The sequence below is a fragment of the Novosphingobium sp. genome (genome assembly GCF_965214355.1).
Taxonomy (GTDB): Bacteria; Pseudomonadota; Alphaproteobacteria; order Sphingomonadales; family Sphingomonadaceae; genus Novosphingobium.
Genome location: NZ_CBDCBI010000002.1, coordinates 227,017 through 450,736 on the forward strand (window position 1 = coordinate 227,017; position 223,720 = coordinate 450,736).

Here is a 223,720-nt window from a genome sequence, read left to right on the forward strand (position 1 = left end):
AGCCCGGCGGCGCAGACGAATACGGGGAACTGATTTTCGCGCCGGGCGGAGTAATTCGCCCGGGCGTGCCCCCCCCCCGAATGGACACGTCACCCCGGGCTTGACCAGGGGTCCCGCTTCTTTGGGCGCCGGCCGAATTCAATGCCATGTGCCACGTGCAATACCGCATACCGCGCAAAAGGCAGCGGGACCCCGGGTCGAGCCCGGGGCGACGTGCGGGGTGGGGTTTGGAGTGCCGCCGGAGGCCCCTACCCCACTACCCGTCCAGCACCTCGACCGGATGCGCGCTCTTGATGTGGCACGCCAGGACCTTGTCGATCTTGCGCCCGTCCATATCCAGCACTTCGAAGCGCCACCCCTGCGTGTTGAAATGCTCGCCTTCCGACGGCAGTTTCTTCATCACCGATAGGACAAACCCGGCGACGGTCGCGTAGTCGCGGTCGTCGGACAGGTCGATGTCGAGCCGGTTGGCCATCGCGTCCGCGGGCAGGGCGCCTGATATCAGCAGCGATCCGTCTTCGCGTTCGATCATCATCGGGGTGTCGCCGTCATCGCCGTGCGCGACGAAGGTGCCGGCGATGGCGTCGAGCAGGTCGGCGGGGGTGACAATGCCTTCCAGGTGTCCGTATTCGTCGTGGACGAGGGCGAGCGCGACTTCGGCCATCTGGATCTGGCGCAGGGCGTCCATCGCGTCGAGCCGGTCGGACATGATCGCGGGTTTTTTCATCAGCGCGGTCAGGTCGGGAATTTCGTGCCGCACCAGCGCCTGCAGCACGTCGCGCGCGCGCACGACGCCGATGATGGCGTCGACCGAGCCTTCGGCGACGAGCAGCAGCGAGTGCGGGCATCCGGCGATGGCGAGGTCGAGCGCGTCGTGCGGGGTCTGGTGGTCGATCCAGTGCAGTTCGGTGCGCGGGGTCATCAGGTCGCGCACCGGGCGCTCGGCCAGGCGCATCACGCTGGTCATCAGCGCGCGTTCGTCTTCCTCGATCACGCCGGTGCGGGTGGCTTCGGCGAAGATCATTTCGAGCTCTTCGGTGGTGACATCGTGCGCGCCGGGGTCGTGTGCGCCCGTCAGGCGCAGGACGAGATCGGACGAGGTGTCGAGCAGCCAGACCAGCGGCGCGGCGACCAGCGCGATCAGCGCCATCGGGCGCGCGGCGATCACGGCGATCGGTTCGGGGGAGCGCAGCGCCAGCTGTTTGGGCACCAGTTCGCCGATGACGAGGCTGAAATACGTGGTGATCGCGATCACGAGGGCAAAGCCGGCTTCCGGGGCGAATTTATCGGGAACGCCCATCGCCGCGAGGCGCTCGCCGACCGGGCCGCCCAGGCTGGAGCCCGAGAATGCGCCGGAAATGACTGCCACGAGCGTGATGCCGATCTGCGCGGTGGACAGCAATTTGCCCTGGTCGCTGGCAAGGTCGAGGGCCAGTTGGGCGCCGGTCGATCCGGCCTCCGCGCGGATTTTCAACCGCGCCGGACGGGCCGAAACCACAGCCAGCTCCGACATCGAAAACAGGCCGTTGAGCACGACAAGCGCGCCGATGATTACGACGTCGGTCCAGGGAAATGGTGTCACAGCCATAGCCGCTAACAGATTTGCAGGGTTTCGCGAAGTGCCGTGGCATATTTGTTCGGATTTCATTCATCCGGGAGGCGGCTAGGAACGTATCAGACTTGTATCAGGCTGGCACACGCAGCCATTTGCGGTATGGGTCGCAGAGCTTTGGCCATGGGAGCGGGTTATGAAAATTCGTCGGATTCTGCTGACATCGTTGTGCGGCGTGTCGTTGATTGCCACGTCGGCATGCGTGACCGATCCCAACACCGGGCAGCGTAAGGCATCGCGCACCGCGATCGGCGCCGGTGTCGGGGTGGTCGGGGGTTTGTTGCTCGGCGGCCTGATCGGCGGCGGTGCGGGCCGGATTATCGGCGCGGGCATCGGCGGGATCGCCGGTGGCGCGGTCGGCTATACGATGGACAAGCAGATCAAGGAGCTGCGTGAAAACACGGCCGGCAGCGGCATCGATGTCAGATCCGCAGATGGCGGCCAGGCGATTCTGGTCAACATGCCGGGCGGCGTCACATTCGACACCAACAGCACGCTGCTGAAGCCCGGATTTACCGGCACGCTCAACCAGGTTGCGGACAATCTCAACCGTTATCCAAATTCGCTGGTCGACGTGTACGGCCATACCGATGCGACAGGGACGGACGAATATAACCAGACGCTATCGGAAAACCGTGCGCGCGTGGTGGCCGATTATCTGACTTCCCGCGGCGTCAATCCGCAGCGCATTCGCAGCACCGGCTTTGGCAAGACCCAGCCGATCGCGTCGAACGACACGCCCGAGGGCCGCGCGGCCAACCGCCGCGTGGAAATCAAGATCGTGCCGGTCACGCAGGACGACGTGTCGCGCGCGCGCGGCGGAAACTGATCGCCTGAGTGGCGTGGTGGGTGGCTCCAATCAGACCTGATCTCCTTGACGGCGCGCCGTGCCGGCTGGCATTGGCGCATCGTCAAGGAGCCCACGCATGTCTATTGAATCACGCGCAATAAACGGCCGTCCGACCAACCCGATCGGGCTGGGGTGCATGTCGCTCAGCTGGGCCTATGGAGACCGGCCCGCAGATGCCGACGGGATTGCGCTGCTGCATCGCGCGATCGATCTGGGCTATGACCATTTTGACACGGCGCGGCTGTATGGGCTGGGGCACAATGAAACGCTCGTCGGCCAGGCGCTGCAAGGCCGGCGCGACAAAGTGTTTCTGGCCAGCAAGATGGGCATTTTTGCCAGCGGCGAGCGACGCGGGGTCGATTGCAAACCCGAAACGATCCGCGAACAGCTCGAAATTTCGCTGCGCCTGCTGCAAACCGACCATATCGACCTGTATTACATGCACCGCCGCGATTTTACCGTGCCGATCGAAGAGTCGGTCGGTGCGATGGCGGACCTGATTCGCGAGGGCAAGATCGGCGCGATCGGCCTGTCGGAAATGTCGGCGGAAACGCTGCGCCGCGCCAGCGCCGTGCACCCGATCGCGGCGATGCAGACCGAATATTCGCCGTGGACGCGCCAGGCGGAAATCGCCGTGCTAGAGGCATGCCGCGAAACCGGCACCACGTTCGTGGCGTTTTCGCCGGTCGGACGCGGGGCGCTGGCCAATGGCGTGGCCGATCCTGCGGCGCTGGGCGAAGGCGATATCCGCCCGGGCATGCCGCGATTCCAGGGCGCCAACTGGACGCACAACCAGGGGTTGTTGCGCCAGTATCAGGCGCTGGCGACAGCGGCGGGCGTGACTGCGGCGCAATTGTCGCTGGGGTGGGTCCTGTCGCGCGGCGATCATGTCGTGGCCATTCCGGGCACGGCGAAAATCCCGCACCTGGAAGAAAACATCGCGCGGTGGGACTGGGTGATTCCAACCGATCTGGCGGCGAAAGTCGATGCGCTGATCAACCACGAAACCGTCGCCGGCCACCGCTACGCCAAAGCGATGCAGGCCACGATCGAAACCGAGGATTTCCCCCAAGCGTTTGAACTGGCGTGAAAACCCCCCGGAACGGGGAGGGGGACCACGCTACGTGTGGTCCCCCTCCTCGTTCCGGGGAGGATTGCGGGTCGCCAACCTTGCCACCGCTGCGCCGTGGATCGCCGGCGCTGTCACCAGCAGGCCGAACGCGCGCGGGTCGCGTTTGTTGAAATCGAACGGCACGCCCCAGGCATCGCTGACCGCCGCGCCGGCTTCGCGCGCGATCAGGCAGGCGGCGGCAATGTCCCATTCGTAGCCCCAACGCAAAGTGGCCAGCAGGTCGGCCTCATCGGCGGCGACCATCGCGATGCGCAGCGCGATCGAATTGGGTTTATCGACTGCGGTCAGGTCATGATCCGCGCGAGGCAGCGCGTCTGCCGGCACGCGCGCGCCGGGCAGATGCGCGCGACTGCTGGCAACCAGCGCCTGGCCGTTGCGCGTCGCGCCGCGCCCGGCGGTGGCCATCCAGAATTCATCGCGCGCCGGCGCGTCAAGCACGCCGATCAACGCGCGGCCGGCGCTGACCAGTGCGACCGAAACGCACCAACCTGTGCGCCCGCGCACGAAATCGCGCGTCCCATCGACTGGATCGACCACCCAGCAGAACTGGCGATCCAGCCGCTCGGTGCTGTCGACAGTCTCTTCCGACAGCCAGCCGGCGCCAGGCAACAGCGCGCCCAGCTCATGCTTGAGGAACGCATCGACGGCCAGATCGGCATCGCTGACCGGATCGCCCGGGCTCTTTTCCCAGACGCTCAGGCTGTGCCCGGCGCCCGGCCAGTGCGCCATGGCCAGGCGGCCGGCCTGGCGCACGATGTCTGTCAGGCGGGCATAATCGATCATCGCCACGGCGATGAGCCATGCCGCCCGGCAAAGCAAGGCACCCTTGTTGCGCGCGGCATCGCCAGCAATACACTCATTCGTATGCACGTTTGCGCAAGCGGGCGCGCGTGACTTGCACCTGACGCGGCAACACGGCCCTTTTCAAGCCCGTGACCGTGTGCTTAAGGCGGCGAGCACCCTCCCGTTGCGGCCGTTGCGTCGTGCCGGATATCCTCTCCTCGCGTGACAGCGGAGCACTTCGCATGAACGTTCATGAGTACCAGGCCAAGGAATTGCTCGCCAAATTCGGCGTCAATATCCCCGCAGGCATCGCCGCGCTGACTGTCGAGGAGGCTGTTGCCGCTGCCAAACAGCTGCCCGGACCGATCTGGGTCGTCAAATCGCAGATCCATGCGGGCGGCCGCGGCAAAGGCAAGTTCAAGGAACTCGGTGCCGATGCCAAAGGCGGCGTACGCCTGGCCAAATCGATCGAAGAGGTCGAATCGCATGCGCGCGAAATGCTCGGCAACACGCTGGTCACGATCCAGACCGGTGATGCCGGCAAGCAGGTCAACCGCCTGTATGTGACCGACGGCGTCGACATCGTGAAAGAAAACTACCTGTCGCTGGTGGTGGACCGTGGCACCGGCCGGGTCGCGCTGATCGTATCGACCGAAGGCGGGATGGACATCGAGGATGTCGCGCATTCCACGCCGGAAAAGATCGCCACGATCATCGTCGATCCGGCGACAGGGTTCCAGGCGCATCACGGCCGCGCGGTCGCGTTTGCGCTGAAGCTGTCGGGCGACCTGAACAAGCAGGCGCAGATCGTGTCGAAGCAGCTGTACGAAGCGTTCGTCGCGCTCGATTCGGACATGCTCGAAATCAACCCGCTGGTCGAATCGGCGGATGGCAAGCTGCTCGTGCTCGATGCGAAGATGAGCTTCGATTCGAACGCGCTGTATCGCCACCCCGATGTGTTCGCGCTGCGTGACGAGACCGAGGAAGACCCGGCCGAAATCGAGGCGAGCAAGTACGACCTTGCCTACATCAAGCTCGACGGCAACATCGGCTGCATGGTCAATGGCGCAGGGCTCGCGATGGCGACGATGGACATCATCAAGCTGAACGGCGAATTCCCCGCGAACTTCCTCGACGTGGGCGGCGGCGCGACGACCGAAAAGGTCACGGCCGCGTTCAAGATCATTTTGCGCGACCCGGCGGTGAAGGGCATTCTCGTCAACATCTTCGGCGGGATCATGAAGTGCGACATCATCGCCGACGGCATCGTCGCCGCGGCCAAGGAAGTGAACCTGCAGGTTCCTCTCGTCGTCCGTCTCGAAGGCACCAATGTGCAGCAGGGCAAGGACATCCTTGCCAATTCGGGTCTCCCCATCGTGGCCGCCAACGATCTTGGCGATGCCGCGCAGAAAATCGTGGCCGAAGTGCGGAAGGTCTCCTGAACCATGTCGATCCTCATCAACAAGAACACCAAGATCATCACCCAGGGGATGACCGGCAAGACCGGCGCGTTCCACACCCAGGCCGCGCTCGACTACGGCACGCAGATGGTTGCGGGCGTAACCCCGGGCAAAGGCGGCACGTCGCACATCGGCCTGCCACAGTATGACAGCGTGGCCGAAGCCAAGGCCGCGACCGGCGCGACGGCTTCGTGCATCTACGTTCCGCCTCCGGGCGCGGCCGATGCGATCCTGGAAGCGATCGACGCGCAGATGGAACTGATCGTGTGCATCACCGAAGGCATTCCGGTGCTCGACATGGTGCGCGTGAAGCGCGCGCTGCAGGGTAGCAAGTCGCGCCTGATCGGGCCGAACTGCCCCGGCGTGCTGACGCCGAACGAATGCAAGATCGGCATCATGCCCGCCTCCATCTTCAAGAAGGGTTCGGTCGGCGTCGTGTCGCGTTCGGGCACGCTGACCTATGAAGCGGTGTTCCAGACGACCAACATCGGCCTGGGCCAGACCACCGCGGTCGGCATCGGCGGAGACCCGGTCAACGGCACCAATTTCATCGACGTGCTCGAACTGTTCCTGGCCGATGACGAAACCAAATCGATCATCATGATCGGCGAAATCGGTGGCGACGCCGAAGAGCAGGGCGCGCAGTTCCTGATCGACGAAGCCAAGCGCGGCCGCAAGAAGCCGATGGCCGGCTTCATCGCGGGCCGCTCGGCGCCTCCGGGCCGGCGCATGGGCCACGCCGGTGCGATCGTATCGGGCGGCAAGGGCGATGCCGAAAGCAAGATCGCGGCGATGGAAGCCGCCGGCATCCGCGTCAGCGCGTCACCCAGCCTGCTGGGCGAAACACTGGCCGAAGCGCTCAAGGGGTAAATCCTCCCCGGAACGGGGAGGGGGACCACGAAGTGGTGGAGGGGCGTCGCCCCACGCGAAACGCTCTCGTGGAAGCACAACAACAGCAGGGCCGGGGGCAACTCCGGCCCTTTTGTCTGGAAAGTTTGCATGACAGACACGATCACCATACGCCCCGCCACCCTCGATGACACCGCCGCCATCGTGGCACTCAACGCGGCGGTCGTCGCCGTTACCAGCCCGATGGATGCCGCAGGGTTCAGGTCACTGCTGACCCTCAGCGTATTGTGCGATGTTGCGCAGCGCCATGGTGAAGTGCTGGGTTTCGTTTTGGCGCTGCAGGACGGTGCAGCCTATGCCAACGGCAATTTCCAGTGGTTTGCGGACCGACTCACCCGGTTCATCTATATCGACCGGATCGTGATCGGCGGCCAGGCGCGGGGCCTGGGTCTTGGCACCATGCTGTACGACCACGCGACCGATCAGGCGCTACGCCGGGGCAGCCTGACGATGGCGGCAGAAATGGACCTCGTTCCCGCTAATCCCGGATCGCTTGCTTTTCACCGAAAGCGCGGGTTTGTCGAACTTGGCACGCGCACGCTCGACAGTGGCAAGATCGTGTCCATGCAGATCAAGGGTTTGCAGACACCGGATTGACGGTCGCGCCGCCCCGCTGGCCCTCGATCAAGCCCGCCATGACGACCGACAGGTGGGGTGCTAAACCGCGACGCCGACTTTCAACCCTTCGAACACCGCCTCTTCGGCGGTGCGCGGAGTCAGCGCGTCACCGATGACATGTGTTTCGATCGCGGTTTCGGCCAATTCGTCTTCCAGCGTGGTCACGCGTTCATGACCCAGATTGGTGATCAGAGTGTCCACGTCTTCAAACACCATCGCCGCGCCGCTGGTCGCATGCTGGCAATAGACGGTCCGTTCGTCCACGCCGTACAGCCGCGCATAAGCGATCACCTCGACACCGAGGTCATGCAGCACGCCGGCCCAGTGATCGCGGACATACTGGTGAATGCGCTGCCCGGGCATATAGCCATCGACAACCAGCCGCACGCGGCAGCCGTCACGCGCCAGCTTTTCGGCCAGGCCCATGCCGATCCAGTCGAGGCTCCAGTCCGCAATCAGCACCGATGCGCCGACGTTGACTTCGTTGCGCAGGACCTGCCACGGGTTGACGACATGACCGGTCTCGGCGCCTTCGACATGGCCTGCGCGCGGGCGCGCGCCGGTGGCGATCACCACCGCGTCGGCCGCAATCTCGTCGATCAAGGCGCGTGTGACCGGCTGGTTCAGCCGCACGTCGACGCCCGCCAGCGTCATTTCGCGCGCCAGATTGGTCACGATCCCGCCGAATTCGGCGCGGCCGGGCAATGTCTGCGCCAGCAGCGCCTGGCCGCCCAGTTGACGCCCGGCTTCGCACAGGATGACCTCATGGCCGCGCGCTGCGGCAATCGCCGCGGCCTTCATGCCCGCCGGCCCGCCGCCTGCAACCAGTACGCGGCGCGGGCGCTCGGCGGGCACCAAGGCGCCATAGGTCAGCTCGCGCCCGGTTTCCGGGTGCTGGATGCACGAGATCGGATAGCCCATGTGGAAATGGCCGATGCACGCCTGGTTGCACGCAATGCAGGCGCGGATGTCGTCGAGTCGCCCGTCGCGGGCCTTTGCCGGCATGTCAGGGTCGCAGATCATCGCGCGGGTCATGCCGACCATATCGGCAGCGCCGCTGGCCAGGATGCGCTCGGCGTCCTGCGGCTGGTTGATGCGGCCGGCGACGAACACCGGCGTGGTCACGCGGGCGCGGATCGCAGCGGACAGCGGCGCGGTATGGCCGGGCGCGACCATCATCGGCGGGGCGATGTTGATCGCGCTGCCGATACCGGCGGACGTGCCCGCGGTGATGTTGTAGTAATCGAAGCGCCCGTCGAACGCGACCAGCGCGGCCATGACGTCGTCGGCGTCCAAGCCCTCTTCGTCTTTTTCGTCGCCGCTGATGCGCATACCCACGATGAAATCGGGGCCGGTTGCCGCGCGGATCGCGGTGATCACGTCGTCGATGAAGCGGCGCCGCGCCAGATCATCACCGCCATAGCGATCCTGACGCAGGTTGACGCGCGGGTTCAGGAATTGCGCGGGCAGATAGCCATGGCTCGCCACAAGCTCGACGCCATCGAGCCCGGCGCGTTCGAGCCGGCGCGCGGCGGCGGCATAGCCGGCGATGATCTCGTCGATCATCCGCAACGACAGCGGGCGCGGGGTGACATGGAACCGTTCGTTGGGCACCGCCGAGGGCGCATAGGCCACGGGCAGCGTGCCGTCCTGGCTCTCCATGATTTCGCGGCCAGGATGAAACAGCTGGCCAAACAGCGCGCAGCCGTGCGCGTGCACTGCGTCTGCCACGCGGGCATAGCCCGGAATGCATTCGTCGGTCGTCGCCATCAGCAGGTGCGAGGTATAGCGCGCGGTTTCGTGTACGCCTGCAACCTGCATCACGATCAATCCGGCGCCGCCCGCCGCGCGGGCCCGGTGATACGCGACCAACGCATCATTGGGCACAAACGCGGTGGGCAGCGTCGTATCGTGCCCTGTCGACAAGATCCGGTTGCGGATCTGGAGATTGCGGATCGTGATCGGCGAAAACAGCGTCGGCAGGGTTGTCATAAATCAGTGCAGATTGCGCGCGAACAGCGCCAGCATCTCGCTCCATCCGCGTTCGGCGGCGGCCTCGTCATAGACCGGGAAATCGGGCTTCATCCAGCCGTGCGCCGCGCCCTGGTAGATCTCGGCCTTGAACGTCACGCCCGCCCCGGTCAGCGCCGCGACCAGGCGATCGGCCATTTCGGGCGGATAGCTGGCATCGTTGTCCGCGCCCGCGATCAGCAGCTCGGCCTTGATCTGGGGCGCAAGCAGATGCGGGCTGTCGGGCTCATCGGTGGCAAGCCGGCCGCCATGGAAACTGGCCGCCGCGACCACGCGATCGGGATACGTCCCGGCCGCGGTGATCGCCATGCCACCGCCCATGCAGAACCCGACCGTGCCGACTGCGGTGCCTTTGACATCGGGATTGGTGCCCAACCATGCAAGAAATGCCGCGGTGTCCTGCGCGGATCTGGCATTGCCGGTGGTCGCCATCAGCGGGCCGACCGCTTCGCGGAAACCGGTCTTGAACACTTCGGCCGGCACGAACGGCGGATACGGGCCGTAGCGGTAGAACATGTCGGGCAACAGCACGAGATAGCCGGCATTGGCCAGCCGCTGCGCCATCTCGACCAGCGTCGGGCGAATGCCGAGGCCATCCATATAGTAGATGACCGCGGGCCAGGGCCCCGTCGCATGCGGCCCATCGGCATCGGGCGTCAGCACATGGACCGGGCACAGGCCATCGGCAGCGGGAATCTGGATCAGGTGGTCAGGCATGGGGGATGCTTTCCGTATCGGGGTATGGTCCTGACGGGGAATCAGGGCGCCACGGGCAATATCACCGCGCTCGGCGTTGCGCCACCATACCCGATGCGCATCGTCGCCGCGTGATAGTCGCCTGGTTTCGCCAGGAAGATATTGGGCACGAAGCTCTGCGGATTGCGGTCGTAAAGCGGAAACAGGCTCGATTGCACCTGCACCGCAATGTGATGCCCGGGCAGCACGACATGGTCGATGCTGGGCAACGCAAAGCGGAAGCGGTTGAACATGCCGGGCTTCAGAGGCTCGGGATGGGCAAAGCTTTTCAGATAGCGCCCGCGAAAGATCTCGATGCCGATCGGCAATTCGTATCCGGCCATCGGACCGCGCGCGCCGGGGCCATCCTCGGGCGCGTCATCGGGATGGACATCGATCAGCTTGACCACGACATCGGCGTCGGTGCCGGTCGTGGCCATATACATGTCGACCATGGGCGCGCCCATCAGATGCAGCGGACGATCGAGCGGCTTGCCCGAAAACGTCACGACATCGGGCCGCCCGGTGACGAACCGCTGATCGTGCACCAGCCAGGTCGTCCATTGCGCGCGATCGCCCAGATGGACCGGGCGGGGCACGAACGGCACCGGGTTTGCCGGGTCCGATGTCCACGACACCGCGCCGGACTTTGCGGGCGCGGCAAATCCGGCGCTCTGGTCTGGGCCCAGGTACAGCGGCGTCGCGCTGCCCATCGGCCAGCGCGGCGATTGCTCCCATCTGTCGATCCCGCTGGCATATGTGATCGCGGCGGGCGCATGCGGATCGGGCGCGCCTTTCAGGTAATGATCGAAAAACGGCTTCATCCAGTCGCGCCGCCATTGCGCGGCGGTATCGCCCGCAAAGGTCAGCGCGCCCAGGTCATAGCCATAATGATTGGCCCCCGAATGCCGCCACGGCCCGATCACCAGCGTCAATTGCGCACGGCCCGGCTGATCCTTCAGCGCGGCGTAGACCGCCGGCGCGCCGTAATTGTCCTCCTGGTCCCATTCGCCCAGTTCCAGCATCGTGGGCACGGTCAGCTTGCGCGCGGCCATAAGTTTATCGACCGCCTGGCCCGACCAGAATTCGGAATAGGCGGGATTTTCGATCAGCTTGCGCACGAACGGCACCTGATCGACCCCGTATTTGCGCGCATAGGCGCCCGCCGACCCCGCCGCGAGATAGTTGGCATAATCGTCGCCATTGCCATGCGGCATCACGGCGCCGGCATCGGCCTTGCCCGTGCTCATTTCCAGCGCATAATCGAGCCCGCTGACGCGAAACGCGCCGTTGTGGAACCAGTCGTCGCCCATCCAGCCATCGACCATCGGGCTTTCGGCCACGGCGGCTTTCAGCGCGGGATGCGGGTTGATCTCGGCCATCAGCGTGGTGAACCCCAGATACGACGAGCCGAGAATCCCGACGTTGCCGTTCGATTCGGGCACGTTTTTCACCAGCCAGTCGATCGTGTCATAGGCGTCGGTCGATTCGTCGATGCCGGTGGGATTGAGCGGGCCCGCCAGCGGCCGGTTCATCACGAACTGCCCCTCGGACCGGTGGATGCCGCGAATATCCTGATAGACGCGGATATACCCGTCCTCGACAAACGGCGCATCCACCGCCGGCACCAGATCGACCAACCGCAGGCTGCGCCCGCGCGCAACATCGCCATGCGCGTCATAGGGTGAGCGCCACAGCAGGATCGGGGCTTTGGCGACGCCCTTTTTCATCACGATGACGGTGTACAGCTTGGTGCCGTCGCGCATCGGCACCATCACATCGCGGCGCACGTAATCGGCATCGGGCAGCACCGCGTCGTATTTCTCGACGATATCCGGAGTCATGGCGGTGACAGGCGCAGGATCGGCGCAGGCAAAGGCCGGCAGCAGCGCGATACCAAGCGAAACGGCGACAAGCGGATGTTTGTTCATCCGCCGAGTATCGAACAATCGGCGCGCCACCTCAAGAGGGCGAAACAGCGAAGGCGCGCCTCATGACAAGACGCGCCTTCAAACTGTGATCTGTCGTCAGCGATCAGTGATGATCGCCGCCGCCATGGCCGCCGCCGTGGCCGCCAAAGCCGTGGCCACCACCGCCCGAAAAGTGCGGCATGTTCATGCCGCGGCCGGGGGTCATCGACCCGTGCATGGCGTGGAAGTTGCCGTTGCCGTTGGGCGTTTCGCGCGAAAAATGCGCGTTGTCGCCGCGGATGTAACGGCGGTCGCCCGCGCCGCGGCGGTAATAGAACCCGCCGTCGTCGCCCCAGTACCCGTCGTAGACATCGCCATAATAGCCGTCGTAATACCCGTCATAGGCGTAGGGTGTGCTGGCATAGCCAGGGCCAGGGCCGTCCACGCAGGCGGCGAGCGGCAATGTGGTGGCTGCCAGCAACAGGGCCGTCAAAACGTGTTTTGTCATCGGTGCTTCCTCTCCCGCACAATGCGGATCGTCACTGATACAAATGCCGCCGCACGGGTTTGGTTCCCCCCGCCGGGTATGGCCGGGGCCGCGTCAGGTCCCGTGTTTCGCCGCTGTTGGATCGATGCGGATCAGGGTGCCGTTGATCAGATCGGTCAGCCAGATCGATCCGTGGCCATAGCGCAACGAGTCTCCGCCGGTGCCGACCCATTGCGTCAGGGGGCGGTTCGATTGCGGATCGATGACAGTCAGCGGCAGGCCGATCGCGGTTACCAGCACCACGCCATCGCCCCAGGCAATGTCGCCGCCATCACCGGGCAGGCCCAGCGCGATTGTCGCGGTAACGGTGTGCGTGCGCGCATCGATGCGCGTCACGGTGCCGTCGCCCTGGTTCATCGTCCAGATCGCGCCGCCGCCTGCCGCCAGGAAACGCGGGTGCGGGCCGGTCGGGGTCGTGCCCAGAATGGCGCCGGTGCGCGCATCGACTGCGGTCACGAGATCGTGTTCGGTGCTGCTTATCCACACCGTGTCGCCATCGACCACCGGCACCTGTGACCCGGTCGCGATCGCAATGTGGCGGATCGGCGCATTCGTTGCCGGATCGACCGCGATCAGCGTCTTGCCATCGACAACGAACCAGACCGCGTCCTGGCCCGCAGCGATCCCGCCCTCCGCCGGCGGGCCCATCGGCAGCTTGGCAAGCACGCGGCCCGTTGCGCTGTCGATCCGCAGCACCGAATAGGCTTTGTGCGCGCAAACCGGCACCCACAGGCTGCCAAAGCCGATGGCCAGCCCGGCGCAGGCGTCGCCGGGCAAAGGCACAGTCAGCGTGTCGGTCTGCGTTGCAGGATCGATGCGGTGGACGCCATCGGGTTTCTTGCCCGCAACCCACACCGCATCCGGCGCAATGGCGACCCAGTCGGCAACTTTTGCGATGGGAAACGTGGCCAGGCGCGGCAGTGCCGCCATCGGCTGCTGAATATCCGGCAGCCCCGGTTTGGCGACCGGTGCGGCGTGGGCAAGCGCGGCGTGGGCGAGTGCGATGCAGCAGCCCCACGAAACGAGAAATGCCAATGTGCGCTTCATCGCTTCAGCCCCCTGATCCAGAAGCGGCCAGCGTATTTGGAGTTCTTGCGCGGGTCAATCGGCATCAGCCATAGACCAAAATTATGCCAATCATCGAAAATTGCCATCTAGCGTGATGGGTAAAGAGCCGGACATACCCTTGCATAATCCGCACTCCCGCAAGGGGGGTTGGCACGCAGAGGCCACGCGCCGGGCTGACGCAGCCGGGTGATCGCGCGGGAAATACCGCTTGGGAAGGAAGACATCGCGACCGGGGGTTTCATGAAAAGCCGAACTGCATTCCGTCTGGCGCTGCTGTGCGCGACTGTCCCTGCCGGGCTGGGTCCGATTGCCGTCCGCGCTGCCACGCCCGATGGCGCGCAAGCGCCGGCACCTGCATCTGCTGCATCCGACGATCAATCGATCGTTGTCACGGCGACGCGACGATCGACGTCTTTGCAGGATGTGCCGATCAACATCAGCGCGGTATCGGCAAAGGCCCTGCAGGATCAACATATCGACGATGTCCGCGACCTGGGTGCGGTGACGCCCGGCCTGACGATCAAGGACACCGGCCCGAGTGCGAACGGCACGATCATCATGCGCGGTCTGTCTGCCGACGACACACAGTCGTCGGGCAACAATTACGACAATGCGCTGGCGATTTATCTCGGCGAAACGCCGATCTATGCCGATTTCAAGTTCATGGACATCGCCCGCGTCGAAACGCTGCTGGGGCCGCAAGGGACGCTTTACGGCGAAGGCACTTTGGCTGGCGCAATCCGCTATCTGCCCAACAGACCCAATCCCGACAAGTGGGAAGGCAATGCCGATATGCGCATATTCGGTGAGAGCCACGCGCATGAAATGGGCGCTCAAGTCAATTTTACGGTCAATATCCCGCTTATCGCGGGCAAAGTCGCACTTCGGTCGTCGGTCGGGTATTGGGATAACCCGGGCTTCATCGATTATGTCGGGCTGGTCAACCAGCCAGGCATCTCCAATCCGCAGCCCGGTGGCCTCATCGGCGATTACACCCAGCAACCGTCTTCCTTAAGCCAGAGCCCCACTGTCATCGGGGTCAACCCGGCGACCGGGGCGGCGCCTGCAGGTTGGGGCACCAACAACGCCACCGCGGCGCAGAATGCCGCCAACGTACACACTGATCGAGGTGTGAATTTCGAAGACACATTCTCGATGCGGCATACGCTTGGGCTTTTTCCGGTCGATGGCTTGCGCGCGTATCTGACATGGGCGCATCAGATCACAGACACCAACGGTGACCAGATCAACAGCGGGGGCGTGCTCGGTACCGGGCGTTATCAAGCATCGAAGCGGTACCTTGAACCGACCCATCGTACGTCCGATCTCTATGCGATCGAAGTGGAAGGCGATCTCGGCCATTTTGCCGAGCTGGTGTCCGATACCGCATGGACCAAGCAGAAATACGCACATCAGGGCGATAACACAGACCTGCTGCTCGATCTCAATTACGGTTACGAGCAGTTTCCAAATTTTACGAGCTACAACGAGCAGCAGTCCAGCCGCACCCAGTTCAACGAGGAATTGCGACTGGTATCAAAGCATGGCGGCCCGTTCAGCTGGACGCTGGGCGGCTTTTACAACAAGATGAATTACGCCAGCAATTATCACGAAGTCGTTCCCGGATTTCCAGCCTGGGCCGAGGCAAACAGCACCTATTTTCAGGAAAATCAGTACAATCGGCCAGACGAATGGGAATATGCGTCTTATGTACGCAGTTCGAACGACGAAAAGGCGGTTTACGGCGAAGCGACGTTCAATTTAACATCGAAATTTCAGGTAACCGCCGGCGGCCGGTATTTTCATTACAAGGCGTTCGTCGATGGCGGTTCGACGCTGCCGCTCTATTCCCCCTACCCTGAAGTGAATTATGCCGGCAGCACGGGCAGTACGTCGAAAAGCGGCGCGGTGTGGAAAGCCAACACCTCCTATAAAATCAGCAGTGCACTTTTGGCATATTTCACATTTTCAAAAGGGTATCGCCTTGGTGGGGTAAACGATGTGGCGCCCTGTCCGACCGACATCGCGGCGCGCAAGGCGGCAAACCCGTCGCTCCAGTTCCTGTGCGCACTTCCCAATGAGCAGTCCTTCGGGCCGGATACGACATACAACAAGGAAATCGGGGTGCGGTATTCGCTGTTCGGCGGGAAATTGCACGGGTCACTTGCTGCGTATACGATTAATTGGGATGGTATCCAGTTGGGCAGCGTCACCGAAAATGGTGCGATCGGCATTACCGTCAATGGCGGGAAAGCCGTATCCAAGGGTGTCGAACTGACATTCGTCGCCAGGCCCACGTCCGCTCTGACGATCAGTGGCAACTATGCGTACAACGACGCCCATCTCACCCAGGATGTTCCGGGATTGATCCACTATGGCAATGGCGGCTACATTAAAATAGCGGCCGCAGCCGGCGATCGCCTGCCCGGCTCCGCCAAGAATTCCGGCAACCTTGATGTCGATTACAGTGTCCCGGTCGGTATCAATATTCTCAGCTTCAATATGTCGGCCACCTACAACGGGGACGTCTACACGCGGCCAGGCAACCAGGGGTTTGGTCAGGTCCTACCCGCATATGTAACCAGTCGCGCTTCGATCGGATATAAATTCACCGATCAGGGGTTCATCATGAAGGTGTACGCCGACAACCTGTTCGACAAATACGCCATCACCGGGGTCAGCAACAATCTGAGTAGCCGCATCATCGATAGCGGTTTCGCCTCGCGCTATTATACGCAAAGCGTGGCAACGCCGCGCCGGGCGGGTATCGAATTGAGCAAGGTGTTCTGATCGCAAAGTCAAGGCGGTAACGGAATCCAAGGGCGTTGGCCCTTGGCCGCCGGAAGCATGTCGAGCCGGCATTAAACGGGCTCATTCCCCAAGCCGATCCCCTGGTCGCGCAAATACGCCATCGCCGGCGCCAGATGTTCCGCATACCCCTTCCACCGATCCACCGAATCGCGGTTGATCGGGCGGCGCACCTGTTGCGCGCTGGGCGTGGCGACAGCGCCGCGGGCGGTGTGAAATTCCAGGCAGGCCGGGTCCCAGTCCAGCCCGCAATGCGCCAGCAACGCGCGGGTCTGCCCTTCCTGATCGGCCAGCAGCGCTTCGTAACCGAGCTCCATCACCTGGCCCGGAAACCGGTCGCGCCAGAATGCCATCATGCCGTCGAACAGCGCATAATAGCGCGCGGTGTCGAGCAGGTCGTAGCTGAAGCCGTAATACGGTGAATTGAGCGCAAACAGATGCTTGAAATTGCTCCATACGCTGTCGAGCGGATGGCGGCGCAGGCACACGATCCGCGCATCGGGAAACGCGCGGGCGATAAAGCCGATATACAGGAAATTGAGGGGAAATTTGTCGAGCAGGCGCGCGCCGCCCGGCGCGCCCGCCTGCGCCTGTGCACAATCCAGCCAGGCCTGCGCCACATCGCGCGGGGTCAGGCCGGCGGCGCCGGCGATGGTCTGCGCATCCAGCACCAGGCGCGACGGGCTTTGCGACAGGCGTTTTACCGCCAGCGGCATCGCCTGCAATTCACCCAGCGAACGAACCCGCGGATGCGCCGCCAGAATGCGTTCGACCAGCGTCGTGCCGGTGCGCGGCAGGCCGACGACAAAGATCGGTGCGGCGCCGGGCAGGCCCGGCCCGGTGAAATAGCCGGGCCGTTCAAATGCCGTGCGCAACGCCCGGACCAATGCCGCATCGGTTTGCGGGTCGTACCCGATGCGGGCCTTGTGCGCGCGGTTGGCCACGTCCAGATGCGCAAAGGCAGCATCGTTTGCGCCCAGGTCCTCATGCGCGTTGGCCGCAGCGTAGTGCAGCCGGACGAACGCGGCATGGTCGCGCGCGCGCGGGATCGCCGCCTCGATCCGGGGGATGTGGTTGCGCGCGGGGGTCTGCCGGGACAGGCCGGCCAGGCCGTAATGCGCCTGGCCATTGCCCGGGTCGCGCGTGATCATCGCCTCGTATTGCGCGCCGGCCTGCTCCGCCTGTCCGAAAAAGCCCAGGCTGCTGGCATAGTTGAAGCGGAATGACAGAGTGTCGGGGCGCGCCGCCACCGCGCGTTCGAACAGCGGCAGCGCCGCGCCATGGTCGCCCAGCCGTGCCAGCACGCAACCGATCGTATCGAGCACCAGCGGGTCTTCGGAACCAAGCGCGACGGCGCGGGTCGCGGCCACGCGTGCTTCGGCATCGCGTTGCAGCAGGATCAGCAGGCGCGCATCTTGCGCCCGATATTCGGCGTTGTCGGGGTCAAGCGCGGTCGCGCGCTGCACGCGCCCCAGTGCGTGCGCGACGTGCCCGGTTTCGGCGAGCGCCATGGCCATGATGAAATAGGGTTCGGCGCTGTGCGGATCGGCGCGGCCCGCCGCCTCGGCCATGCGCGCGGCGCGGGCAAAGTCGCCCTGCGCCAGCGCGCGACGGGCATCGTTCAGTGCATTGTCCGCAGTCATGCGCTGGGTTACCCCACAATCCGGTACGGCACCAGATCGCGCCGCATCGGATCGACCTCGATCGCCTTGTCGCTGGGGGGAAACGCCCGCTGGTCGCATGTCGTGCGCGGGCAGGTGCGGCATGATGTGCCGATCTGCGCGACGGCATCGTCGGATGCCAGGTTCAGCCCGTCGGCATAGATGAATTCAGCGGCATGCGTCGCCTCGCACCCCAGCGCGACGGCATACCGACGCGGCGGGCGGTAATAGCTCGATGATGGCTTCACCAGGCCCTTGGCGACCGAGACATAGCGGATGCCGTCGGGCATCTGCGCCAGCTGCACATGGATGCGATCGGGGATGGCGACCGCCTCGTGCACGATCCACAGCGGGCATGCGCCGCCAAAGCGGCCGAATTGCAGGCGCGTGGCCGAATGGCGCTTGGTGATGTTGCCCGCCATGTCGACGCGGCAGAAAAACACCGGGATGCCGCGCGCACGCGGGCGCTGCAGCGTCGACAGGCGGTGGCAGCACTGTTCGAAACTGGTGTGGAATAGCAGCCGCAACCGGTCGATATCGTGGCGCAATTCGCGCGCGGCGGTGCGAAACCGCTCATACGGCATCAGCAACGCGCCCGCCGCGTAATTGCCAAGCCCGATCGTCAGCAAATGCCGCGCCGCCGCGCTGTGCAACGGGGTCGCCGCGACGATGTCGGCAATCGGGCCCGACAGCGCCAGCGCCGCCACTTGGTAGGCCAGCTGAAACCGCCCGCTTTCGATCGGCTGGTTCGAATCGAGCTCGACATGGTTGCGCAACGGGTCGAACCGCCGCATCGGGCCGCCGCTGTTCCACGCGATGCTGACCCCGTTGTGGCGCAGCCACGCCTGCATCGATTGCACGCGCGGCGACAGGTCATCGCCCGCGATCTGCGCCGCCAGCGCCTCGGCCGCGCGATCGAGCGGATCGACATAGTTGTTGGCGTGGTGAAACCAGTCGCGCACTTCTTCCCAGGGCAGGCGCCCGCCCCCACCCGCTCCATCCCCACCCATGCTGGTGCCGATGGTTTCGTCCAGCATGTCGAGCCGCACCCGCGTTTGCGCATGGAGCGCGTGCAGGGCGATGAATTTCTCCGCAAATCCGGGAAACTGCCGCGCCAGCCGCTCGATCGTTTCGCCCGGCACGTCGCCCGGCAATTGCGGATCGGCAAGGGCATCGTGCAGCGCGCGGACCAGCGCATCGCCGTCCGCGGGCGCCAGGTCTGCCCAGTCGAACGGAAACGCCGTGCGCAAGGCATCGGTCAGCGCCGGGGTCAGGTGGCGCTCGTCGTTTTCCAGCTGCGACAGGTATGACGCGCTGATCCCCAGCGTGCCGGCCATCTCGGCCTGGCGCATGCCGCGACGCTGGCGCAATGCGCGCAAGGGCTTTCCGGCAAACAGGCGTTGGCGCGTGGTCATGGAAATATCCCGAATATTTGCAAAGTACAGCTTTGCAACTTCGCAGATTAACATTGGACAGTCCGACGGCAAAGCGGCTAGCGACACGCAATCGTATTTTCGCGTAAAAGGCAGCCGCATGTCCGCAAACATCGCCGAAATGGAAAAACGCCGGGATGCCGCGCATCTGGGTGGCGGCCAGCGCCGCATCGATGCGCAACATGCCAAGGGCAAGCTGACCGCGCGCGAACGCGTGTCGATCCTGCTCGACGAAGACAGCTTCGAAGAAACCGACGCTTACGTCGAACACAACTGCGTCGATTTCGGCATGCCCGACACGGTTATCCCCGGCGACGGCGTGGTCACCGGCTCGGGCACGATCAACGGCCGGCTGGTCTATGTGTTTTCGCAGGATTTCACGGTGTTTGGCGGCGCCGTGTCCGAACGCCACGCGATGAAGATCTGCAAGATCATGGACACCGCGATGAAAGTCGGCGCGCCGGTGATCGGCATAAACGATTCGGGCGGCGCACGCATCCAGGAGGGCGTGGCCAGCCTTGGCGGCTATGCCGAGATCTTCCAGCGCAATGTGCTCGCCTCGGGCGTGGTGCCGCAACTGTCGCTGATCATGGGTCCGTGCGCGGGCGGGGCGGTCTATTCGCCGGCGATGACCGACTTCATCTTCATGGTGAAGGATAGCAGCTACATGTTCGTCACCGGGCCCGACGTGGTCAAAACCGTGACCAACGAGATCGTAACGCAGGAGGAACTGGGCGGTGCGATCACGCATACGACCAAAACTTCGGTGGCGGACCTGGCGTGCGAAAACGATATCGACGCGCTGCTCGCGGTGCGCGAATTCTTCGACTTCCTGCCGCTGACCAACCAGACCGGCGTGCCGGTACGCCCGAGCAGCGATCCGTGGGACCGGCTGGACGAAAGCCTGGATACGGTGATTCCGGCGTCGGCGTCGTCGCCGTACGACATGCTCGAAGTCATTCGCAAAGTGGTCGACGAGGGTGATTTTTTCCAGATCCAGCCGAAACACGCCGCGAACGTGATATGCGGGTTTGGCCGGATCGAGGGGCGCACCGTGGGCGTCGTCGCCAATCAGCCGCTGGTGCTGGCCGGCGTGCTCGATATCAATTCGTCGAAGAAAGCCGCACGGTTCGTGCGGTTCTGCGACGCGTTCGAGATTCCGATCGTGACGTTCGTCGATGTGCCCGGGTTCCTGCCCGGTACCGCGCAAGAGCATAACGGCATTATCAAGCACGGCGCCAAGCTGCTGTTTGCCTACGCCGAAGCGACCGTGCCGAAGATCACCGTGATCACGCGCAAGGCCTATGGCGGGGCGTATGACGTGATGGCGTCGAAGCATCTGCGCGGCGATTTGAACTACGCCTGGCCGACCGCCGAAATCGCGGTGATGGGCGCCAAGGGCGCGGTCGAGATCATCTTCCGCGGGCTGGACGCGGCGGGCATCGCGCAGAAGACGAAGGAATACGAGGACCGCTTTGCCAATCCGTTCGTGGCGGCGTCGAAGGGTTTCATCGACGAGGTGATCCACCCGCATTCGACGCGCCGCCGCATCGCGCTGGGCCTGCGCAAATTGCGACACAAGGCGCTCGAGAATCCGTGGAAGAAGCATGACAACATTCCGCTGTGAAGGCGCGGGCGCTCTTGCTTCCACGCCCTCGCTCACTCCCACGCCCGCTCATGCTGAGCCTGTCGAAGCACACGCGCGACAGTCGAACCTGATGCGGGTCCGGGCGCCAAGCCCACGGTCGGCGCGTGTCCTTCGACAGGCTCAGGATGAGCGGATGTTGTGTGTGACTGAGGGATTTTCCGCATGAAATTGGGACGCCTGAACCATGTCGGCGTGGCGGTGCCTTCGATGCAGGATGCCATCGCCTATTACCGCGATGTGATGGGCGCGACCCTGATCACCGCGCCGTTCGACTTGCCCGAACAGGGCGTGAAAGTCGCGTTCGTCAGCACCCCGCACGACAGCGGCGCCCTGGGCACGGACGGCGGCACGCAGATCGAGCTGATCGAACCACTGGGCGAAACCAGCCCGATCGCGAGCTTCATCGCGAAGAACCCCGCCGGCGGACAGCATCATCTGTGCTACGAAGTCGACGATATCGCAGCGGCGCGCGAATGGTTCACTGCGCAGGGCAAGCGCATTCTTGGCCCCACCCGTACGGGCGCGCACGGCACGCCGATCTTTTTCCTGCACCCCAAGGACATGCTGGGGCAGCTCACCGAAATCATGGAAGTGCCGAAAGATGCGCACTGATTTCTGTCCTCTCCCCACAGACCTTGTCATTCCCGCGAACGCGGGAATCCAGCTCGGACCGTGCGGCGACGTGCCACGTCACCGCGAGTGTGGGGCCTGGATTCCCGCGTTCGCGGGAATGACGATGGAGGGGTTAGGCGCGTCCCCCACGCACAACGTTGATCGAGGAACTGTCCATGGCCACGTATGACGACTGGCAGAAACTGGCCGCCAGGGAGGTCAAGGGCAAGGACCTGACGTGGCACACGCCGGAAGGGATCGCGGTCAAGCCGCTGTATACCGCCGACGACGTGACCATCGATCCCGGCCTGCCCGGGTTCGCGCCATTCACGCGCGGCGTGCGCGCCAGTATGTATGCCGGGCGGCCCTGGACGATCCGGCAATACGCCGGCTTTTCGACCGCCGAAGCGTCGAACGCGTTCTATCGCCGCAACCTCGCCGCCGGGCAGAAGGGTCTGTCGGTCGCATTCGATCTGGCGACGCATCGCGGCTATGACAGCGATCATCCGCGCGTCACCGGCGATGTCGGCAAGGCGGGCGTGGCGATCGACAGTGTCGAGGACATGAAGATCCTGTTCGACGGGATTCCGCTCGACCAGATGTCGGTGTCGATGACCATGAACGGCGCGGTCATCCCGATCCTGGCGTTCTTTATCGTCGCGGGCGAGGAACAAGGCGTCGATCGCAAATTGCTCGACGGGACCATCCAGAACGACATCCTCAAGGAGTTCATGGTCCGCAACACCTATATCTATCCGCCCGAGCCGAGCATGCGGATCATCTCGGACATCTTTGGCTATACCAGCCGCGAAATGCCCAAGTTCAATTCGATCTCGATTTCCGGCTATCACATGCAGGAAGCCGGCGCGACGCAAGTCCAGGAGCTGGCCTTCACGATCGCCGACGGCATGGAATATGTGAAATACGGCGTCGCCTCGGGGCTGGATATCGACAAGTTCGCCGGGCGCCTGTCGTTCTTTTTTGCGATCGGCATGAATTTCTTCATGGAAGTGGCCAAGCTGCGCGCCGCGCGCGTGCTGTGGCACCGGGTCATGACCAATCTGGGCGCGGGCGACGAGCGGTCGAAAATGCTGCGCACGCATTGCCAGACCTCGGGCGTGTCGCTGCAGGAACAGGACCCGTACAACAACGTCGTGCGTACCACGGTCGAGGCGATGGCCGCGATGCTGGGCGGCACGCAGTCGCTGCACACCAATGCGCTCGACGAAGCGATCGCGCTGCCCACCGAATTTTCGGCGCGCATCGCGCGCAACACGCAGATCGTGATCCAGGAAGAGACGGGCATGTGCAATGTGGTCGATCCGCTGGGCGGGTCGTATTACATCGAGGCGCTGACGCAGCAGCTGGTCGACCAGGCGTGGACGATCATCGAACGCGTCGAGGGCGAGGGCGGCATGGCCAAGGCGGTCGCCGCCGGCTGGCCCAAGGCCATGATCGAGGAAGCCGCTGCCGGGCGCCAGGCACGCGTCGATCGCGGCGAGGACGTGATCGTGGGCGTGAACAAGTACCGCCTGCCCAGCGAAGACAAGATCGACACGCTCGACATCGACAACCACGCGGTGCGCGAAGGGCAGATCGCCCGGCTGAAATGGGTGCGCGACACCCGTGACGAGGCGAAGTGCCGGGCTGCACTGGCTGCGCTGACCGAGGGCGCGCGAGGGCAGGGCAATCTACTGGAACTGGCGGTCGAGGCGGCGCGGCATCGTGCCACGCTGGGCGAAATTTCCGACGCGATGGAAGCGGTGTTCGGCCGTCACGGCACCTGGCCGACCCCGGTCAAGGGCGTGTACGGCGCGGCGTATGAAGGCGATAGCCGGTACCAACAGGTCGTCGACGGCGTGGTCGCAGTCGCGCGGCGGATCGGGCATACCCCGCGCGTGCTGGTCGCCAAGATGGGCCAGGATGGCCACGATCGCGGCGCCAATGTGATTGCGTCGGCGTTTGCGGACATGGGGTTCGACGTGGTCAGCGGGCCGCTGTTCCAGACCCCGCCCGAAACGGTGGCGCTGGCGCTGGAACACGATGTCGACGCGATCGGCGCCTCGTCGCTCGCCGCCGGGCACAAGACGCTGATCCCCGAACTGATCGGCCTGCTGCGCGATGCCGGGCGCAGCGATATCAAGGTTGTCGCTGGCGGGGTGATTCCGGCGTCGGATTACGAATTCCTGCGCGAAGCCGGGGTGCAGGGTATTTACGGCCCCGGGTCGAACGTGGTCGAATGCGCCGCCGACATGCTGCGCCTGCTGGGGCACAATATGCCTCCGGCGGGTGAAGCGCTCGAGGCGGCGGAGTGAATTTGCCGCTCTCGCACGACCTGATCTTTCGTCGCCCCGGGCTTGACCCGGGGTCCCGCTGCCTTCTGCGACTTCGCCAAAAAGCGGGACCCCGGGTCAAGCCCGGGGCGACGGTCAAGGCGGGAATTTCTCCTTGCTCAATCGCAAAGTGAACACATAAATGTTCAAGAAAATCCTCATTGCCAACCGGGGCGAAATTGCCTGCCGCGTGATCAAGACGGCGCGCCGCATGGGCATCGCGACGGTCGCGGTGTATTCCGATGCCGATGCGCGCGCGCCGTTCGTGCGCATGGCGGATGAGGCGGTGCACATCGGCCCCGCGCCCGCCGCGCAGTCGTACCTGATCGCGGACAAGATCATCGCTGCGTGCAAACAGACCGGCGCCGATGCGGTGCACCCGGGCTATGGCTTCCTGTCCGAACGCACCAGCTTTGCCCAGGCGCTGGCCGACGAAGGCATCGCTTTTGTGGGCCCGCCGGTGGGCGCGATCGCGGCCATGGGCGACAAGATCGAATCGAAAAAACTGGCCAAGGCCGCCAATGTCAACGTCGTGCCCGGCTTTGTGGGTGAGATCGAGGACACCGAGCATGCGGTGCGGATTGCGACCGAAATCGGCTATCCGGTGATGATGAAGGCCTCGGCCGGCGGCGGCGGCAAAGGCATGCGCCTGGCGCATAGCGAAAAGGACGTGCGCGAGGGGTTCGAGGCGACCAAGCGCGAGGGGCTCAATTCGTTCGGCGATGACCGCGTGTTTATCGAGAAATTCATCCTCAACCCGCGCCATATCGAAATCCAGATCCTGGGCGATCAGCACGGCAACATTTTGTACCTGAACGAGCGCGAATGCTCGATCCAGCGCCGCCACCAGAAAGTGGTAGAGGAAGCGCCTTCGCCATTCGTCAGCCCGGCGATGCGCAAGGCGATGGGCGAACAGTGCGTCGCGCTGTCGCGCGCGGTCGGCTATTATTCCGCGGGCACGGTCGAACTGATCGTGTCGGGCGCGGACCCGACGGGCGAAAGCTTTTATTTCCTCGAAATGAACACCCGGTTGCAGGTCGAACATCCGGTGACCGAGGCGATCACCGGGATCGACCTGGTCGAACAGATGATCCGCGTTGCCGCGGGCGAGAAACTGGCGTTTACGCAAGACGATATCGGCATCGACGGCTGGGCGATCGAAAACCGCGTCTATGCCGAAGATCCGTATCGCGGGTTCCTGCCCTCGACCGGGCGGCTGGTGCATTATTCGCCGCCGGTGCCGGGCTGGACCGACGATGGCGCGGCGAACGGCCGGCGCGGGATCGACGGCATCCGCGTTGATGACGGCGTCTATGAAGGCGGCGAAGTGTCGATGTTCTATGACCCGATGATTGCCAAGCTGGTGACCTGGGGCGCGACGCGCGACGAGGCCGCCGACAAGCAGGTCGCCGCGCTCGATGCCTTCGACATCGAGGGGCTGGGCCACAATATCGATTTTGTCAGCGCGATCATGCAGCATCCGCGGTTTCGCGCGGGCGAACTGACCACCGGGTTTATTGCCGAGGAATACCCCGACGGGTTCCACGGCGCGCCGGCCAGCCCCGAACTGCAGCGCAGCCTGGCTGCGATCGCCGGCTTTCTGGCCAGCGCGCGCGCCGATCGCGCGCGCCGGGTCGACGGGCAACTGGGCGATCGGCTCGATCCGCCGGGCGAATGGTCGGTGACCGTCGACAAGACCGCCTATGCGGTCGTGGTTGCGGCCGATGGCGTGACGGTTGATGGCGCCGAGCTCGAACTTGATCTGGAATACACCCCCGGCGACCGGATGGTGCATGCCGAGATCGATGGCGACATGCTCAGTATGAAAGTCGAGCCGCTGCGCACCGGGTTCCGCCTGACCACGCGCGGCGCGATCCATGCGATCGACGTGCTGCCGCAGCGGGTGGCGCATCTGACGTCGCACATGATCGAAAAGATTGCGCCCGACCTGTCGCGGTTCCTGATCTGCCCGATGCCCGGGCTGCTGGTCGCGCTGCACGTTGCGGCAGGCGATACGGTCGAGGCGGGGCAGCCGTTGGCGGTGGTCGAGGCGATGAAGATGGAAAACATTTTGCGCGCGGAAAAATCGGGCACGGTCAAAGTGGTCAACGCCGCCGCAGGCGACAGCCTGGCGGTGGACGCGATCATCCTGGAAATGGCATAACCTTCAAAAAAAGCCCCTCCCCTTCAGGGGAGGGGTTGGGGTGGGGCCTCTCCCCACTCGCCAACGCTCGTGTGACCATGCGAACGTGGGTAGCAGACGAGAGGCCCCACCCCCGGCCCCTCCCCTGAAGGGGAGGGGGGGAGGCATTGACGTTAACGTAAACGCGAATTAGAATGCCCTTGATTCTACAAAGGAAACCCAATCCGATGAAAGCGCTGGTGACGGTAAAGCGTGTGATCGATTACAACGTGAAGCCGCGCGTGAAAGCGGACGGCACGGGTGTCGATCTTGCGAACGTAAAGATGAGCATGAACCCGTTCGACGAGATCGCGGTGGAAGAAGCGCTGCGCCTGCGCGAAAAGGGCGTGGTGACCGAAGTGCTGGTGGTGTCGGTGGGCCCTGCAAAAGCGCAGGAAACGCTGCGCACGGCGCTGGCGATGGGCGCGGACCGGGCCATTCTGGTCTCGACCGAGGACCAGGTCGAGCCATTGGCCGTCGCCAAGATCATCAAGGCGATCGCGGACGAGGAAGCGCCCGGGTTGATCATCACCGGCAAGCAGGCGATCGACGACGACAGCAACCAGACGGGGCAGATGATTGCCGCGCTGCTGGGCCGCGGGCAGGGCACCTTTGCCAATGAAATCAGCGTCGAAGGCGACAGCGTCGTCGTGAAGCGCGAAGTCGACGGCGGGCTGGAAACGGTCAAGCTGGCGCTGCCGGCGGTGATCACGGCGGACTTGCGGCTGAACGAACCGCGTTATGCCTCGCTGCCCAATATCATGAAGGCGAAATCGAAGCCGCTGGCGACCAAGACGCCCGCCGATTACGGCGTGGACACGACGCCGCGCCTGAAGACGCTGAAAGTCGGCGAACCGCCGGTGCGCCAGGCGGGGATCAAGGTCGCCGATGTCGACGCGCTGGTTGCCAAGCTTAAAGAAATGGGAGTTGCCTGAGATGACCAAGGTCCTCGTTTGGGTCGAACACGATGGCGCGTCGGTGAAGGACGCGACGCTGTCGGCGGTGACGGCTGCGGCGCAGCTGGGTGAAGTCGTGGCGTTGGTCGCCGGCTCTGGCGTCGATGCCGTTGCGGCAGAGGCTGCGCAGATCGAAGGTGTGAGCAAAGTGCTCAAGGCGGACGATGCGATCTATGCCCATGCGCTGGCGGAAAACGTCGCGCCGTTGATCGCCGGGCTGCTGGGCGAATACGATGTGTTCGTCGCGCCTGCCACCACGACGGGCAAGAACGTCGCGCCGCGCGTGGCCGCGCTGGTCGATGTGGCGCAAGTGTCGGACATCCTGTCGGTCGAAGGGCCAAAGACGTTCACGCGGCCGATCTACGCCGGCAACGCGATCGCCACCGTGGAATCGACCGACGCCAAGCTGGTGATCACCGTGCGCGGGACGGCGTTTGCCAAGGCCAATGCGACGGGCGGCAATGCGCCGGTCGAAGCGGTTGCGGCCGGGACCGATGCGGGCCTGTCGACGTATGTTGGCGCGGAAATCGCCAAGCTGGAACGGCCCGAGCTGACCAGCGCCAAGATCATCGTGTCGGGTGGCCGGGCGCTGAAAGACGCAGCAACCTTTGCCGCGACGATCACGCCGCTGGCCGACAAGCTGGGCGCGGCGATCGGCGCGAGCCGGGCGGCGGTTGACGCCGGATATGTGCCCAACGATTACCAGGTCGGGCAGACGGGCAAGATCGTGGCGCCGGCGATCTACATCGCGGTCGGCATCTCGGGCGCGATCCAGCATCTGGCGGGCATGAAAGACAGCAAGACGATCATCGCGATCAACAAGGACGAAGACGCGCCGATCTTTCAGGTCGCGGATCTGGGCCTGGTCGCGGATATCTTCACCGCAGTGCCCGAACTGGTCAGCAAGCTGTAACCAGATCATGTCCGATACGGGTTAGGACGTCCACCTATTCCCCATTTTTTCGTCATTCCCGCGGACGCGGGAATGACAGAGGTAAACGGACTGTGTGAATCCCCTCCCCGTTTCGCGGAGGATTCACGCCAGCGGCGCAAGGCCGGTCAGCACCATGCGTACCAGGTCGGCCTGGCCGTGCGCGCCGGTTTTCGCGTAGATCCGTTTTGAGTAGTTGCGCGCTGTTTCCGCAGTCAGATGGAGGCGCGCCCCGGCCTGCGTCAGCGTTTCGCCCAGCGATAGCGCATGCGCCAGCGCCGCCTCGTTCACGGACAGGCCGTGGCGCGCGGCCAGCACGCCAATTGCCTGGCGTGCCGGCTCGCGCACCGTATCGCGCAGCACGCCGATCACTGCCGGGCGCGCGCTGGGATCGCCCAGCGCCAGGTCGGCACGGCGCAGCAGCAGATCGATGCCGCGCGTCTCATCCACGCGGATGACTTGCGGCAGCGCCAGCGGATCGGCGCATGCACTTTCCAACGCGCGCGCCGCATCTGGGCGCAGATGCAGCCGCCGCCCGGCGCGCGCGCCCGCCTCCGGCACGAGCGTCAGCGCAGCCTCTGCCACCGCATCGGCGGCCATGACCCGGCCATCGCGATCGAACGCCAGTTGCCCCACGCCGAGCCGCGCGAGCGCGTTGGTGGCCATCGCGGTCTGCAGCCGCTGATCGATCAGCGCAGCCAGCGTGCGCAGTGCAGCGGCCAGGTGCACCGCAACGGCATCGAGCACGGCCACCGCCGACCCGCTGAAATCCTCGCGCTCGCGGACCAGCACCAGCCACGCATCGGCGGCGCCGCCGACCGAAACACGCAACCATCGGCCATAACGAATGCCCATGTCGGCAAGCGCCGCGCGCTGCAGGGCCAGTTGTGCGCGATCGTCGTAGTCGAGCATTTCGTCGAGCGCATAGATCCGCCCCGGCCGCAGCGCGCCATACGGATGCAGCCGCAGCGCGTCCAGCCGGCGAAAATCGATGGGGTCCTCGCGCGCGGCGCGCGGTGCGGCGGTGTGGATGACCATGGGCGCCTGGTCGGGTGCGGCATTGGCCAGTGTGATCACCATGAACGCGCGGCGCGCGACCATCCGCGCGACCAGATTGCGCATGAATGCGCCCCATGGGGGGCTTTCATGAATGCCTTCGATCAGCGGCAGAAACAGCTCGCGATGATCGGCAGATAAAATGGCCATATGTGTCTGGTTTCACGCACGCCAGCTTCGGTCAAGTCATTTTGCTCCCATTTGGGAGGTTCGCGCCGATGCCCGGTCCCGCGCACAAGCGAGCCATAAAGCCGGCCTGAAGCGCTTTTCGCTTGTGCTTTTTTGCAGGCTGTCGTCCTTTCCGCACATACCAGGAAGGATACGTTTTTGCTCAACGGCCCACGCCTTACCCCGCTCTCCGGCAATCGGCCGACCGGGCTCGTGGTGCTCGTCCACGGCTACGGATCGAACGGTGACGATCTCATTTCGCTTGCCGCGTTGATCCAGCCATCGCTCCACGACCTGGCCTTCGTCGCGCCCGACGCGCCCGGCGTGCTGCCCCAGATGGCCAATGCCCGCCAATGGTGGCCGATTGCGACCTTCTCGGCCGTAGAGCGCGCCAGCGGGGCGGCGGCGGCTGCGCCTGAACTGGATGCCTTTCTCGATGCGGAAATGGCGGCGGCAGGTTTGACCGACGATCGGCTCCTGCTCGTCGGGTTCAGCCAGGGTACGATGATGGCGCTGCATGTCGGCCTTCGCCGTGAACGCGCCTTGGCAGGCATTATCGGCATTTCCGGCATGCTGGTCGCGCCCGAGCAGTTGGACCAGCAGATCAGGAGCCGACCGCCGGTGCTGCTCATTCACGGCACCGACGATCAGGTCGTGCCGTTCCGCTCCCTCGATCTGGCAGCAAGAGCGCTGGAGGCCGCCGGCGTACCGGTGGAAACGCATATCGCGCCAGGTGTCGGCCATACCGTAGACCAGGGCGGATTGGCGGCCGCAGCCGCCTTCGCGCGCCGCGTCCTGCCCTGATCGGCTCGGCGGATGGTCTGCGGTGGTTGTCGTCGTCGCTGTCCCGTTACGCTGAAAAGAGGGAACCGATCGATACGCCTTCCAGTTCTCATATCGGAGACGCGGTGGCGCCGGCGAAACTTGCAGCATACGGCTCTTGCTGCAAGGCGGTCGGCGTGTTGGCGACAGGAGAGACTATGGCGACGCAAGCTTCCAACACCCTGATCATCGCCTGCCCGGTCTGCGCCACGCTCAACCGGGTGCCGCGCCAGAAGATGGGGGCCAGCGGCACGTGCGGAAAGTGCAAGAGCGCGCTGTTCTCGGCAAAGCCGGTTATCGTCACAGCGGCGAACTTCGATGCCCATGCCGCCCGCTCGGACGTGCCGTTGCTGCTGGACTTCTGGGCGTCATGGTGCGGCCCGTGCCGCCAGATGGCCCCTGCTTTCGAAGCCGCCGCCAGACAGCTCGAGCCCTGGATGCGTCTCGGGAAACTCGACACCGAGGCCGAACAGGCGATTGCCGGTCGCTACGACATCCGTTCGATCCCGACGATGATCCTGTTTCGCAAGGGCGGTGAAGTCGCCCGTCAGGCCGGCGCGATGCCGGAGGGCGCGATCGTCAACTGGGCCCGCAGCGCGGCACGATGACTGCGCTCACCGCGTGCTTAGCCATTTGCACGCCGTCACCTATCGGGCGGGCAAGGACCATTGGCTTGTGGCATCCGGGCACGGACCCAAAGGCGAATTTTACCGCAAGCGCATTCTTCGTCGCGACCAGGCGCTGAACTTCGCAATGTCCTATCCCTCCCGGCTTCACCACCGCTACGCGCCTTTGATCAGGCCGCTTACCGACCGTTTTACGATCGGTCGCGATTCCGGTTTCTGATCTGGGCGCCATTGCGACCGCGTTCTGTGCCCGCTTAGCACCTTCATTCCAGCCTGACTTGTTTTGCTCCCATATGGGAGGTTCGAGTTCGTGTCGCATGGCTGATCTGGCGGACAACGCACACCCGGAAGAGCACCATGTCCACCCCAACCGATCGATCCACCCTGACCCATCTCGCCCGCCTCGAGGCAGAGGCGATCCACATCATGCGCGAAGTCGTGGCCGAAGCGGGCAATCCGGTGATGCTGTATTCGGTGGGCAAGGACAGCGCGGTGATGCTGCATCTGGCGCGCAAGGCGTTTTATCCGTCGCCGCCGCCGTTTCCGCTGCTGCATGTCGATACGACGTGGAAATTCCGGGAAATGTACAAGTTGCGCGACACGATGGCGCAGACCAGCGGCATGGACCTGCTCGTATACCAGAACCCCGAAGCCAAAGAGCGCGGGATCAATCCGTTCGACCATGGCGCGCTGCACACCGACATGTGGAAGACCGAAGGGCTGAAGCAGGCGCTGGACAAATGGAGTTTCGACGCGGCATTTGGCGGCGCGCGGCGCGACGAGGAAAAGAGCCGGGCCAAGGAGCGCATTTTCTCGTTCCGCACCGCCAGCCATGGCTGGGATCCGAAGAACCAGCGGCCCGAGCTGTGGAACCTGTACAACGCGCGCAAGGCCAAGGGCGAATCGATCCGCGTATTCCCGATCTCGAACTGGACCGAGCTCGATGTGTGGCAATACATTCATCTCAACGCTATTCCGATCGTGCCGCTGTATTTCGCCGCCGAGCGCCCGACAGTCATGCGCGATGGCATGCTGCTGATGGTCGATGACGACCGCTTTCCGCTGGAGCCCGGCGAAGTGCCGGTGATGCGTTCGATCCGCTTTCGCACGCTCGGCTGTTATCCGCTGACCGGCGCAGTCGAAAGCACCGCCAGCACATTGCCCGAAGTGATCCAGGAAACCCTGCTGACCACCACCAGCGAGCGCCAGGGGCGTGCGATCGACAAGGACGCGGGCGGTGCGGGCATGGAATTGAAAAAACAGCAGGGGTATTTCTGATGACCGAGACCCTGGAATCGCCGATCTACGTCACCGACGACCTGATTGCCGAAGACATCGACGCCTATCTCGATGTGCACCAGCACAAGACGATGCTGCGGTTCATCACCTGCGGCTCGGTCGATGACGGCAAATCGACGCTGATCGGGCGGTTGCTGTACGATTCGAAGATGATCTTCGAGGATCAGCTGGCCGCGCTCGAGGCCGATTCGAAAAGGGTCGGCACGCAGGGGCAGGCGATCGATTTTGCGCTGCTCGTCGACGGGCTGGCGGCGGAGCGCGAACAGGGCATCACGATCGATGTCGCCTATCGCTTCTTCAACACCGAAAAGCGCAAGTTCATCGTCGCGGATTGCCCGGGGCACGAACAGTACACCCGCAACATGATCACCGGCGCCTCGACGGCGGATCTGGCGGTCATCCTGGTCGATGCGCGCAAGGGCGTGCTGGTGCAGACGCGGCGCCATTCGTACCTGTGCCACCTGATCGGCATCAGGAACATCGTGCTCGCGGTCAACAAGATGGACCTGGTCGGATACGACCAGGCGACCTTCGATGACATCGTGAAGGACTACGGCGAATTTGCGCGTTCGATCGGCATCGAGCAGTTTACCGCAATGCCGATTTCGGGCTTTGCCGGCGACAACATCACCACGCATTCGCCGCAGACGCCGTGGTACACCGGCCCGACGCTGGTCGAGCATCTGGAAAGCGTGGAGGTCAACACCGCGCGCGATCGCGACCGGCCGTTCCGCATGCCGGTGCAATGGGTCAATCGGCCCAATCTCGATTTCCGGGGGTTTTCGGGCCTGATCGCGACCGGCTCGGTTGCGCCGGGCGATACCATCCGCGTGCTGCCGTCGGGCAAGACCAGCACGGTCACGCGCATCGTCACGATGCCAAGTGCCGGTTTCGCAAGCGAAACCGCTGGTGACGGCGATCTCGACCGCGCGGTTGCAGGGCAGTCGGTGACGCTATGCCTTGCCGATGAAATCGACTGCTCGCGCGGCGATGTCATCGCGCTGGCCGATGCGCCGCCTCAGGTCGCCGACCAGTTCGAATCGACGCTGGTCTGGCTGAATGACGAAGCGATGATTCCGGGGCGTGCGTATTGGCTGAAACTGGCGACGCAGACGGTGTCGGCCACGGTGCATGCGCCCAAATATGTGATCAATGTCAACACGATGGAGCATCTGGCGGCCAAGACGCTCGATCTCAATGCGATCGGTGTGGTCGAAGTGACCGCCGACAAGCCGATCGTGTTCGAGCCCTATGTGGACAACCGCACGCTGGGCGGGTTCATCCTGATCGACAAGATCACCAATGCGACGGTCGCTGCCGGGATGCTGCATTTCAGCCTCCGCCGTGCGCAGAACGTGCATTGGCAGCCCAGCGATGTCAGCCGTGTCGATCATGCCGGGCTGAAGAACCAGACCCCGCGGGTGTTGTGGTTCACCGGGCTGTCGGGGGCGGGCAAATCGACGATTGCCAATGAAGTGGAAAAACGCCTGGCACTGATGAACCGGCACACCTTCCTGCTCGATGGCGACAATGTGCGCCATGGTCTGAACAAGGACCTGGGCTTTACCGAGGCGGACCGGATCGAAAATATCCGCCGCGTCGGCGAAGTGGCGAAGTTGATGGTCGATGCCGGGCTGATCGTGCTGACTGCGTTCATCAGCCCGTTCCGTGCCGAGCGCGACATGGTGCGCCAGATGATCCCCGATGGCGAATTCATCGAGATCTATGTCGACACCCCGCTGGAAGTGGCGGAACAGCGGGATGTGAAGGGCCTGTACAAGAAAGCGCGCGAGGGCTCGCTGAAGAACTTTACCGGGATCGACAGCCCGTATGAAGCGCCGCTGTCGCCGGAAATCCGCGTCAACACCGCCGACATGAGCGCGGTGGAAGCCGCCGATTTCATCATCCGGCAATTGTTGCCTCTCAAGTGAGCGTCATGATGAGCGATGCCGATCTCGCCGCGCATCTTGCCGACATGGCAGGGCGCTTGCTGATCACTGTGCGCGACAGCGGCGTGTTTGCCGGCAAGGCCCTGGGCAGCGCCGGTGACGCGACGGCGAATCAGTTTTTGTGCCACGCGCTGCGCGAAACCAGGCCCGAGGATGGATTGCTGTCCGAAGAAGAAAAGGACAGCTTTGCAAGGCTCGAGCACAGCCGCGTGTGGATTGTCGATCCGGTGGATGGCACCCGCGAATATGGCGAGTGCCGCGCCGATTGGGCAGTGCATGTCGGGCTGGCCATCGATGGTGTCGCGGCGCTGGGTGCGGTCGCCCTGCCAGGTATGGGGCCCGGCGCCGGGCTGGTGTTGCGCAGCGATGCGCCCGGCGTGGTGCCGCCCGCGCCCGACCGGTTGCGCATGGTCGTCAGTCGCACACGCCCCGCGCGGGAAGCCGTTGCGGTGGCCGAAAAGCTGGACGCAGAGCTGATCCCGATGGGCAGCGCCGGGGCCAAGGCGATGGCCGTGGTCCTGGGGCAGGCGGATATCTACCTGCACACCGGCGGGCAGTACGAATGGGATTCGTGCGCCCCGGTCGCGGTCGCGCTGGCGCACGGGCTGCATGCCAGCCGCGTCGATGGATCGCCGCTGGTCTATAACCAGCGTGATACCTATATGCCCGATCTGCTGATCTGCCGTAAGGCGCATGCCGATCTGGTGCTGGCGACGCTGGCCGGGTTGGACTGACTCAAGGATGCCCGATGTTGCCTGCCCGTTCGTTCAGCATTTCGATCCGCCACGACTGGCGCGCGCTGTACGAGCGGATCTGGCGACCGGAATTTTTTCCCAAGTGGGCGGCGGGTCTGGCGGATGGCGAATTGCGGCAGGGTGACGATGGGTCCTGGCTCGCCGACGGCGCCGACGGACCGGTCGGTATCCGCTTTACCCCGCACAATCCGTTTGGCGTGATGGATCACTGGGTCGATGCGGGCCCGGCGCGCGTGCATGTCCCCTTGCGCGTGGTCGAAAACGGCGATGGCGCCGAAGTGATCCTGACGCTGTATCGCCAGCCCGGCATGGACGAAGAACGCTTCTCTGCGGACATCAAGCTGGTCAACCGCGATCTGAAAGCGTTGAAAAACCTGATCGAACGCGGGGCCTGACGCGGCGCGCGCCGCTCAACCTCCGGGTTGAGCGCCCATTTGCACCATTGCCTGTTTCAGCCTCGCTTGTGCGTCGCGATGGCGCGGTTGTGCCGCCAGCACGGTGCGATAACCGGCAGCCGCGTCATCCAGCGCGCCGCTGTCATGCAAGGCGCTTGCCAGATGATATTGCGTGTCGATCCGCCCTGCATCGATCTCCAGTGCTGTCTGCCAGGCCATGATGGCGTTTTCGCGGTCGCCGGTGGCAGACAGCGCCATGCCAAGATCGGTCCATATCCTGGTCCGCCAGGCTGCGTCGCCGGCCGGATCGGCGGCAAGCGCCGCGCGATAACTCGCTGCGGCCTCGGCAGGCCGGCCCTGCCGCTGGTGGAGGTGGCCCAGGTCGCCATGCGCCTCAGCATCGCCGGGGTCGATCGCCAATGCGCGGGTGATCAGCGCCATCGCATCGGCTGCCTCGCCGGCCTGCGCATGGGTCAGGCCGAGCAGGTGCCAGCCGCGCGCCAGACCGGGCGCGCGTTCCAGCGCGCGCTGATAGCACCGCGCCGCGCCGGCAAGATCGCCAGCGCGGTGGTGCGCCAGCCCGGCCTCAAGCAATTGATCGACGCTGGCGCCGGCATCAGGGGATTGGCGAGCGGACATTGCCGACCAGTGTGATCGGCCCGACGCGCCATGGCAAGATCCTGAGCGACACTTTGCGCATCGGCCATGGCGCTGCTATCGCACCGCGCATGAGCAACACACTTCCAAACGCATGGTCGATCGCCATTCACGGCGGTGCCGGATCGATGACCCGCGACACCATGGATGCAGCGGCGATCGCCGCGCACGAGGCGGGGCTCGCCGCAGCGCTCGACGCCGGCCGCGCGGTACTTGCCGCCGGCGGCAGCGCGGTCGACGCGGTGACCGCCGCGGTTGCCGTGCTGGAGGATGATCCGCAGTTCAATTCGGGGCGCGGCGCGGTGTTTACCTACGAAGGCACCAATGAACTCGATGCGGCGATCATGGCCGGGGATACCCGCGCGGCCGGTGCGGTCGCCAGCGTCACGCAGACGAAAAACCCGGTGCGCCTTGCCCGCGCAGTAATGGAGGCCGGGCCGCATGTGTTCCTGTCGGGCGCCGGGGCCGAAGTGTTTGCCCGCGCGCACGATGTGCCCGTGGCCCAAGCGAGCTGGTTCGCCACGCCCGAGCGGCTGCGCCAGCTGGAGGAATTGAAGGCGCAACCCGATGGCTGGTTCGACGCGGGGATGAAATACGGCACCGTCGGCGCCGTCGCACGCGATGCGGCGGGGCACGTTGCGGCGGCGACCTCGACCGGCGGGCTGACCGGCAAGCGCTGGGGCCGGATCGGCGATTCGCCGCTGATCGGCGCGGGTACGTATGCCGACGATCGCGCCGGCGCGGTCAGCTGCACCGGGTCTGGCGAACAATTCATCCGCGCCGGCGCCGCGCACGAGATCTGCGCGCGGATGCGGCTGATTGGCGAGGCGCCCGATGTTGCTGCGCGCGCGGTTCTGGACGAAATCGGCGCGATGGGCGGGGTCGGCGGCGTGATCGTGGTGTCTTCGGCAGGCGAAATCGCGCAGGTGTTCACGACGCCGGGCATGTTCCGGGGTCGCGCGGATAGCTCGGGCGCACACGTAGTCGCGATCTTCTGAATCGTCCCCGTTCCGGGGAGGATTATCGTTCGGCGAATTTGTCCGCCTTGCGCTGGCCAAAGCGCATGCCGCTTTCCAGCCGCGCGCGCAGTTGGGTGTAATACGCCTCCAGGAACGCGCGTTCGTCGCCGGTGCCGGTGGTCCAGCCGATCTTGCCGCAGATCGTTTCGGCGACTTCGGCCAGGACTTGCGGGCGGTTGTCGCGCAGCACGCGTTCCAGCACCTGCAATTCGTATTCGCCGTAGATCGCCAGGTCCGCATCGCCAAAGCGGTATTGCGCGCCGGTCACGCTGCTGAGCCCCTGGCCGGCATCGCCCAGCGACAGCGCGGCATCCAGTTTGCCGCGCGGGGCTTCGACGACCCAGGTGCCCGCGATGATATCGCCGCAGCGCAAGGCGTCGCGATTGAAGAACGGGAACAGCGCAAAGATCGCGAACCACACCAGCGAGGCCCAGCCCGCCATTGTCGTGTCGGTGCCGGCGCGTAGCGCGCTGCCGATGAAGATGACCGGCATGAACAGTTCGACATCGCGCAGCAGATTGCGCGCGATGACCGCTTCTGCCGACAGGCGCGTCGCCGCGCCATCACGGCCAGGGCGCGCGGCGATGCGGATCCCGGTCATGCGTTTGCCCGGCGTCGCGCCGCGCGGGCCCAGTTCGAACCACAGGAACCAGATGTTGCGCGCCAGGAAGACGAAGATGATCCAGATGATCACCAGCGCCTGAAAGATCACTTGCGCCGGGTTCTTGGGATTGAATTTGTCGATCCCGATGCCGTGGATGATCCAGATGAACAGCGCGGTGATCAGCGCGAGGCTGAAATAGACGAGGAACAGATCGATCAGCACCGCGCCCGCACGCGCACCGCGCGTTGCAATCGTCAGCGGCAGGCGCAGCCCTTCGGCGGTCAGGATTTCGCGCGCACGGCGGTTGATCAGGTGGCCGCCATACACCACCGGCGCCTTTTTCCGCCATGGCCAGCGCGCCATCAGCGAGCCCTCATCCGGCCGCGATAGACATAGAAATACGTCAGCCACCAGATCAGCATCCCGATCCCCACCGTCAGCCGGGGCGCGGTCGCGTCGAGCAATTGGCGCGCAAACCCTTCGAGCAGCGCGGCCACCACCAGCATCAGCACGACGCCCGTCATCACCGTGGCGGCACGGCGTCCGGCGGCCGCTGCGGCATCGAGCATCGCGCGGGTGCCCGGAAACGCCATCGCCCGGCCGATGTGAATGCCCGCACCGCCCGCCAGCAGCAGCGCAAACAGCTCGGTCGTGCCATGCACCGACAGCCACCCGATCAGTTCGAGCGTCAGCCCCTGGCCATGGTACAGCCACAGCAACGCGCCGACCTCGGTGGTGTTCTGTACCAGCAGCAGGATCGGCGGCACGCCAAACGCGAACCCCAGCGCAAAACACATGATCGAAATGCCGGCGTTGTGGCTGAACAACTGTGCGGCAAAGATCGACAGGTTTTCCTGATGCGACTGGCCGAACAGCGAGGCATACAGCGCGGCGCGGCTTGCGCCGGGCACGCGGGTATCGCCCGGCTCGGGCGGCATCAGCGTATAGAACCAGTCTGGATTGTTCGACACCAGCACCCAGCCGATCAGCGCGCCGGAGATCATCACCACCAGCGCGATGGCGATATCGGGCCCGATCGCGCGCACCGCCGCGCTCCACCCGCCGGCGAAAAAGCGGCGAAACCAGCCGCGAAAGCCCAGCTCGGGCCCATGCACGACAAACCACGCCCGCTGCGCCAGCCCCTCGAGATAGCGCAAGGTTGCGGCATCGAGCGTGGTTTCGCGCGCGACCGACAGGCTGGAGACCAGCATGCGGTACAGCGCGGGCAGCGCCGCCAGGTCATCGTCCGACAGACTGCGGATGCGGCCGGCTTCGATGCGGCGGACGATGTGGTCGAGCCGGCGCCAGTCGCCCTCACGCTCCTGGCGGAAGCGGTCGGAGCGCAGCGAGGCGACTTCGGCGGCGGCGATCGCTTCACCCTGTTTGCGCGAGAACAAGCCGCCCAGCGTTTCGCCAAAGCGGGAGAGGGAGGTGCTCATCCGATGCTGCCTTCACGCTTGATCGCCAGATAGGTCTCCAGCAGATGCGTGCCGATCGATTGCCACGGTGCCTCGATCACGCGGATGCCCGCCTGGCGCAACCGGGTGAGCACCACCGCGCGCTGGCGGATCAGGCTTTGCGCCACGACCGCGCGCGCGACATCGCCCGGTGTGGCAACAGCGGCGCCGGCCAGATCGTCGAGGTCTTCATCGCGCATCACGACAAACAGCACGCGGTGGCGCTGTACCAGCCGCGCGCAGTTTTCGATCATCAGCTCGGCGCCGGTGGGGTCGGTAAAATCGGCAAAGATCACGATCAGGGATCGGCGTTGCAGCCGGGTCGCCAATGTCGCCATCGCCAGGGTAAAATTGGCATCGACGGCGCTGTAGTCGAGCGCGGCGGCGGCCTCCTGCAGGCGGCGGAACTGGTGCGGCGCGGTGATGAACGGGCTCATCACCAGCGGCTTTGCGGCAAAGCCGAACAGCGCGACACGGTCTTCGGCCTTCAGCGCGACCCAGGCGGTGGTCAGCGCGGCCGTGACGGCGCGGTCGATCCGCGCCAGGCCGCCGATCGGTTCGCACATCGCCTGCCCGCAATCGAACGCAAACACGATCTGGTTGTTGCGCTCGATTTCGTATTCGCGCGCGGTCAGGCTGGCGTGGCGCGCTGATGATTTCCAGTCGATGCGGCGGCGGTCCATGCCGGACTGGTATTCGGCCATCGCCTCGAATTCGCTGCCCGCGCCGCGGATCGCGCGGGCGATCCGCCCGAAATCGGCCTGGCGCAGGAAAATCTGCAGGGCCTTGCCGCGCGCCGGCGCCAGATTGGGCCATACGCGCACATCGGCGCCCACGTCGCGCACTGCCTGGCGATGCGCGAGGCCCAGCGGTCCCTGCCAGCGCAGCCAGCCGCGCTCGATCTGGCCGGTGCCGCGCCGCATCGGTGCAGGCTCGCTGGTGCCGCGCCACATGCCTTCGGCCCAGTCGAGCGCGATATCGATGCGGCCGCCATCGGCCAGGCGCGGGCTGGCCGCCAGTGCGGCGCTCGGGCGGGTCCATCCAGCGGTGCGTGTCAGCCGCGCCTCGATGCGGATCGGCAGCGGCTCGCCCACTTCGCCGTCGCGCGGCACCGTCACGTCAAACGCGACCAGCCCGCCTGCCAGCCAGCCGTCGACCAACACCAGCAGCAGCAGTGCCGTGCCCGCCGCCGGCGCCACGGTCCAGGCGCCAGGCGCAAATGCGCCGATCAGCAGCGCGACCAGCGCCATCACCACGAGCGCCTGAATGGCGCGCGGCGATGGGGCGAGCCCGATTCTGAAAAGCGCGAACCAGCGCATTGTCAGCGCGGCGCCTCGGTCCGTGTCACCAGATCGGCGACGATCGTTTCGATCGCACGGCCTTCGATTTCGGCGGCGGGCGACAGCAACAGGCGATGGCGCAGGACCGCCGTGGCCAGCGCTTTCACATCATCGGGCACGACATAGTCGCGCCCGTCGAGCGCGGCGCGGGCGCGCGCTGCGCCCGCCAGCAGCACCGCCGCGCGCGGGCTGGCGCCCGACACCAGATCGCCGCTGTCGCGCGTGGCACGGACCAGCCGCACGACGTAATCGACGATGCTGTCGGCCATCGTCACTGTGCCGGTCGCGGCAATCGCTGTGGCCAGCGTCGCGGCATCGGCGACGGGCACGATGCCCAGCTCTGCCGGCCGGGCGCGCGTCTTGCCTTGCGCATAGCGGGTGACGATGCGCGCTTCCTCGGCGGCATCGGGATAATCGACCAGCACCTTGAACAGAAACCGGTCGAGCTGCGCCTCGGGCAGCGGGTAGACGCCCTGGCTTTCGATCGGGTTTTGCGTGGCGATCACGGTAAAGCGCTCGGACAGTGTGTGCGCTTCGCCATCGAGCGTGATCCGCCGCTCCTGCATCGCTTCGAGCAGCGCGGCCTGCGTCTTGGGCGGCGTGCGGTTGATTTCGTCGGCGAGCAGGATTTCGCAGAAGATCGGCCCGCGCGTAAGCGTGAACTGGCTGGTCTGGAAATTGAACAGGTTCGACCCCAGGATATCACCGGGCAGCAAATCCGGCGTGAACTGGATGCGCCCGAAATCGAGGCCCAACGACGCGGCAAAGCATTGCGCCAGCAGCGTCTTGGCGGTGCCCGGCGGCCCTTCGAGCAGGACATGCCCGCCCGAAAACAGCGCAATCAGCAGATGATCGATCACCGCCTCCTGGCCCACGATCGCCTTGGCCACTTCGCCCCGGATTGCCACCGAAAGCGTCCTGATATCGTCTGGAGTCATGGTCTGTCTGGTTTCCGGTTGATGTGGCCAAGCGCCGTTTCGATGTTGTGTAATTCTGCCGCTTGCGCGGTAATCGCGCCCGGCGCCTGCGCGCCCGCCAGCCGCGCGGCGACTTCGCCGAACGGCGTCGTGCCCGGCGCCACCGCGCGCTGCACGCGTTCGATCGCGGCATCGGTTTCATCGGCGGAATTGCGCCGAGGCAGGCTTAGCGCGACGATCAGCCGTTCGCGCGCAGCGATGGCATAGGGCGCGGCGATCAGGTGATACCGCCGCGCGCGCAACAACAGCGCTGCGCCGCCCTCGACCAGCGCGATACGCCCGACCCGGTCAGCCGGCGCGCCCGCGCGTGCCGGGCCGAACCGCGCAAACCCGCGCCAGATCGACCCGGCCATCGCCAGGATCAGGCAGATCGTGGCGGCCAGGAACGGCGGAGTAAACGCCAGGGTCAGCAGGTTTTTCGACGCGCCCAGCCCCGCCAGCGAGACGTCGAACAGGATCTGCCGGCGGGTGTTGCCCATGCTCGCCAGCACCAGCCGGCGCGCGAGCAGCGCGGTCGCCTGGTTGGCCATGCCCCGGTTGTTCAGCAGGTCGGGCTCGAACACGACCACCAGCGGCTGGATCGACGTATCGGAGCCGGTCGGTGCGACCCCCGCCATCGCGTCGAGCGCGGGGTAGGCGCCGCCATCGGGAAAATACCCGGCCAGAATCCGGCCGTCACCGCTGCGCACCAGCGGGATCAGCGGGTGTTCGTTATCGTCCATGCCGCCGCCCGACAGCACGATGCGATCGTCGGGCAACGGGCCCGATGCCCCATCGGCACTGCGCCAGCCATGCGCTGCCGGCGCTTTGGCATAGCCCAGATGCACGCTGACATTGTCGAGCACGCCTTTCCAGTTCGGGGCCTGGGCGCCCCAGATCGTGGTCCACCCGGCAGGCGCGGCAGGCGCGCCGAACACCCGCGCCCACGCGCGCCTCCGCGCATCGGGCGGTATGCGCGGGTCATTGGCGAGCGGCCCGGTCAACCATTTGGGGGTGATCAGGATCGTCGGACCCACGCCTGCGCGGCGCATTTGCAACTGGCGCGCCAGTTCCTTGGTATCGGTTTCGGCCAATGGGGTCAGCACGCGCACTTCGGGCCCGCCGATCTGGCCCGGCATGCGGTTGAATTCGACCGGGTGGCCATCGGCATTCAGCATCGCGACGAGCGCGGCATAGCCCGAAATGCCTTTGCCCAGGCCATGCGCGCCGCCGTTGTTGCCCTGCGGCGTGCCGGTGCCCATCCACATCAGCAGGATGATGAACGAGACAAAGCCCGCCGCGATCATCGCAAACGTGCCGCGCGGACCAAAGGCGGCGGGATTGTTCATGTGCGCACGGTCATGATGGGCGCGGCACCGCAAACGCGGCATAGGCATCGCGTGCGCGGATCCAGTCGGCCAGGCCCAGCGGATGCAGCGCATACCGGCTGCGCTCAACCTCGCGCGCGATCACGGCAAACGCGGTGCGCGCCGCGCCGGGCAGCGCGGGAATGCCGGTGATCTCGCGCGCGGTGCTGGCGGGCGTCAGCCATTCGGGCCGCGCGGCCGCGATGTCGTCGAAACTGCGCCGCAGCAGCAGATGCACCGCCGCATCGAACTGCCCGGCGTCGGCCAGCGCGGCCGCGTCGGCGAGCAGCGCGGTCGCCGCCGCCGCATCGGGCGCCCATGTCGGCTCGATCGGGACTGCCGCGCGCCGATCGGGCCGGTCGCGCCACAAGATCCACGCAAACCAGCCGACCGCTGCCACCAACAGCCCGATCGCGCCGATCTCGATCACGCGCGCATGGCTGCCCAGCCACGCGCCGATCGGCTCGATCAGCCGGCCCAGCGCTTTGAGGAAATCGACAAGCCAGCGTGGCGGGGGGGTCGGCGGGGTAACGATCGGCTTCAGCGGGGCGAACTGGATGTCGCCCATCGCGCGCGCTTTCGCCCAGGCGGCCGCCCCCGTGTCGGGATGTGCTGGAATGGCAGGTGCGGTCACGGCCAGGATGCTGACACGCGCGCCGCCCGCCCGCAAGCTATCCGCGCGCCCTGGTTTGCGGATATGTCCCGAGAATACGCAAGTTGTTGGCAAAAAACGCCAGCTCCTCGAGCGCCAGATCGAGCGGCCGCTCGCCCGGTTTGCCGACGACGTCGCAAAAAAACGTTGTCGCTGCAAAACTGGCGCCAGTCTGATAGCTTTCCAGCTTGGTCATGTTGATGCCGTTGGTCGCAAATCCGCCCATCGCCTTGTACAGCGCGGCGGGAATATTGCGCACTTCAAAGATGAAGGTGGTCATCGCCGGGCCGTCGATCGTTTCCACATCGAGCGGCTTTCGCGCCAGCAGCACAAAGCGCGTGGTGTTGTCGTGCGCATCCTCGACATTGTCTTCGACCACGTCGAGCCCGTAGAGCTCGGCAGCGATCCGCGGCGCGAGTGCGGCGATCGTCGGATCGCCCAATTCCGCGACATACGCAGCTGCCCCTGCGGTATCGGCGTGGCTGAGCGGGATGATACCCTTGTTGCGCAGATAATGCCGCGACTGACCTAGTGCCTGCGGATGGCTGTAGGCGGCGGTAAACGGCCCGTGGCCCAGCCCCATCAGCGCGGCATGGATATCGACGAAATGTTCGCCGACGATCGACAGCCCGGATTCGGGCAGCAGGAAATGAATGTCGGCAACCCGGCCATGCTGCGAATTCTCGATCGGAATCACCGCCATGCCGGCCTGGCCCTCGCGCACCGCATCCATTGCGTCTTCAAAGCTGAAGCACGGCAGCGGCAGGCCGCCGGGCACCATTTCACAGGCGGCGCGGTGCGAATTGGCGCCGGGCGCGCCCTGGAATGCGACCGCGCGCGCGGGATCGGCGGCGGCGGCCTGGGTCATTGCTTCGACAAGCGCGAGCGCGGGTTTGGGATAACTGGCCATGGTTTGTCGCGATTAGGCCGGGCGAGCACGTTGGACAAGCCCGTTTGCGGGTGCAGCATTAGGGCGGTAATCGGACTTGCGCGCGGGCAGAGCGATGACTAGAGCCACTGGCAAAATACGAAGTGGCGCGTGGCCGGATCCGGCTCGCCACTGCATCAAGGACTACGGGGCAAGGCATGAACGACCGTTTCAACACCATCGCCGGTTGGACTTTGTTTGGCGGGATCGTCGCCCTGGGCCTGTCCACGGTTTCAAGCCATTATTTCCTGGCCGACAAGCACGAAGCGCCCGAAAAGATGGGCTATGCCGTGGTCGGTGCCGCCGATGGCGCAGGCGCCGCTGCGGTGGTGGCACCGATCGCCAACCGCCTGGCCAAGGCCGACGCCAGCAAGGGCGAGGCGGTCTTTGCCAAGTGCAAGGCATGCCACACGATCGACCAGGGTGCGGCCAACGGCATCGGGCCCAACTTGTGGGGCGTCGTCGGTGATGCCGAAGGTCAGGGCCGGGGCTATGCATTTTCGGATTCGTTGCACGCCAAGGGCGGCAAGTGGGATTTCGCTTCGCTCGACACCTGGCTGACCAACCCCAAGGCGTTTGCCGACGGCACGAAGATGTCGTTCGCCGGGCTGGCCAGCCCCGAAGATCGCGCCAACGTGATCCTGTATCTCAACACCAAGGGTTCGAACCTGCCGCTGCCCGCGCCCGTCGCCGAAGCGGCAGCTGCAGCGCCCGCAGGGGCTGCGGCCGGCCCGGCGAAGCCCACGGCTGGCGCATCGACGGCAGCGACGACCGCGGGCGCGGCTGCGCCTGCCGCAGCGCCGGGCGCATCGACGCCGGTTACGGCCGCTGGTGCGACTGCTGCGCCTGCCGCAGGACATTAAGTCTTTTCAATTGCGCTGCTCGTTCGGGAACTTCGTTCGGCCCGATTAAACGCCGTCATGGCGGACTTGGTCCCCCATCCATCAGGATGGGGGATCAGGTCCGCCAGGACGAGCGGGCGGGTGTTGCCGGGCATGCGGTCAAAATGAACTGCCCAAACCCCAAACTCATTCGCCGTCGGCGTTCAACTTCAGGCGCATTTCCTTGCCCGGCTTGAAATAGGGCACGCGCTTGCCCGGCACTTCGACGGTTTCGCCGGTGCGCGGGTTGCGGCCCTTGCGCGGATCGCGCTCGCGGGTCGAAAATGCGCCAAAGCCACGCAGTTCGACGCGGCCGCCTTCTGAAAGCCGTTTGCCGATTTCATCGAAAAACACTTCAACGACGCGTTCGATTTCTTCTCCGCGCATGTCGGGGCTTTCCTTGGCCAACGACTGCAACAATTCGGATTTGATCATCCGTGCTTCCCCTAACCGGATGTCTGCGACATCCCCCATCCTATATCGGCACGGCGCCCCGAATTGCTGTGCCGCGCGCGTTTTGCCAGAGTGTGCGGTTACAGACAATCTTATCGACGGTGCGATTGCATTGTTTTTGTCGTCTTTCGGGTAAATTGACCCGATATGAGACCAATCCGGCGAAAATCGGCCATGCCCTGGCGATCGCGTGGCGAATCGAATCGGGCTGGTACGCCATCGGCTGCATGAATTAGGTCATTGACCCGGCCTCCATCCCGGTTAGGACTCGCACGCTACCCCCGGCTCCGACACGCAAGTTGGCGACCGGTACGAAAGAGCCCCAGATTTGACCACCGCTTCTGCCGACTGGTTTGGTCACCCCCGTCAACTCGCCCGCCTGTTCACGACCGAAATGTGGGAACGGTTCGGGTTCTACGGCATGCGCGCGCTGCTGACGCTGTATCTGACCAAGCATTTCCTGTTCAACGATCGCACCGCCAGCGGAATCTACGGCGGCACCGCGGCGATGGTCTATCTGACCCCGGTGATCGGCGGATTGCTCGCTGATCGCTATCTCGGGTCGAAGCGTTCGGTCAAGTTCGGCGCGCTGGTCATGGCCGCTGGCTATTTCCTGCTGTGTTTCGGCGGTGAGCCGGTGCAGCCCTGGGCGAATATCGACGGTGTGCGTCACACCGTGGTGCAGGAAAATGTCGTGGATCGTCCTTCGGCCAGCGGGCGCGAGCGGCGTTACGTGGTGTTGGACAGCCAGAAACTGCTGATCCATGGCGAAGCCGACGGATCGATTTCGCTGCTGGCGCCCGATGGCCATGTCGCGCGGCATGTTGCGGCCAGCGGGTTCGAACCAGGCGGCGATCGGTCTCCGCTGATCACCGCGGTTATCCTGCTGGCGCTGGCGATGATCACGATCGGCAACGGGTTTTTCAAGCCCAATATCGCGACGATGGTCGGCGAACTGTACGGGCCCGACGATCCACGCAAGGATGCCGGGTTCACGATTTTCTACATGGGCATCAATCTGGGCGCGCTGCTGTCGCAGATCCTGTGCCCGCTGCTGGCCGATGTGATCGGGTGGTGGGCCGGGTTCCTGGTCGCGGCGATCGGCATGCTGCTGTCGTGGGCCGGGCTGCAATTCGATGGCGGCCGGCTGGCGGCATTCGGCAATCCGCCGGCGGACAGGGGCAAGGACCGTTCGCTGCTGATCTATGTCGTCGCGCTGGTCACGGTGCCGGTGGTGATGCTGCTGTTTGAAAACCTGATGAATGCCACGCCCGAAGCAACCGGCACCGGGATCATCGCCTATATCCTGGCGCTGTCGCTGATGGGCAAGCTGTTGTTCGGCACGTTCCTGATCGCGGTGCCGGTCATCCTGGTCTACGCCTGGAGGAACGGCAGCCGCGCGGAATTCCAGATGATGGTGGCCGCGATGATCCTGATCACGTTCAACACCGTGTTCTGGACGCTGTTTGAGCAGGCGGGCACATCGCTGACGCTGTTTGCCGACCGCAACACCGATCTGAGCGTGTTCGGCCTGTTCAGCCTGTCGGCCGCGCAGACGCAGTTTTTCAACGCGCTGTTCATCGTCACGCTGGCCCCGGTGCTGGTGGTGGTGTGGGGGTGGCTGCGCCGGCGCGGGCTGGAACCGTCGATCCCGGTCAAATTTGCGATCGGCATCGCCGGTGTCGGGGTGGGTTTTCTGTTCCTGGTGTGGGGCACCGCGTTTGCCGATGCCACGTTCAAGGTTTCGGTGTGGTGGCTGGCGGGCATGTACCTGCTCCAGACGCTCGCCGAATTGTGCATTTCGCCGGTCGGGCTCAGCATGATTACCAAGCTGTCGCTGGCGCGGATCGTCGCGCTGATGATGGGGGTGTGGTACCTGTCGATCGCCGTCGCCGAATATGTCGGCGGCGTGATCGCGCAGATCGCCAGCGTCGATACGGTTGGCGGCCAGGTGACCAATCCGAAGCTCAGCCTCGATACGTATGTCCACGTGTTCACGGTCATCGGCTGGGTGTCGGTCGCGATCGGGGCCGTGCTGTTGCTGCTGGCCTGGCCGATCAAGAAGCTGATGCACGGGGTCACGTGAATGGCCGGAATTTGCCCTTTAGTCCTAGCCGGGTTGGACCAATCCGGGTTCGACGTCATCTCAATATGAGACTATCACCTGTGTTACGCCGCCGCTTCGAAGCTGCGTGTCATGACGGGAAACCATGTTGATTGGGGGAATGTCGCAAGGTCTGATCATTCTGGCAGTGGCCTTGGTCGCATTTGTCGGCAGCCATTTCCTGCTGTCACACACGCTTCGCCGCCAGGCGATCGATGGCTTTGGCCTGACGGGTTTTCGAGTCGTCTATTCGATCATCGCGATCGTGCTGCTGCTGGTGATGTTCGTTGCCTATCATCTGTCGCCGCACGGCCCGGCCTTGTGGTCGTCGAACAATCCGGCGCTGCAGATTGCGTTCGCTGCAATCGGCTATTTTGCGGTCGCGCTGTTCGTCGCGTCGTTGTTCGGCAATCCCGGGCTCGTCGGTGCCAATCTCAACGGTCTGTCGACGCGGCAGCCCGATGGCGTCTACAAGATCACGCGCCATCCGATGATGTTTTCGATCGCCATCTGGTGCGTGATCCTGGTCATGGTCGAGCCATCGGCGCGCAATGCCATAAGCTGCGGCGGGCTTGTCGTATTGGCGGTGGTCGGTGCCAGGCTACAGGATGCCAAGAATTCCGCATTGTCGGGGCGCGAATGGACGCTGTGGGCGTCGCGCACGCCGTTCTGGCCCGATCTGCGGCGCGTGGGCCGGCTCGGCATTGTCTGGCTGGTGGCGGCAGTGCCTTGGCTGATCGCCACCTGGCTGGTGACACGCCTGACGTTTGCGCCGGTCGGGGTCTGGTACTTCCTGCCCGACCTGCCCTACTGAACTCAGGCCCGCGCTTCGTGCACCCCGGCGCTGTTGTGGCGCAGGGCCTTCAACACGTTTTCGACGATGTGCGGCGCAGTCAGGCCGGCCTGGTCATATTGCCGGTCTGGCGCATCGTGTTCCTGAAACGCGTCGGGCAGGCGCATCGTGCGGATTTTCAGACCGTTATCGGTCAGTCCCTCGTCGCTCGCCATCGTCAGCACGTGCGCGCCGAGCCCGCCGATCGCGCCTTCCTCGATCGTGATCACGACATCGTGCGTGACGATCAGCCGGCGGATCAGCTCATCATCGAGCGGTTTGACAAAGCGCAAGTCGGCGACCGTGGTGGGAAGCCCGCGCGCATCGAGCTGATCGGCGGCTTTCAGCGCTTCGCCCAGCCGCGTGCCCAGCGACAGGATCGCGATCTTGCCGCCTCCGGAAACCTGAGAGCCGGCGCGCACGATGCGACCCTTGCCGATCGGCAAGGCTTCGGGAACTGCGGGCAGCGCCACGCCGGTGCCATTGCCACGCGGATAACGGAACGCAATCGGCCCGGTGTCATGCAGCGCTGCGGTGTGCGTCATGTGCACCAGTTCGGCTTCGTCGGCGGGCGCCATCACCACGAAATTGGGCAGGCTGGCCAGATAGGTCACATCGAACGACCCGGCATGCGTTGCGCCATCGGCGCCAACCAGCCCGGCGCGATCGATCGCAAAGCGCACCGGCAGGTTCTGGATCGCGACATCGTGCACGACCTGGTCATACGCGCGCTGCAGGAATGTGGAATAGATCGCGCAGAACGGGCGCATCCCTTGCGCGGCCAGCCCTGCGGCAAAGGTCACCGCATGCTGTTCTGCTATGCCGACATCGAACACCCGGTCGGGATGCGCCGCGATCAGCCGGTCGAGCCCGGTGCCCGCCGGCATCGCCGCGGTGATTGCGCAGACCCTGGGATCGCGATCGGCTTCGCTGGCCAGCGCATTGGCGAATACGGCGGTATAGCTTGGCGCGCCGGGGCTGCTCTTGACCTGTTCGCCGGTTACGACATTGAACTTCTGCACGCCGTGGTACTTGTCGGCGGCGGCCTCGGCGGGGGCGTAACCCTTGCCCTTTTGCGTCACGACATGGATCAGGCAGGGACCCTCGGCCGCATCGCGCACGTTTTCGAGCACCGGGATCAGCTGATCGAGATTGTGCCCGTCGATCGGCCCGACGTAGTAGAATCCCAGCTCTTCGAACAAGGTGCCGCCCATCGCCAGACCGCGCGCGAATTCGTCGGTCTTGCGCGCCGCCTGGGCCAGCGGCCGGGGCAGGCGGCGCGACAGCCGCCGCGCCAGGTCACGCAGTTCCAGGAACGGCCGCGACGATACCAGCCGCGCCAGATACGCCGAAAGACCTCCCACAGGGGGAGCGATCGACATGTCGTTGTCGTTCAGGATCACGATCAGCCGGTTGCCCGCCGCATTCGCGTTGTTCATCGCCTCATAGGCCATGCCCGCGCTCATCGCGCCATCGCCGATTACCGCGATGCCCTTGCCCGGCTGGCCGGACATCTTGTTGGCGATGGCAAAGCCGAGCGCGGCCGAAATCGATGTCGACGAATGCGCCGCGCCGAACGGATCGTATTCGCTTTCGCTGCGCCGCGTAAATCCCGACAGGCCGCCGCCCTGGCGCAGGGTGCGGATGCGTGCGCGCCGCCCGGTCAGGATCTTGTGCGGATAGGCCTGGTGCCCGACATCCCACACCAGTTTATCGTCGGGCGTGTTGAACACATAATGCAGCGCCACGGTCAATTCGACCACGCCCAGCCCCGATCCGAGATGCCCGCCGGTCTGGCCGACGGCCTCGATCATTTCGGCTCGCAACTCGTCGGCGAGTTGCCGCAACTGTGTGGGCGGAAGCTTGCGCAGGTCGGCAGGAATGTCGACGGTATCGAGGAGCGGCGTGGCCGAGTTAGCAGGCATCAGCCACTCTTACACAACCATTTGCGGCATGTCGAACAGACGTTGAGGTCAAAAAGCATTTGCGCGCAGTGTAATCGCCGTTGCAGGTCACGCAAATGACCACCTTTGCGTTCCGCACCGCACAGATCGCTGATCTCGATGCTCTTGGCATCGTCATGAATGCCGCGATCGGCGCGTTGCAACGGGCATTCCTGTCGCCCGACCAGATCGCGTCAAGCCGTGCCATCATGGGCCTCGATCGCCAGCTGGTGATCGACGGCACTTATTTCATCGCATTTCTGGAGGACAGGATCGCAGGCTGCGGCGGATGGAGCCGGCGCGCGACACTGTATGGCGGCGATCACAGCGCAGGTTTGCGCGAGCCACGCCTGCTCGACCCGGCGACCGAGCCCGCGCGGATCCGGGCGATGTACACCCACCCCGCGTTCGCCCGGCGCGGCGTGGGCCGCGCGATGCTGGCGCATTGCGAAGCCGCGGCGCGCGCGGAGGGGTTTGCCGCATGCGAACTGATGGGCACGCTGGCGGGCGTACCGCTGTACCTGTCGGCGGGGTACCACGTGATCGAGGATATCGTGGACGATCGCGGCGGAGCGCCGGTGCCGATGCAGCGGATGGGCAAAGTGTTTTGATGCCTCCGGCGGCCAAGGGCCGGGGGCCCATAGGCGCTAACATGACAATACCGTCGCCCCGGGCTTGACCCGGGGTCCCGCTTCTTCGGCGCGGAAACGCCCGAATTTGCAGATACCGCGAAAGAAAAGCGGGATCCCGGGTCAAGCCCGGGAAGACGAAAACAAACAAAGTTAGCGCCTATGGGCCGGGGCCCCTGGATCCGTTACGTCTTGGATTGTGTGCTGGTCAGGCCTTTGCGTCGCGCCGCAAAGCGGCTGGAATCAGGCCGCTACGCCGGGGCGCAAACGCAAAGCCAGGGCGCGGTGCAAGCCAGTAACGGGATGCAAGGGTGATGATCCTTGCCCGCCGGAGGCATAAATAGCGCCCGCCGGAGGCCTAAATAGCGCCCGCCGGAGGCTCTCACTCACTCCGCCGGCCCGCACCGGCTGCACGTCCCGCGAATCTCGACCACCGGCCGCACATCGGCAAACCCGGCGTGGCGCGCCGCATCGCGCAAGGCGCCGGTCATCCGGTCGTCATCGATATGCGTGGCCTGGCCGCACACGTCGCAGATCAGGAAAATGCAGTCGTGGCGGCATCCGGGATGCGGATTGGCGACATAGGCGTTGGCGCTTTCGACGCGGCGCGCCAGGTTGACGCGCACGAACAAGTCGAGAATGCGATAGACGGTGTTGGCCGCGACGCGCTTGCCGCGCCGGGTGCCGACGCCTTCGGCGATATCGTAGGCGGAGGCGGGCGTGGCGCGTTCGGTGAGCGCGTCGTAGACATCGGCGCGCATGTCGGTCCACTGCTCGCCAGCCTTGACGAGCGCAGCGCGCGCGGCATCGATCAGGTGTTCACCGGCGAGATCGTGGGGCATATGGCTGGTCATGGCGCGACACTAGGCGTGCGCGCGCATGTTTGCAAAACGTTCAGGCTTTGGCCGGGTGATGGATCGCACCATGGCCGAGGGCCGAAAGATGGCTGGTCGCGGCCTGTGCGCGGCTTACAAGGTCGTTCGTGTTCAGCGCCATTCCGGCGCATCCGATCACAAAGCCCAGAGCCAGTGCGCGATACAGATCCTTGCCAAGCAGACTCATCATTGCGTCTTTCGTTCATCTGGCCGATCCCCGGGGGGCAGGGATCGTGCTGCAGTGCGACATCTTCGGTGCGCGAAATGGTGATGTCGCCGTGCAATTGCAAGGGAACCTCATGACTGGATAACGGTTAACGCCCCGCTAACTGGTCGCGATGTGTCGCAAGCGCTGGGCTCAGCGGGCCACGCGCACCCAAACCGGAGTGTGATCGCTGGCTTTTTCGCGCCCGCGATAGATCTTGTCGACGCCGCTCGCGATCAGCCGGTCGGCCAGCTCGGGCGAAAGCAGCGCATGATCGATGCGAAAGCCGTGGTTGCGCGGCCATGCGCCCGCCTGGTAATCCCAGAATGTCCACACCCCGCCGCGCGGATTGTGCGTGGCAATGGCATCGGTCCACCCCGCATTCAGCATCCGGCGATAGGCCTCGCGCGATTGCGGCTGCATCAGTGCATCATCGGCCAGCGCGCGCGGGTCCCAGATATCCTGGTTGGTGGGCACGACATTGTAATCGCCGGTTACGACCGCGGGTATCTCGGCCGCGCTGATCGCGGCCATCCGCCGGGTCAGCCGTTCCATCCAGCGCAATTTGTAATCGAATTTCGGGCCCGGCTGCGGATTGCCGTTGGGCAGATAGATGCAGGCGACGCGAATGCCGAACACGTCGGCTTCGAGATAGCGCGAATGCTCGTCCTCGGGCTCACCGTCCAGACCGCGCTGCACTTCGACCGGCGCTTCGCCGCGCGCCAGGATCGCGACCCCGTTGAAGCCTTTTTGCCCGTGCCAGATGGCCTGATACCCGATCTCGGCGATGGCATCGGCGGGAAAGCCTTCGTCCTGGGTCTTGATTTCCTGCAGGCAGGCGACGTCGGGTCTCGTCTCGTCCAGCCATTCGAGCAGGCGCGGCAGCCGTGCCTTGATTCCGTTGACGTTGTAGGTGGCAATCGTGACTGTCGTGTCGCTCATACGCTGAAGCTGGAACCGCAACCGCAACCCGACGCGGCAATCGGATTGGTCACGCGGAACGCCGATCCGCCCAGCGATTCGACATAATCGACTTGCGCGCCGGCAATCAGGTCGATGCTGACCGGATCGACCAGCAGCTGCACGCCATCGGTTTCGCTGACCAGGTCATCCGCTTCGGGCGCGTCGGCCAGGCCGAAGCGATACTGAAACCCCGAACAGCCGCCGCCCTCGACCGAAAGGCGCAGGATCGCGGGCTTTGCCTGGCGCACGGCGATCGCGGCGATGCGCGCGGCGGCGCTGGTGGACAGCGTTACGGACGATACGGTGTTGGTCATGCGCGCAAGATAGGCGCTTGGGGGCTGTCACTCAAGGGCCGTTACCACCGCCCTCAGGCCGACTGGATATAATCGCGCATCGCTTCGGCATCGGCCTCGATCCGTTCGATACGGAATTTCACCAGGTCGCCGATCGAGATGAACGCGACCATCTTGCCGCCGTCCATCACCGGGAGATGGCGAAAGCGGCGTTTGGTCATCAGCGCCAGAGCATCGAGCGCGGACTGGTCGGGGCTGACCGTTACCACTGGCGAAGTCATGACATCGCCCACCTTGCGCGTCAGCAGGTCGGCACCAAGCCTGCGCAGCGAATACAGCACGTCGCGTTCGGAAAAAATGCCCGCCACGCCGCCATCACCGTCGGTAACGGGCAGCGCGCCGATCCGCCGTTCGGCCAGCAGCGCGATCGCATCGGCGACGCTGTCATCGGCGTGGACGGTCCATACCGTGTCCGAACGTCCGGCGATCAGTCTTGCAATTGTCATTGCATCCTCCTGCTGTTGTCGGGGTCAGCATGCCATAATTGCCCACCGGTGCAAGCAATTGCCGTGGGTTGCGGTTTGGCGCATGATCGCGCGATGATGCCAGACTCGCACCTCCTCGAAACGCCCGCCGCCGCCTGGGCGCATTTTTACAGGATGATGCGCTGGACTGGCGAACTTGCGCTCGGGATGATTGCGTTCACCTGGGTCCTCCTGTTTCACGAATTCGGGATGGTTTCGATCCATCTGTATATCGCCAGCGCGCTGGGCATCGGCTTCATGGTCATGCTGCTGGGCGCGCTGATGAGCCTGGTGTTCCTGTCGCACCGCACCGGGCACGACGATACGATCATCGACAAGGCCGAAGACGATACGTGGCAGTGAGCATGAGAAGTGGCGAAGACGGGAATTAGCGCCAAATCGGCACCTGTTGCGCCGTTTGCCGGGACCAAAAGCCGCTACGCATAATCCCGAAACAACCGGGAGGCTCACACATGGTCGCAGTCGTGGCGACAGTCGCCTATCTCGGGCTGGAGGCGCGCGCGGTCGAAGTGCAGTGCCAGCTGTCGTCGGGCCTGCCCAGCTTTCGCGTCGTCGGCCTCCCCGACAAGGCGGTGGGCGAAAGCCGCGAGCGCGTGCATTCGGCGCTCGCCGCGATGGGCCTGTCGCTGCCGCCCAAGCGTATCACGGTCAATCTGTCGCCGGCCGATCTGCCCAAGGAGGGATCGCATTATGACCTGCCGATCGCGCTGGCACTGCTGGGCGCAATGGGCGTGGTCGATCGCGAGGCGCTTGCCGAACTGGTCGCGGTGGGCGAACTGGCGCTCGACGGCCGGGTGATCGCCAGCCCCGGGGTGTTGCTGGCGGCGCTGCACGCGGGCGCGACCGATCGCGGGCTGATCTGCCCGGCGGCCCAGGGCACCGAGGCAAGCTGGGCCGGCACGGCGGTGATCGCCACGCCCGACCTGATCGCGCTGCTCAACCACCTGAAAGGCACGCGCGTGCTGCCCCCGCCCTCGCCGGGCGAACCCGATGCGCCGGCGCGCGGCCCCGACCTGAAACAGGTCAAGGGCCAGGAAACCGCCCGCCGCGCGCTCGAAATCGCCGCGGCCGGCGGGCACAACCTGCTGATGGTCGGGCCACCGGGCGCGGGCAAATCGCTGATGGCGGCCTGTCTGCCGGGTATCCTGCCGCCGCTGACGCCGGGCGAAGCGCTCGAGGTTTCGATGGTCGCCTCGGTCGCGGGTACGCTGGACGAAGGGCGGATCAGCCGCGCCCGCCCGTTCCGCAGCCCCCACCATTCGGCCTCGATCGCCGCGCTGACCGGCGGGGGCATGAAAGCGCGCCCGGGCGAAGTCAGCCTGGCGCATCTGGGCGTGCTGTTCCTCGACGAATTGCCCGAATTTCAGCGCGCCGCGCTCGATTCGCTGCGCCAGCCGCTCGAAACCGGCGAAGTCACCGTGGCGCGCGCCAATGCGCATGTCAGCTACCCCGCGCGCGTGCAATTGATCGCCGCCATGAACCCGTGCCGCTGTGGCCATCTGGCCGACCCGGCGCTGGCGTGCAGCCGCGCACCCCGTTGCGCCGCCGATTATCAGGCAAAGATATCGGGGCCGCTGCTCGATCGCATCGACCTGCATGTCGAAGTCGATCCGGTCGCGGCCAGCGATCTGGCGCTGCCGCCCCCGCTCGAAGGCTCCGCCGAAATCGCGCATCGCGTCGCCCGCGCGCGTGCGATCCAGACCACGCGCCTGACCGGCACCGCTCGGCGCAACAATTCCGAACTCGATGGCGACCTGCTGGAAACCCATGCCAAACCCGATGCCGCAGGCCAGGACCTGCTGATCCGCGCGGCCAACGCGATGAAGCTGACCGCGCGCGGCTACACCCGTATGTTGCGCGTGGCGCGCACGATCGCGGATCTCGCCGGCGCGGAAACGATATCCCGCACCCACATCGCCGAAGCGCTCAGCTATCGCCGGATGCCGCCGCGCGCGTGATGCGCGTAAACACCCTAGGGGCCTCCGGCGGCCAAGGGCGATCGCCCTTGGATCCCTAAACCTTTGGGTTTGCACGTCTTTTGGGGTCGTTCGCCCGGCGCGCAGCGGCTGTCATGCCTGTGGCGCGTATTCACCGCGACAAGGCGATTTACGCCCCGCAACCGACCCGTTACGCCTTTTCCCATGTTCAGCGACAAAGACCTCGGCATGCACCGCCCGATCCAGCGGCGCGATTTTCTCAACGGCGCGCTCGTCTCGGGCGCAGCGGTGCTGACTCCCGGCGGGATCGCGCGCGCGGGCACCAATCCCGGCCCATACCCGCCGGCGCTGACCGGCATGCGCGGCAGCGGCTACCCCGCCGCATACTCGACTGGTCACGCCCTGCGCGATCACACTTTTGCCCCCGCCGGCCGCGCCAGCGAAACCGCCGACAGCTATGATCTCATTGTCGTCGGCGGCGGCATCAGCGGGCTGGCGGCGGCGTGGTTCTATCAGCAGCGCCACGGCGGCAACGCGCGCGTGCTGATCATCGACAACCACGACGATTTTGGCGGCCATGCGAAGCGCAATGAATTCGGTGAGGGCGCTAAAATGCGGCTGTCGAATGCGGGCAGTTTCAACATCTTCGCCGACGATCACGATTCAGGTGCGCATGTCGATCTCTACCGCACGCTCGGCATCGATATCGCTGCCCTGGCGCGCGATACGGTCGATCCCGGGTTTTATGCGCGCATGGGCATGGGGCAGGGCGTGTTCTTCGACCGCGAAACGTTTGGTCGCGATGTGCTGTTGCCCGATCCCGCGCCATGGACGGATTTTTCATTCCTGTATTCGCCCAATGTCCCGCCCGATGCCGATGCACGCTGGGCGCGGTTCATGGCCGATGCCCCGCTTCCGGCATGCGCAAAGGCGGATATCCATCGGCTGTACCATGCCAAGACCGATTACCTGGCGGGCATGAGTACAGAGGAAAAAGTGCGCCGGCTCGATGCGATGAGCTATGCCGATTACCTGACCGGGCCCGCCGGGTGCGATGCCCAGGTTGTGGCCTATCTGCGCGATCGCACTTTCGGGAGCGGGCGCGGGCTGTCGTCGACCACGGCGCTATCCGCGCACCAGCGCTTCGGCCTGCCGGGGTTTGCCGGGCTGGGGCTGCCGGCGGCTTACGACACCGACGAACCCGGCACGAGCTATCATTTCCCCGAAGGCAATGCGACTGTTGCCCGGTTGCTTGTCGGCCGCCTGATCCCCGGCGCCTTGCGCGCGCGCGATCCGGCGACGTCGATGCTCGAACGTGTCGATTATACGCGGCTCGACGATCCCGGGAACCCGACGCGCCTGCGCCTGAACGCCACGGCGTATCATGTCGCCAACACACCCGGCGGCGTGGAGGTTAGCTATACGCTGGGCGGCGTGGAGGGGCGGCTGCATACGACGCGCGCCAAACATTGTGTGCTCGCCTGCTGGAACTACGTGATTCCGTATATCTGCCCCGACCTGCCTGCGCCGCAACGCGAGGCCTTGGCCTATAATGTCAAGACGCCCAACCTGTGGGTCAATGTGTGGCTCAACAACTGGCGTGCCTTTCACCAGGCCGGCACGTGTTACATGAATGCGCCGGGCAGCTATTATGCCTCGCTCATCCTGGAACAGCCGGTCTCGATCGGTGGCTATGCCCATTCGGCAACGCCCGATGAGCCGACCGTGATGACAATGCTGCGCGGTTACGAAACGCCCGGCCTGCCGATCAAGGACCAGTTCCGCTTGGGCCGCGCCGAGATGTATGCCACCACATTCGATACGTTCGAACGCGAAACCCGCACGCAACTTGCGCGCTCGCTCGGCGCCCACGGTTTCGACCCGGCGCGCGACATCGCCGGGCTGACAGTCAACCGCTGGGGCCACGGCTATTCCTACTGGTATTCACCGCTCTATGACGATTTTCTGAAAACCGGCGGCCCTCCGCCGCATCTGGCCGCGCGGCAACGGTTTGGTGCAATTACGATCGCCAACACCGATTCCGGCGGCACCGATACGACCGAACTGGCGATCGATATGGCGGCGCGCGCAGTGGCCGAACTGGGTTAGCGCCTGCTTGACCCGCAGGGCATGCCTTGCGATGCAACGCCATGGCTTCCGAAAAGACCCTGAATGCGAAGAACCTGACCGCGCTGGGTGCCGAACGCCTGGCGGAACTGGTGCTCGAACTGGCGACCGGCAATGCTGCGGCCAAGCGCCGGCTGCGGCTGGAACTGGCCAGTCGCACCGGTGGCAGCGATGCGGCGCTGGAAATCCGCAAACGGTTGATCGCGATCGCCAAGGCGAAGACGTTTCTCGACTGGCGCAAGATCAAGCCATTTGCGCGCGATCTGGAGGTGCAGCGCGCGGCGATCATGGCGCATGTGGCACCGTCCGCGCCGGGCGAGGCGTTTGAACTGCTGTGGCGCATGCTGGCGATGGTGCCAGGGATTTTCGACCGGTGCGACGACAGCAGCGGACTGATCGGCGCGGTCATGCGACAGGCGCTCGCCGATCTCGGCACGCTCGCCGGGCCAGCCGCGTGGTCGCCGGCGATGCTGGCGGACCGGGTTTACGGTGGTGTCATCGACAACAAGTACGGCCAGTTCAATGGATTGATCGAATTGATGGCAAAGCCGCTCGGCGGTGAGGGGCTGGCCAGTCTGAAATCGCAACTGGAAAACCTGGCTACAACGCTGCCCTCCCCGTCGAACACGAAGGGTGCCAATGAGTACGGTTTGCGCCTGGACGAGCTTTCGGCACGGGGGCGTGCCCGCGAAATTCGCCGGGCGTTGACCGACATCGCCGATGTCCAGGGCGATGTCGACGGCTACATTGCGCATTTTTCAGCTGCCGAACGCGCCGTTCCTGCCGTGGCTGCAGACATTGCCGAACGGCTGCTGAAGGCTGGCCGCGCGGCAGAAGCGATGGCGGCACTGACGGTTGCCGAGCCTGCGATCCGCCCGGGCAGTCCGTTGGACGATTGGCAACGCGTCCGGATCGACACGCTCGACGCGCTGGGCCGGCCGGACGACGCGCAGGCCGAACGCTGGGCCCTGTTCGCGCGCGACCTGGATGCCACATATCTGCGCGCGCACATCAAGCGCCTGCCCGATTTCGACGACGAAGAGGCGGAAATCCGCGCGCTCGACTACGTTGCCCGGCACCCGGATTTCAATCGCGCGCTGGCTTTTCTGGTCGACTGGCCCGCCCCGGACCTGGCGGCGAAACTGATTATGACTCGCCAGGGCGAACTCGACGGCAACCAGTATGACATCCTGAACCGGGCCGCCGAAGTGCTGGAGAACAGGCATCCGCTTGCCGCGACGCTCGCGCTGCGCGCGATGATCGATTTTACGCTGATCAAGGCCCGGCACACCCGCTATGCCCACGCCGCGCGCCATCTCCAGACATGCGCCGATCTTGGCCGCCACATCGCGGATTTTGGCGACCGCCGCGATCATGCGGCCTATGTCGCTCATCTCCGGCTGGCGCATGGACGAAAAGCCGCGTTCTGGGACGCCTGACCGGGCCGTCAGGCGGCGCGCAAGGCTTCGCGCGCCGCATCGGGCATGCCGGCGATAACGGACAGATACGCGCTGGCAGTTGCATCGGGATGGCGGCGGCCCTGTTCCCATCCCTTCAGCGTTGCCAACGGTATCCGGTAGGCGCTGGCAAACGCCTGCTGCGACAGGCCCAGCGCGTCGCGGATCGCGCGCACGTCGGGCACATCGATGGTGTGGACGCGCGCGACCGTGCCTTTGCCCTGGGCATGGCTGGCAGCCTCTTCCATTGCTGCGATCAGGTCTTGTCCAAAACTGCTCATCCCATTGCTCCTTGCCGGCCAGCGGCCGCCGTCTTGATCACCGCGGCGAAGGTTGCCACGGCTTTTTTCTCATCTGTCGTCAGGTCGCTCGCCTGCGCTTTGGCATAGGCCAGCAGCAGATAAAGCGGGCAATTCTGCTGATAATAAAAATAGATTACCCGCGCACCGCCGCGCTTGCCGACCCCAGCCTTACCCCAACGCAGCTTTCTCACCCCGCCCGTGCCCGGAATGACATCGCCATCCTCAGGGTTGCGCGCCAGATGATCGACAAGCGCCGCCAATTCTTCCTCGCTCCAGATTCTCGCCGCTGCCCGCAAAAAGCCGTGTGTTTCAGCGACTGTAATGGGGCATGAATCCATGAAAGGAATATGCGTCAATGACGTCCAAAACACAAGCTATTTGTCGCCGGGAGACGCGTCACACTGACGCCCTCGCTTGCTGCGCACGGTTTCGACTGCCAGCGAAACACTGCGATGCCGGCCATCAGTATGGTTGCGCTTTACCGCCGACGCTGATCCGACCAACAGCGCCCCATAGCGCCCACATTCACGCTGCTGTCATGCGAGGCTGCGCATCCTGCATCGTCCGACGCGAATCCGGAACTGGTGTCGCGCGGGCATGCTTGCTATCTGCACTATCCTCATTCAACTTCGCCACGGAGAACGGCCATGGGTATTTTTTCGACCATCATGGACAAGATCTTTTCGCATCCCGCCGCGCAGGCCCCCGCCGCAGCGCCGGAAGCTGCGCCCGCCGCTGCCGCCCCTGCTGATGCGGCACCCGCCGCTGCACCTGCGGCCGTCGATGTCGGCGCCGTGCTCGAACAGATTGCGAGCGAGAAGGGCGATGGTGGCAATTATGAAACGTCGATCGTCGACCTGCTGAAATTGCTCGACATGGATTCGAGCTTGGATGCGCGCAAGGAACTGGCGAACGAATTGAACATCCATGTTGCCGATGATGGAACGGCCGAGGAAAACATCGCGCTGCACAAGGGTGTGATGGACCAGCTTGCCGCCAATGGCGGGAAAATCCCGGCCAACCTGCAACACTGACCGGCTGATCAAGGCCGCCGCGCATGCGGCGGTCTTGATCCTGTGCGTGATGGCATTTGATGCAGGGCATGAACTTTCCGGCATGGGTGATCCCGCTGTCGCTTGTCGCGTCGTCGGCAGGAGCCGCGGCTGCGCCCCAGACCATGCACTATTGCCTTAGCGAAAATATCGACGCTGGTGGTGGGGGCGGGTCATTTCCGCCGGGGCGCTTTGTCATGAAGGCGACGCTGGCGGTTTCCGGCAGCCACTACGTGCTGGATGCGTGGAATGTCATGCCGGACAATCCCCAGGTCCTGGAAATCCATGCCGACGGGACGTATCGCCGGAAGGGCGCAACGCCGATCCGGTTTATCGATAATTTCGGCAATCGGGGACGGGGGACTTTTTCGGCGGGCAAAGCGACATTTCATATCGATATCGATCGGGTCGGGACGTCCGATGGCGGCGCCAATATCGGACGCAATTACGGGACATACGATCTGAAATCCCGCGGATGCAGGTGGTCGCAGCCCTGAACCGGGCAGTAGTGCTCTAGCGGAATTGCAACGACAGCGCGTGGTACAGCTTGCGCTTGCACACCAGCGTGCTGACCGCGTCGGCGACGAGTGCCGCCGCCATCAGTGGCAGGATCATGCCGCGATCGGCCGTCATTTCCATTACGATGATCACTGCCGTCAGCGGCGCGCGGGTGACGCCGGTAAAATAGGCGGCAACCCCGACCAGGACGATCGCGCCCGGCGCGATGCCGGGAAAAAACCAGGTGAATGCGACCGACAGCCATTGGCCAAGACCTGCGCCGACCGACAGCGACGGGGCGAAAATGCCGCCCGGCGCACCGCTGAGCGCGGTGGCGACGGTTGCGATAAATTTCGTCGGGCCAAACGACAGCGGCGCGGCGCCGCCCGACAGCAGCGCGCGCGTGGTGGCATAGCCGGTGCCCCACGACTGGCCGTCGCTGAGATAGCCGGTGGCCGCCACGATCACGCCGCATGCGCCCGCAAGCACGATCGGCCGCTTGCGCATGCGCGCGATCCAGCCGCCCTGGCTCCACGCAAAGGCAATCAGGATCCGCGCAAACCCGCCGCCCAGCAGCCCGCCGAACACGCCCGCCACGACACCGGCGCCGATCATCAGAGTAAGCATTTTCGTGCCGGCGATCGTCGCGGTCATCGCACCGAAATAGATGTAGTCGCCATCCAGGCTCAGGCTGACCAGGCCCGCCAGCATCACCGCCGCCATCACCGTCATCGCCACGCGCTGTTCGAACGCCGCGGCCAGTTCCTCGATCGCAAAGGCGATGCCCGCCAGCGGCGTGTTGAATGCCGCCGCCACGCCCGCCGCGCCGCCCGCGATGACGATGCCGCTGGTCAGCGGAACGCGCATCCAGCGGTGGACCGCGCGCATGATCGCCGCGCCGATCTGCACGCTGGGCCCTTCACGCCCGGCCGATCCGCCCGCGACCAGGACCGCCAGCGTGCCGAAGAATTTGACCGTCGCGGTGCCCAGGCCGAGCGATTGCCCGGCAGCGATGCCGACCGGATGTTCGGCCGCGGCCATCACCTGGGGAATGCCGGACCCGCGCGCCAGCGGCGCGGTACGACGCGTGATCCACACCACCGCCATGAATAGCAGCGGCGCCATGGCCAGCGATGCCAGCGGATGCGCGGCATTGGTGCGCGCAAACACCGCCTGCACCCAGTCACCGCACCGGGCAAAACCGATCGCGACGAAAGCGAGCAGCACCGCACCGGTCAGCGCAGCAAGCCGCGAGCGGAGTTGGGTCGCCAGTTTGGCGCGATTGGTCGGGATCGCCATGATGCGGCAGTATGCGGCGCGCGCTCTCGAGACAAGGTGCGTTCGTGCGGGAAGGGTCCTGGGGCGGGCGTTCAAAGGGCCTCCGGCAGCCAAGGGCCATTGCCCTTGGAACCCGTTTTTTTGGTTCGCACGCGTTTTCGGTCGAGCGCCCGCCGCAAAGCGGCTGTCATGATTGCCGCTGCGCGGCGGGATGCAACTGCCACAACAGCGCGCAGGTCAGGCCAGTAATGGGATCCAAGGGCAATAGCCCATAGGCGCTAACATAACAATATCGTCGCCCCGGGCTTGACCCGGGGTCCCGCTTCTTCGGCGCGGAAACACCCGAATTTGAAGGTACCGCGAAAGAAAAGCGGGATCCCGGGTCAAGCCCGGGAAGACGAGAAAAAACAAAGTTAGCGCCATGGGCAATAGCCCTTGGCCGCCGGAGGCCCTTAAGCGTCAAGCACCTTACGCGCTCACCGCCCGGCCATCGCCTTTGCGCCCGGCAGATAGGTACGACCGATGCGCAGCGCGGTGCCGTCGGTCAGTTCGGCCGACCATACGCCCAGGCCATCGTGGCGCAGGCCGGCGATGCCGTCGCGGCGCACGATCGTCGAGCGGTGGAGGCGGATGAAGCACGCCGGGTCGAGCCGGTCTTCGAGGCCCTGGATGGTGTGCAGCATCAGGTATGATCGCGATGCGACATGCAGGCGGACGTAATCGCGCTCGGCGTCGATCCGCTCGATGTCGCGCGCGGCCAGGCGGATCAGTTCGCTGCGGTGCGGCACCCAGAATTCCTCGATCCACGGGCTGGCCTGCGCAATTGCCGGCGCGGGTTCGGCCGATGTGCCGTCGCGACGCGCCTGCGCGCGCTCGATCGCGCGGATCAGGCGGTCTTCGGACACGGGTTTGAGGACGTAATCGACTGCATCGCAATCGAACGCCTCGACGGCGAACTGGTCGTGCGCGGTGACGAAAATTACTGCCGGGCATGCCTTGTTTGCGGCCAGCGTGCGCGCCACCGTCAAGCCGTCGGCTTCGGGCATGGTCATGTCGAGCAGCAGCAGGTCGGGGCGCAATGCTTCGGCCAGCCGCAATGCCTGCGCGCCGTCGCTGGCGGTGCCGACGACATGCAGCGCGGGAATACGCGCAGCCAGGATCTGCAATCGCTCGATCGCGAGCGGTTCGTCGTCGACGATCAAAGTGCGCAGCGGTTGGGTCATCGCATCGTCCTGTCATTCCTGCCTGATGGCGCAGTCGTCAGCGGCAGGACCAGCGTGGTCGCATACCCGCCGCCGGGCTGCGGCCCGCTTGCCACGTGTGCTTCGTTGCCAAACCGCGCGGCCAGCCGGTTGCGCACGTTTTCGAGGCCGATGCCGGTGCCGCTTTCGGCGGTCTTGCCCGGGCCGTCGTCGGATATCGTCAGCACCAGCCGGTCGTTTTCGGCGCGCGCGACGATCCGCACGGTGACCGCGCGCATGGTGGCGGCAACCGCATATTTGATCGAATTTTCGACCAGCGGTTGCAGGATCATGCCCGGCACCAGCGCGCCGCGCACGGCATCGGGCACATCGATCGCGGTTTTCAGCCGCTCGGGAAAGCGGACCGCCTCGATCTCGAGATAATGGCGTTGCAGCGCGATTTCGTCGGCGAGCGGCACATCGGCGCCGGGGTCTGCGGCCAGGCTGTGGCGATAGAAGCTCGACATCGCCTGGATCATCCGCTCGGCTGCATCCTCGCGCCGGGTCATGACCAGCGCGGACAGCGAATTGAGCGTGTTGAACAGGAAATGCGGATTGACCTGGTAGCGCAGCGATCGCAGCTCGGCGGCCTTGGCGGCGCGGCGATATTCGCCTTCGCGGCGTTCGGCGGCGCGCACCATCTCGGCATTGCCCAGCGCCAGGTACAGCGCGGCCCACGCGATCAGCAGGAAATAGCGGCCCAGCGCGACATCGGTCAGTTCGCGCCACAGGCCTTCGTGTTCGACCGGGTTCTGGATCACCGTGATCGCGGGCCTGGTGCCTTCGGTATCCGGGTCGGCATCCGCGCTGTCGGCCGCATCGGGATCGGCATCGTCGACATCGACCAGCATGTTGCCCGTGACATCGTGGCGGATGTGGACGGCGGTGTGCGGTTTGCGCGCGGGCGCTTTGTGAGGGCCGTTATGGTCGGTCAGGCGTGCGATCATGCGCGCCTCGACCGGGGCGAACGCCTGCTGGTTGACCACCGCCAGCGCCAGCGAGGCGGGCAGCATGATGACCAGCGCTGCGGCCAGCCGCGTCGCGGTCGGGCGGCCATCGAATCGCCGCAGCAGCGGCCAGGCCAGCATTGTCACGGCGATCCCTGCCAGCGTGACCAGCGCGCGGCGCCACAGCAGATCGCCGAATTCGCCCATGTCTGCAACGAGCGCGCGCATCGTGATCAGCACGAAGTAGCATGACCACATCGCCACCGCCGATCCCAGCACCTGCCGCGCGGGCACGTGGGGAATAAAATCCTCCCCGGTACGGGGAGGGGGACCATCCGCAGGATGGTGGAGGGGCGGTGCGGCCGGGGGAGTCATCGCCGGACGTGCTGCGACGTTGCGTAATTGGGCGAGCGTTGATTGGCGCGATCCGGCGAGCGGAGTATCCGGCCGCCCGGCCCCTCCACCACGCTTCGCGCGGTCCCCCTCCCCGTTTCGGGGAGGATTTTGTGGTTGGTGATCATGGTTGCGGTTTAAGACGAATCGCCCGGCCGGCGCCAGTGCGGCGGTCGGGGATCGTATAACGTTGGTCGATCGCCGGTCAGGCCGGCAGCAGGCCTTCTTCGGCGATCTTGCGCTTCCACACCAGGGGCGCCAGCTGGTGGACATTGTGGCCTTCGCTGTCGACGGCGACTGTTACCGGCATGTCCTCGACGGTGAATTCGTAGATCGCCTCCATGCCAAGGTCTGCAAATCCGACCACTTTCGAGGCCTTGATCGCATGGCTGACCAGATAGGCCGCGCCGCCGACGGCCATCAGATAGGCCGACTTGTGCTCGGCGATCGATCTGGTCGCCGCGACGCCGCGTTCGGACTTGCCCACGCTGGCCAGCAGGCCGAGGCCAAGCATCATGTCCATGAACCCGTCCATGCGCGTGGCCGTGGTCGGCCCGGCGGGGCCGACGACCTCGTCGCGCACCGGATCGACCGGGCCGACGTAGTAGATCACCCGGCCGTTGAAATCGACGGGCAGTTGCTCGCCTTTGGCCAGCATGTCCTTGATCCGTTTGTGCGCGGCGTCGCGCCCGGTCAGCATCTTGCCGTTGAGCAACAGGCGGTCGCCCTGTTTCCAGCCTTGCACGTCGGCAGGTGTCAACGTGTCGAGATCGACGCGCTTGGCCAGCGCATCGGCGTGCCAGTGCACATCGGGCCATTCGTCCAGCTTTGGCGGTTCGAGATAGACCGGGCCCGAGCCGTCGAGCGTGAAATGCGCGTGCCGTGTCGCGGCGCAATTGGGGATCATCGCGACCGGCTTGCCGGCGGCATGGCACGGCGCGTCCATGATCTTTACGTCGAGGATCGTCGCCAGCCCGCCCAGCCCTTGCGCGCCGATGCCCAGCGCGTTGACCTTGTCGAAGATTTCGATGCGCAGGCGTTCGATATCCGTCTGGGCACCGCGCAGTTTCAGCGTCGCCATGTCGATCGGCTCCATCAGCGCCTGCTTGGCCAGCAGCACGCAATGTTCCGCCGTGCCGCCGATGCCGATGCCCAGCATGCCCGGCGGGCACCAGCCGGCGCCCATCTGCGGCAGCATTTCAACCACCCAGTCGACGATCGAATCGCTGGGGTTCATCATCTTGAATTTCGATTTGTTTTCGCTGCCGCCGCCCTTGGCCGCGACATCGACCGAAACGGTGTTGCCGCGCACCATTTCGACATGCAGCACACAGGGCGTGTTGTCGCGGGTGTTGCGGCGGGTGAACGCCGGATCTGCCAGGATCGAGGCGCGCAGCGGGTTGTCGGGGTTCAGATACGCGCGGCGCACGCCTTCATCGACCACGTCCTGCAGGCTCTGGTCGCTTTCCAGCCGGCAATCCTGGCCCCATTTGATGAACACGTTGACGATGCCGGTGTCCTGGCAGATCGGGCGGTGGCCTTCGGCACACATCCGGCTGTTGGTCAGGATCTGCGCGATCGCGTCCTTTGCGGCAGGACCCTGTTCGGCCTGGTAGGCATCGCCCAGCGCGCGGATATAATCCATCGGGTGGAAATAGCTGATGTACTGCAACGCGTCGGCGACACTGTCGATCAGGTCTGCTGCTTTGATCGTTACCATGTCGGCCATGCTATGCACCTTTTATCGCGGATGGAGCGGCGGGCTGGCGCCGGCTTTCGAACCAGACGCCCATAGCCTTCGACAGACGACATGCAAATGACTTGGCGCGGCCAGAGTGATAATCTAGAGCCTTGCGCTATACCGGGGGGCATGTCCCGTCGTATCAGCGAATGAGGGAATTCATGACCTTGGTCGAAGACCGCGCCCACCTCGTGACGGCAGCCAACGACGCCGCACGCCGCGCCATGATCGAAAGCCAGCTGCGCGTCAGCGGGGTCAATGACCTGACGCTGCTTGCCGCGTTTGCGGCGATCGCGCGCGAAGATCATGTGCCCGAGGCCGCGCGCCCGGTCGCGTACATGGACCGCGCCGTGCCGCTGGGCGATGGCAGTGTGCTCGCACCCGCGCTGACGCATGGGCAGATGCTGACCGCGGCCGAACCGACGCTCAGCGACAATGTGCTCGTGATCGGCAAGCCCGGCGCCTATCTGGCTGCGCTGGCCACCCGCCTGACCGCGCATGTGACCGTGGCTGCGCCCGATGGCGACTGGAGCGGCGATGCGCCCTATTCGCTGGTGCTGATCGACGGCGCGATCGAGGTCGCTCCCGCAGGACTGGTGCCGGTTCTGGCGGAACAGGGTCGCGTCGTTACCGGCCTGATCGAGCGGGGCGTTGCGCGGCTGGCGATCGGCCGGCGGCTCGGCGGCGAATTGCTGTTCACCAAACTGGCCGAAGCCGATTTCGCGCTGCTGCCCGAATTTGCCGCCAAGCAGCGCTGGAGTTTCTGACAGCGATGCATCGGGGGGTAAGACTGCTGATCGGGACAGCCATAATGATGGCGCCCAGTTTCACGGCCGGCGGCGCGCAGGCCGAAACGCTGCGTGAGGCGCTGATCGTCGCCTATGGCAACAATCCCGATCTGGCCGCCGCGCGCGCAACACAGCGCGCCACCGATGAAAACGTGCCGATCGCGCGCGCGCAGGGATTGCCCAGCCTGCAAGGGTCGGTGATCTATACGCATACGATCGAAAAGCTGGCCTATGGCGCCTACGATTTCTATCCGCGCGACACGTTTCAGGCGAATACCTCGCTTAACGTGCCGCTGTATTCGGGCGGCGGCGTGCGCAGCGCGGTCGATGCCGCCAGGACGCGCGTGTCGCAGGGCCAGGCCAGCCTGCGCGGCACCGAGACCAGTGTGTTTTCGCAAGTCGTCACGGCCTATCTCGATGTCACGCTCAATATCGCGATCGTCGCGCTCAACCGCCAGAATGTGCAGGTGCTCGAAACCAACCTGAAGGCGACGAGCGACCGGTTCGAGATCGGCGATGTGACGCGCACCGACGTCGCGCAGTCCAATTCGCGGCTGGCGCAGGGCCGCGCAACCTTGCGCACGGCCGAATCGAATCTGATCGGCGCGCGCGAACGCTATATTCAGGCGGTCGGCCATGCGCCCGATGCACTGGAAACCCCGCCACCGCTGGCCGGGCTGCCGCATCAGCCCGATGAAGCGGTGGAAATCGCGCTCGACGCCAATCCCGATCTGGCGGCGGCGCGGCTGGCGACCAGGGCGGCAGGGTATGACATAAAAACCGCCGATGCCTCGCGCTTGCCCAAGATCGCGGGCGTCGGGTCGACGGCCTATACCAACGATCTCCACACGCTGCCGGCGCAGGCCATGTTTCTGGGCTCGCTGCCCCACACCGGCACCGCGCAAGTCGGTTTGCAGGCGACGATCCCGTTGTACCAGGGCGGATTGCCCAGCGCGCAGATCCGCCAGGCGCAGGCCAATGCCGGCGCGGCGGACAACCACGAACTGTCGGTCGAACGCGAAGTGATCGCGACCGTGCGCGCCGACTTTGCCTCGTACCAGGCGGCCAACGATTCGATTGCGCTGAACCAGACCGCGGTCGATGCTGCGGCGCTGAGTTTGCAGGGCGTGCGCGCGGAAAACACCGTGGGCAATCGCACGATTCTCAATATCCTCGATGCCGAGCGCGAGCTGGTCAATGCGCAAGTCAATCTGGTGACCGCGCGGCGCAATGCCTATGTCGCCGGATTCAACCTGCTGGCGGCGATGGGCCGCGCGCAGTCGAAGGACCTGGCGCTCGACGCCGATCTTGGCGCCGCGCTGTACGATCCGCAGATTCACTATGAGCGCACCGCGCATGATGCCAACGACTGGCATCGCGACCCGCCGCCACGGGCCGAATCGACGCCGACCAATACGGTACCTGCGCAAAATGCCGATGTGCCGCCCGAGGCGCTTTCGCAGCCGCTGACCCAGGCCAAGGTTCCCTCGAAGACCCAGGCTCTACCGTGACGGCGGGCTGCGTGATAGTGATGGCATCGAGGGGCCTGTGCGTTGATTCGGCAGGGCGCGAATTTCAGGTCGGGGATCACACATAACATGCGTCAGGCGGGTGAACCCTCGGTCGAAGAAATCCTGTCGTCGATCAAGAAAGTGATCGCGCGCGACAGCCGCATCGATGCGGGAAAGCGTGATGGCGCGCGGATCGGGCGGGGCAACGATGTGCTCGATCTGAGCGAAGTCGCCGCGCAAGTGCTGGCAGCGCCGCCTGCTGCGGATGAGCCCGATACAAGCGCCGATATGAGCCCCGATTCAGGCAGTGACGGCGACGCGCTGCTCGGCGAAGAGACCACTGCGGCGATGCGCGATTCTCTGGCGGCGCTCGCCATGCTGGCGCAGCCGGGGGCGCGGCCGCAGATCGTGCGTTCGGGCGAAACGTCGCTCGAAGGGCTGGTGCGCGAAATGTTGCGCCCGATGCTGGCCGACTGGCTGGATCAGAATTTGCCGCCGATGGTCGAGCAGATGGTCGGCGCCGAAATCGCGCGAATCGTGCAGAAAAAGACCTGAAACATGAGCAAGCATAAAGCCGCCGATCCGGACACCATTGCCAAGGCCGAGCGCACGCTGGCCAAGCTGGGCGGATTTGCCACGCAGCGCCACATTTTCCTGTGCGTCGATCCCGACAAGGACAAATGCGCCCCGCGCAAGGCGGGCCGCGAAAGCTGGGATTTTCTAAAGCACAGGCTGGGCGAAGTCGGCCTTGGCGGCCATGCCGGCATCCTGCGCAGCAAGGTCGGCTGCCTGCGGGTGTGCCTCGCCGGGCCGATCGCGGTCGTCTATCCCGAAGGCGTCTGGTACCATTCGTGCAGCCCTCAAGTGCTCGAACGGATCATCACCGAACACCTGGGCGATGGCCGCGTGGTCGAGGAATACCGCCTGGATCCGCCGGTGCACGATCCGGCAGCTGACTGACCTGAAGCCCTTCCTCAATGGCCCTTCAGGGGGAGGGGGAGGGGGAGGGGGGAGGACTTTACCGCGCGCTTAGCGAGCCCCAATCGGCAATGCCGCGCCCGGGATGGCGCGGGGTGACGCCGCGATAGATCTCTGCCAGCTTCGCCATGTCCGCCTGGTAATCCCCGGTCGGCATGATTGCCGGGCCCAGCCCGCCGGTGCGCTTGGCATAGTCCATGAAGCCGACCACCATCGGCACGCCAGCGCCCATCGCGATATGGTAGAACCCGCTGCGCCACGATCCGACCTTGCTGCGCGTGCCTTCGGGCGCGATGGTCAGCGCAAAGCGATCGCGCCGGGCAAATTCCGCGATCATCGCGCCGACCATGTCGCCGCGCGCGCCGCGATTGACTTCGATCCCGCCCATGTCGCGCATGAACCCGCCGATCGGCCAGCGGAACAGGCTGTCCTTCGCCATGAAGTGCGGATTGATTCCCAGTTCGGCAGCCAGGCCGAGGAAATAGACGAAATCCCAATTGGAAGTGTGCGGCGCGGCGATGATCACATAGCGGCCATCGGCGGGCGGCGATCCTTGCGCACGCCAGCCCTGGCGGCGATAGAATGACAGCAGCGCAGCCTTGGCCAGGCGCGACCCCAGGCCGATCGGCCGATCGTCAGACATTCTTCAAATCCCCCGCCAAGCCCCCGTTTGGCCCTCGTTGGCCCTCGCGCATACACACACCGGTCCCTCGAGTCGAACGGCTTGCCGCACAGGCCGATGCAGGCCTACAGGGGGTGATCGAGACCACAGGAGCTATGCCGTTGGGCCTGATCCGCAATGAAACGCTCAAACGCATTCTCCAGTCCGGGTGGCACGGGACATGCCCGAAATGCGCCAAGGCCTCGATGTTCAAGGGCTGGCTCAAGCTGGCCGACACGTGCCCGGCGTGCGGGCTCGACTACAGCTTTGCGCATGCCGACGATGGCCCGGCATTCTTTGCGCTGTGCCTGACCGCGTTTCCGCTGGTGTTCGTCGCGGTGTGGCTGGAGGTGGAATTCAGTCCGCCGTGGTGGGTCCACGCGCTGGTCTCGGTGCCGATCCTGGCATTCGGCTGCCTCGGGTCGCTGCGCCCGTTCAAGGGCTGGCTGGTCGCGTCGCAATATCTGAACGAAGCGGCCTGACGCATAGGAGTTTGGGTCAGGAGGTCCGGTAATCGGCGGTGACCGTGCCGCAGCGCGCCAGATCGGCCTCGTGCTCCGCCTCGCGCCAGGTTTCGGCCAGCGCGGCAGTTTCCCATTCCAGCATCGCCGGATGCGCCAGCACGGCGGCGACCCATTGCGCGCCTTGTGGCCCGACATCGAGACCATATGTGCGGATGCGGAATGCGACCGGCGCATAAAACGCATCGGCTGCCGTAAAGGCCGCGCCAGCCAGCCACGGCCCGCCGAAACGGGTCAACCCTTCGGCAAAAATCTCGGCGATCCGGGTGATATCGCGCGCCAGGTCATCGCCGATCGCGGGCATTTTCACGCGCACGCCGACATTCATCGTGCACCGGTTGCGCAACGCCGAAAAGCCGCCGTGCATTTCTGCGACGATGGCCTGGGCATAGGCGCGTGCGGCCGGATCCTGCGGCCATACGCCCTGGTGCCGATCGGCCAGGTACAGCGTGATCCCCAGCGAATCCCACATCGTCACCGCGCCGTCGATCAGCGCGGGCACTTGTCCGGTTGGCGAAAACGCGCGGAATTCCGTCCAGTTCGCCGGCTTGGTAAACGACTCGATGCGGTCGGCAAAGACGATGCCGAGCGCGCGCATCAGCACCCACGGCCGCAAGGACCAGCTTGAATAGTTCCGGTTGGCGGTGATCAGCGTGTACATCGTGCCACGCCTATCACCGCCGGATTGTTCAGGCTAGATAGTGTGCCGTCGTCTTTGCCGCGATCTCGTCTGCCGAAACGCCGGTCGCGCATTCGACCAGGCGGAACGGCGTGTGATGATCGGCGCGGGCAAACACGCCAAGGTCGGTCACGATCATGTCGACGACGCCGACGCCGGTCAGCGGCAGCGTGCACGCCGGGATGAATTTGGGGCTGCCGTCCTTGGCGCAATGCTCCATCAGCACGATGATCTTCTTGACGCCGGCGACCAGGTCCATTGCCCCGCCCATGCCCTTGATCATCTTGCCCGGAATCATCCAGTTGGCGATGTCGCCATTTTCGGCGACTTCCATCGCGCCCAGCACGGTCAGGTCGATATGCCCGCCGCGGATCATCGCAAAGCTGGCCGCGCTGTCGAAATAGGCCGATTGCGGCAGTTCGCTGATCGTCTGCTTGCCGGCGTTGATCAGGTCGGGATCGACTTCGTCGTCATAGGGAAACGGCCCGATTCCGAGCATGCCGTTTTCCGATTGCAGCGTTACGGTCATCCCCTGCGGGATGTGATTGGCGACCAAAGTGGGAATGCCGATGCCCAGGTTCACATAAAACCCGTCATGCAGTTCGCGCGCGGCGCGCGCCGCCATCTCGTCGCGGGTCCAGCCCATCATGCACTCTCCGCTTGTGATTCAGATCTGGGGCGAACCGTTCGAAACTCGATTTTCTTGTCGTACGGCGCGCCGACGATGATCCGCTGCACATAGACGCCGGGCAGGTGGATCGCATCGGGATCGAGGCTGCCGGTGGGCACCATTTCCTCGACTTCGACGACGCACACTTTGCCGCAGGTCGCGGCCGGCACATTGAAATTGCGCGCGGTCTTGCGAAACACGACGTTGCCGGTCTCGTCGGCCTTCCACGCCTTGATCAGTGCCAGGTCGGCAAAAATCCCGCGTTCCAGGATATAATCCTGCCCGTCGAAACTCTTGACCTCCTTGCCCTCGGCCACCAGCGTGCCGACGCCGGTTTTCGTGTAGAACCCCGGAATGCCCGCGCCGCCGGCGCGCATGCGTTCGGCCAGGGTGCCTTGCGGACAGAATTCCACATCGAGTTCGCCCGACAGGAACTGCCGTTCGAACTCCTTGTTTTCGCCGACATAGGAAGAGATCATTTTTGCAACCTGGCGCGTGCGCAGCAGCTTGCCGATACCTTCGCCATCGATCCCGGCGTTGTTCGACGCGAAAGTCAGGTTCTTGACCCCGGATGCGCGGACCGCATCGAGCAGGCGCTCGGGCACGCCGCACAGGCCGAACCCGCCGCACGCAATCAGCAGGCCGTCGCGCAACAGCCCGTCAAGCGCGCTTGCGGCATCGGGAAAAAGCTTTCTGGCCATCATCCACTCCGTTTGGTCGCGGGATCCTTATGCGCTCCCCGCCGCCAATCCAATCCAAAAAATAGACTGCGCAGGCCGGCCGTTCAGGCGAGCGGCACGTTCAGCAGGGCGGACAGATCGGCCAGCGCCTGTTCGCCGCTTGTCACTTTGATGGCATGCATGCCCAGCGCCCTGGCCGGTTTGCAATTGATGCCCAGGTCATCGAGATAGATGCACGCCTCGGGCGTCAGGCCGAGATACTCGGTCATCATCGTGTAGATCTGCGGATCGGGTTTGCGCAAACCCACCTTCGCGCTTTCGATGACATGTTCGAACCGCGCGAACACGGCCTCCAGCGGATCGCCGGGATCGCGCGCCATGCCGGCGCCGTGGCCGGTGGGGACATTGTTGGTGATGCACGCCAGCCGGAACCCTGCCGCCTTCAACCGGTCAAGCGCCGTGACCATCGCCGGCCGCACTGCGCCGGCCAGCACGGCCAGCACCGATGCGCCATCGAGCGTATGCCCGGCCATCGCAGCCTCTTGCGCAAACAGGGCATCGAATTGCGCGGCATTGATTTCGGCGCGTTCGAACATCGCCCAGGCGTTGGTATCGGGATCGGCCGAATTGACGTGGCGGATGAAATCGTGCGGCAGGCCGCGCTCCGCCTCCAGCCGATTGAACGCTTCGAACGGGGATGTGGTGATCACCCCGCCGAAATCGAATATCACCGCTGAAAACGTGTGCGATGCCAGCATCCTGATCTCCTGTGTCGGGGTCCTGATTAACCGGGCAACCGTGCACGGCAAGCGTGCAATTGCGATTGACGGGCACGGGGCCTCGCGCCGATGCTGCAACCTGGGCGCAAAACTGCGCCGGGTTGGGGAAGGTGTCGTATGTCATCGAGATATGTTTCGATCGCTCTTGCCGCGCTGGCGGTGGCATCGCCTGCTGCGGCAAAGCCGCTGCACGACGATCACGCGCCGGTTTCGGCCGCACAGATCGCCGGCGCTGTCGCCGATCCAACGCGCGAGCCGGCCAATCGCGCGCTCGATGCCGGGCGCATGCCTGATGTCATGCTCGCCTTTGCGAAATTGCGCCGCGGCGATGTCGTAGCCGACTGGGGCGCGGGCAGCGGGTATTATTCCGAAATGCTGGCGGATGCGGTCGGCCCCAGGGGGATTGTCTATGCGATCGGCGTGGCGGCCAATTACGATGCCAAGGCGTGGGCGCCGGTGCTGGCGCATCACGACAACATCCGCCCGCTGTATGTGCCGGGCGAGGCCGAATCGCTGGCGCCGGCCAGTCTTGACGCCATCTTTGCGCATCTCGAATACCACGACCTGTACTGGTCTTCGGCCAAATACCATTATCCGGTGCGCGATGTGGACGCGGTCCTGCGCAACTGGTTTGCCGCGTTGCGCCCCGGCGGCCGCGTGGTGGTGATCGATCATGCCGCGACGGGCGGCGATCCGCGCGAAACCGCCGACAAGTTCCACCGCATTGATCCGGCGCGCGTGCGTGCCGATTTTGCGCGTGCGGGGTTTGTGCTCGATGGCGAAAGCACCGCGCTGCACCGTGAGGATGATCCCAGGACCGCGGTGGTGTTCGACCCCAAGGTGCGTGGCCATACTGATCGCTTCGCCATGCGCTTCATCAAGCCGCAAAGATAAAAGGTCGCACTTGAGGTTTTTGCATATGCGAGCGTTCATTTCGCACTTGCACAATAACGGTATGTGGTGCATACCGATGCTGCCTTTCAGGCATCCTCTCCCAAACTTTTCAGCCCGGCCGGCAACGGCCGGGCTTTTTTTGTCCGTCCGTGTCCTTCGCCGGAATTGGGGGGTGTGTGGGCGGGGTCGTGCATGACCTGCCTTGCGAACTTGACGCAAAGCCCGCGATTGCGTATCGGCCACCCCCTGATTCCCGTGTGCGACCCCAAGGGGGGCATTCGTCCATTCGAGCATAAATCTGTCCATTCGAACATAAAAGAGCATACCCATGAAGCGCACTTTCCAGCCCAGCCTTCTCGTCCGCGCGCGCCGCCACGGTTTCCGTGCACGCACCGCAACGGTGGGCGGCCGCAACATCCTGCGTGCGCGTCGCGCCCGTGGCCGGAAAAAGCTGTCGGCCTGACGCCGGAGTATTCGGGGCTGCGCTGTGACGGATGACCGCGCAGCAGTACCCGGTACGCGCCTGAGCCTGGGTATTGTCCGCAAACGCGCGGATTTTGTCGCAGCAAACCATGGAGTCCGGGTCGCAAGGCCCGGCTTTGTGCTGTTGGTAAAACAGCCCGCAGCCAACCGGGACGGCGTGCGCTTTGGCGTGACGGTCACGCGCAAGATCGGCAATGCGGTCGCGCGCAATCGCATGAAGCGCCGCTTTCGCGCACTGTTGCGCGAGATCCTGCCCGAGCAGGGTATCGCCGGCGCCGACCACGTACTGATCGGGCGCGAAGGCGGTATCGAGCGCGATTTCGCGGCGCTGCGCACAGAGCTCCAGGCGGCGCTGGCGCGTATCGCCGCCGGCAAGGGCGATCCACCGCGCAAGCCGAAGCACGGCGGCAAAGGCCGGTGAAACGCCTGTTGATCCTGCTTGTGCGCGGCTGGCAGATCGGCCCTTCGGCGGTGATGCTGCCCTCGTGCCGCTACAGCCCGAGCTGTTCGGCCTATGCGATCGAGGCGCTGGAACGGCACGGTGCGTTTAGGGGTGGTTGGCTGACGTTGAAGCGGCTATTGCGCTGCCAACCGTGGGGTGGCTGCGGGTTTGATCCGGTTCCCTAGACCTGTCTGACGGCGGTTTGGGGCGCGCTGCGTTCCCTTTACCCCCACATCGAAAAATTGAATGCGAGGCACAGTGGAAAATCAGCGCAACATGATCCTGGCGGTGGTCCTGATGGGGGTCATCCTGATCGGCTGGCAATTCGGGCTGGGCTATATCTATCCGCACATGGGCACGAAGCCCGCCGTCGTTGCAACCGCGCCTGCCACGCCTGCCTCCACCCCGCTTGCGCATGCCGCCGCGCCCGGCGCCGATGCTGCGCCGGCCAAGCCGACGCGCGAAGGCGGATTGCAGGCACCCCAGGATCTTGCCGCCGAAGCGAGCGACCTGAAAACTGCGCTGGCCTCGCCCACGCGCGTGGCGATCGTCGCGCCCGACGTCATGGGCTCGATCAATCTGTCGGGCGCGGTGCTCGATGACCTGACGCTCAACCGCCATCGCGAAACCACCGACCCCAACAGCCCGCCGGTGCGCCTGTTTTCACCCGCCGGCAGCCCGGCGCAGCATTTCGCGCAAGTCGGCTGGATCGGCGATAACGGATTGGCGACGCCCAATGGCAGCACGCTGTGGCAGGCCGATGGCCCGCGCCTGACGCCGGCAACCCCGGTCACGCTGCACTGGACCAACCCGACCGGGCAGACGTTCACGCTGAAATACGCGATCGACGATCATTACATGATCACTGTCGCGCAAAACGTGACCAACGATGGCGCGACGCCGGTGTCGGTGCGCCCGTTCGCGCAAGTCAACCGGACCGACCGCACCGCCAGCCTCGACACCTGGCAGGTGCATTCCGGCCCGATCGGCGCATTCGATGGCGCGGTCGATTTTTCCAGCAAGTACACAGGTGTCGCCGCTGCCAATGCGATAACCCATGCCGGCGTGCCCAACTGGATCGGGTTCACCGACATCTACTGGCTGTCGGTGCTGATCCCCGATACGGCGTCCCATCCGGTGGGCAGCTACCGCGCGCTGGGTGGCGGACTGTTCCGCGCCGACCTGGTCTATCCGGCGGTCGTCGTCGCGCCGCATCAGACCATCGGCCAGAATTTGCGCGTATTTGCCGGCGCCAAGGAAAACGCGCTGCTCGAAGCGTACGAAAAACAGGGCATTGCCAACCTGTCGCTGTCGATCGACTGGGGCTGGTTCCGCTGGTTTGAAAAGCCGATTTTCTGGCTGCTCGACAGCCTGTTCAAGGCGGTCAAGAATTTCGGCGTCGCGCTGATCTTGCTGACGCTGATCGTGCGCGGGGCGATGTTCCCGATTGCGCAGCGCCAGTTTGCCTCGATGGCGGCGATGCGCGCGATCCAGCCGAAGATGAAGGCGATCCAGGAGCGCTACAAGGACGACAAGCCGCGCGCGCAGCAGGAAGTGATGGCGCTGTACAAGTCCGAAGGGGTCAATCCGCTGGCCGGATGCCTGCCGATGTTCTTGCAGATTCCGGTGTTCTTCGCGTTGTACAAGGTCCTCGTGCTGACGATCGAAATGCGGCACCAGCCGTTTGTCGGCTGGATCCACGATCTGTCCGCGCCCGACCCGAGCCATGTGCTCAATCTGTTCGGCCTCCTGCCGTTCGAACCGTCGGGCTATTTCGGCCTGGGCGTGCTGGCGATTGCGCTCGGCACGACGATGTGGCTGCAGTTCAAATTGCAGCCCGCCGCGATGGACCCGTCGCAGCAGCAGGTGATGTCGATCATGCCGTGGATGATGATGTTCGTGATGTCGACATTCGCCTCGGGGCTGCTGATCTACTGGATCACGTCGAACCTGCTGACGATCGGCCAGCAGCGCTATCTGTATAGTCGTCATCCGCAATTGAAAGCGCAGGCGAACAAGGACCAGACCGACATCGACCGCGTCGTCAAGCGCGACGGAAAGAAGACCTGAGCGATGGTATCGAAAACCGGACCCGATGCGGAAGGCCTGCGCCTCGCAGCGCTCGAGGAACGGGCCAGTGCGCTGTTTTCAGGCCGCGTGGAGTTCCTGAAATCGGCACCCGCGCTCAAATTCCTGCCCGATCCGGTCGAGCCCGAGATCGCGTTTGCCGGCCGCTCGAATGTCGGCAAATCGTCGCTGCTCAATGCCGTGACCGGGCGCAAGTCGATCGCGCGCGCCTCGGTCACGCCGGGCCGTACGCAGGAATTGAACTGGTTCGAGGTCGGTGAGCCCACGGTCATGCGGCTTGTCGACATGCCCGGCTATGGCTTTGCCAAGGCGCCGATCAAGGTCGCCGAGGCCTGGCGCAAACTGGTGCGCGACTTTCTGCGCGGGCGGGTCGTGCTCAAACGCACATTGCTGCTGATCGATTCGCGCCACGGCGTGAAAGAGGTCGATAGCGAGATGATGACGATGCTTGATGAAGCCGCGGTCGGCTATCGCATCGTGCTGACCAAATCGGACAAGGTCCGCGCCGAGGACCTGGCCGAAACGCTTGCCGCGACGCAAGCGGTCGCACGCAAGCATATCGCCGCGTTTCCCGGCGTGCTGGTCACGTCGGCGGAAAAACGCACGGGGATAGCCGCCTTGCGCGCCGCGATCCTGGAAGATTCCGAAATCTGAACAACGGCGGGTCATGATGAAACTGGTGATCGGTAATCGCAGGTATTCGAGCTGGTCGTTGCGCGGCTGGCTGGCGTGCCGCCAATCGGGCCTGCCGTTCGATGTCGAAGTGGTCTCGCTGTACGACGGCGACTGGAACCACGAACAGCGCACCAATCCGCTGCTCGCGCCGTCCGCCGGCAAGGTACCGATCCTGTGGGACGGGGAAACCGTCGTGTGGGACAGCCTGGCGATCATGGACTATCTTGTCGATCGGCTGGTCGATGATGGGGTCGGGCGCGAACGGTTCTGGCCGCAGGGTCGCGCCGCCGCTGCCCTTGCGCGCTCGCTGGTCGCCGAAATGCATGGCGGGTTCATGGCGCTGCGCAGCGCAATGCCGTTCAATCTGGGCCGCAATGGCGCGCCGGTGCCGCTGTCGGACGCCGTGGTTGCCGATATCGACCGGATGCTGACCTTGTGGGCGGAAGCACGCGCGCGGTTCGGACAGGGCGGGCCGTATCTGTTCGGCACGTTCGGCGCCGCCGATATTGCGTTTGCGCCGGTGGCGCTGCGCTTTGTCAGCTATGGCGTGGAACTGCCCGGCTTTGCGCAGAGCTATGTTGCCGCATTGAACGAACACCCCTGGATCGTAGCATGGCGCGCGCAGGCAGATGCCGAACCCTGGACCATAGAACGGTTTGAAATCGCATGACATCAGACCCGGTTATCCTGGCCGAACGTCTGATCGCCTGTGACAGCGTGACGCCCGCAACCGGCGCCGTGTTTGCCGAGCTGGAGGCGCAATTGGCGCCGCTGGGCTTTGCCGTGCACCGCTTCGTGGCAGGCGAAGCGCCCGACGGTCCGGTCGAAAATCTGGTTGCCGTGCGCGCGGGTCCCGCCGGCAGCCGCCATTTCGCGTTCGCCGGGCATCTCGATGTCGTGCCCGCCGGCGAAGGCTGGACCAGCGCGCCATTTGCGCCCGAACGGCGCGGCGATCTGCTGTACGGGCGCGGCGCGGTCGACATGAAGGGCGCAATCGCGGCGATGGTTTCTGCCGTCGCGACGATTCCGGCGGCTGCCGGCACGATCAGTTTCCTGATCACCGGCGATGAAGAAGGCCCGGCACGGTTCGGCACGGTCGAGATCATCGCGCATTTGCGCCAGACCGGCCAGATGCCCGACTTGTGCCTGGTGGGCGAGCCGACATCGGCACAGCGGCTGGGCGATATGGCCAAGATCGGCCGACGCGGATCGCTCAACCTGTGGTTCACCGCGCCAGGCACGCAAGGCCACGTGGCATACCCGCATCTGGCCGACAATCCGATCCCACGGCTGATCGCGCTGCTGGCCGAACTCGATGCGATCGAGCTCGACCAGGGCAGCGATTGGTTTCAGGCTTCGAACCTGGAGATAACCGATCTCGAAGTTGGCAACCGCGCGACCAATGTCATTCCGGCCGAGGCACGGGCGCGCGCGTCGATCCGGTTCAACGATCTGCACAGCGGCGCGGATCTGGTCGCGCGCGTGACGGATATCGCCGGTCGCCACCGTGTGGCGGTGCGCGCGGTGATTTCGGGCGAGGCCTTCCAGACGATGCCCGGTGCATTTTCGGCGCTGGTGGGTGATGCGGTCGAGGCGGAAACCGGGATCACGCCCGAACTGTCGACCACCGGCGGAACGTCGGATGCGCGGTTCCTGCGCGCGGTATGCCCGGTGATCGAATTCGGCCTGTCCAACGCGACGATGCACAAGACCGATGAAGCGGTGGCGATGGCGGACCTGGTGGTGTTGGCGCGGATTTACCGGCGGATAGCAGTGGCGGCGCTGGCATAGACGTGAAGCCCCCTCCCTTCAGGGGAGCAATCAGCGCCGTTTTCTCAGCACGATATACACTGCACCCGTGCCGCCATGGCGCGGGGTGGCGCCGCGTACGGCGGCGATGTGGCCCGCGTGGGGGCTGTGGGCCAGCCAGTCGACCAGCTTGGCGCGGATTGCGCCGCGGCGGCTGCCACGCTGGTCCTGTTCGTCGTGCGGACGCGGTTTCCCCGCGATCAGGAGGATCACGCGTGCGCCGATCGCCAGCGCCTGCGCGATGCCGCCGTTGAGCCGCGCATGTGCGGTATCAAGCGTCATGCCATGCAGGTCGATCGTGATATCGGGCGTGATCGTGCCGCGCGCCAGTTTGCGATCCCAGGAACCGTCGAGCCCATCGGTCGTCAACACCTGCTTTTTCGGAGGCGCGGGTGGGGGCAGCAACGGCGCGGGAACCCGCCCGCGCACGCGTACGACGGGTAGATTGGCAGGCACGCCGGGTACCACGGCCGGCGCCGGAACAGGCTGCGGCGGCGCAGGCTTCACCGGATGCAGCGGCGTGACTGTCGCGGCGACTTTGCGCCACAGCGCGCTTTCCTCCGCGCTCAATCCGCGCGGAGGGCGGCTCATCGCCCGATAACGCGCGCAAGCACTCCGCGCGGCAGCAGGATCAGCGCCTGCCCGCGCGCGCTCATTCCGCCTGCGATCCGGCGCGCATCGGCGCCTGCGCCCCAGAAACTGTCGAACCGGTTGGCGCCCTTGATCGCGCCGCCGGTATCCTGCGCGATCCACAGTCCGCCGACTTCGGCGCGGTCGGTGGTCAGGAACACCGGTGCGCCCAGCGGCACGAAGGCGGGATCGGCAGCGAGCGTGACGCGCGGCGTAACCGGGATCGACATTGCGCCCACCGGGCCGGTGGTGGGGTCGCCGGCGATCGCGGTGGTGTCGCGGAAAAAGATATAGCTGCGGTTCTGGTCCATCAGCGCCTGGCCCTGTTCGGGGTTTTCGCGGATATAGCGCAGGATGCCCTGCATCGATCCGGGATATTGCCCGGGTCCGGTGCCGATCAGGCCTTGCGCATTCATCACGCTGCCGATGCCGGTGTAGGCATAGCCGTTTTCCCCGGCATAGCCGATGCGCATGATCGTGCCGTCGGGCGCGCGCAACCGGCCCGAGCCTTGCACCTGCAAGAAGAACAGCTCGGCGGGATCGGCGGCATAGGCGATTTCCAGACCTCGTCCGGCAAGCGCGCCGGCCTCGATCTGCGCCCGATCCCAATAGGGCACGAACAGGCCGTTGGCGTCATAGCGGCCAAGCGGTTGATGACCATCGGGATTGGGTGGGGCATCGCCCGGTTTGGCGCGCACCAGATCGGGCGGCAGGCGATAGACCGGCACCGTGTAGCCGGGCAGCGGCACACGCGAGCCGGCGATTTCGGGCTCGAAATAGCCGGTGACATATGTCGCACCGCTGCCGACTTGCGCAGTTTCAAACCACGCGTTGAAAAATCCCGGGGCATCGCCCTGTGGCCATGTCACCGCCGCCCGGCAAGCCGGCGCCCAATCCTGCGGCATCGTCAATCCGCTGGCGTCGGTGCGCAGCGCGAGGCGCGGGCAGCTTGCCAAAAACGCCTTGAGCGCGGCCGAGGCGGCAAAAGGCGTCAGCGACAGCGCGGCGACGGCCGGCCCATGCTGCACGCTCAGCCGGACGGCATTCGTGGCAACCGGCGGGTTGACCTGGATCGTGGGAGGAACGACGTGGCCGCAAGCCGACATCAGCGCGAGCGTCAGCAGCAGTGCTGCTGATTTGATCCGGATCAGGGGTTCAGCCCTGGTCGGCTTCGTCGAGCTGCCAGTCGGGATCGCGCGAAGTCAGATCGCGGGTAAAGGTCCACAGATCGCGGCTTTCGATCGCATCGTTCAGCGATCCGGCGACGACCAGGCCGTCGCCATTGCGCGTGACCGAGGCGATGTCGGCAACGAAACGCACCTGGATGCGTGCAACGGGTGTTTCGTAATCGGCCGAAACGATGCGCGCGTCGTTGATGCGGATCAGGCGTGCATCGATCGCATCGCCCGCTTCGCTGCGCACATCGATCGCGGCGGCGAAACCTTCATAGACCGCGCGTTCGCACAATTGGGCCAGCGCGTCCTTGTCGCCGCGCCAGTACGTGTCGAGCACCATGCCATAGGCGGCCTTGGCGCCGGTCAGAAAGAGCGTGACGTCGAACCGGCGATCGGCCGAGATGATCGCGCGGATGCCGGTTTCGGCACCGGCGTCGAATCCGGTGGGTTCGGGCGCGGGAGCTGACGCGCGCGGCGCAAGCGGCGTCTTGTCCGCCAGCTTTGTCGGCATCGGACGCGGCGTTGCCTGCGGGTCGGCTTGTTCAAGCCGGCGGCGCAGCGGCTCATCGCTGTCTTGCGAGCGACGGCCGAGAACGGCGTAAAGCCGGAGGACCAGAAACACAGCGATCATCGCCAGGATGACAATTTCAACAATCACGCGCCAATTCCCGCTTCTGCACCCGTTTCGGTACGGGGGGCGGCAAACTCGCGAAGAATCGCGCGCCTGCCGAAACATTCGAAACACAGTGTGCCCGAGATAGATACGATTTACAAATGAACAACCGATGGACGGAGCTTTGTTGCATTTCCGAGGCAAAAAAGCTGGCGCGCGCCGCATTGGGTTAACCCGCCGGGTGGTTGCCGATCCCCGGCGCAGGTGCTAGGCGCGCCGGTCAGAGAGCAGCTACGACGAAAGCACGATCCATGGCCGACGAAGGCAACATCATCAGCAACCTCAATTTCGACCAGCCGGCCCCGAATGGTGAAGACACCAGCCCCGCGATCGGGTTCATTTCGCAGTATGTGAAAGACCTTTCGGTCGAAAATCCCAACGCGCCCGAAAGCTTCCAGTGGCCTGATGCCCCTGAAATGTCGATCGATTTCAACATCGCCGCGCGCAACGTCGGCCCCGATGTTCACGAAGTCGAACTGAAGATCAAAGCCGTCGCCAAAGCCGCGCAGGGCACCGCCTATATCGTCGAGCTGGCATTCGGCGGCCTGGTCGCGATGCGCAATATCCCCGATGATCAGGCGCATCCGTTCCTGTTTGCCGAAGCGCCGCGCATGCTGTTTCCGTTTGCCCGCCGGGTGATCGCCGATGCCGTGCGCGATGCCGGGTTTGCGCCGCTGATGCTCGAACCGATCGATTTCAACGGGTTGTACTTCGCGCAATTGCAGCAGCAGGCCGAAGCCTCGGTCGCCAACCCGATGGGCGAAGCCTGATCGTGGATGGGGCCCGGATCATTGCCGGGTCCCGCCATCTGCGGCAAAAAGGGCCTCCGGCGGCCGAGGGCCATTGCCCTTGGATCCCGGGATTTTTGGATTCGCGCTACTTGGCCTGCGCGCTCCCGCTGCAAAGCGGCTTTGACGACTGCCGCTTCGCGGCGGGGCGCAAACGCAAGGTCGGTCTCCAGGTCAAGCCAGTAACGGGATCCAAGGGCAATAGCCCTTGGCCGCCGGAGGCATCCCACTCCCGATGAACCTGCTCAAAGCCACCGGGACCATCGGCGGATTGACGCTGATCAGCCGCGTGCTCGGGCTGGTGCGCGACAGCCTGTTTGCGCGCTATGTCGGCGCCAGTTTTGCGTCGGACGCGTTTCTGGTCGCATTCCGCCTGCCCAACATGTTTCGCGCGCTGTTTGCCGAAGGCGCGTTTGCTTCGGCGTTCATTCCCATGTTCAACCAGAAGGTCGGCGATGAAAAGGGGCGCGGACTGGCCGACGGGCTGGTCTTTGCCGAACAGGCGCTGGCGGTGCTGCTGCCCGTGCTGATCGGCATGACGGTGCTGCTGGAAGTGTTTGCGTGGCCGGTGACGTTGCTGCTGTCGGGCAAGTTCCATGGCGTTTCGGCGCAGGATTTCAATTTTGCGGTGTCGTTGTCGCGGATGACGATCCCCTATCTGATGCTGATCAGCCTGGTGTCGCTATTCGGCGGGATACTCAATTCGCTGCACAAATTCTGGGTCAATGCCGCGGCGCCGATCCTGCTCAACGTTACGCTGATCGGTGCGCTGGTGGTGTTTCACGATCATGATCCGATGGCGACCGCGCGCAACCAGGCGATTGCAGTATCGGTGTCGGGGGCGCTGCAACTGGCGTGGCTGGGCTGGTCGTGCCGGCAGAACGGGGTCAATCTGCGGCTGCGCTGGCCGCAGCTGAATCCTGCGGTCAAACGCCTGATGGCGCTGATCCTGCCGGCGGCGGCGGGTGCGGGCGCCGCGCAGATCAATCTGGTCATCTCGACCGCGCTGGCGGCGTCGCTGCTGCCGCATGGCTCGGTCACGTATATCTACATGGCCGACCGGCTGAACCAGCTGCCGCTCGGGCTGATCGGCATCGGGTTGGGCACGGTCCTGCTGCCGACGATTTCGCGGCAATTGGGCAAGGGCGAGGATCTGGCCGCGCTCGATACGCAAAATCGCGGTATGGAACTGGCGTTGCTGCTGACATTGCCCGCCACTGCCGCGCTGGTGGTGTGCGGCGAACCGATCGCGGCGGCGCTGTTCGGCTATGGCCGGTTTACCGCCACCGATACGCATTTCACCGCGCAGGCGCTGGGCGCGTTTTCGATCGGATTGCCCAGCTATATCCTGGTCAAAGTGCTGACGCCGGGGTTTTACGCGCGGCAGGATACGCGCACGCCGGTGCGCTATGCGCTGATCTCGATGGCGGTCAATCTGGTGGGCAATCTGGTGCTGATCGTGCCGTTGCACCATGTCGGGCCGCCGCTGGCGACCGCGATCGCGTCGACGGTCAATGTGGCACTGCTGTACCGCCGGCTGGTGCGGCGCGGGGATTTCATCGCCGACCGGCGCTTGCGTCGGCGCGCGCCCCGGCTGGTGCTGGCCGCGCTGGTGATGGGCGCGGTGCTGTGGCGCGGCCAATTGCTGATCGTGCCGTATGTCCATGGCTCGTGGATGATGCGGTTTGCGGCGCTGGGCGCGCTGGTGACCGGCGGCATGCTGGTCTATGGGCTGGCCACGGTGGTGATGGGTGCGTTTTCGCGCGATGATATCGCCATGTTGGTGCGCCGCCGCCGCCCGGCCAGAGGAGTGTGATTTCGATGCGTATTGTTTCGGGCATTCAGCCGACCGGCGATCTTCACCTCGGCAATTACCTGGGCGCGATCCGCAACTGGGTGGCGATGCAGGACGAATGGACTGCCAAGGGCGCGACGTGTCTGTATTTCCTGGCCGATCTGCATGCCATTTCCATGCCGCATGTCCCGGCCGATCTGTCCGCCAGCACGCGCGACATGGTTGCTGCGCTGGTGGCTTGCGGCATCGATCCCGATCGCTCGGTGCTGTTCAATCAGGCGCAAGTGCCGGCGCACGCCGAATTGCAGTGGCTGCTGAATGGCACCGCGCGCACCGGCTGGCTGAACCGCATGACGCAGTGGAAGGACAAGGCGGGCAAGAACCGCGAAGGCGCCTCGGTCGCGCTGTATACCTATCCGGTGCTCCAGGCCGCCGATGTGCTGTTGTATCAGGCGACGCATGTGCCGGTGGGCGAGGACCAGAAACAGCATCTGGAACTGGCACGCGACATTGCGCAGAAATTCAACAACGATTTCGCCAGCGAAGACGCGCCGGTGTTTACCCTGCCCGATCCGATCATCCCGCCGGAGGCCGCGCGGATCATGTCGCTGCGCGATGGCAGCGCCAAGATGAGCAAATCCGACCCGTCGGACCAGAGCCGCATCAACCTGACCGATGATGCCGACACGATCATGCAGAAGGTGAAAAAGGCGCGCACCGATCCCGAGCCGTTGCCCGGCGAAGCCGCCGGCCTTGCCGACAGGGCAGAAGCGCGCAATCTGGTGGGCATCTACGCGGTGATGTCCGGGCGCGATGTCGCGTCGGTGCTGGCGGAATTCGGCGGGCAGGGGTTCGGCGCGTTCAAGCCCGCGCTGGGCGATCTGCTGGTCGACCGGCTGGCGCCGATCGGCGCGCGGTATCGCGAATTGCGTGCGGACAGGTCCGCGCTCGATGCGATCCTGGCGCGGGGTGCGCAAAAGGCCCGTGTGCTGTCGCGGCCGACGCTTGAGGCAGCCTATGCGGCGCTGGGCCTGGTGACGTCTGCGTAATTCGCCTGCCCCGGGTATCACAGGGGCTGGTCAAGCGGGCAAAGCTGGGGCAAATTGGCTTTCGTTATCAAATGCAAAGGGTCTGCAGTACCGTCCGCGTTTAACCGTGGTCACGGCGCCGCAAGGCCGATCGGGAGTGGTAAGACATGGGTAGCAAGCACCGGTTTCCGTTTCGGTCGATCGCAGCGATCGCCATGCCGCTGGCGCTCGTCGCCACCGGCCTGTCGGGCTGCGCGGAACCGTTCAATGCCAATGTCTCGCGCTTTCACCGCGAATTGCCCGCGCCGCAGGGTCAGACTTTTGCCGTCGTCGCCGAAAATCCGCGCAACGCCGGGGGCCTCGAATTCGGGCAATACGCCAGCCTGGTCGGCGACCAGTTGCGCAAGCTGGGCTATGTCGCGGGTGATCCGGCGACATCGGACCTCGTGGTCGAATTCGATTATGGTGTCGACAAGGGTCGCGACCGCATCAGCATGTTCGGCCCCGATCCGTTCTGGGGCCCCTGGCGCGGATACGGTCGCGGATACGGGCGCGGCTGGGGCTATGGCGGCGGGTTTGGTGGCGGTTTCTACGGGCGCGGCTGGGGTTACGGCCTGTACGATCCGTGGTTCAACGATGTCGATGTGACGACGGTGTATACCAGCGGCGCCGATATCGTGATCAAGCGTCGCAGCGATGGACAGCGCGTGTTCGAAGGCAAGGCGCAGGCGGTGTCGCCGTCGAACCGGCTGGCTTATGTCGTGCCCAACCTGGTCGAGGCACTGTTTGCAGGGTTCCCCGGCCATTCGGGCGAAACCGTGCGCATTTCGATCGCGCCTGAAAAGAAGAAGTAAAAAATCCTCCCCGGAACGGGGAGGGGGACCACGCGAAGCTGTGGTGGAGGGGCCGTGCCTCATGGCGCAAACGTTGCGGCAACGCGCCTGCAGCGTCACGCCCAGCCGAGACGCCCCTCCGTCAGCCCTGCGGGCTGCCACCTCCCCGTCCCGGGGAGGCTTTACTGGCCCGTCGAGCCAAACCCGCCGATGCCGCGCACGGTGTCATCCAGTTCGTCGACTTCCAGCCACGACGCGCGTGTCACCGGCGCCAGCACCAGCTGCGCGATCCGGTCGCCGCGCTGGACGACGAAGGTCGTATCGCCCAGATTGATCAGGATCACTTTCAGCTCGCCGCGATAGTCGCTGTCGATCGTGCCCGGGGTGTTGGGCACGGTGATCCCGTGTTTGAGCGCGAGCCCCGATCGCGGGCGCACCTGGATTTCGAACCCGGGCGGGATTGCCAGCGCGAGGCCCGTGGCCACCGCGTGGCGCATGCCCGGCGCGATCGCGGCGTCTTCGGCCGCGACCACATCCATGCCTGCCGCGCCGTGGGTTGCGTAATCGGGCAGCGGCAGATCGGCGTTGCCGGGCAGGCGGCGCACCATGACGGGGACGGTTTCAGGCGAGTGCATCGGCAACCTTTGCAATGATGGCCGTGGCAACGTCCGCCTTGGCCATGCGCGGCAGGCTTTCGGTGCCTGCCGCGGAGATGATATGAACGGTGTTGTCTGCGCCGCCCATCACATCGCCCGACACATCGTTGGCGATGATCCAGTCGGCGCCCTTGCGCGCGCGTTTGGCCCGGGCATGGTCGATCACGTTTTCGGTTTCGGCGGCGAACCCGATGAGCAGGCGCGGGCGCATGACTGCCGCGCCAAGACCTGCAAGAATATCGGGATTTTCAATCAGTTCGAGTGGCGCGATACGTCCGCTGCCATCCTTCTTGCGCTTTTGCGGCGATGCGCCGGCGACGCGCCAGTCTGCCACGGCGGCGACCATGATTGCAACGTCACAGGGTAGCGCGGCATCGACTGCATGGCCCATGTCTACCGCGGTTTCGACGTCGATACGCATCACCCCCGGCGGTGTGGGCAGCGCGACCGGGCCGGCGACCAGCGTGACCCGCGCGCCCGCCTGCGCGGCCGCAGCCGCCAGCGCAAAGCCCTGCTTTCCACTCGACCGGTTGGCGATATAGCGCACCGGGTCGATCGGCTCGTGCGTCGGCCCGGCCGTAACCAGCACATGCTTGCCCGCCAACACCTGCGGTGCAGACAGGTGCGCGCGTATCGCGTCCAGGATCGCCAGCGGTTCGGGCAGGCGGCCCGGGCCGAATTCGCCGCAGGCCATCGCGCCCTCGGCGGGCTCCATCACCGAGACACCGCGCGCGCGCAACGTCGCGACATTGGCGACGGTTGCGGCGTGCTGCCACATCCGCACGTTCATCGCCGGCACTGCCAGGACCGGCTTGTCGGTGGCAAGCAACAGTGTCGTCGCCAGATCGTCGGCCATGCCCGCCGCCATCCGCGCCATCAGGTCGGCCGTCGCCGGACACACCACGACCAGGTCGGCCTGGCGCGACAGCTGGATGTGGCCCATCTCGACTTCGTTTTTCAGATCCCACAGCGTGGTGTGCACCGCGTTCTCGCTCAGCGCGGCCAGCGTCAGCGGGGTGACGAAATGTGATCCGCCTTCGGTCAGCACGCATGTCACATCGCCGCCGTCGCGCCGGATCAGACGGATGAGCTCTGCCGCCTTGTAGGCCGCGATGCCGCCGCCGATGACCAACAGGATGCGCGTGGAGGATGGCAACATGGCTGCTTCTTGCATTGGCGCGGCGACTGGCGCAATCCCTTTGCACCCCCCGCCCGAAACCGAAACGGAAACCCGCGATGCGCTTGGCCCTGACTGCCCTGATTTTCATGATCGGCCTGTTCGATCTGTTCGTCGCCGCATCATTCCTGTTCAACCCGCTTTCGATCGCGCAGAGCCTGGGCGTCGTGCCGATCGCAGCGGCGGGCATTTCGACGTTGCGCGCCGATTTTACCGCGTTTTTCGGTGTGGCCGGGGCCGCGATGATGTGGGGCGCATGGCGCCGCAATGCCGATCTGATGCTGGTGCCGCTGTTGTTGTTTGCGGTTGCGTTCGCATCGCGTGCGTTCGACCTGGTGATCACGGGTGCCTATCCGGGCTGGCCGGCGCCGATGGCGGTCGAACTGGTCGAAGTCGTGCTGCTGCTCGCCGGCTGGCGTTTCCTGCCGCACCATCGCATTGCGGAGCTGACCGAGGGTTTATAAACGGCGGCGGGCAGCTGCCATTCTGGCGTCAGGGCTCGTGCTTCATCCGCTCAGCCCAGCGCAACACCATGCGCTGCGCCGGCCGCTCGATCCAGCGATGCGAGGCAAACCCCGCGCCGATGGCCAGGACGATGAACCCCACCAGCACCACCGGCTCGCGAAACACATGGCGCGTGTGCCACACTGCATCGACCGCCAGCACGATCGCCAGCTGCAGTGGAAAATGCCACAGGTAGATGCCATACGACGCATCGCCCAGCTTGCGCCCCAGCCGCAACCGGTCGTGCGGATCGCTCAGGTCGATCGCCAGCGCGGCACACAGCGCCGCAAATGTGCCGAGCAGGATCGCGGCGTCGTGCCCGTGAACCTTGACCCCCGACAGCCACCACGCAGACAGCCCCAGCACCGGCGACAGCACGATCAGCCCGCGAATGGACAGCCACCCCCGCAGCACGGCGCCATACAACGCTGCACCCGCAAAGAAATAGCCGACGCAATTGGCCACCGGAACAAGCTTTGCCGCCAAAGCCTGCGGCGGCGCGTTGGGCGGCAGGACATTGTCGAAGATCAGCACGAACATCGCGGCCGCCACCGGCATGGCCAGCCCCAGTGGCACGCGTCGCAGCGCGGGCAACAACAGCCAGAACGCGATATAGGCGACCATTTCGGTCGATAGCGACCACGTCGGGCCATTGTACGACTGGTTGTCCTGGATGCCCCAGTATTGCGCCATCTCCAGGTTGAGCAGGAAATGGCGCAGATCCTGATGGTTATAGATGAATGCCATGCCGTGCGTGCGGGCATAAACCCCCTGCAGCACCGCCACGATCACCAATGTCAGCAGATGCAGCGGCCACAACCGCGCCAGCCGGGCCAGCCAGAACCGCCCGCGCCCCTTCGTATCGGCAAGATAGACATGCGCAAAGACGAATCCCGACACGGCCCAGAAGTATTCGACCGCGACATGGCCATAATCATAGAGCCACGCGATCTGCGCATAGAACGGTGAAATCGAGCGCCGCACATGGAATTCGAATGTGACCGGCGGCACGAAGAAATGCTGGTAATGCCAGAACAGCACTGCGCATGCGGCAAGCAGTCGTGAGAAATCGAGCGCGTTGAAATGGCGTTTGGGCAGGCGCAGGGGTGTTGCGATGGGGGGCATTCAATGGGTTCCCGCCGGCCCATTCAAAAAGCGCTCCCCCTGAAGGGGGAGAGTTGGGTGGGGGATTACGATGCCGGTGGCGGGACCGCCATGCACGCATCGTATCGTGTCCGTCATTCCCGCGCAGGCGGGAATGCAGACTGGGCGCAAAGTGGTGAGGTTTGTGCGTGGCGCCCAGTCTGCATTCCCGCCTCCGCGGGAATGACGAGAGAAATGGCTTATCGAATTTGGATAGATGTTCGAAGGCATGCGCAGTGCTTGAATCTCGTAGTCCCGCGGGGAGGGGCTAAAAAAAGGCAAGGTTACAAACCGCAGGTCAAGACAGTAACGGGATGCAAGGGCGATGGCCCTTGCCCGCCGGAGGCCCTTCAACCCCACCAGCCCGAAGCCAGCCCCAGCCCATAAATCCCCGCGCCCGCCCCGGCGGCGGCCGCATGCGTGACCAGCGTGCCAAACCACCCACGCTCCGGGGAACGCTCGCGTTTGTCCCACATCAGCGAAATATCGGGCAAAGGCGGTGCCTCGGGCGCGCCGCCTTTGGCGGGGAAGCGATCCTCGATCCGCCGGACCAGGTCGGGGATGCGCAGCAGTGTCGCGCCGTCTTCGCGCAGGCGGTCGGCGATAGCGGCTTCGGGGCCCAGTTCGTCGCGGATCCAGCTGCGCACGAATGGCGCGGCGGTGTCCCACATGTTGATCGCGGGATCGAGTTGTGTCGCGATGCCTTCGACCATGACCATGGTTTTCTGCAGCAACAGCAAGTGTGGCTGTGTCGCCATGTCGAAATCGCGGGTGATCGCAAACAGGCTTTCCAGCATCTGGCCGACCGACAGTTCGCTCACCGGTTTGCCGCGCATCGGTTCGCCGACAGCGCGCAGGGCAGTCGCGAATTCGTCGACCGAGTGGTAGCTTGGCACGTATTGCGCTTCGAAATGGATTTCGGCGACGCGCTTGTAATTGCCGGTGGTCAGGCCGTAGAGAATTTCCGCAAGCCACTGCCGTGCGCGACGGTCGATGCGGCCCATGATGCCGAAATCGATCGCGACGATCGTGCCGTCGGCGGCGACGAACAGGTTGCCCTGGTGCATGTCGGCATGAAAATATCCGCCACTGATCGCCTGGGTCAGGAAAGCGAGGACCAGCCGTCTGGCCAGGTCCTGGCGATCGTGGCCGGCAGCGTCGAGCGCGGCGACATCGCTGATCTTGACGCCCTGGACCCAATCGAGCGTCATCACCCGGCCATTGGTGCGGTCCCAGTCGATTGACGGCACGCGGTACCCGGGGAAGGCGTGCATGACGTCGGCGAGTTCGGAGGCGGAGGCGGCTTCGCGCCGGAAATCGAGCTCGCGCAAGGTCCAGCGGCGCAAGTTGGCGATGACCATGCGCGGGCGCAGGCGGCGGGTTTCACCACCGAGTGCTTCGAGATGCGCGGCCGCCCATTCGTAAGTCGCGATATCGGCGTTGAATTTTTCACGCACCCCGGGGCGCAGCACCTTGACCGCGACATCGCGGCCATCGATCGTGGTGGCGCGGTGAACTTGCGCGATCGACGCGGCGCCGACCGGTTCTGGATCGAAAGTGGCAAACAGCGTTTCGAGCGGGACTTCAAAGCTCGCTTCGATTTCGCGGCGGATCGCGGAAAATTCCACCGGCGGCAACTGGTCCTGCAAACTCAGCAGGTTGCGCGCGGCCACGTCCCCAACGATGTCGGGCCGTGTGGCCAGCGTCTGGCCCAGCTTGATCGCCGCGGGGCCGATCGCGCGGAACGCACCGGCATAATCGGGCTGTTTGGGCTGGACCGTGCCCAGCCGCGCAATCCGGCACAGCCGCCGCACGGGCGCAGGCGTGTTCCGGTCGCGCTCGATACCGCGCAGCGCGCCATGGCGGGCAAGGATCCGGCCCCAGCCCAGCAGGCGGCGGATATGGACGAGATCTGACAGCGTCACGGTGAAGGGTTTAAACCTTCCAGCCGGAATGGATCGCAACCAGGCCGCCCAGGATCGGTTCGACTTTGACGCGCACGAATCCAGCCTCGCGGATCATTGCGGCAAAGGCGGGCATTGGCGGAAAGCGGCGGATCGATTCGACCAGATAGCGGTACGAATCGGCGTCATCGGCGATCACCTTGCCGATTTGCGGCACGACATGGTGCGAATAGGCATCATAGACTTGTGCAAAACCGGGCCACTGCGTGGTCGAAAATTCCAGGCAGAAAAACCGTCCGCCGAATTTCAGCACGCGGTGCGCTTCGGCCAGGGCGCGATCGATATGCGTGACATTGCGGATGCCGAACGCGATCGTATAGGCATCGAAGCGGCGATCGGCAAAATCGAGCATTTCGGCATTCTGGCATGACCAGTCGAGCCCGCTGATTGCGCGCTTTTCGGCGCGTTCGATCCCGACGTCCAGCATGTCCTGGTTGATGTCGGACACGGTGACATGCGCGCCGCGTTTGGCCATGCGGAACGCGATGTCGCCGGTGCCGCCGGCCATGTCGAGGATCGCTTCGCCCTGCTGCGGCCGGACGCGCGCGACGAAGCGGTCTTTCCACAGGCGGTGCATCCCGCCCGACATGGCGTCGTTCATCACGTCGTAGCGCCTGGCAACGTTGGAAAAAATCGCGCCCACGCGCGCGACTTTATCGGCCGCTGGAATGTCGTCGTATCCGAAGGAGGCGGTTTCGCCCGGCGCGTCGCCGTGAATATCGCTGTGTGTCATCCATGGGCTTTAGTATTTGTTTCCAAATTCGCCAATCGGCGAATTGGGGTTAAGAGGGCGCTCCTCATCACAGGGATTGCGATGCCTGAACTGCCTGAAGTCGAAACCACTGTCCGGGGCCTGGCGGCCGTGCTCGCCGGCGACCGCCTGGTGCGCGTGGCGGTCCATCGCCCCGATCTGCGCCGGCCGTTTCCGGTCGATCTGGTGCAGGCGATGACCGGCGCGCGGATCGATACGCTGGGGCGGCGCGCAAAATATGGCCTGCTCCATACCGATCGCGCGCAGACGATGGTGTTTCACCTGGGAATGTCGGGCCGGTGGCGCATCGATCCGGGCGAAATCGGCAAACACGATCATCTGGTGCTCGAAACGGCCAGGGGCCATGTGCTGGCGCTGAACGATGCGCGGCGATTCGGGTCGGTCGATCTGGTCGATAGCGCGCTGCTGGACGCCTGGCCGTCGTTTGCGGTGCTCGGTCCCGAACCGCTGGGCCCCGGCCTGACCGTGGCGCATCTGGCGCGCGCGTTCGAATCGCGCATCGCGGCTATCAAATTGCTGCTGCTCGATCAGCGGATCGTGGCGGGCCTGGGCAATATCTATGTGTGCGAAGCGTTGCACCGTGCGCATATCGATCCGGCCAAGCCGGCGGGCGCGGTGTCGCGCGCGGCGCTGACGCGGCTTGTGCCCGAAATCCGCAATGTCCTGACCGAGGCGATCGAGGCGGGCGGATCGACCTTGCGCGATTATGCCAGGCCCGATGGCGAGCTCGGCTATTTTGCGAAAGACTGGCGCGTTTATGGCCGCGAGGGCGAGCCATGCGCGTGCGGCGGCACGGTTCAGCGCATGGTTCAGGGCGGGCGATCGACGTTTTTCTGCCGACGCTGCCAAAAGTAAGCGATTGTTTCGAAGGTGTGTGGCCCTTCTCATTACAAACGAAAAAGGGGGGCAGGTTTCCCTGCCCCCCTTAATTCGTCTCGATCGGCTAGCTCTTAGAGCTTGCCGGCCTGAGCGTTGGTCATCTGACCCGAAACGTACGAGAACGTGTTCGAGAGCGAGTTGCCCAGCGAACCCATAGCCGTGATTGCAGCGACAGCGATCAGAGCGGCGATCAGGCCGTATTCGATTGCAGTTGCGCCGGCTTCGTCTTTCAGGATGCGATTGATCAGTGTCATGGTTATTCCCCTAAAGATGCCGCTCATGTCCCCGGAGTGGCAAGACCGTCTCTAGGCAAAAGTCGTAAATCACCCGTTAAAGCCGGCGCAATGAATCACGATTATCGCGCGTATTTCGGCGCAAACGGCGGTGCCTGCTGGTAAATGGACCATAAAGCTGTCCCGATGCTGGACGAAGGTCATCAATCGGTCGCCATTGTCGTTTGGCCCCGCTTGGCAAACGAATCGCACATGACGCCATGCGTGCAACTGCGTAACGCGCGCCATCAGCCCAATACGCACTGTTATGGCAGACCTGATCGGGCACCTGTCCGTTGTCGGCATGGCGAAGCCAGTTGGTGCGGCTGGCCACGCAAATCGCGCCAGGGCGCTGCCAAAGAAAAAGGGGGCAGGTTGCCCCGCCCCCTTTTCGGGAATATCGGACGATGCAGCAGTCGTTACAGCTTGCCGGCCTGCGCATTGGTCATCTGGCCCGAAACGTACGAGAACGTGTTCGACAGCGAATTGCCCAGCGAACCCATCGCGGTGATTGCCGCCACGCTGATCAAAGCTGCCATCAGGCCGTATTCGATCGCCGTCGCACCGGCGTCATCTTTCAGGATGCGATTGATCAGTTTCATGCGATGTCCCCTTGGTGGCACGTGACGGCCAGTCTGTTGTATGGCAGGGAATTTAATTGGTCCGGGTAAAACAAGTGTTAACCTATGCTCCACGGTCGGCAGTTCGTCCCGGAAACGCAGTACGCGCGACAATTTGATACGAGCGAAGACATCCGGCCGTAAACCATCGCACCCGGCGGCCAAACCGACGCAACGCCGTTGCATCGTGCAATGTCCTATTAGCTTTTTTAGGCTAACGTATACTATCACGCCGTTGAACCGGGATGCAATGGACAGATGGAAAGCCTCGATCGGTAACGCTGCGGTGCTTAAAAGCGCCTTGTTCATCGTTGCGTTTATTTCCGTCCATGCCGTCGTTACAGGTATGTCGGGCCCATGGGCCGATGTCGTTTCCGCGCCCTTCCAGATCGGCGCCGAAATGCTTGCGGCCAGCTATTGCCTGGTCATGGCGCGCAAGAGCGACGCGCGCGCCCGCCCGGGCTGGGCCTATCTGATGTTCGCCATGGTCCTGACCGCGCTCGACACCGTGGCGTGCCTGTGGGCGTTCCGCGTCGAAAAACTGTCGTACGATACTGTCAATTTTTCCGATTTCCTGCTGATCTTCCAATATATCACGCTGACCTCGGCGGTCATCTGGTCGGAAGACGAGGTTGCCGGCAGCTGGTTCTTCGGGTTCGACCTGGCCATGGCGATGCTGGCGACGCTGCTCAGCTATATCCTGTTCTTCAATATCCTGCCGTTCACCAACGACGCGGCCCAGCCGATCCGCGCCGACACGCTGGTACGGACATACGATCTGGTCAACGGCGCGCTGGTGATTGCCGCGCTCGCGCGCCTGATCGGCCGGTCGCACAACTGCCGGCGCCACGTGTTCGACAAACGGCTGATCCTGTTTCTGGTGCTGTTTGAAACGATCATCACGATCTACAACCACGTGTTCGCCTCTCACCCCGGCGCGCAGGATGCGCTGATCGATATCCCGTTCCTGATCCTGTGGGCCCAATCGCGCACCCTGCCGCCGGTCGAGGCGCAGAACACCGATCGCACGATTGTTGCGCTGATCATCGACAGCGTCGGCCCGGCGTTCTTTACAGCGCTTGTGCTGGGCCTGGGCCTCGCGGTCACGCACCAGCGCGTGTGGATCGGCATCGGCGCCATCCTGATCGCGATCACGCTATCTGCGCTGCGCGGTGCGATGATGCAAAGCCGCTATATCCGCGTGCAGGAAGGCCTGAAAATCGCGCAGGCCCACCTCGAACAACTGTCGCTGCTCGACGGCCTGACGGGTCTTGCCAATCGGCGCCGTTTCGACCTGGCGCTGCGATCGCATTTCGAAGTCGCGCAACGCTCGGGCGCCGCGCTGTCGCTGCTGATGGTGGATGTCGATCACTTCAAGATGCTCAACGATGCGCAAGGCCACCCCGCCGGCGACCGCTGCCTTGTCGCAATCGCCCGCATCCTGGCCGACGGCGTCTCGCGTGAGGCCGACCTGGTCACCCGGTATGGCGGCGAAGAATTCGCCATCCTGCTGCCCGCCACCGACATCACCGGCGCCAACCATGTCGCGCAGGACCTCGTCGCGGCGGTAAAGGCCGCGTGCATCGCCACCAGCACCCCGCTGGGCAACTGCGTCACGATCAGCGTGGGGCTGGCATCGCTGGACAGCGGCGCGCCCGCTACCGCAGACGCGCTGGTCGAGGCCGCGGATCAGGCGCTGTATCTGGCCAAGGCGAGCGGGCGGAACCGGGTCTGCGGGGCGCTTGCACCGTTTGACATGGAGACTTATACAAAAGTTACTGTTTAACCGGAACAATCGGGCACGCGAAGCACTTGTACATCGACGCGAATGGTGCCGTATATTTGGCGATCAGTCGAGAAGGCCATTTGCATGCATGACGACATTCCGGATAGCCCCGCAAAACCGCTGATACTTGTGATCGAGGACGAGTTCCTGATCCGCGAAGTGGTTGTCGGTGCTTTGGAAGATGCCGGTTTTTCCGTCCTGACCGCTGATGATGGCGCGCAAGGCACGCAGTTGTTCGCCGAACACAGCGCGGATATCCGCGGTATGGTGACCGATATAAACCTGGGCGAGGGCATCGATGGGTGGGCCCTTGCGCGAACCGCCCGCGAACAAGCCGGCGAATTGCCGGTGGTCTATGTCAGCGGCGCCAGCGGCCACCAATGGGCATCGCAAGGCGTGCCCAACAGCCTGTTCATCACAAAGCCCTTTGCCCCTGCCCAGATCGTCGTGGCGCTGTCGTCGTTGCTGGTCGCATCTGGTACCGCGCACGCGCCAAACGCGCCCTGACGCACGGGGTTGCCGCAATACCCCTCAGCCATTGGTGCGCAATCTGACGCGATAAGGCCCGCTGCGCTTTGACAGATGTTGGCCCTTCCAGCTCAGATTGATCACGCCGTCGGCAACCAGGTCGTCCACCGCCGAATGAACCGCCGGCATGCTGTCGCGCCAGGCGCCGTCTACCGCGACCGCCCGGGCAACCTCACTGGGACAAATCGTCGCCCCCGCCGCCCGCTGCCCCAGCAACGCCAACGCCGCCGCCCGCGCGTCCCCCATCACCGGGGCTTCCCGCTCCGCCGCGACCGGTTGGCCACCATGGGATCCGGCTTCACCGGCAAGGTCCACCCAGGCGCCGGCGCCACCCCGCCCTTGTTCGTCCCCAACCCCATCGCGCCGGGCCTCTGCCGCTCCAGCCCGGCCAGATCAGCCCCCGCCGCCTCGTCCGGCGACGCACCCCCGCGCATAAGGTTGATCCTGTCGCGGCATCGGCCCGCCTCCTCGAAATCGAGGGCCTGGACGGCTGCGTCCATTTTCGCGCGCAGGGTTTCTATGGTGTCGGACATGACAGGGAAACGCGCGGCCAGCGGGTTGGTGGCGGGCGGCTGCAAATTAAATGGATGTGCGGTTCTGGTCTTCTGTCGCCTCGCCCTTGCACAGAAGTGTTTTGAAGGTTGCCGCGCGACACTATACGAGCACCGGCAATGAATTATCGTCATTCCTTTCATGCCGGCAACAGCGCCGATGTCGTGAAGCACAGCCTGCTGATCGCGCTCGTGCGGGCCTTGCAGCACAAGCAGGGCGCGCTGACGCTGATCGACACCCATGCCGGGTGTGGGCTTTACGACCTTTATGGCGATGAGGCCCAGCGCACCGGCGAGTCCTCGCAGGGCGTGATGCGGGTGTTGGCCGATCCGAACCCGTTGCTGGACGAATATCGCGCCGCAGTGCAGGCGGTGAATGTTGGGGGCGAGGTACGGCTTTATCCAGGTTCGCCGCAGATTTTGGCGCAGCTGCTGCGGCCGCAGGATTTTCTGGTCCTCAACGAAAAACATCCCGAGGATGTTCATGCCCTGCGCGGTACAATGCGTGGCACATCGGCGGCCGTGCATGAGCGCGATGCCTATGAGCTGTGGCTGGCGATGGTGCCGCCGCGCACTGCGCGCGGGGTGGTGGTGGTCGATCCGCCGTATGAGCAGACCGACGAGCGCGAACGGATTACAGCCACGCTCGCTGCGGCTTGCCGCAAATGGGCGCACGGTGTGACGGTGATCTGGTATCCGCTGAAAGACCGCGCCGCGCATTGGCAGTGGAAGGCGCAGTTGCGCAAGATCGGCATCCCGAAATTGCTGACGGTGGAGCATTGGTTGTACGATGACCACCAGCCCGGCATCTATAACGGCGCGGGTCTTTTTTTCGTCAACCCTCCCTATGCTTTCACGCAGGCGCTGCCGCCATTGTTGGAGGCCCTGCGCGCCGCGCTGGCGCCCGAGGGGCATAGCGGCGCGATCACAGCCGATTGGTTGGGCGCTGAACATGGAGCGGGTAGCGGGAATCGAACCCGCATCACTAGCTTGGAAGGCTAGGGCTTTACCACTAAGCTATACCCGCGTCCTGGCCGATGCTTTGGCATGGTTGGGCGGGTTTCGTCAATCTTGCGGTTGGGGCGCATATGAAAAAGGCCACCGTTGCCGGTGGCCTTTTGTCATTTTGGGTGCGGCCCCGCGTTTAGTGCAGGTCGGCCCACACCTGGCGTTTGGACAGGTAGGCCAGGCCCGTGGCGGCGATCAGGAACAGGACGACGGCCCAGCCGGTCTGCTTGCGTTTTTCCATCTTGGGTTCGGCGGTCCAGGCCAGGAAGGCGGCGACGTCGGTGGCCATCTGGGGGACGGTCGACTTGGTGCCGTCGGAGTACGTCACCTGGCCGGCCGTGGTCAGCGGCGGGGGCATCGCGATGTTGAGGTTCGCGAAGTACGGGTTGTAGTACAGGCCGTCGGGCGTTTTTGAATCGGGGAATTTCTTCAGCAATTCGGCGGGCTGGTCGGTGTAGCCGGTCAGCAGCGATTCGACATAGTTCGCCCCACCGTGACGGGCCTTGGTGATCAGCGACAGGTCCGGCGGGTTGCCGGTGCCGGCGTAGTACACCGGCGGGATATGGTCGGCGGGCGTGTTGACGCGTTCGCCGGCGTCACCGGTCTTGGGATCGAATGTCTTGGCCTTGGTCTGCCAGTCCTTTGCGATCGTTTTCACTTGCGCTTCGGAATAGCCCAGGTCGACCAGATTGCGGAAGGCGATCTGCTTCATCGCGTGGCAGTTGCTGCACACTTCCTTGTAGACCTGAAAGCCGCGCTGCAGCTGCTGCTTGTCGAACTTTCCGAACGGACCGTCAAAGCTGAACGCGATGTCTTCCTTGGGGGCAAGGTGGAATTCCTTGACCGCAGTCGAGGGATCGGGCTCGCGGATCTGTCCGATCGCGCCGATTGCGAACGACCAGAGCAGAGCGGCGGCGAAGAAAAGGCCAACCAGGGGGCCAAAGATGCGGACCATGACGGGAAAACTCGCTTTCGTGTTCTTCGGTCCGCTCAGGCGGCGGCTAGTGCATGGGCTGGTACATGGCCTGGTGCATCTGGGCCGAGCACGGATTCAGTGATCGAGAACGGCAGCGGCCGTGGCTTCTCGATCGACGAAACGATCGGCAGGATGACAAGGAAATGGAGAAAGTAATACGTCGCTGCGATCTGCGAGATCAGCACGTATTTTGTTTCGGCCGGCGACCCGCCGCAATATCCCAGGACCAGGACGTCGACGAGCAGGATCCAGAAGAACACGCGGAACAGCGGACGATAATGGCCCGAACGCACCGGCGAGGTATCCAGCCAGGGCAGGAAGAACCACACCAGGATCGCCGAGAACATCGCGAGCACGCCCATGAGCTTTGCCGGGATGAAAAAGAAGTCCGACGTAAACGCGCGCAGGATCGCGTAGAACGGCCAGAAATACCATTCGGGCACGATGTGTGCGGGCGTCGAGAGCGGGTTGGCCGGGATATAGTTGTCCGGATGGCCGAGCGCGTTCGGAAAGAAGAACAGCATCAGGCAATACAGCGTGAGGAACACGCCCAGCCCGAAACCGTCCTTCGCGGTGTAATACGGGTGGAACGGCACCGTATCGGATTCGGTCTTCACTTCGATCCCGGTCGGGTTCGACGAGCCCGGGATGTGCAGCGCCCAGATGTGCAGGATCACAAAGGCGGCGATCACGAACGGCAGCAGGAAGTGCAGCGAAAAGAACCGGTTCAGCGCGGCGTTATCCGGCGCGAATCCGCCCAGCAGCCACTGTTGCAGCGGCGTGCCGATCAGCGGAATGGCCGAAAACAGCCCGGTGATGACCTTTGCACCCCAGAAGCTCATCTGGCCCCACGGCAGCACGTAGCCCATGAACGCCGTCGCCATCATCAGCAGAAAGATGGTGACGCCCAGCAGCCAGATCATTTCGCGCGGCGCCTTGTACGACGAATAGAAAAAGCCGCGGAAAATGTGGATGTAGATCACCACGAAGAAGGCAGACGCGCCGTTGGCGTGCGCATAACGCAGCATCCAGCCCCAGTTCACATCGCGCATGATATGTTCGACGCTGTCGAACGCGACCAGCTGGTTCGCCGCATAATGCATCGCCAGGACGACCCCGGTGACGATCTGCAGCATCAGGCAGAACCCGGCGAGCACGCCGAAATTCCACGCATAGTTGAGATTGCGCGGCACCGGAAAGCCCGGCCCGACCGCGTTGTAGACGAACCGCGGCAAAGGCAGCTTTTCGTCGAACCAGACCATCAGCGGATGCGACGGCTTGTAATGTTTTGCCCAGGGGAAGCTCATGGCCAGATATCCTCAGCCGATCTTCACGACAGTGTCGGAATTGAAAACATAAGGCGGCACCTCGAGATTCTTCGGTGCCGGGCCTTTGCGGATGCGGGCTGCGGTGTCGTAGACCGAGCCGTGGCAGGGGCAGAAGTAGCCGCCATATTCGCCTTTGACTTCACCCGCGCGTGCGCCAAGCGGGACGCAGCCGAGATGGGTACACACGCCCATCGTGATCAGCCAATTGGTCTTGCCCGGTTTGGTGCGCTGTTCCAGCGTCGCCGGATCGCGCAGCGTCGACGGGTTGACCGCATCGGCCTCGGCAATTTCCTTCGGCGTCAGATTGCGCACGAACACCGGCTGTTTGCGGAAAATCGTCACGATCGCCATGCCCGCTGCAATCGCCGAGATATCGACTTCGGTCGAGCTTTCGGCCAGCACGTCGGCTGATGCGCTCATCTGCGAAATCAGCGGGACGAGGACGGCGATCGCGCCGACACCGGCAAAGCTGACCGCGGCAATATTGATGAAATCGCGCCGCCTGACGCCATCATTAGACACATCTGTCGGGGTGATGCTCCCCCCTTCAGCCTTAAGCAGCTCAGCCATTGAAAGTCCTTGCCTGATGCCGCATTTGCCCGGGCGAATGCGGTTGCATTTTCTTACTTTCGTGCCCCTTATCGGGGGTTTACCGTGGTCTCTGCGGGGGCCTGGATGGCGATGGCACGATCGTGCATCCGGTCCGCAGTCCCCACATTATCGGGCCTGATAGCCATAAATAACCCAATTTGCCAACAGCCATTTTGGTGCAGCCAAAAAGGGTCATCGGACGTTAAGGATCGGTCCGATCGGGCGTTGCCCGGGTTCAAAACCCGGCGCCGGGGGGCCAGCCGGGCGCGCACAGGCCCATGACCTGGAACAGTGCGCCCATCTCCTCCGGCGCGGCCAGGCGGTGTGCGGCGGCCTCGATCGCGGCCGATTTTGCGGGCGCGGCGCGGCATAGCGCCTGGGTGCGGGCGGCCAGGCCCAGCGCCGTGAGGAACGCGCCCTGTTCGACCGTGCCCAGCCAGCGCGCGCCTTGCGCCTGCGCGATTTCGGGCAGCACGGAAAAATCGACGTGCGCCGTCAGGTCTGCTTCGCCGGGGTGGGCGAACGGATCAACCGGGTTGTGCGCGCGCAGGGCCTGCAACGTGCTGCCGCTGGCCATCTGCGCGCGGCCGTAGTCGATGACCAGTGCGGCGCCGCCTTGTACGCAAAGCCGGCGGCCGAGTTCGGCGGTGATCGCGGCGGCGGCGGGGCACGCCTCAAGGATGGTGCCGGGCGGCGCGTCGGCGAAGGCGGCGGGCACGGCAGCGTCCATCGGGCGATCGCCGGCCATGGGGACCAGATTGTCGCCATCGAGCCCGACCATGCGTTCGCGCCAGCCCGATGGCGTGCGCACGATCTGGCGTATGGCGAGCGCGTCGAGAAATTCGTTGGCGACGATCAGCAGGGGGGCGTCATCGGGGATGGTGGACAGGTCGGCGTGCCAGGTCGCGTCCGGGATAGTTCCGCGCTGGAGGGCGGCAAGCGCGCTGCTGGCTTCGACGAAATGGACGTCTGGCGTCAGGCCGAAACGCCGTGCCGCGCCGAGTGCATCGCGGGCGAGTGTTCCGCGCCCGGGGCCGAGTTCGACGTAGTGGACGTGGGCCGGGCGGCCGGCGCGGTCCCACATATCGGCGAGCCACAGGCCGATCAGCTCGCCGAACATCTGGCTGATTTCGGGGGCGGTGATGAAATCGCCGGCACTGCCCAGGGGGTCGCGGCTGTCGTAATAGCGCGCGTTGGATTCGGCCATGTATTGCGCGACGCTGATCGGGCCGGTTGTGGCGATCAGGCGGGTGAAGCGGTCTTTGGGGGTCATGCTGGATTTACGGTTGCTGGCGCTGACGCAACCTGCCCTGTGCCCAAAACACCCAAGCGGAAATTGTTATATTTCGCTTCAAGTTGACGCCTTTGGCAAAGGCTCATCATGCCGGCAAAGACTGCACCGCCACGGCCAGAGGCGGCCGTCGCAGGGCGCGGATGATCAGGGCCAGGCCGATGGCGATCATCGGCAGGGTCAGCCACTGGCCCATCGACAGGCCGGTGGCGTGGGCAAAGTTTTCCAGCTGCGCATCGGGTTCGCGGAAATATTCGACGATGAAGCGGGCCATGCCGTAGCCGGTGGCGAAAGTGCCCATCAGCAGGCCCTGGCGCCAGCGTGCCTGAGTCGTCCAGAACAGCGCGATCAGGACGGAGCCGAGCAGCAGGCCTTCGAGCCCGGCCTCGTAAAGCTGGCTGGGGTGGCGCGCCACGGCGCCGCCGCCGGGGAACACCATGACCCAGGGCAGCGCGGCATCGGTGGCGCGGCCCCACAGCTCGCCATTCACGAAATTGGCGCAGCGGCCCAAAAATAGCCCGACGCACACGCAGGGCGCGATGTAATCGCACACACGGATGAAATCGAGCCGGCCGCGCCAGGCGACATAGGCGATCGCCAGCGTCGTGCCGATCAGGCCGCCGTGAAAGCTCATGCCGCCTTGCCACAGTTTCAGAAGGTCGAGCGGATGGGTCAGCAGGTCACGATCGTAGAACAGCGCATAGCCGAGCCGGCCGCCGAAGATCACGCCGAGCGTGGCGTAGAAAAACAGGTCTTCGGCATGGCGCTGGGCCATTGGCGCACCGGGCAGGCGCAGCTCGCGAGTCAGGTGCCAATAGGCGAACAGGATGCCGACGAGGTAGGCCAGCGAGTACCATTTGATGGTAAAAAAGCCCAAATCCACCGCAATCGGCGAAAGATGGAGATTTTCGAAACGCAGCGGGACATGCGCGCCAACCGCGGATGCCGCAGCGTCAGCGAGCATCGGCAGGGCACTGGCCAGCATCGCAACCCCTTGAAAGCCCGGACCGGGGGTGGTGACCAATAGTGACAGCAACGGGCGAACTCCTTAGACATTTCGAATCGGAACCCACCGGGTGCCCTGGCTTGCGCGTCTGCCGCGCGGCCTTCTGGCACAGCGGGGGGGCTGTTGTGAACGTGCAAAAACAGATCGTGCGCACCGGGTTTCGCCAGGCGAAGCATGGAGAGGCGCTGCGACACAGGTGGAGATGGTGCTGCGATGAAGACCGAACTCGATCTGGGCCTGGCGCATGTGGTCGAAACCCTGGTGGCGCCGGGCGGAATGCTCGCGCTGGGCACGCACCGGCAGTTCGGCCGCGATCTGCCGATGATCGCGACCGCGCCGTCGAACCTGGCGCATTTCTTTGCGCATTTCTGTACGCAGCACGGCGACAGGGAATTCCTGGTCGACAGCGATGTGCGGCTGACTTTTGCGCAGGCGCTTGCCGCCGCGCAAACGGCGGCGGGCGGGCTGATCGCGGGGTATGGCATCAAACCGGGCGACCGGGTGGGGATTGCCGCGCGCAATTCGGGCAACTGGGTGGTCGCGTACATGGCCGTGCTGATGGCCGGCGGGATCGCGGTGCTGCTCAATGGCTGGTGGTCGGGCGAAGAGCTGGCGGATGGGATCGCGCTGGTCGATTGCGCGCTGGTGCTGGCCGACCGGCAGCGAGCGGAGCGGCTGTCGTCGCATCCCTCGCGCGCCCTGGTGCTGGTGATCGACCATGATGTTGCGCCGGCGATCGGCCTGGCGGTGCTGAATGCCAAAGGCGGCGATGCCGGTGTGGCGTTGCCGGACCTTGGCGGTGACGACCCGGCGACGGTGCTGTTCACGTCGGGATCGACCGGCATGTCGAAAGGCGCGGTATCCACCCATCGCGCGGTGGTGCAGGCGACGTTCAACTACCTGGCGCAGACGCTGGCGGCGCTGGGCGTGCTGACCTCGCGCGGGCAGGCGCCCGATCCCGCGCAACAGCCGTGTGCGCTGGTCAATGTGCCGCTGTTCCATGTCACGGGCGAAGTGCCGGTGCTGCTGCAGTCGTTTGCGATGGGGCGAAAGCTGGTGATCATGCCGCGCTGGGATGCCGTTCGCGCGATGGAATTGATCGAGCGCGAACATGTCACGTATTTTGTCGGCGTGCCGCTGATGAGTTTCGAGATCGCGACGCATCCCGATCATGCGAAATACGACCTGTCGTCGTGCGTGACCTTTGCCGCGGGCGGCGCGCCGCGCCCGCTCGATCATGTCGAACGCATCCGCCGCGAACTGCCGCATGCGTTTCCGATCCTGGGCTATGGCCTGACCGAAACCAACGCGATCGGCTGTGGCAATATCAACGAGAACTACATGGCCAAACCGGGCAGCACCGGGGTGGCCTCGCCACCGCTGGTCGACCTGGCGATCCTGAACGATGCCGGCGCCGCGCTGCCGCAGGGGCAGGTGGGCGAAGTGTCGATCCGCAGCGTCGGCAATTTCACCGGGTACTGGAACAACCCGGAGGCGACGGCCGCCGCGATCATGCCCGATGGCTATTTCCGCACCGGAGACCTGGGGTATATCGACGAAGACGGCTATCTGTTCATTGTCGATCGCAAGAAAGACATCATCATTCGCGGCGGCGAAAACATCAGCTGCATCGAGGTGGAAAGCGCGATCTATGCGCATCCTGCAATCGCCGAGGCAAGCGTGTTCGGCCTGCCGCACGACCTGTATGGCGAAGTTCCGGCGGCGGTCTATCTGGCCAAGCCGGGATCGGGGCTCGACGCCGAGGCTTTGCGCGCCTTCCTGTGCGAACATATCGCGCCGTTCAAGATTCCGGTGCAATTCTGGCCGGTCGACGAGCCCCTGCCGCGGCTCGGCACCGAAAAGGTCGACAAGCGGGCGCTGCGCGAAAAATACCAGCGGGAATGGGTCGCGACTGGTAAGTGATCATGCGATAGGAGAACGCATGATTCTCCTGCGAATTGCCAATCAACGCGCGATCATCGATCGCCGCACGCTGGCCGACGACATCGCCGCGATCGCGGACATGCACGGCGACAAGGCGCGGCCGCTGATCGTGGACGCCTTGCGCGAGGCGCTGAATGCCGGGCGCGGGGAGCTGGAAAAGCGGCTGACCGCGCATCCTTCGCACGGCACCGAATGCGCGCAGAGCCACGCCTTCCTGATCGACCAGATCGTGCGCCTGATCCACGATCATGTCGTCACCCGGGTCTATCCGTCGCGCAACCGATCGACCGGCGAACGCATCGCGCTGATCGCGGTGGGCGGCTATGGGCGGGGCGAAATGGCGCCGCATTCGGATGTCGATATCGCGTTCGTCACGCCGCACAAGCCGACCTCGTGGTGCGAGCAGGTGATCGAGGCGACGCTGTATTTCCTGTGGGATCTGGGGCTGAAAGTCGGCCATTCCAGCCGCTCGCTCGACGAACTGGTGCGCCAGGCGAAAGGCGACCTGACGATCCGCACCGCGCTGCTCGAAGGGCGCTATGTCTGGGGCGACCGCGCCATCCACGAACAGGCGCAGCGACGGTTCTGGGACGATGTCGCCGCCGGAACCGAGCGCGAATTCGTCGCCGAAAAACTGGCCGAACGCAACGCCCGGCACAAGCGCCAGGGCGACAGCCGCTATGTCGTCGAGCCCAATGTGAAAGAGGGCAAGGGCTGCCTGCGCGACCTGCATACGCTGTACTGGATCGGCAAATATATCCACAAAGTGCGCGACCCGTCGGAACTGGTCAAAGTAGGGCTGCTGAGCACCAACGAATACCGCGCGTTCCGCCGCGCGGAAAATTTCTTCTGGGCGGTGCGCTGCCACCTGCATGCGATCACGCGGCGGCCCGAAGACCGCCTGACATTCGATCTGCAGCGCGAAGTGGCGTCGCGGATGAAGTTTTCCGACCGCCCGGGCAAAAGCGGCGTCGAGCGGTTCATGCGCCTGTTCTTCCTCCATGCGCGGCAGGTGGGATCGCTGACGGGTGTATTCCTGGCGCAGCTGGACGAACAGTGGGCGGCGCAGCGGCTGGGCTTTTTTGCCAAGCTGCGCGCGCGGCGGCGCGCGGGGCGCACGATCGGGGCGTTTGCGATCGTGGCCGACAAAGTCGCGGCGCAAGGCGATGATTTTTTCGCGCGCGACCCGGTGCGGCTGATCGAGCTGTTTCATGTTGCCGATCGCGAAGGCCTTGAAATCCATGCCGAAACGACGCGCCAGGCGCATCGCGATGCCGGGCTGATCGATGCGGCGGTGCGGCGCGATCCGCGCGCCAATGCGATGTTCATGGATATCCTGACCAGCCGCCGCGACCCCGAAACGGTCTTGCGCTGGATGAGCGAGGCGGGGGTGTTCGGGCGGTTCATTCCCGATTTCGGCCGGGTCGTCGCACAGATGCAGTTCGACATGTATCACCATTATACGGTCGACGAACACACGATCCGCGCGATCGGCCTGCTGGCGCAGATCGAAAAGGGCGCCGATGGCGAAGCGCATTCGCTGGCGATCGAAGTGGTTGCCGAAATCGCATCCAGGCGCGTGCTGTATGTTTCGGTCATGCTCCACGATATCGCCAAGGGCCGCAGCGGCGATCATTCGGTGCTGGGCGCCGACATCGCGATGAAACTGTGCCCGCGGCTGGGGATGAGCCCGGCCGAAACCGAAATGGTCGCGTGGCTGGTGCGCTGGCACCTGCTGATGAGCGCGACCGCGTTCAAGCGCGACCTGACCGATGCCAAGACGATCGCCGATTTTGCCGGGCAAGTGCAAAGCGCCGAACGCCTGCGCCTGCTGCTGCTGCTGACGATCGTGGATATCCGCGCGGTCGGGCCGGGGGTGTGGAATTCGTGGAAGCGGCAGCTGCTGGGCGATCTGTACGTGCACACGCACGAAGTGCTGCGGCTGGGGCACAAGCAGTTCGGCCGGGTCGAGCGGATCGCGGCCAAGAAGCGCGCGGTCGCGGCGCTGTTGCAGGAACGCGACGCGCTGATCGGCACGGTCGGGCGGCAATTGCTCGATGCGTACTGGATCGCCGAATCCGAAGACATCATCGCGATGAACCTGCAACAGCTCGATATCGCGCTGGACGAGCCGCTGTCGGTCGAGGCAAGGTATTATCCCGCGCGCGGCGCGACGCTGGTCACGGTGACCGCGGCGGATCATCCCGGGCTGTTCTACCGCATTGCTGGCGGCATCCATCTGGCCGGCGGCAATATCATCGACGCGCGCATCCACACCACGCGCAACGGCGTCGCGCTCGACAATTTCCTGGTGCAGGACCCGCTCGGCCGGCCGTTGATGGAAGACAACCAGATCGCCCGGCTGAAAACCGCGATCGCCGATGCGATGGCCAACAAGGTCAAACTGGCGCCGCAGCTCGCCGCGCGCCCCTTGGCGCGCACGCGCGCGGAGGCATTCGAAATCCACCCGATCGTGATTTTCGATCACAAGGCGTCGGACCGGTTCACCGTGATCGAAATCGGCGCGCTCGATCGTCCCGCGCTGCTCAGCCGGCTGGCGCGCGCGCTGTTCGAGGCGCGGCTGATCGTTCATTCGGCGCATATCGCGACCTATGGCGAACGCGCGGTCGATACGTTCTATGTGACCGATGTGCTGGGCAGCAAGGTTAGCGGCGATCAACGCCTGCGCACGATCGAGCGGCGCCTGATCGAGGCGGCCGAAGGCACCACCGCCAAAGTCGCGGCGTAAGCGGGCCAACACTTTCAATTCCCGGTATTGCCCTTATCTTTGGTCCATGACCGAAGCGCATTATCTCAACGGCGGGATCCTGCTCGCCATGCCCGGCATGGGCGATGAACGGTTTGACCACGCGGTGATCGCAATGTGCGTGCACGACGAGAACGGCGCGCTGGGCATTGGCGTGGGCGCGATCCTGCCCGGGGTCACGCTGCATGGATTGCTGGCCGATACCGGGATCCCCACAGGCGTCGCGCCCGACGCGCCGATCCATGCGGGCGGGCCGGTCGAACAGCAGCGCGGGTTTGTGCTGCACAGCCCCGAATGGAACGGACCGGGCACTTTGCCGGTGTCGGATCAGTGGAGCCTTAGCGCCTCGCTCGAGGTGCTGCGCGCGATCGCCGAAGGGCGCGGGCCGGCGCACTGGCTGGTCGCGCTGGGCTATGCCGGATGGGGCGCGGGGCAGCTGGAGGGCGAAATGCGCCAGCATGGGTGGTATGCGGCGGCGGGCAAGGCGGAAGTTTTGTTCGATACCGCAGCGGAAATGCGCTGGCGCGCGACCTGGAAGGGTGAGGGGATTGACCCGGCGCACCTGGTGGCGGCGACGGGGCGGGCGTAGATCTTCGCCGGAATGAGGTTTCAGAGCGCGCAGCAGATCGGCTCGGAGCTGGCATTGGCCGACCTGACTAGCTTCGCCCAAGCGAATCCAGTGGCCGCGAATCCAGGTGTGCGAGAATACGCGTCAATGCTGCGATGTTGGTCTCGTCTTCGCTGCTTTCGAGTGCGTCTTGCAGCACCGCTCGGATGTTGTCGGCTGCGACCCGCTCCATTTCCCAGTTCGGATACAGGCGCTCGCGCTGTTCCTCGCTCCGGTCGAGCACGACGATATCGTAATGGCGCGCATCGCCATGAAGGCTCGCGATCAGGTCCTTCACCTGAGCGGGCGGGCCCTCGATCCACTGGAAGAAGACGCCGCTGCCGAAAACCAGCGCGCCGGTGATGTCGCGCGTGAGATTGCGGCTTTGCGCCCTCTCGACCATGCGGCCGACCTCGGCTTCGTCGACGCCCTGGGCGGCGCGACTGCAGTATACGAAAGTCTCCAGCCTGGGCGCAGTGACGTCGAAGTCAGCGTCGCCTGGAAAACCGAATTCATCGAACATGGCTTGGCTCGCTCTGGCTATGCTGGGCAGGCCGTACCGCCGCACAAGCCTGGATGGCGTTAGCATATCTATTTTATGGGTGTAAGGCGATATTGGGTCATCGCCCCCTCGCTGATGCGCACTGGCAGCATCGGGAGGCAGAGCGACGTTTTTTCAAAATCAAAAGCGTTGGCTTTCCCCGACCAGCCTGTACGCTGTGTCCCTGACATCCTGGCAACGCGGTCCGCATGCGGGCTGGTATGCGGTGCCCCGTGGTCAGGCGGATGGGAGCGGGACACGCGCTCGTTCGATGTTCAGTCCCCTAATTGCCGAGGTTTCCCGTTGAAGACGCTTTTGATCGCGACGCGCGTATTGGCCCTCCTGATTCTCTTGTTTGTACCCGCCATTGCCGTGTTGCTGCTCGTCGCCTTCGTCAGCGGGCAGAGGTGGTGGTTCGGATTTATCGGGCTGCCCGCGCTGTTCGCGAATGCCGTCATCGTCTTCGCAAAGCCGCAGCGCGACCGCGTATGGCGCTGGGTCAATGCCATCGCCGGGACGAGGGCGCGGCTTTAACCCACCAATTCCCCCGCGGTCCAGTCAGGCGAAGCAACGGCCGCTTTCCGGATTGCCGGCGGGACAATCGAACGACCGAATCTGGTCGGCGGTGAGTTCCGTTGACAGTATTGAGAATTATGCGGCATAAAAGAGTATACCGTCACCAGAACTCCTCACATTGCGGAACGTCGATTCCGCTTTTTCGAGCTGGGGGGCGTCCGGCTCCTCGCTGGCGATCTGCTTGCGCATGATGGCGATCGTCTAGGGCCGCTGCACTCGCTGTTCGACCCAAACCGGATCATAAATACCCTTGGGACATGGCTTGGCAAATATCCTAGGTATGGAAGCCGATCGTATGCAGGTCGCGACGTTGGAGGGGACAATCTGTCAAATATCACCGTTGAGAATTTGAATGCCGCGCTTACCGGCAATCCTGAGGCCCTCGAAGTTCACCTTGAACTCGTCGAGCGTGATGTCGTTCTCGATGGACACCAAGTAAAGATACACTGTCACTGTTTGACAGTTGACGCGAACGGCCGTGTCGATCCGCATCGGCTCGCCGAGTTTATGCGACACGCAGTGACCAATTACGCCATCCCACGCGCCAGAATGGCTGACGCCAAGGCGCGCGACGAGAAATGGAACAGCGGCGAGGCGGTAGCCGCTCTCCACGAAGAAGCGAAACGGTCTTTCACCGATCTTGCCCTCACTGGCGAGGGCGGGGAGATGCTGCTGTTTTTGCTGGCTGAGCGCTTTTTGAAGCTCCCGCAAATCCTCTGCAAAATGGATCTGAAAACCGACACCCGGCTGCATTATCATGGCGCAGATGGCGTTTACGCTGGCGTCACAGAAGACGGAGTTTTGAAGCTCTTTTGGGGTGAGTCCAAGGTTTACAAGGATGTCGGAGTCGGCATCAAAGAGTGCTTCGCGTCAATCGCGCCTTTCCTGATCGAGCCCGATCATGAGGGTGCAGAGCGAGAGAAGGACTTGATCCTTCTGAGCGACAAAGCTGACCTGTCCGATCCCGTCGTCACGGCAGCTCTCCGGCAATATTTCAACAAGGATTCAAAGCAGTCCAAGCGCGTCCGCTACTGCGGTATCGCTCTTATCGGGTATGATGCGGATTACTACCCGGTCGAAGGCGTGAAGGGCATAGCTGAAGAGATCGCCAAAGCGGCGAAGGCCGAACTCCAAAATTTGAGGATCCGTATCGGTAAGCGACTGATAGCCGCGAAGCTGGATCAAATTGAAATCGAGGTACTGTGCATCCCGTTGCCCTCGGCTGATGGCTTTCGAAAGGCGTTCCTCAAAGCGATGGGGCTCACTAAATGAGCCTTGAAGAACTCGCGACATGGCTGATGGACGAGGGCGTTAAAGATGATGTCGAAACCGTCACGCGCTTGATCGTTCGGACGGAACTTGACCACCTCGCGCCCGAGCCTGCGGAAACAGCTCCAATCGATTGGCACCGTGTGCTGTTCGCGGGGAGCATTTTGGCTCGGTCAGCATCTCGGCAGCATCAGGAAGCGGCTTTGCGCATCGCGACCGGAGCCGTGATTATGGGTGACATGCAAGCAGTGAAGGACGCCGGAGCCGTCCTTCTCGACAAGCTCACAAATTTTCGGGCTGTTGCCCTGGCGAACGACCGCAAGCTGCTCGAAGCGGACCTGGAAGGCCGGTTAGGGTTCGGTCTACGGATGGAGGCCCAGCGTCGCAAACTGGACCACTCGGTTCTGATAGAATCCAGCGGCCGCTGGATTCAGGTAAATGATTTTCAGCAACGGTTCTGGGATAGCGCCACGCTGAATAACTGGCTGTCAGCCTCGGCGCCCACTGCATCCGGCAAGACCTTCCTCGTTCTGCAATGGCTGATAAATCATATGCGTTCGGCCGAAAGGCGGGTGTCGATCTATCTGGCGCCCACGCGTGCGCTTGTTTCGGAGATCGAGACAAATTTGACCCAGCTCTTGGGCAAGGCGGCAGAGATTGAGGTGTCGTCTCTTCCTCTACCAGCGAAGTACGATGCCGCTCAGTCGGGCGGAAAGAAGCTTATCCTGGTGTTCACGCAGGAGCGCCTGCATCTGTTAGCCAATGCTCTCGGAAAGGACATCCGCGTCGATCTGCTCATCGTCGATGAGGCTCACAAGATCGGGGACAATCAACGCGGCGTCATTCTGCAAGATGCCATTGAGCGGCTAGAGCGCTCGAATGATGATCTGAAAGTGATCTTCATCAGCCCGGCCACGCAAAATCCCGAGGAGTTGTTAGCCGATGCCCCGGGGACTGCGAAAACGGATGCCGTTGATAGCGACTCCCCGACGGTCATTCAGAACCTGATCGTCGCTGAGCAAGTCCCGCGCAAACCGAAGCTCTGGAATCTGTCGCTAAGGCAGGGGACGGCATCCCAGCCCGTCGGCGTTTTGGAGCTTGCCAGTTCCCCCGGCAACCTCACCAAAAAGCTGGCCTTTATTGCCGCCGCAGTGGGCGAGCGAGGCGGTACGCTGGTTTATGCCAACCGAGCTGGCGATGCCGAAGATATTGCCGACTTGATCGCCCAGCTTGTACCCCCGATCGACGGGACCGACAAGGAACTGGCCGAATTGGCAGACCTGGCACGGAAGGGTGTTCACCCAAATTTTGCCCTTGCGTCGCTCGTTCTGAAGGGTGTTGCTTTCCACTACGGCAACATGCCGTCCTTGATCCGGCAGGAAGTAGAACGGCTTTTCAGAAGCGGCAAAATCCGCTTTCTTGTCTGCACCTCCACCCTGATCGAGGGCGTCAATTTGTCCTGTCGGACCATTGTGGTCCGTGGTCCCCGAAAAGGCATGGGAAATCCGATGGAGCCCCATGATTTTTGGAACTTAGCTGGTCGTGCCGGGAGATGGGGAAACGAGTTTCAGGGCAATATCGTTTGCATCGACCCGGATGACACAACAGCTTGGCCCAATGGCGTGCCTATCCGCTCGCGCTATCCGATCAAACGCGAGAGCGATGCTGTTTTGGAGACGGGTGATGGCATGGCCGAGTACTTGGAGAGAAGGGCAGATACACCCTTCTCCGAATTGGCCGACGTCGGCCAGTTCGAACAGGTTGGCGCATACCTCCTGTCCACCTACTTGCGATTGGGTTCGATTGCGCAGGCGAGCTTCGCAAAGCGTCACAATCCTAACACCATCGCAAAGATCGATGAGCAGCTCGCTGCATTGGCTGACAAGATCGAGATCGGATCAGACATCGCAGAGCGGCATCCAGGCGTGAGTGCGTTTGGCCTTCAGTCATTGTTGGAGGCGTTTCGAGCTTACGAAAAGGATGTGGAAAACCTGATACCGGCGCCGGTAGAAAGCCAGGACAGTTACGATCGCTTCGTTACCATCATGCGGAGGATCAACGAGCATCTCTATCCGGCGTTCATGCCGGACAGCCTGATCCCCCTGTACGTCGTGATCGTTGTTCAGTGGCTGAAAGGTTTTTCCCTCGCGGCCATGATCAGAAAGAACATTGAATATCACAACACGCATGGTCGGAAGTTCGTCCTGCCGACGTTGATCAGACAAACGATGGAACACGTCGAACAGGTGGCTCGCTTCAAAGCGCCAAAATATCTCTCGGCGTACATGGATATCCTGCATCTGCATTTCCGCGCGATCGGTCGTGAAGATTTGATCGACACCGATCTCGATATCGGCACCCAGCTGGAGTTCGGCGTGTCAACGCGCACCCTGCTGTCGCTCATGGAGCTGGGCCTATCTCGTATGAGTGCCGTAAGCCTCTTCGAAAAGATCGCGCGAGATAATCTCACCAAAGAAGAATGTATTGAGTGGGTTCGCGAGCGTGACGACCAGTTCGATACAATGGATATCCCAGCGATCATCGTCCGGGAAATTCGAGAGAAGATACTTGCTACCGATCAAGACAGTCCGGATACCGTTAGTTCGTAACCAGGGAGGACAGACATGCCTGCGAAACCTTTCAGCTTGGGTGAGCTACACTTCGCCAAAAAAGGTGATGCAGCCGCCTACCTCAATGCCATGCTGCAGAAGTACGATGTCGGGGACAAAGTAAGTGCGCAAGACTCAAAGGTTTTGATCGCAGCGTTAGCTCGCCACCCCGAGGGTGATGAGAAGATTGGTTCCGGCGTAGCTGGATTCAGCGTGAGGACCGCTGATTATGGTACCAAGTGCTTCTGGGTAAATCGGCACGACGGAACCACCGAAAAATTCGCCCACCGGGCCTGCGTCTACGGCAAGGTCCGTCCCGCCTAACTCTTGACATCTCGGGTTTGGCATTCCGCTGTCTTGCGGAATGTCGAAGGGCTGCTGGAGTTCCGGGGCCAGTATATAGAATTATCCGGCATAAATGAGTATTCTGTCCCCAGAACTCCGGCGCATCTGGTGGCGGCGACTGGGCGGGCGTAGATAAGTATACCGTCCCCGGAACTCTTCCCCGGAACTCTTCCATGTGAGATCGAAGTGATGGTGCAATTACCCCGATTTATAATCGACCCTGGCAGCCATGGCGTCTCTAGTCGATCAGTTAAAGAAAACTGGGGGGTCTACGTACCTGTCAACTCAATTCCTCAGAATTCCCTGCAGGAAATATAAAAATGCCAAAGATTTTAAAATATCTGATTTTAGCGGCATTTGTAGTTTTTCTATTAGAAACTACTATAGTGACCCAGTCACTTTCTCAATTTAAACCTCCTCATATTAAAGCCCCGCCATACGTACCCCCGCCAGGTTGTCCTAAAGTGATACTTTCCTGGGATCATGCTGCTGGGAATGGTATTCCAAAAGCATGCTTCGTCAAAGAATATGAATTCACCGAAGCAAAAAAATATGGATTTCCATCGATGATGGAACGCAACGGGGATTACTATAGAATAGGAAATGATGTAGTTAAGGTAAATTGCGGGTTTGATGAAAAATGTCATTTTTCAATATTTTTTCTTGGCGTATTTCACCAGTAATTTTATTTATATGGAGCAGTTAGATGGTGTGGTGTAACTCTGGTCCATCTTGGTCTGAAATTTGGCATGGGAGTTCCGGGGACAGCATGGGAGTTCCGGGGACAGGGGAGTTCCGGGGACAGTATATAGAATTATCCGGCATAAATGAGTATTCTGTCCCCAGAACTCACTGTCCCCAGAACTCCCCCCTGTGCCCAGAACTCCACGCTTGTGTGACGTCGAGCGGCACTGATGTCCTCGCGGGTTTTGCGCCCCGAGACGTAACGGCAGTTCTTCCAAAGAAGGCAGGGCAATTGGGCGGCGTTCCGCCCGTTAATCGCACACGCGAAGTTGCCGGGGCGCGGCAATCGTGGAAGGAGGGGCCAATTCGCAACCAGGTCGAGGCAGTGGCGTTGACGGTACAATCCCTTCTGACGGCGCTCGTCCGGTGCAAACCGGTCGTCGGCTTCTTCGAGCCCGCTGAACGCGAAGGCGCTTCGTCATTGGTGCGCAGCTTCGGTCTCTTCCAGCTGACGATGCTCGGCGTCGGCGGCACGATTGGCACCGGCATCTTCATCGCGTTGACCACCGCGGTGCCAGAGGCGGGGCCGGCGGTGACGCTGTCGTTCGTGATCGCGGGCATCACCGCCGCGCTCACCGCCCTGTGCTATGCCGAATTGGCCTCGGTCGTGCCCGCTGCGGGATCGTCCTATTCCTATGCCTATGCGACGCTGGGTGAGCTTGCGGCGTTCCTGATCGGCGCGTGCCTGCTGCTCGAATATGGCGTCTCGGCCTCGGCTATCGCGGTCGGCTGGGGGCAATATCTCAATGAGTTGCTCGCAGTGACGATCGGCTGGCGCATCCCCGAAGTGCTCGCAAACCCGCCCGGCAGCGGCGGCGTGGTCAACCTGCCTGCGGTCGCGCTGATCGGCCTGTGCCTCGTCCTGCTGCTGCGCGGCGCGCGCGAATCGACCCGCGCCAACAGCATTCTGGTGATCGCCAAGCTTGCGGTATTGGCGATGTTCGTCGCGATCGCACTGGCGCATTTCAAGACCGTCAACTTCCGTCCGTTCGCGCCCAGGGGCATGATCGGGATCGGATCGGCCGCCTCTTCGATTTTCTTCTCCTATATCGGGATCGACGCCGTCGCGACCGCGGGCGAAGAGGTCGAGAACCCGCGGCGCAACCTGCCGCTGGCGATCATCTTCTCGCTGCTGATCGTCACCGCCGCCTACATCCTCGTTGCGGTCGCAGCGATCGGTGCGCAGCGCTGGACGCGCTTCGCCGGGCAGCAGGCGGGCCTTTCGGTCATCCTGCGTGATCTGACCGGCGCGGGCTGGCCGTCGCTGATCCTGACCCTGGGTGCGATCGGCTCGATCTTCAGCGTCACGCTGGTCGTGCTCTACGGCCAGACCCGCATTCTCTATGCGATGAGCCAGGACGGACTGCTCCCGGCGTTCTTCCGCAGGGTCGATCCGGTCAGCAAGGTGCCGCGCCAGAATACGTGGATCGTGGCGGCCGGCGTCGCGCTGCTCGCCGCAGTGGTGCCGCTCGACGTTTTGATCAATCTCACCAGCATGGGCACGCTGATCGCCTTTGCCGCGGTGTCGATCGGTGTCATCATCCTGCGCCGGCGACAACCGGACCTGCCGCGCGGATATCGCGTGCCGTTGTTCCCGCTGCTGCCGCTGCTCAGCGCCGCCTTCTGCGTGTATCTGATTGTGGGGCTACCGGGCGCCACCTTCGCGCTGTTCGCGCTGTGGATCGCGGTGGCACTCCTGATCTACTTCACCTATTCCATCCACCGATCCGGCCTGCGAAGCCCGGCCCGATAGAAGGCGTTCCGATGCGGGTATTCGATTTCGACCATGCGATCCTCCGGGCGCCGGCGCGCTCCGTCGTCGACGGGCTGCGCGCGCATGACGGGCCCTCGCCAAGCTTCGAGGGGGTCGCGGCGGAACATCGCGGCTATGCCACGGCGCTCGCCGATGCGGGCGTCGCGGTCGACATGCTTGCGCCATTGGAGGATTTCCCCGACAGCCTGTTCGTCGAGGACCCCGCGCTGACATTGCCGGAGGGCGCGATCCTGCTCCGACCGGGCACCCGGACGCGGCTCGGCGAGGCGGTGCACCTGCGCACGGCGCTCGAGCGGCATTTCTCGCTTGTCCGCGAGATCGACGAGGGTCATGCCGACGGCGGCGACGTACTGGTCACGCCCGATCTGGTGCTGATCGGGCTGTCGGCCAGGACCGACCGCGTGGGTGCGGAAGCGTTGGTCCGCGCGCTTGGTGCGATCGGCCGCAAGGCGCGCGTGGTGCTGCCGCCCGAAGGCGCGCTGCACCTCAAGACCGCGGTCAGCCTGATCGACGAGGACAGCGTGCTGACCACGCGCGCCGGCGCGGACAGCGGGCTGTTCGCGGGCTTGCGCCAGATCGTCGTGCCGGCAGGCGAGGAAGCCGCCGCCAATGCGCTCCGCGTCAACGACCGGCTCTTCGTCGGCAGCCAGTTCCCGGCGACGCTGGCGATGCTAATGGACGAAGGTGTCGAGCGGGGCTATGCCGTCGTCCCGCTCGACACCCGACAAATCGGGCTGATCGATGCGGGACTCTCGTGCATGTCGCTACGCTGGTCGGGTCGTCAGGGTTGAATAAACGAACGGACGTTTTCGGCGCGCTCGCACCACGTTTGAACGGCCGAAAGTAGGGCGCAAAGCCGATCGGCTGGTTTACGCGACTTGAACGGCGTGTTTCGTAAAAAGCTGACGCTCACATCAACGACGCTGAATGTCTTGAGTTGGTTGGTAACCGCCGATACGCCTTCTGACGGCATTCGCTTCCGCGCCCTAGGTAAGCAATCTCGCCAGCGCCTCGTCCCGGCCAATCAGCGGCAGCAGCGCCTTCATATCCGGCCCATGGTCCATACCCGTCAGCGCCTGGCGCAGCGGCAGGAACAGCGGCTTGCCCTTTCGGCCGGTCCGGTCTTTCAGCATGGCGGTCAGGGCGCTCCATGGATCCTGGGTCCAGTCGCTCGTTGCGGCGCAGGCGGCGGCTTCGGTCAGGAATGCGCGCGTTTCGGCGTCGAAATCGGGCGCCGCGATCGGGCCTTTGATCACCTGCCACCAGTCGGCCGCTTCGGACACGCGGGTCAGGTTGGGGCGGATTGTCAGCCACGTTGCCTCGTCCATGCCCGCCGGCAGCCGGTCGGCGACGCGGGCGAACGGCAGGCGGTGGATGACGCCGGCGTTGACGCGCTCGAGCTCGAGCTCGTCGAACCGCGCGGGCGCGCGGCCGAAGCGGGACAGGTCGAAAGCGCCGGCGAGGTGGTCGGCATCGAGGGCGGGGTCGACCGGGTCCGATGTGCCCAGCCGCGCGAGCAGCGCGATCAGCGCTTCGGGCTCGATGCCGCTTTCGCGCAATTCGGCCACGCCCAGCGATCCCAGGCGTTTCGACAGCTTGCCCTCGGTGCCGGTCAGCAGCGCCGCGTGGGCAAAGTGGGGCATATGATCACCCAGTGCCTGGAACATCTGCACTTGCGTCGCGGTGTTCGACACATGGTCTTCGCCGCGCAACACATCGGTCACGCCCATCGCGATATCGTCGATGACGCTGGGCAGCATGTACAGCCACGATCCGTCGGCGCGGCGCACCACCGGGTCGGACATCGTGCGCGGATCGAATGTCTGGGGGCCGCGGATGCCGTCGTCCCACGTGATCTGCGTGTCATGATCGAGCAGGAAGCGCCAGTGCGGTGCCTCGCCGGCTGCGGCGCGCGCGGCATGGTCGGCATCTGTCAGGTTCAGCGCCGCACGGTCGTAGATTGGCGGCAGCCCGCGCGACAACAGCACTTTTCGCCGCAGGTCGAGTTCGGCTTGCGTTTCGTAACAGCGATAGACGCGTCCGTCGGCAATCAGGCGGTCCATCGCCGCCTGATAGATCGCAAACCGCGCCGACTGGCGTTGTTCGTCATCGTAATCGAGCCCGAGCCACGCGAGATCGGCGCGGATGGCATGGACATGCTCCTCGCGGCTGCGTTCGGCATCGGTATCGTCGATGCGCAGCAGGAACCGGCCACCGTGGCGCCGCGCCAGCAGCCAGTTGTTGAGCGCGGTGCGGATATTGCCGACATGCAGCGTGCCGGTGGGCGAGGGGGCGAAACGGGTAACGATCGTCATGTCTGCCCTATAGCGCGCCCGTCGCGGAGCGCCATTGCACATGTGCGGCGGGTGGGTAATCTGCGCCGATACCCATTCACGAAAGGATCGCCCCCGTGGCCAGACGTCTTGCCATCGCCGCCATGTTGACTGTGGCCCTGCCGATGACGGCCCTGCCGCTGCCCGTGCTGGCCGAGCCTGACCACAGTCCCGCTATCGCAAAAATCATCGACGAGGGCATGAACCGCAGCCAGGTGATGATCAATGCATCCGCGCTGATGGACGGGGTCGGGCCGCGCCTGACCAATTCGGACAACCAGCGCAAGGCGACGGCCTGGGCGGTCGCGCTGCTCAAGAGCTATGGCCTGGCGAATGTGCACGAGGAACCGTATTATTTCGGGCTCGGCTGGAATCTCGACAGCTATGCGGTGGCGATGGTCAGCCCCCGCGTGCTGCCGCTGACGGTCATTCCGGTGGCCTGGTCGCCGCCGACGACGGGCACCCTGGTCGCGCCGGTGATCGTCGCGCCGATGGCGAAGGAAGAGCATTTCGCCAAATGGAAAGGCAAGCTGGCGGGCAAGATCGTGCTGGTGTCGATGCCCGGCACAACCAGCGAGAGCAAGGACCCGGTGTTCGAACGCTATAGCGACAAGGCGATCGGCGAACTCGATCATTTCGATCAGCCGACGTACGATCCGCTGAAGCAATCGGGCTGGATGAAAGCGCTGACGTTTTCCGAAAAACTGAGCGCGTTCCTGAAATCCGAAGGCGCGGTCGCGGTGGTGCGCCGGTCGGGCCGCGATGGCAAATTGGTCTCTGGCGAAGGCTATGCGTTTCAGCCCGGGCACACGCTGGCGCTGCCGACGGTGCAGATGGCGCAGGAGGACTACCGGCGGCTGGTGCGGCTGGCGATTACGGGCCCCGCGCCGCAGATCAGCGTGACGGTCGCGGCGCATTATGACGCAAAAAACCTCGAGGCGAGCAACATCGTCGCCGAAATCCCGGGCAGCGACCCGCGCGCCGGCGTGGTCATGGCCGGCGGCCATTTCGACAGCTGGATCGCGGCCGATGGCGCCAGCGACAACGGCGCGGGCACGGTCGCGGTGATCGAGGCGGCGCGCCTGATCCATTCGCTTGGGCTCAAGCCGAAGCGCACGATCCGCATCGTGCTGTGGACCGGCGAGGAACAGGGCGAACTGGGCTCCCTCGCGTATGTCAGCCGGCATTTCGCCTCACGCCCGGTCGACCCGGCGCTGACCGACTGGCACCGCGAAGACGCCTGGGCCAAAGCCTTTCCGATCACGCCCAAGCCCGAATACGCCGAGCTGAAAGCCTATTTCAACATCGACAACGGCTCGGGAAAGCTGCGCGGCATCTATACCGAAGGCAATGCGGGCGCGGGCACGCTGCTGGGCGAATGGCTGGCGCCGTTCAAGTCGATGGGCGCGGGCACGCTGGTGGCGAGCAGGACCGATGGGACCGATCACGAGAAATACCAGGCGATCGGCCTGCCCGGGTATCAGTTCATCCAGGATCCGCTCGATTACGAGAGCCGGGTGCACCATTCGACGCTCGATACGGTGGACCACATGCGCGGCGATGACATGCGCCAGATGTCGGTCGTGCTGGCAGGGGTGCTGTGGGAAGCGGCGACCAGCGACAAGGAACTGCCCCGCCCGCAGATTCCGACCCAGCCCGTGCCGACCGATCCGTTCAAGGTCGCCGATCCGGACGATTGACCCTTGGTTTGGCCCCTCCCCTGAAGAGGAGGGCTTTTCAAGCAGCGTCCAACCCCAGCCGTTCGCGCAGCGCGGCGCGGCACGCTTCCAGCCACGCCAGGCCATCGGCTTCGGCGTCGAACGAGCGGGCCATGCTGACCGCGCCGATCATTTCGGCCATGACCGATGCTGCGAGTTGCTCGGGCCCTGGCTTGCCCATTGCGGCCAGCGCGGCGGCGATGGCCGCGCGGAACCGCACCACGCCCGCCTGGTAGCGGGCGCGCGCCGCGTCGGGCATGCGCGCGGCTTCGCTCGACAGGCCGGGCAACGGGCAGCCCTGGTCGCGCACGCGCCAGGCCTGGGGCGCCAGGTAATAGTCGATCAGCCCAGACAGCCCTTTTGCGTTGGCGCCTGCTCCGATGAACCGTTCGAGCATCCGGCTGCTGTCTTCGAACATGCGCCCGATCGCGTGATCGACGAGGTCATCGCGTGAGGTGAAATGTGCGTAGAAGCCGCCATGGGTCAGCCCGGCGCGTTTCATCAGGTCGGCCACGCTGACGCCATCGGTGCCCGACAGGCGCAATGCGCGCGCCGCTTCGTCCAGGATGCGTGCGCGGGTCCGTTCCTTGTGCGTGGTCTTGTCAGCCATGATCGACTCCATATCCGCCGCCCAACGCACGTGTCGTCGCCAGCGATGCGCGCGCGGCCATTGCGCGAGCCTGTAGCAGATTGTCCGATGCATCGAGCAGCGCGCGATCGGCATCGAGCACTTCAATCAGCGCGACGGTGCCCGCGCCATAGGCCTGCTGCGCCTGGTCGCGCGACCGGGTCAGCGCCGCGACCTGTTGTTCGCGGATCGTCACTTCGTTGCGCCCCTGGGTCAGCGCGACCATCGCGTTTTCGACATCGGCGGTCGCATGCAGCAGGGTCGCGCGGTATTGCGCCATCGTTTCGGCCTTGTGCCCGCGGGCCTGTTTCACTTCGGCGTCGATACGCCCGAAATCGAACAACCGCCAGCGCAGCGCTGCCTGCCCCGTGGTCGCCACCGCGCCGCCGCTGAGGAACGACGCGCCGCCGACGCTGGCGAACCCCAGCAGCCCGCTGAAGCTGAGATGCGGATAGTATTCGGACAGCGCCGCGCCGATCTGCGCATTGGCCGCGACCATCCGGCTTTCGGCGGCGACCACATCGGGGCGCCGGCGCATCAGGTCGGCAGGGATTGCGCTGCCGCTGGGCTGTGGCGGAGCGGGGATCGCGCCGGTCTGTGCCAGCGCCGGGTCGGCCACGCCTGCCTGTTGCCCGGTCAGCACGTCGATCGCGTTGATCTGCGCGGCGATCGCGCCGCGCAACCGCGGAATGCGCGCAGCCACGCCATCACGGTCGCCGGTCGCGCGCAGGACATCGCGCGGCGCCGACAGCCCTTGCTCTTCGCGCGCCCGGATCAGCGTCACAAGGTTGTCGGCGACCGTGTACTGCCCTTGCGCGACCTGCACTTGCGCCTGAAGCCCGCGCAGTTGCAGATAGGCATCGACGGTTTCGGCCTCGACACCCAGCCGCACGGCGGCGGCATCGGCAATCGTGCCCGCCAGCCCGGCACGCGCCGCCTGCTGCTGACGCGTCAGGCCGCCGAACAGATCGATTTCCCACGAGGCCTGAACGCCCGCCTGATACAGCTCGTAATTGCGGGGGAAGCCCAGTTCGTGCGACGCGGCGCCAAAGGGCGTGTGCAGCGACTGGCGATCGGCCTCGGCACTGCCGGCGGCATCGAGCGTTGGCAACAGCCGCGCGGTAGCGCCGCCGGCCATCGCGCGTGCCTGCTGGATGCGCGCGGCGGCGGCGGCCAGGTCGTAATTCTGCGCCAGCGCGCGCTCGACCAGGCCATTCAGCACGGGATCGCCAAAATGCTGCCACCATGCCGCATCGGCAGCCGCGAGTGGCTGATCGGCGGAATAGGCGGGGCGCAGATCGGCCACGGGGGGCGTGTATTTCGGCCCGACGACACAGGCCGACAGCGCCGATGACAAAAGCAGGGTGACCAGGATGCGGTTCATGACAGATATCCTTTAAGTATCAGTGGCCAGCGGCTTCGGGCGGGGGCGGGGTGGCGCCGGGCGGAATGCGGCAGAACGGCACGAGCACCAGCGCGCCGATGAACATCCATGCCATCACGCGAAAACAGTCGTCGAACGCCAGCGTTGCCGCCTCGCGCCCGACCACTTGCGCAAACACCCCGCGCGCCATTTCCATGGCTTGCGCGGGCGCCGCTGCGTGCGGGGCCATGCCGGTGGCGAGGCCGTTCAGCGCCTGGTTGGCCAGCGTGCGGCTGTGGCCCATCGCCTCGCCCAGCCGGGCGGCGGCGATGCGCGTGTCATCCTGCAGCCAGGTGTTGACCACCGCGATGCCGATCGCGCCGCCCAGATTGCGCATCAGGTTGAACAGTCCGGATGCTGCGCCAAGCTCGGCCGGACCGAACGACGACAGCGCCATCGTCACGCTCGGCACGATGCACAGCATCAGCGCGAGGCCGCGCACCGCTTGCGGAAACGCCAGTTCCCAAAACCCCCACTGGCTGGTCATCTGCGACGTCAGCCAGAGGCTCCATGCAAACAGCGACAGCCCGGCGGTGATCATCCAGCGCATGTCGACCCGCTGGCTGAGCGAGGAGGCGATGAACACGCTGACGATCTGCGCCACGCCGACCACGAACACGGTCGTGCCGATCTGCAGCGAATCGTATCCGCGCACCCGCGCCAAGAACACCGGAATCAGATAGATCGACGAATACATGCCGAACCCGACGACCAGATTGAACAGGCAGGCAAACGCGAAAATCGGCTTGCGAAACGGCTTCAGGCTGACCAGCGGGCGCGCGGAGAAAAACGCGCGCTCCAGGAACAGCACCAGCGCGACGAGCGCCAGCCAGCCGACAATCGCGATCGTCGGATCGCCGAACCAGTCGTGGCGCGGACCTTCTTCGAGCACATATTCGGCGCCGCCGAGCATCATCGCCATCGCGACGAAATGCGCCCAGTCGATCTGGCGCAGCAGCGCAGGGTTTGGCCGATCAACGCGGATGATGACCGCCGACACTATGGTGACGATGATGCCGGGCACGATGTTGACGAAAAACAGCCAGCGCCAATCGAAACTCTGCGTGATCAACCCGCCGACCGTCGGCCCCAAAGTGGGCGCGATCACGCTGATCGTGCCCAGGATCGCCGGAACCATCGCGCGCTGCTTGCCCGAAAACAGCCCGAACCCGACCGAAAAGATCAGCGGCACCATCGCTCCGCCGGTAAACCCCTGCAGCGCGCGAAACGCGATCATCGACGGCATATTCCACGCAAGGCCGCACAGCAGGCTGGAAAACGTGAACATCCCCGCCGAAGTCACAAACAGCCAGCGCGTCGAGATCGCGCGCGCCAGATAGGCCGACAGCGGGATCATCACGAGCTCGGCCATCAGGTACGCGGTCTGGACCCAGCTCGCCTCGTCGGGCCCGGCGGACAGGCCCGCCTGCACATCGCGCAGCGACGCCGACACGATCTGGATGTCGAACAGCGCCATGAACTGACCCACCGCCATCACGCCGAAAATCATGAATTTGCGCGCATCGGGCATCGCGGCCGGATTGTCGGCCCAGTCCGTTTGCGTTGCGAACAGACGTTTGAACAGGGATGTCATGGCGTCCGGCAACTCCGCGCTTGAAATATGATGGATAGCATATATATGAAGACCATCATTTACGCAAGAGCGAAGGAAACCGCCCATGGCAGCGCAGGCCGCAGACAGTGTCGAGGCAATCGACCAAGCCGCAATGGCGCCGACGCCGACCCGCCGCCGCGTGCCGCGCGCGGCGCTCGCGGCCGGGGTCGCGCTGATCGTGGCGGCAGCCGGCGCTGCGTATATCCTGGCCGAACCATCGGCCGAATCGACCGACGATGCCTATGTTGCGGCAGACACCACCAGCGTCGCCCCGCGCATCCGGGGGTTCGTCACGCAAGTGCTGGTGCGCGACAACCAGACCGTGCGCGCCGGCGATCCGCTGGTGACGATCGATCCCGAGGAATTCGACGCACGGCTGGCGGCGGCCAGATCGGGTGTTGCCGATGCGCAGGCCAATGTCGCCGCTGCGGCGGCCGCCCTGGTCGCATTGTCGGCGCAGGAACGCGCCAGCGATGCCACCGTCGCCTCGACCGCAACCGGCATCCGCTCCGCCCGCGCCGATGCCGCCCATGCCGAAGCGGACAAGGCGCGCTATGACGCGCTGGTCGCCTCGGGCGCCGTCGCCAGGCGCGATGCCGAAACCTATCGCACCACCGCCGTCGGCGCCGAACAGCAGGCCGCGCATGCCAGCGCGCAACTGGCCGTGGCCAGAAGCGAGGCCGGCGTCACCCGTGCGCAGCGCCCGGGGCTGGAGGCGGCGGTGCAAAAGGCGCAGGCCGCGTTGCTCAATGCGCGCGCCGCGCTGGCGCTGGCCGAACAGGACCGGCGCCACACGCAATTGACCGCGCCGGTCGACGGTGTGATCGGCAATCGCCACGTGCGCGTCGGCGATTATGTCCAGCCCGGCACGCTGTTGCTGACCGTGGTGCCGATGCAGGCGCTGTATATCACCGCGAATTTCAAGGAAACGCAGATCCGCCGCATGGCGCCGGGCGAAGCGGCGACGATCGCGGTCGATGCGCTGGGAGCGAAGACCCTGCGCGGCACCGTCGACAGCCTCGCCCCCGGATCGGGATCGACATTTTCGCTGCTGCCGTTCGAGCCGGGCACCGGCAATTTCACCAAGATCGTCCAGCGCGTGCCGGTGCGCATCCGCCTCGATCCCGACCAGGCGGGGCTCGACGTGCTGCGCCCCGGCCTGTCCGTCACTGCCAAAGTCCGCCTTCCCTCATAACTACGGAGCAAACCCATGACCGAATCCTTCAAAGGAACAGCTTTCGTTACCGGCGCCTCGTCGGGCCTTGGCGCGATCTACGCCGACCGTCTGGCCAAACGCGGCTACGACCTGGTGTTGATCGCGCGCGATCAGGCGCGGCTGGAGGCGCTGGCTGCCAGGCTGCATCGCGACACCGGCAGCCGCGTCGTCGTGCTGCCGGCCGACCTGAGCGATGCGGCGCAGATCGCGCATGTCGCGCAGACCATCGCGGCCGCGCCCGACATCGCGCTGCTGGTCAACAACGCCGGGATTTCGCTGACCGGCACGTTGGGCACGTCATCGGCCGAAGAGGCCGCGCGCCTGGTCATGGTCAACGTGCTGGCGCCAACATTGCTGGCGCAGGCGGCACTGCAGGCTTTCAAGACCAAAGCGGCGGGCGCGATCATCAACATCGCCTCGGTGTTGGCGCTGGCACCCGAAATGTTCGACGGGGCGTACAGTGGCACCAAGGCGTACATGCTCAATCTCAGCCAGGGCCTGACGCACGAGACACAAGGCACCGGCATCCATATCCAGGCCGTCCTGCCCGGCGCCACGCGTACCGAAATCTGGGAACGGTCGGGCAAGGATGTCGATGCCATGCCTGCCGACATGGTGATGTCGGCCGACGATCTGGTCGATGCGGCACTGCTCGGGTTCGATCGCGGCGAAACGGTCACGATCCCGCCGCTGCATGACCTGGCAGGATGGGACGCGATGGAGGCGGCGCGGATCGGCCTTGCCGGGCAGTTGTCACGCCGGGAAGTCGCGCCGCGCTATCGCGAGGATACGGCGGTTTAACCCCCGTTATTTTGACCATATACGCTCGTCCTGAGCCTGTCGAAGGATACGCGTGACATGCGAACTTGACGCAACATTTTTTGCGCTTCGGGCAAATGGTCGCGCGTGTCCTTCGACAGGCTCAGGATGAGCGGGGTTGTTATCGGGAAGATTCAGGCGGTGCGAAATCCATGGGTGATCGGATAGCGACGGTCGCGCCCGAAATTGCGCATGCCCAGCTTCACCCCCGGGGGTGCCTGGCGCCGTTTGTATTCAGCCAGGTGCAGCAATCGTTCGATCCGTGTCACGATGGCGCGGTCGAACCCTTCGCCGACGATCTGGTCGACGCTGCGTTCCTGTTCGATCAGATGGTTCAGGATCGCATCGAGCACGCCGTACTCGGGCAGCGAATCCGAATCCTTCTGGTCCTCGCGCAATTCGGCGCTCGGCGGCTTGATGATCACGTTTGCCGGCATCACCGGGCCATCAGGGCCCAGGCCGATCTTGGGCCGGCGCGTGTTGCGCCAGGCAGAGATTGCAAAAACCGTGGTCTTGTACGCATCCTTGATCGGATTGTACCCGCCGTTCATGTCGCCATAGATCGTCGCATAGCCGACGCTCATTTCGCTCTTGTTGCCGGTGGTGACCAGCATCGGGCCGAACTTGTTCGACAGCGCCATCAACGTGGTGCCGCGAATGCGCGATTGCAGGTTTTCCTCGGTGGTGTCGGCCGCGCGGTCGCCGAACACGGGCGCCAGCATGTCGGTGTACCCGCTGACCGCCGCCTCGATCGGGATCGTATCGAGGCGCGTGCCCAGCAGCGCGGCGCAGGCAGCCGCATCGTCCAGGCTTTCCTGGCTGGTATAGCGGCTGGGCAGCATCACGCACCACACCCGGTCTGCGCCGAGCGCATCGACCGCAATCGCTGCGGTGATCGCCGAATCGATCCCGCCCGACAGCCCGAGCACGACGCCGGGAAAGCCATTCTTGTTCACATAATCGCGCAGGCCCAGAACCATCGCGCAGTAAATGTCTTCGGGATGTTCGGTCGATTCGGTCATGTCGCCGGGCGAACAGCGCCAACGGTGGCCGTTTCCGACCGCCACGCGGCTCCATTCGGTGCGCACGACGGCTTCTTCCCAATCGGGCGCCTGCACCCATAGCGCGCCCTCGGGCCCGACGACAAAGCTGCCGCCATCGAACACCAGCTCGTCCTGTCCGCCGATGCGATTGACGAATGCGAGCGGAATACCGGTATCGATCGCGCGGCGTTTGGCCACGCCATCGATGCGCAGCACGTTCTTGTCGATCTCGTAGGGACTGCCATTGACGCAGATGAACATTTCCGCGCCAAGTTGCGCCAGGTGGCGGCACACATCGGGCTGCCAGATATCCTCGCAGATCGGCAGGCCGATCATCGCGCCCTTGAACAGCACCGGCTCGGGCAGCGGGCCGGGCAGGAAATAGCGTTTCTCGTCGAACGTGCCGTAATTGGGCAATTCGTATTTGAACCGCACCGCAGCAATCCGCCCGCCCTCGAGCAGTGCCACGCCATTATGCAGCGCCCCGTCGCGCACGAATACGCTGCCGACCAGCAGCGCCGGGCCGCCATCGGCGGTATCGAGCGCCAGCTTTTCCAGCTCCTGCGCGGCGCGTTCGACCAGCGCGGGCTTCAGGATCAGGTCTTCGGGCGGATAGCCGATCAGATGCATCTCGGGGAACACGATCAGGTCGCTGTCCGATGCCTGCGCCCGCACGCGCCGCACCGACGCCGCATTGGCGGCCAGGTCGCCGACCTGCTGGTTGAGTTGCGCCAGGGTGATGATCAATTTATCTGCCATGGGCCCTGTACTACGGTCAAATCGGTGCACGCATCAAGCGCTGTCCACGTCTGTGCTGAAAGTGCCACCCACCGCCCCGCACCCCCGGCCCATCCGCCCACACGGTACCTTGAATGGGTGGATGGGCCGGGGGTGCGGGGCGGTGGGTGGCGCTTTAGAGCATCGCAAATGTTGCAATGTTGTCACCATGGGCTTAGGCGCGCCCAACAAGGACTCGGCGTGTGCACGGATGTTGGGGTCGGCATCGGGCAGCACCAGACGAAAGCAGGCACCAGATGAAAATCATGTCGGGCAATGGCAATCTGCCGCTCGCACGCGCCATCGCGGCCTATCTCGAAATGCCATTGACGCATGTTTCGGTCCGGCGCTTTGCCGATGAGGAAGTGTTCGTCGAAATCCACGAGAACGTGCGCGGCGAAGACGTGTTCCTGGTCCAGTCGACCAGTTATCCGGCGAACGACAATCTGATGGAACTGCTGATCTGCATCGATGCGCTGCGCCGTGCCTCGGCCAAGCGGATCACCGCGGTCGTGCCCTATTTCGGCTATGCCCGCCAGGATCGCAAGCCCGGCCCGCGCACGCCGATCTCGGCCAAGCTGGTCGCGAACCTGATCACCACCGCGGGTGCCGACCGCGTGCTCGCGGTCGACCTCCACGCTGGGCAGATCCAGGGTTTCTTTGATATTCCGACCGACAATCTGTTTGGCGCGCCGGTGATGGCCGCCGATATCCAGACGCGCTATGGCGACGATGGCCTGATGGTCGTCTCGCCCGATGTCGGCGGTGTGGTCCGCGCCCGCGCGCTTGCCAAACGGTTGAACAACGCGCCGCTGGCCATCGTCGACAAGCGCCGCGATCGCCCCGGCCAGTCCGAAGTGATGAACATCATCGGCGAAGTCAAAGGGCGCATGTGCATCCTGATCGATGACATCATCGATTCGGGCGGCACGCTGTGCAACGCGGCGCAGGCGCTGATGGATGCCGGCGCCAAAGGCGTTGCGGCGTATATTACCCACGGCGTGCTGTCGGGCGGCGCGGTCGCGCGCGTCGGCAATTCCGCGCTGAAGGAACTGGTGATTACCGACACGATCCTGCCGACCCAGGCGACGATCGACTGCGACCGTATCCGCCTGTTGACGATCGCCCCGCTGATCGGCGAGGCGGTGCGGCGCACGGCAGACGAAAGCTCGGTCAGCTCGCTGTTCGATTAAACCGGCTTCACCGAGCGATTGCCGTCGTGCTTGGGCGGCACCGCCTGCGCAGCCGTGCGGTTCTCGATAAACGCCGGCGATAGCTGGCGTTCCAGCGCCCGGCAGACGTTGGCGTGATCGATCAGCGCGCGCGACATCGCCTCCAGGATACCCGCGTGCAGGCGGCGTTCGCCGGCCAGCAGGAACCGCACCGATCGTTCGCTCATGTCCAGGGCCCCGGCCGCAGCGGTCTGGCCGCCGATGCAATCGACTGCCTGGCGAAACAAATCGATCTGTGTGGCGTCATCCATGCGCCGCCGTTCGCACGGGCACGCTGCGCCGGTCAAGGCATGCCCTTGACCACCGGCGCGTGCATGGCCATGCCCACCTCATGAAACTCGACGCCGAAATCGCCCTCGCCCACCGCCTCGCCGATGCCGCCGGCGCCGCGATCCGCCCGCATTTCCGCGTGGCCGCGTTCGAGCGCAAAGGCGACCAGACCCCGGTCACCGCCGCCGACCGCGCCGCCGAACAGGCGATGCGCGCAATCCTGGCCACCGCCATGCCGGCAGACGGTGTGATTGGCGAGGAATACGGCGTGGCGCCGGGCACTTCGGGGCGGGAATGGGTGCTCGATCCGATCGACGGCACCACCGGGTTCGTTGCCGGGCGGCCGCTGTTCGGCACACTGATCGCGCTGCTCGTCGACGGCTTTCCGGTGCTCGGCGTGATCGACCAGCCGATCCTGGGCGAACGCTGGGTCGGCGTGGTGGGCCAGCCTACGCTGTTCAACGGTCGCGAAGTGCGGACCCGTGCCTGCCCGGTTCTGGCCGAGGCCTCGATCGCCACCACCGGCCCGCATTATTTCAGCAATCACGACGGCGAACATTTCATGGCGCTGGCCGCGCTGACCGATCACAAGCGCATGGTCATGGGCGGCGACTGCTACAACTACGCGATGCTGGCCAGCGGCCATCTCGATATCGTGTGCGAATCCAATCTGAAGGTTTACGACTGGGCCGCGCTGGTTCCCGTCGTGGAAGGCGCCGGCGGGGTCATGGCCGACTGGAACGGCGATCCGCTGCGCCTGGGTTCCGATGGCCATGTGATCGCGCTGGGCGATCCGGCGCGGCTTGACGACGTGGTCGAAGGTCTCGCCGGCTTGCATTGAGCCGCGCGCGCGACTAGATCGCATCCAGCATCAAGAGTTGGAGGTCAAATCCTCCAACGCCAACCTGCCGGCAACCGGGCAAGGTGGCGCCTTTCAGCGATGAACGGGATGTGGCCGCAGCGGCAACCCTACGGAGCCTCAACGCGTCCCCATTTCTTGCATCGTGCGTCGCCGCGCTGCCGATTTCCGGCACCATGAGGACAAGCACGTGCCCATTCGTATTGCCGATACGCTGCCCGCCCGCGCCACGCTCGAAGCCGAAGGCGTGATCGTGATGGCCGAGACCGAGGCGGCGCGGCAGGACATCCGGCCGCTGCGCATTGCGCTGCTTAATCTGATGCCCGACAAGATCACCACCGAAACGCAGATTGCGCGTGTGCTGGGCGCGACACCGCTGCAGATCGAATTCGAACTGCTGCGCATTTCCGACCATGTCAGCAGGAACACTGCGGCCGGCCATATCGCCGAATTCTACCGCCCGTGGAGCGAAGTGCAGGACGAGAAATTCGACGGGTTGATCGTCACCGGCGCGCCTGTCGAAACGATGGCCTATACCGACGTCACCTATTGGGACGAGATGACGCGCATTCTCGACTGGAGCCAGACCCACGTCCACCGCGTGCTGACGCTGTGCTGGGGCGCGATGGCCGCGCTGTACCACTTCCACGGCGTCGACAAGCATGGGTTGCCCGCCAAGGCCTCGGGCGTGTTCCCCCACAGCAACCTGGTGCCCGCCTCGCCCTGGTTGCGCGGGCTTCCCGACCGCTTCGACGTGCCGGTCTCGCGCTGGAGCGAAGTGCGCGCGGCCGACCTGCCTGCAGGCCGCGGGTTGACCGTACTGGCGCACAGCGACGAGGTCGGGCTGTGTCTGGTCGATGACCCGGCGCACCACGCGCTGCACATGCTCAACCACCTGGAATACGACACGCTGACTCTCGCGCACGAGTTTTCGCGCGATGAAGGCGCCTATGTGCCGCGCCACTATTTCCCCGGCGACGATCCGGCCGCGCGCCCGTTCAACACCTGGCGCGGCAACGGGCACATCCTGTTCGGCAACTGGATCAACGAAGTCTATCAGACCACCCCGTTCGACCGCGCCGAGATCGGCACGCGATAATCGGCCCGCGATAAAATGGCCTGGCCGCTTGCCTTTTGTCCGGCTTGTGCCTATGCGCCCCAGCTTCATCCGGCACACCGATGAGACTCGCCTGGCCACAAGGGCTGCCACGGCGGGTTTAGGAGGCCGAACCCAAAGGAGACCAAAATGCCCAAGCTCAAGACCAAGAGCGGTGTGAAGAAACGCTTCAAGATCACCGCCACCGGCAAGATCAAGCACGGCGTGGCCGGCAAACGCCACCGCCTGATCAACCACAATGCAAAGTACATCCGTCAGAACCGCGGCACTTCAGTGATTTCCGATGCAGACGCAAAGGTGATCAAGAAGTGGGCGCCCTACGGGCTCGGCTGAGGAGACTGACAGATGACCCGTATCAAACGCGGCACGACGACCCGCACCAAGCACAAGCGTCTTCTTGATGCCGCCAAGGGCTACCGCGGCCGGCGCAAGAACACGATCCGCGTCGCACGCCAGGCCGTCGAAAAGGCCGGCCAGTACGCATACCGCGACCGCAAGGTCAAAAAGCGCACATTCCGCGCGCTGTGGATCCAGCGTATCAACGCTGCCGTCCGCGCCGAAGGCCTGACCTATTCGCAGTTCATCCACGGCACCAAGCTGGCCGGGATCGAACTCGATCGCAAGTCGATGGCCGACCTGGCGATGAACGAAGGCGGCATCTTCACCGCGATCATCGCCCAGGCGCGGGCTGCTTTGCCGGCTGCCTGATTGCTGCGATTGCCGAACGAAAAAGGGCGCCGTCTGCAAAGACGGCGCCCTTTTTTTATCGTGCTCGTCATTCCGGACTTGATCCGCAACCCATCGTGCCCTTCGCGCGGGCGGATCGGGTCCGCCCTGGCGCCCGGGACAGGGTCATCCCGCCAGATCGAACCGGTCGGCGTCCATCACCTTTACCCACGCCTTGACGAAATCGTCGACAAACCGTCCGTGCGCGTCATCGGTGGCATAAACTTCGCTCAACGCGCGCAGTTGCGAATTCGATCCGAAGATCAGATCGGCACGGCTGCCGACCAGATCGGCTTTGCCGGTCTTGCGATCGAACGCGGTGAACACGCCGGGTTCGGTTTCGCGCCAGGCGTGGCTGGTGCTGGCCGCTATCAGCGTGCGGAAGAAATCGTTGCCCAGCACGCCGACGCGATCGGTGAACACGCCCAGCACGCTGCCGCCGGTGTTGGCGCCCAGCACGCGCAGGCCGCCTGTCAGCACGGCCAGTTCAGGCGCGGTCAGCCCGAGCAATTGCGCGCGGTCGATCAGCAGCTCTTCTTCGGACCGCAAGGCTTTGATGTTGCGATAGTTGCGCAATCCATCGGTCGTCGGCTCCAGCACGGCAAAGGACGCGATATCCGTATCGTCAGCCGTTGCATCGGTCCGGCCCGGGGTGAACGGCACGGACACCGGATGCCCGCCCGCGCTGGCCGCGTTTTCGATCGCGGCCGCACCGCCCAGCACGATCAGATCGGCCATGCTGACCCGTTTGCCACCCGGTGCCGACGCATTGAACGCCTGCTGGATGCCCTCCAGCACAGTCAGGGCCTTGGCCAGTTCGGCCGGTTCATTGACCGCCCAATCCTTTTGCGGCGCCAGGCGGATGCGCGCGCCATTGGCACCGCCGCGCTTGTCCGAATGGCGGAACGTCGAGGCCGAGGCCCACGCGGTCGCGACCAGCCGCGACACCGACAGCCCGCTGTCCAGGATCTGCGTTTTCAACGCGGCAATGTCGGCCGTATCGATCACGGCATGATCGAGCGCCGGCAGCGGGTCCATCCAGATTCGCGGCTGCGTCGGCGCTTCGGCGCCCAGATAGCGCACGATCGGGCCCATGTCGCGATGGGTCAGCTTGAACCACGCTTCGGCAAAGGCCTGTGCCAGTTTCGCCGGATTGCGATGATAGTCCTCGCATATCACGCGATAGGTGGGATCGACGATCAGCGCGATGTCGCTGGTGAACATCATCGGCTGATGCCGGATGCTGGCGTCATGCGCATCGGGCACGGTGCCCGCGCCTGCATTGCCCTTGGGCTGCCATTGGTGACCGCCGGCCGGGCTGAACGTCAGTTCCCAGTCATAGCCGAACAGCGCGTCGAAATAGCCATTGTCCCAGCGGATCGGATCGGTCGTCCACGCGCCTTCCAGCCCGCTGGTGATTGCGTCGAACCCTTTGCCGGTGCCGTTCTTGCTGATCCAGCCGAAACTCTGCGCCTCGATCGGTGCGCCTTCGGGTTCCGGCCCGAGCAATTTGGCATCGCCGTTGCCGTGTGCCTTGCCGAACGTGTGTCCGCCTGCGATAAGCGCGACGGTTTCGGCGTCGTCCATCGCCATGCGCGCAAAGGTGTCGCGGATGTCGTGCGCAGAGGCCTGCGGATCGGGCGTGCCGTTGGGGCCTTCGGGATTGACGTAGATCAGGCCCATCTGCACCGCGCCCAGCGGATCGGCCAGTTCGCGGTCACCGCTGTAACGCTGTTCGCCCAGCCATTCGCTTTCCGGCCCCCAGTAAATGTCGGTTTCGGGCTCCCAGATGTCTTCACGCCCGCCGCCAAAGGCCACGGTGGGCAGGCCCATCGATTCGAGCGCGCAATTGCCCGTCAGGATCATCAGGTCGGCCCAGCTGAGCGAGGCGCCATATTTCTGCTTGACCGGCCACAGCAACATCCGTGCCTTGTCGAGATTGACGTTATCGGGCCAGGAATTGAGCGGGGCAAACCGCTGGTTGCCGGTGCCGGCCCCGCCGCGTCCGTCGAAGATGCGATAGGTGCCCGCGCTGTGCCACGCCATGCGGATGAACAGCGGGCCGTAATGCCCGTAATCGGCCGGCCACCAGTCCTGGCTATCGGTCATCAGCGCAAAAATGTCGGCCTTTACCGCTGCCAGGTCGAGTTTGACGAATGCGGCGCGATAATCGAAATCGGCAGGGAGCGGATCGACTTTGCGCGAATGCTGCGCAAGGACCGACAGGTCCAGCCGGTTTGGCCACCACACGGCATTGGCAACGGCGGCCTGGCTGATGCCGGCTTGGAACGGACACTTGCTTTCGGCATTCATGGCTTGATCCTCTCGTGATGCGTTGGGAGCATGGTAGCAGCCCGCGGGTAATCGACTAAACGGTATAAAATCGTCAGAGAGATCGCCTTGGTCGATTATTTGCAATAGGCTGACCGATGCGTGGCCCTTGCCCCGTTGGGCCTGCCGCCGTAAAGGTCGCGCCAAACAGCCCGCGTCAGGGTTATAATCCGTGCATCTAGGAATTGACATCAGCATGACCGCCTATTCGAAAACAGCGGCCCTCATGGCACGTGGCGCACAATTCCTGGGCAGCGACTATGCGGTGATGTGCGGCGCGATGAGCTGGGTTTCGGAACGGCATCTCGTCTCCGCGATCAGCAACGCCGGTGGTTTCGGCGTGATTGCCTGCGGGGCAATGACGCCCGCGCTGCTCGATGCCGAGATTACCGCGACCCGCGCGATGACCGATCGTCCGTTCGGCGTAAACCTGATCACGATGCACCCCGCGCTGACCGACCTGATCGCGGTCACCGCGCGCCACCGCGTCAGCCATGTCGTGCTGGCCGGGGGTATCCCGCCCAAAGGCAGTGTCGAGGCGATCAAGGCCTTCGGTGCGAAAGTCATCGTGTTTGCGCCGACACTGGCGCTCGCCAAAAAACTGTTCCGCAGCGGCGCCGACGCGCTGGTGATCGAGGGCAGCGAAGCGGGCGGGCATATCGGCCCGGTGTCGACCGGCGTGCTGGCGCAGGAATTCCTGCCGGCGCTGGCGCAGGAGCATATCGTGTTCGTCGCCGGCGGCATCGGCCGGGGCGAAGCGATGGCGAGCTATCTGGAAATGGGCGCGGCGGGCGTGCAACTGGGCACGCGGTTTGCAGCGGCAACCGAATCGATCGCGCATCCGCTGTTCAAGACGGCGTTCTTTCGTGCCAATGCGCGCGATGCGATCACGTCGGTGCAGGTCGATCCGCGCCTGCCGGTGATCCCGGTGCGCGCCTTGAAGAACAAGGGCACCGAGGAATTTACCGCCAAGCAGATCGAAGTGGCGCAGGCGATCGACGCCGGCACGCTCGACATGATGGCCGCGCAGCTGGAAATCGAGCATTTCTGGGCGGGCGCCCTGCGCCGCGCGGTGATCGACGGCGATGTCGAGCGCGGCTCGGTCATGGCCGGACAATCGGTCGGGCTGGTGACGGAAGAACTGCCCGTGGCGCAGATCCTGGCCAATCTGCTGGGCGAATGCGAAGGCGCGCTGCAAAAGCGGTTGCAGCCTGCCTGACATTTCCGCATCTCCTCGCAGGGGGAGAATTCGATGTCACACCACGCCCGACACCGCGCATCCATGGGCTTTGTCTTTGCCATCGTGCTGATCGACATGCTGGGGTTCGGCATCGTCATTCCGGTGCTGCCCGGGCTGATCATGCACCTGACGCATAGGCCGATCAGCGCTGCGGCTGGGTATGCCGGGTGGCTGGGGGCAGGGTACGCCGCGATGCAGTTCGTCTTCGCGCCGATCATCGGCAATCTGTCCGACCGGTTCGGGCGGCGTCCAGTGCTGCTGGCGTCGATCCTGGCGCTCGGGCTCGATTATCTGCTGCAATTTGCAGCGCCGGTGTTCGGCTGGCTGATCGTCGGACGCCTGCTCGCCGGGGTTACCGGCGCCAGCTATTCGGCGGCTTATGCCTATATCGCCGACATCACGCCGCCCGAACAGCGCGCGGCGCGTTTCGGCATGATGGGCATGGCGTTCGGCATCGGCTTCGTGGTCGGCCCGGCGCTGGGCGGGATCGTCGGCTCGTACGGCGAACGGCTGCCGTTCCTGGCCGCCGCCGTGCTGGCGCTGCTGAATTTCGGATTCGGGCTGGTGTTCCTGAAGGAATCGCTGCCGCCTGCCGACCGGCGCCCGTTCGACTGGCGCACGGCCAATGCCCTGGGTGCGCTGCGCGCGCTGCGCCGGCAGAACGAGACCGTGCTGTGGTTCGTCGCGGCGCTGGGCACGTGGCAACTGGCGCATATCGTCTATCCGGCGGTGTGGTCGTTTATGGCGATTGCGGCTTATGGCTTTACCGCGCGCTCGATCGGGCTGGCGCTGGCGGTCGTCGGGCTGACATCGGCGCTGGTGCAGGGGGTGTTGCTCGGCCGCGTGCTGCCGCGCCTGGGCGAACGCCGCGCGGTCATGCTCGGCGTCGGCGGGATGTGCGTGGCCGCGGTGCTGTATTGCATCGCGACCACGACCGGCATGGTCTATGGCGCGATCGTGGTCGGATCGGTGGAGGGGTTCGTGCAGCCGTCGATCTCGGGCCTGAGCAGCCGCGCAGTCGATGCGCGCAGCCAGGGCGAACTGCAGGGCGCGGTCCAGTCGATCGGATCGATCGCACAGATCATCGGCCCGCCGCTCTATGCGCAGACGCTGGCGCATTGCAGCGGCGCCGACGCATGGATTTATCTGCCGACGATGCCGATGCTGCTGTCGGCGGCGATCGGCCTGGTGGCCCTGGGGTTGTTCCTGAAAGGCGCGTCGAAGCTGGCGTAAGCCTCCTCGTTTCCGGGAGGATTATCCCTCCAGCTCGACATCCCAGTACAGCCAGTCGCGCCAGCTTTCGTGGAGGAAATTGGGCGGAAACGCGCGGCCCTTGTCCTGTAATTGCCAGGTGGTCGGGCGGATCGGTTCTTCCATCAGGCGCATATGCGCCTGCTCGGGCGTGCGGCCGCCCTTTTTCATGTTGCAGGGCGCACATGCCGCCGCGACATTTTCCCAGGTGGTGCGCCCGCCCAGCCGGCGCGGCACGACGTGATCGAATGTCAGGTGGTCGAAACTGCCGCAATACTGGCATGTGAACCGGTCGCGCAAAAACAGGTTGAACCGCGTGAACGCCGGAAATTCGCTAGGCCGGACATATTGGCGCAGCGCGATGACCGAGGGGATCTTCATGTCGAGCGACGGCGAATGCACTTCGCGCTCGTAACTCGCAATGATGTCCACGCGTTCCAGGAACACCGCCTTGATCGCGGTCTGCCACGGCCACAGGCTGAGCGGATAATAGCTGAGCGGGGTGTAGTCGGCGTTCAACACCAGCGCCGGACAGTTCGACAGATGCCGGCTGCTGCCGTGGCCGGCAAACCCGGCATCCGCCACATAGCGGGCAATATTGAAACCTTCGGCGAAATCGCCGCTGTTGGGCCTGGCCGCAGCCGCCCTATCGATCATCGCCTTGTGAAGCATGCTCCGACCCGGACATTCATCGTGAAAGCTCCGCTGCTTCCACGCAGTGGAAGACATGGGATACCCGCATGACCAATTGATGACGCATGGGATTATGCATGCGCTGGTTGCAACACACGAGCGTGATGCTCGTCAAGCGTTCTGTAGGCCATGCTGCGCTTTTGCACAGCCTCGTTCATTGCCAGGCGTGATCGCGCGCGCCGCGTTCCTGCGCGGCGTCGAACGGATCGCCCGCCATCATTGCCTGGGCCTGCGCCATCAAGCCGGCCTGCTCCGAGCCCGCCTGGCGATAGGCATTCTGGCTGGTGGTCGCGCCGGGCGCGGTCTGTTGCAGGTGCCAGCCGGCGCCATCGTGGCAGGCGATGCCCGACGCGCCGCCGCCTGCAAACACGCGGCAGATATCGCCGCCCTGGCGCTTGAACGTGCCCATGATCTGTACCGGTGCGCCTGCCTGCGCCGAGGCCAGCTGGCGGTCGAGCGCATGCGCCAGTTCGCCCGAGGCCAGCATCGTGTTGCTGCCTGCGCCCGGCGTTGCCGGGGCCATGATCCGGTCGCCGACTATCGCTGCGACCACCAGCGATGCCGCGATCGCCGCGCCGGCCCAGACCCGTCGATGCGGGGGCGGCGCCGGCTTGGCGCGCGCGGCGCGCGCATCGGCCATGCTGAGGACATTCGATCCCGCAGCCGGCGCCACGGTCGCGGCGCGGATCGACGCAATCCAGTCAGGGGGCACCGGATCGTCGACGATCGGGGCAAAATGCGTGGCCAGCCGATCACGCAACGCCTGTTCGGCATGGATTCGCGCGGCCAGCACCGCGTCATGGCGCGCAGCCTGCGCAACCCGCGCCCGGCCTGCCTCATCGAGTTCGCCATCGACATAGGCCATCACGTCTTCGCCCGAAACAGTCACGCAACGTCTCCCAAACGGCGCATCAGCGCCTCGCGCCCGCGCACCAGCCGCGATGTCAGCGTGCCCATCGGGCAGCCGATGATCTGGGCGGCTTCCTTATAGGCAAACCCCTCGACCAGCACGAGCATCACCGCTTCGCGCTGTTCGGGCGGCAGCCGGTCCATCGCGCGGCCGACATTGCCCAGTTCGACATGCGCCTCGATCGCCGCATCACCGGGATCGCCGACGCCATGCCCCGCCTCCTCGGCGACGAACGTCTGCCCGCGCCGGTTGCGCGCCCGCACCTGATCGACCCAGATATTGCGCATGATCGTATACACCCATGCATCGAGGCGCGTGCCGCCCTGCCATTGCTGGCGGGATTTGAGCGCGCGCTCGATCGTTGCCTGGCACAAGTCGTCGCCATCGGCGGCATCGCGCGCGAGCCCGCGTGCAAACCGCCGCATGCGCGGCAGCAATTGCACCAGCTCGTCACCAAACGCGTCCGGGTCCAACTATTTATGCCTTTCGCTGCATTAAACGGACGGGCATCGTCGTTTCATCCATAAGGTCTCACGCAAAAATCGCGAAATCGCGAATTTCTGATCGGCGGGCACCGGGACGTGGGAAGCGAGAGGGCCATGATCAAACGCACCGTTCTGTGGGGACTGGCCATCGCGCTGCCCGTCGCCGCGCTGGCGCAGGGGATCGGGATCCCGGCGGTCAATGGCGTGGTCGGCCGGGTTTCGGGCGCGGCCGGCGATGTGCTGCGCACCACCGCCACGCTGGGCCAGACAGTGGCAAGCCTGGCGACTCTGCGGCTCGACCGGCTCGATACCTTTGTCCAGGCGCATCGCGCCACGGTCGAACGCGATGACACCGGCGCGCCCGCGCGCGCGCATGAAGTGCTGCTGCTCGATCCCGATCCGGCGGCCTTGCGGATTGCGGCCGACAGCGGCTTTGTGCTGATCGATCAGGGCGATCTCGATGGGCTGGGCCTGGGCTATGCGCGGTTGCGTACGCCGCCGGGCAAGGGCCTATCCGGCGCCTTGCGCACCTTGCGCAACGCGCTGCCCGGCCGCACGATCACCTCCGACCAGATCCATTTCGCCAGCGGCAGCGCCGCGCGAGCCAGTGGCCCGGCATCTGCCAGACCGCCGGATGCTAGACCGGCGGCTGGCAATACCAGCCTGGGCATCATCGACGGCGGTGTGCGCCCTTCGGCACGGATCACCGATCAGGCGGGGTTTGCCACAGGCGCGCCGCATCCCGATGCCCATGCGCAGGCGATTGTCTCGCTGCTGGCGGGCGCCGGCACCGCGCACATCCATGTCGCCGATGTCTATGGCACCGATCCGGCGGGCGGCGATGCGCTGGCCATCGCGCGCGCGTTGGGGTGGATGCAGAACCACGGCGTGCGCGTCGTCTCGATCAGCCTGGTCGGGCCGGCCAATCCGCTGCTGGCGCGGGCGATCGCGCTGGTCCAGGCGCGCGGGCTGGTCGTCGTTGCCGCAGTGGGCAACGACGGCGCCGCCGCGCCGGCCGCCTATCCCGCCTCGTATCCGGGTGTCGTCGCCGTCACCGGGGTCGATGCGCGCAACCGTGTGCTGTTCGAGGCGGGCCATGCGCTGCACCTCGATTACGCCGGCCCCGGCGCAGACCTGACCGCGATCGGTCTCGACGGGCGCGCGGCGCGGCTGCGCGGCACGTCATTTGCCGCGCCGCTGGTGGCGTCGCGGCTGGCCGCGCTGGCAGGGGAGAGCGGCGACACCCGTATGATGCTGGAACAGGCCAACCGCGAGGCGATTTTGCCGGGGCCGCGCACCGGGCGCGGCATATTGTGCGACACGTGCCGCAAGGGCCTTTGAAAAAATTTGCAAGCCGCGCGGATTAAAATCCGGCGGCCATCCGTCTCCCCACCAGAAGCCGGTTTTTGCACTCCACCGGCGCACATTGGAGACGAACGATGATCAAGGCTCTTACAGCGACGACCGCGCTCACTCTCGCGCTGGTGCTTTCGGCCCCCGGCCATGCCCAGCATATTGGCGGTGGATTGGGTGGCGGCCTTGGCGGCGGGCTGGGCGGCCTGGGTGGCGGATTGTCGACCGGCGCCGTGCGCGGCGAACTAGGCGCCAACGGCGATATCACCAACAACACGGTTAACGGCGCCGCGCATGCCAACACCCACATCCGCACGCCCAAGCCCCCCAAAGTCACCGCACCGACCAGGCTGGTCGACAAGGTCGACACGCACGTCGTGGCGACTGCGACCGGCGCGACCAATCGCGTTGTCGCCACCACGCAAACCGTGCGCCCCGTGCTGGAGCGCGATGTCACGCGCATCGCGGTGGTGCCGGCGATCCCCGACTATGCCGCGCGCCGGGTCGCGATCTATGACGCGGGCATTGCGCCGATCGGGTATGACGATGCCGGCGCCTATATCGACAACCAGTACCAGGTTCTGCAAAACGACTTGCGCGGCACCGGGGTCGACGTGATCCGCCACGGCCAGCAGATCGTGCTGGAAATGCCAAGCGATGTGACGTTTGCGTTCAACAAGCACGATATCCAGCCGCGCTTTCAGCCCGTGCTCGATGCCGTGGCGCACACGCTGACCAAATACCCCGCGACCTATATCGATGTCGACGGCCACACCGATGCGATCGGCAGCCAGGCCTATAACCAGGTTCTGTCCGAACAGCGCGCCGACACCGTCGCCAGCTATCTGGCGCAGCGCAGCGTCGTGCACGCGCGGATGCATGTCGAAGGCTTCGGCAAGACCGAGCCGGTGGCATCGAACGCCACGGTCATGGGCCGCGCCGCCAATCGCCGGGTGGAAATCGTGCTGACGCCATACGTCAGCTGATGCCTTGTCCGGGCATGATACCGGTCGCGACATGATACTCGATGTCGGGGATGGATCGAATCGGCGGTTTCGTGCATTATGCCCCCAGTGCCCGGCCGCATTGTCATGCGGCCGGTTGCCGGAGACGCCCGATGATCAAGACTGTTGCGATCGCCACATGCGCGCTTGTGCTTGCCAGCGCCGCACCCGCCTGCGCGCAGACCGTGCGCTCACTCATGCTGCCGATCCAGCCGATCCAGGCCAGCACGCCGATCGGCATCCGGCTGTTGCCGGGGATGAACAACGGCCAGGTCAACCGTACGATTCCCGGCACGCCCGGTTTGCCCGGAACGGTCGTCAACCCCGATACGGGCTATCGCCCCGGCCGTACCGCCGCTGCCACGCCATTGACGCGCGACGGTCTGTTCCCTCTTGCCAAGGCGTCAGTCGGTGGCGCCAACCGCCGGAACGGTGTGACCGGCCAGCAGGGCGTCGCGGCAGTTCGTGAAGTCACCGGCGTTCGCGCGGTCGATTCACCGCCGATCAGACAGAGCAATGGCGCCAGCCGACCAGTCTTGTCCTGGCAGCCGTAATCACACCAAATCGGTTGTTGCGCGCTTCGCCCGGCCAATGGCACACCAGCGGCCGGTAACCGGTTGCGGGGGACGGTCGCATGGCATTTTCGACACTGGGCAGGGCGATCTGCCGTATCGCGGCTGCGTTGGCGCTGTGCGCCGGGTCGGCAGCGATCGCGCAATCTTCCTCGGGGGGCGAAGAACACACTTACGAAGTCGCCGATTTTCACACCGAATCGGGCACAGTCCTGCCGCATGCCAAGATCGTCTACGGCACGTACGGCACGCTGAACGCGGCGGGCGACAATGTCATCCTGGTGCCGTCGCATTACATGGCGACCTGGCACGGCTATGACTGGCTGATCGGCAAGGGCCGCGCGCTCGATCCCGCGCGCTATTTCATCGTCGCGACCGAAATGTTCGGCAACGGGCGCTCGTCCTCGCCCAGCAACACCCCCGAACCGTACCATGGCCCGCGCTTTCCGGTCACGACTATCCGCGACAATGTCGAAATTGTGCGCGCCCTGCTCAAATACCAGTACGGCGTCACGCATGTCCGCGCGATCATCGGGTTTTCGATGGGCGGGCAACAGGCGTTCCAGTGGGCGATCAGCCATCCCGACTACGCCGATCGCATCGTCGCCACATCGTCCACCGCAAAAACGTATGGCCACGGCATCGTCCGGCTGGAAAGCCAGATCGCCGCGATCGAGGCCGATCCGGTGTTTGCCAATGGTGACTACAAGGTGCAGCCCGCCAAAGGCATCGAGGCGTTCAATCTGGTGTGGACCGCGTGGCTGTATTCGCAGGAATGGTGGCGCCGCGAGCTGTGGCGCGTGGGTGCGCCGGCCGACATCACGCTTGGCAAGGTCATCGAAACCTATCGCACCAAGTTCATTCCCGACGCCGATGCCAACGACCTGATCCTGCAGATGCGCGCCTGGCAACGCCACGACATCAGCGGCAATTCGCGCTACAACGGCCAGATCGAGGCGGCATTGCGCTCAATCCGCACGCCGATCCTGTACATGCCCAGCCTGACCGACCTGTATTTCCCGGTCGAAGATGCCCGTTACGAAGCGCGCCTGATCCCCGGCGTGACATTCAAACCGATCCCGTCGCTGTGGGGCCATCCCGCCGGTGCGGGCGCGACAGTGGCGGATGACAAGTTCATCAACGAGGCGGTGTTTGCGTTTCTGGCGGACAAACAGAAAAAGCTGGTGCTTCCGCGCATGCGCATGCCGGGGATGAGCGGGCGGAATTAGGGCAAGGTTTCTGACAAGCACCGGCGACCAAATACGCCTCTCCCGTCAGAGGCTACGGGATTCATACATCTCGTACGACTTCGAAAATCGACAAGGATTCAATAATTTATGCCTTTCGTCATTCCCGCGTCCGCGGGAATGACGAACAAAGATACGACGTGTGAGTGCTGTAACCCCTCAGGGGAAGGGCTCTTTCATGGTAGCGCTGGTTCTTATCAACGGCGCGATACTCTAGCGCCGATCGAACTCGGCGATGCTTTGCATCAAACGCTCGGCATTCGCTCGTGTCGAGAGCAAATGCATGCTTTCCTCGATCGCATTCCAGTCTGACAGCGACACCATTACGACGGCTTCGGCCTTGTATCTCGAAACGATGACGGGGGCATAGTCGGCGACAACCCGGTCCATCACTTGCTTCAGATTGGCGCGGGCGTGCGAAAAGCTGATGACGTCCATGGCGTTTCTCCGCACCCTGCCTACTTCGCATAAGCCTGCACCAGATCGTACAGAAACGCGCGGCCTTTCAGCAGCGACGCCACTTCCAGGTGCTCGTTCAGGCCGTGGATGCCGTTGAAATCGGGGTTCGCCCAGATCCCGGGCACGCCATAAGTCGGGATGCCGGCGGCCTCCAGATAGATGCCGTCGGTGGCGCCGGTGGACATCGTCGGGACCAGCGGCACGCCGGGGAAGTATTTCTCGGTCAGCACTTCCATCGGCCGGATCACTTCGGGCGTGAACGGCGGGGCCTTGCCCATCGGCTGGTCGGGCTCGGCGGTGGTGACGGTCAATCTGGGGTCGGCAAAGACTTGTGCCAGCTTGCTGCGCACCTCTTCGAAACTGTGGCCGGGAAAGATGCGGCAATTGACGATCGCGCCTGCGCGTTGCGGCAGCGCGTTGGTCGCATGGCCGCCGTCGAGCATCGTCGCGACGCAGGTGGTGCGCAAGGTCGAATGAAACCCGCGATCCTGGTCGAGCACCGCAACCGCCTGCTTGAACGCATCGCTGCCTGGCGCTGCGGTCGCGACCGTCTGCATCGCCTTGCCGGTTTCGCCGGGGAAGGCTGTCGCGCGGCGCGCGAAAAACGCGCGGGTCGTGTCGTTCAGTTCGGCGGGGAAATCGAAATCGCGCAAGTGAAGCAGCGCGTCGGACAGCTCGTAGATCGCGTTGTCCCTGATCGGAATCGAGCTGTGGCCACCGACATTGCGCGCCTCCACGCGGTAATCCTGCGACGCTTTTTCGCCGACCTGGACCGACATCACGACGATCTTGCCGCCCTGCGTCACGCCTTTGCCATCGGTGCGCCCGCCGCCGCCTTCGTTCAGCGCGAATTCGGCATCGATCAGCTCGCGCTTGTTCTTGGCCAGCCACTCCGCGCCGTTGAATGCGCCGCTGGTTTCCTCGCCGCACGTCAGCGCCAGTTTGACCGTGCGACGCAACTTGACATTGCCGGCCTTGAGCCGCGCCATGGTGTCGACCCAGACCGAGGCCATCGCCTTGTCGTCGAACGACCCGCGCGCCCAGTAATAGCCGCCTTCCTCGACCAGCGTGAACGGATCACGCGTCCAGTCGGCGCGCTTGGCCTCGACCACGTCGAGATGCGCGATCAGCAGGATCGGTTTCGTGCCCGGCGCGGTTCCGGGCAGCACGGCGACAAGGCCGCCGTCCCTGGGATGTTCGGGGGTGGCGAAATAGGTGATCTGGCTGTCGGCAAACCCGGCGGCTTTCAGATGCGCGCCCATGCGCTGCGCCGCGAGCGTGCAGCTGCCCGATGACACCGCGGTGTTGGTTTCGACCAGTTCCTTGTACGTCGCGCGAAACGCGGCTTCGCCGGTATCGTCCGCAGCAAAGGCGGAGGAGGTGGCTATTGCGGCGAGGGCGGCGCCGGCCAGAATGCGTGCGATGATCGGTTTTGGCATCGGTTCAGGTCCTCAAAAGTCAAAAGGCATAAGCGCGGATCAGGTCATCCAGAAACAGCCGGCCGGTCATCAGCGATTGCACGGAAATGCGCTCGTCGAGGCCGTGCACGCCGTTGCCATCGGGATCGCCCCACAGCCCCGGCGCGCCATACGTCGGAATACCCGCCGCGGTCAGGAATGTCGCGTCGGTATAGCCGTTGGCCATTGCCGGCACGAGCGCGACCCCGGGCCAGTATTTGGCAACAAGCTTGCGCGCCGGATCGAGCACCGCCGGATCGAGCGGCGGCGGGGGCGGAGCAGGGCGCAGCGGGGCCAGCGCCGTCACGCCGACTTCGGGATCGCCGATCACGCGCTCCAGCTCGTGGCCGATGGCATCGACATTGTGGCCGGGAAAGATCCGGCAATTGACCGTCGCGCGCGCGCGCTGCGCCAGCGCATTGGGCGCATGCCCGGCATCGAGCATCGTCGCAACGCAAGTCGTGCGGATGTTCGCATGCAAAAACGCATCGGTATCGACCTGCCACAGTGCGGCCCGATAACCGGGACCGTCTGCCGGATCGGCCGCGAGCGCGACCATCGCTGCGCCGACTGCGCCGCCGCGCGCGGTGCCGACATCATGGAAATAGACCGTGGTGATCGGGGTAAATTCGACCGGGAACGTATAGGCTTCGATCCGGTCCAGCGCATGCGCCAGCTGATAGATCGCGTTGTCGGGGCGCGGGGCCGAACTGTGGCCGCCGCGATTGCGCGTTTCGAGCACGAAATTGGCAAAGGTTTTCTCGCCGATCTGGATCGTCTGGGCGATGACCTTGGCCCCGCCCGCTCTGCCATCGGTGCGCCCGCCGCCGCCTTCGTTCAGCGCAAATGCGGCGTCGATCAGCTCGCGGCGGTTTTCCGCCAGCCATTGCGCGCCATTGAACGCGCCATTGGTTTCCTCGCCGCAGGTCAGCGCCAGTTTGATCGTGCGTTTGGGCTTGGCATGCGCGCGCGACAGATTGGCCAGCGCATCGACAAAGATCGCAGCCTGCGCCTTGTCGTCGAAGGCACCGCGCGCGTGGAAATATCCGCCGGTTTCGGTCAGCACGAACGGATCGCGCGGCCAGTCTTCGCGCCTTGCCTCCACAACATCGAGATGCGCGACGAGCAACAGCGGTTTGAGCGCGCTGGAATGCCCGGGCAGGATCGCGACCAGCCCGCCCTCCCTGGGATGATCGGGCGCGGCATAGGCGATCAGCCGGTCATCGGAAAAGCCGGCTGCGCGCAAGGTGTCGGCCATGCGTGCGGCGGCCAGCGTGCAATCACCGTGCGCCAGCGTCGTATCGGTTTCGACCAACGTGCGATAGGTCGTGCGGAAGGCGGCTTCATCGGGGGTGATCGCGGCCGGCGCGGCCCAGGCGCGGGATGCCGCAACGACGAGAGCAGCGAAGATCACAGTGCGGTTCATCCCCGCACTGTGCCAGCATTTGCGCGCGGCGCAATGCCCCCGCCCAAACCGGGTTGATGATGATGTATTGGGGAAAGCGCGCAGCCCCCTTACGCCTTCCATCCTCCGCCGATCGAGCGCGCCAGCGACACCGCCGCGTTCAGCCGCAGCGTATGCACCTCGATCGCGCGGCGCTGTTCGAACAGCGCGGTCGTTTGCGCGGTGACGACGTCAAGATAGTTCGATGCGCCCTTTTCATAGCGGATCATCGACAGGTTCGCGGCGTCTTGCGCCTGCGCGGCGGCGCGGCTGGCGGCGCTGTCTTCATCGCCGAAATGGTGGAGCGCAGACAGACTGTCCTCGACCTCCTGAAATGCGGTCAACGCGGTGCTGCGATAGTCGGCGGCGGCTTCATCCCAGCGCGCGCGCGCCTCGCGCACGGCAGCGGCGCGGCGGCCGCCATCGAACAAGGTCACCGCGAGCGCCGGGCCCAGCGCCCAGAACGCATTGCCCGCCATCGCCAGCCCGGCAATCGTCGTCGCATTGGTCCCGCCTTGCGCGGCCAGATCGATCGTGGGGAAGAACGCCGCGCGGGCGACGCCGATCGACCGGTTTGCGGCATACATCCGCCGTTCCGCCGCCGCCACATCGGGCCGGCGCTGCAACAGCGTTGCGGGCAGGCCGGCGGGCGGGATGGCGACGGTCAGCGTGTCTTTTTGCGGCGCGATGGCAAAGGCCGAGGCCGGCGTGCCGACAAGGCTGGCGATCGCATGTTCGAGCCTGGCCCGCGCGGCCAGCACATCGGCGCGCTGCGCCTGCGCATCGGCGAGAGCCGCACCCGATCGCCCGACATCGATGCCGGTTGCGACCCCGCCGCTGAACCTCGCGTTCACCACGGTGTCGGCCTGCGCAAACGCCGCGATCGAGCGTTCGAGCAAGGCGGATTCGGCATCGAGCCCGCGCAACATGATGTAGCTGGTGGCCAATTGCGCCTGCAGGCTCAGCCGGATCGCGGCGGTATCCTCGGCGCTGGCCACGGCCCGGGCGCGGCTCGACGCGATCGCATTGCGCACCCGGCCCCACAGATCGAGCTCGTAACTGGCGGTCAGGCCGATCTGGTTGTTGCCATATTCGGATTCCTGCGTCGCGCCGCCGCGCAGCGGCCGGTCGTCGGATTGCCGGTTGTAGCCCGGATTGGCGGTCGCGCCCACGGTCGGCAGCGCCTGCGACTGCGCGATGCGCAGCGCGGCGCGCGCTTCGTCGCTGCGCGCCAGCGCGGATGCCAGGGTCGGGCTGGCGCTGGCCAGTTGCGCCTCCAGCGTATCGAGCTGCGGATCGCCCAGCGCGTGCCACCAGTCGGGCGCGATCGCGGCCGTGGTGCCCGCCGCATCGGCAGGCGCCCAGGGCCCGGTTTCGCGAAACGCTGCGGGCGCTGTGACCGTCACCGGATGATACGCGGGCGCCCCTGCACATCCCGCGACCAGCAGCACCGCGCCGGCCAGCGCGGCGCGCCTAATCACGCCGGCTCTCCACGCGCACGATCTGGCCTTCGCTGATCGAATCCGACGGGTTGGCGATCAGCTTCGTCGCGGCGGTCAGCCCCGAGGCGATTTCGACTTTGCCGCCCAGATCGCGGCCTACGACCACCGGGATCAGATGCACGCGCCCCTGGCCATTGCGGATATCGGTTACGGTTCCGACCTGGCTGCCATGTTCGCGCAGCACCAGCACGCCCGACGGGACGACCAGCTGCGTCGAGACACCGGGCAGTGCAAAATGGACCTGGGCATAGCCACCGGGCTTCAGCTTGAATTGCGGATTGTCGGTCTTCAGCTGCACCTGCAACGAACCGCTGCGCTGGTCGATCGCGTGGCTCTGGTCGGTCATCGTGGCGGTAAAGGATTCGTCGGGATAATCGGGCAGCCTCAGCGTCGCGCTCAGCCCGCTGTGCATCGCTGCCGAATACTGTTGCGGCACATTGACATAGACGCGGATGCGTCGTTCGTCGGCCATCGCAAACATCGGAGTCTGGTTGGTTGCGCCAGGTCCCACCAGATCGCCGATATCGGCCGTGCGCTGGGTGATCACGCCGGCGAACGGCGCACGCACCGTGGCATAGCTTTTTTCCGCCAGCAGGCGCCCCAGCGCGGCGACCGCCTCCTCGACGCCAGCAGCGTGAGTCTTGGCGTCGGCGTTCTTCTCGTCGGTTTCCTGCACCGATACGGCCCTGCTTTTCAGCAGGTCGTTCCACCGCGCGGCAGTCGACCGTGCCAGTCCTGCCTCGGCCCGCGCGCGATCGAGCGCTGCACGCGCCTGGATGATCTGCTGGTCCAACTCAGGGGTGTCGATCGTGGCGAGCGGCGCGTTCTGGCCGACTTCGGCGCCGATGTCGCGCATCCAGGCGTGAACATAGCCACCGACGTGGGCATAGATATGCGCGGTGTTCCATGCCTGCATCGTGCCGGGCAGTACCAGTTCGTCGCTGGCGCCCCCGGTGGCCGGCGTGATCAGGCGCACGCTCGGTGTGGCCTGGCCGTCGGACGCGGTCTGCGCGACATCGGCATCGCGCGTGCGCACATAGATCCCGCCGGCCACGACGATCAGCGCGGCGCCAGCCACGATCAGGCCGACACGGCCGAGACCCTTGGGGGGCGCTGCGTCCGGAACGCCGTGAGGATCAGACATGGTGCAGTTCCTTGTGATTTTCGATTTCAGGATGACCGCTGCGGCGGCGGTGCGCGATCGAGAACACCACGGGCACGAACACCAGCGTGGCGACGGTCGCAAACACCAGCCCGCCGATCACCGCGCGGCCCAGCGGCGCGTTCTGTTCGCCGCCTTCGCCCAGACCCAGCGCCATCGGCGCCATGCCGATGATCATGGCCAGGGCCGTCATCAGCACCGGGCGGAACCGCGTCGCGCCCGCCTCCAGCGCGGCGCGCAGCGCATCGCCGGTCGCCTCCAGCCGTTCGCGGGCAAAGGTGATCACCAGCACCGAATTGGCGGTCGCCACGCCCATGCACATGATCGCGCCGGTCAGCGCGGGCACCGACAGCGTGGTGTGCGTGCCGAACAGCATCCACACGATTCCGGCCAGCGCCGCCGGCAGCGCGGTGATGATCACCAGCGGATCGATCCAGCTCTGGAAATTGACCACGATCAGCAGGTAGATCAGCACGACCGCGCCCATCAGGCCCAGGATCAGCCCCGAAAACGCCGCGTTCATCGTCTGCACCTGGCCACGAAGAGTCACCGTCGCGCCCTTGGGCAGTGCCCCATGCGTCTGGTCGAGCACGCGCTGGATATCGCCCGCCACCGCGCCCAGGTCGCGGCCCTGCGTGGTGGCATAGATATCGATCGCGGGCTGGATCGCGTAATGGGTGACCACTGCGGCGGTGCGCGCTTCATGCACCTGGCCCAGCCCGCCCAGCGTCTGGAACCCGCCGCCGGCACCGGTGATCGGCACATTGTTCAGCGCGCTCAGGGTGTCGGCGCGGTATTCGGGTGATTGCACCACGATCGGATACGACACGCCGTTCTTGGGATTGAGCCAGAAGGTCGGCGCGACCTGGAACGATCCGGCCAGGTTGACCGATAGCGCCCGGGTCACGTCGTTTTCGGTGATGCCGACGCGATCGGCCAGCGAACGGTCGACATCGATCTGCAGCTCGGGATAATTGCTCGGCTGCTGCACGCGCACGTCGGCGATGCCGGCAATGGCGTTCAGCCGGCCCAGCACGCTGTCGGCGTAGGCTTCGTTGGCGGCATTGTCGGGGCCCGCCACGATCACGTCGATCGGTGCCGGCGCGCCGAAATTCAAGATCTGGCTGACGATATCGGCGGGCAGGAACGAAAAGGTGCTGCCCGGAAACGCATTGGGCAGGTCCTGACGCAGCCGCCGGACATAGCCGGCGGTCGGGTGATGCCCTTCGTTCAGCGTGATCAGGATATCGCCGTCCTGCGGGCCGATGCCGCCGCTGTTCGAATAGGCCATGTTGATGCCCGACACGGTCATGCCGATGTTGTCGATCACCGTGCCGGTTTCGGATGCGGGCAGATCGGCGCGGATGCGCGCCTCGACATGGTCGAACAGCGCGGCGGTTTCCTCCAGCTTGGTTCCGGTGGGCGCGCGCACATGGATGCTGATCTGGCCCGAATCGACCGCCGGAAAGAAATCGCGCCCCAGAAACGGCACCAGTGCGAAACTGCCCAGCACGATCCCCATGAACACGATGACGAACAGCCGCCGATGATCGAGCGCCAGCCGCAGCGCGCCGACGTACCAGGTGCGAAAGCCTTCGAAGCGGCGTTCGAACCCGTGCTGAAACCGGCGCAGCACATTGCGCGTGTGCGGATGGCCCGTGGTTGCGTCATGGCTGATCATCTGCGCCTGCGTCGAAGCGCTCGCATGTTCGCGCAGCAGCCAGTTGGCCATCGTCGGGACCAGGGTGCGCGACAGTGCGAACGAGGCGATCATCGCAAACACCACCGATTTGGCCATCGGTGCAAACAGATAGCCCGGGACCCCGCCCAGAAAGAACATCGGCACGAACGCGATGCAGATGCACAGCAGCGACACGAACGCCGGCTGCACGATCTGCCTGGCGCCATCCAGGATCGAGGTTTCGACCGCCTTCCCCTGTTCGAGATGCCAGTTGATGTTCTCGATCGTCACCGTCGCGTCATCGACCAGGATGCCGACCGCCAGCGCCAGCCCGCCCAGGGTCATGATGTTCAGCGTCTCGCCGCTGATCGCCAGGCCCATGACTGCGGCAAGAATGGCCAGCGGAATCGAGATCGCGATGATCACGGTCGACCGCCACGAGCCCAGGAACAGCAGGATCATCAGGCTGGTCAGCGCGGCCGCAATCACACCCTCGCGCACCACGCCGTCGATCGCAGCCTTCACGAACAGCGACTGGTCGGACAGGAAATCGATGTTCAACCCGTCGGGCAGCGAGGGGCGCATGCGTGTAACCACCGCGCGCGCATCCTCGACAATCGCGATCGTCGATGCGCTGCCGGCCTTGAGCAGCGTCATCAGCACCGAGCGCTGGCCATTGACGCGCACTTCGTTCTGCTGCGGCGGCGACCCATCGTGCACATTGGCGACATCGCGCATGAACACCGTGGCGCCGTCGATCGTGCGGATCGGCAAGCCGTTCAGCGCCGCGATCGCCTCTGGCGCATTGTTCAGCCGAACGTTGTATTCGAACGCGCCGATCCGCGCGGTGCCGGCCGGAATGATCTGGTTCTGCGCGGCCAGTGCGGTGCCGACATCGGCCGCCGACAGATGCCGCGCCTGCAGCGCCTGCGGATCGATATCGATCTGGATCTGGCGGACCCGGCCGCCATAGGGCGAAGGCATCGCCGCGCCCTGGACGGTGGCCAGCCCCGACCGGATCCGGTTTTGCGCCACGTCGAACATCTGCTGCTCGGACAGGGTCTTAGAAGACAGCGCCATTTGCAGGATCGGCACGGTCGACGCGCTGTAGTTCAGGATCAGCGGCGGGGTGATCCCGGCGGGCAGCTGCTTCAGCACGGTCTGCGAGGCCGACGTGACTTGCGCTGTCGCAGTGCGGATATCGACGCCGGAGCGAAAGAACACCTTCACCACCCCGATACCGTTGTACGACTGGCTTTCGATATGGTCGATGTCGTTGACCGTCGAGGTCAGCTGCCGCTCGTAATAATAGATGACGCGGCCCGACATGTCCCTGGGCGCCAGGCCGTTGTACTGCCACACCGCCGCAATCACCGGCACGCGGATATCGGGAAAGATGTCGGTCGGCGTCGTCAGCCACGCGATCGTCCCGCCCAGCATGATCAGAATGGCCATGACCACGAACGTGATCGGCTTCGACAGGGCGATTTTGACCAGTTGCAGCATGGTGCGCGGTGTGGTCGCGGGGGGTGCGCGGGGCAACTAAAGAAAAGTTCACGCACGCAGTGCCTCCGGCGTCGCACATCCAAAGCTATCGGGATCCAAGGGCCATTGCCCATAGGCGCTAACTTAACATCTGTCGTCGCCCCGGACTTGATCCGGGGTCCCGCTTTTTGTTGTGTTAGCGCAGTATTTGAAGCGACGCCGCAAGAAGAAAGCGGGACCCCGGGTCAAGCCCCTACGACATTCACACATTTCGCATGCCTTCGAAAATTTATATAATTCAATAACCCATATATTGTCATTCCCGCGGACGCGGGAATCCAGACTGGGCGCCAAGCGGTTGGTTCGGTGCTTGGCGCCCAGTCTGGATTCCTGCGTCCGCAGGAATGACGAGCGAGAATACGATGTGTGAATGCCGTAGGGGGTCAAGCCCGGAGCGACGAATTTCGCGATAGTTCGCGCCTATGGGCAATGGCCGGTGCAATCGGAGACATAGGTAACATTTTAGACCGGCAACATAGGTAACAGATTTGGCCCAGATTGTGGGTTCAAAGCTGGCTCGTACGAGCCAGCTTTGAACCCACAATCTGGGCTGACTGATCACTCAGGGTTGCCAGATCGATCCAGCGGAAGCGTACGGTCCAGTCTCCATTGTCGCGTTGGACGATGGCTACGGTTTCGTTGGCCAAAGCTTCAGTGATGTAGAGTGTTTTGTCGCGCCAGCGAACCAGACCCTTGGCTGTGACGGGCAGGACGTAGTGGTCGTCAGGATAGTCCCATGCGTCGATCTTGTCGGGAAACTGCCTGGTCGAGGCTGTGTGGACCGACGCCGGGCAGATCTGTCCCAGTGCTTCGTGAGGGCGGTAGGTGTTGTAGAGGTGCCGCCAGGTGTCAAACCGGGCCTGCTGTTCACGCAGCGTATCTGCCGGTGGTGCGGCGGTGTCTTCGGCAAGGGTACGATGCATCCGCTCGTGACGACCATTCTGATCAGGGCGGCCCGGGGTTATGTATTCGGGCATGACGCCAAGCTTCACCAACCACACTGAAAACCGGGTCAGTCCGCCGAGCCCCCGGCTCATCCCGAACGGATGGCCATTGTCCGTGCGAAGCGATGCTGGCAAACCCAACTCTTTGAAAGATTGTTCGAAAAGTGGAATGACGCTTTCCATGTCGGCGCGTGGCACGGCCTCGCAGCGGATCAGGTAGCGGCTGTAATTGTCAGTGATCGTCAGCGGCTCGCAGCGCACACGATCACCTGTCCGAAACCAGCCTTTGAAATCTGCAGACCATATCTCGTTGGCGGCCTGCGGGATCGCCGGCTGGCCATGGCCCGCGCCCCCGGAGCGCCGAATACGCCGCGTCTGGCTCAGTTCCTTGCGCCGCAAAAGGTCGCCGATCGTGCTTGCCGCTGGCCAGTGCCCATCCGGAACATCCAGCGCCAGGCGCGCCAGCAGCTTGCGCGGCCCCCATGTCGGAAAGCGCTCGCGAAGCCCTAGGATCGCCGCTTCGGTCTGTGCGTCTATGCGCCAGGGTATCGTCTTTGGCGCCCGGCTCTGCTCCGACAGACCCAACGCTCCCAGCTCCAGATAACGTGAAAGCCATTTGTACCCCGTCTTCCGGCTGATCCCGTACTGCGAGCACAAATCACCAATCGGCACCTCTTTCTTGAGGCACGCAGCCACAAACCCAAGCCGGCTGTCCATAACACTTTGACCTGTAAAGGGCATCGAACGGTCCTCCCGCCCGATACTCTGAACTGTTACCCATGTTGCCGGTCCAAAGTGTTACCTATGTAGCCGGTCTATACCGCCCTTGGCCGCCGGAGGCCTCTGTTACACCCGCGGCGCGACGATCCGCGCGGCGAGGCCCGGGCTGGCGCCATCGCCCGCCGGGTCGAGCTCCAGCACAAACCCGTGCACCGCAACGATCACCGCGACCAGGCTGAGCCCCAGGCCAAACCCCGGCGTCGCCGCCGCGCCGCTGCCGCGCTGGAACCGTTCGAGGACAAGCGCGCGTTCGGCCGGCGCGATGCCCGGGCCCTGATCCGTCACGGTGATCGCGATCCGCTCGCCCAATTCGGTCACGCTGATCGCGATCGTGCCGCCCACCGGGCTGAACTTGATCGCGTTCTCGACCAGGTTGCTGACCGCTTCGAACAGCAGCCGCTCGTCACCGTGCACGCACATCGTGGCATAGCCGCTGGCGACCAGCGTGATCCCGCGCTCTTCGGCCAGCGGCTCGTACAATTCGGCCAGATCGCGCGCCATGTCGCACACATCGACGCTGGCGAAATGCGCCTGGCGCCGCGATGCCTCCAGCTCCGACATGCGCAGCAACGCCCGGAACCGCGCGAGCACCGCGTCGAGCTCGTCACGCGCCCCCAGCAGCAAGGTCGCCGCCTCGCCATCGGGATGCCGGGCCAGCACCGGCAGCAGTGCGATGCGTTCCAGCCGGGTACGGACATGCGACAGCGGCGTGCGCAGATCGTGCGCGATCGCATCGGTTGCGCCTTTCACCTGGCGCAGCAGCCGCTCGATTTCCTCGACCATGACATTGATGATCGCGGCGATCATGTCGAATTCATCGCCGCGACCGCCGATCGCGATCCGCAAATCGAGCTCGCCCATCGCAATCCGCGCCGCCGTCGCCTCGAGCCGGCGGATGCGGCGCATCGGCCCCAGGCTGAGCAACACGCCCGCGCCCAGCGCCACCGCGACAGCGCCGGCGCCGGTAATCCACATGATCGCCAGGATCCGCGCGCGCAGATCGTGGATCGGGCTGATATCGCGCGCCACCACCACGATCAGCCCGCCACCCGTCATCAACGCCAGCGCGCGCACCGGTACGCCGCGCGGGCCATGGACGCGCTCGAACATCTGCCCGATCGGAAACGGCGGCCCCAGCGACGGTTCGCCGACCAGCAGACGGTGCGCGGTATCGAAGACTGCCACGCTTTCGAGCAGATGCGTCGAATCGTCCAGCGCCAGATGGGCCGCCGCCAGCGTGCGGGCGTTATCGCCCAGCGCCAGCATATGCGCCTTGGTGGTGATCGTCAGGTCGGTACGATGGTTGAGCTCGGCACTCGTCTGCGCATAGATCAGCCACAGCGCGGCAAAAATCGCGACCACGAATACGCCCGTCAGCCCCGCGGTCAGGCGGAACGCAGTCGTATGGCGCAAGTCGATCAGGCGCTGCGGCGTGTTCACGAGATGGGCGGCTGCGAAACCGCCAGGCGATACCCTTCGCCCTTGATCGTCTCGATCATCGCCGCGCGGTCCGGCCGCTCCAGCTTGCGGCGCAATTTGGCGATATGCACATTGATCAGATTGTCGCTGGCCTCGAAATACCGGCCCCAGACCTGTTCGAAAATCACCTGCCGCGCCACGACATGCCCGGCATGGCGCACGAGGAATTCGAGCAGGCGGAACTCCTTGTTCACCAGATCCAGCGTTTCGCCATCGACCCACGCGCGCCGCTTGACCAGATCGAGCGCGATCGGCCCGGCGCGCAAGAACCCGTCCTCGGGGTAATCGCGCGCACGGCGCAGCAACACGTCGATCCGCGTGACCATCTCGGCCGGCGAAAACGGCTTGGCCAGATAATCATCGCCGCCGGCGCGCAAACCCGCAATGCGTTCATCGACATCGCCCAGCGCCGAAATCACCAGCACCGGCGTCGTGATCTGCCGCGCACGAATCCGCGCCACCAGCGTCAGCCCGTCGATCCCTGGCAGCATCCGATCGACCGTCGCCGCATCGAACCGTTCCGCCCCCAGCCGGCCAAGCGCCTGCAGCCCGTCGGCCAGGTGGACGACATCGTGCTGTTCGGCTTCGAGCGCGGCGCAGATCAGCGCGGCGGTCTCGCCATCGTCCTCTACGACCAGGATATGTGCCATCGGGCCCGGGTTCTCATCTGCTTGCCCCCGCAGACCTCGGACCGGCACCGGCAGCAAGCAAGTAAAATCGGCTTCACATGGGCCCGCATTTACGGAATGGGCTTTATCCCCGAGGATACAAGCAACTCTGCGGTAACTGTTTTTGTATCCTTCCTGCGCCTTTCAACAATCAGGCGTTGTTGTTTCAGCGCATCGATCAGCTGGCGCAGCGTCGCCCGCTGCTCTTCGGTCTCCGGCACCGGCACCAGCGCTTGATAGGCTTTCAGATCGGCAAGGCGACGCCGCATCTCGGCCGCTTCCCTGCGCAGCGCATCCGCGTTGGCGTTGACCTCGCCGATACCCGTCCTGACCGCCGCGCGGTAGCGGGCCAGGAAATACCATGCGACCAGAAACACCGACAGACACGCAGACGTACCGATGATGAATGTGACAGGCGAGTCGAGATCGACCCATCTCATCGCAAAATTCAGCACAACCAGCACGGCAACGGCGCCCGTAGCGATATTGCGATATGTCGATATGATCATGCTCTGCCCCCTTGAGGAGACGATACCGCAGAGCCATAAACATTGCGTTAGCCGCCATTTCGACCGACGAAACGACTCATGACCATACCCCCCCATATCGTCGTCCTGACCGGCGCCGGCGTGTCGGCTGAATCGGGCATCGACACCTTTCGCGCCGGCACCAACGGCCAGCCCAGCCTGTGGGAACAACACCGCATCGAGGATGTCGCCACCCCCGAAGCCTTTGCCCGCGATCCCGATCTCGTGCTGCGCTTCTACGACATGCGCCGCGCCGCGATCCAGACCAAAGCCCCCAACCCCGCGCACCTTGCTCTCGCCCGGCTGGATGCCGCGTGGCCCGGCCACGTCACCATCGTCACGCAAAACGTCGACGACCTCCACGAACGCGCCGGCGCGCACGGCGTCATCCACATGCACGGCGAACACCTGTCGGCGTGGTGCGCCACATGCGACACCCGCACGCGCTGGACCGGGCCGCTGGCCGACCGCCCGCCATGCCCCGCGTGCGCCGCGCCAACCTTGCGCCCCGATATCGTCTGGTTCGGCGAAATCCCCTACCGCATGGACGACATCCAGGCCGCGCTGGCCGGCGCCGACCTGTTCGTCTCGATCGGCACCTCGGGCGCGGTTTACCCCGCCGCCGGCTTCGTCCGGCTGGCGCGTGAACTCGGTGCGCAGACGCTCGAGCTTAACCTGGAACGCTCGCAGGGGTCGGCGTGGTTTGACGAGACGCGGCTGGGGCCGGCGAGTGAAGTTGTCGCCGCGTGGGTGGATGGTTTGCTCGGTTAACGGGCCTCCGGCGGCCGTTTTGGGTGCCTCCGGCGGCCAAGGGCCAGGGGCCCTTGGATCCCGTTACCGTCTTGAACTGTAAGGCCATCTGGCGTTTTTTCTCGCCGCGAAGCGGCAAGCTGCCTGCCGCGTTGCGGCGCGATACAAAGGCTGCTGTGGCACGTCGATCAAGCCGTTAACGGCTAAGCCTGGCAACCACATGTCCGGCAGTCCGGATCCTTGGCGATGAACATCGGCCGCAACGACGGCGCCAGCCCATCGATCACCACCAGCCGGCCCCACAGCGGATCGCCCAGCGTCGTGCGCCCCTCCAGCACCACCCGCAACGCATGCATCGCCGCAAATGCACCCACCATCCCGACCATCGCACCCAGCACGCCATCATCCGCGCACGTATCGCAATCATCGGCATCGAACGCGTCGCCGACAAAGCAGCGATAACAGGACTGGTCGGGCAAATGCCCGGCAAAATTGGCAACCTGGCCCTGAAACCGCGCCAGCGCCGCGCTGGTCAGCGGCACGCCCAGTGCAACACACGCATCGGCAATCGCCAACCTTGAGGCAAACGTATCCGTGCCGTCGAGCACCACATCCGCGCCGCCAAGCAATGCCGCCGCATTGTCGGCATCGACCCGCGCGACATGCGCCACTACCGTCAGCGCAGGATCGAACCGCCGCGCCCACTCCGCCGCAACCAGCGCCTTTGGCCGGCCGACATCGTTCGGCGCAAACAGCGTCTGGCGCTGCAAATTCGACAGCGCGACCACATCGTCATCGATCACGGTCAACCGGCCGATCCCCGCGCCCGCCAGGTACTGCAACGCCGGATTGCCGATCCCGCCCATGCCCACCAGCACGACATGCGCCTGCGCCAGCCGCATCTGGCCTATGCCGCCCACTTCGGGCAGGACGATGTGGCGGGCGAAACGGTCGAGCCGATCGGGGGTCATCGGCGCCGCCCGTATTCAGGCGGTGTCATGACATCGATGGTCGGGAAAAGGCTGCGCATGTGGCTGACGTTCCAGGTCACTATCGTTGAAATACCATGGATCACCGCAGCCTCGCCGATCATCCGGTCATAAAGCCGCGCCCCGATCCCGCCGGCGGTCGCATAACTGCGCACCGTTTCGAAACTCTGCGCAGGCGTCAGTCCGACCAGCTGGGTTATCGCGCGCAGGCTTTCCAGCGCGGCCCAGGCTTCATCGGCGGAGAAGCGGAAGGGTGCGTGGGCCCCACGCCGGGTAAGCGTACTGTAGGCTTCGGCATAGCTGTGCGCGGTCACGGCCAATGTCGCGGTATCCGCAAGGCCGAACAGGTCTGCCGAAGGCACGTGATGGTCGTGGTCACCGGCGAGTGCTGCGATGATGACATTGCTGTCGATCAGCGCGTCAATCGTCAAGATCGGCCCCTCCGCCACGTGACGGCAGCTGCCGGGCCCGGTCCAGCGCGTCGTTGGCCTCTGCCAGACTGATGCTTGCGCCGGTGGCGGGCCGGACAAGCAGCGCGCCGCGCCGGACCAGAGCACCGGTGTTGGCGGGAAGCCCGGGCGGAACGTAGCCGCGCAACGCATCCTCGACGACTTCGCTGGCGGTCATGCCGGTGAGTTTGGTCAGCGCCTGCACACGGTCACGCGCGAATGCCGAACGGACGTTAAGCTGAATGTTTTCGATGCGACCCATGGAGGGCATATACACGGGTGGATTGCAAATGGCTAGCAAATATCGCATTTGGCTATCCAGCATGCCGGCCGAGCGTCATTCCGGCAGATTATAGGTAAATTTGTAATCGTGGCGACCAGGGCTGATGATGATGTCGAGCGATCCGGTGAGGCCAACCAGGTCTTCGCTGCCCGAATCAGGCACGACCACGACACTCAGCGAAGGCACGCCTTTGTCCATCAGGCCGTTGTGTTGCAGCGTAAACGCGCCGGTGCGGCCCTCCAGCACGCCGGTCACCCGCTCCATCGCGACATACCCCGCCGACCCTTCGACCGCGCTGCGAAAGGCCAGCATGTGCCCGGTGCTCGTGCCCGACAAGTCGCCATGATACGTCTTGGCCAAGGCCATCGTCCCGATCGGGTTGCCCGGTGCGCCGGTCGGCGTCATCGTGATGTCGAAATTGCCAATCGCCTGTCTGGTCATCGCGTCCCTCGCCGTACCTGAGTCATGGATTGCGAAGCTAGAACGGCACGGCCTCGGGTCAAGCCCGAGACATCGTGCAGGTCGGGGGTAGTCGGGATCGTTGCGGAGACGAGGGCTGGAATCGAGCGATATGCTTGGGGTGCGATATGCGGTTTCATGCCTCCGGCGGCCAAGGGCCATTGCCCTTGGGTCCCGTCAATGACTGCTTACGCCCAATAGCAGTCAAACCACTTCTGGTGTAACTGCTAACGATGGCAAGCATTCCTAGTTTTCATGACGCCAAGCTTATCGGGGTCGCGCTTGATGGCAAACGAGCGACGCTCATCGTCATGCAAGTGAATGGCGAGAAATGGCAGGTTGCCATTCATGATGTTCAAGCGCTTCAAATGGATGAGTTCCGCGAAGGTAACATTATCAGCTATTTTGAAGCGGTCAGCGGTGAAAAAGTACCGCGCAATGTTCTCGAAATCCTGTTCACGCCGCCACATCCTAGTGCCGCTGAGGAATATCACGCTGCCCATGCCAGACTGCTAGACGCCAAGTCCGCCCTCGTGCAGGCGGGAGAAGCTGTGCTTGTCATGATCACACCATCTTATGGTGCCGAATTTGCCGCTTTTGGTGCGGCATTCGACGCATTCCCTGTGACAATTGATGGCAGCTAACCACCATTTTCCACCGTCCCATAGCGTGGGCCTGCGCGATAGGCGCAACGGCAGCAAACGCCCCATTAAGAGACGTCCGTCCGAACCCAATCAGCGGGCAGTTGATGCCAAGGGCTGTCCGGAAATCGCCGAGCATATTCCTCTTTAACCCGCCGCTGTCGCCAAACCGGTCCCCCAATATTCCAAGCAGCTTCCTCTTTCCCAAAGTCAGCAGTCAGTCTTGCGGGGATGTGCTCCTCGGCATCCCAGCCTGCAATAATTTCCATCGCTTGGATCGCTTGATCTTCAACCCTGGCATCATATTCCATGTCACCATCCATCACGCCTACAATCAGCGTCCCTGCGGACCACCGAACCATCGGCCATGGTTCCTTGAGGGCACTGGTCAATTCAAACCTTCCGAGCCTAGACCAAGCTCCCGAGCGCAGCGCTCGCGTGATTGACGGGTAAACGACTGTTACGACAGCCATCACGGGCGACGAAAGAATATCAATGGGTGAAGCAACATTATGGTCGCGGCGTCGAAAGAAACCGATGCGCTTATCCGACGTTACTTGACCATAATAAATCGACTGCCTTTCGCCGTAGACAGCGTAAAGCGTTCCGGATTTCAAATCGGCACGGGAAGACGGCTTGCCCTCAAACATGCTCGATAAATGAGGCAATTTCGGCTCTCATGTCAACGGCGGCTTTCCACCAACTCAGGACTTACAGCAGGCAATTCGTCATCGTACGCCCGGGGCGGGTTCGCGCGTAGGGTTGTTTCTGTCAAACCCCTCGTCGGAAGACTTCAAAGCCGCGTCGCGATAAGACGCCGCGCAACGACGACATGCAGGTCAGGACAGTAACGGGATCAAAGGGCAATAGCCCTTTGCCGCCGGAGGCCCTTCGAAAACCGCTTAATCCTCCAACTGCCGCAACAAAGTCCGCACATCCCCATCCATCTCGGCATCGCGCGTGCGCAGTTCCTCGATCAGCCGCACCGCGTGAATCACGGTCGAATGATCGCGCCCGCCGAACTTGCGGCCGATTTCCGGGTACGAGCGCGGAGTCAAAACCTTGGCCAGGTACATCGCGACCTGGCGCGGGCGGACGACTGCGCGGGCGCGGCGTTTGGAGGCCATTTCGGTGCGGTCGACGCGGTAGAACTGGCAGACCGCGCGCTGGATTTCGTCGATGGTGATGCGGCGGCGGTTGGCCGAGAGGATGTCGGTCAGCTGTTCTTCGGCGAGGGTCAGGCTGACGGGCTGGCCGGTGAGCTGGGCGTAGGCGATCAGTTTGTTGAGGCCGCCGACGAGTTCGCGGACGTTGCGGTTGATCGTGCGGGCAAGGAATTCGATCACGTCGGCGGGGACGGCGCCGGCGTGGGAGCCGAGGCGGGCGAGGCGGTGTTCGAGGATCTTGCGGCGCAGGTCGATATCGGCGGGCTGGATATCGGCGACGAGGCCCATCGACAGGCGCGACAGCAGGCGCTGTTCGACGCCGTCGAGCGCCTGGGGGGCGCGGTCGGCGGCGACGACCAGGCGTTTGCCGGCGCTCAGCAGCGCGTCGATGGTGTGGAGGAATTCCTCCTGGGTGCTGGATTTGCCGATGATGAACTGGATGTCGTCGACGAGCAGCAGGTCGAAGCTGCGCAGGCGCGTCTTGAAGTCCATCATTTCGTTGCTGCGCATGGCTTGCACGAATTCGATCATGAAGCGTTCGGCCGAGCAGTAGAAGATGCGGGCGCCGGGGCGCGCGGCGCCATAGGCGTGGCCGATCGCGTGCAGCAGGTGGGTCTTGCCCTGGCCGGTGGAGGCCTTGAGGTACAGCGGCGAGAACTGCGGGGTTTCGATCGCGGCCATGCGCTGGGCGGCATTGACGGCCAGGACGTTGCCGGTGCCGCTGACGAATTCGGCGAAGGTGAGCGAGGGGTCGAGCCCGCTGGGCGCGCCATAGGCCATTTCGGTGGCGGGGCCGCGCAACAGGGCCGAGGCGGCGGGCCGGCTTGACTGCGTGGCCGTGTCGCCGGGCATACGCAAGTCGGGCATCCGCAGATCGGGCTGGGCACGGCGGCGCGGGTGCACGCTGATGCGCACCTGGCGCACTTCGGAACGCGCGATTTTCCAGGCGAGCGACAGGCGGTCGGCAAAGCGGTCGCCGACCCAGTTGGCGGAAAATTCGGTGGGCAGGAACAGGTCGAGCGTGCCGGTTTCCTTGCAGAAGCTGCCGACCTGGATCGGCTTGATCCATTGGGTGTGCAATTGCGGGCCGAGGTCCTTTTTGAGGCCCTGGCTGATATCGGCCCAGTCGGCGGCAAGATCGACGGCATCGCCATCTTCGGCGCCGGCCTGCGGGGTGGTGTCGCGGCCGCCACCGTCGTGGGCTTTACGGGGTATCGGGCGGGGGGGTGCGGAGCGTTCAGGTACTGGGCGCACCGCTGGAGCCACGCCGAGCGGCTGGGGTGATGCGGAATTCATGTAATCATCGATTTTCACGTCTGTCCGGTCCCGCCAGTTCAAGTGTGTTGCCCGTGGCGCCGGGTGTGGCGCCAGTTTGCGACAGCAATTGTTCCCCCTCCGCCCGGGCCCAAGCCCGGCCGGCCACTCGATACACAACTTCCCCGAAAGCGGCAGCGCGATGCGCTGTCACTGGTGGCTGGTCGGTTGGCCGCTCGCGTCGCTGGTGACAATGATGTCACCAGCACTGTCACACGGCCGCATACTGTCCGTTGGTAGTGTCTTTTCCCCCGCGCCACGATCCGAACATCGACTGTACCGGATAAACCGGCAGAGCCTGTTGGTCTGATCGCAGGGCGTGGGTACTGTCTATTGGCTGATCCAGAAGATTCGCAAGCCGCGAGACGAAAAGAAACTGAAATAAATCGCCTTGACACTGATGGCGGCTAGGAATTTTATCAAAGCGTTGAAAATAAAAGACTTTGATTCAGTACCGACGGCGAATCGCGAGTAAACCGCCATTCCGGTGTGATCGCACTGTCATCGTAACGTCATCGTTGTGTCATCGAATTTGGAACAAAAAAAGACTGGCGTGAACCACGCCAGTCTCATGCCTGTCTGACAGGCTCGCGTTTGATACACCTTCGTCCGAAAACGGGCAGGGCATCACAAACGCGGTACCTGATTCGCAAGCGGGGGGTGCCGCAACACCCCTCGTGCGGATTGCGTCAGAGCGCGGCGACGCGCTTCGACAGGCGCGACACTTTGCGCGCCACGGTGTTCTTGTGCATGACGCCGCGCGCCACGCCGCGCGCCAGTTCGGGCTGCGCCGCTTGCAGCGCATCAAACGCTGCCGACTTGTCGCCACCTTCGAGCGCGGTCTCGACCTTTTTCACAAAGGTGCGGATGCGCGACAGGCGGGCGGTGTTGATCAGCGCGCGGTTGGCGTTGCGTTTGATGCGTTTGCGGGCTTGGGGCGTATTGGCCATAGGTCTCTTTGCTTCTCGTGCTCTGGCGGCCCGCTCGGCGAGGGGCCCGCAACATTCGGGTCTGGCGGATCCGGCTCATGCCCCGTTGCGGACATTCTGGCCAGGACGGAATCCGGGGCCGAAATGGCGCGACGCGACAGGCGGGTAAACCCGCGGGAAAGCGGGGCCCTTACCGGCAGCCGGGGGCAACGTCAACAGATTCGCGTCACAGCCACCCCGCCAGCTCGCGCCGGATCAGCGCCGTTGTCAGGTTTACCCCGTCCGGCGTGGCATTCAGGCATGACAGTGCGGCAAAATGCGTGCCGCCCGCCCCGATGAAGTCATCGCGGCCGCGAATGCCCAGCTCCTCCAGCGTTTCGAGGCAATCGACCGAGAATCCGGGCGCGGCGATCACGATCCGCCGCGTCCCGGCTTGCGCCTCACGCACCAGCGAGGCGTCGGTCGCGGGCTCCAGCCATTTTGCGCGGCCAAAGCGCGACTGGAACGTGGTTTCGAGCCGCAGGCCGGGATGGCTTTGCGCAAAACTCTCGGCCAGCAGGCGCGAGGTCTTGCGGCAGTGGCAGTGATAGGGATCGCCGAGCGACAAGGTGCGCTCGGGCATGCCGTGAAAGCTGAGCATCAGCAGTTCGGGCGCGTAATCGAGCGCGGCGATCTGGCGCGACAGATCGCGATGGAGCGCTGCGATATAGCCGGGATCGTCGTGCCATGGCGGGACCGTGCGCAGCGCCGGCAGGCGCCGCGTCGCCATGACCCAGCGTGCGACATCGTCGAGCACGCTGGCGGTCGTGGCGGCGCAATACTGCGGATAGAGCGGCATGACGCAGATGCGCTCGCAGCCGTGCGCGACCAGCGCATCGAGCTGCGTGGCAATCGCGGGCCGGCCATAGCGCATCGCATGGCGCACGATCACATGGCTGTCTGCAAGCTCGGCCTGCACTGCGCCGGTCAAGCCTTGCGTCAATGCAGCCAGCGGCGATCCGTCGGGGGTCCAGACCTGGGCATAGGCATGTGCGGACTTCTTGGGCCGGGTGTTGAGAATGATCCCGCGCAGGATCGGCTGCCACAGCAGGGCCGGTATCTCGACGACGCGGCGGTCGGACAGGAACTGTTTGAGATAGCGCTTCACCGCGCCGGGATCGGGCGCGTCGGGCGTGCCCAGGTTGACGATCAGCACGCCCACCCGGCCCGTCGCGATGACGGGATGATCGGCGGGCTTGTGGGGCAGCAGCTGGGACATCAGGGACCTTCGCGTGTGGTGGGCGCCGACAGCAGCGGCAAGCGGCGAAACCGCGTGCCGCTGGCGGAAAACAGCGCATTGGCAATCGCAGGAGCAGCCACGACCATGCCCAGCTCGCCAGGATCGAACGGTTCGGCGTCGCTGGCGGCAAAAGCCAGTGTGACTTTGGGGCAATCGGCGAGCAACGGCAGGCCCATCCCGCCGATCCGTCCCATCGCCGGCAGTCCCGCACTCCAGCGCGTGCTGCCACCCAGCGCCAGCGCCGTGCCGAACAACAACCCGCCCTCGATCTGCTGGCGTGCGATATCACGATTGACGATCCGGCCGATATCGCAAAACGCGGCCAGGCTTTCAATGCGGATTGCGCCCGCGTCCAGCCGGGCGGTCGCGATCACCGCGATAGTGCCCAGGCGCAGGCCTTCGGGCCCGGCCAGCATCATGCGATGACACGCGATGCCCTGGCCCGATCCGCCGCCCCCGCCGCCCCACATCGCCAACTGTGCCGCGCCCTGCAGCGCGGCGACCAGGCGCGGTTCGCCGCCCAGCATGCCGATGCGGAACGACAGCGGCTCGGCGCCGGCAAGATGCGCGCATTCGTCGATGAAGCTTTCGGTGACAAACGCGGTCATCGCATCGCCGCCGCCGCGCATGCGCCCGCTCGGCAGGCTGATCGGCGCCGGCGCATGATCCACCGCGCGTTCCGGGATGGCATAGACCGGCAGCGCGCCCGCCAGCGCGAGCGGATCGGCACAGCCGGCCGCATGGTCCTGCGCCGCGCGCGCATCCATCCCCCCAAACAGCCGCGCACCCGCCTCGATCGCGCTGGCCGGCATCGCATAGCGCGCACGCCAGCCGATCACATGGGCTCTGGCAGGATCGAACGCGGCGCTGACTTGCGCCGCCAGCGGCGCACGCGGGTATCCGGCGAGCGTTTCCTGCCAGCGCGACCAGGTCAATTGCACCGGCCGGCCAAGCTTGCGCGCGATCACCGCAACCTCTTCGGCAATGCGGCTGTCGAGCCGCGCGTCGAAGCTGCCGCCTGCGGCCAGCGGATACACCGTGACCGCCGCGCGCAAAATCCCCGCGCCGCGTGCGGCGGCATGCGCAGCCACGTCGGGCGCCTGGCTGGCGATCCACAGCTCCAGACGGTCATTGCTCCACCGCGCGGTGGCGCTCGCCGGCTCGAGCGGGGCGTGCAGCGCCGGCTCGATATCATAGCGCGCGGTCAGCGTGGGATGCGCGAGCAGGGGGTCGGGATTGCCTTGCGCGGCAATGCGTATCGCCGCGCCGTGCAACAGCGCGGTTTCGATCGCGGCCTCGCCCGCGCTCGTCTCGACCACGTGGCCGCCTTCACCTGGATCGATGCGAAAGCGCGGGTCCATCGCGGTCAGCGCGCGATCGGCCGCGTACCAGGTGTCGGCCACCGCGGCCAACCAGCGCCTGTGCGCAACGATCGCGATGACCCCCGGGACACGGCCGGCGGCAGCCTCGTCGTGACTGGCCAGCCGGCACAGCCCTTGCGGCCCATGCGCAATCGCCGCATGGACCATGCCGGGCAGGCGGATATCGGCGGCAAACACCAGACTGCCATCGACCTTGGCAGGCAGGTCGAGCCGCGGGAAATCGGGCGCGGCGCTTTTTCCGGGCACTCCATCGACGCTTTCGCGCGCCGGCGTCGCGCGGAGCACCGGCACGGGCAATGCGCTGCCAAGCGCCGCATCGATCAATTGCGCAAACGGCCAGCGCGTCTTGCCGCACACGACATGATGATCGCGCGTGTCGCATGCGCCTGCCGCCACCCCGGCTTCGCGCGCAGCCGCCGCAATCAGCGCGCCGCGCAGGGCCGCCGCTGCCAGCCGCAGACGCGGCTCGAACGCCGCCAAAGTCGTGCCGCTGCCGGTTATCAGCACCGGCGCCGTATCGGCCCTGTAGCGTACCAGCGCATCGCCCGGAGCGCCGGCCAAGGCCTCGCTCAGCGCATCGCCGACAAATGGCATGCCCGCAATCGCCCGCGGCAGCCACATTTCGGACCAGGCCGACGCAATCACCGGATCGGCGTAAAACGGGCTGAGCGGGGCGGGCTCGACCCCGACCCGGCGCCAGTCTGCGCCCAGTTCGACCGCGACGATCTGCGCAGCCAGCGTGGTCACGCCCTGGCCCATCTCGGTCGCGGGCACCGCGACGCTGATACTGCCGTCGCGGCCAAGCCGGATCAGGCCGTCGATGACATGTTCGCCTTTTCCGGCGACAAGCGGTGCGCGGTAGTGGCGCGGGACCAGCGCAAGGCCGATGACGAGCGCGCCGGCTGCGCCCGAGCCGATCACCAGCGCGCGGCGCGTGAGGGGCTTCATCGCGCCTCCGGGGAATAGGGGCTATGGTCTATCGGCGCGGAGCCTTCACTTATCCTCCCCGGAACGGGGAGGGGGACCGCGCGAAGCGTGGTGGAGGGGCGTTGCCCCATGCGGTGTGCCTGCGACAGCTCGCCCGTCGGGCGCCGTTTGCCGGTGGTCTTCTCCGGCCTTGCGTCATGAGGCGCCGCCCCTCCACCACGCTTCGCGCGGTCCCCCTCCCCGTTCCGGGGAGGATTTTCGCCCGGGATGACGAGTGTTGGGGAAGGGGGCGCGCAGGTCCCGCCGGACATCATGCCGTCGCGTCGAGCCAGGCGGCGATCCGCACCGCAATCGCCCGGTATGCATCGGCGATCGGTCCTTCGCCGGCGGCGGGCGGTTCACCCGCATCGCTGCCGGCGCGGATCGCCATGGCCAGCGGGATCCGCCCCAAAAACGGCATGCCGCTGTCGCTGGCGGCGTCCTGGGCGCCGCCGTGGCCGAACGGGTCGCTGGTCTGGCCGCAGTGGGGGCAGATATAGCCGGCCATGTTTTCGACCATGCCGATCAGGGGAACGCCGCCCTGGGTAAACAGGCCGATCGCGCGGGTGGCGTCGATCAGCGCGAGGTCCTGGGGGGTTGAGACGATGACGGCGCCGGCGGGTTTGTATTTCTGCAGCATGGTCAGTTGCACGTCGCCGGTGCCGGGGGGCAGGTCGACGATCAGCGTTTCGATTTCGCCCCATTCGGCATCGACGAGCTGGCCAAGGGCATTGCCCGCCATCGGCCCGCGCCAGGCGATGGGCTGGCCGGGTTTGACGAGGTGCGCCATCGACAGCATGGGCACGCCGAAGCGGCTCATGACCGGGATCAGTTTCTTGTCCCTGGCTTCGGGGCGCTGGTCTTCGGTGGCGAACAGGCGGGCTTGCGAGGGGCCGTAGATATCGGCGTCGACGAGGCCGGTAGGGCGGCCAAGACGGTGGAGGGCGATGGCGAGGTTGGCCGACAGCGTGGATTTGCCGACGCCGCCTTTGCCCGAACCGACCGCGATGATCCGGCGCTGGCGGCGCGATGCGGTCATGCCGACGCGCAATCCGGTCACGCCGAGTTTTGACGCGGCTGTGATCAGCGCGGTTTCCATGGCGGCGCGCGCGGCGCTATCGAGGCCCTGGACATCGATGACTGTGCTGGCGGTGCCGTCGGCGGCCAGTCGCACGGCCTGCACCCGGTCGCCCGCCACATCGCGCAAGGCTGCTTCGAGTGCTGTTGCATCGGTCATGGCGTCGATCCGGTCCTTGGTGGGGGGCGCCTGTGTTTCGCACACGCTGCGGGCAACCCTTAGAGGGTCCAGCCTCATTTGGGAATCATGCTTGAGGGCCTGTTTTTTGCAAGGCCGGCGCCCTATACCCCATGGGATGAACGGTTTTGACCCAGCCCCGGCCGCGCGCGATGCCGAACCGCCGGTGGTGGATGCGGATGACACTGCGCCCGATGCGCCGGGCACGGCCGCGCCGGTGCCGGGCCCATGGCACCAGTCGCGTGCCGGGCGCGGGGCCAGGCGCGGGCCGAAGCGCGATGCGGCGCGGGTGTCCGGGGTCAAGGGGTTGCTGGCCACGATCGCGGCGGGCAATCCCGCGCGGCATCTGGGTGGGGTACGGGTGCCGCGTTTGTATCCTGGCTTCAGCCGGTCGTGGCTGCCGTGGATTGCCGGCGCGGTGGTGGCGGGGTGGCTGGGCGCGACGTCGCTGCACCCGGTGGGCCCGCATGAACAGGCGATCGTGGTTACCGCGGGCGCGTGGGGCCCGGTGCAAGGCCCGGGTCTGGCGGTCAGCTGGCCGTGGCCGGTGGGGTCGGTGGTGGTCGCAGATGTCACCAGTGTGCGCCATCTGGTGCTGCCCGAGGGCGAGGCCGAACACCTGATGCTGACGCGCGATGGCGCGTTGATCGACGTGGGCTATGACGTACGCTGGCGAATCGGCAATCTTCGCGATCATGCGCTGGGGGCGGCGGAGCCTGATGGCTTGCTGCGACTGGCGGCCGAAAACGCGATGCGTGGCGCGGTGGCGCGGGTCGATTTCGGCGCGGGTCTGGGTTCTGGCCGCGATGCGCTGGGCCATGATGCGGCGCAGCGGTTGCAGGTGCTGCTCGACCGTGATCGCGCCGGAATCCTGGTTACGGGGATCGATATCCGCCGCGCCGATCCGCCCGCGCGCGTTGCCGAGGCCTTGCGCGCGATCACCTCGGCGCGCAGCGATGCGCAGACAGAGGCCACGCAGGCGCAAAGCTGGGGTCATCAGTTGATCGCGACGGCGCAGGGCGAGGCGGGCGCGTTCGACAAGGTCTACGAGCAGTATCGCCATGCGCCCGATGTGATCCACCGCCAGATGTATTATGCGACGATGGAGCGCGTGTTGGCGCAAAGCGACAAGGTGATCGTCGATGCGCCAGGCGCGACGATTGCCCTTCCTGCGCAGACCGTGCCGGCGCCGGCCCCACCGGTCGTGCCCCCCAGACCCGATACAGGGCCTGCCAATGGTCATTGAGCGGCTGGATCGCCGACCGGTCGTGCTGGTGCTGTGTGCTGCGGCGCTTGCCGTGCTGGCGTTGCTCGTCGTCACACCGGTGCCCGCCGATCGCACCGCGCTGGTGCTGCGGCTGGGCCTGCCGGTGCGCGTGATCAACGCGTGGCGCGCGGGCGGTGATGACGCCGGATTGACGCTGCGCTGGCCGATCGCCGAACGCGTGGTCTGGCTCGATCGCCGGCTGATGACGGTGTCGATCGAGAACACGCACGTGACCACCGGCGACGGACAGCCGCTGGTGGTGGACAGCTATGCCACGTGGCGCGTGACCGATCCGGTGCGGTTCTACCAGGCTCTGGGCGATCTTGATCATTCGGGCCACGACCATGCAGCTGAACAATTGCGCAATATCCTGGCCTCGGTCGTGCGCGAGCAATTGGGGCATATCACGATGGGCGATGTGGCCGCGTTGCAGCGCGGGCAGGGCACTGTCCGGATCCGCGATGCGTTCGATCGTGCCCTTGCCGTCTATGGCGCGCATGTCACCGGCTTTAGCGTATCGCGGCTGGGCTTGCCCGACGGCGCACCGCTCGATGCGGCGTATGCGCGGATGAGCGTGGCCGCAGACAGCGCGGGCCAGGACATTACCGCGCAAAGCCACCGCAATGCGCGGCTGATCCGCGCCGATGCCGAGGCGCGCGCGGTTGAAATCTATGCCGCCAGCTTTGTCAAAGACCCGCAATTCTATGACTTTTACCGCGCAATGCAGAGCTACGATGCGATCTTCGCGCAAAAAGGCAGTCGCACGACGGTCGTAATCTCGCCCGCGAACGCCTATCTCAAACAGTTCCACGGCCAATAGGCGTTTGCCCAAAGGTCATTGTGGCGAATATTCAATTGCGGTTAAGGCAGAACAGGTGATTTGAAGCGGTGATGGATCCGGATTCGCCCAGAGCCGGGCAATCACAATCTGAACAAGAGGACATTGCCACGTGCGATATGCTTATGGAGTTACAACGGCGCTGCTTCTCGCCGGCAGCGCGCTGACGATCGCCACCGGTTTTCCCGCCGGTGCCCAGGTCGCGCAAAACGACAGCGCGCAGATCGCTGCAGTCGTGCCGCGTGCCGGCGCGCCTGCCAGTTTTGCCGATCTGACCCAGCAATTGCAGCCGGCGGTCGTCAACATTTCGACCCGCCAGCGCGTCAAGGTGCAGGCCCAGGCCAATCCCTTTGCCGGCACGCCATTCGGCGATCTTTTCGGCGGCCAGGGTGGCGGCGGCCAGGGCGGCCAGGGCGGCGGCCAGACGCGCGAGGCACAGTCGCTGGGCTCGGGCTTCGTCATATCGTCCGACGGCTATATCGTCACCAACAACCATGTGATCACGGCCGAAGGCCAGGGCGAGGTCGAATCGATCACCGTCACGATGACCGATGGCACCGATTACCCCGCAAAGCTGATCGGCAAGGATGCCGCATCGGATCTCGCCGTGCTGAAGATCAGCGGGCCCAAGCCGTTTCCATTCGTCACCTTTGGCGATTCGAAACGCTCGCGCGTTGGCGACTGGGTGATTGCGATCGGCAACCCGTTCGGGCTGGGCGGCACGGTCACGCAAGGGATCATCTCGGCAGTCTATCGCAACACCGGCACAGGCTCCGCCTATGATCGCTATCTGCAGACCGACGCCTCGATCAACCGCGGCAATTCGGGCGGTCCGATGTTCGACATGCGCGGCAATGTGATCGGCATCAACAATGCGATCTTTTCGCCCACGGGCGGCAGTGTCGGCATCGGCTTTGCGATTCCGGCCGAAACCGCCGCACCGATTGTCGAAAAATTGCGCAAGGGCGTCGCGATCGAGCGCGGGTATCTGGGCGTGCGCATCCAGCCGCTGTCCGACGATCTGGCGGCGTCGCTGGGTATCCCCAAGAAGCGCGGCGAATTCGTCCAGTCGGTCGAGCCGGGCCAGGGCGCGGCCAAGGCCGGGCTGCTGCCGGGCGACGTCGTCGTCAGCGTGGACGGCACGGTCGTTACGCCCGAACAGTCGTTGTCATATATCGTGGCCAATACGTCGCCGGGCAAACACGTTCCGCTTGTCGTCATCCGCAATGGCCAGACGATGACGCTGAACGCCATTGTCGGCAAACGCCCGAGCGAGGAAGACCTGGCCAAGCAGACGTTCGACCCCGAACAGAAGGGCGATGAGGACTTCGGCCCGGGCAGCACGGCCAAGCCGCATGCCAACAACGCGCCTGCGATGCAGACGTCGCTCGGCGTCGCGGTGATCCCGGTCACCACGCAGATCGCGCATCAGCTGGGCCTGGGTGACGATGTCCACGGCGTGGTCATCACCGAAGTCGACGAATCGAGCGATGCGGCTGCCAAGGGTCTGCAGCGCGGCGACATCATCCTGTCGGCAAATTACAAGCCGGTGACCAGCCGCACCGATCTCGATGCGATCGTCAAGCAGGCCAAGACCGAAAACCGCGAAGCGATCCTCCTGCGCATCCAGCGCCGGGGTCAGCCCGCGTTCTACTTCCCGGTCCGCCTGCGCTGACGCAATAGGCCCGCTCCGCCATGGCGGAGCGGGCGATCGGGGAATGATGTACACCGCTGCCACCGATGCCGATGTGCCGGCGATCGTCGCACTGATGAATGCCGCGTATCGCGGCTCGGGCTGGAGCACCGAGGCGGGCCATATCGCCGGCGACCGGACCAATGCGGCGCTGGTGCGCGCCGAAATCGCAGCGACACCTGCGGGATCGTTTCTGAAATGGGTCGATGGCGACCGTCTGTCGGGCTGCGTATGGCTGGAACCGCTGGCCGATGGCGTGTGGTATCTGGGCTCGCTGGCGGCCGATCCTGCTGCGCAGAATGCGGGGCTGGGCAAGACGCTGCTGGCCGCGGCGGAGCAATGGGTGATCGCCCGGGGCGGACGGCGCGTGCGGATGTCGGTGGTCCATGTGCGCGAGGGCCTGATCGCGTGGTATGACCGCCGTGGCTATCGGCGCACCGGCGAAACCGAACCGTTTCCGTATGGTGACAACCGCTTTGGCACGCCGCTGCGCGATGATCTGGCGTTTGCGATTTTGGAAAAAGACCTGGGTTCGTGAAAAGCCCTCCCGCTGAAGGGCCTCCGGCGGCCAAGGGCGATGGCCCATAGGCGCTAACTTTGTTTTTTCTCGTCTTCCCGGGCTTGACCGGGATCCCGCTTTTCTTTCGCGGTACCTTCAAATCTGAGCGTTTCCGCGCCGAAGAAGCGGGACCCCGGGTCAAGCCCGGGGCGACGGTATTGTTATGTTAGCGCCTATGGGCCATTGCCCTTGGATCCGGTTAATACATTGAATTGAAATCCAATTTGGCCTTGGCATTTCGCCGCGCAGCGGCAGATCTTTCAGCCGCTTAGCGGCGGGCGCAACATCCGAAAATTTGCGCAAATCCAAAGTTTCGGGTTCCAAGGGCGATGGCCCTTGGCCGCCGGAGGCCCTTCTCTTTTGACATGGCCAGGGGTTTACGACGCCTGTGGAAAGCACATCTTGCTCCCCTCCCCTGGTGGACAGGGGATCACGTTATCGAGGCGTCAGTGCCGCGCGCAAACCGGGCGGGGTGACGACCAGTGCCAGCGCGGCGCCGAAGGTCAGTTTTCCCAGCAGCGCAAACGGCGGCGACAGGATAGTCCATCCGGCGATCGTCAGAATGCCTGCGCTCACGCCCACAGCGATCAGCGTGGATGCCAGCGCCACCGCCAGCGCGCGCAGCAACAGCGCATGGGGCAAACGGCTGCCACCGGTCCACGGCGCAACCAGCCCCTTGCGCAGCGCGTTGCGCGCCAGCGCGCCCGGCACCAGGGTCGCCATCAATCCGATCATGAACGCTTGCGGGCCGAAATCGAACACATAGCCGCCCACACCCCACACCGGCACCCGGCGCCCCAGCCCGAACACCAGGCAGAAAAACGCGAGCGAGAGCGCGGTGTTGATCGCCATGCTGATCAGCGTTTCGCGGCGGATATAGGCGGCCGTCGGCATCATCGTCAGTAGCCGTAGGCGGGCGCGGGACGTGGCGGCGGGGTGATGCGTGGCGCACGCCGGCGGCCGGTGGCCTGGTCGAGCAGATCGTCATTGGCGGCATGGCCGCCATCGTCACCGACCGGAACCGTGTCGTCGCGGTTGCGCGCGGGCCGGGTATCGCCCTGGTCGGTGCCATCGGCGGGGGTATTGGGTTGATGATTGACGATATTGCCCGACGGATCGACATAGAAATACGAATCGGGGTTGTTCTGCATCGCCTCGTCGTCGGGCTCGATCTGGTAGGCGGGCAGCTTCAGATCGGTGTCGAACTTTTCGGGCGGGCGCTTGGCAGTGGCGACGCGCATGTATGCGGCGAACGCCCGCGCCGGCGCAGTGCCGCCCTGCAGGCCCGGGACGGGTTTGGCATCGTCGCGGCCCATCCACACGCCGGTCGTGATCCCGCTGGAAAAGCCCAGGAACCAGCCATCCTTGTTCGATGTCGTGGTCCCGGTCTTGCCCGCGACCGGGCGGCCGATCTGCGCGGCGCGGCCGGTGCCGATCGACACCGCCGTCTGCAACAGGTCGGTAATTCCGGCAGCGACGTAATCGGGCACCAGCTGCTGCGGCGTATCGGGGCGATGGCTGTACAGCACTTCGCCCTCGGTCGTCGTCACCTTGCGGATGCCATAGGGCATCAGCGACTGGCCCTTGGCCGACACTTCGGCAAAGGCGCGGACCATGTCGATCATGCGCACGTCGCTGGTGCCCAGCACCATCGAGGGCATCGTGTTGATCGGCGTGGTTATGCCGAACCGGCGCGCCATGTTGGCGACCGCGCCAAACCCGACTTCGTTGCCCAATTGCGCAGCGACGGTGTTCTTCGAATAGGCAAAGGCCGTGCGCACATCGATCTGGCCGGCGTAATGCCCGCCCGAATCGCGCGGGCTCCACCCGTCGATCGTCACCGGCTCGTCCTTGACCTTGTCATCGGGTTTGTACCCGGCTTCCAGCGCGGCGAGATAGACGAACAGTTTCCACGCCGATCCCGGCTGGCGCACGGCATTGGTCGCGCGGTTGTAGTTCGACGTGACGTAATCGGTGCCGCCGACCATCGCCAGCACCGCACCATCGCGATCGACACTGATCAGCGCGCCCTGGGCATCCTTTGGCGCATTGGCCTGGATGGCCTCGGTCGCGGCGTGTTGCGCGGTGGGGTCGAGCGTTGTCCAGACTTCGATCGGCTGATCGTTGTCGGGCAGGATCAGGTCGAGCTGCGGCAGCACCCAGTCGGTGAAATAGCGCGCCGAATTCTGCCCGACTTCCTGCGCCAGTTTCACGCCCTTGAGATCGGCGTCCTGTTCCTCGGCGGGGGTGATGTCGCCTGTTTCGCGCATCGTCTTCAGCACGATCTGCGCGCGGCCGACGGCGGCCTGCGCATCGGCGGTGGGCGAATAATGCGATGGTGCTTTCACCAGGCCCGCGACGATCGCGGCCTCGGCCAGGCTCATCTGTTCGCCCGAATGGCCAAAGAATTTGCGCGCGGCCGAATCGACGCCGTACGCCCCGCCGCCGAAATAGACCTTGTTCAGATACAGCTCGAGGATCTGGTCCTTGCTGAACTTGGTTTCCAGCGCGAGCGCGAGCAGGATCTCGTGGCCCTTGCGATCGAACGTGCGGCTGGAATTCAGGAACGTGTTGCGTGCCAGCTGCTGCGTGATCGTCGATCCGCCCTGGCGCCAGTGGCCTTTTTCAAAGCGGACCGCGATCGAACGGACGATGCCGATCGGATCGACCCCCCAATGATCGCGAAACCGCCGATCCTCGACCGAAACGATCGCGTCCTGCATGGTCTTGGGTATGCGCGCGATCGGAATCCATTTGCCGTAGCTTGGCCCCAGCGTGACGATTTCGGAGCCATCGGCGGCGCGCACGACGATCATCTGTCCCGCCTGGCTCGATTTCAGCCGGTCGTAGCTTGGCAGCGAGCGCGCGGTAACCATCACCGCTGCCGTCAGGGCGAGGCCCCCGAGCAGCAGAAGTGCGAACGTCCAGATGAACACGCCCCTGATCACGCGGATCCAGAGTGCAGTGCGGCGGGGTTCGGGCCCGCCGGAGCGGCGGCGGGGTGCATCCCTGTTGGCCATTGCAGTGCTTCGGATCCCTCAAACGCGGCGCGTGCGACTCCGCCGGACGGGCCATGCCCTTTCGGGCACGTGGCGCAGCGAAGTGGAACGTAGCGTTAACAGCATCCGGGCGAAAACGGCAATGGCCAGACTTTCGGTTTAGGCCGTTCAGTTTTCGGCCGTTCAGTTTTCGGGTTCGAACGCCAGCGAGGCGCTGTTCATGCAATAGCGCAGGCCCGTCGGCGCCGGGCCATCGGGAAACACATGGCCGAGATGCCCTTCGCATGTGGCGCAGCGCACTTCGGTGCGGACCATGCCGTGCGACATGTCGCGCAATTCCTCGACCGCGCCGGGCTCGGCCTGGTTGAAACTGGGCCAGCCGCAGCCGCTGTCGAACTTGGTGTCGGACGAGAACAGCGCCGCGCCGCAGCCGGCACAGAAATATTCGCCCGCCGCCTTGTTGCCGTCGTACTTGCCGGTGAATGCGCGCTCGGTGCCCGCCTTGCGCAGGATCTGGTACTGTTCGGGGGTCAGGCGCTCGCGCCATTCGGCATCGGTCAGGGTGAGTTTTTCGGCCATGGTCTGTTCTCCTGATTGCGTGCAAGCTATCTGGGGCTGGAGTGATGCCAGTTCAACCGCGCGCCCTTGCGCGACAGGCCGCAAAGTCGTCGGCGTCGATTGTGCCATCGCCCCCGGTCAAAGCGTCGCGGACGCGCGCGCGCGCCGCATCGACCAGCCGGTCGGTTGTAGGATCGTGCGCGGTTGGCGCAAGCGCCGCAGCCTCGCCGCGCAAGGTCGCGCCCAGCGGGGACGCAGGATCGCGCCCGGTCAGCACCCGGGCATAGGCGTCGAGGATAGCAAAGCAATCGACCGGTCCCGGCGCGGGGCGGCGCGGCACCGTCGCATCGAGTTCGGCCAGGCACGGCCCGGCGACGGCAAGCGCGCCTTGCGGGCCCAGTTTCTGCGCCGCGCTGGCCAGCAGGTCATGCACCGCGTCCCCCGGCAATCCCGCTTCGCGCGCGACCCGTTCACCGACCTTGCCCATATACACGCGCCCGCGAAGCCCAAACGGGGGCAGCGCCAGTGCGGCAGGGTCGCCGCCCGCCTGGCGCGCGGCGACCACGGCAAAGGCGGCGGCGCAGCGCATATCGTGCGTGTGGACCGGGGTGATCCGGCCGAGGTCGGGCTGACCGGCTGCGCCAAGCGCCAGGCCGGCCATTGCAATCAGACAGAAACGGAAAATTGACGCCATGGGCCGGGCATAGACCCGTGCGCGGCCGGCGAAAAGGCCCCCCGGACCATCGCTGATCCGGGGGTCGAGTGCCACGGCCAGCCCGGGAAAATTCAAAAGGGCGTGGCCGTCCGAACTGACAAGATCAGTTGCAAATACGTACCTAATTTAACAGGTTTTTGAATGCGACCTATATTTGCCGGGGTGCACACCGGACCTTATAATTGTGACAGAACGGGTCTATATGGGCAGCATGGACAAATTGCATGAAACCCTGTCGTGCCATGCCAGTTGCGGGCTGCCGCTCGCACTCGAAGTGATGGGCGAACGCTGGTCGTTCATGATCCTGCGCGCAGCATTCAACGGCGTGCGCCATTTCGAGGACTTGCTCGACGAACTGGGCATTGCGCGCAACATCCTGTCGAACCGGCTGGTGCGGCTGGTCGAGGGCGGCATCCTGAAACGCGATCATTGCGCCGATGACCGCCGGCGGATCGAATACCGCCTGACCGCCAAAGGTCAGGACCTGTTGCCCGCGATGCTCGCGCTGCGCCAGTGGGGCGAAAAATACGCGATGGGCGAGCCGGCCAATCCGGTGTTGTGCGACGCGCGCGACGGCCTGCCGATCGCGCCGATCACCGTGCGCGCGCACGATGATCGCATTGTCCGGCCCGGCGAACTGGTGTGGCGCGATCGCCTGATGCTGTCGGGCGATGCCGGTCCGGAGGACCTGCGCGCCCGCGCCTGACGGTCAATGGTTGCTCGCCATCCGCGTCCGGCTGACCGCGCTGGCCATCGATACGCGCGCATGCGCCAGCGCCGTGGTATAGCATGTCCGCTCTGCGGCGCTGTCGAGGATCAGGCGTTCGGACAGATTGTAATCGCACACGTCGGCCGCACTGTGGCGCAGACGCCGTTCAAGCGTGGCGCGACCCTTTGTGGTCGTCAGGTCGAGATCGCCATACCGTACTTCCATGCGATGCACTTCGGGCGCGTCTTGCGCAAATGCGGGCACGGCGCCGAGCGCCAGTACGGGGATCAGGGCGGCAAGCATGGCGGGGCGCCATGCAGATGCATGCATCATGGTCGAATTCCTTTCAAAATGAGGGCAGGTACCGGCGGGGGTCGCCTCCAACGCCCCCCGCCGGCCGCGGTTGGCCGGCACCCCAATCTTTCCGGGGGAGGGGTGCCAGCGTCGCCGCTTGAGTTTCGTCTAGGCAGGGCAGGGGCGCTGCGCAGCACCGGGTCGACCGGCGTGGCCACCATGCCGATCAACGGACAAACGGGTATCGGGCGGCGTCGAACGGCATGGCGTTTGCCGCTTGACCTGCGCGGTGGGCACGCGAAAAGGCATGCATGATCCGCCTGTTTCACATCAGCGACCTGCATTTCGGGCTTGAAGACGGCCGCGCGCTCGACTGGGTGGTCCAGGCCGTGCGCGACGAGGCGCCCGATGGCGTGGTCATCACCGGCGATTTCACGATGCGCGCGCGGGCCGCCGAATATGCCGCCGCTGCGCGCTGGATCGCGGCGCTGGGCGTGCCGGTGCGGATCGATCCGGGCAATCATGACTTGCCCTATTTCAATCCGGTCGAGCGCCTGGTCGATCCCTATCGCCGGTTTCGCGCGCTCGAAGCCAGCATCACGCGGCCGCTGGTCCTGCCCGGCCTGGTCATCGTGCGCCTGCCGACGACGGCAGCGGCGCAATGGCGGCTGAACTGGTCACGCGGCATCGCGCGATCGGGCGCGCTGGCGCGCGCGCTGGCGGAAATCGATGCGATCCCGCTGGGCACCCCGGTGATCGTGACGTGCCATCACCCGCTGGTCGAGGTCGGCACGCGTGGCCGCGCCCTGACGAGCGGCGGTGACCGGGCTTTGGCCGAACTGGCCAGCCGCGGCGTGCTTGCCGTGTTGTCGGGGCATGTCCACGACGCGTTCGACCTGATCCAGGACACCCCGGCGGGCCCGGTGCGGATGATCGGCGCCGGCACGCTGTCGCAACGGCTGCGTACGACCCCGCCGACGTTCAACGACCTGACGCTGCAGGGCGGGCGACTGACGTGCCGGCTGCGAAAGCTCGAAGGGGTGAGCGACAGCGCCTTCGGGCATTATCGCTAGGCGCAGTCGCCCAAATCCTTTTGCGCATCACGCTTGTATTGCCGCCCGGCCGCAGGCACGCTGCGTATAAACTGTGATCACGACAGGAAGCGCCATGCTGACGATCTATAGCGACGACCACCTGCTGCATCATGGCGCCGCCGAACTGTATCGCGGGCAGCTGGTCCCCTGTTTCGAAAGTCCCGCGCGCGCCGAACATGTTCTGGATGCCGTACGCGCGGCCGGGCTGGGCGCTGTGTTGCCGCCAGACCAATTCGATCGCGGCGCGCTGACCCGCGTCCACGCCGACGATTACGTCGCATTCCTGGAAACCGCGTGGGACGAATGGCAGGCGCTTGGCGAAACCGGCGACGCGCTGCCTTATGTCTGGCCCGCCGGCGCGCTGCGCCGCGATGTGCCGCCGACGCATATCGACGGCAAGCTGGGGTTCTATTCGATCGACGCGGCCGTGCCGATCATGGCGGGCACCTGGGGTGCGGCGCGCGCCGCCGCCGATGTCGCGCTGACGGCTGCGCAACGGCTGATCGACGGCGACGCGACTGCATTCGCGCTGTGCCGCCCGCCGGGGCATCATGCCGGCGCGCGCGCGATGGGCGGGTTCTGCTATCTGAACAATGCCGCGATCGCCGCGCAACACCTGCGCGATCACGGGGCGCGCCGTGTGGCGATCCTCGATGTCGATTACCACCATGGCAATGGCACGCAGTCGATCTTCTACGACCGCGGCGATGTGTTTTTTGCTTCGCTCCATGGCGATCCGGCGGTCGAATACCCGTTTTTCCTGGGCTATCACGATGAATGCGGCGTGGGCGAGGGCACCGGCGCCAATCGCAATTTCCCGTTGCCCTGGGGCACCACCGGCCCTGAATACCTAGCCGCGCTCGATCTGGCGATGGCCGACATCGCCGCATTCGGCCCCGACATGATCGTCGTTTCGCTTGGCGTCGATACCTTTGCCGAGGATCCGATCAGCCATTTCAAATTGCGCGACAACGATTTCACGCAGATCGGGCAGCGTATCGCGCGCCTTGGCCGGCCGACGCTGTTCGTGATGGAGGGCGGCTATGCCGTCGCGCAGATCGGCACGAATGTCGTTGCCGTGCTGACCGGGTTTGCCGGTTGAGTGTGGCCCCGGCAGGAGGCGGACCAACCTTTCGCCGGCAGCTCGGCCTGGCCGATCTGATGGCGTATGGCTTGGCGTATATCGCCCCGATCGCGCCGCTGTCGACGCTCGGGCTGGTGTGGGCAGCCTCGCACGGGATGATTGCGCTCGCCTATCTGCTGGGCGGGGTGTGCATGGCGTTTACCGCGTTCAGCTATGCCGCGATGGTGCGCGAAGTGCACAGCGCGGGCTCGGTCTATGGCTTTGCACGGGTGGTGCTGGGGCCGTTTGCCGGGTTTGTCGCCGGATGGATGATCCTGCTCGATTACCTGCTGATCCCCGCATTCGTCTATGTCGTGATGGCGGTCGCGCTGGGCCAGCTGATGCCGGGGATCGACCGGGCGGTGTGGATCGTGCTGCTCGCGGCGTTCACCACCGCGGTCAACTGGTTCGGCATCGGCTCGACCACGCGCGTGTCATCGGGCGCAGTGGTGGTGCAGGTCGCGGTGCTGGCGGCGCTGATGGGCCTTGCCGTGCATGTCCGGCTGCATGCATTCGGTGCGGCCGGCCTTGGTGCGGCGCCGTTTTATGCCACGCCGTTCAGCCTGTCGGCGGTGCTGGCCGGCACGTCGATCTGCGTGATGTCGTTCCTGGGGTTCGATGCGATTTCCACGCTGGCCGAGGATACCGCCGATCGCACCGGGCGGACCCTAGGCCGCGCGATCCTGCTGGTGCTGGCGTTTGCGACCGCGCTGTTCGTGCTGGCGGCGTGGATTTTGGGCAATGCGATGCAGGGGGCGCATTTCATCAGCCTCGATGCCGCGGCCTACGAACTCGCCGGGCAGATGGGCGGGGTGTGGGCCGGGATAGCGCTGGCGTGGGCCTATGCCATCCTCGTCGGGCTTTCCAATGCACTGCCGATGCAGGTCGGCGTTGCGCGCGTGCTGTATGCGATGGGGCGCGACCGGCAATTGCCTGGGGCCCTCGCGCGCCTGCATCCGAAATACAACACCCCGCATGTCGCGATGCTGGTCTCGACCGCGATCTCGCTGGCGGTCGCGCTGTGGTTGCGCGATGCGATGGACCAGCTGGCGGCGTTCGTGAATTTCGGCGCCCTGTTCGGCTTTGCGCTGATCCACGTGTGCGTGATGGTCCACTTTGCGCGATCGCCGAAACGCAGCTGGGTGTTGCACGGTTTGTCGCCGGTGCTGGGCATAGCGGTGGTCGCCGCGATCCTGACCGGCATGAACCACGCGGCGCTGGTGCTGGGCGTGGTCTGGCTGGTGGCGGGGCTGTGCTGGTGGCAGTTCCGGATCGTCCGGATGGGTCTGGTGTCGGCCGAGGGTAGTGACCCGTTTGCATAGAACGGCTGGCCTGCCCCCACCTGTCTCGTCATCCCGGACGAAGAAAAAGCGGCGCAGACTTTCGCCTGCGCCGCTTTTCACAAACCAAAAACGTCAGCTCAGGCACATTTGACAAACTGGCCCTTCTTCGGCCCGCTCGCATAATGGCAACGGCCGTTCTTGTCTTTGATATAGGCGGCATTCATCACCGGATGCGAAAACAGGCCCGGCTTGGTAACGACCGTAGTCTGGCGCGTCATCACTGCATGGGTGACAGTGCTATGCGTCTCGGCGACGGGCGCGCATTTGATAAACTTGCCCTTGGCATCTTTACATACCGCAGCGCTGGCCGCACCGGGAACTGCAATGGCCGCAACGGCTGTCGCAAGAACAGCGATCATCATCTTGTGCATAGAACTGGTCCTCCACCTGTTAAAAAATCAAAAACACACGCCCGAAACTTTGACCGGTGTTCCGGTTCGATTGTTATAAGATCGCGAATATGAATGGCGCCAAAATTACCGCGCGCTCAGGATTTGCCGAACAACGAGCCCAGGCTGCCCAGCAGGCCACCCGCGCCGCCCTGGTTGTTCAACATGCCGGCAAATTGACCCAGCGAACCTTCGCCGCCGATATGGCCGACGATCTGCTGCAAGGTGTCGGCCGGCAATCCGGTGCTGTCCGCCGCGCTTGCCACGGTATCGCCGGGTTCGGTGTGTGCCTGGCTCAATGCCGCCACCGCCGCTTCGACCTGGTCGGGCGTCAGGCCTACTTTGGCCGCAAGATTGGCAACCTGCGGGGAACCAGCCAACTGGCCAAGCAGTCCGTCCAACAAACTCATGTGCGTTCTCCGGTATCTGCGCCCTGGCGACATGCCGAAAGCGCCTGTTGCGCGCAGAGCCTAGCGCAAGATGAGGGCCAACTGCAATGGGCGCGCAAGGGAATGCCGCCCCGCTAAACGAGGAAGGGCCCCGCATGGGCTTCCCCTGCGGGAAAGGGCATGAAAAAGTCGGGGCAAATCAAATCGCCGGAAGGGTCAGCCGGTCGATGTCACGCCGCATCACGACAGTGCCGTGCAACGCTCCGCACAGTTCCACCAGCGCCGCCTCGGCCCGCGCATGCGCCCCGCACACGAAAATATCGATCGCCGCCAACCCGTGTTCGGGCCAGGTGTGGATCGAAATATGCGATTCGGCGAGCAGGACCACGCCTGTTACTCCGTGCCCTTCGCCAAAATGGTGCAGCCGCACATCGATCACGGTCACGCGTGCCGCTTCGGCGGCGCTGCGCAACGCGTTTTCGATATGCGTGCCATCGTCGAGCCCATGCGCGCAGGCGAGATCCGCAATCAGATGACACCCCAGATTTCTGGCCAGAATCACGCCAGCACGCTTTCGAACGCATGCCCCAGATGCCGCATCGCCGCCTCGGCCGCGGCGGTCCCGCGGTAATGCGCTTCCTCGAAAATGGACATGCCCGACATGTCGGAATGCGCGCGCAGCAGCGGCGGGGTAAGGCTTTGGGTCAGCAGGCGGTCGGCATCGGTCAGAAAGCCTACAGTCGGCCGGACCATCGCATGGCCCCAGCGCCACACATCGATCCGCGTGATCGCACCGGCAAGATCGGGGTGCATGCCCAGCAGGTCATCCGCCACGATCGTTTGCCATTCGTGAAGCGGCCGGCCGAGCATCACATGCCGCGCCTGCGCCGGCGTCAGCGCCGACAGCGGCATGTACCAGGTCAGCACCGTGGGCCCGTCCGCATCGCTGTCGGTCTGGTGTGTCGCCACGACATAACCCAGGCTGTCGCTTGCCGCCGAAACATTGTCCCATGCCAGTGGCACGCCGGGCCCGCGCGGGTGCCGGCTGACACTGATATTGGCGACGACCCACGGCGCATAGGTAAACCCGCGCGCGCCGCCGACCTGGTTGCAGATCCGCGCAGCGACGAATTGCGGCATCGCCAGGATCGCGGCGTCGGCGCGATACCGGTGGCTGGTTCTCGCGGTGTGATCGTAGACATCGACCAGCGCGTCCCCGCCATCGCTTTGCGCGTTGAAAGCCGAATGCGCCGGGATGATCCGCTCATGGCCGATCCGCGCCGCCATCAGCGCGATCAGCCGCGCATTGCCTTCGGGCCAGGTCAGTTCGCGGTCGCGGTCCTGCGCGCTGGTCCAGCCCCGGCGCGCGGCAAAATAATGCACCCCGGCCCAGGCCGAGACCGCATCGGGCTCGGTGCCGTAATCGTCGCGGCAGCAATAGCGGATGTAGGCGCGCAAAGGTGCACTGGTCCATCCGTGCTGATCGAGCCAGGCGGCAAAGCTGATCAGATCGAGCGAGGTGAATTCGCTGTCGCTGCTCGATGCGGCCAGCGGCACCGCAAACGCCGGCCGGCCATCGCGGCCCAGCGCCCGGCCGTAATTGACCATCGCGCGCTCGAACGCGTCGTGCTGTGCGCGTTCGCCTGCGGTCAGTCCGCTTTGCGGGAACAGCCCTTCCTGCCACGCTCCGCGCCAGAACAGCCGTTCGTCGAGATCGGCGCAGACCTGATACGGATCATAGATCGGTGCGCCGTCGGCGCCTGCCCCCACGATCATCCCGAATTGCCCCAGCATCCGCCGCAGCGCCACTGCCTCGCGATTGGGAATCGGCAAGTAGTGCGCACCCAGCGGATAGGCCGAAATCGCATTGCGCCGCCCGCGGGCATTGCCGCCGACATGGTCTTCCAGGTCCAGCACCACGAAATCGTCGAACCCGGCATCGCGCAGCCGCCATCCCGCCGCCAGCCCCGCCGCGCCGCCGCCTGCAATCACGACGCGCCCATGGCGTTCGGGACCGGTCGCCGGCGGAAACATGCGATCGCGAAGGGCATGCCCGCGCACGAAATCCGCGCCATCGAGCGTGCCGGCATACCGTGGCGGCCCGAACGGCGAACAACCCGACGCCATCGCCCCTGTCAGCAGCGCACCGCCGGCCAGCGCACCGCGCCGGGTCACGCTACCCCTCATAATGCGCCCATTCCTCGTCGAAACTGCGCACCAGTGCCTGATTGTCGAGGCGGTTTACCGGCGTCGGCCGCCGCGCCATGTCGCGCGGAAACTGGAACATCAGGCGCTCGGCGGTGGCATCGAGAAAGCGCAAGGTCGGTGGCAGGCGCACCGCATCGGCTGGCATGACATGCGCGGCCAGCGTATACCCCCATTCGCCAAAGCTGGGCACATAGACGTGATAGCCGCGCGTCTTCAGCCCCGCCGCCTCCAGCGTGGTCGCGACCGTCCAATACGTGCGCGGCGCGATCAGCGGCGATGTGCTCTGCACTGTCATCATGCCATCGGGGGCCAGCAGGCGCGCCAGCTCGTGATAGAAACTCAGCGTATACAGTTTGCCCAGTGCATAGGCGGTCGGGTCGGGAAAATCGGCGATTACCGCATCATAGGGCCCGCGCGCGTGACGCACCCAGCGGAATGCATCGGTGTTGATGACGGTCAGTTTGGGCGAGGACAGCGATCCCCGGTTGAGCGCAGCCAACTCGGCATTGTCGCGAAACAGCCGGGTCATTTCGGGATCGAGATCGACCAGTGTGACATGCGCCACTTGCGGGTCGCTCAAGACTTCGCGCGCGGCCAGCCCGTCGCCGCCGCCCAGGATCAGCACCTGGCGCGGATGCGCGACGCGGCCCAGCACCGGCCACACCAGCGCCTCGTGATAGCGGTATTCGTCGCGTGACGAAAATTGCAGATTGCCGTTGAGATACAGGCGCAGATCGTTCGCGCGCCGGGTCAGCACGATCCGCTGATACGGGGTGGAATGCGCATAGATCACGCCTTCGCCATAATACGCGACTTCGGACCAGCGTTGCAGGCTGTCGGCGATGAACAGCCCGAACACCAGGCTGATCAGCACGGCCACCCCCGCTGCCAGGTCGAACGCGCGCGCGCGCCGCTCCTTCAACACCCAGGTCAGCGCGATCGCAACGGTGACATTGGCGAGGCCAAACACCATGCCGGTGCGGATCATCCCGAGCCGGGGCACCAGCACCAGCGGAAACAGCAGCGAAGCGACCAGCGCGCCGACATAGTCATACGTCAGCACGTTCGACACCAGATCGCGAAACGCATACCGGCCGCGCAGGATGCGGATCAGCAACGGAATTTCCAGGCCGACCAGAATGCCGATCGCCAGCACCAGCGCGTAAAGCACCAGGCGGAAATCATCGACGAGCGGAAACAGCAGGAACAGCCCCGCCGCCGACCACCCGCCCAGCGCCGCGATCAGCACTTCGACGCGGATGAACGCGCCCAGTTCATCATCGCGGACAAAGCGCGACAGATAGCTGCCCACGCCCATCGCAAACAGGTAGCTGCCGATGACGATCGAAAACTGGGTGACGCTGTCGCCCAACAGATAGCTGGCCAGCGTGCCGGCGAGCAATTCGTAGATCAGCCCGCAGGTCGCCACCACCAGCACCGACACGAGCAGGATCGCGGTATGCGCGCGTGAAGGCCCGGTTTCGCCGGGCGCTGGTTCCATGTCGGTCATCACGCTATTTGTGCATAGGTCCGTAGAAATGACCATAGCCAAACCCGCCATGCCCGCCGACCGGCGGCTGCGCCGCGCGGCCGTTGGCATCGGCATAGGGTGACCAGCCGTACCACGCGGTGGTCAGCGCGATCACGGTCCATAGCAGGCACCACAACCCAAACAGGACGAGGCGTTTGCTCATGCGTGTTGCCTCTGCTTGAACTGCCAATACATCAGCACCAGCGGCGGCGTGATCAGCAGCGCCAGGATCGTGAAGAACATGCCCCAGTCCATGCCCCCGGCGCTGACGACGAATGTGACTTCGCTCGCCCCGTTGCTGATTCCTTCCCAGCCATTGGTCGTGGCCGGCGCAATCGCCTTGGGGTCGGTCCAGTGGTGGCCCTGCGCCTGCACGATCACATCGTAGGTGCCGCGCGGCACGTTCGAAATGTCGAGCGTGGTGTGGTGGCTGCCTTCGGTCCAGGTGCTGCCATCGGTATCGCGCCCGGCATAGAATTCCACAGTGCCGTCGGCGCGGATCGCCTGCTGCGTGCGCTTGTCGACCAGCGCGTAATCGCAATCGACCCAGGTGTTTACAAATCCGGGATACGTCTGCGCGGTCAGCTCGACGCGCTGCGACGCGCGGTCGATGGTCAGCGTGCCGATCGTCGCCTGTGTTGCCGGGCCATCGATCTGCACGGTCATCCGGCTGCTGATCGCGGCGGTGACGGTGCCGAAGGTCATCATCCCGGTCAGCACGATCACGATCGCGACCAGCGCCGTCCACAGCATCATCGCGGCATCGTTCTCGCCATAAAAAGGCATATCGGCCCAGCGTGCGCGCCAATTGCCCGCAGGCGCCGGTGTTGCGGGTGCCTCATCCGGATCATCGGGCCCATGGCGAAAGCTGCCGAGCACATCGCGCGGCCGCAGGGCGACCAGGCGGGTCCAGTTGATCTCGTCGGCCGTGCGCTCCAGCGACAGCGTGTCGTTGCCATGGACGTATTCGGCCGTATCGACGCGTTCGCCCGCATGCACCCGCCAATAGAATTCGCCGAGCACACGGTTGGTCACGGCGCTTACCCGCGCATCGTCCAAAGTCCATTCCTGGCCGCGCCAGATCACGCTGCCATCGGTATGGCTTTGCGGCGTGCCGGTCAGCATCGTGCCGAACTGCCAGTGCCCACCGAAATGCACGAGCCAGCGGTACCCGGCATAGGGATTGAACAGCAGGGTCTCGCTCCACACCGTATCGCTGGTCTGGCGCTCCTGCCATCCGATTGCTTCCCACTCGACCCCGAACAGTGTGCCCCGGCTGCCCAGCGGCAGCGGCAATTGCGCCACCGCCTCGTGATACTGGCTGATCACGCGCGCCTCGGGATGGGCAATATCGATCAGCGCGCCGCAATAGCGGCAGGCGAGCGACACGGTATAGCCCGCCGCCCGCACATCGAGGCTGCCGCCGCAATTGGGACAGGAAACGGTTTTCGCCGCGATCATTGCAGACCTTTGGGCATTGCCCAGTCGTCGAACCGGCGCAGGCCGGTTGGGGCCAGATCGATCAGATCGACATAGCGGCCGCAATAGGCGCTGGTGCCGCGATCATCGCGCTGCACGCTGAGCGACGCGCCGTCGGGGTTACGGAAATCCACACTGGTGATCGTCCAGTGCGCGGGTGCGGCGAACGGCAATTGCCCTTCGGCGCCTATACACGTCGCCGTTTTCACATCGGTGGCAACAAAATCCTGTCCGTCCACCGTCACGCGCAGGCCCGGCGCAATCGCGCCGCCATCGGCAAAGTCCCGGAGTGCAGGCAAGGGCGCATCGGCCAGCAGCATGAACGTGCCCATCGCCTCGCCCAGCCAGCGCGTGCTGCCATCGGCCAGCGTGAGCAACCATTCGTTCCACGCGCCATCGGTCCAGCCCCACCGCACCCGGCCGACAACTTCGAACGCCTGGCCATCTGTTGTCCCGCGCGTGCCGATCACGATCGGGGACACATCGAAGGGCAGGATGGCGGCCGTGCCCACGGTTTTCAGGCCATCATCACCGCGCAGCAACAAACTCTGGCATTGGGGACAAACCACATAAGGCACCGCCGCCCGCCGCAACGGCACCGCCGCCCCGCAGGACGGGCACGAAATCTCCGGCAAGGCACCCTCGTCCACCATATGCGCTGCTCTCCCTCGACCGTCGGCCATACCCAAGCCGGTCTTGCAGGTTTTGTCCCGCTATTTCACCCGCGCGAGCAATTCCACCTTCTTGGCGTCGAATTCCGCCTGGCTCAGCGCGCCCATGGTCAGCAACTTGTGCAACCGCTCGATCTGCTCGAACGGATCGCTCTGGGCGGCGGCTCCGGCAGGCGCCAACCCCTGCGCCATCACGTTGCCCAACACCGCAGCGCCGGCAACCCCCGCGCCGATTGCGGCCATCCCGCCATCCTGGTGCGAGGCCGCCTCGATCGCCTCGGCCGCCTGGAACTGCGTATACCGCGAAAGATCGCCGATCACCCGCATCTCGCTGCCCTTGTCGAGATGCGCCTGGACCTCGTCGGGCAGCGAAATGCTCTCGACATAAAACGTGGGGCACGACAGCCCCCATTGGGCAAACGCCTTGTCGACTTCGACCTTGATCGTGTCGGACAGCCGCTGCTGGTTGGCGGCCAGATCCAGAAACGCAATCCCGCTCGACCCCAGCGCAGTCGCGATCGCGGTCTGGATCGCCGCACGCAATTGCGGCTCCAGACTGGCAACGGTCAATTCGCTCATCGTGCCGAACAGGCGTTTGATAAACGGATCGATCGCCTCGATCCTGAACGAATACGACCCGAACGCGCGCAGCCGGATCGCGCCGAATTCGGCATCGCGCACGGTGATCGGCTGCGCCGTCCCCCATTTGCGCCCGACCTGTTCCTTCAGCGTAAAGAACACCACGTCCGACTTGAACGGCGATTTGAACCCCTTGTCCCAATGCTGCAGATCGGTCAGCAGCGGCAGGTTGGCGGTATCGAGCGTATGCAGCCCCGGCCCGAAATAATCGGCCAGCTGGCCTTCATTCACAAACGCGGTGATCTGCCCGTCGCGCACTGTCAGTTGCGCCCCGTTGCGGATCTCGTGATCGGCAAACGGCACCCGCCACGCCAGCTGCCCCGGCGTCTCCAGCCACTCGATATTGTCGATCAACTGCTTTTTGAGAAAGTCGAACATGCAATCTCCATCAGCGTGAGGGGGTTAGAGCATCACGCTCTAGTGCGTCGCGTTGCCAGCCGGATTGGGCACGAACGCCGGCACTTTGGCGGAATTGCCCAGGTCCCACAACGTCGTTCCGCTCAGCCGCAGGATTTTCGCCATCTTGGTATAGTTGATCTTGTCCGCGGTGTCTGTCTCGTGATGGTAGTCGGGGTGGAACCCGGTGAAGAACCAGAACGCCGGGATATCGTGCAGCACGAACGGAAACTGGTCGGAGCGGAAAAACACGTTGAGCACATTGTCGCGGTCGAACCGGTCGTCGAGCACCAGGCCGACGTTTCTGTTCGCTGCCGTGATGGCCGCATTGAAATCGGGGCTATAGGGCGCGCCGATCAGGTTCAGGCGGTTGGTGGTGTCGGCCGGGATCGTGATCAGGCCGTCGGTCTGCGGGCTGGCGGTTTCGTTGCGGCCGATCATGTCGAAATTGATCATCGCGCGTGTCGTTGCCAGCGGCCGCAACGGATGCGCGGCCATTTCATACGCGCCCAGCAATCCGCGTTCCTCGGCGGCAAACACCGCAAACAGGATCGAGCGTCTGGGCCGAACCGGCATCGCGGCAAATGCGTGCGCCAGCGCGACGACGCCGACCGTGCCCGATGCATTGTCATCGGCGCCGTGCCAGATATGGTCGCCATTCCCGGTTTCGCCATCATGGTCGTGGTGGCCCGACACGATCAGCGTTTCGCCCGCCAGCCGCGCGTCCGATCCCGGCAGGATCGCGGCGACGTTATAGCTGATACCGCGCGTCCGTTCGGTATTTTGCAGGTGCAGATGCAGCGGCGCGGGCGTGGCCATGAGCGCGCCATGCGGGGCCAGGTCGCGGTCGATCGCCGCCTGCAACGCGCCGGCATCAAGCCCGGCTGCGGCAAACAGCGCCTTGGTCACGGGATCGGACAGCACCAGGATTGGGATATGCACCTCATCATCGGCGCGCGCCTGGAACGGCAGCGACGGCGTGCGCGTGATACTGCCGCCGATGCGTTTTCCGCGTTCGGCATTCGACAAGTGTTTGCGATTTGGTTCGGGGATCACCAGCACAGCGATCGCGCCGTGTGCCTGCGCATTCAGGGCTTTCACCCGCGATGTGGCGTGGCGCGTATTGCCCGCGCCGTTGAAGCGCGACGCGGCGTCGTCCTCTTGCGGCTCGTGGTCGAACACCAGCGCGATCTTGCCGGTGGCGTCGATCCCGCGGTAATCGTCATAGCCGAGGCCCGGCACGGTAATGCCGTACCCCGCAAACACCATCGGCGCGGTCAGGTCGATATCGTCGCGATACCCGCCGGCGAATTGTGGCGGGCTGAATTTCTGGCCGCCCAGCGCGAGGAAGTTGGCGTCATAATCGGGGCGATATTCGATCAGCGGGACGGCTTGCAGATAGCTGGGCTTGCCCGCCTCGTCGCGCGCCGCCGGTTGCAGCCCGGCCTTGGTGAATTCGGAGACGATCCACGCGATCGCCGCCTCGTCGCCATGCTCCAGCGACATCCGCCCGAGCAGCGCATCCGATGCCAAAAATGTGACATCGGCGCGCAATTCGGTTTCGCTGATCGCGCCGAGCGCGGCGGTAACAGGTTTGGGCGGAGCATCGGCCAGCGCCGGGCTGGCACAGGCCAGCGCCCAAACAGCGATTGTCGTGCGAATACGCATAAACAGCTTTGCCCCCGGCTGGATGACCAACCGGCCCATCGTATCGGCAAAGCCGCAAATGAGAAGCCCGTTTGCTCTTCTCTCCCGCAGGGAAGGGGTCCGCGGGAAAAAGACAAAAAAAGGGCCGGTCAGTTGCCCGACCGGCCTTTGAAAGTTTGGGAGAGGATGCCTGAAAGGCACCCTCTGAATGAACCGCAAGCGTTTGTCTCGCAAGTGCGAAAACGGCGTATACGATTGCAAAAAATGCAATTCATCCGATAAGCAGCGGCCATATCACCATGCCCAGCCCGATCAGGCTCAACAGATAGACGACCGTGCGAATCTTGGGCACGCCGTACCCATACAGTGGCAGATACACGACCCGCGCGGCCAGCCAGACCCACGCGCCAATCGCGCTGCTGCTGTTGGTGCGCCCCGCCACGACCACCCCGATCAATGCAATTATTGCAATCGGCAGCGTTTCCAGAAAGTTGGCCTGCGCCCGCACCATCCGCCCGGCTACGGCATTCAGCGGCGGGGGCGCCCCGTCGCGCGGCCCCATGTTCCATTCGAGGCCGTATTGCTTCGTCTTGAAATGCCCGGCGGCAAAAATGTGAACCAGAAGCAGCACCGCGCCCAGCGCAAGCACTTTGAGTTCAGTCGGGACCATGACCAGCAATCCTTGCATGCGCAACAAACGCGCGACGACCTGCATATTGGTTACAATCGCGCGCAGGTCCAAAAGTTTCGCTTGCGAAACGCACGGGCCTTTGTAAACACTGAACCATATGGTTCAGTATCACGCGCCACATCTCGACGCTTCGTTTGCCGCTCTGTCGGATGCGACCCGGCGCGGCGTGCTGGAACGGCTCGGCCGCGCCGACGCCTCGATCACGGTGCTCGCCGACAGCTTTCACATGACGCTTACCGGCATGAAAAAGCACGTGAATGTGCTCGAACAGGCGGGCCTGGTCATGACCGAAAAGGTCGGCCGGGTGCGCATGTGCAAGCTGGGCGCCAGCGGGCTGGAGGCAGAGGCCGCCTGGCTGCACCGCCACCGCGAACAATGGGAAGAACGCTTCACCGCGCTGGACCGGCTGGTCGCAGAGCTGCAACGCCAGGAGACACCCAATGGCCCCGAATGACGCCATCACGACCACCCAGCGCACCTCCGACACCGAACTGGTCGTCACGCGCATCGTCAACGCCCCGCGCAACCTCGTCTACCGCGCCTGGGCCGAACCCGACCTGTTCCGCCAGTGGTGGGCGCCTGCGTCGTTCGGCGTGACGATTGTGTCGCACGAATCCGACATGCGCACCGGTGGCAGCTACCGCTTGATGATGGACCACGCCTCGCTCGAGGCGCCGATGGCGTTTTACGGCACATACCTCGAAGTCGTGCCCGGCGAACGCATCGTGCGCACCAACGACGAAGGCACCGGCCCCGGCCCGGTCAGCACGGTAACGTTCGAAGACCACGCCGGCGGCACGCTGGTCACTGTCCACGAACGCTATCCATCGAAAGACGCGCTGGACCAGGATATGGCATCGGGCGCCACCAGCGGCTGGACCGAGCAATACGCACAACTGGACCAGCTGATGCAGTCCGAAGCACAGGCCTAACAACGCGGGCGGGGCAGTGGTTCGATATGCGCGGCGGGCGGCGCTGCAGGAGCAGGTGCTGTATATATCGACGTGCGGCAACCGGCAGAAATCTACACGTCTGCATGAACACGAGTCGTCGATCACGGGAGCTCATCGAGACCCATCCAGACGTTGCATACGCTCGGGATTAGCGGAATCCCGCGATGTTTTCGACCTATCAAGCTATGATAGGGATCGCTGTGAAACAGAAAAATGGTGCCCAGAAGAGGACTCGAACCTCCACGCCCTTGCGAGCGCCAGCACCTGAAGCTGGTGCGTCTACCAATTCCGCCATCTGGGCACGGGGCTGGGGCAAAGCGCCTTTCGCCGGGTAGGAGCGGGCGGATACGGGGTGGGGGCGGGGCTGTCAACTCACTTTGGTTATTGCCGCTTGTGACAGGGTGCAATTTGACGAGGGCGCGCGGCCGTTTGCATGATCGGGCATTGATACCGGTAACGGGTGTGTGCCATTGGCGCTGGCGTGCGGATGGCGGTATTGTCGGTGCACTCCGAATCGAATTGCAAGGACCCGGACATGACCACAACGCGCGATCTGGATGGCAAGCTGATCGCGGTGATCGGCGGGACCGGGTTTTTGGGGACGCATCTGGCGCAGCATCTGCTGGCGCGGGGCGCGCGGTTGCGGATTGGCGCGCGGCGGCCGGAAAAAGCTTACGCGATCAAGCCGCTGGGCAATCTGGGGTCGGTCCAGGTGGTTGCCGTGGATGTGACCAAGCCTGACTCGGTGCGGGTTGCGCTGACGGGTGTGGATGCGGTGGTCAATCTGGTTGGCGCATTTGCCGGCGATCTGGATGCGGTGCAGGGTGCGGGCGCAGGGCGGGTTGCGGCGATAGCGCGGGACGCTGGCGCGCAGGCGTTTATGCAGGTTTCGGCGATCGGGGCGGATGCGCAATCGCCGGTGGCTTATGCGCGGACCAAGGCGGCGGGCGAAGCCGCGGTGTTGGCGGCCTTTCCCGGTGCGACGGTGCTGCGGCCCTCCATCCTGTTCGGGTCGGACGATCACTTTTTGACGATGTTTGCCGGGTTGATGAGCATGCCGGTGCTGCCGGTGTTTGCGCCCGACGCAAAGTTGCAGCCGCTCGATGTCGAAGATGCGGCGCGCGCCATCGGCAATGTGCTGGCATCGCCTGGCGCTCATGCCGGCACGACGTACGAAATCGCCGGGCCCGAGGTGATGACGATGCTCGATATCAACCAGCGGATCGCGCGGGCGACGCACCGTTCGCCGTTGCTGATCGGTTTGCCCGATGGCGTGTCGAAGCTGATCGCCGCGCTGCCGTTGACGCCGATCTCGAGCGATCAACTGGCGCTGTTGCGCAAGGGCAATGTCGCGTCCGGCGCGTTGCCGGGGCTGGCTGAGCTGGGGATTCAGCCGCGTCCGCTCGGTTTGCTGCTGGAGCGCTGGCTGGTCACGTATCGCAAGCATGGCCGGTTCGGCACGCGCATGGGCATACAATCCTGATCGTCAGGCGTTTACGTCGCCGTAGTGGTCTGGCGGCTTGATCACGTCCATCCGCTCGGTCAGAAGGGGGCGAAAGCTCGGCCGGCTTTTCAGCGCCGAATACCACCCCCTTGATTGCTCGTGCTGCGACCAGTCGATGCCGCCCAGGTAATCCGCAACCGAAATCTGCGCGGCAGCGGCGAGATCGGCCAGGCTCATCGTCGCGCCCGCCAGCCAGGGACGGTTGTCGATCAGGAAATCGACATAGTCGAGGTAGTCGTTGGCCAGGCGGATCGTTTCGCGCAAACTGCGCGCATCGGGCGGCTGCCGCGTGATCAGGCGTTTTTTCATCCGCTCGTCGAGCAGCGGCCCGGTGACGCCGGCAAAGAAGTTTTCATCAAACAGCGCAACCAGGCGGCGGATTTCGGCGCGATTGGCGGCGGTGCCGTTGATCATCGGTGCCTTGTCGACGGTTTCTTCAAAAAATTCTGCGATAGCGCGGCTGTCGACCAGCACCAGGCCGCGTTCCGGATTGGTCAGCACCGGGGTGCGCAGCGCGGGGTTCAGCGTCTGGAATTCCTCGCGCTGTTCCCACGGATTTTCGCGCACGAGCTCATAGCCGACGCCTTTTTCGCTCAGCAGAAGCCGCACCTTGCGGCTGAACGGGCAGATCGGGAACTGGTAGAGATACCACATTGTCCCAGCCATAGTGGCAGGGCGCGTGTTGCCAAGCCCCTACGGGGGTAGGGATGGGGAAAGTCAGGGCCTTGACGAGGAGCGCCGCCCAGACAAGGCCTTTGAACGCCCGCCGAGGCCTTGTTCACGGCGCGAGTGTTTTGCGCAGGCGCAGTTTGTCCTCGATGGCGTCGGACAGCATTTGCAGGCGGCGGCTGGCGTCGGTCCAGCCGGCGAAGGCGCCGACGGGCATGCGGCGGACGGCGGCCTGTTCGATGGCGCTGGCCATCGGGATGACGGGCCAGCCGGCGGCGAAGCCCTGGTGGACGTCGCGGTGGAGGCGGCGGCGGCTGTCGACCATCGAGAGCACGGGCAGGATCGGGGGGTGGCGCTGGTGGTTGCGGACGAGTTCGTTGCGGATGGTGTCGAGCGCGCGTGAGGCCAGGGGGGATGGCGGCAGGGGGACGATCAGCAGGTCGGCAGCGCCGATCACCTGGTCGCTGATTTCGTTGAGCACGGGCGGGCAATCGAGGATGATGCGTTCGTAATCGGCGTTCAGCCGTGCGGTCATCTGGGCCAGGCGGCGGTGCTGGCCGATGCGGGCAAGGACCAGCGACAGGCCCCGCAGGCTGGGATCGGCGGGCAGGAGCGACAGGTTTGGCCAGCGGGTGGCCTCGATCAGATCGGCGGGCGGGGCGGCGCGGTGGAACAGCGATGTAGCGCGCTGGGCGCTCGGAGGTTCGTGGCCGAGCAGCCAGGAGCAGCCACCCTGCGGATCGAGATCCCACAACAGCGTGCGATGGCCAAAGCAGGTTGCCGCCCGCCAGGCCAGATCGACTGCAAGCGTGGTCTTGCCCACACCTCCTTTGACGCTCCACACGCCAATGACCGCCATGTAATCCTGCTCATTTGTGCGCGCCAACGCAGTTGCCTCGTTTTTCGGGGAATTGCCGGCGCGGCGCAATGCGTAACTGAGCTGAAGATCTGCGCTATCGTGCCACAACGGCACTGCTCAGGGCGATTGGCGCATCCGGTCGCGCAGCGTGTCGATCGCGATCTGTTCGACGTGGGCTTCGGGCGATTCGGCATCGAGCAGGATCGCCAGCGAGCGCTGTTTCTGTGCGATCATGTCGAACGCCTGCAGCGCGGCGACATGGCGCATGGCCAGGTCCATGTCGCTGCACAGCATCGTGCCCAGCGTTTCGATGTCGTGCGACAGTTCTTCGAGCACGACCGCGATCTGGCGGTGGGTGGCGGCATCGGCCATCAGGCGGCCTGCGCGTCGGCGTCGCGGGGCGTGCCGGGCGCGGGCGGGCCCAGCAGCGCGGCCAGATCGAGCACCATGACCATGCGGTCGCCGGCTGCAATCAGGCCATGGAGAAACGGCATGACGCCGTCGTGGCCGGTGCCGGCCGGCGGCGGTTGCAACGCGTCGGCGGGCACGGCGATAATGTCGCTGACCGCATCGACGATCCATCCGCCAAGTTGCGCGCCATGACTGACAGCCGATTGCGTGATGATGATCGCGTGGCGCGGGCCGGGCTCGGTCGCGCGCCAGCCGAGCCGCGCGGCCAGGTCGATCACCGGCAGCACGGTGCCGCGCAAGTTGACGACGCCCGCCACGTAAGGTGGGACATGCGGCAGGCGGGTGGCCGGGCTCCACGCGCGGATTTCGCGAATGGCCATGATGTCGAGCGCGAACACCTGGCCTGCGACTTCGAATGTGATCAACTCGCGATGCATCGTGCGCGTCCTGTCGGCCCGGCGGTCAGTGCGTGACGCGGCGCACGGCAGCGACCAGCTTGGCCGGGTCGAACGGCTTGACGATCCAGCCGGTGGCGCCGATGGCGCGGGCGCGCGCCTTCTTGTCTTCACTACTTTCGGTGGTCAGCACCAGGATCGGGCGGTCGCGATGCCGCGTGCCTTCGCGCAGGCGCTCGATCAGGCCGAACCCGTCGAGCCGTGGCATGTTGATATCGGTGATCACGACATCGACGTCGTTGGTGTTCAGCCAGTCGAGCGCGGCCATGCCGTCTTCGGCCTGGACCACCTCGAACCCTTGCGCCGACAGCGCGTGATTGAGCAGGGCGCGCATCGATGGGCTGTCGTCGACGGTGAGAATGCGGGTGTTGGTCATCGGGCTGTGCTCGCTGGCTTGGGTTGGTGTTTCAAAAAAGTTCGACATCGCCGGTGGATATGGCGGGGCGGATGGTCGGGCGGCAGGGTGGTGCAAACCAGTCATCGACATGGCGGCAACGCACCTGGCCCGATGCCGGGCGGAAATCGACACGGCGCGCGCCGCTGCCGCCAAGGTCGCTGGCCAGCAGTTCGATGCCTTCGCGCGCGATGAACCCGCGCGCAAAGTCGGCATTGGCCGCGCCGATGCGCCACGTCTGGCGGATGATCTGCGCCCCGCCATACAGCCGCGCCCTCAACCGGGCCTTGTGTCCGCCACAAAACAGCATGTGGTTGACCAGCAGCTCCATCAGGTAAGTGCCGAAATGGTCATCGATCATGGTGGTATCGAGATGGGGGCCGGCATCGCAGCGAGGCGGTTCGGCAAGCAGGAAGTGGTTCATGCCGCCCAGTCTCGCCTTCGGGTCGTAAAGGCACAGCGCGACGCAACTGCCCAGCACGGTCGAGAATTCGGCGCGCGGGTCGGCGCTGACCCGCGCCTGGCCCTGCATGACCGTGATCCGCTGGTCCGGCGGGGCGGAGAGGATGCGTGTGTGAAACATCAGGCGGCGCGCGCAAAGGCGTGGCGCGCGATCTGGCCGATCGGCGCGATGACGCCCGCCGCGCCCAGCGCGATTGCCGCGCGGGGCATGCCGAAGACGGTGGAGCTGGTCTCGTCCTGCACGATTGTGCGCGCGCCGGCCTGCGCCATGGCCAGCAATCCGCGCGCGCCGTCGCGGCCCATGCCGGTCAGCACGATGCCGACGGCATCGGCGCCGACCAGCCGCGCGACCGACTCGAACAGGACATCGACCGAGGGCGCATGGCCCGAAACGGGCGCGCCGGGCTGGAGGCGGCACGACAAGGCGGGGCCGCCGGTAACGGTCAGGTGGCGATCATCGCCCGGGGCGAGGTAAATCCGGCCGTTGCACAAGGGCATGTCGGGTTCGGCCAGAACGAGGCCGGGCGCGCAATGGTGAGCAAGATCGCGCGCGACGGCCGGGGCAAATCGCGCGGCGATGTGTTGCACGATCACTGTCGGCGGGCAATCGGCGGGAAATCCGCCGAGCAGGATCTGCAGCGCCTCGACCCCGCCGGACGAGGCGCCGATCGCGATCAGGCGGGGGCGGTTGGCGGGTATCTGGCGCGCGGCGCTGCGCACCAGCGCGGCCAGCTTGCCCGAATCGTCGAACGGCAGTCCGCCCGATCTTTCGGTCTTGGCGTAACAGGCGACCGCGCCAAGCGCGAGCGCGCGCGCGGTCGCCCCGGCGCCCTGTTGCGCAGAGCCCGACACCACGATCACTGGCATGGGACGCAAGGCCATGATCTTTTCGAGGAAATCGAGCCCGTTCATCCCGGGCATTGCGATATCGAGCGTCACCACGTCGGGATCGAGCACGCGGATCATCGCGCGGGCTTCCACCGCGTTGGCGGCCGCGCCGACCACGACGATATCGCCTTCGCGTTCCAGCCGCGTGGTCAGGATCGCGCGCATCGTCGGCGAATCTTCCACGATGACGACGCGGATCATGCGGCGGTCGCCGCGCGGTAGATCATCGGCGCTATCTGGGTGAACTGCGCGATCGGTGCGCCGGTCATGCGTTCGCTGTGCCCGATATACAGCGTGCCGCCGGGCGTCAGGATTTCGGCAAAGCGCGACAGCAGCCGTTCCCTGGTCGGCGTGTCGAAGTAGATCATGACATTGCGGCAGAATATCGCGTCGAAGCGCCCGGCCATCGGCCAGGGGGCAAGCAGGTTGAGCGCGCGGAACCGGACGATTGCGTGCAATTCCGGGGCTATCCGGGCGTTGTCGCCGTCGATCGTCGCCCAGGACAGGGCCAGATCGTCGGGCACGGATTTCAGGTCGGCGGCGCGATAGCGCGCCGCCTGCGCCGTTGCCAGCGCGGGTGCGGCGATGTCGCTGGCCAGAATGCGGATATCGTGCCGCGCAATGCGTTCACCCGCAACGCGATCCGGGCCGAGCAGGGTCATCGCCAGCGACCACGCTTCCTCGCCGGTCGAGCACCCGGCCGACCACAGCCGCACGGGCCTGCCCTGTTCGGCGCGCGCGATCAGCTGAGGGCGCAGCGCATCGCGCAGGTGGTCGAACTGATGGGCCTCGCGGAAAAAGAAAGTGTGCTGTGTGGTCAGCGCGCCAATCGCCTTGCCGCGCTCGTGCGCATCTTCGCGGATGCGCATGACATACGATCCGAATGTTGCGCAGCCCGATGTGCGCACCAGCGCGGCCAACCGTGAATAGACGAGCATCGCCTTGCCTTCGGACAGGACGAGGCCGGCTTCGCGATAGGCGATATCGGCGATCGCGTGGAAATCGGGCGCGTCATAGATGCCCGGGCTGATGCCGGGCAGGGCCTGCGCAAAGGGCGTTGGCCCCATCGTCATGCCGCTGTCGCCAGGGGAACAGGGGTTTCGAGCAGATGGCGCGCGACCAGGCGATCGACATCGAGGATCAGCGCGACGCGGCCATTGCCCAGGATGGTCGCGCCGGCAACGCCATCGAGCTTGCGGAAATGGGTGTCGAGGCTCTTGATCACGACCTGCCGCTGGTCGCAGATCGCATCGACCAGCAACGCGGCGGGGCCGGCGCTTTCGGTTTCCACCACGATCAGCACGCCAAGGTCCGGGCGCAGCACTGCGCCTGCCGCGCCGATTGCCTGGTGCAGCGGCACCACCGGGACAAACCGCCCGCGCACATCGATCATCGCGCGCTGCGCGCCCAGCCCTTTGACTTGCGCCGGTGCGGGGCGCAGGCTTTCGACGACATGGGCCAGCGGCAGGACCAGTGTCTGATCGCCGATCGTGACGACCATGCCGTCGGCGATCGCCAGTGTCAACGGCAACGCCAGCGTGAACGTCGTGCCCGACCCGGGTTTGGTGTCGATCGTGATCCGCCCGCCCAGGTCCTTGACCATCTGGCGCACGACATCGAGCCCGACGCCGCGACCCGACAGATTGGTGATGGCAGGCGCGGTCGAAAATCCGGGAGCAAAGATCAGCTGGTCGATCTCGTCATCGCCCAGCACCGCGTCCGCCGCGATCACGCCGCGATCGATGGCCTTGGCGCGCACGCGGGCGCGGTCGATGCCGCGCCCGTCATCGCCGATCCGGATCAGGATCCGGCCCGATCTGTGTTCAGCCGACAGGGTCAGCGTGCCCTGCGCCGGCTTGCCCAGGGCCAGGCGATCGGCCGCGGGCTCGATGCCATGATCGACCGCGTTGCGGATCAGGTGGGTCAGCGGTTCGCCCAGCCGCTCGATCACGGTCTTGTCGAGCTCGGTGGTTTCGCCCGAAACGATCAGGTGAACCTGTTTGCCGGTGCTGCTCTGCAATTCGCGCAGGATCCGCGGCGCGCGGCTGAACACCGTGCCGATCGGCTGCGCGCGGAGGGCCATCGCGGTGTCCTGAATGTCGCGGGTCAGGCCCTCCATCTGGGTGAGCGCTTCGGTCAGGGCGGGGTTCTTGCGGGCGCCCATATCGCCCACCCGCTGCGCCATCATTGCCTGCGCAATCAGCAATTCGCCAACCGCGTCGACCAGCGTGTCGAGCCTGGCCAGGTCGATGCGGATCGAGGGGCCGGCAGTCGGTGGGGCAGGCGGCGCGGCAAATGCCGGTTCCGCACCAGGCGCGGGCAGGCTGGCACGCGGCACGGCAACGCCGAACACCAGCCCGCAATCGTCGCCGACATACTCGAACACGTCGCGCACCATGGCTTCGGTTACGGCGCCGGGCATGGCAAAGTGCCAGGCCAGATAGCCGTCGCCGGGGTCGAAGGCCTCGAGCAGGGGGATACCATCGGTGTCGCAGCCGAGGCATACGCCGCCCAGATCGAGCACTTCGCGCAGCATCAGCAGCGGTTCGCCGCCATTGGCCATCGCACCGGCGTGCGGGCGGATGGTCAGGGTCCATGGCGGGGTGGTTGCGCCTGCGGCCATGGCGTTGACCACGTCATCGAGCATAGCGGTGAATTCGGCGTCATCGGCGGCGGGCGCTGTGCGCGCGGCGGTCAGTTCGGCGATCAGCGCGGCGTCTTCGGGCGCTGGCGCGGCGTCTTCGGGCGCTGGCGCGGCTTGGCGCGCGGCGACGACATGATCGCCGACCCGGTCGAGCGCGCGCAGCAGCAGGTCGACCAGTCGCGGCGTAATCGGCACGGCGCCGTCGCGCACGTCGGACAACAGCGTTTCGAGCCCATGCGTGCACGATTGCAACGCGCCATAGCCAAACGCGCCCGCGCCGCCCTTGATCGAATGCACACCGCGAAACACCGCGTTGATCGTGTCGTCGTCGTGCAGCCCGGCGTGGCATGCGGCCAGGCCCTGCTCGGCGGCGGCGAGTGCTTCGTCGCATTCGGCAAAGAAAATCGCCTGGATGTCTTCGATTGTCATGCGCGCGCGATGTCGCCGAACAGCGGCGTCGTCAGGCCGAGCTGGCTTGCGGTGGCGTGCAGATGGGGGGACCCGTCGATGACGGCGCCCGCGCGCCGCGCGCTGAGTAGCAGCTGCAGCATCGCCTGGCCGATGCGGGTGCAGGCGCGGGCGTCTATCCGCAGATTGCCCTGCACCTCGACCGTCTGCACCGCGATCATCTGGGGCAACAGCGCCTGCGCGGCCGCACGGTCGCAGCGGGCGGGCAGGCTGATCGTCGGCATGGCTGCAACTCCCCCCGCAAAACAACAGTCGTGCAGCTGGCATAGCGCGCAGCGGCAAAGGTCGGCTTGCATGGCACTTACGGTGAGTTACGTAGGGCCGGGATCAGGGTTTCTGGTCGTCGCCTGGCGTAGACGCTGATCGATGTATGAAGCGCGCGTCCTGATCGTCGATGATTCTGCGGCGATGTGCGCGTTGTTCAGCGATATTCTCGATCGCGCCAAGCATGTGCGGGTGGTGGGCACGGCGCGCAATGCCGCCGATGCGCGCGCCCTGATCGCTGATCTGAAGCCCAATGTGATCACGCTCGATGTCGAGATGCCCGGGATGAACGGGATCGAATTCCTGGCCGAAATCATGGAAACCAATCCGCTGCCGGTGGTCATGTTGTCATCGCTGACCCAGCCGGGGTCCGAAATGGCGCTGCGCGCGCTGGAGCTTGGCGCGGTCGAATGCTTTTCGAAACCGCTACGCGCCACGCCCGAACAATTCGCCAGATCGGCCGCGCGGCTGGGGCGGGTGGTCTGGGCCGCCTCAAACGCCAATGTGCGCCACCGCCGCGCGCGCGGCGACCACAAACCGAGCCACGCGCATTTCGAATGGAACGGATATCTGGCGGCGCTCAGCGCTTCGGTGGGCGGGATCGACGCGCTGGCGTCAGCGCTGGCGCCGTTCCCCGCGCATTGCCCGGCAACGGTGGTGTGCCTGCAGGCCGAACCGATGCTGGTGGAGGCATTCATCGCGCAGCTGGATGCCGCATTGCCGTGCCATGTGCGCGCAGCGAAAAATGGCGCTGCGCTGGTTGCAGGGACGATCCATATCGCCGCGCATCCCGAACTGCATGTCGTGGTCGAGCGCGGCGCACCCGCGCGCCTGCGGTTGATTGCGCGCGATCCGGTCGATGGCGCACGGCCATCGGCCGACATGCTGTTCGGATCGATCGCGCGCGGTGCGATTCCGGCGGTCGGCGCGGTGCTGACCGGCATGGGCAGTGATGGCGCACGCGGCCTGCGGCTGTTGCGCGAAGCGGGCAGCGCGACATTCGTACAGGACCGCCAGACTGCGCTTGTCCGCGAAACGCCCGATGCGGTGGTCGCGCATGGTGCCGCTGCGGTGGAATTGCCGCTGGCCGAACTGGGCGCGGAGGTGCTGGCCGCTTGCGCGATGTCCTGATCAGGATGCAGGTGCGGCGCCCAGCATGGCCATGCGGATTTCAATGAAATCCTGCCGGATTTGCGTCAGGCCCGCTGGATTGAACGCCAGCACGCTATCGAGGATCGTCGTGCGGGCCGAGGCATACAGCTGCAACAGCGCCTGGCCCGTCGGGGCATCGGCGTCGACGCCCATCTGCAACGCAGTCAGCGCGGCGATCGCGCGGGTCAGCGCGGCGCTCTTGGCGCCATTGTCGCCGCGCCCGCTGGCATGGATCGCGCGGCCGACCGATCCCGCGACCTGTTCCAGGCACAGATCGACCAGCTGGCGCGAGGTTGCACCACTGACCCGTGCATCGAAATCGACGCGGCGATAGGCTTCGGAGGGATCGCACCTGAGCAGCATGTCAACCGCCCGTCGTGCTGCTGCTGTTGGTCCACAGCGCGATCTGCTGGGTCAGGAACGACTGCGTCGACTTGTCGGCCGTTACCGCCGCGTTCAGCGCCGAAAACTGAGCCAGCAGCGTGGTCCGCAGCGTTGCCTGCTCGGTTGCGATCTTGGCCAGCAGCGTCGTGTTGGCGGTCTGCTGCCTGGTCAGGTCCGCGCTCGATCCGGCGAGCGAATTGGGGTTGGTCGGGTCGCTGAACGAGGCCGAGAGGTCATAGATCGTCGCGTAGACGCCATGAATACCGGTCGTGAACATGGCGGTTACCGCAGCCGAATTGGCACCGATAGCCTTGCCCAGCACTGTCGCATCGAGCGTGAACGTGCCGTCGCGATTGGTGGTCAGCCCCAGGTCGCCCAGGGTCGAGGGCTGTCCGGCGGTGGCATCGGGCATGATCTTGGTCGAGCTGAGCGAAGACAGCGCCCGCATCATCGCGCGCGCACCCGGATTGTTGTTGAGCGGGCCGCCGATGGCGGTGTCGGTGTTCAGCGTGCCGACGATCGAATTGAGCGCGGTGACGAGGTCGGTCATCGCGGAATTGATCGCGCTGGTCGGGCTGGTAAAGCTGATCGAGGTCGGGCTGCCGACATTGGTCCCGGTCAGGTTGAGCGAAATTCCGGGCGCCGCATCGGTGATCGAATTGGATGTCGCCGTGCGCGACACCCCGTTGAGGATATAGCTGGCATCGGTGGCGGGCGCAGCCAGCGTTGCCCCGCCGGACGTTCCAGTCGTGGACGGGTTGTAGGCGTATTTGGCCAGGCCGGGGTCCGCCGCGTCTTCGCTGGCGCTGATCGTGAAGGCGTTGGCGGCGCCTTGCGGCCCGGTGATGACCAGCTGTTGCCCGGTGGAATTGGTCGCGACATAGGCGCTGACGCCGGCGCCCGAATGATTGATCGCACTGGCGAGCTGCGCCAGCGTATCGCCCGCGCCCACGTTGACGTTAATGGCCGCCTTGCTGCCGGCGGTGAACGTCGTGCCCGAAACCGTGCCCAGCGTGATCGTCAGGCTGCCCGAACCGACATCGGTGGTCGTGGCGGGGATGCTCTGACTGGCAATGGTCTGGCCTTGCGCCAGCGTGTCGACTTCGAGCGTGGCGGTGCCGCTGCCGCTGACAGTGCCCGCGCTGACCGTGGCGACCGCGCTGTTGGCGATCTGCGGCTGCGACGACAGGCTGCCCGCGTTGATCAGCGAGTCGAGCGAGCTGGTCAGCGTCGACATCATGTTCATCAGCGATGACGCGTCAGAAATCTGCGTACCCAGCGTGCTGTTATTGCTGTTCAGATGATCGACCTGGCCCGAGTATTCGGCGGTCGACAGCTGATCGGCCAGACTGCTGGCGTTGATATTGCCGCTGACGCCAAGTTCGGTCAGCAGCGCCTGCGTCGCGCTGCCGACCGAGGTGGCCGACGTGCTGGACGAGGTGGTGGCGACAGGGGTCGTGGTGCCGGTCGAACTGGTGGAGGATACGCTGGTCATACGGGCAAGAACGACCGGTCTGCGGGCGGGTTAAGGGTTTGTTGAGAGGGGATTCATTCCGCGCTGATTTCAGGATTGCCCTCGGGGTCGAAGCGCACCGACAGCGGCACGTCGACACGCGGTGCCGGCGGGCTTTCGCCGCGTTTGAGGCTCATGACAAACGCCAGCACCGCGGCGACCGCGATATACAGCTCCTCACGGATCACCTGGTTTTCGCGCGTGGTGTAATAGACCGATCGCGCCAGCGCCGGGTATTCCAGCATCGGCACGCCGAATTCGGCGGCCAGTTCGCGCATCGCCATCGCGGTTTCGCCGCGCCCTTTGCCAAGCAGGATCGGCGCGGGCGCGATATCGGGGTCATAGCTCATCGCGACGGCGAAATGCGTCGGGTTGGTGATGATGAACTGCGCGTCCTTCACGGCCTTGCGCATCGATCCCTTGGCGATCGCGCGCTGGCGGCGGCGCTGCGCCTGCTTGGCCTGCGGGTTCCCTTCGGTTTCCTTGTGTTCGTCGCGCACTTCCTGATGGCTCATGCGCAGGCGCGCCTGGCGCCGGACCCACTGGATCGGAAAATCGCTGAGCGCGATCAGCACCAGGCCGACCGACAGATAGACCAGCAACATCGCCAGCGCGTTCCACGCAAAGCCCAGCTGCACATGCAATTGCCCCGAACCGAGCCCGACCAGCCCCGCGATGCGCGTGCGGAACCACACGAATGTCAGCACGCCAAGCAGCGCGAGCTTGGCCAGGCCCTTGCCGATCTCGATCAGCCCTTGCGTGCCGAACATCCGGCTCAGGCCTTTGGCAGGCGACAGGCGCGAGGTCTTTGGCGCGAGGTTCCTCGCCACGAAGGCGCCATCGCCCAGGCCCAGCTGCACGAACAGTGAGGCCGCGAGCACGCCCGCGCCCAGCACCAGGACCGGTGGCAGGGCGCTGCCCAGCGCCGCAACGAGCATGGCGCCAGGGTCGAAATTATCGAATGTATCGTGGTCCCACACAAACCCCAGCCGCATCGCCTCGGTCAGCCCGCGCATGACCCACGGCCCCGCCAGGATCAGCCACGCCACCCCGACCAGCGTGCCCGTTGCAATCGTCAGTTCGCGGCTGCGCAGGACATCGCCGCCCTCGATCGCGGTGCGTTTGCGCTTTGCAGTCGGGGCAAGGGTTTTTTCGCCGCCGTCGTCAGCCATCCATCGCGCTCCTAATGAAGCAGCGCGGCGCTGTACGCCACGGCGGTGTGCGCCAGATCGGTCAGGCGGTCGCCGATGAGCGGCGCCGAGACGACCAGCGCGGCAATTCCGGCCAGCACGCCGGCAGGCAGGCCCAGCGCCATCAGATTGAGCGACGGTGCCGAACGGCCGATGATCCCGGTCACGATCTGCACGACCAGCAGCAAAAGGACGACGGGCAGCGCGATCATGATCCCGGTCAGGAACATGTCGCCGGCAAACCGGTCGACCAGGTGCAGCCGGTCGGGCGTCATCCACGCGGTGCCGGGCGGGAATGTGCGATAGCTTTCGACCAGCAGGCTGATCCAGTCGAGATGGGCGCCGACGCCGAAGAACAGCACGGTCAGTACGACGGTGAAGTACTGGCCGAAGATCGCCGAATGCGTGCCGTTGACCGGGTCGGCGCTCGCCGCGATCGCCATGCCCATGCTTGCGCCGATCATTTCGGCGGCGATCAGCGGCGCGGCAAATGCCAGCTGCATGACAAAGCCGATCGCCAGGCCAATCAGGATTTCGCCCGAGACCACGACCATCCCGCCCAGCGACAGGAGTTGCGGCGGCGCCGCGACATGCGTCCAGTTGCACACGAAGATCGCCAGCGCGCCGGTCAGGATCACCCGCACTTGCGCAGTGACTGCAGCCGAGCCGAACAGCGGCGCGGCAAACAGCGCCGCGCCGATGCGTGTCATGACGAACATGAAGCGCCAGAATTCTAGCTCGAGCGCGCCGAAACCGAAATCAATGCCGATCACCGGAGCCTCATCTTCCCATCATCGCGATCTGGGCCATGACATCCTTGAGGAAATCGCCTGCCAACGCGAGCATTGCACCGCCCAGCAGCACCAGCACGAGCGTGGTCACGGCCAGCTTGGGCACGAACGTCAGCGTCTGTTCGTTGACCGAGGTAGCCGCCTGGATGATCCCGACGACCAGGCCGACCGCAAGATTGGCGGCGAGCACCGGCACGGCGGCGAGCGCGGCGGTCCACAGCATGCGGTCGGCGAGCGCAAGGAGCGTGGTGGTGTCGTCCACTACGCGAAACTCTGCGCGAGAGAGGCCATCAGCAGCGACCAGCCATCGACCAGCACGAACAACAACAGTTTGAACGGCAAGGACACGACCGTGGGGCTCATCATCATCATGCCCAGGCTCATCAGCACCGACGACACGACGATATCGATCACCAGGAACGGCAGGAACAGCATGAACCCGATCTGGAACGCGGTCTTGAGCTCGCTGGTGACGAACGCGGGCAGCAGGATCGAGAACGGCACATCGGCCTGGCTGGCAAAGCGCGGGGCGTGCGCCATGTCGGCAAACATCAGCAGGTCGCGCTGGCGCGTCTGGCGGATCATGAACGTGTGGAATTCGCGCCCGCCGGCGACAAACGCCTGTTCGGCACCGATCGTGCCCGCCGAATACGGCGCGATCGCATTGGCGTTCACCTTGTCGAGCGTGGGCGCCATGATGAACAGCGACAGGAACAGCGACAGCCCGATCAGCACCGGATTGGGCGGCGCCTGCTGCAGCCCGAGCGCCTGGCGCAGCAGCGACAGCACGATCAGGATGCGGGTAAAGCTGGTCATCATCAGCAACAGGCTGGGCAGGATCGTCAGCAGGCCCATGATCAGCAGCAGTTGCAACGACAGCGCCATGCTGCCCTTGCTCTGCGCGCCTGACAGTTCGCCGAACGCACGATCGAGCGCGCCGGGCATGGCGTTGGCGGGCGCGGCCTGCGCATGCGCGGCGGTGAACTGAATCGCCAGGAACACGATCAACGCGATCATCACCACACGCCAGAACGAGCGCTTCTTCTTGCCCCCCTCCCCTTCAGGGGAGGGGCTGGGGGTGGGGCCTATCCCTACTCGCCAAGGATTCCATGACCGGGCTGGTGTTGCTCCACGCAATAATCCCTGGTGCGTGGGGAGAGGCCCCACCCCAACCCCTCCTCTGAAGGGGAGGGGCTTAAGGAAGAGACGATCAATCATCGGACCCCCCTTTGCGCGCGGGGGCGTCGCCGAGCAGGACCAGGCCCTGTTTCGAAGTGGAGACCAAAATCTCGCGGTCGTGGAACGCAATCACCGCCAGCCGCAGCGACGGCGACAGCATCCGCGATTCAACGATGCGCAACCCCGAAGACGGCCCTTCGCTCATCGCAAACCTGCCCTCCATCCGCTTGGCCAGCCGCAACGACCCCCAGGCGAACAGCGCGATCAGTGGCAGCAGCACCACCAGCTTGATCAGGTACCAGGCCATTACGCGGCACCGCGGCGCGGTTCGTCGGGCGCCATCGCGTCCTGCCCGACCAGTTCGACGATGCGCAGGCCAAAGCGGTCGCCCTGCGTCACGACTTCGCCGCGCGCGATCAGCTTGCCGTTGACCATCACGTCGAGCAATTCATCGGTCATGCGGTCGAGCACGACCACGCTGTCGGTGCTCAGCCCGAGCACATCCTTCAGCTTCATGTCGGTGCGGCCGAGTTCGACGGTGAGGCGTACATCGACATCCTTGATCAGGTCGAAGCCGCGCGGGGTGAAAGTCATGATTGCCTCATTTTTGCAAGATCGGATCAGGTAAGCTGGGTCATCTGGATTGCGACACGGTCGTCCATCGCGCCGATCGTGCCGTGGCCGATCGCGTGACCGACGGTCTGGCCCTTGCCCTGGCGCCCCGCGATCAGCGGGACAGCCCGCGCGATCGGCAGGTTGAGCACCTGGCCGGGTTCGAGCCGGGTCACGACATGCAGCGGTACGCGGGTGTCGACGAGCAGCGCGGTCAGGCGCAGCGGCATGGCGGCAAACGGTTCGCGCGCCGGGTCCGATGCGGGGCCGGGCGCGCGGGTGCCAGCGGGCAGGCCGGCCATGCCGGTCAGCATCGGCAGCGCGGTCATTGGCAGGGCAAAGCGGATCGGCCAGGGTGCGCGCGCGCCGTCGGCAACGGCGATTTCGATCATCGCCACGCGGGTGTCGCGCGCAAACGGCTGCAATTGGGCAAGATCGGTTTCGCGGCGCAGCGGCAGGATGACCGGACGACCACCGGTGGTGCTGCCCAGCGCCGCGCCCAGTTGTGCAGCAAGGATTGTTTCGATCCGCGCCAGCATCATGTCGGCCGACATCGGCAATTCGCGCGGCATCGGGCGCGGCACATCGCCGGGTCCACCAAAGGCACGATCGACCAGCCGCAGCACCGCTTCGGCATCGATCGCGCTCAACAGCCGCTCGCCAACTGTCGAGGCACTGTAGAGGCTGTACGAGCACAGGTTTTCCGACGCGAAATCGGCTAATGTCATATCCTGCGGCGGCGCAATCCCGACTTTCAGCAGTTCGACCCCGCACAGCCGCGACAGGGCGCCGGGCAGCGTCCGGACCAGCCGCGCCGACGCGGCGCCAAGCGCTGCCAGCACTTCGGCTTCGGCGGGACCTGGGCGCATCAGCGCCGGGCTGTGCCGGGCCAGCGCGCGCTCGGCGACAAAGTCGAAATTGCCCTTCATTGGATGATGAAATTCTTGAAATAGACCGCGTCGACCCCGCCAAAGCCTTCGTCCTCGGTCAGCACCTTGTTGATCGCGGCGGTCAGCCGGCGTTGCAGCGCTTCCTTGCCGGCGGGGCTCTGGATCGAATCGTCGGTGGTGTCGGCCAGCACCGCGAGCATCGCCGAACGGATCGCCAGCTCATGCTTTTTCAGCCACAGCACCACGCGGTAATCCCGCCTGGTCGAACACGCGATCGACAGTTGCACCAGCGATTCGGTGCCCTTGAGATTCGAGGTGAAATCTTCGCTGAAGCTGAAATAGATCGTGCGGTATTCGCTGCCGCCATCGCCTTCGGTGTTCTTGCCGCCTTCGCCTTCACCCTCCTTGGCCGCCGGGGCAAACGGGTCGGTCGCGCCTTTCTTGATCAGCTTGGGGTGGTTGTCTTCCTTCATCGCGGCTTTGCCGCCGCCGATCACGCCCGCCGCGACGAGGCCGAAAACCCCGCCGCCGCCGACCGCAAGCAGCACGACCGCGCCGATGATCAGCATCATCTTGCCGCCCTTCTTCTTGGCCTTGGGCTCTTTGTCTTTCTTGTCACTCATGGTGTGTCACGCGCCCCCTCAGGCAAAAATGGCGGAATTGTCGGTGGCAGCGTCGCCGGACTGTGCAGCCGCGGCCGGGTTGGCCTGCGCTGGCTGCGTGCGCGGCTGGTTGCGTGGCTGCTGGCCGGACTGCTGGCCGGACTGGTTGTCGGCCAGCGAGCTGTTATGCCGCGCGGATTGTTCGGCATGGGTGTTGGCGTGCGGCGTGCCGGCCGTTTGTGCGGGCGCCGTTATCGGCGATGGATCGGGCGTGTTGGCGTGGTTATGGCCTGTGTCGCTCGGGCTGTTATTTGTGCCGGCGCTGCTGCTCGTGGCTGCCGCTGCTGCGGCGGCGGGGGCAAAGCCCGGATCGGCGCTGCGCATCGTGACCGCCAGGCCCTGGTCGCGCGCGGTGAACTGCATCGCCACGGGACCGAAATCGGCATGCTGCATCGTCACGCCGACTGGTGCCGCGCTGGCCAGCGCGTTGTCGTCGCGCGCGCGGGCGATCGCATCAACCAGCGTGGCGAAATCGGCCGGGCCTTGCGCCGGTACAGCCGTTGCAGGCGCGACCGGTTCGGGTGTTACGGCTGCCGTGCTCGTCGCCGCGGTATAGGTCACCGCTGCAGCCTGAATCGGCACTGCGGGTTCGGCAGGTTTTTCCGGGGCACGCTGGGTGCCGATGGGTGCTGCGGCCAGGTGGACGGGCGTGGCGGTCGGCGTCGGTTGGGCCACAGTGGCCGCAAGTGAAACCACAGCGGCCGGCGAGGCGGGGGTGCCGGGCAGCGGCTCGGTGATGGCAGCCGCACGCGCGGGTTGCGTGGCGATCCGGGCGGCGGTCGGGGCTGGCGGTGTGGTGCCCGATGGCGCATCCTGGCCGGCGATGACTAGCCCAAGGACGGATGCAATCGCGACATCGCTGGCCATGCGGACGGGAACAGGCGTTGCGACGGGCGGGGTTGAAGGCTGTTGGCCAGGCGCATCATCCGCATCGGGTAAAGGCGCGCTTGCGGGATCGGCGGGAGCGACTTGTGCTGCCGGAACCCCAGCTGCCGCCAGCAGCGGCGCGAGGATCAGCATGGCCGCGTCGGCTGGGGCTGCGGCGGGTGCAGCCAGTGCCGGTCCGGCAGGAACGGGCGCAGGTTCGCGCGATGCGGAGATGGGGGGCGGTGTTGCCGGATTGGTGGCGACCTGGGTGGATGCCGCGAGCGAGGAATCCGTCTGCGGTTGGGCGGGCAGCGGCTGGGCGGGCAGCGTCGGTGTGGCCAGCGCCGGTGTTTCCGGAGCGGGGGCAACGTGCGCAACGGCAGCTTGAACCGAAGGTGCTGGTGCCGGCGTGGCTTGCGGCAGTGGTGCCAGTGCAGGCGCGGCTTGCAGTGCCGAGAGTTGCATCGATGGCGCCGGTGCGATCTGCACCGGCGTAGGCGTAGGCGTAGGCGTAGGCGTGGGGGCGGTTCGCGGGTCTGTGGCCGAAGGGTCCGCCGCGGATCGCACAACTGGTGCTTGCTCGATCTGTGCCTGCGCGACTGGTGCAGGACCAGATTGCGACGGCGTTGCCGATAGGGGGGCGGCCGGTACCGTGGCGGCCTGTACCGTTGCGGCCGGTACCGTGGGGGACTGGGCAACTGTGGCTTGCGCGGCCTGCTGCGGCGTTGCCAGTGCCAGCGCGGCCTGTACCGTTGCAGGTCGCTGCGTTGGTGCCGACACCATTTGCGTTTGTGCAATCGGCAAGGACGCGGTTTGCGCTGATGCTGGTGCTGGTGCTTGCGCTGGTGCCGCCGATGCAGCCGTGGCCTGCGCCGGGGCAAAATGCGGCAAAGGCGCCGTCACAGCCTGCGTCTGCGCGGCCACTGTGGGCGCAATTTGTGCCGGCGCAATCTGCGCGGGTGCTGGCCGGGCTGGGGCCGGGCTCTGCAGGACAGGGGATGGCACGGATGCTGGCTGCGCGGGTGCTGTCTGCGTAGCCGGGGCCCGGGGTTGCGCGGCCAGAACAGGCCCGGACTGGGCAGCCAGTGTGATGGTTGTGACCTGGGGTTGCGCACTGCGAACGATGACAGGCGACAGGATGACAGGCTGAATTCGGGCGGGTTGAACTGGAACAGGTTGAACCGCGGCAAGCTGTATCGCGGCGGGCTGCAACGGCTGGGTCTGCTGCAGTGCTGCAGCTGCCAGATCCGGCGTCGCAGGCCCGGTGTCTTTGGCGGCAGCCTTCGCGGATTTCTCGTGGGGGGTCGCAACGCCGGTGCCGGTGGTGACACGGGATGGGTTTGCCGCTGCCACCATCATCGTGGCCACCGGCAGTATTTTGCCGGATGTTGCCGTCGGGGGCGTCGCGATTGCCGGTGCCGCCGGCAAGGCCGGTGCCGGGATCGTAACCACGGCAGCTGGTATTTGCTGCGACAACAATGTCGCGGCAAAGGGCGCGGTAGCGGGCGCTTTTGCGCCGGAATTCTGATTTGGCGCGGAGTTGATCAGGCCTGCAAGACTGAGCGGTGCCGGGCTCGCTGCGGAAAGCGGGCCGGCAGGAAGGGTGGGGGCGGCAATTGAAACGGTCATGAATTGGGCGCTCCCGAGATGGTCAGTGCTAGTTATGCGAGAACCGTGCCAATTCAGGACAGGGCGTCAGGGCTTGCGGGTATTGCGTGCGCCCAGCGGCAGCGCCGCCGCGCTGCGGGCCCGCGCGATCGCTTGCGCGGTGGCGTTGGCACGGGTTTCGACTGCGGCGCGGCTGCGCTCGGCGGCGGCGGCTTCGGCGGCGCGGGCGTCGGCCTGGTCGCGCGCGCGCGCGACATCGCTGTCGTTGCGGCCGACCATGCCCTGCAATTCGCCCAGGTAAATCCGCTGGCGCGCCAGATCCGCGCCGCATTGTGCATCGGTGCGCGCGGCATAGCCGGTGATCAGCGCATTGGTCCGTGCCTGCAGCATTTCCAGGCTGGCCAGTCGGGTTTCGGCACGACCCGCCTCGGCCAGCGCATTGTGCCGCGCGATGCCGCGCAGTTTTTCCAGCCGTTGCAGGCGGCGCAGGTGTGCGTGATCAGCCATCATGGCCGATCAATTCGCTCAACTGGTCGATGCTGGCAGGCAAAGCCACGATCTGCGCCTGCGCTTGCGCGAGGTAAGCGGTCAGCCGGTCGTGCATCGCGATCGCGCGGTCGAGTTGCTGATCGGTGCCCGGGCGATAGGCGCCCATCAGCACCAGGTCGCGGTTGGCCTCGTATGTCGCGATCAGCGCGCGGAACCGCCGCGCGGCTTGCGCATGGCCGGGCGCGACGATGTCGTTCATCACCCGGCTCAACGATGCGGCGATGTCGATTGCGGGATATTGCCCGCGCTGCGCCAGGTCGCGCGACAGCACGACATGCCCGTCGAGGATCGCGCGCGCGGTATCGACCACCGGATCGTCCTGGTTGTCGCCGTCGGCCAGCACGGTGTAGATGCCGGTGATCGATCCGCCGCTCGCGGCCGAATTGCCCGCGCGTTCGACCAGCTTGGTGATCGTCGCCAGCGCCGATGGCGGATAGCCGCGTGCCGCGCCCGGTTCGCCCAGCAACAGCCCGATCTCGCGCGCGGCGTGCGCCACGCGGGTCAGGCTGTCCATGATCAGCAGCACGCGGCGGCCCTGCTGACGGAAATGTTCGGCCAGGCTGGTCGCCAGCATCGCGCCACGAATACGCAAGTTTGGCGCATGGTCGGCGGGGACCGCGACGATGACGCTGCGCGCGCGCTTTTCGCCATTCATATGGCGCTCGACGAAATCGGAGACCTCGCGCGCGCGTTCACCGATCAGGCCCACGATCACCACTTCGGCCTCGGTGCCGTGCGCGATCATGTCGAGCAGCACCGATTTGCCCACGCCCGATCCGGCCATGATGCCGATGCGCTGCCCCACGCCAAACGTCGTCAGCGCATTGAGCGCGCGCACTCCGACGTCGAAGGGGGCGCGGACTGGCGCGCGGTCGAGCGCGCCGGCGCGCACGCCGCCCGCCGGCCATTCATCGCCGGATGCGATCGGTGCGCCACCATCGATCGGATGTCCCTCGCCATCGACCGCGCGGCCCAGAAACGCCGCGCCCACCGGCAACATGCCCGGGCGACCTTCGGGCCGCACACGCGCGCCGGGGCGCAACAGCACCGGATCGCCGAGCAGCATCATCATCGTATGGCCGTTGCGAAACCCGATCGCTTCGGCCGCGAGCGCGCCTGTGCCATGCGCAATACGGCAATGCGCGCCGATCGGCAGCGACAGTCCGCTGACTTCGAGCAGGCCGCCATCGCAGGCCGAGACCACGCCATAACGGCGCGGGCCGGTCGCCGGCCGCGCGCGCGCCAGGCGGTCGAGCAGCGGAAATGCCGGGTTCAGCACGACCGGATCGCGTCATCGAGCGCCGCGCGCCACTGCGCCGGGCCGTCCTCGACACCGCCAGTGGCGGTTTCGATCCGCACGGTGCCGCGTTCGGCGGCCGGATCGGGTTCGCAATGCCAGGTTTCGGGCAGGCGGCCGTGGACCAGCGCCAGGTCTTCAGGATGCATCCGGATCACGCGGTCATCGGTCGCGCGGTTGAACAGCGCCGCAGCCACTTCGACGCGTGCGGCCAGATTGGCCGGCGCAATCGCCGCTTCGCCCAGCACCGCGCTGCATAAGGCGAGCACGGTATCTTTCAGCCGCGCGGCAAACGCCTCGGTCTGCGACGTGTCCATATGCGACAGCGCGGTTTCGATGCGATGGCGCGCGGCGTCGTTGCTGGCCATGTTTGCCTGCGCGGCGGTGGTGCCGTCCTGCGCGCCCTGGGAATAGCCGCGGGCGAACGCGTCGGCAACGGGATCGAACGGCGTAGCGGGCTCGATCAGGATCGGGGTAAACCGGGCGTCGCGCGAAAATATGCTGGTGCGCGCGCCGAGCGCTGCAAACGTGGCGCGTTCAGACATAATCGTCGTCGCCTGCGCCGAACACGATCGACCCTTCGGCGGCAAGCCGGCGCGCGGCGGTGATCATCGCCTTTTGCGCCTCGATCACTTCGGCCATCTTCATGCGGCCACGCGCGCCGATCTCGTCGCGCACGCCGTCGGCGGCGCGCGACGACATTGCGCGGAAGAACACGTCGCGCTGGTCTTCGGGCGCACCCTTCAGCGCGGAGATCAGTGTGTCGCTGTCGACTTCGCGCAGCAGCGTGCCCATCGACTTTTCGTCGAGCACATACAGGTGCTCGAACTTGAACATCTCGTTTTCGATCGCCTTGGCCAGCGCTTTGTCCGCCTTGGCGATTTCGGGCATGACCCGGCGTTCGACCGTGCGCACGGCGGCGTTGATGATGTCGGCGGCTTCACGCGGGCCACCCATCGTCAGTGCGGCGCGGCCGTGGCATTCGGTGATCCGGCGCGCCAGGATGTCTTCGAGCATCGAAATCGCATCGGGCGATACCCGGCCCAGCGTCGCAACCCGCTGCACCACCTGCGACTGGATATCTTCAGGCAGGCCGTGCAGCACGCCGGCGGCGACTTCGGCTTCGAGCTGCACCAGCAGCACCGCGATTGCCTGGGGATGTTCGTCGCGGACCAGTGGCAGCAGCACCGTGGGCGTCAGCCAGCGCGCGAGTTCGAGCGAATTGGTACGCTGTTCGGGCGCGATCCGCTGCATCAGGCTGTCGGTCTTGATCTCGCCGATCGCGCGCGTCATCATGTCGCGCACCTGGCTGACGCGGTCGGGCACGATCAGGCCCATGCGCTCGGTCTTCTCGATGAAGCGCCCGATCGCATCGGCGATCGAGGCCGGCCCGATTTCGCCCAGCGCGACCATGCGTTCGCCCAGCAGGCGCAATTCGCCCGGATCGAGCTGACCCAGCAACGAGGCGGCCTGGTTGTCTTCGAGCAGCATGATCATCACGGCGGCGCGCTCGGCGTCGGTCACGTTCATGGTGCCGGGGGAAAGATCGCTCATCATGCAGGCTCCGCTTCAGGGTTCTTGAGCATCTGGCGCAGCGCGGCGACGGCCGTATCGGGCTGTTCGCGCACCAGTTGCTGGGCGATGCCGACCTGCCGGCCCAATTGCTGGGGGTCGACGAAGCCGGCTTGCTGGATCTGCAGTGGCGCATTGCCCGGCCGCGTGCCGCCGCCGGTTACGAGTTCGCCTGCCGACGGGCCTGGCAGCGCGCGCAATTCGCCAGGTTGTCCCGGTTCACGCTTTAGCGCCTTGATGATCGGGCGCACGCCGAGCAGCAGGGTCAGCAACACGGCCAGCAACGCAACGACATTGCGCACCGCCATCGCAAACCAAGGGGTTTCCCAGAATTTGGGCTGGTCGATCGTGGCGACCTGGAACGGGCGCACGACCACCGCGACCTGGTCGCCGCGCGCCGGGTCGGCGCCGACCGCGGCGCTGACCAGCTGCTTGATCTGGTCGATCTCGCCCGGCTTGGCCTTGGCCATCGCCGCTGCGCTCAGCGCGACGGCGACCGACAGGCGGCGGATCTTGCCGGGTCCGGCGTTGGTTACGGCGACTTCGCGGCCCAGTTCATACGTACGCGTGGACGAGGTGTCGCCAGCGCCCGGGGCTGCCGTGGGCGCGGGGCTCGGCGCTGCGCCAGGGGCCGGAGCGGTGTTGGCGGTCGGCGCGCCAGGCGAGGCGGTGGCCGCAGGCGGGGGCGTGTTGGACAGGACGCCCGGTACGCCAATGGCGCCGGCACCGGCTCCGCCCCCGGTGCCGGCACCCGATGCGGTCTGTGTTTCGCTGCGCACGACGCCCTGCTTGTCATAGCTTTCGCGCGCGCTGGTCTGCTGGTCCATGTCGAGATCGAGCCGGATCTCGCTCGAAAAATTGCCTGTGCCCAGGATCGGCGTCAGCAGTGTCTCGACATGGTCGCGCAATTGCGCCTCCAGCCGGGTCTGCATTTCGATGCGGTCGGTATCGCCCGGCTGGCCGGCCGACAGCAGATGCCCCTGCTGGTCGGCGACTTTGACCGCCTCGAGCGACAGCCCGGGTACCGAGCCTGCGACCAGGTTGATGATCGCAGTGACCTGGCTGGCCGACAATTGCCGGCCTTTGGCCAGCTTGACCATGACCGAGGCCGTCGGCGGCGCGCTGTCGCGCACGAACGCCGATTTTTCGGGCTCGGCGAGATGGATGCGCGCGCCTTCGACGCCGTCGATCTGCATGATCGTCAGTTCCAGCTCGCGCTCGCGGGCCGCCTCCATGCGCTGGCCTTCGACCGTGCGGCTGACGCCCAGCGGCAGCTTGTCGATCATCTGTTCGCCGGTTTCGGGCGTGGCGAGCGCGCCATCGGCCGCGGCAACCATGCGCGCCTTGTACAGGTCGTCTTCGCCGACGGTAACCGCGCCGGTCTGATTGTTGATCTGATACCGGATCGCTGCCTTGTCGAGCGCGGCGACGACAGTGGCGCGTTCACTGTCGGACAAGGTGGTATACAAGACGCGCTGCGGCGCGGGCGCCATTTCCAGCCAGAGCAGCCCGGCCAGGCCCGCGGCAGTGATCCCGGCAAACCACGGCAGCGCGCGGCGAACCGGATTTTGCGCCAGGAACAGGCTTATCCGCGCGGCGAAACCGCCGCCGCCGGAATCGGTCAGCGGGGCGAGCAACGACGTGCCGTGGTTCGGATCGGCCATGACGGATTACATCCCCAGCTTCATGATGTCCTGGTACGCAGACAACAATTTGTTGCGCACCTGGAGCGTGGCTTCGAACGCGACGCTCGATTGCTGGCGGGCCAGCATCACTTGCGCGATGTCGGTAACCTGCCCGGTTTCATAGGCCCCGGTGACCGCATCGGCATGGGTCTGCGTCTGGTTTACGGTTTCGAGCGCGGATTTGAGCGCACCGGTAAACGAGCTGCCGGTGGATTCGGATGGCGTTATCGCAATCGCTGCATTGCCCGAATGCACCTGTTGCAGCGCCTGGCTGCGATCGATGATCTGCTGGCGCAAATGCATGATGTCGCTGACACCGGTGGCAGCGCCGATGCCGGATATCGCGGTCATCGCCGACCACCTGCAACCGCGATGCCGGCGTCGCGAAACGAGGCCAGGCGATAGCGCAAGGTGCGCTCGCTGATCCCCAGTTGTCGCGCGGCGGCGATCCGGCTGCCGCCGCAGGCGTCGAGCGTGGCAAGGATCGCGCGCGCTTCCGACAGTTGCACGATATTCGACAGGCGCGCGCCGCTGCCGGTGGTCATGCCGGTATCGGCAGGTCCGTTATCGGTTGCGGTGCGCACCGCGCGGTCGAACACGATATGGTGCGGGCCGATCTCGGCCGCATCGCCCGCCAGTAGCAGCGCGCGACGCACCACGTTTTCCAGCTCGCGGACATTGCCCGGCCAGGGGTGCCCGGCCAGCATGTCGATCGCGGCTTCACCGATCCACGGGATCGCAAAGCCGGTCGGCACATGGCGCAGCATCATCGTGAACGCCAGCGGTGCGATATCGTCGGGCCGTTCGCGCAGCGGGCGCAGCATCAGCGGAAAGACATTGAGGCGATAGTAAAGGTCGGCGCGGAAGCGGCCTTCCTCGACTTCGAGCGGCAGGTCGCGGTTGGCGCACGCGATCACGCGCACATCGACCTTGACCGGCTGCGTCGCGCCGATCGGCACGACTTCGCGCTCCTGCAGCGCGCGCAGCAGCTTGGCCTGCAGCGACAGCGGCATTTCGGCAATTTCGTCAAGCAGCAGTGTGCCGCCGTGCGCCGCGCGGAAAAAGCCTTCGCCCGCCGCGCTCGCGCCGGTGAATGCACCCTTCTGATGGCCGAACAGCATCGCCTCCAGCATGGTTTCGGGCATCGCGGCGCAGTTGATGGCGATGAACGGCTTTTTCGCGCGTGCCGAACGGTCGTGGATAAAGCGGCTGAGCACTTCCTTGCCGGTACCGGTCGGGCCGTTGATCAGCACCGGAATGTCGCTGGCGGCGATGCGTTCGGCCAGCGCGAGCACCGACAGGCTTTCGGGATCGGCCGCGACCGGGCTGCCCGCCGGCATCGCGCAGGCAACGAGCGAGGCCAGCGCCGCTTCGCTTGCGCCGTCATCATATGTCAGGGTCAGGCGATCGGCCGTGCTGCGCTCGATCGCCGGCGTGCCGTGCATCAGCCGCACGGTGCGGGCCAGCGGCAGCGGCGTGATCTCGTCGCCATCCAGCAGAAATACCTGCGACAGCGGGCCGGGCGAACCGATGACCGAGGCCGCGCGCTGCACCAGCGGGCTGTGCGCGGATCTCGCCTGTGCTGAAATCTGCAGTCCTGTCTGTTCGCGCGTCATTCGTTTTTGCCCCGTTTTAACCATGTCTGGCTGAGGCCTTTTCGCGCGAAAACGACAAAGGTTCTGAAAATTTAAGTCATGGGCGTTGCCTGAGGAAAATTACGTATCGACGGCAATGGGTCGCCAATGGGGGGTTAAAAGCGGCGGCGTTTTGCCGGTCTTTGCCGTGAGAGTTGGGTCGCTGTGACAGACCTGGCCCCCGCCACAATCCCAAGTAACCCAACGCCCATGACCGGAGACACTTCATGACCGTAATCAACACCAACATTTCCGCGCTGCAAGCTGCCAACGCCTCGAACCGCGCCAGCATGATGGAAGGGTCGGCGATGCAGCAGCTGTCGACCGGGCTGAAGATCAACAGCGCCGCCGACAATGCCGCGGGCCTGGCGATCACCAACTCGATGACCTCGCAGATCAAAGGCATGACGCAGGCCGTGCAGAACTCGAACGACGGCATCGCCCTGGCGCAGACCGCCGGCGGGGGCTTGAGCGAAGTGACCAACATGCTGCAGCGCATCCGCGAGCTGGCCGTGCAGTCGAGCTCGGGCACATACCAGGCATCGGATCGCACCTCGATGCAGGTCGAAGTGTCGAACCTGACGCAGCAGATGTCCTCGATCCTCAACACCACGCAGTTCAACGGCGTGAACGTGTTCAGCGTGACTTCTGGCGCGCCTGCCGCCGACGGTTCGCAGGACAAGAAGTTCACGATCCAGACCGGCGCAAATTCGTCGGCGCTTGCCGGCAACACCGTGGTGATCGATTCGGCCGCGTTCAACGGCACCGCGTTCTTCGGCGCGGGCAACACGTCGTACAGCGCAGCCAGCGGCACGACGCAGTCGCTCGACGTCTCGACGCAGACCGCAGCGGCCAGCACGATCACCAATGTCGATACCGCACTGACCGAAGTCAACGCGACGCAGGCGTCGCTGGGCGCTTCGCAGAACCGGTTGACGTCGGTGGTGAACAACCTGAACACCAACATCACCAACCTGTCATCGGCGCGCAGCCAGATCCAGGATACCGATTACTCGGCCTCCACGACACAGCTCGCCAAATCGCAGATCCTGGCGCAAGCCTCGACCGCGATGCTCGCCCAGGCCAACCAGAGCCAGCAGAACGTGCTCAGCCTGCTGAAATAAGGTCACCCTCCGGCCCGGTCGCGCGCCTCGACCGCGCGGCCGGATACCACCCCCCCGCTGTCCGGCGCTGCCGGGCAGCGGGGTTTTTTTGTGGGTTAAATACCCGAGTTCCTTTCCCCCCTCCCCTTCAGGGGAGGGGCCGGGGGTGGGGCCTCTCGGCTACAATCCCACGTCGCGATGGTCCCATAAGCGTTGGCGAGCGGGGCGCGGCCCCACCCCAACCCCTCCCCTGAAGGGGAGGGGCTATATTGCATCGCATCAGGAACGGCGGATTTGGAGGAAAGCGGACGTTAAAAATAAGGATTGGCGCTCAACCGTTGCGATACCCACCATATATTACCGGAGCGATCGCGCACGCCTCCCTGTCGGTCCCCGTAGGGCATATCCGCCGCGTCCATTATCTTCTCAGCGCCCGCTGTCAGCGCCCGCTCCATCGAAGCGTCGGCATCATCTACGTAAAGGTAGAAGGCTGCTGAACTGGGAGGAAACTCATCCGACGCTTCGCTTATCATGATCGTCGCGGTATCAAATTTCATCTGGCAGTTGGCGATGCGTCCGTTGGGAGCCGTGCTTCTCCCGATTTCTATTGCGCCAAACGCTGCTTCAAGGAAGCGAACGTAAGCGTCGCCGCCTTCTACGAAAATGTATGGCGTCACCACCGCAAACCCGTCTGGAACGTGCATACCACCCCTCCTGCGGAACGCGAACAGGATGCGCCTGTCGGCTTACGGGCGCAACGCACAATTCCGGTCATTCGATCCCGTCTTCTCGGGCCGCGAATTTGTCCAGGCGGCACGACCGCCAAGTCGTATCCAGTGGCGGGTACGCTGACCGGTTTGGCATGGGCCTCTATCCGTCCCACACCCGCGGCGCACACGAAAAAATGCCCGACGATCTCGCGATCATCGGGCACTCGTAATCGTGTCCCGCCGGAACGTGGCGCGTCCTACGGATCCATCAGCAGGATCGACATCCGCCGGTTGCGCGGGTCGCTGGGGTTGGCCGGGATCAGCGGTTCCTGGTCTGCGACGCCTTCGATGCGGCGGAAGCGTTTTTCCGCGACGCCCGAATGCATCAGCGCCTGGCGGGTGGTTTCGGCGCGGCCGGCGGACAGCGACCAGTTGTTGGCGGGGTCGCCCGGGCGCCATTGCAGCGCGTCGGTGTGGCCGCGCACGGTCAGCCCGCCGGGTTCGGGCGCGATCGTCTCGGCGATCGTCCTGATCAGGTCGGATGCCTGTGTGGTCAGCACGGTGGTGCCGAGCAGAAACATCGAGAAATCCGAATCGTCCATCAGGTCGAGACGGATGCCTTCGGGAGTCATCGTCAGGTGGACCTGCTTGGCCAGTTTTTTCAAGGTCGCCTTGGCGGCCAGTTTCTCCTGCAGCTTCTTTTCGAGCTGCGCGGTGCGCTTGGCTTTCGATCCGCCATCCTTGGGCCCGCCGGTCATGTCGCGCGGAATGGTGAGCGTCTTGGTGCCGGTCTGGCCCGCGCGATGCTGATAGGTATCGGCATCGGTCAGCGACGATCCGCCGAGCAGGCCGTACGATCCGGCGCTGCCCTGGCGGGTCTTGACCAGCGTGGGGGTGAAGTAGTCGGCGATGCCCTTGCGCTGTTTTTCGCTGGTTGCGCCCAGCAGCCACATCAGCAGGAAGAACGCCATCAT

At 65.0% G+C, this 223,720-nt stretch carries 224 protein-coding genes, 2 tRNA genes and 1 riboswitch (2 of these 227 running past the window's edge); of the genes, 93 read left to right on the top strand and 133 right to left on the bottom strand.

Annotated elements, in window-relative coordinates; translation table 11 throughout:
- Nucleotides 1–33 carry the 3' portion of a DUF3035 domain-containing protein gene (locus ACOOE2_RS01630; protein ID WP_420381284.1) on the top strand. Its footprint begins 387 nt before the window's first position, so only the last 33 of its 420 coding nucleotides appear in the window; its start codon lies off the left edge, out of view; its stop codon occupies nt 31–33.
- Nucleotides 34–256: 223 nt separating this feature from the next.
- On the opposite strand, the gene ACOOE2_RS01635 is transcribed toward ACOOE2_RS01630, so the two are convergent.
- Nucleotides 257–1,582, bottom strand: a complete 1,326-nt coding sequence (locus ACOOE2_RS01635; RefSeq protein WP_420381285.1) for a hemolysin family protein — start codon at nt 1,580–1,582, stop codon at nt 257–259.
- A gap of 166 nt (nt 1,583–1,748) precedes the next feature.
- Between ACOOE2_RS01635 and ACOOE2_RS01640 the strand changes: the two genes are divergently transcribed.
- The gene (locus ACOOE2_RS01640) at nt 1,749–2,441 is read left to right on the top strand and encodes an OmpA family protein (RefSeq protein ID WP_420381286.1); all 693 of its coding nucleotides are present in this window, start codon (nt 1,749–1,751) and stop codon (nt 2,439–2,441) included.
- A gap of 97 nt (nt 2,442–2,538) precedes the next feature.
- On the top strand, nt 2,539–3,552 hold the full coding sequence (locus ACOOE2_RS01645) for an aldo/keto reductase (RefSeq protein WP_420381287.1): 1,014 nt from the start codon (nt 2,539–2,541) through the stop codon (nt 3,550–3,552).
- Between the two features lie 30 nt (nt 3,553–3,582).
- On the opposite strand, the gene ACOOE2_RS01650 is transcribed toward ACOOE2_RS01645, so the two are convergent.
- Nucleotides 3,583–4,377, bottom strand: coding sequence for a 3'(2'),5'-bisphosphate nucleotidase CysQ (locus ACOOE2_RS01650; protein ID WP_420384541.1), 795 nt, complete (start codon nt 4,375–4,377; stop codon nt 3,583–3,585).
- 242 nt (nt 4,378–4,619) lie between these two features.
- On the opposite strand from ACOOE2_RS01650, the gene sucC reads away from it, so the two are divergent.
- The 3 genes from sucC (at nt 4,620) to ACOOE2_RS01665 (ending at nt 7,343) form a co-directional block, all read left to right on the top strand.
- Nucleotides 4,620–5,819, top strand: coding sequence for an ADP-forming succinate--CoA ligase subunit beta (gene sucC, locus ACOOE2_RS01655; RefSeq protein WP_420381288.1), 1,200 nt, complete (start codon nt 4,620–4,622; stop codon nt 5,817–5,819).
- A gap of 3 nt (nt 5,820–5,822) precedes the next feature.
- Nucleotides 5,823–6,707: a succinate--CoA ligase subunit alpha gene (gene sucD / locus ACOOE2_RS01660; RefSeq protein WP_420381289.1), complete on the top strand. Its 885-nt coding sequence runs from the start codon at nt 5,823–5,825 to the stop codon at nt 6,705–6,707.
- 129 nt (nt 6,708–6,836) lie between these two features.
- The gene (locus ACOOE2_RS01665; RefSeq protein WP_420381290.1) at nt 6,837–7,343 is read left to right on the top strand and encodes a GNAT family N-acetyltransferase; all 507 of its coding nucleotides are present in this window, start codon (nt 6,837–6,839) and stop codon (nt 7,341–7,343) included.
- A 60-nt stretch (nt 7,344–7,403) separates the two neighbouring features.
- On the opposite strand, the gene ACOOE2_RS01670 is transcribed toward ACOOE2_RS01665, so the two are convergent.
- The 5 genes from ACOOE2_RS01670 to ACOOE2_RS01690 form a co-directional block, all read right to left on the bottom strand.
- On the bottom strand, nt 7,404–9,356 hold the full coding sequence (locus ACOOE2_RS01670; RefSeq protein WP_420381291.1) for an FAD-dependent oxidoreductase: 1,953 nt from the start codon (nt 9,354–9,356) through the stop codon (nt 7,404–7,406).
- Between the two features lie 3 nt (nt 9,357–9,359).
- Complete coding sequence (locus ACOOE2_RS01675; RefSeq protein WP_420381292.1) at nt 9,360–10,112, bottom strand: dienelactone hydrolase family protein; 753 nt, start codon at nt 10,110–10,112, stop codon at nt 9,360–9,362.
- A gap of 41 nt (nt 10,113–10,153) precedes the next feature.
- A complete protein-coding gene (locus tag ACOOE2_RS01680) occupies nt 10,154–12,061 on the bottom strand; it encodes a CocE/NonD family hydrolase (RefSeq protein ID WP_420381293.1) in 1,908 nt (635 codons plus the stop codon).
- Between the two features lie 103 nt (nt 12,062–12,164).
- Nucleotides 12,165–12,548, bottom strand: a complete 384-nt coding sequence (locus ACOOE2_RS01685) for a hypothetical protein (RefSeq protein WP_420381294.1) — start codon at nt 12,546–12,548, stop codon at nt 12,165–12,167.
- A gap of 93 nt (nt 12,549–12,641) precedes the next feature.
- Entirely contained in the window at nt 12,642–13,634 is a 993-nt protein-coding gene (locus ACOOE2_RS01690; protein ID WP_420381295.1) for a PQQ-binding-like beta-propeller repeat protein, read from the bottom strand.
- 261 nt (nt 13,635–13,895) lie between these two features.
- Here ACOOE2_RS01690 and ACOOE2_RS01695 point away from each other — a divergent pair, with 261 nt between their 5' ends.
- Nucleotides 13,896–16,445: a TonB-dependent receptor gene (locus tag ACOOE2_RS01695; protein WP_420381296.1), complete on the top strand. Its 2,550-nt coding sequence runs from the start codon at nt 13,896–13,898 to the stop codon at nt 16,443–16,445.
- Between the two features lie 71 nt (nt 16,446–16,516).
- Here ACOOE2_RS01695 and ACOOE2_RS01700 read toward each other — a convergent pair whose 3' ends face one another.
- Nucleotides 16,517–18,106 carry a tetratricopeptide repeat-containing sulfotransferase family protein gene (locus tag ACOOE2_RS01700; protein WP_420381297.1) on the bottom strand — a complete coding sequence of 530 codons (1,590 nt, stop codon included), beginning with the start codon at nt 18,104–18,106 and terminating at the stop codon, nt 16,517–16,519.
- An 8-nt stretch (nt 18,107–18,114) separates the two neighbouring features.
- Complete coding sequence (locus ACOOE2_RS01705; RefSeq protein WP_420381298.1) at nt 18,115–19,539, bottom strand: helix-turn-helix domain-containing protein; 1,425 nt, start codon at nt 19,537–19,539, stop codon at nt 18,115–18,117.
- A gap of 118 nt (nt 19,540–19,657) precedes the next feature.
- On the opposite strand from ACOOE2_RS01705, the gene ACOOE2_RS01710 reads away from it, so the two are divergent.
- From ACOOE2_RS01710 to ACOOE2_RS01735, 6 genes are all read left to right on the top strand, one after another.
- A complete protein-coding gene (locus tag ACOOE2_RS01710; RefSeq protein WP_420381299.1) occupies nt 19,658–21,184 on the top strand; it encodes an acyl-CoA carboxylase subunit beta in 1,527 nt (508 codons plus the stop codon).
- Between the two features lie 183 nt (nt 21,185–21,367).
- A complete protein-coding gene (mce, locus tag ACOOE2_RS01715) occupies nt 21,368–21,817 on the top strand; it encodes a methylmalonyl-CoA epimerase (RefSeq protein ID WP_420381300.1) in 450 nt (149 codons plus the stop codon).
- 176 nt (nt 21,818–21,993) lie between these two features.
- Nucleotides 21,994–24,132: a methylmalonyl-CoA mutase gene (scpA, locus tag ACOOE2_RS01720; protein ID WP_420381301.1), complete on the top strand. Its 2,139-nt coding sequence runs from the start codon at nt 21,994–21,996 to the stop codon at nt 24,130–24,132.
- Nucleotides 24,133–24,292: 160 nt separating this feature from the next.
- On the top strand, nt 24,293–26,314 hold the full coding sequence (locus ACOOE2_RS01725; protein WP_420381302.1) for a biotin carboxylase N-terminal domain-containing protein: 2,022 nt from the start codon (nt 24,293–24,295) through the stop codon (nt 26,312–26,314).
- A 206-nt stretch (nt 26,315–26,520) separates the two neighbouring features.
- Entirely contained in the window at nt 26,521–27,267 is a 747-nt protein-coding gene (locus ACOOE2_RS01730) for an electron transfer flavoprotein subunit beta/FixA family protein (RefSeq protein ID WP_420381303.1), read from the top strand.
- Nucleotide 27,268: 1 nt separating this feature from the next.
- A complete protein-coding gene (locus ACOOE2_RS01735; protein WP_420381304.1) occupies nt 27,269–28,201 on the top strand; it encodes an electron transfer flavoprotein subunit alpha/FixB family protein in 933 nt (310 codons plus the stop codon).
- 123 nt (nt 28,202–28,324) lie between these two features.
- On the opposite strand, the gene ACOOE2_RS01740 is transcribed toward ACOOE2_RS01735, so the two are convergent.
- Entirely contained in the window at nt 28,325–29,425 is a 1,101-nt protein-coding gene (locus ACOOE2_RS01740) for a helix-turn-helix transcriptional regulator (RefSeq protein WP_420381305.1), read from the bottom strand.
- A gap of 177 nt (nt 29,426–29,602) precedes the next feature.
- Here ACOOE2_RS01740 and ACOOE2_RS01745 point away from each other — a divergent pair, with 177 nt between their 5' ends.
- The 6 genes from ACOOE2_RS01745 to ACOOE2_RS01770 all read left to right on the top strand — a co-directional run bounded on the left by ACOOE2_RS01745 (nt 29,603) and on the right by ACOOE2_RS01770 (nt 35,289).
- A complete protein-coding gene (locus ACOOE2_RS01745) occupies nt 29,603–30,247 on the top strand; it encodes an alpha/beta hydrolase (protein ID WP_420381306.1) in 645 nt (214 codons plus the stop codon).
- Between the two features lie 176 nt (nt 30,248–30,423).
- Nucleotides 30,424–30,873, top strand: a complete 450-nt coding sequence (trxC, locus tag ACOOE2_RS01750; protein ID WP_420381307.1) for a thioredoxin TrxC — start codon at nt 30,424–30,426, stop codon at nt 30,871–30,873.
- Between the two features lie 375 nt (nt 30,874–31,248).
- On the top strand, nt 31,249–32,169 hold the full coding sequence (gene cysD, locus ACOOE2_RS01755; protein ID WP_420381308.1) for a sulfate adenylyltransferase subunit CysD: 921 nt from the start codon (nt 31,249–31,251) through the stop codon (nt 32,167–32,169).
- Nucleotides 32,169–34,121: a sulfate adenylyltransferase subunit CysN gene (gene cysN, locus ACOOE2_RS01760; RefSeq protein WP_420381309.1), complete on the top strand. Its 1,953-nt coding sequence runs from the start codon at nt 32,169–32,171 to the stop codon at nt 34,119–34,121. The genes cysD and cysN overlap by 1 nt, the downstream gene beginning before the upstream one ends.
- A gap of 8 nt (nt 34,122–34,129) precedes the next feature.
- Nucleotides 34,130–34,873, top strand: coding sequence for a 3'(2'),5'-bisphosphate nucleotidase CysQ (locus tag ACOOE2_RS01765; protein ID WP_420381310.1), 744 nt, complete (start codon nt 34,130–34,132; stop codon nt 34,871–34,873).
- A 14-nt stretch (nt 34,874–34,887) separates the two neighbouring features.
- Nucleotides 34,888–35,289 (top strand): polyketide cyclase, encoded by a 402-nt coding sequence (locus ACOOE2_RS01770; protein ID WP_420381311.1) that lies wholly within the window; start codon nt 34,888–34,890, stop codon nt 35,287–35,289.
- 15 nt (nt 35,290–35,304) lie between these two features.
- Here the strand turns inward: ACOOE2_RS01770 and ACOOE2_RS01775 are convergent, their stop codons facing one another.
- On the bottom strand, nt 35,305–35,928 hold the full coding sequence (locus tag ACOOE2_RS01775) for a tetratricopeptide repeat protein (RefSeq protein ID WP_420381312.1): 624 nt from the start codon (nt 35,926–35,928) through the stop codon (nt 35,305–35,307).
- Between the two features lie 89 nt (nt 35,929–36,017).
- Here ACOOE2_RS01775 and ACOOE2_RS01780 point away from each other — a divergent pair, with 89 nt between their 5' ends.
- On the top strand, nt 36,018–36,944 hold the full coding sequence (locus ACOOE2_RS01780) for an isoaspartyl peptidase/L-asparaginase family protein (protein WP_420384542.1): 927 nt from the start codon (nt 36,018–36,020) through the stop codon (nt 36,942–36,944).
- A gap of 22 nt (nt 36,945–36,966) precedes the next feature.
- Here the strand turns inward: ACOOE2_RS01780 and ACOOE2_RS01785 are convergent, their stop codons facing one another.
- Genes ACOOE2_RS01785 through ACOOE2_RS01815 form a run of 7 tightly spaced genes read right to left on the bottom strand, consistent with a single transcriptional unit; the run spans nt 36,967 to nt 44,251 of the window.
- A complete protein-coding gene (locus ACOOE2_RS01785; RefSeq protein ID WP_420381313.1) occupies nt 36,967–37,932 on the bottom strand; it encodes an RDD family protein in 966 nt (321 codons plus the stop codon).
- A complete protein-coding gene (locus ACOOE2_RS01790) occupies nt 37,932–39,008 on the bottom strand; it encodes a stage II sporulation protein M (protein WP_420381314.1) in 1,077 nt (358 codons plus the stop codon). Before ACOOE2_RS01790 ends, ACOOE2_RS01785 begins: the two co-directional genes overlap by 1 nt.
- Nucleotides 39,005–40,345 (bottom strand): DUF58 domain-containing protein, encoded by a 1,341-nt coding sequence (locus tag ACOOE2_RS01795; protein WP_420381315.1) that lies wholly within the window; start codon nt 40,343–40,345, stop codon nt 39,005–39,007. Before ACOOE2_RS01795 ends, ACOOE2_RS01790 begins: the two co-directional genes overlap by 4 nt.
- 2 nt (nt 40,346–40,347) lie before the next feature.
- The gene (locus ACOOE2_RS01800) at nt 40,348–41,304 is read right to left on the bottom strand and encodes an AAA family ATPase (protein WP_420381316.1); all 957 of its coding nucleotides are present in this window, start codon (nt 41,302–41,304) and stop codon (nt 40,348–40,350) included.
- Nucleotides 41,301–42,671: a hypothetical protein gene (locus ACOOE2_RS01805; RefSeq protein ID WP_420381317.1), complete on the bottom strand. Its 1,371-nt coding sequence runs from the start codon at nt 42,669–42,671 to the stop codon at nt 41,301–41,303. The genes ACOOE2_RS01800 and ACOOE2_RS01805 overlap by 4 nt, the downstream gene beginning before the upstream one ends.
- Nucleotides 42,672–42,681: 10 nt before the next feature.
- Entirely contained in the window at nt 42,682–43,323 is a 642-nt protein-coding gene (locus ACOOE2_RS01810) for a hypothetical protein (RefSeq protein ID WP_420381318.1), read from the bottom strand.
- 37 nt (nt 43,324–43,360) lie between these two features.
- The gene (locus tag ACOOE2_RS01815; RefSeq protein WP_420381319.1) at nt 43,361–44,251 is read right to left on the bottom strand and encodes a prephenate dehydratase; all 891 of its coding nucleotides are present in this window, start codon (nt 44,249–44,251) and stop codon (nt 43,361–43,363) included.
- A gap of 176 nt (nt 44,252–44,427) precedes the next feature.
- Between ACOOE2_RS01815 and ACOOE2_RS01820 the strand changes: the two genes are divergently transcribed.
- Nucleotides 44,428–45,132, top strand: a complete 705-nt coding sequence (locus tag ACOOE2_RS01820; protein WP_420381320.1) for a c-type cytochrome — start codon at nt 44,428–44,430, stop codon at nt 45,130–45,132.
- Nucleotides 45,133–45,297: 165 nt separating this feature from the next.
- On the opposite strand, the gene ACOOE2_RS01825 is transcribed toward ACOOE2_RS01820, so the two are convergent.
- Complete coding sequence (locus ACOOE2_RS01825) at nt 45,298–45,585, bottom strand: integration host factor subunit beta (RefSeq protein ID WP_420381321.1); 288 nt, start codon at nt 45,583–45,585, stop codon at nt 45,298–45,300.
- A 346-nt stretch (nt 45,586–45,931) separates the two neighbouring features.
- Between ACOOE2_RS01825 and ACOOE2_RS01830 the strand changes: the two genes are divergently transcribed.
- Both ACOOE2_RS01830 and ACOOE2_RS01835 read left to right on the top strand, forming a co-directional pair.
- On the top strand, nt 45,932–47,689 hold the full coding sequence (locus ACOOE2_RS01830) for a peptide MFS transporter (RefSeq protein WP_420381322.1): 1,758 nt from the start codon (nt 45,932–45,934) through the stop codon (nt 47,687–47,689).
- A gap of 139 nt (nt 47,690–47,828) precedes the next feature.
- Nucleotides 47,829–48,521, top strand: coding sequence for an NnrU family protein (locus ACOOE2_RS01835; RefSeq protein WP_420381323.1), 693 nt, complete (start codon nt 47,829–47,831; stop codon nt 48,519–48,521).
- 2 nt (nt 48,522–48,523) lie between these two features.
- Here the strand turns inward: ACOOE2_RS01835 and dxs are convergent, their stop codons facing one another.
- Nucleotides 48,524–50,464 carry a 1-deoxy-D-xylulose-5-phosphate synthase gene (gene dxs, locus ACOOE2_RS01840; RefSeq protein WP_420381324.1) on the bottom strand — a complete coding sequence of 647 codons (1,941 nt, stop codon included), beginning with the start codon at nt 50,462–50,464 and terminating at the stop codon, nt 48,524–48,526.
- Nucleotides 50,465–50,559: 95 nt separating this feature from the next.
- On the opposite strand from dxs, the gene ACOOE2_RS01845 reads away from it, so the two are divergent.
- On the top strand, nt 50,560–51,093 hold the full coding sequence (locus ACOOE2_RS01845) for a GNAT family N-acetyltransferase (protein ID WP_420381325.1): 534 nt from the start codon (nt 50,560–50,562) through the stop codon (nt 51,091–51,093).
- Nucleotides 51,094–51,497: 404 nt separating this feature from the next.
- Here ACOOE2_RS01845 and ACOOE2_RS01850 read toward each other — a convergent pair whose 3' ends face one another.
- The 5 genes from ACOOE2_RS01850 to ACOOE2_RS01870 form a co-directional block, all read right to left on the bottom strand.
- On the bottom strand, nt 51,498–51,965 hold the full coding sequence (locus ACOOE2_RS01850; protein ID WP_420381326.1) for a Fur family transcriptional regulator: 468 nt from the start codon (nt 51,963–51,965) through the stop codon (nt 51,498–51,500).
- A gap of 40 nt (nt 51,966–52,005) precedes the next feature.
- The gene (locus ACOOE2_RS01855) at nt 52,006–52,176 is read right to left on the bottom strand and encodes a hypothetical protein (RefSeq protein ID WP_420381327.1); all 171 of its coding nucleotides are present in this window, start codon (nt 52,174–52,176) and stop codon (nt 52,006–52,008) included.
- 168 nt (nt 52,177–52,344) lie between these two features.
- A complete protein-coding gene (gene xth / locus ACOOE2_RS01860; protein WP_420381328.1) occupies nt 52,345–53,133 on the bottom strand; it encodes an exodeoxyribonuclease III in 789 nt (262 codons plus the stop codon).
- Entirely contained in the window at nt 53,130–53,468 is a 339-nt protein-coding gene (locus ACOOE2_RS01865; RefSeq protein ID WP_420381329.1) for a HesB/IscA family protein, read from the bottom strand. The genes xth and ACOOE2_RS01865 overlap by 4 nt, the downstream gene beginning before the upstream one ends.
- Nucleotides 53,469–53,521: 53 nt before the next feature.
- Nucleotides 53,522–53,953, bottom strand: a complete 432-nt coding sequence (locus tag ACOOE2_RS01870) for a CBS domain-containing protein (protein ID WP_420381330.1) — start codon at nt 53,951–53,953, stop codon at nt 53,522–53,524.
- A 93-nt stretch (nt 53,954–54,046) separates the two neighbouring features.
- Between ACOOE2_RS01870 and ACOOE2_RS01875 the strand changes: the two genes are divergently transcribed.
- The 4 genes from ACOOE2_RS01875 (at nt 54,047) to ACOOE2_RS01890 (ending at nt 59,495) form a co-directional block, all read left to right on the top strand.
- The gene (locus ACOOE2_RS01875) at nt 54,047–54,334 is read left to right on the top strand and encodes a hypothetical protein (RefSeq protein ID WP_420381331.1); all 288 of its coding nucleotides are present in this window, start codon (nt 54,047–54,049) and stop codon (nt 54,332–54,334) included.
- Nucleotides 54,335–54,444: 110 nt separating this feature from the next.
- Nucleotides 54,445–55,950, top strand: coding sequence for a YifB family Mg chelatase-like AAA ATPase (locus ACOOE2_RS01880; RefSeq protein ID WP_420381332.1), 1,506 nt, complete (start codon nt 54,445–54,447; stop codon nt 55,948–55,950).
- A 183-nt stretch (nt 55,951–56,133) separates the two neighbouring features.
- Nucleotides 56,134–58,038, top strand: coding sequence for an FAD-dependent oxidoreductase (locus tag ACOOE2_RS01885; RefSeq protein WP_420381333.1), 1,905 nt, complete (start codon nt 56,134–56,136; stop codon nt 58,036–58,038).
- A 41-nt stretch (nt 58,039–58,079) separates the two neighbouring features.
- Nucleotides 58,080–59,495, top strand: coding sequence for a DUF6880 family protein (locus tag ACOOE2_RS01890; protein ID WP_420381334.1), 1,416 nt, complete (start codon nt 58,080–58,082; stop codon nt 59,493–59,495).
- Between the two features lie 8 nt (nt 59,496–59,503).
- Here ACOOE2_RS01890 and ACOOE2_RS01895 read toward each other — a convergent pair whose 3' ends face one another.
- Nucleotides 59,504–59,794 carry a helix-turn-helix domain-containing protein gene (locus tag ACOOE2_RS01895; RefSeq protein WP_420381335.1) on the bottom strand — a complete coding sequence of 97 codons (291 nt, stop codon included), beginning with the start codon at nt 59,792–59,794 and terminating at the stop codon, nt 59,504–59,506.
- Nucleotides 59,791–60,171 carry a type II toxin-antitoxin system RelE/ParE family toxin gene (locus ACOOE2_RS01900; protein WP_420381336.1) on the bottom strand — a complete coding sequence of 127 codons (381 nt, stop codon included), beginning with the start codon at nt 60,169–60,171 and terminating at the stop codon, nt 59,791–59,793. Before ACOOE2_RS01900 ends, ACOOE2_RS01895 begins: the two co-directional genes overlap by 4 nt.
- 291 nt (nt 60,172–60,462) lie before the next feature.
- Here ACOOE2_RS01900 and ACOOE2_RS01905 point away from each other — a divergent pair, with 291 nt between their 5' ends.
- Together ACOOE2_RS01905 and ACOOE2_RS01910 are read left to right on the top strand one after the other, a co-directional pair.
- Nucleotides 60,463–60,849 carry a DUF3597 domain-containing protein gene (locus ACOOE2_RS01905; protein WP_420381337.1) on the top strand — a complete coding sequence of 129 codons (387 nt, stop codon included), beginning with the start codon at nt 60,463–60,465 and terminating at the stop codon, nt 60,847–60,849.
- Between the two features lie 68 nt (nt 60,850–60,917).
- The gene (locus ACOOE2_RS01910) at nt 60,918–61,364 is read left to right on the top strand and encodes a hypothetical protein (protein WP_420381338.1); all 447 of its coding nucleotides are present in this window, start codon (nt 60,918–60,920) and stop codon (nt 61,362–61,364) included.
- 16 nt (nt 61,365–61,380) lie between these two features.
- On the opposite strand, the gene ACOOE2_RS01915 is transcribed toward ACOOE2_RS01910, so the two are convergent.
- The 4 genes from ACOOE2_RS01915 to ACOOE2_RS01930 all read right to left on the bottom strand — a co-directional run bounded on the left by ACOOE2_RS01915 (nt 61,381) and on the right by ACOOE2_RS01930 (nt 66,953).
- Complete coding sequence (locus ACOOE2_RS01915) at nt 61,381–62,664, bottom strand: chloride channel protein (RefSeq protein ID WP_420381339.1); 1,284 nt, start codon at nt 62,662–62,664, stop codon at nt 61,381–61,383.
- Between the two features lie 455 nt (nt 62,665–63,119).
- Nucleotides 63,120–63,866, bottom strand: a complete 747-nt coding sequence (locus tag ACOOE2_RS01920) for a LytR/AlgR family response regulator transcription factor (RefSeq protein WP_420381340.1) — start codon at nt 63,864–63,866, stop codon at nt 63,120–63,122.
- On the bottom strand, nt 63,863–65,125 hold the full coding sequence (locus ACOOE2_RS01925; protein WP_420381341.1) for a sensor histidine kinase: 1,263 nt from the start codon (nt 65,123–65,125) through the stop codon (nt 63,863–63,865). The genes ACOOE2_RS01920 and ACOOE2_RS01925 overlap by 4 nt, the downstream gene beginning before the upstream one ends.
- A 304-nt stretch (nt 65,126–65,429) precedes the next feature.
- On the bottom strand, nt 65,430–66,953 hold the full coding sequence (locus tag ACOOE2_RS01930) for a fumarate hydratase (protein ID WP_420381342.1): 1,524 nt from the start codon (nt 66,951–66,953) through the stop codon (nt 65,430–65,432).
- Nucleotides 66,954–67,126: 173 nt separating this feature from the next.
- Between ACOOE2_RS01930 and ACOOE2_RS01935 the strand changes: the two genes are divergently transcribed.
- The 4 genes from ACOOE2_RS01935 to ACOOE2_RS01950 all read left to right on the top strand — a co-directional run bounded on the left by ACOOE2_RS01935 (nt 67,127) and on the right by ACOOE2_RS01950 (nt 70,224).
- Entirely contained in the window at nt 67,127–67,732 is a 606-nt protein-coding gene (locus tag ACOOE2_RS01935; protein WP_420381343.1) for a protein-L-isoaspartate O-methyltransferase family protein, read from the top strand.
- Nucleotides 67,733–67,776: 44 nt separating this feature from the next.
- Nucleotides 67,777–69,264 carry a TolC family outer membrane protein gene (locus tag ACOOE2_RS01940; RefSeq protein WP_420381344.1) on the top strand — a complete coding sequence of 496 codons (1,488 nt, stop codon included), beginning with the start codon at nt 67,777–67,779 and terminating at the stop codon, nt 69,262–69,264.
- 87 nt (nt 69,265–69,351) lie between these two features.
- Nucleotides 69,352–69,819 (top strand): DUF2497 domain-containing protein, encoded by a 468-nt coding sequence (locus ACOOE2_RS01945; RefSeq protein WP_420381345.1) that lies wholly within the window; start codon nt 69,352–69,354, stop codon nt 69,817–69,819.
- 3 nt (nt 69,820–69,822) lie between these two features.
- Nucleotides 69,823–70,224 carry a (2Fe-2S) ferredoxin domain-containing protein gene (locus ACOOE2_RS01950; RefSeq protein ID WP_420381346.1) on the top strand — a complete coding sequence of 134 codons (402 nt, stop codon included), beginning with the start codon at nt 69,823–69,825 and terminating at the stop codon, nt 70,222–70,224.
- Nucleotides 70,225–70,282: 58 nt separating this feature from the next.
- Here the strand turns inward: ACOOE2_RS01950 and ACOOE2_RS01955 are convergent, their stop codons facing one another.
- Nucleotides 70,283–70,885 (bottom strand): lysophospholipid acyltransferase family protein, encoded by a 603-nt coding sequence (locus tag ACOOE2_RS01955; RefSeq protein WP_420381347.1) that lies wholly within the window; start codon nt 70,883–70,885, stop codon nt 70,283–70,285.
- 113 nt (nt 70,886–70,998) lie between these two features.
- On the opposite strand from ACOOE2_RS01955, the gene ACOOE2_RS01960 reads away from it, so the two are divergent.
- Nucleotides 70,999–71,385, top strand: a complete 387-nt coding sequence (locus ACOOE2_RS01960) for a DUF983 domain-containing protein (protein WP_420381348.1) — start codon at nt 70,999–71,001, stop codon at nt 71,383–71,385.
- A gap of 16 nt (nt 71,386–71,401) precedes the next feature.
- Here the strand turns inward: ACOOE2_RS01960 and ACOOE2_RS01965 are convergent, their stop codons facing one another.
- The 4 genes from ACOOE2_RS01965 to ACOOE2_RS01980 form a co-directional block, all read right to left on the bottom strand.
- The gene (locus ACOOE2_RS01965) at nt 71,402–72,085 is read right to left on the bottom strand and encodes a glutathione S-transferase (RefSeq protein ID WP_420381349.1); all 684 of its coding nucleotides are present in this window, start codon (nt 72,083–72,085) and stop codon (nt 71,402–71,404) included.
- 28 nt (nt 72,086–72,113) lie between these two features.
- A complete protein-coding gene (locus tag ACOOE2_RS01970; protein WP_420384543.1) occupies nt 72,114–72,749 on the bottom strand; it encodes a 3-oxoacid CoA-transferase subunit B in 636 nt (211 codons plus the stop codon).
- A complete protein-coding gene (locus ACOOE2_RS01975; RefSeq protein WP_420381350.1) occupies nt 72,749–73,474 on the bottom strand; it encodes a CoA transferase subunit A in 726 nt (241 codons plus the stop codon). The genes ACOOE2_RS01970 and ACOOE2_RS01975 overlap by 1 nt, the downstream gene beginning before the upstream one ends.
- An 83-nt stretch (nt 73,475–73,557) precedes the next feature.
- The gene (locus tag ACOOE2_RS01980; RefSeq protein WP_420381351.1) at nt 73,558–74,211 is read right to left on the bottom strand and encodes an HAD-IA family hydrolase; all 654 of its coding nucleotides are present in this window, start codon (nt 74,209–74,211) and stop codon (nt 73,558–73,560) included.
- 138 nt (nt 74,212–74,349) lie between these two features.
- On the opposite strand from ACOOE2_RS01980, the gene ACOOE2_RS01985 reads away from it, so the two are divergent.
- From ACOOE2_RS01985 to dapE, 8 genes are all read left to right on the top strand, one after another.
- Nucleotides 74,350–75,126 carry a methyltransferase domain-containing protein gene (locus ACOOE2_RS01985; RefSeq protein ID WP_420381352.1) on the top strand — a complete coding sequence of 259 codons (777 nt, stop codon included), beginning with the start codon at nt 74,350–74,352 and terminating at the stop codon, nt 75,124–75,126.
- A 328-nt stretch (nt 75,127–75,454) separates the two neighbouring features.
- Complete coding sequence (gene rpmH, locus ACOOE2_RS01990; RefSeq protein WP_420381353.1) at nt 75,455–75,589, top strand: 50S ribosomal protein L34; 135 nt, start codon at nt 75,455–75,457, stop codon at nt 75,587–75,589.
- Between the two features lie 24 nt (nt 75,590–75,613).
- The gene (rnpA, locus tag ACOOE2_RS01995; RefSeq protein ID WP_420381354.1) at nt 75,614–76,030 is read left to right on the top strand and encodes a ribonuclease P protein component; all 417 of its coding nucleotides are present in this window, start codon (nt 75,614–75,616) and stop codon (nt 76,028–76,030) included.
- A gap of 53 nt (nt 76,031–76,083) precedes the next feature.
- Nucleotides 76,084–76,236 (top strand): membrane protein insertion efficiency factor YidD, encoded by a 153-nt coding sequence (gene yidD, locus ACOOE2_RS02000; protein WP_420384544.1) that lies wholly within the window; start codon nt 76,084–76,086, stop codon nt 76,234–76,236.
- Between the two features lie 73 nt (nt 76,237–76,309).
- Entirely contained in the window at nt 76,310–78,121 is a 1,812-nt protein-coding gene (yidC, locus tag ACOOE2_RS02005) for a membrane protein insertase YidC (protein ID WP_420381355.1), read from the top strand.
- A 3-nt stretch (nt 78,122–78,124) separates the two neighbouring features.
- Nucleotides 78,125–78,793, top strand: a complete 669-nt coding sequence (yihA, locus tag ACOOE2_RS02010; protein WP_420381356.1) for a ribosome biogenesis GTP-binding protein YihA/YsxC — start codon at nt 78,125–78,127, stop codon at nt 78,791–78,793.
- A gap of 16 nt (nt 78,794–78,809) precedes the next feature.
- Nucleotides 78,810–79,484 carry a glutathione S-transferase family protein gene (locus tag ACOOE2_RS02015; protein ID WP_420381357.1) on the top strand — a complete coding sequence of 225 codons (675 nt, stop codon included), beginning with the start codon at nt 78,810–78,812 and terminating at the stop codon, nt 79,482–79,484.
- Nucleotides 79,481–80,605 carry a succinyl-diaminopimelate desuccinylase gene (gene dapE, locus ACOOE2_RS02020; protein ID WP_420381358.1) on the top strand — a complete coding sequence of 375 codons (1,125 nt, stop codon included), beginning with the start codon at nt 79,481–79,483 and terminating at the stop codon, nt 80,603–80,605. The genes ACOOE2_RS02015 and dapE overlap by 4 nt, the downstream gene beginning before the upstream one ends.
- Nucleotides 80,606–80,635: 30 nt before the next feature.
- Here the strand turns inward: dapE and ACOOE2_RS02025 are convergent, their stop codons facing one another.
- Genes ACOOE2_RS02025 through ACOOE2_RS02035 form a run of 3 tightly spaced genes read right to left on the bottom strand, consistent with a single transcriptional unit; the run spans nt 80,636 to nt 83,086 of the window.
- Nucleotides 80,636–81,214, bottom strand: coding sequence for a Smr/MutS family protein (locus ACOOE2_RS02025; RefSeq protein WP_420381359.1), 579 nt, complete (start codon nt 81,212–81,214; stop codon nt 80,636–80,638).
- Nucleotides 81,211–82,359: a murein transglycosylase A gene (locus ACOOE2_RS02030; protein WP_420381360.1), complete on the bottom strand. Its 1,149-nt coding sequence runs from the start codon at nt 82,357–82,359 to the stop codon at nt 81,211–81,213. The genes ACOOE2_RS02025 and ACOOE2_RS02030 overlap by 4 nt, the downstream gene beginning before the upstream one ends.
- Nucleotides 82,360–82,408: 49 nt before the next feature.
- Complete coding sequence (locus tag ACOOE2_RS02035; protein ID WP_420381361.1) at nt 82,409–83,086, bottom strand: Tim44/TimA family putative adaptor protein; 678 nt, start codon at nt 83,084–83,086, stop codon at nt 82,409–82,411.
- Nucleotides 83,087–83,352: 266 nt separating this feature from the next.
- Between ACOOE2_RS02035 and secB the strand changes: the two genes are divergently transcribed.
- The 4 genes from secB (at nt 83,353) to ACOOE2_RS02055 (ending at nt 87,566) form a co-directional block, all read left to right on the top strand.
- Nucleotides 83,353–83,871, top strand: coding sequence for a protein-export chaperone SecB (gene secB / locus ACOOE2_RS02040; RefSeq protein WP_420381362.1), 519 nt, complete (start codon nt 83,353–83,355; stop codon nt 83,869–83,871).
- A gap of 253 nt (nt 83,872–84,124) precedes the next feature.
- Entirely contained in the window at nt 84,125–85,705 is a 1,581-nt protein-coding gene (murJ, locus tag ACOOE2_RS02045) for a murein biosynthesis integral membrane protein MurJ (protein WP_420381363.1), read from the top strand.
- A gap of 5 nt (nt 85,706–85,710) precedes the next feature.
- The gene (gene trpS / locus ACOOE2_RS02050) at nt 85,711–86,733 is read left to right on the top strand and encodes a tryptophan--tRNA ligase (RefSeq protein ID WP_420381364.1); all 1,023 of its coding nucleotides are present in this window, start codon (nt 85,711–85,713) and stop codon (nt 86,731–86,733) included.
- 146 nt (nt 86,734–86,879) lie between these two features.
- Nucleotides 86,880–87,566, top strand: coding sequence for a DUF4136 domain-containing protein (locus ACOOE2_RS02055; protein WP_420381365.1), 687 nt, complete (start codon nt 86,880–86,882; stop codon nt 87,564–87,566).
- Nucleotides 87,567–87,727: 161 nt separating this feature from the next.
- On the opposite strand, the gene dut is transcribed toward ACOOE2_RS02055, so the two are convergent.
- Both dut and coaBC read right to left on the bottom strand, forming a co-directional pair.
- Nucleotides 87,728–88,180, bottom strand: a complete 453-nt coding sequence (dut, locus tag ACOOE2_RS02060; RefSeq protein ID WP_420381366.1) for a dUTP diphosphatase — start codon at nt 88,178–88,180, stop codon at nt 87,728–87,730.
- Nucleotides 88,167–89,360, bottom strand: coding sequence for a bifunctional phosphopantothenoylcysteine decarboxylase/phosphopantothenate--cysteine ligase CoaBC (gene coaBC / locus ACOOE2_RS02065; protein ID WP_420381367.1), 1,194 nt, complete (start codon nt 89,358–89,360; stop codon nt 88,167–88,169). Before coaBC ends, dut begins: the two co-directional genes overlap by 14 nt.
- A 77-nt stretch (nt 89,361–89,437) precedes the next feature.
- Between coaBC and ACOOE2_RS02070 the strand changes: the two genes are divergently transcribed.
- The gene (locus tag ACOOE2_RS02070) at nt 89,438–89,842 is read left to right on the top strand and encodes a hypothetical protein (RefSeq protein ID WP_420381368.1); all 405 of its coding nucleotides are present in this window, start codon (nt 89,438–89,440) and stop codon (nt 89,840–89,842) included.
- Nucleotides 89,843–89,870: 28 nt separating this feature from the next.
- On the opposite strand, the gene ACOOE2_RS02075 is transcribed toward ACOOE2_RS02070, so the two are convergent.
- The 3 genes from ACOOE2_RS02075 to ACOOE2_RS02085 all read right to left on the bottom strand — a co-directional run bounded on the left by ACOOE2_RS02075 (nt 89,871) and on the right by ACOOE2_RS02085 (nt 93,722).
- Nucleotides 89,871–91,007, bottom strand: coding sequence for an acyltransferase family protein (locus ACOOE2_RS02075; RefSeq protein ID WP_420381369.1), 1,137 nt, complete (start codon nt 91,005–91,007; stop codon nt 89,871–89,873).
- A gap of 368 nt (nt 91,008–91,375) precedes the next feature.
- Complete coding sequence (gene ubiB / locus ACOOE2_RS02080) at nt 91,376–92,950, bottom strand: 2-polyprenylphenol 6-hydroxylase (RefSeq protein ID WP_420381370.1); 1,575 nt, start codon at nt 92,948–92,950, stop codon at nt 91,376–91,378.
- Nucleotides 92,951–92,960: 10 nt separating this feature from the next.
- The gene (locus ACOOE2_RS02085; protein WP_420381371.1) at nt 92,961–93,722 is read right to left on the bottom strand and encodes a class I SAM-dependent methyltransferase; all 762 of its coding nucleotides are present in this window, start codon (nt 93,720–93,722) and stop codon (nt 92,961–92,963) included.
- Nucleotides 93,723–93,803: 81 nt separating this feature from the next.
- Between ACOOE2_RS02085 and mutM the strand changes: the two genes are divergently transcribed.
- A complete protein-coding gene (mutM, locus tag ACOOE2_RS02090) occupies nt 93,804–94,616 on the top strand; it encodes a bifunctional DNA-formamidopyrimidine glycosylase/DNA-(apurinic or apyrimidinic site) lyase (RefSeq protein ID WP_420381372.1) in 813 nt (270 codons plus the stop codon).
- Nucleotides 94,617–94,711: 95 nt separating this feature from the next.
- Here the strand turns inward: mutM and ACOOE2_RS02095 are convergent, their stop codons facing one another.
- Both ACOOE2_RS02095 and ACOOE2_RS02100 read right to left on the bottom strand, forming a co-directional pair.
- Nucleotides 94,712–94,894 carry a Flp family type IVb pilin gene (locus tag ACOOE2_RS02095; RefSeq protein ID WP_420381373.1) on the bottom strand — a complete coding sequence of 61 codons (183 nt, stop codon included), beginning with the start codon at nt 94,892–94,894 and terminating at the stop codon, nt 94,712–94,714.
- 437 nt (nt 94,895–95,331) lie between these two features.
- The gene (locus ACOOE2_RS02100; RefSeq protein WP_420381374.1) at nt 95,332–95,514 is read right to left on the bottom strand and encodes a Flp family type IVb pilin; all 183 of its coding nucleotides are present in this window, start codon (nt 95,512–95,514) and stop codon (nt 95,332–95,334) included.
- A gap of 268 nt (nt 95,515–95,782) precedes the next feature.
- Here ACOOE2_RS02100 and ACOOE2_RS02105 point away from each other — a divergent pair, with 268 nt between their 5' ends.
- A complete protein-coding gene (locus ACOOE2_RS02105) occupies nt 95,783–97,318 on the top strand; it encodes a GGDEF domain-containing protein (RefSeq protein ID WP_420381375.1) in 1,536 nt (511 codons plus the stop codon).
- A gap of 84 nt (nt 97,319–97,402) precedes the next feature.
- Nucleotides 97,403–97,825 (top strand): response regulator transcription factor, encoded by a 423-nt coding sequence (locus ACOOE2_RS02110; RefSeq protein WP_420381376.1) that lies wholly within the window; start codon nt 97,403–97,405, stop codon nt 97,823–97,825.
- Between the two features lie 24 nt (nt 97,826–97,849).
- Here the strand turns inward: ACOOE2_RS02110 and ACOOE2_RS02115 are convergent, their stop codons facing one another.
- Both ACOOE2_RS02115 and ACOOE2_RS02120 read right to left on the bottom strand, forming a co-directional pair.
- Nucleotides 97,850–98,092, bottom strand: a complete 243-nt coding sequence (locus ACOOE2_RS02115; RefSeq protein ID WP_420384545.1) for a DUF3253 domain-containing protein — start codon at nt 98,090–98,092, stop codon at nt 97,850–97,852.
- Complete coding sequence (locus ACOOE2_RS02120) at nt 98,092–98,541, bottom strand: UvrB/UvrC motif-containing protein (RefSeq protein ID WP_420384546.1); 450 nt, start codon at nt 98,539–98,541, stop codon at nt 98,092–98,094. The genes ACOOE2_RS02115 and ACOOE2_RS02120 overlap by 1 nt, the downstream gene beginning before the upstream one ends.
- Here ACOOE2_RS02120 and ACOOE2_RS02125 point away from each other — a divergent pair.
- Entirely contained in the window at nt 98,518–99,399 is an 882-nt protein-coding gene (locus ACOOE2_RS02125; RefSeq protein WP_420384547.1) for a 23S rRNA (adenine(2030)-N(6))-methyltransferase RlmJ, read from the top strand. The two genes, ACOOE2_RS02120 and ACOOE2_RS02125, sit on opposite strands and share 24 nt — an antisense overlap.
- Here ACOOE2_RS02125 and ACOOE2_RS02130 read toward each other — a convergent pair.
- From ACOOE2_RS02130 to lgt, 6 genes are all read right to left on the bottom strand, one after another.
- Nucleotides 99,351–99,424, bottom strand: a tRNA-Gly gene (locus ACOOE2_RS02130). The genes ACOOE2_RS02125 and ACOOE2_RS02130 overlap by 49 nt on opposite strands.
- Before the next feature lie 117 nt (nt 99,425–99,541).
- On the bottom strand, nt 99,542–100,360 hold the full coding sequence (locus ACOOE2_RS02135) for a cytochrome c1 (protein WP_420381377.1): 819 nt from the start codon (nt 100,358–100,360) through the stop codon (nt 99,542–99,544).
- A 35-nt stretch (nt 100,361–100,395) separates the two neighbouring features.
- Nucleotides 100,396–101,688 carry a cytochrome b gene (locus tag ACOOE2_RS02140; protein ID WP_420381378.1) on the bottom strand — a complete coding sequence of 431 codons (1,293 nt, stop codon included), beginning with the start codon at nt 101,686–101,688 and terminating at the stop codon, nt 100,396–100,398.
- Nucleotides 101,689–101,700: 12 nt separating this feature from the next.
- On the bottom strand, nt 101,701–102,279 hold the full coding sequence (gene petA / locus ACOOE2_RS02145; RefSeq protein ID WP_420381379.1) for a ubiquinol-cytochrome c reductase iron-sulfur subunit: 579 nt from the start codon (nt 102,277–102,279) through the stop codon (nt 101,701–101,703).
- Nucleotides 102,280–102,535: 256 nt separating this feature from the next.
- A complete protein-coding gene (locus ACOOE2_RS02150) occupies nt 102,536–103,573 on the bottom strand; it encodes a class I SAM-dependent methyltransferase (RefSeq protein ID WP_420381380.1) in 1,038 nt (345 codons plus the stop codon).
- A 106-nt stretch (nt 103,574–103,679) separates the two neighbouring features.
- Entirely contained in the window at nt 103,680–104,576 is an 897-nt protein-coding gene (lgt, locus tag ACOOE2_RS02155; protein WP_420381381.1) for a prolipoprotein diacylglyceryl transferase, read from the bottom strand.
- 234 nt (nt 104,577–104,810) lie between these two features.
- Here lgt and ACOOE2_RS02160 point away from each other — a divergent pair, with 234 nt between their 5' ends.
- The 3 genes from ACOOE2_RS02160 to ACOOE2_RS02170 are packed head-to-tail and all read left to right on the top strand — an operon-like array spanning nt 104,811 to nt 109,897.
- Entirely contained in the window at nt 104,811–106,520 is a 1,710-nt protein-coding gene (locus ACOOE2_RS02160) for a class I adenylate-forming enzyme family protein (RefSeq protein WP_420381382.1), read from the top strand.
- 19 nt (nt 106,521–106,539) lie between these two features.
- Nucleotides 106,540–109,290 carry a [protein-PII] uridylyltransferase gene (locus tag ACOOE2_RS02165; protein ID WP_420381383.1) on the top strand — a complete coding sequence of 917 codons (2,751 nt, stop codon included), beginning with the start codon at nt 106,540–106,542 and terminating at the stop codon, nt 109,288–109,290.
- Between the two features lie 46 nt (nt 109,291–109,336).
- Nucleotides 109,337–109,897 (top strand): YqgE/AlgH family protein, encoded by a 561-nt coding sequence (locus tag ACOOE2_RS02170; protein WP_420381384.1) that lies wholly within the window; start codon nt 109,337–109,339, stop codon nt 109,895–109,897.
- Between the two features lie 67 nt (nt 109,898–109,964).
- On the opposite strand, the gene ACOOE2_RS02175 is transcribed toward ACOOE2_RS02170, so the two are convergent.
- Nucleotides 109,965–110,438 carry a BLUF domain-containing protein gene (locus ACOOE2_RS02175; RefSeq protein ID WP_420381385.1) on the bottom strand — a complete coding sequence of 158 codons (474 nt, stop codon included), beginning with the start codon at nt 110,436–110,438 and terminating at the stop codon, nt 109,965–109,967.
- 321 nt (nt 110,439–110,759) lie between these two features.
- On the opposite strand from ACOOE2_RS02175, the gene ACOOE2_RS02180 reads away from it, so the two are divergent.
- Complete coding sequence (locus tag ACOOE2_RS02180; RefSeq protein ID WP_420381386.1) at nt 110,760–110,990, top strand: hypothetical protein; 231 nt, start codon at nt 110,760–110,762, stop codon at nt 110,988–110,990.
- 369 nt (nt 110,991–111,359) lie between these two features.
- Here ACOOE2_RS02180 and ACOOE2_RS02185 read toward each other — a convergent pair whose 3' ends face one another.
- The gene (locus ACOOE2_RS02185; protein WP_420381387.1) at nt 111,360–111,548 is read right to left on the bottom strand and encodes a hypothetical protein; all 189 of its coding nucleotides are present in this window, start codon (nt 111,546–111,548) and stop codon (nt 111,360–111,362) included.
- 33 nt (nt 111,549–111,581) lie between these two features.
- On the opposite strand from ACOOE2_RS02185, the gene ACOOE2_RS02190 reads away from it, so the two are divergent.
- From ACOOE2_RS02190 to ACOOE2_RS02215, 6 genes are all read left to right on the top strand, one after another.
- On the top strand, nt 111,582–112,304 hold the full coding sequence (locus tag ACOOE2_RS02190) for a DUF1837 domain-containing protein (RefSeq protein ID WP_420384548.1): 723 nt from the start codon (nt 111,582–111,584) through the stop codon (nt 112,302–112,304).
- Entirely contained in the window at nt 112,301–114,910 is a 2,610-nt protein-coding gene (locus tag ACOOE2_RS02195) for a DEAD/DEAH box helicase (protein ID WP_420381388.1), read from the top strand. Before ACOOE2_RS02190 ends, ACOOE2_RS02195 begins: the two co-directional genes overlap by 4 nt.
- Nucleotides 114,911–114,925: 15 nt before the next feature.
- The gene (locus ACOOE2_RS02200) at nt 114,926–115,234 is read left to right on the top strand and encodes a DCL family protein (RefSeq protein WP_420381389.1); all 309 of its coding nucleotides are present in this window, start codon (nt 114,926–114,928) and stop codon (nt 115,232–115,234) included.
- 341 nt (nt 115,235–115,575) lie between these two features.
- Nucleotides 115,576–115,938: a hypothetical protein gene (locus ACOOE2_RS02205; protein WP_420381390.1), complete on the top strand. Its 363-nt coding sequence runs from the start codon at nt 115,576–115,578 to the stop codon at nt 115,936–115,938.
- A 293-nt stretch (nt 115,939–116,231) separates the two neighbouring features.
- Nucleotides 116,232–117,752 carry an APC family permease gene (locus ACOOE2_RS02210; protein WP_420381391.1) on the top strand — a complete coding sequence of 507 codons (1,521 nt, stop codon included), beginning with the start codon at nt 116,232–116,234 and terminating at the stop codon, nt 117,750–117,752.
- An 11-nt stretch (nt 117,753–117,763) separates the two neighbouring features.
- Nucleotides 117,764–118,564, top strand: coding sequence for a dimethylarginine dimethylaminohydrolase family protein (locus ACOOE2_RS02215; protein WP_420381392.1), 801 nt, complete (start codon nt 117,764–117,766; stop codon nt 118,562–118,564).
- A 195-nt stretch (nt 118,565–118,759) separates the two neighbouring features.
- Here ACOOE2_RS02215 and gltX read toward each other — a convergent pair whose 3' ends face one another.
- On the bottom strand, nt 118,760–120,088 hold the full coding sequence (gltX, locus tag ACOOE2_RS02220) for a glutamate--tRNA ligase (protein WP_420381393.1): 1,329 nt from the start codon (nt 120,086–120,088) through the stop codon (nt 118,760–118,762).
- Nucleotides 120,089–120,183: 95 nt separating this feature from the next.
- Here gltX and ACOOE2_RS02225 point away from each other — a divergent pair, with 95 nt between their 5' ends.
- A complete protein-coding gene (locus tag ACOOE2_RS02225) occupies nt 120,184–121,806 on the top strand; it encodes a M20/M25/M40 family metallo-hydrolase (RefSeq protein WP_420381394.1) in 1,623 nt (540 codons plus the stop codon).
- 37 nt (nt 121,807–121,843) lie between these two features.
- Here ACOOE2_RS02225 and ACOOE2_RS02230 read toward each other — a convergent pair whose 3' ends face one another.
- Genes ACOOE2_RS02230 through ACOOE2_RS02240 form a run of 3 tightly spaced genes read right to left on the bottom strand, consistent with a single transcriptional unit; the run spans nt 121,844 to nt 125,469 of the window.
- Nucleotides 121,844–122,434, bottom strand: a complete 591-nt coding sequence (locus ACOOE2_RS02230) for a TetR/AcrR family transcriptional regulator (protein ID WP_420381395.1) — start codon at nt 122,432–122,434, stop codon at nt 121,844–121,846.
- Nucleotides 122,427–123,836 carry an efflux transporter outer membrane subunit gene (locus ACOOE2_RS02235; RefSeq protein ID WP_420381396.1) on the bottom strand — a complete coding sequence of 470 codons (1,410 nt, stop codon included), beginning with the start codon at nt 123,834–123,836 and terminating at the stop codon, nt 122,427–122,429. The genes ACOOE2_RS02230 and ACOOE2_RS02235 overlap by 8 nt, the downstream gene beginning before the upstream one ends.
- A gap of 19 nt (nt 123,837–123,855) precedes the next feature.
- Entirely contained in the window at nt 123,856–125,469 is a 1,614-nt protein-coding gene (locus ACOOE2_RS02240; protein WP_420381397.1) for a DHA2 family efflux MFS transporter permease subunit, read from the bottom strand.
- An 85-nt stretch (nt 125,470–125,554) separates the two neighbouring features.
- Between ACOOE2_RS02240 and ACOOE2_RS02245 the strand changes: the two genes are divergently transcribed.
- Together ACOOE2_RS02245 and ACOOE2_RS02250 are read left to right on the top strand one after the other, a co-directional pair.
- Nucleotides 125,555–126,685: an HlyD family secretion protein gene (locus ACOOE2_RS02245; RefSeq protein ID WP_420381398.1), complete on the top strand. Its 1,131-nt coding sequence runs from the start codon at nt 125,555–125,557 to the stop codon at nt 126,683–126,685.
- A gap of 15 nt (nt 126,686–126,700) precedes the next feature.
- Nucleotides 126,701–127,507, top strand: coding sequence for an SDR family NAD(P)-dependent oxidoreductase (locus ACOOE2_RS02250; protein ID WP_420381399.1), 807 nt, complete (start codon nt 126,701–126,703; stop codon nt 127,505–127,507).
- Nucleotides 127,508–127,659: 152 nt separating this feature from the next.
- On the opposite strand, the gene ACOOE2_RS02255 is transcribed toward ACOOE2_RS02250, so the two are convergent.
- Entirely contained in the window at nt 127,660–129,327 is a 1,668-nt protein-coding gene (locus ACOOE2_RS02255) for an NAD+ synthase (protein ID WP_420381400.1), read from the bottom strand.
- Between the two features lie 275 nt (nt 129,328–129,602).
- Between ACOOE2_RS02255 and ACOOE2_RS02260 the strand changes: the two genes are divergently transcribed.
- Nucleotides 129,603–130,538, top strand: a complete 936-nt coding sequence (locus tag ACOOE2_RS02260) for a ribose-phosphate pyrophosphokinase (protein ID WP_420381401.1) — start codon at nt 129,603–129,605, stop codon at nt 130,536–130,538.
- On the opposite strand, the gene ACOOE2_RS02265 is transcribed toward ACOOE2_RS02260, so the two are convergent.
- Complete coding sequence (locus ACOOE2_RS02265) at nt 130,535–130,828, bottom strand: hypothetical protein (RefSeq protein WP_420381402.1); 294 nt, start codon at nt 130,826–130,828, stop codon at nt 130,535–130,537. The two genes, ACOOE2_RS02260 and ACOOE2_RS02265, sit on opposite strands and share 4 nt — an antisense overlap.
- Nucleotides 130,829–130,908: 80 nt before the next feature.
- On the opposite strand from ACOOE2_RS02265, the gene ACOOE2_RS02270 reads away from it, so the two are divergent.
- The 4 genes from ACOOE2_RS02270 (at nt 130,909) to rplT (ending at nt 133,531) form a co-directional block, all read left to right on the top strand.
- On the top strand, nt 130,909–131,688 hold the full coding sequence (locus ACOOE2_RS02270; RefSeq protein ID WP_420381403.1) for an inositol monophosphatase family protein: 780 nt from the start codon (nt 130,909–130,911) through the stop codon (nt 131,686–131,688).
- Nucleotides 131,689–131,710: 22 nt separating this feature from the next.
- Nucleotides 131,711–131,828: riboswitch (SAM-I-IV-variant riboswitch) on the top strand.
- A gap of 68 nt (nt 131,829–131,896) precedes the next feature.
- On the top strand, nt 131,897–132,805 hold the full coding sequence (locus ACOOE2_RS02275) for a homoserine O-succinyltransferase (protein WP_420381404.1): 909 nt from the start codon (nt 131,897–131,899) through the stop codon (nt 132,803–132,805).
- 147 nt (nt 132,806–132,952) lie between these two features.
- The gene (rpmI, locus tag ACOOE2_RS02280) at nt 132,953–133,156 is read left to right on the top strand and encodes a 50S ribosomal protein L35 (RefSeq protein ID WP_420381405.1); all 204 of its coding nucleotides are present in this window, start codon (nt 132,953–132,955) and stop codon (nt 133,154–133,156) included.
- Between the two features lie 12 nt (nt 133,157–133,168).
- The gene (rplT, locus tag ACOOE2_RS02285; protein WP_420381406.1) at nt 133,169–133,531 is read left to right on the top strand and encodes a 50S ribosomal protein L20; all 363 of its coding nucleotides are present in this window, start codon (nt 133,169–133,171) and stop codon (nt 133,529–133,531) included.
- Between the two features lie 144 nt (nt 133,532–133,675).
- On the opposite strand, the gene katG is transcribed toward rplT, so the two are convergent.
- Nucleotides 133,676–135,862 carry a catalase/peroxidase HPI gene (gene katG / locus ACOOE2_RS02290; protein ID WP_420381407.1) on the bottom strand — a complete coding sequence of 729 codons (2,187 nt, stop codon included), beginning with the start codon at nt 135,860–135,862 and terminating at the stop codon, nt 133,676–133,678.
- Nucleotides 135,863–136,076: 214 nt separating this feature from the next.
- Here katG and ACOOE2_RS02295 point away from each other — a divergent pair, with 214 nt between their 5' ends.
- Complete coding sequence (locus ACOOE2_RS02295; RefSeq protein WP_420381408.1) at nt 136,077–137,099, top strand: NAD(P)H-dependent flavin oxidoreductase; 1,023 nt, start codon at nt 136,077–136,079, stop codon at nt 137,097–137,099.
- A 33-nt stretch (nt 137,100–137,132) separates the two neighbouring features.
- Complete coding sequence (locus tag ACOOE2_RS02300; protein WP_420381409.1) at nt 137,133–138,353, top strand: MFS transporter; 1,221 nt, start codon at nt 137,133–137,135, stop codon at nt 138,351–138,353.
- 21 nt (nt 138,354–138,374) lie between these two features.
- Here the strand turns inward: ACOOE2_RS02300 and ACOOE2_RS02305 are convergent, their stop codons facing one another.
- From ACOOE2_RS02305 to ACOOE2_RS02315, 3 genes are all read right to left on the bottom strand, one after another.
- Nucleotides 138,375–139,043 carry an HNH endonuclease gene (locus ACOOE2_RS02305; RefSeq protein WP_420381410.1) on the bottom strand — a complete coding sequence of 223 codons (669 nt, stop codon included), beginning with the start codon at nt 139,041–139,043 and terminating at the stop codon, nt 138,375–138,377.
- 175 nt (nt 139,044–139,218) lie between these two features.
- A complete protein-coding gene (locus tag ACOOE2_RS02310) occupies nt 139,219–139,953 on the bottom strand; it encodes an anti-sigma factor family protein (RefSeq protein WP_420381411.1) in 735 nt (244 codons plus the stop codon).
- Nucleotides 139,950–140,447 (bottom strand): RNA polymerase sigma factor, encoded by a 498-nt coding sequence (locus ACOOE2_RS02315; protein WP_420381412.1) that lies wholly within the window; start codon nt 140,445–140,447, stop codon nt 139,950–139,952. Before ACOOE2_RS02315 ends, ACOOE2_RS02310 begins: the two co-directional genes overlap by 4 nt.
- Nucleotides 140,448–140,573: 126 nt before the next feature.
- Between ACOOE2_RS02315 and ACOOE2_RS02320 the strand changes: the two genes are divergently transcribed.
- The 4 genes from ACOOE2_RS02320 (at nt 140,574) to ACOOE2_RS02335 (ending at nt 144,617) form a co-directional block, all read left to right on the top strand.
- Entirely contained in the window at nt 140,574–141,800 is a 1,227-nt protein-coding gene (locus ACOOE2_RS02320; protein ID WP_420381413.1) for a S8 family serine peptidase, read from the top strand.
- A gap of 98 nt (nt 141,801–141,898) precedes the next feature.
- Nucleotides 141,899–142,798: an OmpA family protein gene (locus ACOOE2_RS02325; protein WP_420381414.1), complete on the top strand. Its 900-nt coding sequence runs from the start codon at nt 141,899–141,901 to the stop codon at nt 142,796–142,798.
- A gap of 131 nt (nt 142,799–142,929) precedes the next feature.
- The gene (locus ACOOE2_RS02330; protein ID WP_420381415.1) at nt 142,930–143,370 is read left to right on the top strand and encodes a hypothetical protein; all 441 of its coding nucleotides are present in this window, start codon (nt 142,930–142,932) and stop codon (nt 143,368–143,370) included.
- Between the two features lie 80 nt (nt 143,371–143,450).
- The gene (locus ACOOE2_RS02335) at nt 143,451–144,617 is read left to right on the top strand and encodes an alpha/beta fold hydrolase (protein WP_420381416.1); all 1,167 of its coding nucleotides are present in this window, start codon (nt 143,451–143,453) and stop codon (nt 144,615–144,617) included.
- 231 nt (nt 144,618–144,848) lie between these two features.
- Here ACOOE2_RS02335 and ACOOE2_RS02340 read toward each other — a convergent pair whose 3' ends face one another.
- The 10 genes from ACOOE2_RS02340 to ACOOE2_RS02385 form a co-directional block, all read right to left on the bottom strand.
- Complete coding sequence (locus ACOOE2_RS02340; RefSeq protein ID WP_420381417.1) at nt 144,849–145,073, bottom strand: type II toxin-antitoxin system Phd/YefM family antitoxin; 225 nt, start codon at nt 145,071–145,073, stop codon at nt 144,849–144,851.
- A gap of 20 nt (nt 145,074–145,093) precedes the next feature.
- Nucleotides 145,094–146,533: a M20/M25/M40 family metallo-hydrolase gene (locus tag ACOOE2_RS02345; RefSeq protein ID WP_420381418.1), complete on the bottom strand. Its 1,440-nt coding sequence runs from the start codon at nt 146,531–146,533 to the stop codon at nt 145,094–145,096.
- A gap of 19 nt (nt 146,534–146,552) precedes the next feature.
- Entirely contained in the window at nt 146,553–147,977 is a 1,425-nt protein-coding gene (locus ACOOE2_RS02350; protein ID WP_420381419.1) for a M20/M25/M40 family metallo-hydrolase, read from the bottom strand.
- Between the two features lie 89 nt (nt 147,978–148,066).
- Nucleotides 148,067–149,476, bottom strand: coding sequence for an efflux transporter outer membrane subunit (locus ACOOE2_RS02355; RefSeq protein WP_420381420.1), 1,410 nt, complete (start codon nt 149,474–149,476; stop codon nt 148,067–148,069).
- Nucleotides 149,469–150,641, bottom strand: coding sequence for an efflux RND transporter periplasmic adaptor subunit (locus ACOOE2_RS02360; RefSeq protein ID WP_420381421.1), 1,173 nt, complete (start codon nt 150,639–150,641; stop codon nt 149,469–149,471). The genes ACOOE2_RS02355 and ACOOE2_RS02360 overlap by 8 nt, the downstream gene beginning before the upstream one ends.
- On the bottom strand, nt 150,634–153,846 hold the full coding sequence (locus tag ACOOE2_RS02365) for an efflux RND transporter permease subunit (protein ID WP_420381422.1): 3,213 nt from the start codon (nt 153,844–153,846) through the stop codon (nt 150,634–150,636). Before ACOOE2_RS02365 ends, ACOOE2_RS02360 begins: the two co-directional genes overlap by 8 nt.
- Before the next feature lie 545 nt (nt 153,847–154,391).
- Nucleotides 154,392–155,546 carry an integrase core domain-containing protein gene (locus tag ACOOE2_RS02370; RefSeq protein ID WP_420381167.1) on the bottom strand — a complete coding sequence of 385 codons (1,155 nt, stop codon included), beginning with the start codon at nt 155,544–155,546 and terminating at the stop codon, nt 154,392–154,394.
- A 129-nt stretch (nt 155,547–155,675) separates the two neighbouring features.
- The gene (locus ACOOE2_RS02375) at nt 155,676–157,049 is read right to left on the bottom strand and encodes an ATP-binding protein (protein ID WP_420381423.1); all 1,374 of its coding nucleotides are present in this window, start codon (nt 157,047–157,049) and stop codon (nt 155,676–155,678) included.
- Nucleotides 157,046–157,738, bottom strand: a complete 693-nt coding sequence (locus ACOOE2_RS02380; RefSeq protein ID WP_420381424.1) for a response regulator transcription factor — start codon at nt 157,736–157,738, stop codon at nt 157,046–157,048. The genes ACOOE2_RS02375 and ACOOE2_RS02380 overlap by 4 nt, the downstream gene beginning before the upstream one ends.
- 89 nt (nt 157,739–157,827) lie before the next feature.
- Entirely contained in the window at nt 157,828–158,265 is a 438-nt protein-coding gene (locus ACOOE2_RS02385; protein ID WP_420381425.1) for a hypothetical protein, read from the bottom strand.
- 78 nt (nt 158,266–158,343) lie between these two features.
- Between ACOOE2_RS02385 and ACOOE2_RS02390 the strand changes: the two genes are divergently transcribed.
- On the top strand, nt 158,344–159,054 hold the full coding sequence (locus tag ACOOE2_RS02390) for an NAD-dependent deacylase (protein ID WP_420381426.1): 711 nt from the start codon (nt 158,344–158,346) through the stop codon (nt 159,052–159,054).
- Nucleotides 159,055–159,236: 182 nt separating this feature from the next.
- Here ACOOE2_RS02390 and ACOOE2_RS02395 read toward each other — a convergent pair whose 3' ends face one another.
- From ACOOE2_RS02395 to ACOOE2_RS02410, 4 genes are all read right to left on the bottom strand, one after another.
- The gene (locus ACOOE2_RS02395; RefSeq protein WP_420381427.1) at nt 159,237–160,004 is read right to left on the bottom strand and encodes a HesA/MoeB/ThiF family protein; all 768 of its coding nucleotides are present in this window, start codon (nt 160,002–160,004) and stop codon (nt 159,237–159,239) included.
- On the bottom strand, nt 160,001–160,453 hold the full coding sequence (locus tag ACOOE2_RS02400; protein WP_420381428.1) for a type II toxin-antitoxin system VapC family toxin: 453 nt from the start codon (nt 160,451–160,453) through the stop codon (nt 160,001–160,003). Before ACOOE2_RS02400 ends, ACOOE2_RS02395 begins: the two co-directional genes overlap by 4 nt.
- The gene (locus ACOOE2_RS02405; RefSeq protein WP_420381429.1) at nt 160,443–160,733 is read right to left on the bottom strand and encodes a hypothetical protein; all 291 of its coding nucleotides are present in this window, start codon (nt 160,731–160,733) and stop codon (nt 160,443–160,445) included. The genes ACOOE2_RS02400 and ACOOE2_RS02405 overlap by 11 nt, the downstream gene beginning before the upstream one ends.
- A 75-nt stretch (nt 160,734–160,808) precedes the next feature.
- On the bottom strand, nt 160,809–161,195 hold the full coding sequence (locus ACOOE2_RS02410; protein WP_420381430.1) for a DUF3224 domain-containing protein: 387 nt from the start codon (nt 161,193–161,195) through the stop codon (nt 160,809–160,811).
- A gap of 251 nt (nt 161,196–161,446) precedes the next feature.
- On the opposite strand from ACOOE2_RS02410, the gene ACOOE2_RS02415 reads away from it, so the two are divergent.
- Nucleotides 161,447–161,857: a hypothetical protein gene (locus ACOOE2_RS02415; protein WP_420381431.1), complete on the top strand. Its 411-nt coding sequence runs from the start codon at nt 161,447–161,449 to the stop codon at nt 161,855–161,857.
- Nucleotides 161,858–161,922: 65 nt separating this feature from the next.
- Here the strand turns inward: ACOOE2_RS02415 and ACOOE2_RS02420 are convergent, their stop codons facing one another.
- From ACOOE2_RS02420 to ACOOE2_RS02445, 6 genes are all read right to left on the bottom strand, one after another.
- Nucleotides 161,923–162,504 (bottom strand): hypothetical protein, encoded by a 582-nt coding sequence (locus ACOOE2_RS02420; protein ID WP_420381432.1) that lies wholly within the window; start codon nt 162,502–162,504, stop codon nt 161,923–161,925.
- A gap of 252 nt (nt 162,505–162,756) precedes the next feature.
- On the bottom strand, nt 162,757–164,334 hold the full coding sequence (gene dnaA / locus ACOOE2_RS02425; protein ID WP_420381433.1) for a chromosomal replication initiator protein DnaA: 1,578 nt from the start codon (nt 164,332–164,334) through the stop codon (nt 162,757–162,759).
- 689 nt (nt 164,335–165,023) lie between these two features.
- Nucleotides 165,024–165,284 carry a 30S ribosomal protein S20 gene (rpsT, locus tag ACOOE2_RS02430; protein ID WP_420381434.1) on the bottom strand — a complete coding sequence of 87 codons (261 nt, stop codon included), beginning with the start codon at nt 165,282–165,284 and terminating at the stop codon, nt 165,024–165,026.
- Between the two features lie 205 nt (nt 165,285–165,489).
- Nucleotides 165,490–166,521, bottom strand: coding sequence for a ferrochelatase (gene hemH / locus ACOOE2_RS02435; RefSeq protein WP_420381435.1), 1,032 nt, complete (start codon nt 166,519–166,521; stop codon nt 165,490–165,492).
- A complete protein-coding gene (locus ACOOE2_RS02440; protein ID WP_420381436.1) occupies nt 166,521–168,872 on the bottom strand; it encodes a molybdopterin cofactor-binding domain-containing protein in 2,352 nt (783 codons plus the stop codon). Before ACOOE2_RS02440 ends, hemH begins: the two co-directional genes overlap by 1 nt.
- 289 nt (nt 168,873–169,161) lie before the next feature.
- Entirely contained in the window at nt 169,162–170,127 is a 966-nt protein-coding gene (locus ACOOE2_RS02445) for an Mrp/NBP35 family ATP-binding protein (RefSeq protein WP_420381437.1), read from the bottom strand.
- A 136-nt stretch (nt 170,128–170,263) separates the two neighbouring features.
- On the opposite strand from ACOOE2_RS02445, the gene hflK reads away from it, so the two are divergent.
- The 4 genes from hflK (at nt 170,264) to ACOOE2_RS02465 (ending at nt 174,481) form a co-directional block, all read left to right on the top strand.
- Nucleotides 170,264–171,391, top strand: a complete 1,128-nt coding sequence (gene hflK / locus ACOOE2_RS02450; protein WP_420381438.1) for a protease modulator HflK — start codon at nt 170,264–170,266, stop codon at nt 171,389–171,391.
- Nucleotides 171,381–172,232, top strand: coding sequence for an SPFH domain-containing protein (locus tag ACOOE2_RS02455; RefSeq protein ID WP_420381439.1), 852 nt, complete (start codon nt 171,381–171,383; stop codon nt 172,230–172,232). The genes hflK and ACOOE2_RS02455 overlap by 11 nt, the downstream gene beginning before the upstream one ends.
- Nucleotides 172,233–172,362: 130 nt before the next feature.
- A complete protein-coding gene (locus ACOOE2_RS02460) occupies nt 172,363–173,925 on the top strand; it encodes a Do family serine endopeptidase (protein WP_420381440.1) in 1,563 nt (520 codons plus the stop codon).
- A gap of 43 nt (nt 173,926–173,968) precedes the next feature.
- Nucleotides 173,969–174,481 carry a GNAT family N-acetyltransferase gene (locus tag ACOOE2_RS02465; protein WP_420381441.1) on the top strand — a complete coding sequence of 171 codons (513 nt, stop codon included), beginning with the start codon at nt 173,969–173,971 and terminating at the stop codon, nt 174,479–174,481.
- Nucleotides 174,482–174,937: 456 nt separating this feature from the next.
- Here ACOOE2_RS02465 and ACOOE2_RS02470 read toward each other — a convergent pair whose 3' ends face one another.
- From ACOOE2_RS02470 to ACOOE2_RS02485, 4 genes are all read right to left on the bottom strand, one after another.
- A complete protein-coding gene (locus ACOOE2_RS02470; RefSeq protein WP_420381442.1) occupies nt 174,938–175,399 on the bottom strand; it encodes a hypothetical protein in 462 nt (153 codons plus the stop codon).
- A gap of 2 nt (nt 175,400–175,401) precedes the next feature.
- Entirely contained in the window at nt 175,402–177,522 is a 2,121-nt protein-coding gene (locus tag ACOOE2_RS02475) for a transglycosylase domain-containing protein (RefSeq protein WP_420381443.1), read from the bottom strand.
- Nucleotides 177,523–177,684: 162 nt separating this feature from the next.
- Nucleotides 177,685–178,080 carry a peptide-methionine (R)-S-oxide reductase MsrB gene (msrB, locus tag ACOOE2_RS02480; RefSeq protein ID WP_420381444.1) on the bottom strand — a complete coding sequence of 132 codons (396 nt, stop codon included), beginning with the start codon at nt 178,078–178,080 and terminating at the stop codon, nt 177,685–177,687.
- A 52-nt stretch (nt 178,081–178,132) separates the two neighbouring features.
- The gene (locus ACOOE2_RS02485; protein WP_420381445.1) at nt 178,133–178,753 is read right to left on the bottom strand and encodes a hypothetical protein; all 621 of its coding nucleotides are present in this window, start codon (nt 178,751–178,753) and stop codon (nt 178,133–178,135) included.
- A 232-nt stretch (nt 178,754–178,985) separates the two neighbouring features.
- Between ACOOE2_RS02485 and ACOOE2_RS02490 the strand changes: the two genes are divergently transcribed.
- Nucleotides 178,986–179,480, top strand: coding sequence for a winged helix-turn-helix transcriptional regulator (locus ACOOE2_RS02490; RefSeq protein ID WP_420381446.1), 495 nt, complete (start codon nt 178,986–178,988; stop codon nt 179,478–179,480).
- A 3-nt stretch (nt 179,481–179,483) separates the two neighbouring features.
- Here ACOOE2_RS02490 and ACOOE2_RS02495 read toward each other — a convergent pair whose 3' ends face one another.
- Entirely contained in the window at nt 179,484–179,816 is a 333-nt protein-coding gene (locus ACOOE2_RS02495) for a UrcA family protein (protein WP_420381447.1), read from the bottom strand.
- A 272-nt stretch (nt 179,817–180,088) separates the two neighbouring features.
- Between ACOOE2_RS02495 and ACOOE2_RS02500 the strand changes: the two genes are divergently transcribed.
- The 3 genes from ACOOE2_RS02500 (at nt 180,089) to ACOOE2_RS02510 (ending at nt 183,316) form a co-directional block, all read left to right on the top strand.
- Nucleotides 180,089–180,850 (top strand): metallophosphoesterase family protein, encoded by a 762-nt coding sequence (locus tag ACOOE2_RS02500; protein WP_420381448.1) that lies wholly within the window; start codon nt 180,089–180,091, stop codon nt 180,848–180,850.
- A gap of 94 nt (nt 180,851–180,944) precedes the next feature.
- Nucleotides 180,945–181,973 carry a histone deacetylase family protein gene (locus ACOOE2_RS02505; RefSeq protein ID WP_420381449.1) on the top strand — a complete coding sequence of 343 codons (1,029 nt, stop codon included), beginning with the start codon at nt 180,945–180,947 and terminating at the stop codon, nt 181,971–181,973.
- A gap of 2 nt (nt 181,974–181,975) precedes the next feature.
- Entirely contained in the window at nt 181,976–183,316 is a 1,341-nt protein-coding gene (locus ACOOE2_RS02510) for an APC family permease (RefSeq protein ID WP_420384549.1), read from the top strand.
- Between the two features lie 98 nt (nt 183,317–183,414).
- Here ACOOE2_RS02510 and ACOOE2_RS02515 read toward each other — a convergent pair whose 3' ends face one another.
- The 11 genes from ACOOE2_RS02515 to ACOOE2_RS02565 form a co-directional block, all read right to left on the bottom strand.
- Nucleotides 183,415–183,708, bottom strand: coding sequence for a hypothetical protein (locus ACOOE2_RS02515; protein WP_420381450.1), 294 nt, complete (start codon nt 183,706–183,708; stop codon nt 183,415–183,417).
- 116 nt (nt 183,709–183,824) lie between these two features.
- On the bottom strand, nt 183,825–184,136 hold the full coding sequence (locus tag ACOOE2_RS02520) for a hypothetical protein (protein WP_420381451.1): 312 nt from the start codon (nt 184,134–184,136) through the stop codon (nt 183,825–183,827).
- Between the two features lie 178 nt (nt 184,137–184,314).
- Nucleotides 184,315–184,677: an adenosylmethionine decarboxylase gene (gene speD, locus ACOOE2_RS02525; RefSeq protein ID WP_420381452.1), complete on the bottom strand. Its 363-nt coding sequence runs from the start codon at nt 184,675–184,677 to the stop codon at nt 184,315–184,317.
- Nucleotides 184,674–186,290: an NAD(P)-binding protein gene (locus tag ACOOE2_RS02530; protein ID WP_420381453.1), complete on the bottom strand. Its 1,617-nt coding sequence runs from the start codon at nt 186,288–186,290 to the stop codon at nt 184,674–184,676. Before ACOOE2_RS02530 ends, speD begins: the two co-directional genes overlap by 4 nt.
- A gap of 1 nt (nt 186,291) precedes the next feature.
- Complete coding sequence (locus tag ACOOE2_RS02535; protein WP_420381454.1) at nt 186,292–187,833, bottom strand: polyamine aminopropyltransferase; 1,542 nt, start codon at nt 187,831–187,833, stop codon at nt 186,292–186,294.
- Nucleotides 187,834–187,837: 4 nt separating this feature from the next.
- Nucleotides 187,838–188,017: a hypothetical protein gene (locus ACOOE2_RS02540; protein ID WP_420381455.1), complete on the bottom strand. Its 180-nt coding sequence runs from the start codon at nt 188,015–188,017 to the stop codon at nt 187,838–187,840.
- Complete coding sequence (locus ACOOE2_RS02545; RefSeq protein ID WP_420381456.1) at nt 188,014–189,315, bottom strand: DUF4178 domain-containing protein; 1,302 nt, start codon at nt 189,313–189,315, stop codon at nt 188,014–188,016. The genes ACOOE2_RS02540 and ACOOE2_RS02545 overlap by 4 nt, the downstream gene beginning before the upstream one ends.
- Nucleotides 189,312–189,875 (bottom strand): DUF4178 domain-containing protein, encoded by a 564-nt coding sequence (locus ACOOE2_RS02550; protein WP_420381457.1) that lies wholly within the window; start codon nt 189,873–189,875, stop codon nt 189,312–189,314. The genes ACOOE2_RS02545 and ACOOE2_RS02550 overlap by 4 nt, the downstream gene beginning before the upstream one ends.
- Nucleotides 189,876–190,046: 171 nt before the next feature.
- The gene (locus ACOOE2_RS02555; RefSeq protein WP_420381458.1) at nt 190,047–191,021 is read right to left on the bottom strand and encodes an SPFH domain-containing protein; all 975 of its coding nucleotides are present in this window, start codon (nt 191,019–191,021) and stop codon (nt 190,047–190,049) included.
- A gap of 39 nt (nt 191,022–191,060) precedes the next feature.
- On the bottom strand, nt 191,061–192,707 hold the full coding sequence (locus ACOOE2_RS02560) for a M20/M25/M40 family metallo-hydrolase (RefSeq protein WP_420381459.1): 1,647 nt from the start codon (nt 192,705–192,707) through the stop codon (nt 191,061–191,063).
- Between the two features lie 250 nt (nt 192,708–192,957).
- Nucleotides 192,958–193,356, bottom strand: coding sequence for an MAPEG family protein (locus ACOOE2_RS02565; RefSeq protein WP_420381460.1), 399 nt, complete (start codon nt 193,354–193,356; stop codon nt 192,958–192,960).
- Between the two features lie 118 nt (nt 193,357–193,474).
- Between ACOOE2_RS02565 and ACOOE2_RS02570 the strand changes: the two genes are divergently transcribed.
- Together ACOOE2_RS02570 and ACOOE2_RS02575 are read left to right on the top strand one after the other, a co-directional pair.
- A complete protein-coding gene (locus ACOOE2_RS02570) occupies nt 193,475–193,831 on the top strand; it encodes an ArsR/SmtB family transcription factor (RefSeq protein WP_420381461.1) in 357 nt (118 codons plus the stop codon).
- On the top strand, nt 193,818–194,309 hold the full coding sequence (locus tag ACOOE2_RS02575; protein WP_420381462.1) for an SRPBCC domain-containing protein: 492 nt from the start codon (nt 193,818–193,820) through the stop codon (nt 194,307–194,309). Before ACOOE2_RS02570 ends, ACOOE2_RS02575 begins: the two co-directional genes overlap by 14 nt.
- Before the next feature lie 235 nt (nt 194,310–194,544).
- Here the strand turns inward: ACOOE2_RS02575 and ACOOE2_RS02580 are convergent.
- Nucleotides 194,545–194,631, bottom strand: a tRNA-Leu gene (locus tag ACOOE2_RS02580).
- A gap of 234 nt (nt 194,632–194,865) precedes the next feature.
- Between ACOOE2_RS02580 and ACOOE2_RS02585 the strand changes: the two genes are divergently transcribed.
- Nucleotides 194,866–195,813, top strand: a complete 948-nt coding sequence (locus ACOOE2_RS02585; protein WP_420381463.1) for a complex I NDUFA9 subunit family protein — start codon at nt 194,866–194,868, stop codon at nt 195,811–195,813.
- Between the two features lie 3 nt (nt 195,814–195,816).
- On the opposite strand, the gene ACOOE2_RS02590 is transcribed toward ACOOE2_RS02585, so the two are convergent.
- The 10 genes from ACOOE2_RS02590 to ACOOE2_RS02635 form a co-directional block, all read right to left on the bottom strand.
- Nucleotides 195,817–196,488, bottom strand: coding sequence for a glutathione S-transferase family protein (locus tag ACOOE2_RS02590; protein ID WP_420381464.1), 672 nt, complete (start codon nt 196,486–196,488; stop codon nt 195,817–195,819).
- 124 nt (nt 196,489–196,612) lie between these two features.
- Complete coding sequence (locus ACOOE2_RS02595) at nt 196,613–197,362, bottom strand: ParA family protein (protein ID WP_420381465.1); 750 nt, start codon at nt 197,360–197,362, stop codon at nt 196,613–196,615.
- A 117-nt stretch (nt 197,363–197,479) separates the two neighbouring features.
- Nucleotides 197,480–197,734: a hypothetical protein gene (locus ACOOE2_RS02600; RefSeq protein ID WP_420381466.1), complete on the bottom strand. Its 255-nt coding sequence runs from the start codon at nt 197,732–197,734 to the stop codon at nt 197,480–197,482.
- Nucleotides 197,734–198,210 (bottom strand): chemotaxis protein CheW, encoded by a 477-nt coding sequence (locus ACOOE2_RS02605; RefSeq protein WP_420381467.1) that lies wholly within the window; start codon nt 198,208–198,210, stop codon nt 197,734–197,736. The genes ACOOE2_RS02600 and ACOOE2_RS02605 overlap by 1 nt, the downstream gene beginning before the upstream one ends.
- Before the next feature lie 25 nt (nt 198,211–198,235).
- Nucleotides 198,236–198,604 carry a response regulator gene (locus ACOOE2_RS02610; protein WP_420381468.1) on the bottom strand — a complete coding sequence of 123 codons (369 nt, stop codon included), beginning with the start codon at nt 198,602–198,604 and terminating at the stop codon, nt 198,236–198,238.
- Between the two features lie 31 nt (nt 198,605–198,635).
- Complete coding sequence (locus ACOOE2_RS02615; protein ID WP_420381469.1) at nt 198,636–199,205, bottom strand: chemotaxis protein CheD; 570 nt, start codon at nt 199,203–199,205, stop codon at nt 198,636–198,638.
- Nucleotides 199,205–200,173, bottom strand: coding sequence for a chemotaxis protein CheB (locus ACOOE2_RS02620; protein ID WP_420381470.1), 969 nt, complete (start codon nt 200,171–200,173; stop codon nt 199,205–199,207). The genes ACOOE2_RS02615 and ACOOE2_RS02620 overlap by 1 nt, the downstream gene beginning before the upstream one ends.
- Nucleotides 200,170–201,045, bottom strand: coding sequence for a CheR family methyltransferase (locus ACOOE2_RS02625; RefSeq protein ID WP_420381471.1), 876 nt, complete (start codon nt 201,043–201,045; stop codon nt 200,170–200,172). Before ACOOE2_RS02625 ends, ACOOE2_RS02620 begins: the two co-directional genes overlap by 4 nt.
- Complete coding sequence (locus ACOOE2_RS02630) at nt 201,042–203,045, bottom strand: chemotaxis protein CheA (RefSeq protein WP_420381472.1); 2,004 nt, start codon at nt 203,043–203,045, stop codon at nt 201,042–201,044. Before ACOOE2_RS02630 ends, ACOOE2_RS02625 begins: the two co-directional genes overlap by 4 nt.
- The gene (locus ACOOE2_RS02635; protein ID WP_420381473.1) at nt 203,042–203,308 is read right to left on the bottom strand and encodes a chemotaxis protein CheX; all 267 of its coding nucleotides are present in this window, start codon (nt 203,306–203,308) and stop codon (nt 203,042–203,044) included. Before ACOOE2_RS02635 ends, ACOOE2_RS02630 begins: the two co-directional genes overlap by 4 nt.
- A 142-nt stretch (nt 203,309–203,450) precedes the next feature.
- Between ACOOE2_RS02635 and ACOOE2_RS02640 the strand changes: the two genes are divergently transcribed.
- Nucleotides 203,451–204,479 (top strand): chemotaxis protein CheB, encoded by a 1,029-nt coding sequence (locus tag ACOOE2_RS02640; RefSeq protein WP_420381474.1) that lies wholly within the window; start codon nt 203,451–203,453, stop codon nt 204,477–204,479.
- Here the strand turns inward: ACOOE2_RS02640 and fliS are convergent, their stop codons facing one another.
- From fliS to ACOOE2_RS02695, 11 genes are all read right to left on the bottom strand, one after another.
- Nucleotides 204,480–204,863, bottom strand: coding sequence for a flagellar export chaperone FliS (gene fliS, locus ACOOE2_RS02645; RefSeq protein ID WP_420381475.1), 384 nt, complete (start codon nt 204,861–204,863; stop codon nt 204,480–204,482). It abuts the gene before it with no gap.
- A gap of 1 nt (nt 204,864) precedes the next feature.
- A complete protein-coding gene (gene fliD, locus ACOOE2_RS02650) occupies nt 204,865–206,379 on the bottom strand; it encodes a flagellar filament capping protein FliD (protein WP_420381476.1) in 1,515 nt (504 codons plus the stop codon).
- A gap of 53 nt (nt 206,380–206,432) precedes the next feature.
- Nucleotides 206,433–207,569, bottom strand: a complete 1,137-nt coding sequence (locus tag ACOOE2_RS02655; RefSeq protein WP_420381477.1) for an EscU/YscU/HrcU family type III secretion system export apparatus switch protein — start codon at nt 207,567–207,569, stop codon at nt 206,433–206,435.
- Nucleotides 207,570–207,580: 11 nt separating this feature from the next.
- Complete coding sequence (locus tag ACOOE2_RS02660) at nt 207,581–208,360, bottom strand: flagellar biosynthetic protein FliR (RefSeq protein WP_420381478.1); 780 nt, start codon at nt 208,358–208,360, stop codon at nt 207,581–207,583.
- A gap of 7 nt (nt 208,361–208,367) precedes the next feature.
- Nucleotides 208,368–208,640 carry a flagellar biosynthetic protein FliQ gene (locus ACOOE2_RS02665; protein WP_420381479.1) on the bottom strand — a complete coding sequence of 91 codons (273 nt, stop codon included), beginning with the start codon at nt 208,638–208,640 and terminating at the stop codon, nt 208,368–208,370.
- Nucleotides 208,640–209,395, bottom strand: a complete 756-nt coding sequence (gene fliP / locus ACOOE2_RS02670) for a flagellar type III secretion system pore protein FliP (RefSeq protein WP_420381480.1) — start codon at nt 209,393–209,395, stop codon at nt 208,640–208,642. The genes ACOOE2_RS02665 and fliP overlap by 1 nt, the downstream gene beginning before the upstream one ends.
- Nucleotides 209,396–209,588: 193 nt before the next feature.
- Nucleotides 209,589–209,864 carry a flagellar biosynthetic protein FliO gene (locus ACOOE2_RS02675; RefSeq protein WP_420381481.1) on the bottom strand — a complete coding sequence of 92 codons (276 nt, stop codon included), beginning with the start codon at nt 209,862–209,864 and terminating at the stop codon, nt 209,589–209,591.
- Complete coding sequence (gene fliN, locus ACOOE2_RS02680; RefSeq protein WP_420381482.1) at nt 209,864–210,151, bottom strand: flagellar motor switch protein FliN; 288 nt, start codon at nt 210,149–210,151, stop codon at nt 209,864–209,866. Before fliN ends, ACOOE2_RS02675 begins: the two co-directional genes overlap by 1 nt.
- A gap of 26 nt (nt 210,152–210,177) precedes the next feature.
- Nucleotides 210,178–211,098, bottom strand: coding sequence for a FliM/FliN family flagellar motor switch protein (locus tag ACOOE2_RS02685; protein ID WP_420381483.1), 921 nt, complete (start codon nt 211,096–211,098; stop codon nt 210,178–210,180).
- A complete protein-coding gene (locus ACOOE2_RS02690; RefSeq protein ID WP_420381484.1) occupies nt 211,095–211,682 on the bottom strand; it encodes a flagellar basal body-associated FliL family protein in 588 nt (195 codons plus the stop codon). The genes ACOOE2_RS02685 and ACOOE2_RS02690 overlap by 4 nt, the downstream gene beginning before the upstream one ends.
- An 18-nt stretch (nt 211,683–211,700) precedes the next feature.
- Nucleotides 211,701–213,053 (bottom strand): hypothetical protein, encoded by a 1,353-nt coding sequence (locus ACOOE2_RS02695; protein WP_420381485.1) that lies wholly within the window; start codon nt 213,051–213,053, stop codon nt 211,701–211,703.
- Between the two features lie 305 nt (nt 213,054–213,358).
- Between ACOOE2_RS02695 and ACOOE2_RS02700 the strand changes: the two genes are divergently transcribed.
- Nucleotides 213,359–213,625 carry a hypothetical protein gene (locus tag ACOOE2_RS02700; RefSeq protein WP_420381486.1) on the top strand — a complete coding sequence of 89 codons (267 nt, stop codon included), beginning with the start codon at nt 213,359–213,361 and terminating at the stop codon, nt 213,623–213,625.
- 233 nt (nt 213,626–213,858) lie between these two features.
- A complete protein-coding gene (locus ACOOE2_RS02705; RefSeq protein ID WP_420381487.1) occupies nt 213,859–214,116 on the top strand; it encodes a hypothetical protein in 258 nt (85 codons plus the stop codon).
- Between the two features lie 167 nt (nt 214,117–214,283).
- On the opposite strand, the gene ACOOE2_RS02710 is transcribed toward ACOOE2_RS02705, so the two are convergent.
- From ACOOE2_RS02710 to ACOOE2_RS02740, 7 genes are read right to left on the bottom strand one after another with little or no spacing between them, the layout of a single operon-like run.
- Nucleotides 214,284–214,706 (bottom strand): hypothetical protein, encoded by a 423-nt coding sequence (locus tag ACOOE2_RS02710; RefSeq protein ID WP_420381488.1) that lies wholly within the window; start codon nt 214,704–214,706, stop codon nt 214,284–214,286.
- Entirely contained in the window at nt 214,696–216,024 is a 1,329-nt protein-coding gene (locus tag ACOOE2_RS02715; RefSeq protein WP_420381489.1) for a FliI/YscN family ATPase, read from the bottom strand. The genes ACOOE2_RS02710 and ACOOE2_RS02715 overlap by 11 nt, the downstream gene beginning before the upstream one ends.
- The gene (locus ACOOE2_RS02720; RefSeq protein WP_420381490.1) at nt 216,018–216,587 is read right to left on the bottom strand and encodes a FliH/SctL family protein; all 570 of its coding nucleotides are present in this window, start codon (nt 216,585–216,587) and stop codon (nt 216,018–216,020) included. Before ACOOE2_RS02720 ends, ACOOE2_RS02715 begins: the two co-directional genes overlap by 7 nt.
- Nucleotides 216,580–217,596, bottom strand: a complete 1,017-nt coding sequence (gene fliG / locus ACOOE2_RS02725) for a flagellar motor switch protein FliG (RefSeq protein WP_420381491.1) — start codon at nt 217,594–217,596, stop codon at nt 216,580–216,582. The genes ACOOE2_RS02720 and fliG overlap by 8 nt, the downstream gene beginning before the upstream one ends.
- Nucleotides 217,596–219,278, bottom strand: coding sequence for a flagellar basal-body MS-ring/collar protein FliF (fliF, locus tag ACOOE2_RS02730; RefSeq protein WP_420381492.1), 1,683 nt, complete (start codon nt 219,276–219,278; stop codon nt 217,596–217,598). The genes fliG and fliF overlap by 1 nt, the downstream gene beginning before the upstream one ends.
- Before the next feature lie 6 nt (nt 219,279–219,284).
- A complete protein-coding gene (fliE, locus tag ACOOE2_RS02735; protein ID WP_420381493.1) occupies nt 219,285–219,650 on the bottom strand; it encodes a flagellar hook-basal body complex protein FliE in 366 nt (121 codons plus the stop codon).
- The gene (locus ACOOE2_RS02740) at nt 219,647–220,915 is read right to left on the bottom strand and encodes a sigma-54 interaction domain-containing protein (RefSeq protein ID WP_420381494.1); all 1,269 of its coding nucleotides are present in this window, start codon (nt 220,913–220,915) and stop codon (nt 219,647–219,649) included. The genes fliE and ACOOE2_RS02740 overlap by 4 nt, the downstream gene beginning before the upstream one ends.
- Before the next feature lie 245 nt (nt 220,916–221,160).
- On the opposite strand from ACOOE2_RS02740, the gene ACOOE2_RS02745 reads away from it, so the two are divergent.
- Nucleotides 221,161–222,057 carry a flagellin gene (locus ACOOE2_RS02745; RefSeq protein WP_420381495.1) on the top strand — a complete coding sequence of 299 codons (897 nt, stop codon included), beginning with the start codon at nt 221,161–221,163 and terminating at the stop codon, nt 222,055–222,057.
- A gap of 290 nt (nt 222,058–222,347) precedes the next feature.
- Here the strand turns inward: ACOOE2_RS02745 and ACOOE2_RS02750 are convergent, their stop codons facing one another.
- Both ACOOE2_RS02750 and ACOOE2_RS02755 read right to left on the bottom strand, forming a co-directional pair.
- Nucleotides 222,348–222,740, bottom strand: a complete 393-nt coding sequence (locus tag ACOOE2_RS02750) for a VOC family protein (protein WP_420381496.1) — start codon at nt 222,738–222,740, stop codon at nt 222,348–222,350.
- A gap of 263 nt (nt 222,741–223,003) precedes the next feature.
- A protein-coding gene (locus ACOOE2_RS02755) for a flagellar motor protein MotB (RefSeq protein WP_420381497.1) crosses the window boundary here: on the bottom strand, nt 223,004–223,720 show its 3' portion. Its footprint extends 120 nt past the window's final position; the window shows 717 of its 837 coding nt (coding positions 121–837); the start codon falls outside the window, past its right edge; the stop codon is at nt 223,004–223,006.

Bases quoted from the DNA above. Each gene is read 5' to 3' on its own strand.
- ACOOE2_RS02615 (WP_420381469.1), bottom strand. From the start codon at position 199,205: ATGTTTCACACACGCATCCTCTCCGCCCCGCCGGACCAGCGGATCACG.
- ACOOE2_RS01670 (WP_420381291.1), bottom strand. From the start codon at position 9,356: ATGACAACCCTGCCGACGCTGTTTTCGCCGATCACGATCCGCAATCTC.
- ACOOE2_RS02120 (WP_420384546.1), bottom strand. From the start codon at position 98,541: ATGAAAGGAATGACGATAATTCATTGCCGGTGCTCGTATAGTGTCGCG.
- ACOOE2_RS02025 (WP_420381359.1), bottom strand. From the start codon at position 81,214: ATGAGCCGCCCTCCGCGCGGATTGAGCGCGGAGGAAAGCGCGCTGTGG.
- ACOOE2_RS01685 (WP_420381294.1), bottom strand. From the start codon at position 12,548: ATGACAAAACACGTTTTGACGGCCCTGTTGCTGGCAGCCACCACATTG.
- ACOOE2_RS02330 (WP_420381415.1), top strand. From the start codon at position 142,930: ATGATCAAGACTGTTGCGATCGCCACATGCGCGCTTGTGCTTGCCAGC.
- ACOOE2_RS02560 (WP_420381459.1), bottom strand. From the start codon at position 192,707: ATGCGTATTCGCACGACAATCGCTGTTTGGGCGCTGGCCTGTGCCAGC.
- ACOOE2_RS02535 (WP_420381454.1), bottom strand. From the start codon at position 187,833: ATGACCGACATGGAACCAGCGCCCGGCGAAACCGGGCCTTCACGCGCG.
- dxs (WP_420381324.1), bottom strand. From the start codon at position 50,464: ATGCCTGCTAACTCGGCCACGCCGCTCCTCGATACCGTCGACATTCCT.
- ACOOE2_RS01975 (WP_420381350.1), bottom strand. From the start codon at position 73,474: ATGGCCAGAAAGCTTTTTCCCGATGCCGCAAGCGCGCTTGACGGGCTG.
- ACOOE2_RS02675 (WP_420381481.1), bottom strand. From the start codon at position 209,864: ATGGCCTGGTACCTGATCAAGCTGGTGGTGCTGCTGCCACTGATCGCG.
- ACOOE2_RS02230 (WP_420381395.1), bottom strand. From the start codon at position 122,434: ATGGCTGACAAGACCACGCACAAGGAACGGACCCGCGCACGCATCCTG.
- ACOOE2_RS02215 (WP_420381392.1), top strand. From the start codon at position 117,764: ATGCGGGTATTCGATTTCGACCATGCGATCCTCCGGGCGCCGGCGCGC.
- ACOOE2_RS01665 (WP_420381290.1), top strand. From the start codon at position 6,837: ATGACAGACACGATCACCATACGCCCCGCCACCCTCGATGACACCGCC.
- ACOOE2_RS02150 (WP_420381380.1), bottom strand. From the start codon at position 103,573: ATGACCCCCAAAGACCGCTTCACCCGCCTGATCGCCACAACCGGCCCG.
- ACOOE2_RS01680 (WP_420381293.1), bottom strand. From the start codon at position 12,061: ATGAACAAACATCCGCTTGTCGCCGTTTCGCTTGGTATCGCGCTGCTG.
- ACOOE2_RS02260 (WP_420381401.1), top strand. From the start codon at position 129,603: ATGAAAATCATGTCGGGCAATGGCAATCTGCCGCTCGCACGCGCCATC.
- ACOOE2_RS02565 (WP_420381460.1), bottom strand. From the start codon at position 193,356: ATGGTCCCGACTGAACTCAAAGTGCTTGCGCTGGGCGCGGTGCTGCTT.
- ACOOE2_RS02575 (WP_420381462.1), top strand. From the start codon at position 193,818: ATGGCCCCGAATGACGCCATCACGACCACCCAGCGCACCTCCGACACC.
- coaBC (WP_420381367.1), bottom strand. From the start codon at position 89,360: ATGTTGCCATCCTCCACGCGCATCCTGTTGGTCATCGGCGGCGGCATC.
- ACOOE2_RS02165 (WP_420381383.1), top strand. From the start codon at position 106,540: ATGATTCTCCTGCGAATTGCCAATCAACGCGCGATCATCGATCGCCGC.
- ACOOE2_RS01820 (WP_420381320.1), top strand. From the start codon at position 44,428: ATGAACGACCGTTTCAACACCATCGCCGGTTGGACTTTGTTTGGCGGG.
- ACOOE2_RS01730 (WP_420381303.1), top strand. From the start codon at position 26,521: ATGAAAGCGCTGGTGACGGTAAAGCGTGTGATCGATTACAACGTGAAG.
- ACOOE2_RS02305 (WP_420381410.1), bottom strand. From the start codon at position 139,043: ATGCTTCACAAGGCGATGATCGATAGGGCGGCTGCGGCCAGGCCCAAC.
- sucD (WP_420381289.1), top strand. From the start codon at position 5,823: ATGTCGATCCTCATCAACAAGAACACCAAGATCATCACCCAGGGGATG.
- ACOOE2_RS02370 (WP_420381167.1), bottom strand. From the start codon at position 155,546: ATGGACAGCCGGCTTGGGTTTGTGGCTGCGTGCCTCAAGAAAGAGGTG.
- ACOOE2_RS02340 (WP_420381417.1), bottom strand. From the start codon at position 145,073: ATGGACGTCATCAGCTTTTCGCACGCCCGCGCCAATCTGAAGCAAGTG.
- ACOOE2_RS02325 (WP_420381414.1), top strand. From the start codon at position 141,899: ATGATCAAGGCTCTTACAGCGACGACCGCGCTCACTCTCGCGCTGGTG.
- ACOOE2_RS02395 (WP_420381427.1), bottom strand. From the start codon at position 160,004: ATGACCCCCGATCGGCTCGACCGTTTCGCCCGCCACATCGTCCTGCCC.
- fliF (WP_420381492.1), bottom strand. From the start codon at position 219,278: ATGGCCGATCCGAACCACGGCACGTCGTTGCTCGCCCCGCTGACCGAT.
- ACOOE2_RS01845 (WP_420381325.1), top strand. From the start codon at position 50,560: ATGACCACCTTTGCGTTCCGCACCGCACAGATCGCTGATCTCGATGCT.
- ACOOE2_RS01985 (WP_420381352.1), top strand. From the start codon at position 74,350: ATGTCATCGAGATATGTTTCGATCGCTCTTGCCGCGCTGGCGGTGGCA.
- ACOOE2_RS01775 (WP_420381312.1), bottom strand. From the start codon at position 35,928: ATGTCCGCTCGCCAATCCCCTGATGCCGGCGCCAGCGTCGATCAATTG.
- ACOOE2_RS01885 (WP_420381333.1), top strand. From the start codon at position 56,134: ATGTTCAGCGACAAAGACCTCGGCATGCACCGCCCGATCCAGCGGCGC.
- ACOOE2_RS02300 (WP_420381409.1), top strand. From the start codon at position 137,133: ATGTCACACCACGCCCGACACCGCGCATCCATGGGCTTTGTCTTTGCC.
- msrB (WP_420381444.1), bottom strand. From the start codon at position 178,080: ATGGCCGAAAAACTCACCCTGACCGATGCCGAATGGCGCGAGCGCCTG.
- petA (WP_420381379.1), bottom strand. From the start codon at position 102,279: ATGGCTGAGCTGCTTAAGGCTGAAGGGGGGAGCATCACCCCGACAGAT.
- ACOOE2_RS02630 (WP_420381472.1), bottom strand. From the start codon at position 203,045: ATGACAATCGAAGACATCCAGGCGATTTTCTTTGCCGAATGCGACGAA.
- ACOOE2_RS01795 (WP_420381315.1), bottom strand. From the start codon at position 40,345: ATGCGCTGGTTCGCGCTTTTCAGAATCGGGCTCGCCCCATCGCCGCGC.
- ACOOE2_RS02365 (WP_420381422.1), bottom strand. From the start codon at position 153,846: ATGCTGCAACTGGTCAAAATCGCCCTGTCGAAGCCGATCACGTTCGTG.
- ACOOE2_RS02455 (WP_420381439.1), top strand. From the start codon at position 171,381: ATGGTCATTGAGCGGCTGGATCGCCGACCGGTCGTGCTGGTGCTGTGT.
- ACOOE2_RS02570 (WP_420381461.1), top strand. From the start codon at position 193,475: ATGGTTCAGTATCACGCGCCACATCTCGACGCTTCGTTTGCCGCTCTG.
- ACOOE2_RS02710 (WP_420381488.1), bottom strand. From the start codon at position 214,706: ATGATGGCTGATCACGCACACCTGCGCCGCCTGCAACGGCTGGAAAAA.
- rpsT (WP_420381434.1), bottom strand. From the start codon at position 165,284: ATGGCCAATACGCCCCAAGCCCGCAAACGCATCAAACGCAACGCCAAC.
- ACOOE2_RS02635 (WP_420381473.1), bottom strand. From the start codon at position 203,308: ATGCCGACGATCAGCCTGCCCGCCCGCTGCGACCGTGCGGCCGCGCAG.
- ACOOE2_RS02085 (WP_420381371.1), bottom strand. From the start codon at position 93,722: ATGACACACAGCGATATTCACGGCGACGCGCCGGGCGAAACCGCCTCC.
- scpA (WP_420381301.1), top strand. From the start codon at position 21,994: ATGGCCACGTATGACGACTGGCAGAAACTGGCCGCCAGGGAGGTCAAG.
- ACOOE2_RS02385 (WP_420381425.1), bottom strand. From the start codon at position 158,265: ATGATCATATCGACATATCGCAATATCGCTACGGGCGCCGTTGCCGTG.
- rpmI (WP_420381405.1), top strand. From the start codon at position 132,953: ATGCCCAAGCTCAAGACCAAGAGCGGTGTGAAGAAACGCTTCAAGATC.
- ACOOE2_RS02095 (WP_420381373.1), bottom strand. From the start codon at position 94,894: ATGACACTGATCAATCGCATCCTGAAAGACGAAGCCGGCGCAACTGCA.
- yidD (WP_420384544.1), top strand. From the start codon at position 76,084: ATGCTGCCCTCGTGCCGCTACAGCCCGAGCTGTTCGGCCTATGCGATC.
- ACOOE2_RS01855 (WP_420381327.1), bottom strand. From the start codon at position 52,176: ATGATGAGTCTGCTTGGCAAGGATCTGTATCGCGCACTGGCTCTGGGC.
- ACOOE2_RS02515 (WP_420381450.1), bottom strand. From the start codon at position 183,708: ATGCACAAGATGATGATCGCTGTTCTTGCGACAGCCGTTGCGGCCATT.
- ACOOE2_RS02190 (WP_420384548.1), top strand. From the start codon at position 111,582: ATGGCTGACGCCAAGGCGCGCGACGAGAAATGGAACAGCGGCGAGGCG.
- ACOOE2_RS01770 (WP_420381311.1), top strand. From the start codon at position 34,888: ATGTTGCCTGCCCGTTCGTTCAGCATTTCGATCCGCCACGACTGGCGC.
- ACOOE2_RS01850 (WP_420381326.1), bottom strand. From the start codon at position 51,965: ATGACCAGCCATATGCCCCACGATCTCGCCGGTGAACACCTGATCGAT.
- ACOOE2_RS02485 (WP_420381445.1), bottom strand. From the start codon at position 178,753: ATGGCGTCAATTTTCCGTTTCTGTCTGATTGCAATGGCCGGCCTGGCG.
- ACOOE2_RS01785 (WP_420381313.1), bottom strand. From the start codon at position 37,932: ATGGCGCGCTGGCCATGGCGGAAAAAGGCGCCGGTGGTGTATGGCGGC.
- ACOOE2_RS02555 (WP_420381458.1), bottom strand. From the start codon at position 191,021: ATGTTCGACTTTCTCAAAAAGCAGTTGATCGACAATATCGAGTGGCTG.
- ACOOE2_RS01890 (WP_420381334.1), top strand. From the start codon at position 58,080: ATGGCTTCCGAAAAGACCCTGAATGCGAAGAACCTGACCGCGCTGGGT.
- ACOOE2_RS01765 (WP_420381310.1), top strand. From the start codon at position 34,130: ATGAGCGATGCCGATCTCGCCGCGCATCTTGCCGACATGGCAGGGCGC.
- ACOOE2_RS01695 (WP_420381296.1), top strand. From the start codon at position 13,896: ATGAAAAGCCGAACTGCATTCCGTCTGGCGCTGCTGTGCGCGACTGTC.
- ACOOE2_RS02335 (WP_420381416.1), top strand. From the start codon at position 143,451: ATGGCATTTTCGACACTGGGCAGGGCGATCTGCCGTATCGCGGCTGCG.
- ACOOE2_RS01645 (WP_420381287.1), top strand. From the start codon at position 2,539: ATGTCTATTGAATCACGCGCAATAAACGGCCGTCCGACCAACCCGATC.
- trxC (WP_420381307.1), top strand. From the start codon at position 30,424: ATGGCGACGCAAGCTTCCAACACCCTGATCATCGCCTGCCCGGTCTGC.
- ACOOE2_RS02590 (WP_420381464.1), bottom strand. From the start codon at position 196,488: ATGTGGTATCTCTACCAGTTCCCGATCTGCCCGTTCAGCCGCAAGGTG.
- hemH (WP_420381435.1), bottom strand. From the start codon at position 166,521: ATGTCCCAGCTGCTGCCCCACAAGCCCGCCGATCATCCCGTCATCGCG.
- ACOOE2_RS02415 (WP_420381431.1), top strand. From the start codon at position 161,447: ATGGCAAGCATTCCTAGTTTTCATGACGCCAAGCTTATCGGGGTCGCG.
- ACOOE2_RS02110 (WP_420381376.1), top strand. From the start codon at position 97,403: ATGCATGACGACATTCCGGATAGCCCCGCAAAACCGCTGATACTTGTG.
- ACOOE2_RS02410 (WP_420381430.1), bottom strand. From the start codon at position 161,195: ATGACCAGACAGGCGATTGGCAATTTCGACATCACGATGACGCCGACC.
- ACOOE2_RS01940 (WP_420381344.1), top strand. From the start codon at position 67,777: ATGATGGCGCCCAGTTTCACGGCCGGCGGCGCGCAGGCCGAAACGCTG.
- ACOOE2_RS02520 (WP_420381451.1), bottom strand. From the start codon at position 184,136: ATGAGTTTGTTGGACGGACTGCTTGGCCAGTTGGCTGGTTCCCCGCAG.
- ACOOE2_RS01690 (WP_420381295.1), bottom strand. From the start codon at position 13,634: ATGAAGCGCACATTGGCATTTCTCGTTTCGTGGGGCTGCTGCATCGCA.
- ACOOE2_RS02175 (WP_420381385.1), bottom strand. From the start codon at position 110,438: ATGTTCGATGAATTCGGTTTTCCAGGCGACGCTGACTTCGACGTCACT.
- ACOOE2_RS01865 (WP_420381329.1), bottom strand. From the start codon at position 53,468: ATGACCAACACCGTATCGTCCGTAACGCTGTCCACCAGCGCCGCCGCG.
- ACOOE2_RS02405 (WP_420381429.1), bottom strand. From the start codon at position 160,733: ATGGGTCGCATCGAAAACATTCAGCTTAACGTCCGTTCGGCATTCGCG.
- ACOOE2_RS01710 (WP_420381299.1), top strand. From the start codon at position 19,658: ATGTCCGCAAACATCGCCGAAATGGAAAAACGCCGGGATGCCGCGCAT.
- ACOOE2_RS01880 (WP_420381332.1), top strand. From the start codon at position 54,445: ATGGTCGCAGTCGTGGCGACAGTCGCCTATCTCGGGCTGGAGGCGCGC.
- ACOOE2_RS01790 (WP_420381314.1), bottom strand. From the start codon at position 39,008: ATGAGCACCTCCCTCTCCCGCTTTGGCGAAACGCTGGGCGGCTTGTTC.
- ACOOE2_RS02490 (WP_420381446.1), top strand. From the start codon at position 178,986: ATGGACAAATTGCATGAAACCCTGTCGTGCCATGCCAGTTGCGGGCTG.
- ACOOE2_RS01800 (WP_420381316.1), bottom strand. From the start codon at position 41,304: ATGACTCCAGACGATATCAGGACGCTTTCGGTGGCAATCCGGGGCGAA.
- dapE (WP_420381358.1), top strand. From the start codon at position 79,481: ATGACATCAGACCCGGTTATCCTGGCCGAACGTCTGATCGCCTGTGAC.
- rplT (WP_420381406.1), top strand. From the start codon at position 133,169: ATGACCCGTATCAAACGCGGCACGACGACCCGCACCAAGCACAAGCGT.
- fliD (WP_420381476.1), bottom strand. From the start codon at position 206,379: ATGACCAGCGTATCCTCCACCAGTTCGACCGGCACCACGACCCCTGTC.
- ACOOE2_RS01945 (WP_420381345.1), top strand. From the start codon at position 69,352: ATGCGTCAGGCGGGTGAACCCTCGGTCGAAGAAATCCTGTCGTCGATC.
- dut (WP_420381366.1), bottom strand. From the start codon at position 88,180: ATGCACTCGCCTGAAACCGTCCCCGTCATGGTGCGCCGCCTGCCCGGC.
- ACOOE2_RS02240 (WP_420381397.1), bottom strand. From the start codon at position 125,469: ATGACATCCCTGTTCAAACGTCTGTTCGCAACGCAAACGGACTGGGCC.
- ACOOE2_RS01905 (WP_420381337.1), top strand. From the start codon at position 60,463: ATGGGTATTTTTTCGACCATCATGGACAAGATCTTTTCGCATCCCGCC.
- ACOOE2_RS02075 (WP_420381369.1), bottom strand. From the start codon at position 91,007: ATGCCCCCCATCGCAACACCCCTGCGCCTGCCCAAACGCCATTTCAAC.
- ACOOE2_RS02445 (WP_420381437.1), bottom strand. From the start codon at position 170,127: ATGACCGATGCAACAGCACTCGAAGCAGCCTTGCGCGATGTGGCGGGC.
- ACOOE2_RS01705 (WP_420381298.1), bottom strand. From the start codon at position 19,539: ATGACCACGCGCCAACGCCTGTTTGCCGGAAAGCCCTTGCGCGCATTG.
- ACOOE2_RS02345 (WP_420381418.1), bottom strand. From the start codon at position 146,533: ATGCCAAAACCGATCATCGCACGCATTCTGGCCGGCGCCGCCCTCGCC.
- fliE (WP_420381493.1), bottom strand. From the start codon at position 219,650: ATGACCGCGATATCCGGCATCGGCGCTGCCACCGGTGTCAGCGACATC.
- ACOOE2_RS02125 (WP_420384547.1), top strand. From the start codon at position 98,518: ATGAATTATCGTCATTCCTTTCATGCCGGCAACAGCGCCGATGTCGTG.
- ACOOE2_RS02360 (WP_420381421.1), bottom strand. From the start codon at position 150,641: ATGTCTGATCCTCACGGCGTTCCGGACGCAGCGCCCCCCAAGGGTCTC.
- ACOOE2_RS02740 (WP_420381494.1), bottom strand. From the start codon at position 220,915: ATGACGCGCGAACAGACAGGACTGCAGATTTCAGCACAGGCGAGATCC.
- ACOOE2_RS02495 (WP_420381447.1), bottom strand. From the start codon at position 179,816: ATGATGCATGCATCTGCATGGCGCCCCGCCATGCTTGCCGCCCTGATC.
- ACOOE2_RS02465 (WP_420381441.1), top strand. From the start codon at position 173,969: ATGATGTACACCGCTGCCACCGATGCCGATGTGCCGGCGATCGTCGCA.
- ACOOE2_RS02320 (WP_420381413.1), top strand. From the start codon at position 140,574: ATGATCAAACGCACCGTTCTGTGGGGACTGGCCATCGCGCTGCCCGTC.
- ACOOE2_RS01970 (WP_420384543.1), bottom strand. From the start codon at position 72,749: ATGGGCTGGACCCGCGACGAGATGGCGGCGCGCGCCGCGCGCGAACTG.
- ACOOE2_RS01725 (WP_420381302.1), top strand. From the start codon at position 24,293: ATGTTCAAGAAAATCCTCATTGCCAACCGGGGCGAAATTGCCTGCCGC.
- ACOOE2_RS02235 (WP_420381396.1), bottom strand. From the start codon at position 123,836: ATGAACCGCATCCTGGTCACCCTGCTTTTGTCATCGGCGCTGTCGGCC.
- murJ (WP_420381363.1), top strand. From the start codon at position 84,125: ATGAACCTGCTCAAAGCCACCGGGACCATCGGCGGATTGACGCTGATC.
- ACOOE2_RS02470 (WP_420381442.1), bottom strand. From the start codon at position 175,399: ATGATGCCGACGGCCGCCTATATCCGCCGCGAAACGCTGATCAGCATG.
- ACOOE2_RS02475 (WP_420381443.1), bottom strand. From the start codon at position 177,522: ATGGCCAACAGGGATGCACCCCGCCGCCGCTCCGGCGGGCCCGAACCC.
- ACOOE2_RS01915 (WP_420381339.1), bottom strand. From the start codon at position 62,664: ATGGCGATCCCGACCAATCGCGCCAAACTGGCGACCCAACTCCGCTCG.
- ACOOE2_RS02605 (WP_420381467.1), bottom strand. From the start codon at position 198,210: ATGCATCGCGAGTTGATCACATTCGAAGTCGCAGGCCAGGTGTTCGCG.
- ACOOE2_RS02070 (WP_420381368.1), top strand. From the start codon at position 89,438: ATGCGCTTGGCCCTGACTGCCCTGATTTTCATGATCGGCCTGTTCGAT.
- ACOOE2_RS01835 (WP_420381323.1), top strand. From the start codon at position 47,829: ATGTCGCAAGGTCTGATCATTCTGGCAGTGGCCTTGGTCGCATTTGTC.
- fliP (WP_420381480.1), bottom strand. From the start codon at position 209,395: ATGATCGCGTTGATCGTGTTCCTGGCGATTCAGTTCACCGCCGCGCAT.
- ACOOE2_RS02135 (WP_420381377.1), bottom strand. From the start codon at position 100,360: ATGGTCCGCATCTTTGGCCCCCTGGTTGGCCTTTTCTTCGCCGCCGCT.
- ACOOE2_RS01935 (WP_420381343.1), top strand. From the start codon at position 67,127: ATGACCTTGGTCGAAGACCGCGCCCACCTCGTGACGGCAGCCAACGAC.
- sucC (WP_420381288.1), top strand. From the start codon at position 4,620: ATGAACGTTCATGAGTACCAGGCCAAGGAATTGCTCGCCAAATTCGGC.
- ACOOE2_RS01650 (WP_420384541.1), bottom strand. From the start codon at position 4,377: ATGATCGATTATGCCCGCCTGACAGACATCGTGCGCCAGGCCGGCCGC.
- ACOOE2_RS01910 (WP_420381338.1), top strand. From the start codon at position 60,918: ATGAACTTTCCGGCATGGGTGATCCCGCTGTCGCTTGTCGCGTCGTCG.
- ACOOE2_RS01895 (WP_420381335.1), bottom strand. From the start codon at position 59,794: ATGAGCAGTTTTGGACAAGACCTGATCGCAGCAATGGAAGAGGCTGCC.
- hflK (WP_420381438.1), top strand. From the start codon at position 170,264: ATGAACGGTTTTGACCCAGCCCCGGCCGCGCGCGATGCCGAACCGCCG.
- ACOOE2_RS01980 (WP_420381351.1), bottom strand. From the start codon at position 74,211: ATGCTGGCATCGCACACGTTTTCAGCGGTGATATTCGATTTCGGCGGG.
- fliS (WP_420381475.1), bottom strand. From the start codon at position 204,863: ATGCTGCTCAGGTGCGATCCCTCCGAAGCCTATCGCCGCGTCGATTTC.
- ACOOE2_RS01640 (WP_420381286.1), top strand. From the start codon at position 1,749: ATGAAAATTCGTCGGATTCTGCTGACATCGTTGTGCGGCGTGTCGTTG.
- ACOOE2_RS02265 (WP_420381402.1), bottom strand. From the start codon at position 130,828: ATGGATGACGCCACACAGATCGATTTGTTTCGCCAGGCAGTCGATTGC.
- cysN (WP_420381309.1), top strand. From the start codon at position 32,169: ATGACCGAGACCCTGGAATCGCCGATCTACGTCACCGACGACCTGATT.
- ACOOE2_RS02685 (WP_420381483.1), bottom strand. From the start codon at position 211,098: ATGAAGGGCAATTTCGACTTTGTCGCCGAGCGCGCGCTGGCCCGGCAC.
- ACOOE2_RS02295 (WP_420381408.1), top strand. From the start codon at position 136,077: ATGACCGCCTATTCGAAAACAGCGGCCCTCATGGCACGTGGCGCACAA.
- ACOOE2_RS01740 (WP_420381305.1), bottom strand. From the start codon at position 29,425: ATGGCCATTTTATCTGCCGATCATCGCGAGCTGTTTCTGCCGCTGATC.
- ACOOE2_RS02380 (WP_420381424.1), bottom strand. From the start codon at position 157,738: ATGGCACATATCCTGGTCGTAGAGGACGATGGCGAGACCGCCGCGCTG.
- ACOOE2_RS01950 (WP_420381346.1), top strand. From the start codon at position 69,823: ATGAGCAAGCATAAAGCCGCCGATCCGGACACCATTGCCAAGGCCGAG.
- ACOOE2_RS02420 (WP_420381432.1), bottom strand. From the start codon at position 162,504: ATGTTTGAGGGCAAGCCGTCTTCCCGTGCCGATTTGAAATCCGGAACG.
- ACOOE2_RS02500 (WP_420381448.1), top strand. From the start codon at position 180,089: ATGATCCGCCTGTTTCACATCAGCGACCTGCATTTCGGGCTTGAAGAC.
- ACOOE2_RS02015 (WP_420381357.1), top strand. From the start codon at position 78,810: ATGAAACTGGTGATCGGTAATCGCAGGTATTCGAGCTGGTCGTTGCGC.
- ACOOE2_RS02690 (WP_420381484.1), bottom strand. From the start codon at position 211,682: ATGAGTGACAAGAAAGACAAAGAGCCCAAGGCCAAGAAGAAGGGCGGC.
- katG (WP_420381407.1), bottom strand. From the start codon at position 135,862: ATGAATGCCGAAAGCAAGTGTCCGTTCCAAGCCGGCATCAGCCAGGCC.
- ACOOE2_RS02440 (WP_420381436.1), bottom strand. From the start codon at position 168,872: ATGAAGCCCCTCACGCGCCGCGCGCTGGTGATCGGCTCGGGCGCAGCC.
- ACOOE2_RS01675 (WP_420381292.1), bottom strand. From the start codon at position 10,112: ATGCCTGACCACCTGATCCAGATTCCCGCTGCCGATGGCCTGTGCCCG.
- ACOOE2_RS02505 (WP_420381449.1), top strand. From the start codon at position 180,945: ATGCTGACGATCTATAGCGACGACCACCTGCTGCATCATGGCGCCGCC.
- ACOOE2_RS02105 (WP_420381375.1), top strand. From the start codon at position 95,783: ATGGACAGATGGAAAGCCTCGATCGGTAACGCTGCGGTGCTTAAAAGC.
- ACOOE2_RS02625 (WP_420381471.1), bottom strand. From the start codon at position 201,045: ATGACGATGGGGCCAACGCCCTTTGCGCAGGCCCTGCCCGGCATCAGC.
- ACOOE2_RS02170 (WP_420381384.1), top strand. From the start codon at position 109,337: ATGACCGAAGCGCATTATCTCAACGGCGGGATCCTGCTCGCCATGCCC.
- ACOOE2_RS02115 (WP_420384545.1), bottom strand. From the start codon at position 98,092: ATGGGGGACGCGCGGGCGGCGGCGTTGGCGTTGCTGGGGCAGCGGGCG.
- ACOOE2_RS02100 (WP_420381374.1), bottom strand. From the start codon at position 95,514: ATGAAACTGATCAATCGCATCCTGAAAGATGACGCCGGTGCGACGGCG.
- xth (WP_420381328.1), bottom strand. From the start codon at position 53,133: ATGAGCGACACGACAGTCACGATTGCCACCTACAACGTCAACGGAATC.
- ACOOE2_RS02350 (WP_420381419.1), bottom strand. From the start codon at position 147,977: ATGAACCGCACTGTGATCTTCGCTGCTCTCGTCGTTGCGGCATCCCGC.
- ACOOE2_RS01870 (WP_420381330.1), bottom strand. From the start codon at position 53,953: ATGACAATTGCAAGACTGATCGCCGGACGTTCGGACACGGTATGGACC.
- ACOOE2_RS01815 (WP_420381319.1), bottom strand. From the start codon at position 44,251: ATGGCCAGTTATCCCAAACCCGCGCTCGCGCTTGTCGAAGCAATGACC.
- ACOOE2_RS02750 (WP_420381496.1), bottom strand. From the start codon at position 222,740: ATGCACGTTCCAGACGGGTTTGCGGTGGTGACGCCATACATTTTCGTA.
- ACOOE2_RS02160 (WP_420381382.1), top strand. From the start codon at position 104,811: ATGAAGACCGAACTCGATCTGGGCCTGGCGCATGTGGTCGAAACCCTG.
- ACOOE2_RS02030 (WP_420381360.1), bottom strand. From the start codon at position 82,359: ATGTCGGCTTGCGGCCACGTCGTTCCTCCCACGATCCAGGTCAACCCG.
- ACOOE2_RS01825 (WP_420381321.1), bottom strand. From the start codon at position 45,585: ATGATCAAATCCGAATTGTTGCAGTCGTTGGCCAAGGAAAGCCCCGAC.
- ACOOE2_RS02245 (WP_420381398.1), top strand. From the start codon at position 125,555: ATGGCAGCGCAGGCCGCAGACAGTGTCGAGGCAATCGACCAAGCCGCA.
- ACOOE2_RS01955 (WP_420381347.1), bottom strand. From the start codon at position 70,885: ATGTCTGACGATCGGCCGATCGGCCTGGGGTCGCGCCTGGCCAAGGCT.
- ACOOE2_RS02250 (WP_420381399.1), top strand. From the start codon at position 126,701: ATGACCGAATCCTTCAAAGGAACAGCTTTCGTTACCGGCGCCTCGTCG.
- ACOOE2_RS02745 (WP_420381495.1), top strand. From the start codon at position 221,161: ATGACCGTAATCAACACCAACATTTCCGCGCTGCAAGCTGCCAACGCC.
- ACOOE2_RS02585 (WP_420381463.1), top strand. From the start codon at position 194,866: ATGACCACAACGCGCGATCTGGATGGCAAGCTGATCGCGGTGATCGGC.
- ACOOE2_RS01920 (WP_420381340.1), bottom strand. From the start codon at position 63,866: ATGACCCAACCGCTGCGCACTTTGATCGTCGACGACGAACCGCTCGCG.
- ACOOE2_RS01805 (WP_420381317.1), bottom strand. From the start codon at position 42,671: ATGAACAATCCCGCCGCCTTTGGTCCGCGCGGCACGTTTGCGATGATC.
- ACOOE2_RS02600 (WP_420381466.1), bottom strand. From the start codon at position 197,734: ATGGCCGATGCCGCCACCCACCGCCAGATCGCGGTCGTGCTCGAAGAA.
- ACOOE2_RS02255 (WP_420381400.1), bottom strand. From the start codon at position 129,327: ATGGCAGATAAATTGATCATCACCCTGGCGCAACTCAACCAGCAGGTC.
- ACOOE2_RS02540 (WP_420381455.1), bottom strand. From the start codon at position 188,017: ATGAGCAAACGCCTCGTCCTGTTTGGGTTGTGGTGCCTGCTATGGACC.
- rpmH (WP_420381353.1), top strand. From the start codon at position 75,455: ATGAAGCGCACTTTCCAGCCCAGCCTTCTCGTCCGCGCGCGCCGCCAC.
- ACOOE2_RS02200 (WP_420381389.1), top strand. From the start codon at position 114,926: ATGCCTGCGAAACCTTTCAGCTTGGGTGAGCTACACTTCGCCAAAAAA.
- ACOOE2_RS02545 (WP_420381456.1), bottom strand. From the start codon at position 189,315: ATGATCGCGGCGAAAACCGTTTCCTGTCCCAATTGCGGCGGCAGCCTC.
- ACOOE2_RS02390 (WP_420381426.1), top strand. From the start codon at position 158,344: ATGACCATACCCCCCCATATCGTCGTCCTGACCGGCGCCGGCGTGTCG.
- ACOOE2_RS02595 (WP_420381465.1), bottom strand. From the start codon at position 197,362: ATGGCGGTCATTGGCGTGTGGAGCGTCAAAGGAGGTGTGGGCAAGACC.
- ACOOE2_RS01965 (WP_420381349.1), bottom strand. From the start codon at position 72,085: ATGTACACGCTGATCACCGCCAACCGGAACTATTCAAGCTGGTCCTTG.
- ACOOE2_RS01700 (WP_420381297.1), bottom strand. From the start codon at position 18,106: ATGACTGCGGACAATGCACTGAACGATGCCCGTCGCGCGCTGGCGCAG.
- mutM (WP_420381372.1), top strand. From the start codon at position 93,804: ATGCCTGAACTGCCTGAAGTCGAAACCACTGTCCGGGGCCTGGCGGCC.
- ACOOE2_RS01930 (WP_420381342.1), bottom strand. From the start codon at position 66,953: ATGGCCGACATGGTAACGATCAAAGCAGCAGACCTGATCGACAGTGTC.
- lgt (WP_420381381.1), bottom strand. From the start codon at position 104,576: ATGCTGGCCAGTGCCCTGCCGATGCTCGCTGACGCTGCGGCATCCGCG.
- ACOOE2_RS02140 (WP_420381378.1), bottom strand. From the start codon at position 101,688: ATGAGCTTCCCCTGGGCAAAACATTACAAGCCGTCGCATCCGCTGATG.
- secB (WP_420381362.1), top strand. From the start codon at position 83,353: ATGGCCGACGAAGGCAACATCATCAGCAACCTCAATTTCGACCAGCCG.
- mce (WP_420381300.1), top strand. From the start codon at position 21,368: ATGAAATTGGGACGCCTGAACCATGTCGGCGTGGCGGTGCCTTCGATG.
- ACOOE2_RS02655 (WP_420381477.1), bottom strand. From the start codon at position 207,569: ATGGCTGACGACGGCGGCGAAAAAACCCTTGCCCCGACTGCAAAGCGC.
- fliN (WP_420381482.1), bottom strand. From the start codon at position 210,151: ATGACTTTCACCCCGCGCGGCTTCGACCTGATCAAGGATGTCGATGTA.
- ACOOE2_RS02205 (WP_420381390.1), top strand. From the start codon at position 115,576: ATGCCAAAGATTTTAAAATATCTGATTTTAGCGGCATTTGTAGTTTTT.
- ACOOE2_RS02620 (WP_420381470.1), bottom strand. From the start codon at position 200,173: ATGATCCGCGTCGTCATCGTGGAAGATTCGCCGACGATGCGCGCGATC.
- ACOOE2_RS02720 (WP_420381490.1), bottom strand. From the start codon at position 216,587: ATGTCTGAACGCGCCACGTTTGCAGCGCTCGGCGCGCGCACCAGCATA.
- ACOOE2_RS01780 (WP_420384542.1), top strand. From the start codon at position 36,018: ATGAGCAACACACTTCCAAACGCATGGTCGATCGCCATTCACGGCGGT.
- gltX (WP_420381393.1), bottom strand. From the start codon at position 120,088: ATGACGATCGTTACCCGTTTCGCCCCCTCGCCCACCGGCACGCTGCAT.
- trpS (WP_420381364.1), top strand. From the start codon at position 85,711: ATGCGTATTGTTTCGGGCATTCAGCCGACCGGCGATCTTCACCTCGGC.
- fliG (WP_420381491.1), bottom strand. From the start codon at position 217,596: ATGAGCGATCTTTCCCCCGGCACCATGAACGTGACCGACGCCGAGCGC.
- yihA (WP_420381356.1), top strand. From the start codon at position 78,125: ATGGTATCGAAAACCGGACCCGATGCGGAAGGCCTGCGCCTCGCAGCG.
- ACOOE2_RS02055 (WP_420381365.1), top strand. From the start codon at position 86,880: ATGGGTAGCAAGCACCGGTTTCCGTTTCGGTCGATCGCAGCGATCGCC.
- ACOOE2_RS02610 (WP_420381468.1), bottom strand. From the start codon at position 198,604: ATGACCAACACCCGCATTCTCACCGTCGACGACAGCCCATCGATGCGC.
- ACOOE2_RS02640 (WP_420381474.1), top strand. From the start codon at position 203,451: ATGTATGAAGCGCGCGTCCTGATCGTCGATGATTCTGCGGCGATGTGC.
- ACOOE2_RS01735 (WP_420381304.1), top strand. From the start codon at position 27,269: ATGACCAAGGTCCTCGTTTGGGTCGAACACGATGGCGCGTCGGTGAAG.
- cysD (WP_420381308.1), top strand. From the start codon at position 31,249: ATGTCCACCCCAACCGATCGATCCACCCTGACCCATCTCGCCCGCCTC.
- ACOOE2_RS02195 (WP_420381388.1), top strand. From the start codon at position 112,301: ATGAGCCTTGAAGAACTCGCGACATGGCTGATGGACGAGGGCGTTAAA.
- ACOOE2_RS02695 (WP_420381485.1), bottom strand. From the start codon at position 213,053: ATGCAACTCTCGGCACTGCAAGCCGCGCCTGCACTGGCACCACTGCCG.
- ACOOE2_RS02270 (WP_420381403.1), top strand. From the start codon at position 130,909: ATGAAACTCGACGCCGAAATCGCCCTCGCCCACCGCCTCGCCGATGCC.
- ACOOE2_RS01875 (WP_420381331.1), top strand. From the start codon at position 54,047: ATGATGCCAGACTCGCACCTCCTCGAAACGCCCGCCGCCGCCTGGGCG.